Origin of the sequence: Flavobacterium sp. I3-2, from assembly GCF_013389595.1 — a bacterium.
GTDB lineage: Bacteria > Bacteroidota > Bacteroidia > Flavobacteriales > Flavobacteriaceae > Flavobacterium.
In genome coordinates this window covers 749,434-980,119 of record NZ_CP058306.1, presented here as the reverse complement: position 1 = coordinate 980,119, position 230,686 = coordinate 749,434, and the positions used below count along the sequence as shown (strand labels likewise).

General features: G+C 31.9%; 231 protein-coding genes, 6 tRNA genes and 2 pseudogenes (2 of these 239 running past the window's edge). 117 read left to right on the top strand and 122 right to left on the bottom strand.

Annotation, left to right across the window (positions count from 1 at the left end; genetic code table 11):
- Nucleotides 1-191 carry the 3' portion of a response regulator transcription factor gene (locus tag HW119_RS04715; RefSeq protein ID WP_177761653.1) on the top strand. 466 nt of this gene lie to the left of the window's left edge, so 191 of the gene's 657 nt are visible here — the last part of the coding sequence; the start codon falls outside the window, past its left edge; its stop codon occupies nucleotides 189-191.
- A 79-nt stretch (nucleotides 192-270) separates the two neighbouring features.
- Here HW119_RS04715 and HW119_RS04710 read toward each other — a convergent pair whose 3' ends face one another.
- Nucleotides 271-1,320: a ferredoxin--NADP reductase gene (locus HW119_RS04710; protein WP_177761651.1), complete on the bottom strand. Its 1,050-nt coding sequence runs from the start codon at nucleotides 1,318-1,320 to the stop codon at nucleotides 271-273.
- Between the two features lie 147 nt (nucleotides 1,321-1,467).
- Between HW119_RS04710 and HW119_RS04705 the strand changes: the two genes are divergently transcribed.
- The 12 genes from HW119_RS04705 (at nucleotide 1,468) to HW119_RS04650 (ending at nucleotide 9,369) form a co-directional block, all read left to right on the top strand.
- Nucleotides 1,468-1,812 carry a PadR family transcriptional regulator gene (locus tag HW119_RS04705; protein WP_177761649.1) on the top strand — a complete coding sequence of 115 codons (345 nt, stop codon included), beginning with the start codon at nucleotides 1,468-1,470 and terminating at the stop codon, nucleotides 1,810-1,812.
- Nucleotides 1,813-2,469 carry a hypothetical protein gene (locus tag HW119_RS04700; RefSeq protein ID WP_177761647.1) on the top strand — a complete coding sequence of 219 codons (657 nt, stop codon included), beginning with the start codon at nucleotides 1,813-1,815 and terminating at the stop codon, nucleotides 2,467-2,469.
- Entirely contained in the window at nucleotides 2,470-3,174 is a 705-nt protein-coding gene (locus tag HW119_RS04695; RefSeq protein ID WP_177761645.1) for a hypothetical protein, read from the top strand. It abuts the gene before it with no gap.
- A 9-nt stretch (nucleotides 3,175-3,183) separates the two neighbouring features.
- Nucleotides 3,184-3,810, top strand: coding sequence for a hypothetical protein (locus tag HW119_RS04690; RefSeq protein ID WP_177761643.1), 627 nt, complete (start codon nucleotides 3,184-3,186; stop codon nucleotides 3,808-3,810).
- Between the two features lie 2 nt (nucleotides 3,811-3,812).
- Nucleotides 3,813-4,487 (top strand): hypothetical protein, encoded by a 675-nt coding sequence (locus HW119_RS04685; RefSeq protein ID WP_177761641.1) that lies wholly within the window; start codon nucleotides 3,813-3,815, stop codon nucleotides 4,485-4,487.
- Nucleotides 4,484-5,191, top strand: a complete 708-nt coding sequence (locus tag HW119_RS04680; protein ID WP_177761639.1) for a hypothetical protein — start codon at nucleotides 4,484-4,486, stop codon at nucleotides 5,189-5,191. Before HW119_RS04685 ends, HW119_RS04680 begins: the two co-directional genes overlap by 4 nt.
- Before the next feature lie 2 nt (nucleotides 5,192-5,193).
- The gene (locus HW119_RS04675; protein ID WP_177761637.1) at nucleotides 5,194-5,946 is read left to right on the top strand and encodes a hypothetical protein; all 753 of its coding nucleotides are present in this window, start codon (nucleotides 5,194-5,196) and stop codon (nucleotides 5,944-5,946) included.
- A 71-nt stretch (nucleotides 5,947-6,017) separates the two neighbouring features.
- Nucleotides 6,018-7,058: a tetratricopeptide repeat protein gene (locus HW119_RS04670; protein ID WP_177761635.1), complete on the top strand. Its 1,041-nt coding sequence runs from the start codon at nucleotides 6,018-6,020 to the stop codon at nucleotides 7,056-7,058.
- Nucleotides 7,059-7,118: 60 nt separating this feature from the next.
- A complete protein-coding gene (locus HW119_RS04665; protein WP_177761633.1) occupies nucleotides 7,119-7,562 on the top strand; it encodes a DinB family protein in 444 nt (147 codons plus the stop codon).
- Between the two features lie 17 nt (nucleotides 7,563-7,579).
- A complete protein-coding gene (locus tag HW119_RS04660) occupies nucleotides 7,580-8,242 on the top strand; it encodes a hypothetical protein (RefSeq protein ID WP_177761631.1) in 663 nt (220 codons plus the stop codon).
- A gap of 34 nt (nucleotides 8,243-8,276) precedes the next feature.
- Nucleotides 8,277-9,032, top strand: coding sequence for a hypothetical protein (locus tag HW119_RS04655; protein WP_177761629.1), 756 nt, complete (start codon nucleotides 8,277-8,279; stop codon nucleotides 9,030-9,032).
- Nucleotide 9,033: 1 nt separating this feature from the next.
- Entirely contained in the window at nucleotides 9,034-9,369 is a 336-nt protein-coding gene (locus tag HW119_RS04650; RefSeq protein ID WP_177761627.1) for a cupin domain-containing protein, read from the top strand.
- A 31-nt stretch (nucleotides 9,370-9,400) separates the two neighbouring features.
- On the opposite strand, the gene HW119_RS04645 is transcribed toward HW119_RS04650, so the two are convergent.
- Nucleotides 9,401-10,342 carry a hypothetical protein gene (locus HW119_RS04645; protein WP_177761625.1) on the bottom strand — a complete coding sequence of 314 codons (942 nt, stop codon included), beginning with the start codon at nucleotides 10,340-10,342 and terminating at the stop codon, nucleotides 9,401-9,403.
- Nucleotides 10,343-10,515: 173 nt separating this feature from the next.
- On the opposite strand from HW119_RS04645, the gene HW119_RS04640 reads away from it, so the two are divergent.
- Nucleotides 10,516-11,472: an NAD-dependent epimerase/dehydratase family protein gene (locus HW119_RS04640; RefSeq protein WP_177761623.1), complete on the top strand. Its 957-nt coding sequence runs from the start codon at nucleotides 10,516-10,518 to the stop codon at nucleotides 11,470-11,472.
- Nucleotides 11,473-11,586: 114 nt separating this feature from the next.
- Here the strand turns inward: HW119_RS04640 and HW119_RS16900 are convergent.
- From HW119_RS16900 to HW119_RS04620, 4 genes and pseudogenes are all read right to left on the bottom strand, one after another.
- Nucleotides 11,587-11,898: pseudogene (locus tag HW119_RS16900) on the bottom strand (hypothetical protein); the annotation flags it as partial.
- Nucleotides 11,899-12,162: 264 nt separating this feature from the next.
- Complete coding sequence (locus HW119_RS04630) at nucleotides 12,163-15,537, bottom strand: hypothetical protein (RefSeq protein ID WP_255498002.1); 3,375 nt, start codon at nucleotides 15,535-15,537, stop codon at nucleotides 12,163-12,165.
- Nucleotides 15,538-15,692: 155 nt separating this feature from the next.
- On the bottom strand, nucleotides 15,693-16,712 hold the full coding sequence (gene pheS / locus HW119_RS04625; RefSeq protein WP_177761617.1) for a phenylalanine--tRNA ligase subunit alpha: 1,020 nt from the start codon (nucleotides 16,710-16,712) through the stop codon (nucleotides 15,693-15,695).
- Between the two features lie 79 nt (nucleotides 16,713-16,791).
- Entirely contained in the window at nucleotides 16,792-17,148 is a 357-nt protein-coding gene (locus HW119_RS04620) for a hypothetical protein (protein ID WP_177761615.1), read from the bottom strand.
- A gap of 84 nt (nucleotides 17,149-17,232) precedes the next feature.
- Here HW119_RS04620 and HW119_RS04615 point away from each other — a divergent pair, with 84 nt between their 5' ends.
- A complete protein-coding gene (locus tag HW119_RS04615) occupies nucleotides 17,233-17,781 on the top strand; it encodes a CvpA family protein (protein ID WP_177761613.1) in 549 nt (182 codons plus the stop codon).
- A gap of 52 nt (nucleotides 17,782-17,833) precedes the next feature.
- Here the strand turns inward: HW119_RS04615 and HW119_RS04610 are convergent, their stop codons facing one another.
- The 3 genes from HW119_RS04610 to HW119_RS04600 are packed head-to-tail and all read right to left on the bottom strand — an operon-like array spanning nucleotide 17,834 to nucleotide 20,310.
- Entirely contained in the window at nucleotides 17,834-18,391 is a 558-nt protein-coding gene (locus HW119_RS04610; protein WP_177761611.1) for a DUF3575 domain-containing protein, read from the bottom strand.
- Nucleotides 18,392-18,437: 46 nt separating this feature from the next.
- Nucleotides 18,438-19,184, bottom strand: coding sequence for a metallophosphoesterase family protein (locus tag HW119_RS04605; protein WP_255498001.1), 747 nt, complete (start codon nucleotides 19,182-19,184; stop codon nucleotides 18,438-18,440).
- Nucleotides 19,162-20,310, bottom strand: a complete 1,149-nt coding sequence (locus tag HW119_RS04600) for a DUF5929 domain-containing protein (RefSeq protein ID WP_177761609.1) — start codon at nucleotides 20,308-20,310, stop codon at nucleotides 19,162-19,164. Before HW119_RS04600 ends, HW119_RS04605 begins: the two co-directional genes overlap by 23 nt.
- Before the next feature lie 156 nt (nucleotides 20,311-20,466).
- On the opposite strand from HW119_RS04600, the gene HW119_RS04595 reads away from it, so the two are divergent.
- From HW119_RS04595 to HW119_RS04545, 11 genes are all read left to right on the top strand, one after another.
- Complete coding sequence (locus HW119_RS04595) at nucleotides 20,467-21,471, top strand: AAA family ATPase (protein WP_177761607.1); 1,005 nt, start codon at nucleotides 20,467-20,469, stop codon at nucleotides 21,469-21,471.
- An 83-nt stretch (nucleotides 21,472-21,554) separates the two neighbouring features.
- Nucleotides 21,555-22,418 carry a DUF58 domain-containing protein gene (locus HW119_RS04590; RefSeq protein WP_177761604.1) on the top strand — a complete coding sequence of 288 codons (864 nt, stop codon included), beginning with the start codon at nucleotides 21,555-21,557 and terminating at the stop codon, nucleotides 22,416-22,418.
- A gap of 1 nt (nucleotide 22,419) precedes the next feature.
- A complete protein-coding gene (locus HW119_RS04585) occupies nucleotides 22,420-24,027 on the top strand; it encodes a BatD family protein (RefSeq protein ID WP_177761602.1) in 1,608 nt (535 codons plus the stop codon).
- Nucleotides 24,020-25,021 (top strand): vWA domain-containing protein, encoded by a 1,002-nt coding sequence (locus tag HW119_RS04580; protein WP_177761600.1) that lies wholly within the window; start codon nucleotides 24,020-24,022, stop codon nucleotides 25,019-25,021. Before HW119_RS04585 ends, HW119_RS04580 begins: the two co-directional genes overlap by 8 nt.
- Before the next feature lie 3 nt (nucleotides 25,022-25,024).
- Nucleotides 25,025-26,056: a vWA domain-containing protein gene (locus tag HW119_RS04575; protein WP_177761598.1), complete on the top strand. Its 1,032-nt coding sequence runs from the start codon at nucleotides 25,025-25,027 to the stop codon at nucleotides 26,054-26,056.
- Nucleotides 26,057-26,065: 9 nt separating this feature from the next.
- The gene (locus HW119_RS04570; protein WP_177761596.1) at nucleotides 26,066-26,830 is read left to right on the top strand and encodes a tetratricopeptide repeat protein; all 765 of its coding nucleotides are present in this window, start codon (nucleotides 26,066-26,068) and stop codon (nucleotides 26,828-26,830) included.
- Nucleotides 26,831-26,833: 3 nt separating this feature from the next.
- Complete coding sequence (locus HW119_RS04565; RefSeq protein ID WP_177761594.1) at nucleotides 26,834-27,685, top strand: BatD family protein; 852 nt, start codon at nucleotides 26,834-26,836, stop codon at nucleotides 27,683-27,685.
- 44 nt (nucleotides 27,686-27,729) lie between these two features.
- Nucleotides 27,730-29,544: a BatD family protein gene (locus HW119_RS04560; protein ID WP_177761592.1), complete on the top strand. Its 1,815-nt coding sequence runs from the start codon at nucleotides 27,730-27,732 to the stop codon at nucleotides 29,542-29,544.
- A gap of 4 nt (nucleotides 29,545-29,548) precedes the next feature.
- Complete coding sequence (locus HW119_RS04555) at nucleotides 29,549-30,307, top strand: tetratricopeptide repeat protein (protein ID WP_177761590.1); 759 nt, start codon at nucleotides 29,549-29,551, stop codon at nucleotides 30,305-30,307.
- A gap of 406 nt (nucleotides 30,308-30,713) precedes the next feature.
- Complete coding sequence (locus tag HW119_RS04550; protein ID WP_177761588.1) at nucleotides 30,714-31,376, top strand: hypothetical protein; 663 nt, start codon at nucleotides 30,714-30,716, stop codon at nucleotides 31,374-31,376.
- A gap of 5 nt (nucleotides 31,377-31,381) precedes the next feature.
- The gene (locus HW119_RS04545; RefSeq protein ID WP_177761586.1) at nucleotides 31,382-32,254 is read left to right on the top strand and encodes a hypothetical protein; all 873 of its coding nucleotides are present in this window, start codon (nucleotides 31,382-31,384) and stop codon (nucleotides 32,252-32,254) included.
- A gap of 86 nt (nucleotides 32,255-32,340) precedes the next feature.
- Here HW119_RS04545 and HW119_RS04540 read toward each other — a convergent pair whose 3' ends face one another.
- The 8 genes from HW119_RS04540 to HW119_RS04505 all read right to left on the bottom strand — a co-directional run bounded on the left by HW119_RS04540 (nucleotide 32,341) and on the right by HW119_RS04505 (nucleotide 40,442).
- Complete coding sequence (locus tag HW119_RS04540; RefSeq protein WP_177761584.1) at nucleotides 32,341-33,888, bottom strand: aldehyde dehydrogenase family protein; 1,548 nt, start codon at nucleotides 33,886-33,888, stop codon at nucleotides 32,341-32,343.
- A 64-nt stretch (nucleotides 33,889-33,952) separates the two neighbouring features.
- Nucleotides 33,953-34,486, bottom strand: coding sequence for a 3-hydroxyanthranilate 3,4-dioxygenase (locus HW119_RS04535; RefSeq protein ID WP_177761582.1), 534 nt, complete (start codon nucleotides 34,484-34,486; stop codon nucleotides 33,953-33,955).
- A gap of 8 nt (nucleotides 34,487-34,494) precedes the next feature.
- Nucleotides 34,495-35,775 (bottom strand): murein hydrolase activator EnvC family protein, encoded by a 1,281-nt coding sequence (locus tag HW119_RS04530; protein ID WP_177761580.1) that lies wholly within the window; start codon nucleotides 35,773-35,775, stop codon nucleotides 34,495-34,497.
- A gap of 21 nt (nucleotides 35,776-35,796) precedes the next feature.
- Nucleotides 35,797-36,621, bottom strand: coding sequence for a DUF4292 domain-containing protein (locus tag HW119_RS04525; protein WP_177761578.1), 825 nt, complete (start codon nucleotides 36,619-36,621; stop codon nucleotides 35,797-35,799).
- 118 nt (nucleotides 36,622-36,739) lie between these two features.
- Nucleotides 36,740-37,750: a sugar phosphate nucleotidyltransferase gene (locus HW119_RS04520; RefSeq protein WP_177761576.1), complete on the bottom strand. Its 1,011-nt coding sequence runs from the start codon at nucleotides 37,748-37,750 to the stop codon at nucleotides 36,740-36,742.
- A 19-nt stretch (nucleotides 37,751-37,769) separates the two neighbouring features.
- Nucleotides 37,770-38,204, bottom strand: coding sequence for a dUTP diphosphatase (dut, locus tag HW119_RS04515; protein WP_177761574.1), 435 nt, complete (start codon nucleotides 38,202-38,204; stop codon nucleotides 37,770-37,772).
- Entirely contained in the window at nucleotides 38,201-39,670 is a 1,470-nt protein-coding gene (locus HW119_RS04510) for an oligosaccharide flippase family protein (RefSeq protein ID WP_177761572.1), read from the bottom strand. Before HW119_RS04510 ends, dut begins: the two co-directional genes overlap by 4 nt.
- Nucleotides 39,671-39,680: 10 nt before the next feature.
- Nucleotides 39,681-40,442, bottom strand: coding sequence for a DUF3298 and DUF4163 domain-containing protein (locus HW119_RS04505; protein ID WP_177761570.1), 762 nt, complete (start codon nucleotides 40,440-40,442; stop codon nucleotides 39,681-39,683).
- An 87-nt stretch (nucleotides 40,443-40,529) separates the two neighbouring features.
- Here HW119_RS04505 and HW119_RS04500 point away from each other — a divergent pair, with 87 nt between their 5' ends.
- Nucleotides 40,530-41,672: a cystathionine gamma-synthase gene (locus HW119_RS04500; protein ID WP_177761568.1), complete on the top strand. Its 1,143-nt coding sequence runs from the start codon at nucleotides 40,530-40,532 to the stop codon at nucleotides 41,670-41,672.
- Nucleotides 41,673-41,725: 53 nt separating this feature from the next.
- Here the strand turns inward: HW119_RS04500 and HW119_RS04495 are convergent, their stop codons facing one another.
- The 3 genes from HW119_RS04495 to HW119_RS04485 form a co-directional block, all read right to left on the bottom strand.
- Complete coding sequence (locus HW119_RS04495; RefSeq protein WP_177761566.1) at nucleotides 41,726-42,115, bottom strand: acyl-CoA thioesterase; 390 nt, start codon at nucleotides 42,113-42,115, stop codon at nucleotides 41,726-41,728.
- Between the two features lie 127 nt (nucleotides 42,116-42,242).
- Entirely contained in the window at nucleotides 42,243-43,952 is a 1,710-nt protein-coding gene (locus HW119_RS04490; protein ID WP_410503986.1) for a ribonucleoside-diphosphate reductase subunit alpha, read from the bottom strand.
- Nucleotides 43,909-44,883 carry a ribonucleotide-diphosphate reductase subunit beta gene (locus HW119_RS04485; RefSeq protein WP_177761562.1) on the bottom strand — a complete coding sequence of 325 codons (975 nt, stop codon included), beginning with the start codon at nucleotides 44,881-44,883 and terminating at the stop codon, nucleotides 43,909-43,911. The genes HW119_RS04490 and HW119_RS04485 overlap by 44 nt, the downstream gene beginning before the upstream one ends.
- Before the next feature lie 378 nt (nucleotides 44,884-45,261).
- Between HW119_RS04485 and HW119_RS04480 the strand changes: the two genes are divergently transcribed.
- The 12 genes from HW119_RS04480 (at nucleotide 45,262) to HW119_RS04425 (ending at nucleotide 60,098) form a co-directional block, all read left to right on the top strand.
- The gene (locus HW119_RS04480; RefSeq protein WP_177761560.1) at nucleotides 45,262-47,556 is read left to right on the top strand and encodes a T9SS type A sorting domain-containing protein; all 2,295 of its coding nucleotides are present in this window, start codon (nucleotides 45,262-45,264) and stop codon (nucleotides 47,554-47,556) included.
- Nucleotides 47,556-48,269 (top strand): DNA repair protein RecO, encoded by a 714-nt coding sequence (gene recO / locus HW119_RS04475; RefSeq protein WP_177761558.1) that lies wholly within the window; start codon nucleotides 47,556-47,558, stop codon nucleotides 48,267-48,269. The genes HW119_RS04480 and recO overlap by 1 nt, the downstream gene beginning before the upstream one ends.
- 271 nt (nucleotides 48,270-48,540) lie before the next feature.
- Nucleotides 48,541-48,867: a hypothetical protein gene (locus HW119_RS04470; RefSeq protein ID WP_177761556.1), complete on the top strand. Its 327-nt coding sequence runs from the start codon at nucleotides 48,541-48,543 to the stop codon at nucleotides 48,865-48,867.
- A 171-nt stretch (nucleotides 48,868-49,038) separates the two neighbouring features.
- Entirely contained in the window at nucleotides 49,039-49,812 is a 774-nt protein-coding gene (locus tag HW119_RS04465; protein ID WP_177761554.1) for a GLPGLI family protein, read from the top strand.
- 227 nt (nucleotides 49,813-50,039) lie between these two features.
- Nucleotides 50,040-50,363 carry a hypothetical protein gene (locus HW119_RS04460; RefSeq protein WP_177761552.1) on the top strand — a complete coding sequence of 108 codons (324 nt, stop codon included), beginning with the start codon at nucleotides 50,040-50,042 and terminating at the stop codon, nucleotides 50,361-50,363.
- A gap of 23 nt (nucleotides 50,364-50,386) precedes the next feature.
- Complete coding sequence (locus HW119_RS04455; protein WP_177761549.1) at nucleotides 50,387-51,166, top strand: GLPGLI family protein; 780 nt, start codon at nucleotides 50,387-50,389, stop codon at nucleotides 51,164-51,166.
- Nucleotides 51,154-53,814: a carboxypeptidase regulatory-like domain-containing protein gene (locus HW119_RS04450; protein WP_177761547.1), complete on the top strand. Its 2,661-nt coding sequence runs from the start codon at nucleotides 51,154-51,156 to the stop codon at nucleotides 53,812-53,814. The genes HW119_RS04455 and HW119_RS04450 overlap by 13 nt, the downstream gene beginning before the upstream one ends.
- Nucleotides 53,815-54,239: 425 nt before the next feature.
- Nucleotides 54,240-57,641 carry an isoleucine--tRNA ligase gene (gene ileS / locus HW119_RS04445; RefSeq protein WP_177761545.1) on the top strand — a complete coding sequence of 1,134 codons (3,402 nt, stop codon included), beginning with the start codon at nucleotides 54,240-54,242 and terminating at the stop codon, nucleotides 57,639-57,641.
- 11 nt (nucleotides 57,642-57,652) lie between these two features.
- Nucleotides 57,653-58,039: a TraR/DksA family transcriptional regulator gene (locus HW119_RS04440; RefSeq protein ID WP_177761543.1), complete on the top strand. Its 387-nt coding sequence runs from the start codon at nucleotides 57,653-57,655 to the stop codon at nucleotides 58,037-58,039.
- Between the two features lie 89 nt (nucleotides 58,040-58,128).
- Nucleotides 58,129-58,728 (top strand): lipoprotein signal peptidase, encoded by a 600-nt coding sequence (locus tag HW119_RS04435; RefSeq protein ID WP_177761541.1) that lies wholly within the window; start codon nucleotides 58,129-58,131, stop codon nucleotides 58,726-58,728.
- Between the two features lie 51 nt (nucleotides 58,729-58,779).
- On the top strand, nucleotides 58,780-59,061 hold the full coding sequence (locus HW119_RS04430; RefSeq protein WP_177761539.1) for a hypothetical protein: 282 nt from the start codon (nucleotides 58,780-58,782) through the stop codon (nucleotides 59,059-59,061).
- A 122-nt stretch (nucleotides 59,062-59,183) separates the two neighbouring features.
- On the top strand, nucleotides 59,184-60,098 hold the full coding sequence (locus tag HW119_RS04425) for a hypothetical protein (protein WP_177761537.1): 915 nt from the start codon (nucleotides 59,184-59,186) through the stop codon (nucleotides 60,096-60,098).
- Between the two features lie 37 nt (nucleotides 60,099-60,135).
- Here the strand turns inward: HW119_RS04425 and HW119_RS04420 are convergent, their stop codons facing one another.
- The 3 genes from HW119_RS04420 to HW119_RS04410 are packed head-to-tail and all read right to left on the bottom strand — an operon-like array spanning nucleotide 60,136 to nucleotide 61,569.
- On the bottom strand, nucleotides 60,136-60,750 hold the full coding sequence (locus tag HW119_RS04420; RefSeq protein ID WP_177766535.1) for an FAD-dependent oxidoreductase: 615 nt from the start codon (nucleotides 60,748-60,750) through the stop codon (nucleotides 60,136-60,138).
- Entirely contained in the window at nucleotides 60,747-60,941 is a 195-nt protein-coding gene (locus tag HW119_RS04415) for a hypothetical protein (protein ID WP_177761535.1), read from the bottom strand. Before HW119_RS04415 ends, HW119_RS04420 begins: the two co-directional genes overlap by 4 nt.
- Before the next feature lie 52 nt (nucleotides 60,942-60,993).
- Entirely contained in the window at nucleotides 60,994-61,569 is a 576-nt protein-coding gene (locus HW119_RS04410; protein WP_177761533.1) for a MarC family protein, read from the bottom strand.
- A gap of 159 nt (nucleotides 61,570-61,728) precedes the next feature.
- On the opposite strand from HW119_RS04410, the gene HW119_RS04405 reads away from it, so the two are divergent.
- Nucleotides 61,729-62,319, top strand: coding sequence for a DUF3109 family protein (locus HW119_RS04405; RefSeq protein ID WP_177761531.1), 591 nt, complete (start codon nucleotides 61,729-61,731; stop codon nucleotides 62,317-62,319).
- Here HW119_RS04405 and HW119_RS04400 read toward each other — a convergent pair.
- Nucleotides 62,298-62,735, bottom strand: a complete 438-nt coding sequence (locus tag HW119_RS04400; protein ID WP_177761529.1) for a retropepsin-like aspartic protease — start codon at nucleotides 62,733-62,735, stop codon at nucleotides 62,298-62,300. The genes HW119_RS04405 and HW119_RS04400 overlap by 22 nt on opposite strands.
- Nucleotides 62,736-62,770: 35 nt before the next feature.
- Between HW119_RS04400 and HW119_RS04395 the strand changes: the two genes are divergently transcribed.
- The 6 genes from HW119_RS04395 to HW119_RS04370 all read left to right on the top strand — a co-directional run bounded on the left by HW119_RS04395 (nucleotide 62,771) and on the right by HW119_RS04370 (nucleotide 67,571).
- Complete coding sequence (locus tag HW119_RS04395; RefSeq protein ID WP_177761527.1) at nucleotides 62,771-63,541, top strand: TatD family hydrolase; 771 nt, start codon at nucleotides 62,771-62,773, stop codon at nucleotides 63,539-63,541.
- A 64-nt stretch (nucleotides 63,542-63,605) separates the two neighbouring features.
- Entirely contained in the window at nucleotides 63,606-64,742 is a 1,137-nt protein-coding gene (locus tag HW119_RS04390; RefSeq protein ID WP_177761525.1) for a 1-acyl-sn-glycerol-3-phosphate acyltransferase, read from the top strand.
- Complete coding sequence (locus tag HW119_RS04385) at nucleotides 64,732-65,760, top strand: asparaginase (protein ID WP_177761523.1); 1,029 nt, start codon at nucleotides 64,732-64,734, stop codon at nucleotides 65,758-65,760. Before HW119_RS04390 ends, HW119_RS04385 begins: the two co-directional genes overlap by 11 nt.
- A gap of 178 nt (nucleotides 65,761-65,938) precedes the next feature.
- Nucleotides 65,939-66,526, top strand: a complete 588-nt coding sequence (locus tag HW119_RS04380; protein WP_177761521.1) for a hypothetical protein — start codon at nucleotides 65,939-65,941, stop codon at nucleotides 66,524-66,526.
- A gap of 42 nt (nucleotides 66,527-66,568) precedes the next feature.
- A complete protein-coding gene (locus tag HW119_RS04375; protein ID WP_177761519.1) occupies nucleotides 66,569-66,916 on the top strand; it encodes a hypothetical protein in 348 nt (115 codons plus the stop codon).
- Between the two features lie 154 nt (nucleotides 66,917-67,070).
- Nucleotides 67,071-67,571, top strand: coding sequence for a peptidylprolyl isomerase (locus HW119_RS04370; RefSeq protein WP_177761517.1), 501 nt, complete (start codon nucleotides 67,071-67,073; stop codon nucleotides 67,569-67,571).
- Between the two features lie 341 nt (nucleotides 67,572-67,912).
- Here the strand turns inward: HW119_RS04370 and HW119_RS04365 are convergent, their stop codons facing one another.
- Together HW119_RS04365 and HW119_RS04360 are read right to left on the bottom strand one after the other, a co-directional pair.
- A complete protein-coding gene (locus tag HW119_RS04365) occupies nucleotides 67,913-68,587 on the bottom strand; it encodes a response regulator transcription factor (RefSeq protein WP_177761515.1) in 675 nt (224 codons plus the stop codon).
- Nucleotides 68,584-69,345 carry a sensor histidine kinase gene (locus HW119_RS04360; protein ID WP_177761513.1) on the bottom strand — a complete coding sequence of 254 codons (762 nt, stop codon included), beginning with the start codon at nucleotides 69,343-69,345 and terminating at the stop codon, nucleotides 68,584-68,586. Before HW119_RS04360 ends, HW119_RS04365 begins: the two co-directional genes overlap by 4 nt.
- A gap of 801 nt (nucleotides 69,346-70,146) precedes the next feature.
- Between HW119_RS04360 and HW119_RS04355 the strand changes: the two genes are divergently transcribed.
- Nucleotides 70,147-70,392, top strand: a complete 246-nt coding sequence (locus HW119_RS04355) for a VF530 family DNA-binding protein (RefSeq protein WP_177761511.1) — start codon at nucleotides 70,147-70,149, stop codon at nucleotides 70,390-70,392.
- Nucleotides 70,393-70,404: 12 nt separating this feature from the next.
- Here the strand turns inward: HW119_RS04355 and HW119_RS04350 are convergent, their stop codons facing one another.
- Nucleotides 70,405-70,782 carry a YchJ family protein gene (locus HW119_RS04350; RefSeq protein ID WP_177761509.1) on the bottom strand — a complete coding sequence of 126 codons (378 nt, stop codon included), beginning with the start codon at nucleotides 70,780-70,782 and terminating at the stop codon, nucleotides 70,405-70,407.
- A gap of 186 nt (nucleotides 70,783-70,968) precedes the next feature.
- Here HW119_RS04350 and HW119_RS04345 point away from each other — a divergent pair, with 186 nt between their 5' ends.
- The gene (locus tag HW119_RS04345; RefSeq protein ID WP_177761507.1) at nucleotides 70,969-75,963 is read left to right on the top strand and encodes a DUF4132 domain-containing protein; all 4,995 of its coding nucleotides are present in this window, start codon (nucleotides 70,969-70,971) and stop codon (nucleotides 75,961-75,963) included.
- A 65-nt stretch (nucleotides 75,964-76,028) separates the two neighbouring features.
- Nucleotides 76,029-76,445: a hypothetical protein gene (locus HW119_RS04340; RefSeq protein WP_255497995.1), complete on the top strand. Its 417-nt coding sequence runs from the start codon at nucleotides 76,029-76,031 to the stop codon at nucleotides 76,443-76,445.
- Between the two features lie 17 nt (nucleotides 76,446-76,462).
- Here the strand turns inward: HW119_RS04340 and HW119_RS04335 are convergent, their stop codons facing one another.
- The 8 genes from HW119_RS04335 to HW119_RS04300 all read right to left on the bottom strand — a co-directional run bounded on the left by HW119_RS04335 (nucleotide 76,463) and on the right by HW119_RS04300 (nucleotide 85,757).
- Nucleotides 76,463-76,690 carry a hypothetical protein gene (locus HW119_RS04335; RefSeq protein WP_177761505.1) on the bottom strand — a complete coding sequence of 76 codons (228 nt, stop codon included), beginning with the start codon at nucleotides 76,688-76,690 and terminating at the stop codon, nucleotides 76,463-76,465.
- Nucleotides 76,691-77,244: 554 nt separating this feature from the next.
- Nucleotides 77,245-78,015, bottom strand: a complete 771-nt coding sequence (locus HW119_RS04330; RefSeq protein WP_218620388.1) for a hypothetical protein — start codon at nucleotides 78,013-78,015, stop codon at nucleotides 77,245-77,247.
- Nucleotides 78,016-78,099: 84 nt separating this feature from the next.
- Nucleotides 78,100-79,647, bottom strand: a complete 1,548-nt coding sequence (locus HW119_RS04325; protein ID WP_177761501.1) for an acyl-CoA carboxylase subunit beta — start codon at nucleotides 79,645-79,647, stop codon at nucleotides 78,100-78,102.
- A 60-nt stretch (nucleotides 79,648-79,707) separates the two neighbouring features.
- The gene (accC, locus tag HW119_RS04320) at nucleotides 79,708-81,153 is read right to left on the bottom strand and encodes an acetyl-CoA carboxylase biotin carboxylase subunit (RefSeq protein ID WP_177761500.1); all 1,446 of its coding nucleotides are present in this window, start codon (nucleotides 81,151-81,153) and stop codon (nucleotides 79,708-79,710) included.
- A 5-nt stretch (nucleotides 81,154-81,158) separates the two neighbouring features.
- On the bottom strand, nucleotides 81,159-81,644 hold the full coding sequence (locus HW119_RS04315; protein ID WP_177761498.1) for an acetyl-CoA carboxylase biotin carboxyl carrier protein subunit: 486 nt from the start codon (nucleotides 81,642-81,644) through the stop codon (nucleotides 81,159-81,161).
- 249 nt (nucleotides 81,645-81,893) lie between these two features.
- Entirely contained in the window at nucleotides 81,894-83,198 is a 1,305-nt protein-coding gene (locus HW119_RS04310) for a cryptochrome/photolyase family protein (protein ID WP_177761496.1), read from the bottom strand.
- A complete protein-coding gene (locus HW119_RS04305) occupies nucleotides 83,191-83,652 on the bottom strand; it encodes an SRPBCC family protein (RefSeq protein ID WP_177761494.1) in 462 nt (153 codons plus the stop codon). Before HW119_RS04305 ends, HW119_RS04310 begins: the two co-directional genes overlap by 8 nt.
- Before the next feature lie 53 nt (nucleotides 83,653-83,705).
- Complete coding sequence (locus HW119_RS04300; protein WP_177761492.1) at nucleotides 83,706-85,757, bottom strand: M13 family metallopeptidase; 2,052 nt, start codon at nucleotides 85,755-85,757, stop codon at nucleotides 83,706-83,708.
- Nucleotides 85,758-86,006: 249 nt separating this feature from the next.
- Between HW119_RS04300 and HW119_RS04295 the strand changes: the two genes are divergently transcribed.
- Nucleotides 86,007-86,990, top strand: coding sequence for a T9SS type A sorting domain-containing protein (locus HW119_RS04295; protein WP_177761490.1), 984 nt, complete (start codon nucleotides 86,007-86,009; stop codon nucleotides 86,988-86,990).
- 44 nt (nucleotides 86,991-87,034) lie between these two features.
- On the opposite strand, the gene HW119_RS04290 is transcribed toward HW119_RS04295, so the two are convergent.
- The gene (locus HW119_RS04290; RefSeq protein WP_177766531.1) at nucleotides 87,035-89,086 is read right to left on the bottom strand and encodes a M13 family metallopeptidase; all 2,052 of its coding nucleotides are present in this window, start codon (nucleotides 89,084-89,086) and stop codon (nucleotides 87,035-87,037) included.
- A gap of 124 nt (nucleotides 89,087-89,210) precedes the next feature.
- Between HW119_RS04290 and HW119_RS04285 the strand changes: the two genes are divergently transcribed.
- From HW119_RS04285 to HW119_RS04265, 5 genes are all read left to right on the top strand, one after another.
- The gene (locus HW119_RS04285) at nucleotides 89,211-89,909 is read left to right on the top strand and encodes an SCO family protein (RefSeq protein ID WP_177761488.1); all 699 of its coding nucleotides are present in this window, start codon (nucleotides 89,211-89,213) and stop codon (nucleotides 89,907-89,909) included.
- A gap of 83 nt (nucleotides 89,910-89,992) precedes the next feature.
- Nucleotides 89,993-90,214 carry a ferrous iron transport protein A gene (locus HW119_RS04280; protein WP_177761486.1) on the top strand — a complete coding sequence of 74 codons (222 nt, stop codon included), beginning with the start codon at nucleotides 89,993-89,995 and terminating at the stop codon, nucleotides 90,212-90,214.
- Nucleotides 90,215-90,220: 6 nt separating this feature from the next.
- Nucleotides 90,221-92,314, top strand: a complete 2,094-nt coding sequence (gene feoB, locus HW119_RS04275; protein WP_177761484.1) for a ferrous iron transport protein B — start codon at nucleotides 90,221-90,223, stop codon at nucleotides 92,312-92,314.
- A gap of 4 nt (nucleotides 92,315-92,318) precedes the next feature.
- Entirely contained in the window at nucleotides 92,319-92,447 is a 129-nt protein-coding gene (locus HW119_RS04270; protein WP_177761482.1) for a FeoB-associated Cys-rich membrane protein, read from the top strand.
- Nucleotides 92,448-92,534: 87 nt separating this feature from the next.
- Nucleotides 92,535-94,949: a hypothetical protein gene (locus HW119_RS04265; protein ID WP_177761480.1), complete on the top strand. Its 2,415-nt coding sequence runs from the start codon at nucleotides 92,535-92,537 to the stop codon at nucleotides 94,947-94,949.
- Nucleotides 94,950-94,965: 16 nt separating this feature from the next.
- Here the strand turns inward: HW119_RS04265 and HW119_RS04260 are convergent, their stop codons facing one another.
- Together HW119_RS04260 and HW119_RS04255 are read right to left on the bottom strand one after the other, a co-directional pair.
- The gene (locus HW119_RS04260) at nucleotides 94,966-95,787 is read right to left on the bottom strand and encodes a ZIP family metal transporter (RefSeq protein WP_177761478.1); all 822 of its coding nucleotides are present in this window, start codon (nucleotides 95,785-95,787) and stop codon (nucleotides 94,966-94,968) included.
- Between the two features lie 2 nt (nucleotides 95,788-95,789).
- The gene (locus HW119_RS04255; RefSeq protein ID WP_177761476.1) at nucleotides 95,790-96,446 is read right to left on the bottom strand and encodes a metal-dependent transcriptional regulator; all 657 of its coding nucleotides are present in this window, start codon (nucleotides 96,444-96,446) and stop codon (nucleotides 95,790-95,792) included.
- Between the two features lie 300 nt (nucleotides 96,447-96,746).
- Here HW119_RS04255 and HW119_RS04250 point away from each other — a divergent pair, with 300 nt between their 5' ends.
- The 3 genes from HW119_RS04250 to HW119_RS04240 all read left to right on the top strand — a co-directional run bounded on the left by HW119_RS04250 (nucleotide 96,747) and on the right by HW119_RS04240 (nucleotide 98,221).
- Nucleotides 96,747-97,172 (top strand): hypothetical protein, encoded by a 426-nt coding sequence (locus HW119_RS04250; RefSeq protein WP_177761474.1) that lies wholly within the window; start codon nucleotides 96,747-96,749, stop codon nucleotides 97,170-97,172.
- A 79-nt stretch (nucleotides 97,173-97,251) separates the two neighbouring features.
- The gene (locus HW119_RS04245) at nucleotides 97,252-97,854 is read left to right on the top strand and encodes a septal ring lytic transglycosylase RlpA family protein (RefSeq protein ID WP_317171516.1); all 603 of its coding nucleotides are present in this window, start codon (nucleotides 97,252-97,254) and stop codon (nucleotides 97,852-97,854) included.
- A 13-nt stretch (nucleotides 97,855-97,867) separates the two neighbouring features.
- Nucleotides 97,868-98,221, top strand: coding sequence for a septal ring lytic transglycosylase RlpA family protein (locus HW119_RS04240; RefSeq protein ID WP_255497991.1), 354 nt, complete (start codon nucleotides 97,868-97,870; stop codon nucleotides 98,219-98,221).
- On the opposite strand, the gene HW119_RS04235 is transcribed toward HW119_RS04240, so the two are convergent.
- Nucleotides 98,222-98,689: a CYTH domain-containing protein gene (locus HW119_RS04235; RefSeq protein WP_177766527.1), complete on the bottom strand. Its 468-nt coding sequence runs from the start codon at nucleotides 98,687-98,689 to the stop codon at nucleotides 98,222-98,224.
- 45 nt (nucleotides 98,690-98,734) lie between these two features.
- On the opposite strand from HW119_RS04235, the gene HW119_RS04230 reads away from it, so the two are divergent.
- Complete coding sequence (locus HW119_RS04230; RefSeq protein ID WP_177761470.1) at nucleotides 98,735-100,774, top strand: recombinase; 2,040 nt, start codon at nucleotides 98,735-98,737, stop codon at nucleotides 100,772-100,774.
- A gap of 38 nt (nucleotides 100,775-100,812) precedes the next feature.
- Nucleotides 100,813-101,886 (top strand): DNA polymerase IV, encoded by a 1,074-nt coding sequence (gene dinB, locus HW119_RS04225; RefSeq protein WP_177761468.1) that lies wholly within the window; start codon nucleotides 100,813-100,815, stop codon nucleotides 101,884-101,886.
- A gap of 41 nt (nucleotides 101,887-101,927) precedes the next feature.
- Here dinB and mtgA read toward each other — a convergent pair whose 3' ends face one another.
- The 3 genes from mtgA to HW119_RS04210 form a co-directional block, all read right to left on the bottom strand.
- Nucleotides 101,928-102,614 (bottom strand): monofunctional biosynthetic peptidoglycan transglycosylase, encoded by a 687-nt coding sequence (mtgA, locus tag HW119_RS04220; RefSeq protein WP_177761466.1) that lies wholly within the window; start codon nucleotides 102,612-102,614, stop codon nucleotides 101,928-101,930.
- A gap of 118 nt (nucleotides 102,615-102,732) precedes the next feature.
- Nucleotides 102,733-103,407 (bottom strand): DedA family protein, encoded by a 675-nt coding sequence (locus HW119_RS04215; RefSeq protein ID WP_177761464.1) that lies wholly within the window; start codon nucleotides 103,405-103,407, stop codon nucleotides 102,733-102,735.
- A gap of 18 nt (nucleotides 103,408-103,425) precedes the next feature.
- Nucleotides 103,426-104,673: a dicarboxylate/amino acid:cation symporter gene (locus tag HW119_RS04210; RefSeq protein WP_177761462.1), complete on the bottom strand. Its 1,248-nt coding sequence runs from the start codon at nucleotides 104,671-104,673 to the stop codon at nucleotides 103,426-103,428.
- 184 nt (nucleotides 104,674-104,857) lie between these two features.
- Here HW119_RS04210 and HW119_RS04205 point away from each other — a divergent pair, with 184 nt between their 5' ends.
- From HW119_RS04205 to HW119_RS04185, 5 genes are all read left to right on the top strand, one after another.
- Nucleotides 104,858-106,768 (top strand): S9 family peptidase, encoded by a 1,911-nt coding sequence (locus tag HW119_RS04205; protein ID WP_177761460.1) that lies wholly within the window; start codon nucleotides 104,858-104,860, stop codon nucleotides 106,766-106,768.
- Between the two features lie 113 nt (nucleotides 106,769-106,881).
- Nucleotides 106,882-108,075: an aminopeptidase C gene (locus tag HW119_RS04200; protein ID WP_177761458.1), complete on the top strand. Its 1,194-nt coding sequence runs from the start codon at nucleotides 106,882-106,884 to the stop codon at nucleotides 108,073-108,075.
- A gap of 69 nt (nucleotides 108,076-108,144) precedes the next feature.
- Nucleotides 108,145-109,104: a mechanosensitive ion channel family protein gene (locus HW119_RS04195; RefSeq protein ID WP_255497988.1), complete on the top strand. Its 960-nt coding sequence runs from the start codon at nucleotides 108,145-108,147 to the stop codon at nucleotides 109,102-109,104.
- Nucleotides 109,105-109,189: 85 nt separating this feature from the next.
- A complete protein-coding gene (locus HW119_RS04190) occupies nucleotides 109,190-111,229 on the top strand; it encodes a M48 family metalloprotease (protein WP_177761456.1) in 2,040 nt (679 codons plus the stop codon).
- Complete coding sequence (locus HW119_RS04185; RefSeq protein WP_177761454.1) at nucleotides 111,226-111,714, top strand: hypothetical protein; 489 nt, start codon at nucleotides 111,226-111,228, stop codon at nucleotides 111,712-111,714. Before HW119_RS04190 ends, HW119_RS04185 begins: the two co-directional genes overlap by 4 nt.
- Nucleotides 111,715-111,793: 79 nt before the next feature.
- Here HW119_RS04185 and dusB read toward each other — a convergent pair whose 3' ends face one another.
- Entirely contained in the window at nucleotides 111,794-112,792 is a 999-nt protein-coding gene (dusB, locus tag HW119_RS04180; protein ID WP_177761452.1) for a tRNA dihydrouridine synthase DusB, read from the bottom strand.
- Nucleotides 112,793-112,919: 127 nt separating this feature from the next.
- Between dusB and HW119_RS04175 the strand changes: the two genes are divergently transcribed.
- Complete coding sequence (locus HW119_RS04175) at nucleotides 112,920-113,807, top strand: pirin family protein (protein ID WP_177761450.1); 888 nt, start codon at nucleotides 112,920-112,922, stop codon at nucleotides 113,805-113,807.
- A gap of 2 nt (nucleotides 113,808-113,809) precedes the next feature.
- Entirely contained in the window at nucleotides 113,810-114,193 is a 384-nt protein-coding gene (locus HW119_RS04170; protein WP_177761448.1) for an OsmC family protein, read from the top strand.
- A gap of 209 nt (nucleotides 114,194-114,402) precedes the next feature.
- On the opposite strand, the gene HW119_RS04165 is transcribed toward HW119_RS04170, so the two are convergent.
- Entirely contained in the window at nucleotides 114,403-115,125 is a 723-nt protein-coding gene (locus tag HW119_RS04165) for a hypothetical protein (protein WP_177761446.1), read from the bottom strand.
- Nucleotides 115,126-115,430: 305 nt separating this feature from the next.
- Here HW119_RS04165 and HW119_RS04160 point away from each other — a divergent pair, with 305 nt between their 5' ends.
- The 3 genes from HW119_RS04160 (at nucleotide 115,431) to HW119_RS04150 (ending at nucleotide 119,781) form a co-directional block, all read left to right on the top strand.
- Nucleotides 115,431-117,101, top strand: coding sequence for a T9SS type A sorting domain-containing protein (locus tag HW119_RS04160; protein ID WP_177761444.1), 1,671 nt, complete (start codon nucleotides 115,431-115,433; stop codon nucleotides 117,099-117,101).
- A 284-nt stretch (nucleotides 117,102-117,385) separates the two neighbouring features.
- Complete coding sequence (gene lepA / locus HW119_RS04155) at nucleotides 117,386-119,182, top strand: translation elongation factor 4 (protein WP_177761441.1); 1,797 nt, start codon at nucleotides 117,386-117,388, stop codon at nucleotides 119,180-119,182.
- A gap of 89 nt (nucleotides 119,183-119,271) precedes the next feature.
- Complete coding sequence (locus HW119_RS04150; RefSeq protein WP_177761439.1) at nucleotides 119,272-119,781, top strand: hypothetical protein; 510 nt, start codon at nucleotides 119,272-119,274, stop codon at nucleotides 119,779-119,781.
- 42 nt (nucleotides 119,782-119,823) lie between these two features.
- On the opposite strand, the gene HW119_RS04145 is transcribed toward HW119_RS04150, so the two are convergent.
- The 12 genes from HW119_RS04145 to HW119_RS04090 all read right to left on the bottom strand — a co-directional run bounded on the left by HW119_RS04145 (nucleotide 119,824) and on the right by HW119_RS04090 (nucleotide 126,618).
- The gene (locus tag HW119_RS04145) at nucleotides 119,824-120,849 is read right to left on the bottom strand and encodes a hypothetical protein (RefSeq protein WP_177761437.1); all 1,026 of its coding nucleotides are present in this window, start codon (nucleotides 120,847-120,849) and stop codon (nucleotides 119,824-119,826) included.
- Entirely contained in the window at nucleotides 120,827-122,434 is a 1,608-nt protein-coding gene (locus HW119_RS04140; protein WP_177761435.1) for an FAD-dependent oxidoreductase, read from the bottom strand. Before HW119_RS04140 ends, HW119_RS04145 begins: the two co-directional genes overlap by 23 nt.
- Nucleotides 122,412-123,926, bottom strand: a complete 1,515-nt coding sequence (locus HW119_RS04135) for a polyamine aminopropyltransferase (RefSeq protein ID WP_177761433.1) — start codon at nucleotides 123,924-123,926, stop codon at nucleotides 122,412-122,414. The genes HW119_RS04140 and HW119_RS04135 overlap by 23 nt, the downstream gene beginning before the upstream one ends.
- Nucleotides 123,919-124,131 (bottom strand): DUF350 domain-containing protein, encoded by a 213-nt coding sequence (locus HW119_RS04130; protein WP_177761431.1) that lies wholly within the window; start codon nucleotides 124,129-124,131, stop codon nucleotides 123,919-123,921. Before HW119_RS04130 ends, HW119_RS04135 begins: the two co-directional genes overlap by 8 nt.
- A gap of 7 nt (nucleotides 124,132-124,138) precedes the next feature.
- A complete protein-coding gene (locus tag HW119_RS04125) occupies nucleotides 124,139-125,530 on the bottom strand; it encodes a DUF4178 domain-containing protein (RefSeq protein ID WP_177761429.1) in 1,392 nt (463 codons plus the stop codon).
- A complete protein-coding gene (locus tag HW119_RS04120; RefSeq protein ID WP_177761427.1) occupies nucleotides 125,530-125,895 on the bottom strand; it encodes an S-adenosylmethionine decarboxylase family protein in 366 nt (121 codons plus the stop codon). Before HW119_RS04120 ends, HW119_RS04125 begins: the two co-directional genes overlap by 1 nt.
- 99 nt (nucleotides 125,896-125,994) lie before the next feature.
- A tRNA-Gly gene (locus tag HW119_RS04115) sits at nucleotides 125,995-126,067 on the bottom strand.
- A gap of 38 nt (nucleotides 126,068-126,105) precedes the next feature.
- Nucleotides 126,106-126,178 (bottom strand) — tRNA-Gly (locus HW119_RS04110).
- Nucleotides 126,179-126,212: 34 nt separating this feature from the next.
- Nucleotides 126,213-126,288, bottom strand: a tRNA-Gly gene (locus tag HW119_RS04105).
- 37 nt (nucleotides 126,289-126,325) lie between these two features.
- Nucleotides 126,326-126,398: transfer RNA gene (locus HW119_RS04100), tRNA-Gly, on the bottom strand.
- 34 nt (nucleotides 126,399-126,432) lie between these two features.
- A tRNA-Gly gene (locus HW119_RS04095) sits at nucleotides 126,433-126,508 on the bottom strand.
- A gap of 34 nt (nucleotides 126,509-126,542) precedes the next feature.
- A tRNA-Gly gene (locus HW119_RS04090) sits at nucleotides 126,543-126,618 on the bottom strand.
- Nucleotides 126,619-126,861: 243 nt separating this feature from the next.
- Between HW119_RS04090 and HW119_RS04085 the strand changes: the two genes are divergently transcribed.
- The 8 genes from HW119_RS04085 (at nucleotide 126,862) to HW119_RS04050 (ending at nucleotide 137,511) form a co-directional block, all read left to right on the top strand.
- Complete coding sequence (locus HW119_RS04085; RefSeq protein ID WP_177761424.1) at nucleotides 126,862-127,350, top strand: hypothetical protein; 489 nt, start codon at nucleotides 126,862-126,864, stop codon at nucleotides 127,348-127,350.
- Complete coding sequence (locus HW119_RS04080; RefSeq protein WP_317171515.1) at nucleotides 127,334-128,485, top strand: efflux RND transporter periplasmic adaptor subunit; 1,152 nt, start codon at nucleotides 127,334-127,336, stop codon at nucleotides 128,483-128,485. The genes HW119_RS04085 and HW119_RS04080 overlap by 17 nt, the downstream gene beginning before the upstream one ends.
- Nucleotides 128,486-128,496: 11 nt before the next feature.
- Nucleotides 128,497-131,637 carry an efflux RND transporter permease subunit gene (locus tag HW119_RS04075; protein ID WP_177761422.1) on the top strand — a complete coding sequence of 1,047 codons (3,141 nt, stop codon included), beginning with the start codon at nucleotides 128,497-128,499 and terminating at the stop codon, nucleotides 131,635-131,637.
- A 2-nt stretch (nucleotides 131,638-131,639) separates the two neighbouring features.
- Nucleotides 131,640-133,040, top strand: coding sequence for an efflux transporter outer membrane subunit (locus HW119_RS04070; protein WP_177761420.1), 1,401 nt, complete (start codon nucleotides 131,640-131,642; stop codon nucleotides 133,038-133,040).
- A gap of 288 nt (nucleotides 133,041-133,328) precedes the next feature.
- Nucleotides 133,329-135,002, top strand: a complete 1,674-nt coding sequence (locus HW119_RS04065; RefSeq protein ID WP_177761418.1) for a T9SS type A sorting domain-containing protein — start codon at nucleotides 133,329-133,331, stop codon at nucleotides 135,000-135,002.
- Between the two features lie 28 nt (nucleotides 135,003-135,030).
- Nucleotides 135,031-135,360 (top strand): hypothetical protein, encoded by a 330-nt coding sequence (locus HW119_RS04060; RefSeq protein WP_177761416.1) that lies wholly within the window; start codon nucleotides 135,031-135,033, stop codon nucleotides 135,358-135,360.
- A 131-nt stretch (nucleotides 135,361-135,491) separates the two neighbouring features.
- Nucleotides 135,492-136,703: a T9SS type A sorting domain-containing protein gene (locus HW119_RS04055; protein WP_177761414.1), complete on the top strand. Its 1,212-nt coding sequence runs from the start codon at nucleotides 135,492-135,494 to the stop codon at nucleotides 136,701-136,703.
- A gap of 178 nt (nucleotides 136,704-136,881) precedes the next feature.
- Nucleotides 136,882-137,511, top strand: coding sequence for a polysaccharide deacetylase family protein (locus HW119_RS04050; RefSeq protein WP_177761412.1), 630 nt, complete (start codon nucleotides 136,882-136,884; stop codon nucleotides 137,509-137,511).
- Here the strand turns inward: HW119_RS04050 and HW119_RS04045 are convergent.
- Nucleotides 137,504-137,800, bottom strand: a complete 297-nt coding sequence (locus tag HW119_RS04045) for a thioredoxin family protein (protein ID WP_177761409.1) — start codon at nucleotides 137,798-137,800, stop codon at nucleotides 137,504-137,506. The genes HW119_RS04050 and HW119_RS04045 overlap by 8 nt on opposite strands.
- A 55-nt stretch (nucleotides 137,801-137,855) precedes the next feature.
- Nucleotides 137,856-139,073: a metallophosphoesterase gene (locus HW119_RS04040; protein ID WP_177761407.1), complete on the bottom strand. Its 1,218-nt coding sequence runs from the start codon at nucleotides 139,071-139,073 to the stop codon at nucleotides 137,856-137,858.
- Between the two features lie 121 nt (nucleotides 139,074-139,194).
- On the opposite strand from HW119_RS04040, the gene polA reads away from it, so the two are divergent.
- The 11 genes from polA (at nucleotide 139,195) to HW119_RS03985 (ending at nucleotide 150,382) form a co-directional block, all read left to right on the top strand.
- Nucleotides 139,195-142,011 (top strand): DNA polymerase I, encoded by a 2,817-nt coding sequence (gene polA / locus HW119_RS04035; protein WP_410503972.1) that lies wholly within the window; start codon nucleotides 139,195-139,197, stop codon nucleotides 142,009-142,011.
- Nucleotides 142,012-142,095: 84 nt separating this feature from the next.
- Nucleotides 142,096-142,851 (top strand): hypothetical protein, encoded by a 756-nt coding sequence (locus HW119_RS04030; protein ID WP_177761405.1) that lies wholly within the window; start codon nucleotides 142,096-142,098, stop codon nucleotides 142,849-142,851.
- Between the two features lie 193 nt (nucleotides 142,852-143,044).
- Nucleotides 143,045-143,500, top strand: coding sequence for a 50S ribosomal protein L13 (gene rplM, locus HW119_RS04025; RefSeq protein ID WP_177761403.1), 456 nt, complete (start codon nucleotides 143,045-143,047; stop codon nucleotides 143,498-143,500).
- On the top strand, nucleotides 143,500-143,886 hold the full coding sequence (gene rpsI, locus HW119_RS04020; RefSeq protein ID WP_177761401.1) for a 30S ribosomal protein S9: 387 nt from the start codon (nucleotides 143,500-143,502) through the stop codon (nucleotides 143,884-143,886). Before rplM ends, rpsI begins: the two co-directional genes overlap by 1 nt.
- A gap of 154 nt (nucleotides 143,887-144,040) precedes the next feature.
- Nucleotides 144,041-144,784, top strand: coding sequence for a 30S ribosomal protein S2 (rpsB, locus tag HW119_RS04015; RefSeq protein ID WP_177761399.1), 744 nt, complete (start codon nucleotides 144,041-144,043; stop codon nucleotides 144,782-144,784).
- 106 nt (nucleotides 144,785-144,890) lie between these two features.
- Nucleotides 144,891-145,856 carry a translation elongation factor Ts gene (gene tsf, locus HW119_RS04010; RefSeq protein ID WP_177761397.1) on the top strand — a complete coding sequence of 322 codons (966 nt, stop codon included), beginning with the start codon at nucleotides 144,891-144,893 and terminating at the stop codon, nucleotides 145,854-145,856.
- 125 nt (nucleotides 145,857-145,981) lie between these two features.
- Nucleotides 145,982-146,908, top strand: coding sequence for a hypothetical protein (locus tag HW119_RS04005; protein ID WP_177761395.1), 927 nt, complete (start codon nucleotides 145,982-145,984; stop codon nucleotides 146,906-146,908).
- A 107-nt stretch (nucleotides 146,909-147,015) separates the two neighbouring features.
- Nucleotides 147,016-148,167 carry a dicarboxylate/amino acid:cation symporter gene (locus tag HW119_RS04000; protein ID WP_177761394.1) on the top strand — a complete coding sequence of 384 codons (1,152 nt, stop codon included), beginning with the start codon at nucleotides 147,016-147,018 and terminating at the stop codon, nucleotides 148,165-148,167.
- Nucleotides 148,168-148,173: 6 nt separating this feature from the next.
- Nucleotides 148,174-148,731 (top strand): DNA-3-methyladenine glycosylase I, encoded by a 558-nt coding sequence (locus HW119_RS03995; protein ID WP_177761393.1) that lies wholly within the window; start codon nucleotides 148,174-148,176, stop codon nucleotides 148,729-148,731.
- Nucleotides 148,732-148,734: 3 nt separating this feature from the next.
- Complete coding sequence (locus tag HW119_RS03990) at nucleotides 148,735-149,385, top strand: queuosine precursor transporter (protein WP_177761389.1); 651 nt, start codon at nucleotides 148,735-148,737, stop codon at nucleotides 149,383-149,385.
- 196 nt (nucleotides 149,386-149,581) lie between these two features.
- Nucleotides 149,582-150,382, top strand: coding sequence for a T9SS type A sorting domain-containing protein (locus tag HW119_RS03985; protein ID WP_177761385.1), 801 nt, complete (start codon nucleotides 149,582-149,584; stop codon nucleotides 150,380-150,382).
- Nucleotides 150,383-150,444: 62 nt separating this feature from the next.
- On the opposite strand, the gene aat is transcribed toward HW119_RS03985, so the two are convergent.
- From aat to HW119_RS03970, 3 genes are read right to left on the bottom strand one after another with little or no spacing between them, the layout of a single operon-like run.
- On the bottom strand, nucleotides 150,445-151,086 hold the full coding sequence (gene aat, locus HW119_RS03980) for a leucyl/phenylalanyl-tRNA--protein transferase (protein WP_177761383.1): 642 nt from the start codon (nucleotides 151,084-151,086) through the stop codon (nucleotides 150,445-150,447).
- Between the two features lie 41 nt (nucleotides 151,087-151,127).
- Nucleotides 151,128-151,661: a DUF3127 domain-containing protein gene (locus HW119_RS16895; RefSeq protein ID WP_177761381.1), complete on the bottom strand. Its 534-nt coding sequence runs from the start codon at nucleotides 151,659-151,661 to the stop codon at nucleotides 151,128-151,130.
- Nucleotides 151,662-151,664: 3 nt separating this feature from the next.
- Nucleotides 151,665-152,549: a flavin reductase family protein gene (locus HW119_RS03970; protein WP_177761379.1), complete on the bottom strand. Its 885-nt coding sequence runs from the start codon at nucleotides 152,547-152,549 to the stop codon at nucleotides 151,665-151,667.
- A 159-nt stretch (nucleotides 152,550-152,708) separates the two neighbouring features.
- Here HW119_RS03970 and HW119_RS03965 point away from each other — a divergent pair, with 159 nt between their 5' ends.
- The gene (locus HW119_RS03965; protein WP_177761377.1) at nucleotides 152,709-154,379 is read left to right on the top strand and encodes an alpha/beta hydrolase-fold protein; all 1,671 of its coding nucleotides are present in this window, start codon (nucleotides 152,709-152,711) and stop codon (nucleotides 154,377-154,379) included.
- Between the two features lie 81 nt (nucleotides 154,380-154,460).
- Nucleotides 154,461-155,609 (top strand): sensor histidine kinase, encoded by a 1,149-nt coding sequence (locus tag HW119_RS03960; protein WP_177761376.1) that lies wholly within the window; start codon nucleotides 154,461-154,463, stop codon nucleotides 155,607-155,609.
- 23 nt (nucleotides 155,610-155,632) lie between these two features.
- Here the strand turns inward: HW119_RS03960 and HW119_RS03955 are convergent, their stop codons facing one another.
- Together HW119_RS03955 and greA are read right to left on the bottom strand one after the other, a co-directional pair.
- Complete coding sequence (locus HW119_RS03955; protein ID WP_177761374.1) at nucleotides 155,633-156,022, bottom strand: HIT family protein; 390 nt, start codon at nucleotides 156,020-156,022, stop codon at nucleotides 155,633-155,635.
- A 3-nt stretch (nucleotides 156,023-156,025) separates the two neighbouring features.
- Nucleotides 156,026-156,502 carry a transcription elongation factor GreA gene (gene greA, locus HW119_RS03950; protein ID WP_177761372.1) on the bottom strand — a complete coding sequence of 159 codons (477 nt, stop codon included), beginning with the start codon at nucleotides 156,500-156,502 and terminating at the stop codon, nucleotides 156,026-156,028.
- A 141-nt stretch (nucleotides 156,503-156,643) separates the two neighbouring features.
- Between greA and HW119_RS03945 the strand changes: the two genes are divergently transcribed.
- Nucleotides 156,644-157,057, top strand: a complete 414-nt coding sequence (locus HW119_RS03945) for a hypothetical protein (RefSeq protein WP_177761370.1) — start codon at nucleotides 156,644-156,646, stop codon at nucleotides 157,055-157,057.
- A gap of 44 nt (nucleotides 157,058-157,101) precedes the next feature.
- Here HW119_RS03945 and HW119_RS03940 read toward each other — a convergent pair whose 3' ends face one another.
- The 5 genes from HW119_RS03940 to HW119_RS03920 form a co-directional block, all read right to left on the bottom strand.
- Nucleotides 157,102-159,279 carry a TonB-dependent receptor gene (locus HW119_RS03940; RefSeq protein WP_177761368.1) on the bottom strand — a complete coding sequence of 726 codons (2,178 nt, stop codon included), beginning with the start codon at nucleotides 159,277-159,279 and terminating at the stop codon, nucleotides 157,102-157,104.
- A gap of 225 nt (nucleotides 159,280-159,504) precedes the next feature.
- Nucleotides 159,505-159,672 carry a hypothetical protein gene (locus HW119_RS03935; RefSeq protein ID WP_177761366.1) on the bottom strand — a complete coding sequence of 56 codons (168 nt, stop codon included), beginning with the start codon at nucleotides 159,670-159,672 and terminating at the stop codon, nucleotides 159,505-159,507.
- 20 nt (nucleotides 159,673-159,692) lie between these two features.
- Nucleotides 159,693-160,112 (bottom strand): hypothetical protein, encoded by a 420-nt coding sequence (locus HW119_RS03930; protein ID WP_177761364.1) that lies wholly within the window; start codon nucleotides 160,110-160,112, stop codon nucleotides 159,693-159,695.
- 4 nt (nucleotides 160,113-160,116) lie between these two features.
- Complete coding sequence (gene arfB / locus HW119_RS03925) at nucleotides 160,117-160,515, bottom strand: alternative ribosome rescue aminoacyl-tRNA hydrolase ArfB (protein WP_177761362.1); 399 nt, start codon at nucleotides 160,513-160,515, stop codon at nucleotides 160,117-160,119.
- Between the two features lie 90 nt (nucleotides 160,516-160,605).
- A complete protein-coding gene (locus HW119_RS03920) occupies nucleotides 160,606-161,244 on the bottom strand; it encodes a 4'-phosphopantetheinyl transferase family protein (protein WP_177761360.1) in 639 nt (212 codons plus the stop codon).
- A gap of 98 nt (nucleotides 161,245-161,342) precedes the next feature.
- On the opposite strand from HW119_RS03920, the gene ahcY reads away from it, so the two are divergent.
- Nucleotides 161,343-162,659: an adenosylhomocysteinase gene (ahcY, locus tag HW119_RS03915; protein ID WP_177761358.1), complete on the top strand. Its 1,317-nt coding sequence runs from the start codon at nucleotides 161,343-161,345 to the stop codon at nucleotides 162,657-162,659.
- 80 nt (nucleotides 162,660-162,739) lie between these two features.
- Nucleotides 162,740-163,189: a carboxypeptidase-like regulatory domain-containing protein gene (locus HW119_RS03910; RefSeq protein ID WP_177761356.1), complete on the top strand. Its 450-nt coding sequence runs from the start codon at nucleotides 162,740-162,742 to the stop codon at nucleotides 163,187-163,189.
- Here HW119_RS03910 and HW119_RS03905 read toward each other — a convergent pair.
- From HW119_RS03905 to HW119_RS03895, 3 genes and pseudogenes are all read right to left on the bottom strand, one after another.
- Nucleotides 163,160-163,660 (bottom strand): annotated as a pseudogene (locus HW119_RS03905) (IS1595-like element ISBbi1 family transposase); the annotation flags it as partial. The gene HW119_RS03910 and the pseudogene HW119_RS03905 sit on opposite strands and share 30 nt — an antisense overlap.
- A 1-nt stretch (nucleotide 163,661) precedes the next feature.
- Nucleotides 163,662-164,477 (bottom strand): sulfonamide-resistant dihydropteroate synthase Sul2, encoded by an 816-nt coding sequence (gene sul2 / locus HW119_RS03900; protein WP_001043260.1) that lies wholly within the window; start codon nucleotides 164,475-164,477, stop codon nucleotides 163,662-163,664.
- Between the two features lie 71 nt (nucleotides 164,478-164,548).
- Complete coding sequence (locus tag HW119_RS03895; RefSeq protein WP_005807145.1) at nucleotides 164,549-165,457, bottom strand: IS1595-like element ISBbi1 family transposase; 909 nt, start codon at nucleotides 165,455-165,457, stop codon at nucleotides 164,549-164,551.
- Between the two features lie 85 nt (nucleotides 165,458-165,542).
- On the opposite strand from HW119_RS03895, the gene HW119_RS03890 reads away from it, so the two are divergent.
- Nucleotides 165,543-166,217, top strand: coding sequence for a hypothetical protein (locus HW119_RS03890; protein WP_177761354.1), 675 nt, complete (start codon nucleotides 165,543-165,545; stop codon nucleotides 166,215-166,217).
- 40 nt (nucleotides 166,218-166,257) lie between these two features.
- Here HW119_RS03890 and HW119_RS03885 read toward each other — a convergent pair whose 3' ends face one another.
- A complete protein-coding gene (locus HW119_RS03885) occupies nucleotides 166,258-167,415 on the bottom strand; it encodes an MFS transporter (protein ID WP_177761352.1) in 1,158 nt (385 codons plus the stop codon).
- Between the two features lie 95 nt (nucleotides 167,416-167,510).
- Between HW119_RS03885 and HW119_RS03880 the strand changes: the two genes are divergently transcribed.
- The gene (locus tag HW119_RS03880) at nucleotides 167,511-169,031 is read left to right on the top strand and encodes a SulP family inorganic anion transporter (RefSeq protein WP_177761350.1); all 1,521 of its coding nucleotides are present in this window, start codon (nucleotides 167,511-167,513) and stop codon (nucleotides 169,029-169,031) included.
- A gap of 24 nt (nucleotides 169,032-169,055) precedes the next feature.
- Here the strand turns inward: HW119_RS03880 and msrB are convergent, their stop codons facing one another.
- The 4 genes from msrB to HW119_RS03860 form a co-directional block, all read right to left on the bottom strand.
- Nucleotides 169,056-169,505, bottom strand: coding sequence for a peptide-methionine (R)-S-oxide reductase MsrB (gene msrB / locus HW119_RS03875; RefSeq protein WP_177761348.1), 450 nt, complete (start codon nucleotides 169,503-169,505; stop codon nucleotides 169,056-169,058).
- An 18-nt stretch (nucleotides 169,506-169,523) separates the two neighbouring features.
- Nucleotides 169,524-169,721, bottom strand: coding sequence for a hypothetical protein (locus HW119_RS03870; RefSeq protein ID WP_177761346.1), 198 nt, complete (start codon nucleotides 169,719-169,721; stop codon nucleotides 169,524-169,526).
- Nucleotides 169,722-169,735: 14 nt separating this feature from the next.
- Nucleotides 169,736-170,266: a peptide-methionine (S)-S-oxide reductase MsrA gene (msrA, locus tag HW119_RS03865; protein ID WP_177761345.1), complete on the bottom strand. Its 531-nt coding sequence runs from the start codon at nucleotides 170,264-170,266 to the stop codon at nucleotides 169,736-169,738.
- Nucleotides 170,267-170,386: 120 nt separating this feature from the next.
- On the bottom strand, nucleotides 170,387-171,451 hold the full coding sequence (locus tag HW119_RS03860; RefSeq protein WP_177761344.1) for an NADH:flavin oxidoreductase/NADH oxidase: 1,065 nt from the start codon (nucleotides 171,449-171,451) through the stop codon (nucleotides 170,387-170,389).
- Between the two features lie 81 nt (nucleotides 171,452-171,532).
- Between HW119_RS03860 and HW119_RS03855 the strand changes: the two genes are divergently transcribed.
- Nucleotides 171,533-172,402 (top strand): mechanosensitive ion channel family protein, encoded by an 870-nt coding sequence (locus HW119_RS03855; RefSeq protein ID WP_177761343.1) that lies wholly within the window; start codon nucleotides 171,533-171,535, stop codon nucleotides 172,400-172,402.
- 89 nt (nucleotides 172,403-172,491) lie between these two features.
- Here the strand turns inward: HW119_RS03855 and HW119_RS03850 are convergent, their stop codons facing one another.
- From HW119_RS03850 to pdxA, 26 genes are all read right to left on the bottom strand, one after another.
- Entirely contained in the window at nucleotides 172,492-173,676 is a 1,185-nt protein-coding gene (locus HW119_RS03850) for an oxygenase MpaB family protein (RefSeq protein ID WP_177761342.1), read from the bottom strand.
- A 90-nt stretch (nucleotides 173,677-173,766) separates the two neighbouring features.
- A complete protein-coding gene (locus HW119_RS03845) occupies nucleotides 173,767-175,140 on the bottom strand; it encodes an NADH-quinone oxidoreductase subunit N (RefSeq protein WP_177761341.1) in 1,374 nt (457 codons plus the stop codon).
- Between the two features lie 53 nt (nucleotides 175,141-175,193).
- A complete protein-coding gene (locus HW119_RS03840; RefSeq protein ID WP_177761339.1) occupies nucleotides 175,194-176,606 on the bottom strand; it encodes a NuoM family protein in 1,413 nt (470 codons plus the stop codon).
- 10 nt (nucleotides 176,607-176,616) lie between these two features.
- Nucleotides 176,617-178,509 carry an NADH-quinone oxidoreductase subunit L gene (gene nuoL, locus HW119_RS03835; RefSeq protein WP_177761338.1) on the bottom strand — a complete coding sequence of 631 codons (1,893 nt, stop codon included), beginning with the start codon at nucleotides 178,507-178,509 and terminating at the stop codon, nucleotides 176,617-176,619.
- A gap of 5 nt (nucleotides 178,510-178,514) precedes the next feature.
- Nucleotides 178,515-178,835, bottom strand: a complete 321-nt coding sequence (nuoK, locus tag HW119_RS03830; protein ID WP_125017203.1) for an NADH-quinone oxidoreductase subunit NuoK — start codon at nucleotides 178,833-178,835, stop codon at nucleotides 178,515-178,517.
- A 2-nt stretch (nucleotides 178,836-178,837) separates the two neighbouring features.
- A complete protein-coding gene (locus tag HW119_RS03825; protein WP_177761337.1) occupies nucleotides 178,838-179,344 on the bottom strand; it encodes an NADH-quinone oxidoreductase subunit J in 507 nt (168 codons plus the stop codon).
- A 2-nt stretch (nucleotides 179,345-179,346) separates the two neighbouring features.
- Nucleotides 179,347-179,889, bottom strand: a complete 543-nt coding sequence (locus tag HW119_RS03820; protein ID WP_177761336.1) for a NuoI/complex I 23 kDa subunit family protein — start codon at nucleotides 179,887-179,889, stop codon at nucleotides 179,347-179,349.
- A gap of 10 nt (nucleotides 179,890-179,899) precedes the next feature.
- Nucleotides 179,900-180,931, bottom strand: coding sequence for an NADH-quinone oxidoreductase subunit NuoH (gene nuoH / locus HW119_RS03815; RefSeq protein ID WP_177761335.1), 1,032 nt, complete (start codon nucleotides 180,929-180,931; stop codon nucleotides 179,900-179,902).
- Between the two features lie 3 nt (nucleotides 180,932-180,934).
- Nucleotides 180,935-181,960, bottom strand: a complete 1,026-nt coding sequence (locus tag HW119_RS03810; RefSeq protein ID WP_177761334.1) for a 2Fe-2S iron-sulfur cluster-binding protein — start codon at nucleotides 181,958-181,960, stop codon at nucleotides 180,935-180,937.
- Nucleotides 181,961-182,019: 59 nt separating this feature from the next.
- Complete coding sequence (locus tag HW119_RS03805) at nucleotides 182,020-182,364, bottom strand: four helix bundle protein (protein WP_255498076.1); 345 nt, start codon at nucleotides 182,362-182,364, stop codon at nucleotides 182,020-182,022.
- 114 nt (nucleotides 182,365-182,478) lie between these two features.
- On the bottom strand, nucleotides 182,479-183,834 hold the full coding sequence (nuoF, locus tag HW119_RS03800; protein WP_177761333.1) for an NADH-quinone oxidoreductase subunit NuoF: 1,356 nt from the start codon (nucleotides 183,832-183,834) through the stop codon (nucleotides 182,479-182,481).
- Between the two features lie 4 nt (nucleotides 183,835-183,838).
- Entirely contained in the window at nucleotides 183,839-184,369 is a 531-nt protein-coding gene (gene nuoE, locus HW119_RS03795; RefSeq protein ID WP_177761332.1) for a complex I 24 kDa subunit family protein, read from the bottom strand.
- 2 nt (nucleotides 184,370-184,371) lie between these two features.
- A complete protein-coding gene (locus HW119_RS03790; protein ID WP_177761331.1) occupies nucleotides 184,372-185,607 on the bottom strand; it encodes an NADH-quinone oxidoreductase subunit D in 1,236 nt (411 codons plus the stop codon).
- A gap of 9 nt (nucleotides 185,608-185,616) precedes the next feature.
- Nucleotides 185,617-186,138, bottom strand: a complete 522-nt coding sequence (locus tag HW119_RS03785) for an NADH-quinone oxidoreductase subunit C (RefSeq protein WP_177761330.1) — start codon at nucleotides 186,136-186,138, stop codon at nucleotides 185,617-185,619.
- Nucleotide 186,139: 1 nt separating this feature from the next.
- Complete coding sequence (locus HW119_RS03780) at nucleotides 186,140-186,691, bottom strand: NADH-quinone oxidoreductase subunit B (protein WP_177761329.1); 552 nt, start codon at nucleotides 186,689-186,691, stop codon at nucleotides 186,140-186,142.
- Nucleotides 186,692-186,702: 11 nt separating this feature from the next.
- Nucleotides 186,703-187,068, bottom strand: a complete 366-nt coding sequence (locus tag HW119_RS03775) for an NADH-quinone oxidoreductase subunit A (RefSeq protein WP_177766517.1) — start codon at nucleotides 187,066-187,068, stop codon at nucleotides 186,703-186,705.
- Between the two features lie 276 nt (nucleotides 187,069-187,344).
- Nucleotides 187,345-188,733 (bottom strand): di-heme oxidoredictase family protein, encoded by a 1,389-nt coding sequence (locus HW119_RS03770; RefSeq protein WP_177761328.1) that lies wholly within the window; start codon nucleotides 188,731-188,733, stop codon nucleotides 187,345-187,347.
- 36 nt (nucleotides 188,734-188,769) lie between these two features.
- Entirely contained in the window at nucleotides 188,770-189,849 is a 1,080-nt protein-coding gene (locus HW119_RS03765) for an imelysin family protein (protein ID WP_177761327.1), read from the bottom strand.
- Nucleotides 189,850-189,870: 21 nt separating this feature from the next.
- Nucleotides 189,871-191,163: a porin gene (locus tag HW119_RS03760; RefSeq protein ID WP_177761326.1), complete on the bottom strand. Its 1,293-nt coding sequence runs from the start codon at nucleotides 191,161-191,163 to the stop codon at nucleotides 189,871-189,873.
- 162 nt (nucleotides 191,164-191,325) lie between these two features.
- Nucleotides 191,326-191,523, bottom strand: coding sequence for a cold-shock protein (locus HW119_RS03755; protein ID WP_125017225.1), 198 nt, complete (start codon nucleotides 191,521-191,523; stop codon nucleotides 191,326-191,328).
- A 155-nt stretch (nucleotides 191,524-191,678) separates the two neighbouring features.
- Nucleotides 191,679-193,022 carry an acetyl-CoA carboxylase biotin carboxylase subunit gene (gene accC / locus HW119_RS03750; protein ID WP_177761325.1) on the bottom strand — a complete coding sequence of 448 codons (1,344 nt, stop codon included), beginning with the start codon at nucleotides 193,020-193,022 and terminating at the stop codon, nucleotides 191,679-191,681.
- A 63-nt stretch (nucleotides 193,023-193,085) separates the two neighbouring features.
- Nucleotides 193,086-193,568, bottom strand: a complete 483-nt coding sequence (gene accB / locus HW119_RS03745; protein ID WP_177761324.1) for an acetyl-CoA carboxylase biotin carboxyl carrier protein — start codon at nucleotides 193,566-193,568, stop codon at nucleotides 193,086-193,088.
- Nucleotides 193,569-193,598: 30 nt separating this feature from the next.
- A complete protein-coding gene (locus HW119_RS03740) occupies nucleotides 193,599-194,594 on the bottom strand; it encodes a beta-ketoacyl-ACP synthase III (protein WP_177761323.1) in 996 nt (331 codons plus the stop codon).
- A 172-nt stretch (nucleotides 194,595-194,766) separates the two neighbouring features.
- Nucleotides 194,767-194,961, bottom strand: coding sequence for a 50S ribosomal protein L32 (gene rpmF / locus HW119_RS03735; RefSeq protein ID WP_177761322.1), 195 nt, complete (start codon nucleotides 194,959-194,961; stop codon nucleotides 194,767-194,769).
- 9 nt (nucleotides 194,962-194,970) lie between these two features.
- A complete protein-coding gene (locus HW119_RS03730) occupies nucleotides 194,971-195,540 on the bottom strand; it encodes a YceD family protein (protein ID WP_177761321.1) in 570 nt (189 codons plus the stop codon).
- Nucleotides 195,541-195,613: 73 nt separating this feature from the next.
- A complete protein-coding gene (gene pdxA, locus HW119_RS03725) occupies nucleotides 195,614-196,660 on the bottom strand; it encodes a 4-hydroxythreonine-4-phosphate dehydrogenase PdxA (RefSeq protein WP_177761320.1) in 1,047 nt (348 codons plus the stop codon).
- Between the two features lie 55 nt (nucleotides 196,661-196,715).
- Between pdxA and HW119_RS03720 the strand changes: the two genes are divergently transcribed.
- Nucleotides 196,716-197,303: a riboflavin synthase gene (locus tag HW119_RS03720; RefSeq protein WP_177761319.1), complete on the top strand. Its 588-nt coding sequence runs from the start codon at nucleotides 196,716-196,718 to the stop codon at nucleotides 197,301-197,303.
- Nucleotides 197,304-197,369: 66 nt separating this feature from the next.
- Here the strand turns inward: HW119_RS03720 and HW119_RS03715 are convergent, their stop codons facing one another.
- The 3 genes from HW119_RS03715 to HW119_RS03705 form a co-directional block, all read right to left on the bottom strand.
- Nucleotides 197,370-198,008 (bottom strand): carbonic anhydrase, encoded by a 639-nt coding sequence (locus HW119_RS03715; RefSeq protein WP_177761318.1) that lies wholly within the window; start codon nucleotides 198,006-198,008, stop codon nucleotides 197,370-197,372.
- 37 nt (nucleotides 198,009-198,045) lie between these two features.
- Nucleotides 198,046-199,638 (bottom strand): SulP family inorganic anion transporter, encoded by a 1,593-nt coding sequence (locus tag HW119_RS03710; RefSeq protein WP_177761317.1) that lies wholly within the window; start codon nucleotides 199,636-199,638, stop codon nucleotides 198,046-198,048.
- 70 nt (nucleotides 199,639-199,708) lie between these two features.
- Entirely contained in the window at nucleotides 199,709-200,023 is a 315-nt protein-coding gene (locus HW119_RS03705) for a hypothetical protein (RefSeq protein ID WP_177761316.1), read from the bottom strand.
- A gap of 209 nt (nucleotides 200,024-200,232) precedes the next feature.
- Between HW119_RS03705 and HW119_RS03700 the strand changes: the two genes are divergently transcribed.
- The 4 genes from HW119_RS03700 (at nucleotide 200,233) to HW119_RS03685 (ending at nucleotide 203,334) form a co-directional block, all read left to right on the top strand.
- A complete protein-coding gene (locus tag HW119_RS03700) occupies nucleotides 200,233-201,129 on the top strand; it encodes an LD-carboxypeptidase (RefSeq protein ID WP_177761315.1) in 897 nt (298 codons plus the stop codon).
- Nucleotides 201,130-201,492 (top strand): YraN family protein, encoded by a 363-nt coding sequence (locus tag HW119_RS03695; RefSeq protein ID WP_177761314.1) that lies wholly within the window; start codon nucleotides 201,130-201,132, stop codon nucleotides 201,490-201,492.
- A gap of 67 nt (nucleotides 201,493-201,559) precedes the next feature.
- Nucleotides 201,560-202,954, top strand: a complete 1,395-nt coding sequence (gene aspA, locus HW119_RS03690; RefSeq protein WP_177761313.1) for an aspartate ammonia-lyase — start codon at nucleotides 201,560-201,562, stop codon at nucleotides 202,952-202,954.
- A complete protein-coding gene (locus HW119_RS03685; RefSeq protein ID WP_177761312.1) occupies nucleotides 202,951-203,334 on the top strand; it encodes a hypothetical protein in 384 nt (127 codons plus the stop codon). Before aspA ends, HW119_RS03685 begins: the two co-directional genes overlap by 4 nt.
- A gap of 56 nt (nucleotides 203,335-203,390) precedes the next feature.
- Here the strand turns inward: HW119_RS03685 and HW119_RS03680 are convergent, their stop codons facing one another.
- The 11 genes from HW119_RS03680 to hemA all read right to left on the bottom strand — a co-directional run bounded on the left by HW119_RS03680 (nucleotide 203,391) and on the right by hemA (nucleotide 212,612).
- Nucleotides 203,391-203,804, bottom strand: coding sequence for a CBS domain-containing protein (locus HW119_RS03680; RefSeq protein WP_177761311.1), 414 nt, complete (start codon nucleotides 203,802-203,804; stop codon nucleotides 203,391-203,393).
- 151 nt (nucleotides 203,805-203,955) lie between these two features.
- The gene (locus tag HW119_RS03675; RefSeq protein ID WP_177761310.1) at nucleotides 203,956-204,345 is read right to left on the bottom strand and encodes a c-type cytochrome; all 390 of its coding nucleotides are present in this window, start codon (nucleotides 204,343-204,345) and stop codon (nucleotides 203,956-203,958) included.
- A gap of 1 nt (nucleotide 204,346) precedes the next feature.
- Complete coding sequence (gene hemB / locus HW119_RS03670; protein ID WP_177761309.1) at nucleotides 204,347-205,345, bottom strand: porphobilinogen synthase; 999 nt, start codon at nucleotides 205,343-205,345, stop codon at nucleotides 204,347-204,349.
- Nucleotides 205,346-205,373: 28 nt separating this feature from the next.
- Nucleotides 205,374-206,345, bottom strand: a complete 972-nt coding sequence (locus tag HW119_RS03665; RefSeq protein ID WP_177761308.1) for a DUF4421 family protein — start codon at nucleotides 206,343-206,345, stop codon at nucleotides 205,374-205,376.
- Nucleotides 206,333-207,238, bottom strand: a complete 906-nt coding sequence (gene hemF, locus HW119_RS03660) for an oxygen-dependent coproporphyrinogen oxidase (protein WP_177761307.1) — start codon at nucleotides 207,236-207,238, stop codon at nucleotides 206,333-206,335. The genes HW119_RS03665 and hemF overlap by 13 nt, the downstream gene beginning before the upstream one ends.
- A gap of 322 nt (nucleotides 207,239-207,560) precedes the next feature.
- Nucleotides 207,561-207,920, bottom strand: coding sequence for a hypothetical protein (locus HW119_RS03655; RefSeq protein ID WP_177761306.1), 360 nt, complete (start codon nucleotides 207,918-207,920; stop codon nucleotides 207,561-207,563).
- Between the two features lie 83 nt (nucleotides 207,921-208,003).
- A complete protein-coding gene (locus tag HW119_RS03650) occupies nucleotides 208,004-208,552 on the bottom strand; it encodes a transposase (protein WP_177761305.1) in 549 nt (182 codons plus the stop codon).
- A gap of 57 nt (nucleotides 208,553-208,609) precedes the next feature.
- Entirely contained in the window at nucleotides 208,610-209,635 is a 1,026-nt protein-coding gene (gene hemE / locus HW119_RS03645; protein WP_177761304.1) for a uroporphyrinogen decarboxylase, read from the bottom strand.
- 42 nt (nucleotides 209,636-209,677) lie between these two features.
- On the bottom strand, nucleotides 209,678-210,343 hold the full coding sequence (locus HW119_RS03640) for a uroporphyrinogen-III synthase (RefSeq protein ID WP_177761303.1): 666 nt from the start codon (nucleotides 210,341-210,343) through the stop codon (nucleotides 209,678-209,680).
- Between the two features lie 93 nt (nucleotides 210,344-210,436).
- The gene (gene hemC / locus HW119_RS03635) at nucleotides 210,437-211,360 is read right to left on the bottom strand and encodes a hydroxymethylbilane synthase (RefSeq protein ID WP_177761302.1); all 924 of its coding nucleotides are present in this window, start codon (nucleotides 211,358-211,360) and stop codon (nucleotides 210,437-210,439) included.
- Nucleotides 211,353-212,612: a glutamyl-tRNA reductase gene (hemA, locus tag HW119_RS03630; protein WP_177761301.1), complete on the bottom strand. Its 1,260-nt coding sequence runs from the start codon at nucleotides 212,610-212,612 to the stop codon at nucleotides 211,353-211,355. The genes hemC and hemA overlap by 8 nt, the downstream gene beginning before the upstream one ends.
- 230 nt (nucleotides 212,613-212,842) lie before the next feature.
- Between hemA and HW119_RS03625 the strand changes: the two genes are divergently transcribed.
- From HW119_RS03625 to HW119_RS03605, 5 genes are all read left to right on the top strand, one after another.
- A complete protein-coding gene (locus HW119_RS03625) occupies nucleotides 212,843-213,712 on the top strand; it encodes a helix-turn-helix domain-containing protein (RefSeq protein ID WP_177761300.1) in 870 nt (289 codons plus the stop codon).
- Nucleotides 213,713-213,794: 82 nt separating this feature from the next.
- Nucleotides 213,795-214,811: a ferrochelatase gene (hemH, locus tag HW119_RS03620; RefSeq protein ID WP_177761299.1), complete on the top strand. Its 1,017-nt coding sequence runs from the start codon at nucleotides 213,795-213,797 to the stop codon at nucleotides 214,809-214,811.
- A 2-nt stretch (nucleotides 214,812-214,813) separates the two neighbouring features.
- Nucleotides 214,814-215,356 (top strand): CopD family protein, encoded by a 543-nt coding sequence (locus HW119_RS03615; protein ID WP_177766515.1) that lies wholly within the window; start codon nucleotides 214,814-214,816, stop codon nucleotides 215,354-215,356.
- Nucleotides 215,356-216,831 carry a sensor histidine kinase gene (locus HW119_RS03610; protein WP_177761298.1) on the top strand — a complete coding sequence of 492 codons (1,476 nt, stop codon included), beginning with the start codon at nucleotides 215,356-215,358 and terminating at the stop codon, nucleotides 216,829-216,831. The genes HW119_RS03615 and HW119_RS03610 overlap by 1 nt, the downstream gene beginning before the upstream one ends.
- 11 nt (nucleotides 216,832-216,842) lie before the next feature.
- Nucleotides 216,843-217,619, top strand: coding sequence for an enoyl-CoA hydratase/isomerase family protein (locus tag HW119_RS03605; protein WP_177761297.1), 777 nt, complete (start codon nucleotides 216,843-216,845; stop codon nucleotides 217,617-217,619).
- 131 nt (nucleotides 217,620-217,750) lie between these two features.
- On the opposite strand, the gene pyk is transcribed toward HW119_RS03605, so the two are convergent.
- From pyk to HW119_RS03580, 5 genes are all read right to left on the bottom strand, one after another.
- Nucleotides 217,751-219,181 (bottom strand): pyruvate kinase, encoded by a 1,431-nt coding sequence (gene pyk / locus HW119_RS03600; RefSeq protein WP_177761296.1) that lies wholly within the window; start codon nucleotides 219,179-219,181, stop codon nucleotides 217,751-217,753.
- A gap of 2 nt (nucleotides 219,182-219,183) precedes the next feature.
- Nucleotides 219,184-219,687 carry an IPExxxVDY family protein gene (locus HW119_RS03595; protein ID WP_177761295.1) on the bottom strand — a complete coding sequence of 168 codons (504 nt, stop codon included), beginning with the start codon at nucleotides 219,685-219,687 and terminating at the stop codon, nucleotides 219,184-219,186.
- Nucleotides 219,688-219,760: 73 nt separating this feature from the next.
- Nucleotides 219,761-220,507: a ribonuclease III gene (rnc, locus tag HW119_RS03590; RefSeq protein WP_177761294.1), complete on the bottom strand. Its 747-nt coding sequence runs from the start codon at nucleotides 220,505-220,507 to the stop codon at nucleotides 219,761-219,763.
- A gap of 16 nt (nucleotides 220,508-220,523) precedes the next feature.
- The gene (fabF, locus tag HW119_RS03585) at nucleotides 220,524-221,774 is read right to left on the bottom strand and encodes a beta-ketoacyl-ACP synthase II (RefSeq protein ID WP_177761293.1); all 1,251 of its coding nucleotides are present in this window, start codon (nucleotides 221,772-221,774) and stop codon (nucleotides 220,524-220,526) included.
- A gap of 184 nt (nucleotides 221,775-221,958) precedes the next feature.
- Nucleotides 221,959-222,195: an acyl carrier protein gene (locus tag HW119_RS03580; RefSeq protein WP_125017306.1), complete on the bottom strand. Its 237-nt coding sequence runs from the start codon at nucleotides 222,193-222,195 to the stop codon at nucleotides 221,959-221,961.
- Between the two features lie 198 nt (nucleotides 222,196-222,393).
- Here HW119_RS03580 and HW119_RS03575 point away from each other — a divergent pair, with 198 nt between their 5' ends.
- The 10 genes from HW119_RS03575 to HW119_RS03535 all read left to right on the top strand — a co-directional run bounded on the left by HW119_RS03575 (nucleotide 222,394) and on the right by HW119_RS03535 (nucleotide 230,296).
- A complete protein-coding gene (locus HW119_RS03575; RefSeq protein WP_177761292.1) occupies nucleotides 222,394-222,960 on the top strand; it encodes a phosphoribosylglycinamide formyltransferase in 567 nt (188 codons plus the stop codon).
- A 158-nt stretch (nucleotides 222,961-223,118) separates the two neighbouring features.
- Nucleotides 223,119-225,014 (top strand): sensor histidine kinase, encoded by a 1,896-nt coding sequence (locus HW119_RS03570; RefSeq protein WP_177761291.1) that lies wholly within the window; start codon nucleotides 223,119-223,121, stop codon nucleotides 225,012-225,014.
- A 2-nt stretch (nucleotides 225,015-225,016) separates the two neighbouring features.
- On the top strand, nucleotides 225,017-225,397 hold the full coding sequence (locus HW119_RS16725; protein ID WP_255497979.1) for a LytR/AlgR family response regulator transcription factor: 381 nt from the start codon (nucleotides 225,017-225,019) through the stop codon (nucleotides 225,395-225,397).
- Nucleotides 225,398-225,754: a LytR/AlgR family response regulator transcription factor gene (locus tag HW119_RS16720; protein ID WP_255497978.1), complete on the top strand. Its 357-nt coding sequence runs from the start codon at nucleotides 225,398-225,400 to the stop codon at nucleotides 225,752-225,754.
- Nucleotides 225,755-225,891: 137 nt separating this feature from the next.
- A complete protein-coding gene (locus tag HW119_RS03560) occupies nucleotides 225,892-226,365 on the top strand; it encodes a hypothetical protein (RefSeq protein WP_177761290.1) in 474 nt (157 codons plus the stop codon).
- 10 nt (nucleotides 226,366-226,375) lie between these two features.
- Nucleotides 226,376-226,978 carry a hypothetical protein gene (locus HW119_RS03555; RefSeq protein ID WP_177761289.1) on the top strand — a complete coding sequence of 201 codons (603 nt, stop codon included), beginning with the start codon at nucleotides 226,376-226,378 and terminating at the stop codon, nucleotides 226,976-226,978.
- 2 nt (nucleotides 226,979-226,980) lie between these two features.
- Entirely contained in the window at nucleotides 226,981-227,577 is a 597-nt protein-coding gene (locus tag HW119_RS03550; protein ID WP_177761288.1) for a hypothetical protein, read from the top strand.
- Between the two features lie 11 nt (nucleotides 227,578-227,588).
- Nucleotides 227,589-229,169, top strand: coding sequence for a DUF3137 domain-containing protein (locus HW119_RS03545; protein WP_177761287.1), 1,581 nt, complete (start codon nucleotides 227,589-227,591; stop codon nucleotides 229,167-229,169).
- Between the two features lie 6 nt (nucleotides 229,170-229,175).
- The gene (locus tag HW119_RS03540) at nucleotides 229,176-229,739 is read left to right on the top strand and encodes a LemA family protein (RefSeq protein ID WP_177761286.1); all 564 of its coding nucleotides are present in this window, start codon (nucleotides 229,176-229,178) and stop codon (nucleotides 229,737-229,739) included.
- A gap of 11 nt (nucleotides 229,740-229,750) precedes the next feature.
- Complete coding sequence (locus tag HW119_RS03535) at nucleotides 229,751-230,296, top strand: hypothetical protein (protein ID WP_177761285.1); 546 nt, start codon at nucleotides 229,751-229,753, stop codon at nucleotides 230,294-230,296.
- Nucleotides 230,297-230,436: 140 nt separating this feature from the next.
- Here the strand turns inward: HW119_RS03535 and HW119_RS03530 are convergent, their stop codons facing one another.
- Nucleotides 230,437-230,686 carry the end of a hypothetical protein gene (locus tag HW119_RS03530; RefSeq protein ID WP_177760571.1) on the bottom strand. 260 nt of this gene lie beyond the right edge of the window, so the window shows 250 of its 510 coding nt (coding positions 261-510); the start codon falls outside the window, past its right edge; it ends in the stop codon at nucleotides 230,437-230,439.

Genomic DNA, 230,686 nt, shown 5'->3' with positions numbered 1-230,686 from the left:
CAAACAGAGAATTTGAAATCGCCAAACTTTTAGTCAAAGGTTACGGAAATACTGAGATTTCAGCTGAATTGGATTTACAAAAATCAACGGTTAGCACTTATAAAAATCGAATTTTCGAAAAACTTGAAATCAATAATGTACCCGATTTAATTCAAATATTTAAATTGTATAATGAAGAAATTACAAAATAATTTCTGATGTATCAATAAACTAAAAACTCCTGATGTTTTCTTAAAACAGCGGGAGTTTTTTTATGATAAAATGTTTCGATTAAACATCGTCAAAGTCAACATAAATTTCGTCTGAAGTTACAATTGCTTGGCAAGATAAAATCAAACCTTCGGCAACTTCTTCGTCAGATAAAATAGAATTTTTCTTCATCTCGGCAGAACCTTTTACAATTCTACACATACAAGAACTACAAATTCCACCCTGACAAGAATACGGAGCGTCGATTCCGTGTTTTAAAGCAGCGTCTAAAATGTCTAATTTTTTTGACATCTCAAACGTCGTTTCTTCATCGTCAACTAAAACCGTAATTTTAGCCATTCCGCTTGCATCAATTTTTTTTCCGCCATCGGTACTTGGAGTAAATAATTCAAAATGAATGTTTTTCTCATTTACGTTGTTTCCTTCTAAAACATCACTAACTAAGTTGATCATATCTTCCGGACCACATAAATAATACGCTTTGAATTCTTTTTCGCTATGTTTATTTTTTAAAACAAAATTCATAGTCGAACGTTCAATTCTTCCAAACAAACTTCCTTCAGGATGTGCTTGAGAAAATGAGTAATGAACAAAAAAACGACCCACATACTTTTGTTGTAATTCGTGAATTTCGTTATAAAAAATAGTTTCTTCTGGTGTTTTGTTTCCGTAAATCAAAACAAATGAACTGTTTGATTCGCTTTCTAAAACCGATTTTGCAATCGAAATAATAGGTGTAATTCCACTACCTGCAGCAACTCCACAATAATTATTTTGTTTGGTTTCGTTAGGTTCAAAAACAAATTTTCCTTCTGGAGTTCCAACTTCTAATTGGTCACCAGCTTTTAATTCGTTGGTTGCAAAGGTCGAAAAGGCTCCGTTTTCAATAGCTTTTACAACAATTCTAAAATCACCACTTTTTGGTGATGACGAAATAGAATACGAACGGCGAATTTCATTTCCGTTGAATATGTGTTTTACAGTAACATATTGTCCTGCAATAAAAGTGTACAAATTTTTTAACGTGTCAGGAATTTCAAAAGAAATCGAAACGGCATGAGGTGTTTCGTTACGAACCTCCTTAACGGTAAGTAAATTAAATGTTGACATATATCGTTAATTTGTGCAAAAATACGAATTTTTAATTTGTGATTTTTATGATGAATGTCAGCTTTTAAAAAAAGATGAAAATTTAATACCTATGATTTTGATGTATAAGAAAATTATGTATATTTGCTATACCTAAAATTCTTTAGTATGAAAAAGCAACAACAATTATATAAAGGAAGTTTAAATACCATTATTATGAAACTTCTTGAACAAAATGGTAAAATGTACGGTTACGAAATCACGCAAAAGGTAAAAGAAATTACCCAAGGCGAAATGAATATCACCGAAGGTGCTTTGTATCCGGCGTTACACAAAATGGAAGCAGAAGGTTTTTTAGATGTAGAAATGGATAAGGTTGACGGACGAATTCGTAAATATTACAAGTTAACCGAAAACGGAGTTAAAGAAACGGTTTCGCGTATGGAAGAGCTTGAAAACTTTATTCGCAACATGCAAAACATTGTTACAGGTCCTGATTTAAAAACAATTTAAATGAAACAAACTTTAACTACAGAACAACTTCAATTTATTGAGAAAGCTTTAATAGAGAAATGTGATTTCAAAGATTTTAATGACGTTCGTTTAGAAATGGTTGACCATTTGGCTTCTGAAATTGAAGAAGAGATGAACCATTTGAATTCTGATTTTAGAACGGCTTTTATTAAAGTTATGACAAAATGGAATCCGTTAATTTTGCCCAAAACGATTAGTTTTTATAGCAATGTTCCTTACATTGTTTGTAAACTTTGGAAATCTTTAGATTCAAAATTTTATTTCGGAAGTTTAGTATTATCCATTTTATTGACATTTGTTTTTTATAAATTAATTGAAAGCGGAACTTCGTTAGTAACATTTTTAGTACCTGTCATTTCAATTGGATTAATAGCAAATGTTTATTTGTTCTATAAAAAGATCACGACAAAAGTTACAACAACATTAAGCGTTTATGCATATAAACGTATCTATAAAAACTCATTGACTTTTATTCTTTTTATAGTTTTAAATATCGCATTGTCATTGGATGGAGATAATTTTAAATTATTCCCGCTTTATTATGGTTTAATATATTTCTCAATATTAATGGTTAGCAGAGCTTTCGTGGCTCATAAAAATATCAAAATTGAAAACCAACTTTTAAAAGTTATTTAAATGAAACAAACTCTAACTACAGAACAACTTCAACAAATCGAAAATAAATTATATAACGATTACGATTTTTATTACGACGATTCTAAATACGAAATCATCGACCACATAGCTTCAGAGATTGAAGACCAAATGCAAACTTCAACTTTTCAATTTGCTTTTGATACTGTTTTTGACCAATGGAAATCTAAATTACAAGAAACCGAATGGAATGGAAAGTATTTTTATGGTGAATTTAAAATACCATTTTTCTATAAACAACAGTTAACTCAAAATTTTAGAAAAGATATTTTTTTATGGATTTTAGCTTCCGTTTTAGTACCAGGTATTTTTTTTATTTTTAAAGATTCAATGGAATTAGAAACGATTAATTCTACGGTTTACATATACAAAATCATTGTATTTGCAATTGCCGTTTTCTTAAACATTTATACTTTAAAGAAATATGAGAACGGAAATTACACCACAGTTTACGGACAAATTGCGGCGTATTCAAATAAAAAAATGTTAATCTCACTATGTGCATTATCAATATTTTTTATTTTCATACCTCAAAATTCGATTAAATACGAAGAGAGCCTGAATCTTTGGTTAGTTACTTTGTTATTTTTTAGTGCATTTTATTTTTCATTTATCATCAAATACTGTAATTATTTCCGTCATCTTAAATTGGTAAACAAAATGAAAAGAGCCAAGTTTAATTTTTAAGTTTTTGGTATGAAAAAACTAATGCAAGAACAAATTGAACAAGTAAATCAAAAATTAATTACTTACGGTTTTGGTTTTATAGATATTCGCATTGAAGTTTTAGATCATTTAATTTGTTTACTTGAAGAAAAAGAATGTAATGATTTTGACGCTAATTTAAACGTTGTTTTCAATGAACAAAACGATTATTTAAAAACACAAAAGTTATCACAATGGTATCTATTAACAAAGCAACGCGTTTCAATATTTAAAGATATTTTTTTAAATCCTGTTTTTCTTGTTCTTTGGGTTTGTTGTTTCTTGGTTTTTAAATCTTTACCTTTTGTAAATCATCAAACATTTTTAGCAGATTTAGATGTACTTCCTTTAGCATTACCAATTATTAGTTTTGTTGTTTTTGGTATCTATTATTTCAAATCTAAAAATAAGGTTACAAGTACATTTGGTGCATTTTTTACTTTAAGTTTTATCTCTATGTTTTACTTGTATTTTGGCATTCATTGGGTTAGAAAATTTTCAGAACTTCCTTCGTTAATCTTATTGTCTGGTTTTACAGCAATTAGTTTAATGTTTTATTATTTACCGATTTATTACAAGCTTAAAAACGATAAAAAATACAACGCTTTACTTCAATAAAAATGAAAAAACTAACGCAAGAACAAATCGATCAATTATTTGTATTTACCAAAAAGCATTTGGTAGAACATTACGATGTTCAGGTAGAACTGGTCGATCATTTAGCCAATGCCATTGAAGCCGAATGGGAAATAAACCCAAACATTTCGTTTACTGAAGCTTTACAAAAAGAATATAAAAACTTTGGTGTTTTTGGATTTTCTGGTTTGGTAGAACAAAAACAAGCAGCCTTGCAAAATCATTATTGGAATATAATTAAAAATGAAATGCAAAGCTTTTTTACAATTCCAAAAATAGTGATTTCAGTGGCTTTGTTTTATGTATTATTTCAATTTTATTCAAAACCAACAACACTTGGTGAGCAAATTTGGTTGGCACTAGAAGGAGTGTTGTTAATTACAACAATTGTTATATGGATATATCAATATATTAAAATTAAAAAAAGTAATAAAAAATATTTAATTCAATCAATAAGTAACTATTTTTATAGTATTCCGTTTACTTTTATTGTCTTTTTTGGCTTTTCAATTAAAAGCAATCCAAATCTGTTTTCTATTGTTGTCGGTGCGACAAGTACTACTTTATATATACTTTTTGTTGTCATTTTATTTTTTAAAATTATTCCATTAATTAAAAATGAAATTCGATTAACAGAACAAAAAATGGAAATGATATGAAAAAATTGACTGAAAAAGAAATTGTGTATTTGTTTGATTTTACCAAAAAGCATTTTGTCGAATTTTACGACGTTCAAGTAGAATTGGTCGATCATTTAGCTAATGCCATTGAAGCAGAATGGGAGATAAATCCAAACATTTCTTTTGAAGATGTTTTGCAAGCCGAATTTAAAAAATTTGGTATTTTTGGTTTTACCGGTTTGGTAGAACAAAAACAAAACGAATTACATAAGTATTACAATAAAATGCTTTGGACAGAAATTAAAACTTTTTTTTCTGTTCCTAAGATAATTTTAACTATCACACTTTATTTCGGAATTTATTTTTTGCTAATAAAAACAGCCTATTTCGGAGAAACAATAGCTTTGACAGCAATGGTTATTTCTTATGTTGTTTTTATGATTGATGCTTTACGCTATATGTCCAAAATAAAAAAAGAGCAAAAGAAAAAAGGGAAAAGTTGGCTGATTCAATCGGTTGCGCATAGTGTGTTTTCAATTCCGACAATTGGTTTTGGAGCCATTTTTTATCCATTATTCAATCGTATTTTTGATGAAAGTTTAGCACTTTCAAACGCTGGAGTGTATTTTTTATCGCTGTTTCTTCTTGTTCACATGTTATTTATTTTTATTTTTTATGATGTAATAAAACCAAGCTTAATTAGTAGTATAGACGAAACCGAAAAACGTTACCAAACCATTTAAAAATGCAAATAACCATTCAACAGTTACAACAAATTTCAAATTGGATTACGAATCAAAAAATAACCGATTTTGATTCTTTCGGAAGAAAAGACAAAAAGCATTTGTTTTACGATATTCAGTGCGAAATGACGGATCATATCGCTTCGAATATTGAAGATTTAATGCAAAGCGAAAACGAATCATTTTCAGAAGCTTTTGAATTAGTCAAACAAAAATGGAAGGCAACCGAACTTCAGAAATTAGAACTTGCTAAAGAAAAAGTCTTAAGAAGTAAATATACCAAGTTGTATTTTTCAGCTTTTAAAAAAATGTTGTTTTCGCCCTATCTTTTATATGTTTTCTTGATTGGAATAGTACTTTTTAAACTTTTAATGATTGACGAATTTTGGTTTTTTCAAGTGAAATTTGTGGTTTCAATAAGTTGTTTGTTGTTTGGTTTAGGATTGATTTTGGTAAACATGTATCAAACGGAAAAGATTAATGGTAAACAAAATCGATTTTTATTAAACGGCATCAGTTTTCGGATTATTGCTGTTTTAACCGGGTTAAACGCTGTAATCACCAATTTCGCTTTTAATTTTTTTGTTGAGCCGATGAATTCTTTTAATGCAGAAAGTTATGATTTTTATACCAACAGCATTAAGTTAAGCGTCTTATTAACTTTGATGATTTGTAATGTAGTGATTGTTTATTTTGTGATTCACCGAACATTAAAATCCGATTTAAAAAAATACGTGATTTCGTATTCAAATTAATATTCAAGCTCTTGATTTTTCAGGAGCTTTTTTTATTATATTTAGATATGTAATTAAATCAAAAAACACTTATGAAAAAAATTACTTATTTTATCTTATTTACTACTTCATTTGCATTTGCTCAAAATCCTCAGGTCGCTAAAGAATTAGTTTTAGAAGGCGTAGCATTTTACGACGAAGGAAAATATACTCAGGCAATTTCTAAATACAATGATGCTTTAAAAGTTGATAAAGACAATTTTCTAGCATTAGCAGAAAAAGCGATGACTTTGGTTACTACTCAGAATTATAAAGAATCTGTTGAGATTTGTAAAAGAGCTCTAAAACTTCATCCAAATGAAGAACTTACGATGTTGTATGTAACTTACGGAAACGCTTTAGATTTATTAGAAGAATCTAAAAAGGCAATTAAAATTTACGACGAAGGAATTCAAAAGTATCCAAATCATTATCAACTTTATTTCAATAAAGGAATTGCTCTTACTGGATTAGGAGAAAATGAAAAAGCAAAAGAAGCAATTCAATCAGCTTCTGTTTTAAATCCAAATCATCCTGGGTCGTATAATGCATTAGCAATTTTGAATCAATCAAATAAAATCGCAGCAATAATGTCAGCTTGTAGATTTTTAAGTTTAGATAATAATTCTCAACGTTCAACAGATAATCTTAATTATCTATTAATATTGATGAATAAAGGAATTTCGAAAAGAGGCGAAAATTCAATTTCAATTTCTTTAGATGAACGTTTATTGAGTAATGCAAGTTCCAAATCAATTCCAAACAATTTTTCTGCTTCCGAAATGGTTTTGACGCTTTCAGCAGCTTTAGATGATGATAAAGAATTTAAAAACGATAGTGAAGTACAAAAATTTTCAAGAAAATTATCAATTCTTTTTAATAGTTTGTCAGAAACAAAAGAAAATCAAACAGGTTATTATTGGGAATATTTAGCTCCGTATTTTATCGAAATGAAAAAACAAGATTTAGTAAATACATTCGCAAATATTGCTTTTGCTGCTAATAACGATAAAGATGCAATAAAATATTTAAAAGATAATAAAGAAAAAGTTGATGCGTTTTATAAATGGTCTAATTCTTACCAATGGTTATGAAATGAATAATTTCAACAAACTTCAATTTTCTTTTTTGTAAGTTAGTTAATACATGTTTAAATGAAAATACATTTCGAAAAGCTCTTTACATATAATTATGAAATGAATCAACGTTTGTTTGATTTGTTTTCTGTGAACTTAAACCAAGTTAACGAGAAAAGTATTAATTTGATTAATCATATTGTCAATGCTCATCAAATTTGGAATTCAAGAATTAATTGTCAACAGCCTTTTGAAGTTTGGCAAACTCAAAGTTTTTTTGATTTAACCGAAATTAATCAGTCAAATTTTCAAAATACCATCGAGATTCTCGATAATAGAACTTTAGAAGAACTTATTTCGTATTCAAATTCTAAGAATGAAGTTTTTTCAAATACGATTGATGATGTACTATTTCATATTATCAATCATTCGACATACCATCGCGCTCAAATCGCAACCAATTTAAAACAAATACATATAGAACCTGCAAATACCGATTATATATTTTATCGTAGGAAATAAACTTTTAATCAACACTTATGAAAAAGCTTTATCAAATTTTTATTTTATTCTTTACAATCAATTTTGGATATGCCCAAAATATTTTGGATTTTTTTTATGCAATTCCAGATATTTATGTCGATGATTTGTCTGAATTTGCACGTAGAGAATTAATCTCTGACCGAGCTAGATTTTTAGATGACACATATTACGAATCGATTTTTAATTTAAAGTACAATTATTTGAGTTTTAAAAAAAGTGCCGAGAAAAATTCTATAATTCAAGCGGAAGTTGTATTAAAATATTGGCCTTTAGAAAACGGATATTTGTTGGTGATTTCTAAAACAAAAAGGGAGAATTATAATTCGGTTCAGAGCGATTTTAAGTTTTTGATGTTTAAAGACGGTGTTTTTTCAGAAATTAAAAGTGGATATTTAGATGGTTATTCATCTGATTTTGCTGTTTTTGAAAAAAATATGATGCAAAAATTTTATAAAAAAGACATAACCAAATCAGATAGAGAATTGGTTCGAAACGGTACTTTTTCTGTTTCTTTTGATTATTCTCGATATGATTTTTATCTGTATTACAATTCAAAATACGATTATTCTTATTTTATGTCAGACGTTTTACCAAATTTGATTTCACAAAGTATTGAATTTAAATTTGATTACAACGATTCAAAATTTGTTCAAATGTAAAGCGATATTTAAATAGTTTGTAAAAAGGTGATTTATGAAATATTGGATTTTTTGTTGTGTGTGCTTCATGCAAACGTTTGTTGTAATGTCGCAAACTAATTTCTATAATCAAATTAAAGATTATAATTTATCTGAGGTCATAAAACCGAATGAAATTTTTGAAGTTTCTGAAGGTGTTAAAAGAAAAATGCTGTCTGAAGCTTTGATTTATGGATTTATAGGTGACGATTATCAACGTTTTGATATCAAATATTTTTCGGTAGTTAAAAACGAAAAAAATCCTTACGAATATTTTGTTTCCGGAAAAACTCGAGTAAAAAATAACATTTGTTCTTTTCAAGGTACTTTTTTAGTCAAAGAAGCATTCGTTATAAATCAAACAAGTTATCCAGATTATAAAAGCGGATTTATTGTCTTTGAAATCCATATTTTCGAAAACAAAACAGATAAATCATCCGGTATGATTTCGGGAAAATTAATAAGTAATTTTATAATTGATTTAAATAATACATTGACTTACGACGCTTTGGATTTTTTCTCAGATAGTTTTGCTAATAATCAATTTATTGGAAAATGGACCAGTTATAAAACCAAAAAATCGAAAAAATGCCATTGGGGAGATTTTAGAATTCCAGAAAGTGGGGATTTAGATATTGGTGCTGGAGAATTTTCTCCAAATAGTAAATATTTTAATAAAGGTTGGAAATCTTTGATTCTGATTAATTCTAGCGAAACAGAACTTGATGTGGATAAAGGTTTAGAACTTGAAAATTTTAAATGGTGGGAATAATATGAAAATACAATCTTTTACAACAGATTTGGTTTTTGATACTGAACGCATCCAAACCAAAGTGATTTTAGAAACTTCGTTTTCTAAAGAAATTCGAATTGCACTTTCGAAAGGACAATTAATGAAAGAACATAAAGCGCCATTTCCGATTGTAATTCACGTGCTTCAAGGTTCTATTAATTTAGGTTCTGAAGGGGAAATACAAGAAATGAATGCTGGAGATTTGATAACTTTAGATGCAAATGTTCCGCATGATTTAAGAGCTAATGAGAATTCGATAATTCGTCTAACCTTATCTAAATTAGACACAATTGCTAGAGTTGAATCTTTGATTTAATCTTTTAATAAAAATAAAATTTGGAAATCGATTACATCGCAATTCCCACTTTTTCTTCTATTGCTATCGTTTCAATCAATTGATCATTTTGGTCATATTTACGTCTCTCTAATTTAGATTCGTCTTCAATAAAATAATAATCTAAACTACTATTTTTATAAAATTTTGTAGTACTTATTCGTGTTTCGTAGTTGATACATCTTGTAAGAATCAATTGGTTATCTTTAAAATCATTTGTGCATTTTTCATCCTGACTAAGCAAATAATCATGAGATTTTAATTGACCATTGTCATAATAATAAAAACGCTCTTGAGTATTGCCATCTATTGAAAATTCTAAAATACCGTTTTCGAAATATGACTTTTCGATATTTTTAGATCTATCTATTTCAGACATCATTTGACCGTTTGGATAATATCTAATTTGCAATGCATTTTCTATTTTGTCACCTTTTTTAATAATCGTACTTTGTTCTAATTTTCCATCAGCATCAAAGTGATTAAATTTTGTAGATGAATCAGAAATTTCAACTGTATAAAATATATTTCCCTTAGAATCACTTGCTGTAGCCTTAGAGAATTTGCCGTTTACAAAAGGAAAAGATATTTGAATTTCGTTCTCGCCATTTTCAAAAGTAATAATTGTATTGTTAATGAATTCTCCTTTATCGTTTACATCGAATCGCATTTTAAAAAATTCATCTTCTAATACATATTTTCCTTTTTGAGGCTTAAATATGGTAAATTCACTCTTTGTTTTTTTTGCTTTTTCGATGTTGATTTTTTTTAAAGTTTCATCATCAAAATCTGAGTAAAAATCATAATTTATTAATTCCTTAATTTCAATAATTCCATTGTTTGTATAGAGTTCATCAAAATCAATGTAGAATTTTGAGTTCAATTTCGTAATTTCTTGAGCAAAATTTTTATTGAAAAGACATACAAAAAGAACAAGTAATATTGTCTTTTTCATTTTAAAAGTGTTTAGTTAAATAAATATAACATTAATTTCAATTAGAATAAAAAAAAATAATTAACAAAAAAAAAGACTCAAAACACATTCTAATTTTTAAGAATTATTTATTATTTGATTTTATTTTAAAGAATTATTTAATGCATTATATTTGTTGAAACAAACTAACGAACATGAACACAACAATATTAATCATTGGAGCTTGCGGACAAATCGGTACTGAATTAACCGCTAAGCTTAGAGAAGTTTACGGAATTGATAATGTAATTGCTTCAGACATTAGAAAAGGAGAACAAGAAGTTTTTCAAACAGGTCCTTTCGAAGTACTTGATGCAATGAATTTAGAGCAAGTAACTGCTGTTGTTGAAAAATACAAAGTAGATGAAGTCTATTTAATGGCTGCATTACTTTCTGCAACTGCTGAGAAAAATCCTGCTTTTGCTTGGGATTTGAATATGAATTCTCTTTTTCATGTGTTGAATTTAGCTAAAGAAAATAAAATCAAGAAAATTTTCTGGCCATCTAGTATAGCTGTTTTTGGACCAACTACTCCAAAAAATAATACACCTCAATATACCGTAATGGAACCTTCAACAGTTTATGGTATTTCAAAACAAGCAGGTGAACGTTGGTGTGAATATTATTTCAATAAATTTGGTGTTGATGTTCGTAGTATTCGTTATCCAGGTTTAATTTCTTGGAAAACGTTACCAGGCGGCGGAACAACAGATTACGCAGTTGATATTTATTACAAAGCAATCGAAGAAAATAAATACAATTGTTTTCTTTCTGAAGAAACAGGTTTGCCAATGATGTTTATGGATGATGCAATCAAAGCTACCATTGGAATTATGCAAGCTAAAAAAGAAGATGTAAAAATTCGTTCATCGTATAATTTATCTGCGATGAGTTTTACACCTAAAGAATTAGCAGCGTGCATTGCCGAAGAACAAAAAGATTTTTCTATTACTTACGAACCAGATTTCCGACAAGCAATTGCAGATTCTTGGCCTTCTAGTATTGATGATTCTCAAGCGAGAAAAGATTGGGGATGGAGTCATGATTTTGATATGAAAAAAATGACTAAAACCATGTTAGAAAATCTTAAAACAAAATTAGCAGAAATATAATTTGAGTGAATTCAAAATAACAAAAGCGATTGAAATTCGATAGAGTTTCAATCGCTTTTGTTTATCTCGTAATCTAGCGTTTAGAATTTAATGATTCTAAGCAATGATTCAAAATTATGGTAAAGGTTGTCCAACAGAAATGTCGCAACGGTGACCTGGTTGTCCGTGAGCAGGATTTGGTTTTCCTTGCATACCTGGAGCTGTTTGTTGTGCAGGTGCAGTTTGTTGAATTTGAGGTGATTGAGCTGTTGGTTGAGCTTGCGTATTTCCAGAGCCTAAAAATCCTTTTCCGCTGTTTGCTGGTTGGGCTTGTGGTTGAGTTGGAGTTGCTTGAGCAGGAGCAGCACTTCCATCTAAAGGTGCGCCTACAGCAATTTCACAACGGTGACCTGGTTGTCCGTGTGGAGGATTTAATTTAACTCCTTCAGCATTAGTTGCAGCAGGTGCTTGTGTTCCTTGTTCTGTTGTAGCTACAGGTGTTTCTGAACCATGATCATGACCTGTGTGGTCTTCATGAGTTGCATTTGCTTCTGTTGCTGCCGCATCTGGTGTAGCTTCAGCTTTTGTATCTTTACAAGCTGCGAAAGTGAATGCAGTTGCAATTGCTAAAAGAAAAACTTTTTTCATATTTTTTAAAGTAAATTGAAAAACAAAAATAGAACTATTTATTTGATATGCAATTAATCTACATTAAAAGAACGCTCTTAATTGAATAGTTCCCGTGTGAATCGTGTTTCCAGTTTCCGATGTTCTTCCTTGGTAATTCACATTTAAATCGAGATATTTGGTTAAATTTCTTTGAACTAATAACCGCCAAGTGATATTTTTTCCTGGTTGTAAACCTTCTAACATTTGAAAAGCAACTGGCGAAAAGGGATTTCCAGTAAAATTATTTTCATAGTATGATATTTCGCCATTCATTGAAAACTTTTTTATACTGTTGTATGTAAACGATGCTCCAATTCGATGCTGATCTAAAGTTTCTTGATTATTCAAGTTGTTAAATTTGTTTTTATATTCATAAAAAATATCGACACTTGCTTGAGTTGAAAACAAATACGAAACTTTTGGATGTAACGTATATGAATCGATTTGATAATTTTTTTCGCTATAATTTTCAGAAACAGAATTAGCATTTTCTGCTTTGGTAATGAAATTAAACAACCAAAGTTTTTTTACAAGATGTGTAAATTGAAATTGATGCGTTTTTAAATTCCCTTCGACACTTCCTGAATTTAATAGATTTTTTGTTCGATTTTGAATATAGGAATAGGTTGTAGAATAGCGCTGTTTTGAACGATTAAAATAAAAATTGTTTCTGAAATTTTCATTTGTTGAAACCAGACTTTCATCTGATTTAGCAAACGGATTCCATTGAATTTCTTGTCCGTTTCTCAATACATTTTTATCTATTATATAGGTTGTTTGATTATGAAATTTACTGATCCATTTTTTAAAACCAGAATCGTTTTGCCAAATACTGAAATTAATATTAAGGGCTTCTGAAAATTTAGTTTGATGAGTTCGTAAATATATTTGATTAGGTAAATACAAACGCACATATTTTGCTTGATCAGGAAAAAGCGCAACTTCAAATTCTTCTAATTCTTGAATTCCATTTCCGTTATAATCGTTCCACATATGCGTTCCTAAACCTGCTTCAACTTCAAGATACGTAAATTCTTGTTGGGCAATACTTCCGGAAGTGTTTTCATAAACCGTTGCTGTCTGAATCAAATTCTTAAAGAAACGATCATTGTAAGCGATACGTGAATTTAAAGTGTTTTCTGTTGGAAGATTTCCATATTTATAATCTAAAATTCGATAGTTTGCATAAACATTTAAATCAGAAGTTTTCGTTTTAAAAACTTGTGATTTTACATAAAAAGCATTTGCTTGTGTGGTTCGTTGTAATCGATTATTTTGTAAACTATCATTTGCTCGAAATTGATAACCTAACTCAATGTACATTTTTGTACTGTCTCCACGACCAATAAAGAAATCTGTTTGAAAGAAACGTTGACTTGATGACTGAAATTCTCTTGAATCTTTATTCTTAACTTGATAATCTTCAAGATCAAAGTTTAATCCAATCCATTTTTCATTTTTCTTATATACAACTTTTGAATTACTTCTAATGAAATTGGTTTGATTTGTCGTTGAATTTGCTGTTAATAAACTTGAATTTGTTTGAGCTACGAATCCATTTTTATTATAGTTTGCGGTTAATGTATTTTTATAACCTTCATATGATTTTGTAAATTCCAATCTATCAAATTGATATGTAATTTGACTTTGCGGATTTAAATTTGCAGTCAATCCTGCAGTGATGATGTTTTGATTGCCAAATTGCGTTTCTAAATTCCAATCGCGATCAAATTCAATAGAATACAAACGTTCAATCGGATGAAAGTTTTTATGTACAAATTGCATATTAGCAAAGGCGTCTAAAGTAATTTTTTTAGATAAAATGCGCTGTTTTCCGTTGATGTTACCTGCCCAACCTTTATTGTTTTGGTCATCAATTGACGAAAATAAATTTTGGTCATTATTACTCATTGCAATTTCAAAATTGACTAACGTTTTTTCATTCGGATTGTATTTAGTCATAACAGTTGCCACGGTTAATTTTGTTGGAGCAATAAGTCTAGAAACAGGTTCGTAACTTCCTTGTGGCATATCGCCAATTGGTTCTACAAAACGATAAATTTTTCCAATACCCGATGTGCTTGCTAATTCATAATTACCCAGATTTGCTCCCATAAAACTAAAACTTACCGAATATAACTGATCATCCGGATTGTTTGAATACACAAAAATCTCTGTTCCGTTGTAATCTTCTTTTTTGTATAAAACTTTATTTTCAGAATAAGCATCTTCATAGGCCGATGGCGCATACATTTGATTAATATCGTTACCTGCTTCTTGTAAAATCTTGATTTGTTCTTCGTTTAGATTTTGTTGTAAAGGTTGATTTTTTATATCACTTTCTGTATAAACATATCCAGCGAAATCCCAACTTTTGGTTTTATGATTGATTCCACCATATCCCAAATATCGTGTGTAATTTCTATCTGTGTATTGATATTCAATAGCAATTCGCATATCGGCTGTGATTGGAAAAAGAGATGTAAAACGAATTTCTCCAGAGTTGTAATCGATAACATAATCATTGTTTTCTCCACGAGTCAATAAGCGTCCATTGACATAAACTTTTTCGGAACCCGAAATAATTAGAATGTAAAGTTCGCCATTTGTACCTTTTAGTTTGTATGGACCTTGATTTCCTTCTTGACCAATGAAATTACTTTTTGCATATTGTCCACGTGCCAAAGCTGCTGCAGCTTCAATTTCGGTTTTTGATTTTTCACTTTCAAATGTAAATTTGGTAGAAATTCCCTGAACTTTTTTATTAAAGTTCATATACATCGATTTTCTGTTTTCAATGAATAAATCTCCCGCTTTTATCGACCAATCTTTTCCAAAAAGTTCGATAAATATTTGGTCAAATTCATCAATCTTTTGAGAATAGCCACCATTTTGTAACGGAACATTACTGTCTTGAATTGAAGCTCTAAGACTCACTTTTTCAGAAAGTTTACCCGTGATTTGTAAGTCTAAATTTGAGTTAGTAACCATATTCTGATTGTTTCCTACCGTAATTCCGCGAGTAATACTTCCGTCGGTATTTAAACCGTCAAACGGAACATATGTACTTTTTTTCTTTTCTGGAACAACAAATAATTTTGCACCAACATCATTGGAAACCATTCGGTTTTTGTCGTAGATAGAGTAGGTCTTCGTAAGAAAATCTGGATATTTTAAATAATTAACTTGAATGGAATCATGTGAGATGTTGTTTAGTTTTAGAATTCCCTTTTCGAAATCAATTTGGTATTTTTCTGTAGTAATTGGTTTTCCTTCTAAATCTAAAACTTCAAAAAAAGAACTGTTTAAAGCTACATTTTCTAATTGTATGATGCTATCTTGACTTGAAAATCTTTTGTTTTGATACAAATTATTTATTTCTTGAGCCGAAAGGGTAGAAATAAAGAAAAAAAACATAAACAAATACAAAACTCTCATAAATAATTATAACTCCAAAATCGTAAAATTAGTGTATTTTTTACAGATTTTTTATTACAGATTTTGGTTAACGTTTATTTTAATAAAAAAAAATCCTCAGTCTAAAAAACTGAGGATTTCAAATTATTATTGTTTTAGAAATTCGCTTTGAATTGTTCTAAGAAACGAACGTCGTTTTCAAAATACATACGTATATCACCTAATTGATATAAAAGCATTGCCATACGCTCAATTCCCATTCCGAAAGCAAAACCAGAATATTCATTAGAATCGATATTAACTGCTTTTAGAACATTTGGATCCACCATTCCGCAACCCATAATTTCTAACCAACCTGTGCCTTTTGTGATTCGGTAATCCGTTTCGGTTTTTAATCCCCAATACACATCAAGTTCTGCACTTGGTTCAGTAAATGGAAAATACGATGGACGTAAACGAATTTTTGATTTACCAAACATTTCTTTAGTAAAGTACATTAAGGTTTGTTTTAAATCTGCAAACGAAACGTTCTTGTCGATGTATAAACCTTCTACTTGATGAAAAATACAATGCGAACGTGATGAAATAGCTTCGTTACGGAAAACGCGTCCCGGAGAAATGGTACGAATTGGTGGTTTGTTATTTTCCATATAACGTGTTTGTACAGACGATGTGTGTGTACGCAACAGTTGATCTGGATTCATTTGCACAAAAAACGTATCTTGCATATCACGAGCTGGGTGATGTGCTGGGAAATTCAATGCTTCGAAGTTATGCCAATCGTCTTCGATTTCTGGACCTTCAGAAACGTTAAAGCCAATGTTCGAAAAAATATCAATTACTTGATTTTTAACCAAAGAAATTGGGTGACGAGAACCTAAATTAATAGGAGTTCCTGGTCGAGTTAAATCGCCAAAAAGCCCATTAGACTCTTCTTTTGCTTCTAAAGCATCTTGAATACTTTTTATTTTTTCTTCAACCGTATTTTTTAAGGTGTTAATCGCTTGACCAAAATCTTTTTTCTGGTCGTTTGGTACATTCTTAAATTCGGCGAATATTTCGTTAACTAAACCTTTTTTAGAAATAAATTTAATTCTAAATGCGTCTAATGTTTCTTTGTTATCGGTTGTAAATGCTTGCGCTTCACCAATTAACTCTTTAATTTTATCTATCATCTTGCTGTTCGAAGTAGTTGTAACAAAGTTACTATTTTTGTTTTAGACTAAAAATCACAATTGCAATTTTTAATTAAAATTAATTAATGTATTGGTTTTCTAAAAAATACCCAACAATTGCTTCTTTCATCAACACGGATTGTTCTCCAGCTTTTAAAGGCGGAAGCTCTTCTAAAACATCGTAATGTGGCCAACCGTCTTCATCATAATGTGTAAATTGATAATATCCGTAAGGAGAAAGTAATCTGCAAATGGCGATGTGCATTAAATTTACTTTGTCGTCTTTTTTAAATTTGCGTTTGAATTGTCCTAATTCTTGAACACCAATTAAATATATAATTTCTTCTAAATCTAATTTATCTCCATCGGCAAATTGATTGGAAAGTTTTAAAACCAAATCTTCCCAACGTTCTTTAAGTTTTTCGTCTCTTGCCATGTTCTTTAAAATAATGGCAAAGATAATATCAAAAGTTGTAATATAACGGATTCGGATTTATATCTTTACTGATATTTTGAATTTATGTTGGTTGTTGATATTATCATTGCGTGTTTAATCGGATATGCTTTATATAAAGGTTTTAAAGAAGGTTTGATTTTAGCTTTGATTTCTTTAGTTTCGTTAATTGCGGGAATTTTTATTTCGCTTAAATTTTCTTTTTTATTTAAAGATTGGATTTTTGAAAAAACACAGTGGAATCCGAATGTCATTACTATTTGCGCTTTTGTTTTTACTTTTGTGTTGGTTTTGATTGGTGTTCAATTGCTTGGGAAAGCATTGACTAAAATTTTAAAAACAGTTGCTTTGGGTGGTTTGAATCGTTTGGCTGGTGCTGTTTTTCTTGCTTTAAAAATGATTTTAATTATTAGTGTTGTTTTGAATTTATTTCAAAAAATTAATTTTAATAATTATTTAGTTTCAGATGAAACATTGAATAAATCGTTTTTTTATCAACCGATTGAAGATTTCTCAAAGCTTGTTTATCCAATGATGGAGGAGTGGTATCAAATGACTTTAGAAGCGGTTGATGAACAAGCTGATAAATTAAATGATAATTTAAAAGAAGTGTAAAAAAATGGTCAGATTCAAATCTGACCAAAATTCTTGTTTTTTACATTTTAAATTAAAAACGGTAACCGATATTAATACCAGCATTAATTTCTACTCCACTAAATTCATCTACAACTTCTTTGCTGAAATCTCTTGCGATGTTAATAAAAGGAGAAACGGTGAACGAATCATTTTTAACCAATTTATAACCAACACCAACTCCTAATATAAACGAATTCATGTCTGTTTCTACACGTTGATTAATTCCTCCAATTTTTTCGTCGTGCTTGTAATTTCCAAAACGATATTTTAAAAAAGGTGACGCATAAATACCAGAAGCATGTTCGCCATCTTTACCTCCAAAGTAAAAATTGTAATTCACAGCCACACTGTTTGTGTTAAACTGTTTGTATTTTCCTTCTTTTTTATTTTGACCAAAGTAAGAAAAACGATCGTTTATAAATAAATCGACTCCAACTGATTGGTCTGTGTCAATAAAATGTTCGTAACCAAGTTCAACAGATGTATTTACTATAGTATTTAAAACATTCCATTTAACTTCATTCAATTTTTGTGCTTGAGAAGAAAAAACACTTCCTAAAACGCATGCAATAACAGCTATTTTTTTCATAATTATTTTATTTTTAATGACGCAAATATAGAAATATTTTATTTAGTTAAATATTTCTGCCTTTTTCATTCGGATACAAATCAGGAAGTGAATCGCTTTGCCAAAATTGTTTTGTTTCTATATTCATCAAGGTTAGTTTTCCCTTAAAAGCTGCTCCGGTATCAACATTCCAAATGTTTGCAAAATGCATAGGTTCGGATTCATTAAATCGAGTAACAGGTGTGTGACCGATAAAAATTTCGGAATACAATTTAAATCTTGACGGATAACGAATATCATCTTCCAAAATATCTTTACCTAAAGCCATTGCAGTTTCCCACAATGTACGATCCCACCAAAATAGTGGTCTGAAAAATTCAAAATCAACACCTTTAAGATTCGTAAATCCAGCATGAATAAACAATCGATTGTTATCGTCTAAATAATATTCTTTTAAGTTTGATAAAAATGCAATATGAAGTTGCTTTTTTTCGTCGGAAATATTCTCGTAAATATCAACTGTTGATTGTCCACCATGAAAACGCCACAATTCATTATCTTCTTCGCCTTTTAGCCATTTCAAAACCATTTCTTCATGATTGCCCATTAAAAAAATGCAATCTTGTTTTTTATTTAAGTCAATCAAAAAATCTAAAAGATTTGCCGTATCGCTCCAACCATCAACATAATCGCCAAGAAAAATCAATTTGTCGTTTTGGGTAATATTCGCACGTTCTAAAACTTGTTGCAAAGCTTTTAAACCGCCATGAATGTCTCCGATTACAAAAGTGTTATTCATTTTTATTTGTTTCATATTTCAACTTGCGTAAGATACGCATAACTTCTTTAAATGAAATAAAAAGGTTCGGATTTTGTGAATTCTTTAAATAATCTTTGCAATTAATCAAGTCGTTTTTCGCTTCTGAAAATCCATTTAAATAACAAATCATCATCGAATGTGATAAATAATCTAAATCGCGTTCTTCAGAAAAAGTTAACGATTCTTTATTCTTTAACTTCCGAATCAAAACTAAATTTGAGTTGTAAATATGATGCAACAATTTTCGATTATAAGGCGGAAGTTCAAAAATTAATTCAGATTCAATTTTGTAAGTAACGTTATCGAAAAATGTAATGGTTTGCTTACTAAACGGATAATATGAAGTTGCTTCTTTTAATCCTAACTTGATATATTCGGTTATTACAAATTCGTTTTCATTGTATTCGATAGTAACTTCATCAAGTTCAGAATAAAACAAATTCAAATGTTCGTTTACCAAAAAAATATCAACTCGAGAAAGAAAGCGTTTTCCACGAATCCATTTTACATTTCCTGCCCAACAAAGCACAAAATATTCTTTAAAAACCTCGTATTTTGGATGTCGGTTTACATGTGTAACATTAATAAAATCTAATACATCGGTAATGGTTTGTTTTAAATCGTTTCTTGAATTATTTTCGATTGATTCAACTAAGACTTTATTATCAAACAATTGTTTTTCGTAATGTGGAACGGTGTTGCTACCGATTCTAGAAAAAGCTGCAAACTTTTCAATGATGTAGATTTTATTTTTAAAGTAACTAATTTCTTGTTTCGGAAAAATAGTAACCAAACCTACTACTTTATTAGAACTTAAATGAGGAAATCTGACGTTTTCGTAAGCAATTTTAGGCGGATGCATTAAAAAAGCATTAACCAAATGCTGAATATTACTGTCATCATAAAAGTCATCACCTACGATTTCATTATCTGTATCTTCAACACCTACAACGATATACGAGTTGTTATTCGGGTTAGAATTAGACAAAGCACAAATATGTTTTAAAAATTTTGCTTTACCTTCTTTTGTGTGTAAATTTAGCTGCCTTTTTTTATCAAAAAAACTGTTCTCATCAAAATGAGCTAGTAAATTCTTAATAAGTAGGCGTTTATTTATCATGTTTTGATTTTAAGTCTTAAAATTATAAAAATTAATTCACAATAATCACTTAAAATTATTCATTTGGTTTTATTTTAACCGATTGTTAACAACAAAAAACAAAAAAAATTAATCTATTTGCATTGTAATTTAATAAAAAGAGATTTTTAAACATATATGGAAGCAACAACAATAACAACAGACATTAGATCAATCAACGAAAAAATTGAAAGAGAAAGTGCTTTTATCGATCTATTAGTCAACGAAATGAACAAAACAATCGTTGGGCAACGTCACATGATTGATCGTTTATTAATCGGATTATTAGGTCAAGGTCATATTTTGTTAGAAGGAGTGCCTGGATTGGCAAAAACATTAGCAATTAATACTTTGTCAAAAGCAGTTCACGGTTCTTTTAGTCGTATTCAGTTTACTCCAGATTTATTACCAGCCGATGTGGTTGGAACCATGATTTATAACGTTAAAGAAAACGATTTTAAAATTAAAAAAGGTCCAATTTTCGCAAACTTCGTACTTGCCGATGAGATCAATCGTGCGCCAGCAAAAGTACAATCTGCTTTGTTAGAAGCGATGCAAGAGAAGCAAGTAACAATTGGAGAAACTACACATAAATTACAAAAACCATTTTTAGTAATGGCAACGCAAAACCCAGTTGAACAAGAAGGAACATATCCGTTACCAGAAGCTCAAATGGACCGTTTTATGTTGAAAACAGTAATTGATTACCCAAAATTAGAAGAAGAACGTTTGGTAATGCGTCAAAATTTAAGTGGAAGTGGAGCAACTATTAACCCAGTTGTTTCTATGGAACAAATTTTAAGAGCACAAGAAGCTGTCAAAGAAGTTTATATGGACGAGAAAATCGAGAAATATATCTTAGATATTATTTTCGCAACTCGTTACCCAGAACAATTTAAATTAGATAGCTTAAAACCTTTCATCAGTTACGGAGCTTCGCCTCGTGGAAGTATCAATTTGGCTTTAGCTGCTAAATGTTACGCTTTCATTAAACGTAGAGGTTATGTAATTCCAGAAGATGTTCGTGCAGTTGTAATCGATGTATTACGCCACAGAATTGGAGTTACTTACGAAGCAGAAGCAGAAAACGTAACTTCTGTTGATATCATCAACAAAATCGTAAACGAAATCCAAGTTCCATAATTATATTAAAAAGTAAACTTTGAATGCTGCTTGTTTAATTTCGTTTAAGCAAGTAGCGCTTTTTACAACTTTAATTTATTTAAATGGAAACAAAAGATATTTTACAGAAAGTTCGAAAAATCGAGATTAAAACCCGTCGATTAAGCGATCATATTTTCTCTGGCGAATACCACACGTCGTTTAAAGGAAAAGGAATGTCTTTTGCCGAAGTTAGACAATATCAGTATGGCGATGACATTCGAGCAATCGATTGGAACGTAACAGCTAGATACAACGAGCCTTATATCAAAGTTTTTGAAGAAGAACGCGAATTGACTTTAATGTTGATGGTGGATATTAGTGGTTCGCAAAACTTTGGTTCAAGCGCACAATTTAAAAACGACATCGTTACAGAAATTGCGGCAACCTTAGCTTTTTCGGCAACTACAAACAACGATAAAATAGGATTGATTTTATTTTCGGATCAGATTGAATTATTCATTCCGCCAAAAAAAGGAAAATCGCACGTTTTGAGAATCATTCGCGAACTGATTCAATTCGAACCAAAAAGCGACAAAACCAATATTTCTCAAGCTTTGGAATATCTTTCTAAAGTAATGAAAAAGAAAGCAATCGTTTTTATGATTTCTGATTTTCAATCGCAAGATTACGAGAAAACCTTAAAAATCGTTGCCAAACGTCACGACATTACCGGAATTAGAATTTACGACGAACGCGAAAAAGAAATGCCAAATGTTGGATTGGTTTTAATGCAAGATGCCGAAACAGGCGAAGAAATTTTGGTGAACACCAACGACAAAAATGTGCGTCTAGATTATGCCAAACATTTTGATGAAATGGAAAAATATTTTAAAAATATATTCACCAAATCGGGTGCCGGAACAATTAATTCAAGCGTTAACGAAAGTTACGTGAAAAAATTATTAGCTTATTTTAAAGCAAGATAAAATGAATTTGAAACACATTTTTTTATTAATTATATTCGGATTAAACTTTCAGATGTTTGCACAGAATCCTGTGACATCGCAAGTAGATTCAACTCAAATCAAAATTGGTTCGGCATTTAATTTAACGATTAAAGCTAACGCCAACGAGAATGATAAAGTTGTTTTTCCGGAACAAAAAATGATTGGTGCTTTTGAGGTTTTAGAAGCGACTCCGATTGATACGGTTTTGAACGACCGTAAAATGGAGTTGATTAAAAAATATACGTTAACTCAGTTCGATTCAGGAAAATACGCCGTTCCAAGACTTTCTGTTTTGATTAATGGAAAAAATTATCAAACCGATATTTTTGATGTCGAAGTAACCAATGTTCAGGTTGATACTTTAAAACAACCAATGTATGATATTAAAACCAATTTAGGAAGTTCAACAGACACTTCAAAATTAGTGTATTATATCATCGCTTTGGTTCTTTGTCTTGGATTTGGATTTTTGACTTATTACATCATCAAAAAACGTCAAGAAAAGAATTTAACTGAAGATGATTTATTCAAAACACCACTTGAAAAAATCACGAAACAATTACAACTTTTAGACGGAAAGCGTTTGATTATGAATGGCGATGTAAAAACGTATTATTCTGAAATGACAGATATTACAAGAGATTACATCGAAGAAGTTTTTGATATTCCGGCAAAAGAATCTACAACTGCTGAGTTGATTTTACATCTTCAGAAAACCATCAAAGACAAAAAAATCAAGTTAAGTAAAGAGATTGTAAACGATTTAAAACGTTTGCTACAAAATGCCGATTTGGTAAAGTTCGCTAAAGCTGACCCTCAGATGAGCGAAATCGAAACCGATAGAAAAGTAACTGAAACAATTTCGCTTTCTATCGATAAAGCTTTACCTCGTTTTGCAGAAGAACAATCGTTACGTGTAAAGTTAAGAGAGCAACGTTTTAAGAAACGTAAACAAGTGAGAACTTGGATTCCAATTGCGGTTTCTGCCTTTTTAATTTTAGTTACCGGAAGTGTTTATTTATACAATTCGGTAATGGAAGGCATGCAAATCAATTGGTTCCAAACCAATAAATCGTTATACGAAAAAGAACAATGGGTAACTAGTGATTACGGACTTCCGGGAATCAAATTGTCGACTCCAGAAGTTTTAACTCGTGTTAAAGAAACAACAAAGAAAACAGAGGAATTACAGTCCAATACAGCTACTTTCGTTTATGCAAATCTAAAAACAGATTTGACCATTACAGTAAATACAACTGCAATGAAAACTGATGAAAGTGCTACACCAGAAGATTTATTAAAAGGTAAATTACAGTTATTAGAAAAATCAATGGGAGCAAAGAACATCAAGTCAGAACAAGAATCTTTCAATCAAGAAGGAATCAATGGTGTTCGTGGTGTAGGAACTTTTTCTATTGTAAATCCAGTAACTAATAAAGAGCAAAATCTTCAGTTTGAAACGTATCTTTTTATACAATCAAACGGAGTTCAAGAAGTAACTATTCTAAGTCAAATTGGCGATGAATACGGAACTAAAATCGCTCGTAGAGTAATTGAATCGATACAACTAAGCGTAAACAATGAGTAATATAACTTTTTTACATCCGATATTTTTTTGGTTATTTCTGTTATTACCAGTTTTAGCTTTTCTATGGATTAAGAATAAAAACAAACAGAACGTAGCTTTAAAAATAAGTTCAATCAAAGGATTTCAAGGTAAGAAAACCTTATTAGCCAAATTGCAACCTGTACTTTTTGCTTTAAGATTACTTGCAATTTCAGCCTTGATTGTAGCTTTAGCACGACCACAAACAGTTGACACAAGCACAAAAACGAAGTCAACAAACGGAGTTGATATGGTTATGGCTATGGACGTTTCTGGTTCGATGCTTGCCAAAGATTTAAAACCAAACCGCTTAGAAGCTTTGAAGGTTGTTGCTGGCGATTTCGTTAAAGAACGTACAGACGACCGTTTAGGTTTAGTGGTTTATGCTGCCGAAGCTTATACAAAAGCTCCCGTAACAAGTGATAAAAATGTTTTATTGAATGCTTTGCGCGATGTTAAGTACGACCAAATCATTCAAGACGGAACGGCAATTGGTGTTGGATTAGCAACAGCTGTGAATCGTTTAAAAGACAGTCCAGCTAAAAGTAGAGTTGCGATTCTACTTACCGATGGAGTTAATAATACCGGTTTGGTTGACCCAATGATGGCAGCCGAGATTGCTAAAGAGTATAAAATCAAAGTTTATACGATTGGAATTGGCACCAACGGAATGGCCGATTATCCGTATGCGATTACTCCTGATGGTAAAATTCAATATCAGAAAATGAAGGTTGAAATTGACGAAGCTTTAATGAAATCGATTGCCAAAACAACTGGCGGAAAATATTTTAGAGCAACTGACAACCAATCATTAAAACAAATTTATGATGAAATCAATCAGTTAGAAAAAACCAAAATAGACGAACAAAAATTCGTTCAGCGTAATGAGTTATTTCGTTCGTTAGCTTTATTCGCTTTATTATTATTGGTTATTGAATTGATTTTAAGACGTACAATTTTCAAAGGATTTATATAAAATATGTGGGAATTCGATAATGCAAAGTATTTTTATTTATTGCTACTACTACCCGTTTTAGCAGCAATATTTCTATGGAATACACTTTGGAAAAAGAAAAAGATTGCTGAATTTGGTTCGGGAGATTTCCTAAAAAAGTTGGCTCCGGATGCATCAACTTCAAAAGGAATTGTAAAAGCAGTTCTTGCATTGGCAACTGTTTTTTTCTTAGTAATTGGAATTGTTAATCCGAAAATTGGAACCAAATTAGAAACCGTAAAACGCCAAGGAATTGATATTGTTTTTGCGATTGACGTTTCTAAAAGTATGCTGGCAGAAGATATTGCTCCATCGCGTTTAGCCAAAACAAAACAATTGGTTTCACAGATTATTAATAATTTAGGTTCAGACCGAATCGGAATTGTGGGTTATGCCGGAACAGCTTTCCCGATGTTGCCAATAACTACAGATTACAACATGGCTAAAATGTATCTTCAGGATATGAATACCGATATGGTTTCATCGATGGGAACAGCTTTAAGCGATGCTATTCAAGTTGGAAGCGAATATTTTGACGACCCGAACACAAGTAAATTAATGATTTTAATTTCGGATGGTGAAGACCACGGTGAAGGAATTTCAGAAGCAGTTGAAATTGCAAAAGCCAAAGGAATTAAAATCATCACCATCGGAGTTGGAACCGAAAACGGAGGTCAAATTCCTTTAAAAGTAAACGGTAAAATTACAGGTTACAAACAAGATAGCGAAGGAAATACCGTAATTACCAAATTAGATAAAAGTACTTTAGAAGAAATCGCTAAAGCAACTGGCGGAAGATTTATCTACGGAAGTAGCACAAAAGAAGTGGTTGATTTAGTTAACGAATCACTTCAAAACATTGAAAAAACAGATTTTGAATCGCAACAAATAGCCGACTTTCAATCTCAATTCCAATGGTTTATTGGATTGGCACTTTTATTATTGATTTTAGATTTATTTGTCTTAGAGAGAAAAACTTCTTGGTTAGCAAAACGAAACATTTTTAACGAAAAATAATTTTAGGAAATGAAAAACATCTTTTTAATACTTCTTAGTTTTGTTTCCGTACAAATGTTTGCACAAAAGCCAACAACGCAAATCGTTCAAGGAAATAAACAATACAATACACGTAATTATGCACAAGCAGAGGCTTTGTATCGTTCAGCTTTTTCGCAAGACGATAAAAGTACTTTTGCTGCTTACGACAAAGGAAATGCGATTTACCGTCAATATCAAACCAATGAATCAGTTGGTTCCTATCAACAAGCTTTAAAATCAGCTAAAACAAAAGACGAAAAACATCGTATTTATCATAATTTAGGAAATGCTTTTATGAAGCAAAAAAATTATGGTGCTGCCGTTGAAGCTTATAAAAATGCTTTGAGAAATAATCCAAATGATGAAGAAACGAGATATAATTTTGCTTTAGCTAAACAAATGCAAAAAGATAATCCGAATCAAGATAACAACGATAATAAGGATAATAAAGATAATAAAGATAACAAAGACAATAAGGATCAGGATAAGAAAGACGACAAAAAAGATCAAGACAAAAACGATCCAAAAGATAAAGGCGACGATAAGAAAGACGACAAAGGTGATGAGCCGAAAGACGATAAAAAAGATCAAGGAAAACAAGATCCGCAGCAACAAAAACAAGATCAAAGCAAACAACAAATGGAAAATATGTTGAATGCTTTGAACAACCAAGAACAAAAAGTCAGAGAACGAGTTCAAGGTCGTGAACGTGAAGGTAAACCTGTTAAAGTAAATAATACTAAAGATTGGTAAATCATGAGATTTATAACAAATATTTGTTGTGCTTTAGTACTGCTTTTTTCAACAATTACATGGAGTCAGGTAACTTTTGTGTCTGAAGTAGGTAGAGATAGTATAGGAATTAATGAACGTATCGAGGTTAGGTTTACCGTGAACCAAGAAGGAGATAATTTTAACCCACCCAAATTTGAAAACTTCAAAGTTGTTCGTGGTCCTACGCAGTCCGAAAGTCTATCGTGGATTGACGGCCGAACTTCATATAACAAAATTTATTCTTATTATTTAGCTCCAGAAAAAAAAGGAAACCTACAAATTGATGTCGCAACATTTGAATTCGAAGGAATCGTTTATAAATCAAATGTTGTATATGTAAAAGTTGGAAATGCTGTAGAAAAGAAAGATCATTACGGAAATAGTACAAGTCAACATTTGAAGAAAATGGAAGAAGAAGTTTTTTTAGAGCGTGAAATTTCTAATACCAATCCGTTTGTAAACGAACCAATTTCAGTGATTTACAAACTGTATGTAAGTGAAAATTTTGGAATTAATGTATTAAAAGAGTCTCTTCCTGAGTATAAAAACTTTTTAATTGATTCCATTAATGAAAAAGTAAAAGATTTTCAAGTAAAAGAATATAAAGGAGAAACATATCGTTATGTTATTTTACGTGAAGTAGTTTTAGTTCCTTTGAAAGAAGGTGAATTAATTTTAGATTCGTACGAATTGAATCTTGAAATTGAATCGATAACTGGGTATTCTCATACTCGTCATGCTTTTGAATTAGACATTTCAGAAGAAGTTCGCTCAACAGGAACAAACATAATTAATGTAAAACCACTTTCAGATATAAAAAATAAGAAGCTGTAAAATTTTTATTAACTATAAAAATAAAAGTACAAAAGATTGGTAAAATGAAATTTATAACAAATATTAGTTGTGCTTTAGTGCTACTTTTTTCTTCATTAGCTTGGAGTCAGTTCACTTTTGTGTCTGAAGTAAGTAGAAATAGTATAGGAATTAATGAACGTATTGAGGTTCGGTTTTCGATGAATCAAGACGGAGATAATTTCAACCCACCAAACTTTGAGAACTTCAAAGTTGTTGGCGGTCCTATGCATTCCGTGAGTCAAGTTTGGGTGAATGGAAAAGCTTCGTTTACTAAGAGTTTTTCGTATTATTTAGTTCCTGAAAAGAAAGGAATCTTACAAATTGGAACTGCAACCATTGAGTACAGAGGAACTGTTTATAAATCAAATGTTGTAACTGTAAAAGTTGGTGATGCGGTTCAACAGCAACAACGTCAACAACAAAACTACGGATATGGTGGATATTACGGAAGGCAACCTCAAAGTCAACCTCAAATTGATCGAAGTAAAATGGGCGAAGGTATTTTCTTGGATAGAGAAATTTCAAATACCAATCCGTATGTAAACGAACCCATTACTGTGGTTTACAGATTGTATGTGAGTCATAATGCTGGTGTAAGAAATATCGGTCAAGCCGAATTACCAAAGTATAAAAATTTCTGGAGCCATACCATTGACGAAAAAGAAATGCGTGTTCAAGTCGGACAATACAAAGGAAAAGAATATCGATATATTGTTCTACAAAAAGTAGTTTTATTACCATTAAAAGACGGAACTTTAGATTTAGAACCTTTTGAGTTGAATTTACAAATCGAATCAATGACGGGTAGATATGATATCTTTGGTGCTCCAGAAATTGTTTTAAACGAAAAACAATATTCAACAGGAAGTAAAAAAATCAATGTAAAACCATTACCTTTAGAAAATCAACCTATTGATTTTACGGGAGCTGTAGGAAAATTTGACTTTAAAGTTACGCCAAATAAAACAACTGTTAAGGCAAACGAAACTATCGAATTAAACGTTTCGGTTAACGGAAGTGGAAATTTAGATTTACTTAATTTACCAAAACCAGTGGCACCGGCTGTATTAGAAATTTACGATCCACAATTGATTGAAAAAATCAATAAGAACATCAAAACCGGAATGGACGGTTCTAAAACCGAAAAATACACGATTGTTCCGCAGTACAAAGGTAAATACGTAATCAAACCGATGTCGTTTAGTTACTTTGATGTTGCGTCTAAAACGTATAAAACCATTACGAGCGAAGAAATCGTAATCGATGTAACCGAAGGTCCAGAATTACCAACAAATCTTCCAGAAAAAGATGAGTTAAGTAATAGCGATGTATTTGTTGATATTGTGAAAGAAGTAAATTTCGACACTGAAGAAAAATCGAATTTCTTTGATACCAATTTATTCTACTTTTTATTAATTGCTCCGATTGTAGCGATGCCTTTAGTGGTTTTAGTTGATAGACAACGTAAAAAAGCTGCAGGCGATATCGTTGGAAACCGATTGAGAACAAATAATCGTTTAGCGAAAAAATATTTAGGTGAAGCCAAGCGTAATTTAGGAAACAAAGACAAGTTCTATGAAGCTTTAGAACGTTGTTTACATAATTTCCTGAAAGCAAAATTACATATCGAAACTTCTGAAATGAGTAACGATATTATTGTAGAAACGCTTCGAAACAAAAACATTTCCGAAGAAAGTATTCAAGCATTTATGCATTTGAAAGAAACTTGCGAAATGGCGCGTTATTCGCAAATGAGCGTCGAAACAATGAACAATGATTATGCGCAAGCAGCCGATGTTATTTCGAGCTTAGAGAAACAATTTAAAACTTTAAAATAAGAATATGAGAATTTTAAATATCCTTTTGGTATTTCTTATTTCCGGGATTTCGATGGCGAATACCATCGATCCGGTTAAGGTTTTTGATGAAGCGAACGCTTTATACGAACAAAAGAATTACGAAGTAGCAATAGAAAAATACGAATCTTTGGTTGATAAAAATTACCAAGCCGAAGCCGTATATTTTAATTTAGGAAATGCTTATTATCAATTGCAACAAGTAGCGCCGAGTATTTATAATTATAAAAAAGCACTGAAAATAAATCCGGATAATACTGCAGCGAAAACCAATTTAAAGTTCGCTGATAAAATGAAACTAGACGAATTTGACAAAAAAATAAAATTAAATTCAAGTCAAATCACACATAATACCATTGGATTTTTTGATATGAACGAATGGGGAATTACCGCAATTGTAGCTATTTTTTTGATTTTAATAAGTTTTGTTATTTTTTATTTTAGCCAGAATCCCACGGTCAAAAAAGTATTTTTTACTTTACAAATTGTTTTAGGATTTGTAACAATTATAAGTATCGTTTCAGCATTTTCAGAACAAAGTTTTCAAAAATCAGAACGTTATGCGATTGTTTTTAACGAAGAAGTTTCTTTAAAAGTAGAACCTAGAACTTCGGCTAAAAACGCGCAAATCATACATGAAGGAACCGAAGTTTTTATCGAAGAAGAAACTACCAAATGGTACAAAGTTATTTTACCCAATCAAATTTCAGGTTGGATTTTGAAAGAAGCAGTTAGAGAAATATAAAATTAAACCATCGTTTTTGCGATGGTTTTTTTGTTCGAAAACTAAAATTTGACATTTTCTACTATACGCTTAAGTTTTTATGAGTTATTTTTTGGTTTTACTGTCTGAATAATTTTCTATGAAATTTAATATTTAATTGGGCTTTTTCTAGACTAAATCAATTGTTTGTGATTAAAGTTAATTTTTTTACGTATGTTTTGTGTTTTAATGATTTTATAATTTATTGTTGTGTTGTATTATTATTATTATTATTATTATTATTATTATTATTGCTCTTGAAATTTAACATAAAATAATGATTTATGTTTGGTTTTGTTGTTGAGAATTTTGAATCCGGATAAAGAATTTCTAACAAATTATTCAACCATTTATTAACTAGGTGTATAACCTATTAAATTGATTAAAAATGAACAAATTCAAGAAAATAACATTAGGGCTTTTAGGAGCGGCTTTATTAACTACAGGTTTGTATTCTTGTAGTAACGATAACGAAACAACAGACGCACAACAAACAGAAAATAAAACAGCTAATGCAAGAACAGCTAGTAGTGTGATCAAGCAATATTATGGAACTGATATGCATGTTTTGAAAACTGTTAAGGTAATCAACGGAGATGAAAATTGTGTTTTAACTAAATATGAATTCCCTTCAAATGATTATATTGGAGTTTATACATTATCTGATGCTAATGGAGAAATAGAATTTTTAATTGAAATAGATAAAAATAAAGAGGAAATAAAATCTTTTGAAATTTCAAATAATCAAGTTGTGTTAATCTCTGATTTAGCTGAAATTCCAGTGTTAAAGAAAACGAATTTTGATTTAATAGATGCTGCTATATCTATTCGTGCTGAATTTCCTGTTTTTAATTCACCTAGATTTTGGGGTTGGGATTGCACAAGGACAACCAATCATGATAAATTAACTGGTGAGGTAGTGTCATGTCAATTAGATTGTGTTTATGTTACTTTATGGTCTAAGGTTTCAAAAACTGAAACATTTCGTTGTAATGATGCTAATGGACCTAAACCTCATACAATAACTAAAGAAAATGTTTTACTAATTTAAGAATTATGAAGAGTTTTGTTTTTTTTAGTCTATTACCAATAATTTTATTTGCGCAACAACATAAAATACAATTGATAAACAAAGAAACCAGAGAACCTTTGCAGTTTGTCGAGTTGTTGTACAACAACGAAACTTTGTTTTCAGATAAAAACGGTAACGTTTTTATTGATTTCAATTCCGATAAAATTGAAGTTTTAGACGGGAATTACAAACCGAATCTTATCGAAATTTCTGCAACTACCCAAAGTATTGAGTTGCAGAATTCTGTAACCGAATTAGACGAGATGGTAATTAGCAAAAAACCAAGGAAGATTATCAATCCTCAGAAAAAAAAGTTATTTAAATATTTTCCTGTTCAATCTGACGGTGTTATTTTAAACGAAATTATATTTAACAAAGAATATCAAAATAAATATTTACGAAAAATTTATTTTAAAAGTTTACCCGAATCTTATATCCCGTCTATAGATGGTTATTCATCAGAAGATTTTAAAAAGATAAAAAATGCTACTCAAATTTTAAGAATTAATATTTTTGATACTGATAAAAAACTACTATTTAGTTCTAAACCTATAGAGTTTATTTCAAAAAATAAAAATTTTTTTGAAATCGATATTGAAGATGATATTTTATTAACTGACAAACCCATTTTTATTGAAATTCAAGTTCTTGGTGCGGTTGATGAGATGGGATATTTTATTGATAAAAAAATTAAAATGTCTATTCGTCCAGAACAAGCTCGTAATGCTCCTAAAGAATATGAAGTGAAAATTTGGTATAAAATACGAAATTCTAAATTTGACTATTTGGATTATAATAAAATTAATATGTATAAAAGCTACATTAATTTTGGTTTCGAATTAGAGGATATAGATTAGGATTAAACAAAAAAGAAAGCTTTATCGGCTTTCTTTTTTTGTTGTAAAAAAAAAAAAACAGACCCGAAAGTCTGTTTTAAATATTTTTAGAAATCAAATTTAATTCCTTGTGCTAACGGAAGTTGCGTTCCGTAGTTGATTGTATTGGTTTGTCTTCTCATATAAACTTTCCAAGCATCAGAACCAGATTCTCTTCCTCCTCCAGTTTCTTTTTCTCCACCAAATGCACCACCAATTTCAGCACCAGAAGTTCCGATGTTTACGTTAGCGATTCCACAGTCAGAACCTGCTTGAGAAAGGAATAATTCAGCTTCTCTTAAGTTGTTTGTAAAGATAGAAGAAGATAATCCTTGAGGAACTCCGTTTTGCATATCGATAGCTTCTTCGATTGTGCTGTATTTTAAAACGTATAAAATTGGAGCAAAAGTTTCTTCTTGTACAATTTCGAATTCGTTTTTAGCTTCAATGATACAAGGTTTTACGTAGCATCCGCTTTCGTAACCTTCACCTTCTAAAACGCCACCTTCAACGATGATTTTTCCACCTTCTTTTTTCGCTTTTTCGATTGCATTTAAGTAATCAGTAACAGCTCCTTTATCGATTAGTGGTCCAACGTGATTGTTTTCGTTTAATGGATTTCCAATGTTTAATTGAGCATAAGCTTTTTGTAAGGTTTCGATAGTTTTGTCGTAAACACTTTCGTGAACGATTAAACGACGTGTTGAAGTACAACGTTGACCTGCTGTACCAACAGCTCCGAAAACTGCTCCAACTAACACCATTTGTAAATCTGCATGTTCAGAAACGATGATTGCGTTATTTCCACCTAATTCTAAAATAGTTTTTCCGAAACGTTCAGCAACTGTTTTAGATACGTGACGACCAATTCTTGTAGATCCTGTGAAAGAAACTAAAGGAATACGTTTGTCGTTATTCATTAAATCTCCACAAGCGTTTCCTGTAACTAAACAGCTAACTCCTTCTGGAATATTGTTATCTTTTAATACTTTAGCGATGATGTTTTGGCAAGCAACTGCGCATAAAGGTGTTTTTGAAGATGGTTTCCAAATACAAACGTCTCCACAAATCCATGCTAACATCGTGTTCCAAGACCAAACTGCAACTGGGAAGTTAAATGCAGAAATGATTCCAACAATTCCGATTGGGTGGTATTGCTCGTACATTCTGTGCATTGGTCTTTCTGAATGCATCGTTAATCCGTAAAGTTGACGAGATAAACCAACTGCGAAATCACAGATGTCGATCATTTCTTGAACTTCACCTAAGCCTTCTTGTAAACTTTTTCCCATTTCATAAGAAACCAATTTACCTAAAGCGTCTTTGTTTTCGCGTAAAGCGTCTCCCATCTGACGAACTAAATCACCTCTTTTAGGAGCAGGAACCATTCTCCAAGTTTTGAAAGCTTCAGAAGCTTTTACCATTGCTTGTTCGTAATCTTCAGCAGTTGAAGTTTTTACTTTTCCGATTAGTTTTCCTGTAGCAGGTGAATATGATTCAATGATTGTACCGTTTGAAAACCAGTTGTTTCCTGTTGAAGTACCTTCGTTAATTTCTTTTAATCCTAATTTTTGTAATGCTTCTTCTATTCCGAAATCAGCGGCTTGATTTGTCATTTTTCGTTTTTTGATATTAGTTGCGCTAATATACAAATAATTAAAAATCTAAGCTAAAAATTATTTATTTAATAAAACGTTTGTCAACTTCCATGGTGTGGTTACATTTTGTACAAGTTCTTAACGTTTCTGAATTGTAAAAATGTTGAAAATGTGATAAAAAATCAGTTTCTATATTGTTTAATGGAAAATAAACTTCGTGTAATTTTTCATTGCAATTATCACAAAACCACAATAAACCATCTTTTGCTGTTGATTTATTACGTTTTCTTTCTACAACTAAGCCAACAGAATTTTCAGTTCGAATTGGAGAATGTGGAATTTTTGCTGGAAGTAGAAACATATCTCCAGTACTTAATTCTAAAACTTCTTTTCCGTTTTCGGTTTGTACTGCAACTTGAATAGTTCCTTCTAATTGATAAAACAATTCTTCTGTTTCGTTGTAATGATAATCTTTACGAGCATTTGGTCCACCAACAATCATCACAATATAATCTTCAGATTCTACATAAATATTTTTATTAGAAACTGGTGGTTTCAACAAATGTTTGTTGCCCGAAATCCATTGTTGTAAATTAAAAGGTTTTATCAATTTCATTATCTAAATTATTTTGTGCTGATCCAAGATTCCGGGTTCATAAACGTATCATTCTGTGAAATAACAAATTTAAGAACAGCTTTTCCTTCGTGATTATTTGAGATGGTTCCAATTTTTTGTTTGGTTGAAACTTTTTGCCCATCACTTACAGAAATAGAACTTAGATTTTGATAAATACTTACATATTCTCCGTGTCGAATGTAAACCAATTTGATGTTTCCGATATTTTGAATTTTGAAAACTTCTCCTTCAAAAACCGCACGAACGGAACTACCCGATTCGGTTGTTATTTCAACGCCACTATTATGAACGGTTACATTTGGCATTCCAGGTAGAGGTTGATCTCCATATTTCATTGAGATAAAACCTTTTTCTACAGGCCACGGTAAACGTCCACGATTTGTTTTGAAACTGTTAGAAAGCGTTTTTTCTTCAGGAGTCAAATCAAATTTCGTTGAGCTAACCGTAGATGTTTTTGTAGGTGTTTCTTTTTTACCAGTTGCTTTTTCTTTTGCCAGACGTTCTTTCTCTGCTTTTTCTTTTGCTTTTCTGTTTGCTTCAGCAATTGCTTTTTGAATTACGGCTTTTATTTCGCGATCAATTTTTTTAGATTCAGCTTGTTTATCTCTGATTTGTTTGTCGTATTTTTTTTGATCTTTTTTGACTTCAGCCAATAATTGATTTTGAATTTTCTTATCGTCTTCTAAAACTTTACGTTCTTTTTCTTGTTCAGCTAAAATTGCTTGTTGTTTTACTTTCTGAATTTCCAAACGCTTGGTAAGCTCTTGCAATTCAATTGTTTTTTCTTTTATTTCATCTCCTTGCGTTTTTCTAAAATTGGCATATTGCTTCATATATTGCATACGTTTGTAGGCTTGTAAGAAATTATCTGAAGATAAAATAAATAAAATTCGGCTTTGTTCTGAACGCGTTTTATATGATTTTACAATTGTTTTGGCATAATCGGCTTGTAAAACTTTAAGCTCACGTTTTAGTTTATTTGATTGTAAAGTTGCCGTGTAAATATCATCTGATAATACACGGTTTTGTTTTTGCGAATTATTAATTAGCTCAGTTGATAGTTTTATTTTTTTATTCTGATTTGTAATTTCATTGAAAATATTGCGCTCTTTCTTTTTTTCAGAATTCAGTAAAGTTTGCACTTCCTTAATTTCTTTAAGGATTTGCGCTTTTCTGTTTTCTAATTTACGTTGCTGTTCTTCATAATCTTGCGAATAGGATGAAATGGTAATGAAGAAAGTAACTAGTATTAATAAAATTCGTTGCATTGAATAAAAAGTTTGTCAAATTTAATTAAAATTTATTTCTTTTGAACCATTAGGAATTTTATAAGGAAAAGAAATATTCGGATTCAAATCTATTTTTTTGTAATTGATATTCAAATTCGTTTCATCTTTTTGAATCGCACGAATTAATAAATTTAATGGTAACAAAACATCATTTTTATTTTGATACGATAAATAGTCAATAACCAATTTGTCGTTTGAATCTTTTTGTTGGATAACTTCTTGTTTCATTCGAGCTAATCCATCTAATACAAAAACAAGTGACAAATCATTTGTGTTTTTATATAATTTATAAAGACCATCCTCGACCTTAGTCGTTAATTCTTCTTCGGCTAAATTAAAAACAGAGGTTCCGAGTAATAAATTTTCAATTTGATTGTAATCTAAATTCGTTCCTAAAAAATTACTTATGAATTCGAAATCACCGTCATAAAAAGTTCCGTTCAGAATTTCGTAATAGCTTACTCTTTTTGGTGTGATTAATATTTTTGCTCCAGTAAAACCAAATTTTTTAATCGAAATCAGAATTGTCTCATCTTTCTGAATACGAATATCTGCGCTAAGACTTTCGTTAAAACTTTTATTTTTAAATTCAATATCAGCATTAATTTGTAGCGTATTGAAATTTTTATTCAAAGCGTAATGGTCGTTTACTGCCTTAAGATACGTTAGATTTTCTTTTTTGGAAGGAGCTCTATCGCCATCATTGATTATGATTATTTCCTTAAACAACGAATCATTTGTTGATGCATTGTCAGTTAGATTTTTTTTGCTTTTACAAGAAAATAAAACGGTCGATAGAATAAAGAATAAAACAGCTTTTTTCATAGGTTAAAATATACGCAAATGTAGTCGAACTTTTATCAAAAACTATTCCTTTTAAATGAAAAATTCCGTTTCTGAAAATGAAAACGGAATTTTTAAAATTTATTGTTTGATTTGAAAATTATTCTAATACAGAATAATCTCCAATACTGATATTTGTGAATTTGCCATCAAATTTTGCGTGATTTCCGACCATTGCATTGTCTAAATCTGCATTTGTAATTGTTGAATTCGTTTGAATTAAACTGTTTTTAATGGTAGCATTTTCAACTTTTGAATGATTTCCTAAAGAAACATTTGGACCAACAGTTGCATTTTTTATAATAACATTTTCTCCAATGTAACAAGGTGCGATAATTGTTGAATTTTCGATTGATGCTGAAGCAGCAACCATGTTTTCACCATCAGCATGTAAGAAATTCAACATGCGATTGTTTGTGTCAACCGTTACGTTTTTGTTTCCACAATCCATCCATTCATCAACTTTACCCGGAACAAAACGTAAACCTTTTTGCTTCATGTTTTCTAAAGCATCGGTTAACTGATATTCTCCGCCTTTTTCGATGTTGTTATCTAAAAGATATTCTAATTCTGAACGTAAATTTTCTGCTGATTTAAAGAAGTAAATTCCAATAATAGCTAAATCAGAAACAAACTCTTTTGGTTTTTCAACGAAATCAACAATTTCATTTTTGTCGTTTAATTGAACTACTCCAAAAGCAGAAGGATCTTCAACTGCTTTTACCCAAATAACAGAATCTGCAGTTGCATCTAAAGAAAAATCTGCACGGAATAACGTATCTGCGTAAGCAACTACAATTGGACCTTGCATCGATTCTTTAGCACATAAAATGGCATGAGCTGTTCCTAAAGCTTCGTTTTGATAATAAATAGTTCCTTTAGAGCCTAATTTCTCAGCAATTGCAATTAAGTCTTTTTCAACATCTTTTCCGAAACTTTCGTGAATGATAAAAGCGATTTCTTCAATTGGTTGATTGATTACTTTTGCAATATCTTCAACCAAACGGTGCACGATTGGTTTTCCTGCAATTGGAATTAATGGTTTTGGTGTAGTTAATGTATGTGGACGTAAACGAGAACCGCGTCCGGCCATGGGTACAATAATTTTCATTTGTTTTAATTTTGGTTTATTATTTCACGCCCGTGCTTCCAAATCCGCCAGCACCGCGTTCTGTTGTTGATAATTCTTCTACTTCAATCCATTCAGCACGTTCGTGCTTTGCAATGACCATTTGCGCAATGCGTTCGCCGTTTTCAACTACAAATGTTTCTTTTGATAAATTGGCTAAAATCACCCCAACTTCACCGCGATAATCTGCATCGATGGTTCCTGGTGAATTTAAACAAGTAATCCCTTTTTTTAATGCTAATCCGCTTCTTGGACGCACTTGAGCTTCGAATCCAATTGGTAATTCCATGAATAATCCAGTCGGAATTAAAGCGCGTTCCATTGGTCCGATTAAGATTGGTTCTGATAAATTTGCGCGTAAATCCATTCCTGCAGAAGCAATAGTTTCATAACTTGGCAACGGATGTTGCGATTTATTAATAATGTTTATTTTCATTTTTTAAGTACAGATTTAAGTATGCGTTGAATCATTACTCTTTCGTTGTAATAAATCATTCCTACGAAGATAAGAAGGAAAGTTATTCCGATAAAATAATTTTCTCTGAAATTATAAAAATAGGTAAATGCAAATACAATTGATGTTCCTAAATACAATCCGATTATTTTTTTATCGTACGGAATCGGATAAGACTTTTGTCCTAATACATAAGAAATTAACATCATAGTTGCATAAGCGAGTAATGTTGTAATGGCTGCACCTAATAATCCAATAATCGGAATTAAGATGAAATTTAAAACAACTGTTACAATTGCTCCAACAATTGAAATGTATGCGCCGATTTTTGTTTTATCCTGAATTTTGTACCAAACCGATAAATTGGTGTAAATCCCTAACATTAAATTTGCTAAGATTATGTAAGGAACAATTTCCATCGCAAACCAATAATCTTTTTGAGGAATATAAAATACTTTGATTAAATCTGAAAAAACAACAATGGTTAACATTGCTAAGCTTCCAAAAATCACAAAGTACTTGGTAACTGTAGCGTATTTTATTGGCGCGTCATCATTTTTGGCATAACTAAAAAAGAAAGGTTCAATTCCCATTGAATAAGCCGTTCGGAATAAAATCATAAAAACACCAATCTTATAAATAGCACCATAACTTGCTAATCCTAAATCTACAAAACTTTCTGGAAGTAATTCTTTTAAAAAAACCTTATCAAAAGTTTCGTTTATAACAAAAGCCAAACCTCCAATCATCACAGGAAAACTATACATAATCATCTCTTTCCACAACGATTTATTGAACTTCAACTTCAGTTTTAAATAATGATTTGAAAGTAGCAGTAATGTGATTCCGCTGGCAATTAAATTCGCAAGAAATAAATAACCTACTTGGAAACCGAAATTATAATATGCAGCGATTTTATCTGTTGGATTTTGAAGTAAAAACTTCGGTATTAAATACAATAAAATAACAGTCAATCCGGCATTTACAACCACATTTGTAATTTTGATAAAACTGTATTTTATCGGTCTTTGTTGTGCTCGTAAAATCGCAAATGGAATAACAACCAACGTATCTAAAACTAAAATCCAAATTAAATAAGATACTACAATGGGCGGAATCTCAAAATATAAATCAATCGATTCTTTAAAGAGGTAAATTCCTCCGAGGAAAATTGCACAAACAGCCATTAAAAATAAAATGGTATTATTTATAACTTCGTTTTTATTTTCTTTTTTGTTGTAAAATCTAAAGAAAGCTGTTTCCATTCCAAAAGATAAGATGACATTGAAAAACATCATCCACGAAAATATTAGCGTGTAATCTGCGTACGCATCTTTTGGAAGCCAATCGATGTGATACGGTGCCATGATAAAACCAATCATTTTTGGAACAACAGTGGCAATTCCGTAAATTAATGTTTGACCAAAAAGTTTTTTATATACGCTCAAAATTCGTGTTTTAGAAATAAAGTGGATTTAAATATTTTTTAAATGTTTTCATCGGGAATTTTAAAATAGTGGTTCCTGATGAATAAGGTGCAATTTCGTATTTATTGTAATGCAAAATTATTTCATTTTGCGTAACGATAATGTTTTCTGGCAAACTAAATTGATGGTCTTTGAAAATATTTCCGTTTTTATTGATGTCATCGGTTGCTGATAAATTAGCAGAAGCTCTAAAATCTTGTTCGGCAATTTTCTTAAATCCCTCGAAATCTAAAAATAAATCTTTTTGAGAAATTTGTTTACCGTCTTCTAAATTAAAAAATAAAGAAACGACTCCTTCATTTCCGTGAGCTCCACCTGTAAAGGTGTAATAATTTAAAACGATATTGGCACTTTTGTTTTCGAAAACTTCCAATGTTCCATTAACCGAAGCTTCCCAAGGCAAAGGTTCGTTCGGAAAGGCATTTTTTATTTCGTCGTATGAAGCGATAAAAGATTTAGCTAAATCGGCGTAATTTTTAATTTCGGCATTTTCGGTTTCAAACGCGATATGTTTTTTTACGTTTTTAAAAACGACGTCATTGATTTTGTTTAATTCTTTTTCATCAGAAATAATCGTCGGGATTATTAAATCGACATAAGTACAATCATCATTATCGCACGGAAGTGTTGTTTTTAGTTCGTATTTTTTTGTTTCAAAATACCAAGTTTCTTTTTTGGTGCAATTGAATAATAGCGTTGAAAAACAGATTAATAAAAGTAATTTTCTGGTCATATAATTTTTTGTTAATGTGAAACAAATCTATAATATTTCCTTCATAAAAAGTATCTTTGTAATTATTTTTAAAAAACGTTTTTAGTTATGAAATTTAATACAAAAGTAATTCATGGTGGACAGCATCACGACCCAAGTACTGGAGCGGTAATGCCACCAATTTATCATACATCAACTTTCGCGCAAACAAGTCCGGGAGTTCATACAGGTTACGAATACAGTAGAGCAGATAATCCGACAAGAACAGCTTTAGAACATGCTTTAGAAAGTATTGAAAACGGTGCTCGTGGTTTGGCTTTTTCATCTGGATTGGCAGCTATCGATTGTGTTTTACGTTTATTAAAACCAAACGATGAAGTAATTGCGATGGACGATTTGTACGGAGGAACTTATCGTTTATTCACTCGTTTTTATCAAGATTTAGGAATTAAATTTCATTTCATTAATATGAATGATTTGGAATTGTTTCAATCTAAAATCAATGCAAATACCAAATTAGTTTGGATTGAAACACCAACAAATCCGTTAATGAAATTAGCAGATATCGAAGCGATAGCTAAAATCACTAAGCAAAATAATATCTTATTTGCGGTTGATAATACTTTTGCAACGCCGTATTTACAAAAGCCTTTAGATTTAGGTGCTGATATTGTGATGCATTCGGCTACTAAATATTTAGGTGGACATTCTGATGTGATTGCTGGAGCTTTAGTTATTAAAGATGAAGAATTAGGAAAACAATTGCATTTTACACAATTTGCAACCGGAGCAACTTTAGGTCCGCAAGAAAGTTTCTTGGTTTTACGCGGAATTAAAACCTTGCATTTACGTGTTGAACGTCATTGTTTAAACGGGCAAAAAGTAGCTGAGTATTTAGAGCAACATCCGTTAATTGACCAAGTTTTATATCCTGGTTTACCATCGCATCCACAACACGATTTAGCTAAAAAACAAATGTCTAAAGGTTTTGGCGGAATGGTTTCTTTTACATTTAAAACTGGAGCTAAAGCAGATGCTATTAAGTTCTTAGAAAATTTAAAGGTATTTACTTTAGCAGAATCTTTAGGTGGAGTTGAATCTTTAGCAAATCACCCAGCTTTAATGACACATGCTTCAATTCCTGCAGAAAAACGTGCAGAAATTGGAGTAACAGACGACATGGTTCGTTTAAGTGTTGGAGTTGAAGATATCGAAGATTTGATTGCAGACATTGAACAAGCATTGAAATAATGTTTTATATAACTAAAAAAGGAAGCTTTTCAGCTTCCTTTTTTATGCCAGAATTATTCTTTAATAACGTTAGTTGGCTTTTTGTGTTCGTCTAAAGCCACAAACGAAAATTGTCCTTTAACAGCTAAATAGCGAACGTCTTCATACATTTGTTCAACAAAAATCTCAACTTCAACTTTTAGACTTGTGTTTCCCACATGTGTAACTTTTCCTACCAATTCAACAATGGTTCCTGCTGGAATTGGTTTATTAAAATCTATTTTATCAGATGAAACGGTTACCATAGTTTGACGAGAAAAACGGGTTGCTGTAATAAAAGCAACTTCGTCCATCATATGCATGGCCGTACCTCCAAAAAGGGTATCGTAATGATTGGTTGTATTTGGAAAAACAGCTTTAAATATTCGAGTTTCTGATTTTGAAATTCTTTCTTCTAAATTCATTTTTAATAGTATTTGATTCTATGCAATTTATGAAATTATCAAATTTTGATAATTAATCGCACGTATTATTTTTTAATTTTTACAGATTTGACCATTTTTTTAAGAATAAAAAAGCAATCAAATTTATTTAGGCTTCACAACTTGAACAAATAACTAAATTTGTAACAAATTCTTTCGATACACTTTGACTACGCTGATAATACAAGGTTTTTACGCCAAGTTTCCAAGCTTCGATCATTAATCTATTTACTTCTTTTATTGGGACATTAGCCGGAATGTTTAAATTTAAACTTTGTGCTTGGTCTATATATTTTTGTCGGATAGAAGCTTGTAACACAATTTCGTACTGACTGATTTCTTTAAATGTTTTAAAGATGTCTTTTTCTTCTTGCGTTAACGATTCTAAATGTTGAACACTTCCGTGATTTAACATAATACTTCGCCAAGTTTCTTCGTTATCGATTCCTTTTTCTTCAAGTAACGTTTTTAGATATTTATTTTTACGCATAAAATTACCTTTTGCCAAACCAGCTTTGTAATAATTGCTGCTATAAGGTTCAATACCTGGAGAAGTTTGTCCTAGAATTGCAGACGAAGAAGTTGTTGGTGCAATTGCCATTAAAGTTGTATTTCGTAATCCATAACCTTTTAGGACTTCTGGTTCTCCGTAAATTCTAGCTAATTCTTGTGAAGCTTTTATACTTTTTTCTTGAATGTTTTTAAAAATGATATTCGTTTGCATTTTTGCTTCTAAACTTTCAAAAGCAATTTTATTTTTCTGAAGATACGAATGCCAACCCATCACACCTAATCCAAGTGCACGATGATTTTTTGCGAATGTGTTTGCCGATTTTAAATAATGATTATCCTCAGTTTTTGCAATAAACTCTTGTAAAACAGCATCTAAAAAGAAAACTGCTAATTTCACAGCTTCGGTATCTTTCCACTCGTCATACAATTCCAAGTTCATTGACGATAAACAACAAATAAATGATTCGTTTGCAGAGGATGGTAAAGCAATTTCTGAACACAAATTACTAGAGTAAATTTGCATTTCTTTATCTTTATAAACTTGAGGTTTATTTCGATTAATATTATCGGTAAAGAAAATATAAGGCAAACCTTTTTGTTGACGACTTTCTAAAACTTTAGCCCAAATTTCTCGTTTATCTCTGTCTCCGTCAATCATATCCTGCATCCAATAATCGGGTACGCAAATACCGGTAAACAAATTTTGAATTGGACTACCGATGTTTTTAATTTCTAAAAACTCTTTAATATCATCGTGGTCAATATCTAAATATGCAGCAAATGCACCACGACGTACACCACCTTGCGAAATGGTATCCATTGCGGTGTCAAAAAGCTTCATAAAACTAACAGCACCACTACTTTTTCCGTTATCTGTTACAGCGCTTCCACGTTCACGTAATTCGCCAAAATACCCCGAAGTTCCACCACCAATTTTAGTTTGCATGATAACTTCGCCTAATTTATGCGTAATACTTTCGATATTATCTGGTACATAGACATTAAAACACGAAATAGGTAATCCGCGTTCGGTTCCCATATTTGCCCAAATTGGAGACGATAAACTCATCCAACCTTTTTCTATCATTTCAATGAAAGCTTCGGTAAGTTCGGGTTTATATAATCTTTTTGCCGCTGCAGACGCAATTCGTTCAATTGCTTTTTGTGTGGTTTCTCCTTTTAATAAATAGCCACGATTTAATATTTGTTCGCTTTCTTCGTTAAGCCACCATAATCTTTCCATAATCATTGTTTTGTTTGAATTAAAATAAATCGTCTGCTGTGATACTTTTGTCGTGTTTGGTATAATCTACCGGACGTTTTGCAAAAAAATCGTCCAAGCTATTTGCAAATATTTCTTCTTCAAACCAAATCATCGGCTGGTAGTTTTCTTCTGAAATGAAAAACAATTTTGAAAGGTTTATTTTTTGTAAACTTTCATCGATTCTGAATTTCATAAAATTTAAAAGATTCTGTTTTGATATGGTATCTAATTCACCAAATTCAAAAATCCAATCCAAAATTTCGGCTTCGATATTGATTGAGTCCACTACAATTTCATTAATCTCTTTTATCGTTTGGTCGTCAAAATAATCAGGAAATTCTTCTCTAATCTTATTGATGATAAAAATCCCACCATTTGCATGAATTTGCTCATCAATCGAAGTCCAAGCAATAATATTACTTACGTTTTTCATTGCACCTTTGAAACGTGTAAACGATAAAATAATAGCAAATTGACTGAATAACGAAACGTTTTCAATTAAAATGGTAAAGAGAATTAACGATTTTAAATATTCTTTTTTATTGTCCGATTTTGAATTTTTTAAAGCATTTGATAAATATTGAATTCGTTTTGCAATAACCGGAATTTCAATTACTTTTTCGAATTCGTTATTATATCCTAAAACTTCAAGTAAACGAGAATAAGCTTCGGAATGACGAAATTCACATTCGGCAAACGTACTTCCTAGCCCATTGAATTCTGGTTTTGGTAGATGAAGATATAAATCGCCCCAAAAAGTTTTTACATTGACTTCTATTTGCGCAATAGCTAGTAAGCTTCTTTTAACAATTTCTTGTTCGTTTGGATTTAAATGCGAATGAAAATCTTGAATATCAGCTGTAAAATCAATTTCAGAATGCACCCAAAAAGATTTGTTGATGGCGTTGGTAAATTCTAATATCTCTGGATACTCGAAAGGTTTGTAATTGATACGTTTGGTGAAAATGCTCATTGTTTTACTTTTTAATTAAACGAATTTAAAAAGTAAATGAAGAAAGGAAATCTGTAAATTTTTGAAGTGCAGAAAACCATCAGACATTTACTTTTATGCGAAAGCAAAGTCAACATAATTGTGGAGGTCTGACTCATAAACACAAGATTTATTTACAGTTGCGCTACAGTTCGTGGATTTCACACGATTCCCCATTTGTGCTAAAATAGCAATTCAATTAAGTTTGAAACTATGTTTTAAAATTAAATATTTATGTGATGATTTACTTCAAAAAAGTAAAATCTTATTCACAATTATGTAAACAAAAAATTTTCGAAACCAAAATGTACTATTTTTATATAACTTATCGTTTATATTTGTAAGTATTAAATCGTGAATATGAAATTTTTATACAACATATTATTTCTGTTTTTATCAGTAAGTGCTTTTGCGCAAAATCAAATTTGGAAAGGATATTTTTCTTATAACGAAATTCGTGCAATTACACATTCACCTTCAAAAACTTATTTTGCAACAGACAATGCAGTTTTTGTTTGGGACGATCAAGAAGAAACATCTGAAATTTATAATTCAATTAATGGATTTAAAGCTTTTGATATTTCTGCAATTGCTTATAGCCCTAATTTTAATAAAATTTTAATTGGAAATACCAACGGACAAATTGCGATTATCGATGAAGTTTCTGGGAATGTTTTGTATTTAAATGACATTGTAAACAAAAATTCAATCGCTGATAACTTAAAGAGAATTAACGACATCTATATTCATGAAAATTTTGCATATGTAGCTACAGATTACGGAATAAGTGCTATTCGCTTGAATGATAATAATTTTGGAGACTCTTATTATATTGGAGATGCAGGAGAATATACTCAAGTTTTACAAATAACAAGTGTTAATAATTTTCTTTATGCAATTACTTCAGATTTTGGTTTGAAGCGCATTTCGCTTTCTAACCCAAATATGATTGATTTCATGCAATGGCAAGTTTACGATGTTTCAAAATGGTTGAGTATTGCAAATTTAGATGGTTCATTGGTTGGAGTAAAAGATGATTTAACTCTGAATCGTTTTGAAAACGATTTACCAATTGCTGTCGGAACGGTGTACGGCGGATTTTATAAAATTACAGCTTTCAATAAAGAGTTAACTGTTGTTACGCACGAATCGGTTAGATTATATAATCAAAACTTATCATTTCAATTTGAATATCTTTTCAATAATAATACAGGAAGATTTAATTGCGCTTTAGTTAAAAATGGGACGTTCTATTTGGGAACAAAGCAAGATGGCGCCATGGTTATTGACCGATCATCTAATTCAGAAAGAAATATTTCTCCATCTGGACCTCATTCAAACAGAACTTATAAATTGTTTTTTGATAACAATGATTTCTATGTTATTTTCGGTGGAATGACTTCTGATTATGTGCCTGTCTATACAACCTTAGGAATAAGTAAATACAACACAAGATCAGGTTGGAATTATTTGAAGCCGTCAAATTTAAATAATGTACGTGCAACAAATAACCTTTCTTTAAATCCTAGAAAAAAAGGACATATGTTTTTAAGTTCATTTTTAGAGGGCATGGTTGATATAACTGTGAATTCTGAAAATTTCTCTCAAAGTACTTCTGTTTTATATGATTATACAAACTCACCTTTGAGTTCGGTTCCTGATGGTAGTTTAAATACAACTCGTGTAAGTGGGCCTACTTTTGACAGAAATGGAACAGGTTGGATTACAAATAGTTGGTCAAATGCTCCGTTGAAATCGTTTGACTTAGATGGAAATTGGAGGTCATATTCTTTCTCGCAACATTTCAATGATTCTGGAAACAATGGACAGGAAAAAGAAAAATTTGGTGTTCCTGTAATTGATAAAAATAACACAAAATGGTTAGCAACTAACAACAATGGAATTATTGCATTTAACGAAACTCGAAACAACAAAAGTTTACAGCTAACTTTAGGAACTGGAAATTTACCATCAAGACATGTTAATACTATAGCTATTGATAATAACAATCAATTATGGATTGGTACTTTATACGGTTTACGCGTACTTTCTTCGATTGATCAATTTATAAACTCTAATGAATTACGAACCAATTCCATTATAATTCTTCAAGAAGGAGTTGCTGAGGAATTGTTTTATCAGCAGCAAGTCTTGAAAATTACTGTTGATGGAGCGAATAACAAATGGGTTTCGGTTTCAGGTGGAGGTGTTTTCTTGGTTTCTCCAAACGGTCAAGAAACACTTTATAAATTTGATATGCAAAATTCACCTTTACCAAGTAATGACGTTATTGATATTACAATTAATGGTAAAACGGGTGAAGTTTTCTTTGTGACTTCAAAAGGAATTGTTTCGTTTTTAAATTTTGCTACTGAAGCGAGTGAAAAACTTGATAACGTTAAAGTGTTTCCAAATCCAGTTCGTCCTGAATACACCGGAGAGGTAAAAATTGCTGGTTTGGTGGACGAATCAAATGTTAAGATAACGGATGTGGCAGGAAATTTGGTTTTCGAAAAAAAATCTGAAGGTGGAACTGTACTTTGGGATACGTATAATTTTGCTGGAAATAAAGTAGTTTCAGGTGTTTATATGATTTTTATCGCTGCTCCAGATGGTGGAGATACCATCGTTAAAAAGGTAATGATTGTAAGATAATGCTTGTTAAAACAAAAGCGGTTGTTTTTAGTGCTATTCGGTATCAAGAAAAAAGCTTAATTGTAAAATGTTTGACAGAAGAAGCTGGGCTTAAAACTTACTTTATTCGGAATGCATTTTCGAAAGCTAAAAACGCTCAGAATCGTGTGTATTTTCAGCCGTTAACTTTATTAGAAATCGAAGCAGATCATAAAAACAAATCGAGTTTAGAATACATTAAATCGGTAAGTTTAGCACAACCGTATCATTCGTTAAATATTGATTATGTAAAAAATGTCATCGCGATTTTCTTGGCCGAATTTCTTTCGAATGCTGTTAAAGAAGAAGAACCCAATAAGCCATTATATACATTCATCGAAACAGCATTTTTATGGTTTGACAATCATGAAGGAACCGCCAATTTTCATTTGTATTTTATATTAGAATTAACCAAATATTTAGGTTTTTATTTCGATGACTCAGATGAAACGTCCTTTTATTTCAATGCGCGTGAAGGTATTTTTGTAAACCAATTTAACCCGGATTGTTTTAACGAAGAAGAAACTATTTTGTGGCGCAAATTAATGCAATTTAATTTAACCGATAACGAAAAATATTTTAGCGGAAACGAAAGACGAAATTTACTACGTTTATTAGTTACTTATTATCAAAAACACATTGTAAACTTTAAAGAACCAAACGCCTTAAATGTGTTGATTGAGGTTTTTAGTTAGAAAATTTTAAGAACTACCAAAAGGTGGTTCTTTTTGTTTTTAACCAAAAAACCTAAAACTAACCACCTTTTTTCTGAAATTTATTTTGTTTTAGAAAAATTACCTAAAAGCATTAAAAAATACATTATATTCATTTTTTAAGTTAATTTATTTTAAAATAACAACAAAAATACTTGTTTTGTGTTATTATTATTATTATTATTATTATTATTATTGTGTTATAAGTTTTAGAAAAGTTCTAAAACGTTTTTAACTAATTACTTATAATATTATGAAAAAAATTATGTTTAGCGCATTAGCTTGCGTAGCTTTTGCTTTTAGCGGTTTCGCTTCGAATGAAGTTGTTGAAGGAAACGAATCTGTTTCTGATTTTAATTTAGAAACTGAAATAAACGAAAGTGATTTTAATATCGAAGGAACTAAACCTTGTGAGTATTATATTTCAATAACGAGTCCAGAAGGTGTAATTATTGATTTTAAAATGTATTTTAGTGATTTAAAACCTGGACCTTGTAGTGAAAGTTTTAAAACCGAATTTGAACATATAAAGAGACTTTATCCAACGATGATTGTTGAAGGAGGAATTACTTCGTTTTAATTTAAAATCAAATTATCTATTATATTGAAAACCAAATCACTAAGAATGATTTGTTATGCAAATTTGTTTTTTAGTGATTTGTGTGTTTTTAAAAGAAATGTTAGTGAAAATAATCGGTGTAGTACAAACGCAATAATAAATTATTATATTTTTCCTTAAAACCATAATGATATGAATAAGAGTTTTTATTTGTTAATTTTTTGTATTTTCAGTAGTTTTATATCATTTGCTCAATTTCAAGGCCTTTTTGTAACTTACAAAGAAGTTTTTGATACAGATAGACCAATTCAACGTTTAGCCTATTTACATACAACTCCTAATTTTTCTGTATTTGAAGAAGACTATAAATCAACAATAAGAGCAGAACAAAAGCTTGTTATAATTCCAAATGAAGATAATGTTAAATCAGAGCCATTGGTTATTGAGAATAATATTGTAACAACAAATTTAAATAATAAAAAGATAGAAACCTTTGATTATTTGTATTTCGAAAATAAATCAAAAATTGTAGATACATTAAATTTAAATTGGGAGTTAATAAATGAAAAACAAATCATAGATAAAATTGAATGCTATAAAGCAATTGTTAATTTTAGAGGTCGAAAATGGATTGCTTGGTATGCACCATCTATTCCGTATTCTTCAGGACCTTATAAATTTCATGGTTTACCAGGTTTAATAATAAAATTATATGATGAATCAAATAAGTATAATTATGTTGTCGAGAAAATTGAATTTTTAAAAGAAGAAATTTTTACCAAAAAAATAGCTGAAGTAGAAAGTATTCCATTCAATCAACAGCAAACTTTAAAAGATTTTATGTTAAAAAGAGAGCAAATTTTAGAAAATGGTTTTAATACTGCAAATAAAGACAGAGGAACTATTATGATACGTCAAAAAATGCCAAGAAAAGGTATCGAAATAGAGTTTGAATGGGAAGAATAATTTTTTTAACCTCAAAACCCAAAATAAACCACTTTTTTTCTGAAATTTATTTTGTTTTAGAAAAATTACCTAAAAGTATTAAGAAAATACATTATATTTATTTTTTTTAAGTTAATTTAGGTTAAATTATTTACAAAAACACTTGTTTTGTATTATTATTATTGTATTATAAGTTTTAGAAAAGTTCTAAAACATTTTAACTAATTACTTATAATATTATGAAAAAAATGATGTTTAGTGCATTAGCTTGCGTAGCTTTTGCTTTTAGCGGTTTCGCTTCGAATGAAGTGCAAGATGTTAATCATTTAGAAATTGATAAATTTCAATCTATTGAACATGATGATGAAATTGACCCTGTTTACAAAGTGGTTTGTACCGTTCATGTACATTTGACTGATTGGTTTGGTAATGATTATACAATTATTGAATCTAAAACGTTTTGGTTTGTAAGTGAAATAGAAGGTAATCTAAAATGTGATGCGTTTGCTGGAGAAATGGCTAAAAAACACAATGTAAGTGGTCCACAACCAAAAGTTATTTCTCCTAGATAGTTTTAAATATTAAATTTTATATTTTGAGATTTTTTCTAATTGCAATTTTCAGTTTCTCTTTTTTCGATTGTTTGTCGCAAAATGAAGTTGTTTTATTGAGCTATAAAGTCTATTATGATTATCAAAAACCTTTGTCACGTGATGTATTTATGACGATAAGTGACATGAAAGCACTATACATTGAAAAATCAAATTCTACTATTTTTTTAGGTAAGGAGAAAGAATTTGTAATTCCTGATATTATAGAAGATGAAAGATTATTAACTGACATAAGCAACTTTGTAATTAAAGCAGAACATAAATATGAAGATAAATTTTTAGTTCAAAATTTAGCAACTAACAAACTCTTCGAAACAGTCCAAGATCCATATTTTGGAAATTTTATTTCAGAAGAAAATTTAACAGTGATAGACTGGAATTTAGAAAATGAATTTAAAACCATCAATAATGTTAAATGTCAAAAAGCAATTGGAATTTTTCGTGGATTACAATGGGAAATTTGGTTTTCAACAAAATATCCAATTCCATTTGGCCCGTGGAAACTTTTTGGAGCTCCAGGTTTAATTTTTGAAGCATCAACTGTTGATAAAAAAGTTAGCTATCTTTTAGAGGAGATTAAATCAGGTAATTTGATAATAGATGATAACTTACCAAACTACAAAAAAATGAAATTACAAGATTTAATAAAATTTATGGATGCAAGTTCCGATGTGATAAACGATTCCAGTAGAAATTATGAGAATCGAACTAAAGTAGTTGGTTACAGAAATGCATTAGAACCCAAATACGAATGGGAAGAATAATATTTATAATTTTAACCTTGTTAACAACCGTTCCTTTACTCGCACAAACCGAGTTTAAAGGAACGGTTTCTTCTATGACAAATGAAGTTTTGCCAAACGTATCGGTGATTGTAAAAAACACCGAAGACAAAATTTTGTATTTTGGTTTCACCAAACCAAACGGCGAATTTTCTATTGCTGTAAATGATTTGGGTACTTTCGTTGTTGAGGTAAATGCCTTAGGTTATGTGAAACAAACGGCTCAAATTACCATAAAAGCTAAAGACAAAAAAGTAACAAAAAACTTTGTGCTCGAAGAATCTACAGAAATGTTAGAAGATTTGGTTATCGAGATTGATAATCCCATAAAACTACGTGGCGACACCTTAGTTTACGATGCCAAAGCTTTTAGTACCGGAAGAGAAGTAGTGGTTGAAGATTTACTTAAAAACATTCCGGGAATCACTGTAGAAAAAGATGGTAAAATAAAATTTGAAGATAGAGAAATTGAAAAAGTCATGGTCGATGGCGATGATTTTTTCAATCGCGGCTATTCCATTTTAACCAAAAACATGCCATCGAAACCTTTAGATAAGGTGGAAGTTTTACGTCATTATTCCAACAACAAATTATTAAAAGGCGTTGAAAATTCAGATGCTGTTGCACTTAATCTTACCGTTCAAGACGAATATAAAAGCATTTGGTTTGGCGATTTGAGTTTGGGTTACGGCATAGTAACCGAAAACCGTTATCAAGTTTCGGGCAACTTAATGAACTTTGGTAAAAAACAGAAAAACTTTTTTACCTTTGGTTTAAACAATATTGGTTACGACAATGTTGGAAATATAGACGATATGTTTTACAATTCGTCCGATATGATGAGTATTGGATACGGACAGCAAAACCACCAACAAATGTATCTTTCGGGTGGCGGAACGATGTTAAAAGACCATCGTACACGTTTTAATAATGCCGAAATGATTTCGTTAAATACCATCTTTCCAATCAATCCTAAAATGAAATTAAAGTTAGGCGGATTTTTAGGTTACGATGAGTTGGATGCTTTTCGTAATTCGGCAAGTTTTACACAAGTAGGTGAAACCAGTTTTGAGAATATCGAAGCAGAAAAATTTAAAAGTAAACTTCAAAAAGGATATTTAAACGCTTTTTTAACGTACGATATTTCTAAAACCAAAATGCTGCAAATCGGTTCGTTATTCAGTTTCGGAAATGCAAACAATAAAAACGATTTAACCTTTAATGGTGTTTCAACCTTAGAACGTTTAGAAACTAAAAACACCTTTTTTGATGCCAAAGCTACGTTTACTACCAAGTGGAAAGACAAAAATGCAGCTTTAGTCAAAGCGCGTTTTTTAACGAATAAAATTCCACAGTTTTATAACATCAACGATTATTTAATGGGCGATTTGTTTCCGTATGATGTGCAATCGGTTCGTAACGATATTCAGAATAATAAAACCTATGGCGGAATTGAAACCGACTTGAAATTCAAACAGAAAAAAGATGATTTAATTGAAGTCAGAGTAGGTTACGAATTTTCAAATCAAGATTTGAGTACGCAATTTAAATTGTTTACTTCCGATGCAGATTTTGTTCAACCTAACGATTTTCAAACAAATATCAATTTTCAATTACACGATTTTTATGCAAAAAGCGGTTACACTTGGAAATGGAAAAAAGCACAAGTAACGGCCAACGCAGATGTGCATCAGTTGTTTAATACGTTTTCGAATTCCTTACATAAACAAACAACAAAAGGTGTATTTTTTATAAATCCGAACGTAAATGCCAAATGGGATATCAATGCAACCAATGTGTTGTCTGGATATTATTCGTATAATTTTTCGAACTTAGATATTCAGCAAGTAAATGATACGTATTTATTGCAATCATCAAGAAGTTTTTCAAAAGGTTTGGGCGAATTCAATCAGCTCGAAAATTCGAATGCCTCGTTAAATTATTCGATTCGTCATTATTTAAATCGCTTTCGTTTTTCTGTCGGAATCAATTATTCCAAACAAAACGATGCTTTAGCCAGTCGAACTTCGTTGGAGCAAAACAGCTCGCTTTCTGAAAGTTTTTTTATTAAAGGTGGTGATAATTATGGTTTAAATGCCGAAGCGAATTTTTATTTACGAAAATTAAAAAGCAATTTAAATCTTAAATTTAATGCTAATAGAGGAGTTTCTTTCAATGCCATTAACGGAAGCGATTTGCGTAAAAATATTTACGAGTCTTTACGTTATAATGTAGCTTGGCGAACCAATTTTAAATCGGCTTTTAATTTTTACTTAGGAACCGAATGGACCGAGAGTAAAGTACAATCGCCAGGTTTTGAAAACACCAATTTAAACGGATTTAGTTTCTTAGATTTGTTTTATAAACTTAACGAACGTTTAGATGTTAAGGCGGTTACCGAACATTATTATTTTGGGAACTTAGAAAAAAATCAACGCGATTATTTTTTCTTGGATTTTGAAGCGACTTATAAATTAAAAGGCGATAAATACACCATTGGTTTAAAAGCAAATAATTTGTTCAATACCGAAAAATTTACCACGTTTAACGCATCAGATGTCGGATATTCGACCACATCTTACCGATTGTTACCTCGATATGTTTTAGGAAGTTTTAAGTTTAGATTCTAGTAATAAGAAACTAGATTTGAGCAATAAGAAGTTAGAATTGAATGATTAGAAATTAGATTTAAGCAATAAGAAGTTAGATTTGAACGATTAGAAGTTTAAAACAAACATTGACTTTGACTTTTGACTTTACGACTTAATTTGTGTTAGGGATTGCAGTGAAAATCCTTTTTAAGTTGCTAAAGCGTAGCGCATGCAACATAAAAAGATTGAAACGGAAAGCCCGCCCGAAGGGAACGCCCGAAGGGAACGCCCGAATAAAAAGCCTTGGTTGAAATCGAACAAACTATAAACCTTAGATATTATAGATATAGAAAGTGATAATCTTTTGAAGATTGTCGCTTTTTTTTGTAAGTTGATTTCTAAATATATACATCAGTTTCATAGAAATTGCGTAAATTCGCGACATCGATTACAAAAAATATAAAATGAGCACTAAATTCACAGAATATAAAGGACTTGATTTGCCAAATATCGCATCAGAAATGTTACAATATTGGAAAGATCAAGCTATTTTCGACAAAAGTATAACGTCGAGAGAAGGGAATCAACCTTACGTGTTTTTTGAAGGACCTCCTTCAGCAAATGGTCAACCTGGAATTCACCACGTGATGGCGCGTGCCATTAAAGATATTTTTTGCCGATACAAAACGCAAAAAGGTTTCCAAGTGAAACGTAAAGCAGGTTGGGATACGCATGGTTTACCTGTTGAATTAGGTACCGAAAAAGAATTAGGTATTACCAAAGAAGATATCGGAACTAAAATTTCGGTTGAAGAATATAACGAAGCTTGTAAACGTACGGTTATGCGTTACACAGATTTGTGGAATGATTTAACTGAGAAAATGGGATATTGGGTAGATATGGAAGATCCGTATATTACTTATAAACCAAAATACATGGAAACGGTTTGGTGGCTGTTAAAACAAATTTACAACAAAGATTTGTTGTACAAAGGTTATACAATCCAACCATATTCACCAAAAGCAGGAACAGGTTTATCTTCACACGAAGTAAATCAACCAGGTTCTTACCGTGATGTTACCGATACAACAATCGTAGCTCAGTTTAAAACTATCGAAAGTTCGTTACCAGATTTCTTACAAGGTTACGGAGCTATTGATATTTTAGCTTGGACAACTACACCTTGGACGTTGCCATCGAACACTGCCTTAACAGTTGGTCCAAAAATCGATTATGTTTTAGTTAAAACATTCAATCAATATACGTTTGAACCTATTACGGTTATTTTAGGAAAACCATTAGTTGCTAAGCAATTTGCTGGTAAATTCTTTGCGGTTGAAGATGAAGCTGAATTAGCTAACTTCAACTCAGGTGATAAGAAAATTCCTTATTTCATTGTTAAAGATTTTAAAGGTGCTGATTTAGTAGGAATTCGTTACGAACAATTATTACCTTACACATTACCATATCAAAATCCAGAGAATGCATTCCGCGTTATTTCTGGTGATTTCGTTACTACAGAAGATGGAACTGGAATTGTACATACAGCGCCAACTTTTGGTGCCGATGATGCTAAGGTTGCCAAAGAAGCAACTCCAGAAGTTCCGCCAATGTTGGTGTTAGACGAAAACGGAAATGCAGTTCCTTTAGTTGATTTACAAGGTCGATTTGTAGCTCAAATGGGCGATATGGCTGGTAAATATGTTAAGAATGAATATTACAATGAAGGTGAAGCTCCAGAGAAATCGGTTGATGTTGAAATTGCAATCATGCTTAAAGAGCAAAACAAGGCTTTCAAAGTTGAAAAATACGTGCACAGTTACCCACATTGTTGGAGAACAGATAAACCAATTTTATACTATCCGTTAGATTCTTGGTTTATTAAAGTAACTGAAGTTAAAGATCAAATGTTCGAATTGAACAACGATATCAACTGGAAACCAAAAGCAACAGGAGAAGGTCGTTTTGGAAACTGGTTAAAAAATGCCAACGATTGGAATTTATCTCGTTCTCGTTATTGGGGAATTCCGTTACCAATTTGGAGAACCGAAGACGGAACCGAAGAAATTTTAATTGGTTCTGTTGAAGAATTAGTTGCGGAAATCGCTAAAGCGAAAGCTGCAGGAATTGATAATGGCACTGCCTTTGAAGGTTTTGTTGTTGGAGATATGTCTGAGGCAAACTACGATAAAATCGACTTACATAAAAATGTAGTAGATAACATTACATTAGTTTCTGCTTCTGGAAAAGCGATGAAACGTGAAGCTGATTTAATTGATGTTTGGTTCGATTCTGGTGCGATGCCTTATGCACAATGGCATTATCCATTCGAAAACAAAGAAATGATCGATGAGAATAAATCATTCCCAGCAGATTTTATTGCAGAAGGAGTAGATCAAACACGTGGTTGGTTCTATACTTTACATGCAATCGGAACATTGGTTTTTGGTAAAAACGCATATAAAAACGTAGTTTCTAATGGATTGGTTTTAGATAAAAACGGACAAAAAATGTCTAAACGTTTAGGTAATGCTGTTGACCCGTTTACAACTTTAGCTGAACACGGGCCAGATGCTACGCGTTGGTACATGATTTCAAACGCAAATCCGTGGGATAACTTAAAATTCGATTTAGAAGGAATTACAGAAGTTCGTAGAAAATTCTTCGGAACTTTATATAATACATATTCGTTCTTTGCGTTATATGCAAACATAGATGGATTTACTTACAGCGAAGCTGAGGTTCCGTTAGATGAACGTCCGGAAATTGACCGTTGGATTTTGTCTGAATTAAACTCGTTAATCAAAAATGTTGATGAAGCTTATGCAGATTACGAACCAACACGCGCAGCTCGTATGATTTCTGATTTCGTACAAGAAAACTTGTCAAACTGGTACGTACGTTTATGTCGTCGTCGTTTCTGGAAAGGTGATTACGCACAAGATAAAATTGCAGCTTACCAAACATTATATACGTGTTTAATTACAGTTGCTAAATTATCTGCACCAATTGCACCTTTCTTTATGGATAAGTTGTACAAAGATTTATCTGCTGTAACAAACAAAGACCGTTTTGAATCGGTACATTTAGCTGATTTCCCGAAATATAATAACAAAATTGTTAATAAGTCGTTAGAAAGTAAAATGGAGAAAGCGCAAATCGTATCATCTTTAGTGTTATCATTGCGTAAGAAAGAAATGATTAAAGTACGTCAGCCGTTACAAAAAATTATGATTCCTGTTTTAGACGAAAATCAAAAAGCAGAAATTGAAGCAGTTGCAGATTTAATCATGGCTGAGGTAAATGTTAAGGAAATAGAATTACTTGATGATGCTTCTGGAGTTTTGGTAAAACAAATCAAACCAAACTTTAAAGCATTAGGTCCACGTTTCGGAAAAGATATGGGGAACATCGCTAAAGAAATTCAAAATTTAAATCAAGAGCAAATCAATGCAATTGATAAAGATGGAGAAATTTCGATTGTAGTTTCAGGTAACGAAGTAGTTTTAACAACAACCGATGTTGAAATTTCTTCTCAGGATATTCCTGGTTGGTTGGTTGCTAATGCAAATGGAGTTACAGTTGCTTTAGATATAACAATTTCTGATGAATTAAGAAAAGAAGGAATTGCACGTGAATTAATTAATAGAATTCAAAATATTAGAAAAGATTCGGGATTTGAAGTTACGGACAAAGTGAAAATTAAAATCTTATCACAAGCTGTAATTGAAGAAGCTGTCAAAGCGAATTTAGAATACATTAAATCAGAAACATTAACTGATGATTTACAATTTGTTGATGTTATAGAAAATGGTATGGAAATTGAGTTTGATGAGCTTAAGACCCAAATTTCAATAACTAAATAATATGAAATGTTATGGAACAAGAAAATTTACAAATACGTTATTCGGATGCTGATTTAGCTGATTTCAAGCAAATCATTTTAAAGAAAATTGAAAAAGCACAAGCTGATTTGGAATTGATAAAAAGTGCTTACATGAACGATTTGAACAATGGCACAGACGATACATCTCCTACATTCAAAGCTTTTGAAGAAGGAAGTGAAACCATGTCTAAAGAAGCAAATTCTGCATTGGCAATCAGACAAGAGAAATTTATTCGCGATTTAAAAAACGCTTTAATTCGTATTGAAAATAAAACGTACGGCGTTTGTCGTGTAACTGGTAAACTGATTGAAAAAGAACGATTGAAAGTGGTGCCGCACGCAACCATGAGTATGGAAGCAAAAATGCAACAACGTTAATTTTTCTTCTTAAAATAATACTAAAACGCTCTTCGGGGCGTTTTTTTACATTATAAAATAGCCTATATTTGTCAATCAAAATAAAAAAAATGTCTTTAAAAAAATCCTTACTATTTGTACTACTAATACTTTTAATTGACCAAGTATCCAAAATATATATCAAAACAAATTTTCTATTAGACTACGAAGTACCCGTTTTCGAATGGTTTCGAATTCACTTTATAGAGAATGACGGAATGGCTTGGGGCGTTGAGCTTCCTGGAAATTACGGAAAACTATTTTTAACACTATTCAGAATTTTAGCCGTTGGTGGAATTTTTTGGTGGTTAAAAGATTCCATTAAAAAGGATGCTTCAAAAATTTTAATTTTCTCAATATCTCTTATTTTAGCCGGAGCTTTAGGAAACATCATTGATTGTGTTTTTTATGGAGTTATTTTTAGCGAAAGCACACAAACTCAAGTAGCAACAGCATTTTCAGACCAACCTTATGGAACTTGGTTTCATGGCGAAGTAGTAGATATGTTTTATTTTCCGATTTGGAAAGGTTATTTACCAGAATGGTTGCCGATTTGGGGTGGAAAATATTTCACTTTCTTTAATGCTATTTTTAACGTTGCAGATGCTGCAATTTCTGTCGGAGTAGCTTTGTTAATCATTTTTAATAAACGAATTTTTAAAGAACAATAACAATTAAGAAGTCCTTATTAACGAGGACTTTTTTTATTTGAAGAAAAAACAATGAATCCATTTAATAAGTTACCATTTTTAGACAAACTAGCAGCTATTTTAATTTTTATTAGTCTAGCATTTTGGAGTTTTTCTAAAGTGCCACAAATTGCAGGTTTATCACTTTTTACTTTGATTTATGAAGTAAGCTGGTTATATATGATTGTTATAACTTTAATTACCACATTTTACTTTTTATATCAATGGATAAACTTGAATTTAAGAATTAAAAATGTATATTTCTACGGATTTGTAATTGGCGTTTTAACTTTGGTAATTATGCGATTTGTTTAAACGAGAAGCTTCTTCAGTCTTCTTTTTTAAAAAATTATTAGTTTTAATTCCATAAAGATGAATTAAAATAAATGATAAATACTTTTTTTATCCTTGATAAGTAGCGTAATTTTGAAAGAAAAATGTTTTTTAAAAATATAAACGCTACCATTTCTCGCGATTATTTCTTAGCAGCCACCATGTTGTTATTAATGGGAACCTTTTCAATTATCACACATGATATTGAAATTATTTTACCCGAATTAGGCGCGTTATGCGTTGGATGTTTTATATATAAAAAATCTTCATGGATTTCTAATCCAAGAGCATTATTCATTCTGCCAAGTGTAACAGCTTTTTTAGGATTTGGAATTAACATACTTTCGATTAAACTAGAATTTAAAATAGCGCTTGTATTATTACTTATTTTTTTACTTTTTTATTTTAGTAAAAATGTTTTAGCGCCTGCAATTGCAACTGGTTTATTACCAATTATCACAAATTGTCATTCAGTATATTTTTTAATATCAACGGTAGTTTTTACACTTTTGTTATCTATTATTGTTCAAATCAAATACAAAACACAAGATAAAATTTCGAATGAAATGATTTCGTTCAGAACTTTCTTTGCGTACTTTTCAATAATTGTAATTTGGCTATCGTTTTGTTACTACAACAATTACACCTTTATGTTGGCAATTCCACCAGTAATTGTAGTTGGATTAGAAATGATTAGTTTAGCCGAAATCAAATTAAAACCGATTTTGATTAAAACCTTTTTGTTGGTTTGTTCTGCAATTATAGGAGGTTTTCTAACTTTATACATTTCAAATTTATTGCTATTACTACTTGTTGATTTTGTAGTAATCTCATTTTTTTTAGCAGTATTCAAACAAAAAATGGCTCCTGCTTATGCAATTGCAATGTTGCCTATTTTATTAATAAACAAAAATCCTCTAAGCTTTGGTTTGTATGTTCTAATTATTTGTTCTGCTATTTTTGGAGGTGCTTTTATTTCGAAATATATATTCAATAAATATTTTGCAAAACATATTTAATCAAAAAAAAGAAAGCAGTTAAAGCTTTCTTTTTTGATTATTTCTTAATGCTATCGTGAGCGTGAGTTTCATTTCCATTGTTCCATTCAACTAAAATATCAGTGGCAACTGCTGCGCCACTTCCGGCTGCAATGCTTAATTGACTGCGCCATCCTGCTAAAGTTCCAGCTACATAAATATGCTCTGTAACTTTATGGTCAATGTTAGCAAGTTGAATTCTGTTTTTTGAAGCTATTGATTTCTGATGCGGAATTACATATTGCATCAAGCCTTCAATATTAAAAGCGTTACTTGAATTTGTTGCAACTACAATCATTTTAGTGTGATAACTATTTTTGTTTGTGGTTACCAAAAACAAATGGTTTTGCTTTTCTACTGAAATTACTTTTTCGTTTAAAATTTGATTGATTTGTGGGTAAGTTCTATTTAAATCTTCAAGAGAAGTTTCTAGTAATTCACTTCCAAGAGTTCCTGGTGCAATTCCGTAAGCGTTGTTAAACAAAGCATCTTGTAGCATCGAACCCTTTTGATGTGCAATAAGTCCAATTTTTTTGTCAGCTACAAATTCTTTTTTTTGTGCAGAACCTAAAATTAAAGCGCAAGAAACTCCTGCAACTCCACCGCCAAAAATTAAAACGTCGTACGTCATTATTTAGATTTTTCTTCGATTGATTTAGACATCTTGAAAATTAATAAGATGCAAACGGCACATAATAAAGCAACAATAGAAATCAAAGCAATAATGCTATCACCTTGAAAAAGATTGTTGAAATCTAATTTCATTGCATTCATAACAATTAAAACGATGATGATTGCTACAGCAATGTAAGTAATGTATTTCATTATATAAAGATTGTAAAGTTGTAATTCGAATACGAAATTACTAAATAATAAATTAGGCAAATAGCCCTTTAACATTAGAAGCAAATAATTTAACAGCAATTGCTAATAAGATTACACCAAATACTTTTCGGATAACCCCTAAACCATTGCTTCCGATTATTTTTTCAATTTTACCTGATGACTTTAAAACAATATAAACTAAGATAATATTTAAAATAATAGCAATGACAATATTTATGGTTTTAAATTCAGCTTTTAATGAAAGTATTGTTGTCATAACTCCTGCTCCGGCAATTAAAGGAAATGCTAAAGGAACAATAGATGCTGTATTTGCTTCTTCGTCTTTGTATAAGCGAATACCAAGAATCATTTCTAAAGCCAAAAAGAAAAGCACAAAAGAACCTGCAACGGCAAATGAATTTACATCAATTCCGATCAAACTTAAGATGCTTTCTCCAACAAATAAAAATGAAATCATTATTGCAGCAGCTACAATCGAAGCTTTTTCGGATTGAATTTGTCCAACTCGAGAACGTAAATCTACAATAATTGGTATAGAACCTAATATATCAATTACTGCAAATAGAATCATTCCGGCTGTAATAATTTCTTTAAAATCTATTCCCATGGCTTTTTTTGTGCAAAGTTATTAATATTTGTTTTTGATTTTACTGTTTTTAGATAAATCTACTGAATTTTTCGCATAAATTTTGTGATTTCTTGTTTCAGATTTTAAACTCGTCTATAAAGTTTATACCTTTGCAAATTAATTTTATAGCTAGAAAATATGTTTCAAGTAGGGAAAGCAATTGTTTCTGAAGATGTTTTAGAGAAAGAATTTGTCTGTAATTTATCGGCTTGTAAAGGACAATGTTGTATTGATGGAGATGCTGGTGCGCCTTTAGACAAGGAAGAAACAGTTATTTTAGATCAAATCTATGATAAAATAAAACCTTATTTGCGACCTGAAGGAATTGAAGCGATTGAAAATCAAGGAAAGTGGGTGGTAGGAGAAGATGGTGATTTGGAAACTACTTTGATTGAAGGTAAGGAGTGTGCTTATGTTATTTTTGACGGAGCTACAGCGCTTTGTGCAATTGAACAAGCTTATAATGAAGGATTAGTTGAATGGAAAAAACCAATTTCGTGTCATCTTTATCCGATTCGTATCAAAGAATATTCATCGTTTTCGGCTGTTAATTATAACAAATGGCACATTTGCGATGACGCTTGTACTTTAGGAAAAGAATTAGAAGTTCCTGTTTATAAATTTTTGAAAGAACCCTTGATTCGTAAATATGGACAATCTTGGTATGCAGAGTTAGAATTGGTTGCAACAGAATGGAATAAACAAAATCATTTTAAGAAAAGAAGTTGATTTTTGTAATCAATAACGGCAAAACCTTTTTCTAAAATATCTGCTCCAATAATTCCGTGAACGGTTTTAGCTTTATAATCAGTTAAAGCAGTATTTACATGAGAAAGGTCAAAAATAACTAAAGTGATTTCGGTTGTTTTCCAAGAACCTAATTTGATTAAATTGTTTTTTGAAACTTGAGTTTCCATACCTATTGCGCCTGCACCAGAAGCTGTTGCGGAAGAATTTTGAGCAACAATATTGAAATATTCAATTCCAGAAAAATCGATGCAAGTTGTAGAAGCTCCTGTATCTAAAATAAAATCACCGACAATGCCATTTAATGAAGCCTTGATAAGTAAATGCTTGGTGTTAGAGATTTTAAATTTAATTTTTTTATATTTTTCTTGTTTTAGAACAGTTTCTAAATGGGTCATGATTCAATTTTAAAAGATAAAAATACAACAAACAAATGATATTTACAGATACACACACACATTTATATAGCGAAGAATTTGAAAATGATCAAGCCGAAATGATGCAACGTGCTATAGCAAATGGTGTTCAAAATTTATTTGTGCCCTCGATTGATTCTTCGTACACCAAAAAAATGTACGAATTGAAGAGCCAATATCCAAATAATGTTCATTTGATGATGGGGTTACATCCCTGTTATGTAAAACCCGAAACTTATTTGGCTGAATTGGCTTTTGTGGAACGTGAACTAGAAAATCATAAGTTTGCAGCAATTGGCGAAGTAGGGGTTGATCTGTATTGGGATAAATCTACTTTAGAAATTCAACAAGAAGCTTTTCAAAAACAAATACAATTAGCTAAGAAATATAAATTACCTATTAATATCCATTGTCGAGATGCGTTTGATGAAGTTTTTGAGGTATTAGAAAAAGAAAAAGGAGCTGATTTATTTGGGATTTTTCATTGTTTTTCAGGAAATTTAGAACAAGCTAAAAAAGCGATTTCTTACAATCTTAAACTTGGAATTGGCGGTGTTGTGACTTTTAAAAATGGAAAGGTAGATCAATTTATTAATCAAATTCCATTAGAACATATTGTTTTGGAAACAGATTCACCTTATTTGGCACCGGTACCATATCGAGGAAAAAGAAATGAAAGCGCTTATGTTGTGCTAGTTGCGGAGAAATTAGCTTCAATTTATGGATTGTCTGTAGAAGAAATTGCTGAGCAAACAAATATAAATGCACAAGTTGTTTTTGGTGTGTAAAATTTTAGTAAATTCAATAATAAATTGTTCTTTTGTGAACTTTAAAATATAATATATAAAGAGAATGTCAAAATTTGATTCAATTCGTCATTATTACGATTCAGAAGTTAAGGAAGCATTGTCTTCGATTTTAAACCATCCGATGTTTAAATCTTTGATTGCTTTTACGTTTCCTGAAAAATCTGAAGCTGAATTAAAAGAAGTTTTTGCTTCAATAAATAGTATTGACGATTTCCAAAGTAAATTCATTTATCATTCTTTACAACGCGTATTAGCTATTTCTTCTGAAGGAATTACTACTTCTGGTATTGAAAAATTAGATGCTGATGGCGCTTATTTATTCATTTCAAATCATAGAGATATCTTATTAGATACTAGTTTGCTGAATGTGTTGTTGATGGATTATGGAAAAAAATTGACGGCCTCAGCGGTAGGAGATAATCTTGTTACAAAATCGTTTATATTAGCATTAGCTAAATTGAACAGAAACTTTTTAGTTAGAAGAGGACTTTCTCCACGCGAACTTTTGATGAGTTCTAAATTAATGTCAGAATTTATTTATCATTTGTTGACAGAAGAAAAACGTTCGGTTTGGATTGCACAACGCGAAGGAAGAACCAAAGATGGAAACGATGCGACAAATCCAGGGGTTTTAAAAATGATTGGAATGGCATCTGATGAAAAAGATGTGATGGATTATTTTAAAAAACTTAAAATAGTTCCTGTTTCTATTTCTTATGAATACGACCCAACGGATAAATTAAAAATACCACAACTTTTAGCACAACTTAAAGACGAAGTTTACATTAAAGGTAAAAATGAAGATTTTGTTAATATAATGAGTGGGCTTTTAGGACAAAAAAAACACATTCATATTCATATTGGAGATGTTATTGATTCTGAAATAGATTTAATTAAACAACAATTTGATAGTTCTAATAAGCAAGTTCAGGCATTAGCCAATTTGTTAGATAAAGAAATTATTACTAATTACAAATTGTGGCCAACTAATTATATTGCTTACGATATAGTTTATAAAACAGATAAATTTTCAGATAAATATACAGAAAACGAAAAACAAGTTTTCTTAAAGCGATTAGGTTTACGTGTTGATAAAGAAAATGAACCTTTATTACAAGGTTTCTTAGCCATGTATTCAAATCCGGTTGTGAACAAAATGAAATATGCAAATGAATCATAAACCTGCAATTTTACTTATTTATACCGGTGGAACCATCGGTATGATTAAAGATTTTGAAACAGGTGCTTTAAAAGCATTTAATTTCGATCAATTGTTAGAACGTATTCCCGAGTTGCATTTGTTAGATTGTACAATCGATACGTTCTCATTTGATAATCCAATTGATTCATCAGACATGAATCCCAATCATTGGGTTACAATTGCAGAAGTTATTGAATCTAATTACAATTCATTTGATGGTTTTGTTGTTCTTCATGGATCTGATACGATGTCGTATTCAGCTTCTGCTTTGAGTTTTATGCTGGAAAATTTACAAAAACCTGTCATCTTTACAGGGTCTCAGTTACCAATTGGCGATTTACGTACAGATGCAAAAGAAAATTTAATTACTGCCATTCAGGTTGCATCGTTATGGGAAGATAATCAGCAAGTAATTAAAGAAGTTTGTTTGTATTTTGAATATAAATTATATCGCGGTAATAGAACAACTAAGATAAGTGCTGAACATTTTAGTGCTTTTACTTCTCCTAATTTGCCTCATTTAGCAGAATCTGGTGTTCACTTAAAAGTGAATGAGCGATTGTTGGATGAATTCTACGGTAAGAAAAATTTAGTGGTTCAAAAGAATATGTTCGCAAATGTTATGATTTTGAAACTTTTTCCTGGAATCTCAAAACATGTTTTGGAGGCAATTTTAAAAATTGAAAGCTTACAAGGAATTGTTTTAGAAACTTATGGTTCCGGAAATGCGCCAACCGAATGGTGGTTTATTAGTTTATTACAAGAAGCTATCTCAAACGGTCTTCATGTTGTAAACGTAACTCAATGTTCTGGTGGAAGTGTGAATATGGGACAATATGAAACCAGTACTGCGTTAAAAGAAATTGGTGTAATTTCTGGAAAAGACATAACTACTGAAGCTGCGATTACGAAACTCATGTTTTTATTAGGTAAAAAAATTACTCAAAGTGATTTTAAGAAAAATTTCGAAACACCAATCTGTGGTGAAATGGAGTAGTTTTTTTGATTAAAAATATGTTCTGCGTTTTTTGTTTTTGAATTAATAGTTTAAAATTTTCTAATTTTTAGTTTGTTTAGTCGCGATTTATCTGTAAATGTTAAATTTTCTTGTTTTTTTTAAAATTAGATTATCTTCACTCCATTAAATTTTTAATAATAACTAAAAAAACAAACCAATGAAATTACATGAAATTCAATCTTGTATTGCAGATTATCAAGAACTTATTAAAAACTGTTCAGAGTCTGATTTTAAAGCTTACTTTGAAAATGCAGATTATTGCGATTTAGTAAGTAAATCATTTACATCATTTCCAAACGACAATATAAATTTGTTTTTAGGAATCAAAGATTCAAAATTGATGGGCTTTTTAGTGAATGAAAATATCGAGTACACAGATTGGACAGAAGAAACACAAATTTTTGAATCTGAATTTAAAGCATTTACTACTGCTGGTTATAACGCATTCAAAAGCTTTTATGAAAAGAAAAAAAGACCAGATACTTCAAACGCAATAGAATGCGAAGTTGGATTTACACGTATTGAAACTTGGTCGTCAGAAAAATCGAAGTGGTTTTTAGACCATGCTGCTACAAATAAAATAGTAAAATATTTTGAAATACCTACAGAAGATTATGCAAATGGTCATGGAAATACTTTTAATTTTGGTTTGTTATCAGATAATCAAATTGATTTAATTGTTGGGAATCCTGCTGGATTATATGATATTTCAAGACCTGTTCCACCTTTTGAACCGAATTTCTAAATTAAATTTTTAGTTTTCATATTATTCTTAAATTTTGATTTAATGAAGAAAATCTTAATAATTGCATTATTGTCTGTATTTCTAAATTCTTGTGCTGCTGCTTATACAATACCTGAAGAAAGATTTTTTAGAGAACTTCCAGAAAATACAAAAGCTACTTTAAAACGTGATTCTGAAAATTGTTCAATAGTCAATCCAAAAGAATTATACTTTAAACCTTGTGCTTTTACAAAACAAAAAGATTTAAAAAAATTAGCTAAATTTATTGATGAATCTGTTAAAGTTTCAGGAGGTAACGCTTATCAAGTTAAGAGTTATAGATGGGTTGAAATTGATATGCGTGGAATGCGTCATTTTGAAGTTTATTTTGATGTCTTGAAATGTGAATAAATTTCCAAGTGTCATAAAGTCATATTTTTCTCATTTCTGACACATATTAAAGCAACGGAACGATTGTTGTTATTAAGTATTTAAATGACATAAAATTTGAATGTCATTGAATTTTATTCATTAATAAATTGGAAAAATCCAAAAAGGAAATAATATGACAATAGCAGACAATCACGCAGTTACAGTTAATTATAAATTGCATACCGTTGAAGCGAATGGTGAAAAAGTTTTTGTAGAAGAAACTACTTCAGAAAATCCATTAACTTATTTACATGGAGTTGGAATGATGATTCCTAAATTTGAACAAGAATTAGCTGGTTTAGCTGTTGGAGATAAAAAATCATTTGTGATTGCTCCTGAAGAAGCTTACGGTGAAATTGATCCTAATGCAATTGCACAATTGCCTTTAGAGATGTTTGTTGAATCAGGAATGCCACCAGTTGGTGCTATGTTGCCTTTGTCAGATAATGCAGGAAACGAATTTCGTGCTATCGTAGTTGAAGTTAATGATCAAGCTGTTGTTGCAGATTTAAATCATCCAATGGCTGGTAAAACTTTAAACTTTGATGTCGAAGTAATCGCAACTCGTCCAGCAACTGAAGAAGAATTAGATCACGGTCATGCTCACGGAATTGACGGAACGCATAGCCACTAAGAAAAATAAAAAATTATTAAAAAAAAAATCAGGATAATTACATCCTGATTTTTTTTTTAATAATTTTTTATTAAATCGACAGTGAAACTTAGTTGATAATTTATTTTTCAATTTTAATCTAAATTAATTTGAAACAACAACAAACAATTTAAATTATCAATAAGTGGTTTAATACACGTGAACTATTTAATAACAAAAAAATAATTAAAAGGCATATCGCATTGGAAATATGCCTTATTAACGTCATAAGTGTTTTTTGGTATTTTTAATTCTGTATTTTTTGGTATGACAAATATAGAACGCGAGATTTTATTTTTTCTAAGGGTTTACCCTGATTTTTGTTATTTGTTATTATTTGTTAAAACAAAAAGACCATTTAAAATTGCAAAAACAACCATGCCAATAACATTTTTGCAACCGATTTTTTCCATTATTTTAGAACGATGTGATTCAACGGTTTTTACTGTAATAAATAAGTTTTCTGCAATCTCTCTTGTTGACATTTCTTTACAGATACAAGTCAAAACTTCGTTTTCTCGTTCAGAAAGTGAAATGTTGCTCCAAGGATTTTGACTTTTTGATTTACTGTTATAATATTCTTTAATCAAAAGCTGGTTTTCTTCATTCATAAAAACTTTATGATGATAAACCTGTTCAATCGCCTCAAATAATTCCTTTTTATCTGTGTATTTAGGAAGAAACGCAGAAATGCTATATCGAATCATATAGCCATACATGGATGAGTTGAATAATGACGAAAGTACAATAACACGTAAATCAATTTCATTTTGATTTATAATATCTAAAACTTCTAAACCTGTTAAAGGTTTCATGTTTAAATCAACTAGAGCTACGTCAGGTAATTCTTGAGTAGTTTTTAAATATTCTATAAAATCAATCGGATTACTCGCTTTAAATACAACTTTAAAATTAGGATTATTCCCAATCAAAGAAGCTAAGCCTTCCACAAAAAGACAGTCGTCATCTAATAAGGCTACATTTATGTTTTTTTTCATAGAACTATGATTAGTTGCGTTCCTTTGTTTAAACTTGATTTTAATTTGTATGTTGCATCGATGCTGCTTAATCGTGTTTCGATACCTGTTAATCCTATTCCTTTTTGTATTTCGTTTATATTAAATCCAATACCGTTGTCACTGACAACTACAAAAATTCGATTTTTAAATGTTCTGAAATGAATATTAAAAATAGTTGCTTTACTGTATTTAAGTGTATTTGTTAAAGATTCTTGGATTACTCTATAAAGTTGAATTTCTGTTAGTTTATCTTTGAATTTAATTTCAGTGCGATTCAGTAAATCAATTTTGAAATTACTTGTTCTATATTTTAGAGAAAGATCTTGTAGTGTGAAAATAATTCCAATATTTTCAATTTCAACAGGAAATAAATAGTGAGAAATGTCTCTGTTTTTATCAATGATTTTTCTAATATCATCTTTAATTTGTTTGATTGAATTACTTTCGTTGTCAGTCAAATTGTTTAAATTCAGAACAACAAGATTTAATTTATTACTAATTTGATCATGTAATTCAGAGGCGATTTCTTTTCGTTCTTGGTCCTGAATTTCGATAATTGCGTTTTTTAAATTTTGTTCATTTTTTATTTTTTCGTCAAAAAGAGCTTGTTTTTTCTCCACAGCTTTTTTATAACTAACTTTTATTAAGGTAATAATAAAAAACAATAAAACTAAAAAGATAATTAAAATGATAAAAAGCCAAGTAATTACACTTTCTGGAGTCTTCCAAATTTCCATATTTGATAAATTATAATACTAAAAAATACACTAATATTTAAAACATTTACAATCCAAACGACATATACTCGTATATCTTTGTAATTTATTAAAATATTTAAAGGTAAAAACAACAACGAGTTGATAACTAAATAAGAGAGTAGGGCGTACAATATTTTGTTTGATGGTTCAAATTGATCTTGTTTTAATTTTTCTACTATAATAACAAGCGATGTTACTAATAAAAAAATAGAATTTATCGACCTAGAATAGGCTTGAAACATATCAAAATTTGTATAATCAATGTTTATAATTTCATAAATATTAAATAAAATTAAAAGCGAAAATATAAAATCAAAATATTTACTATATGGATTTTTGTAAGTTTTCAAAAAAATATAAATCAAAATCAATTCAGCAATCGCATAAGTATTTAGAAAAATTAAATTGCTACCGAAAATTTTTGCTGAAGCATAGCTTAAAATCTCGCTAAGAAGCGAATACATCAATAAAAAGGTTAGTGTCTTAAAACCTGAATTTAATTTTTTAAAATAATACAAACCAACAATTATTCCAACAAAAGTTATTATGGGTAATAATAAATAGAAGTTGTTTAGAAATACAAAATATTTTGACATTAAATTGAAAATTAATACTTTTTGTTATGTTAAAATTAGTTTTTTGTTTTAATAAAATTGTTTTTGTTCTTAAAAGTGTAAAATTACATAGATTTTTGTTTACTTTATAGATAAATCATCTGTAATTATATATTTTAGTTAATGATTTATTTAAAGCTATCTTTGTGTAAAATACGCACGAATCATGGAAATATCAAAAGATCCATTACACGGAAAAAAATTAATCGATATTTTAGAAGAATTGGTTGAATATTATAAGGGTTTCGAAGGTTTAGGTAATCAAATTCGAATTCGATGCTTTACGCATGATCCAACTATAAATTCTTCATTGAAATTTCTTCGAAAAACGCCGTGGGCTAGAGAAAAAGTAGAGCTTCTCTATTTGTATGTTTTACGTCAAAAGGCTAAACAAAATAAGAATAATGAGTGAAATAAATTCGTTTTACTCCTCAAACTCTCCTGAAACATAAAACCATTTATCTCCCATTTTCTGAAAAACAGAAAGCTCTTGTTGTACTTGTTCGTTTCCATCTTCATCGATATAGAATGCTTTAAATGCTACTCTATTCAAAGAAGGTGTTGCAACAATCTCTAATTTTTGCCATTGATTTATTTCTCCCCATTCTTGTAAATCTGCCTTATTATGAAATTTTCGTTTTGCAGGAAGTGTAGTATTTATTAAGTATTCTCCATTCGGAATTGCAAACGCACTATATCTTGAACGCATTAAAGCTTCAGCTGTTGGTGCATTTTTTTCTTTTGTGTGATAAGGTTTGCAACAATCTTCATAATTGTTTCCTGAACAGCATGGACATTTCATTTTTGTTTTTTTAATTAGTTGCAAAAATAAGACATTATATTCAGAGAATTATTGAATTGTCTAAGTTGATTGATGATTCTATTTTCTAATTAAATAATCGATAAAAAATTAATAGTATTTGTTAAAATCGATTCGTATTTTAGTATTCAAAATTAGTATTGTCAACCAACTAAAAACTTTTATAAAATGATTCCAAGAGAACAAGTAGATTCCTTTTTGTCAAAGCAATCAAAAATTAATGTCAGTAAATCAGATTTAGAAAATTATACTGAGCCTTATAAAAATTTAGGTCTGATTATTATCAACAAGCGCAAATCAGAAAAACAATCTTCAGTTGAACTTTTCAAAGAACAATTCGGCGAAGATTCAAACATAAATCCGTGGGAAACTAATGAAGGTCAGAAATTAGCTTTGTTACTTTTCGGAGAAATTCGAGCACCCTACATTTCTGATATTTGGAATTCTTTAAACCAGCTTCCTTTTCAATCTGGATATTACAAAAGACCTTTCCGTTTGCCAGTTTCAGATGCACATATTTCAATAAAACTTCAAGAGTTGTCAGAGTTTTATAGTTTCGGAAATTCAGGAATTGCAAAATTAAGCATCAATGAACAAATTCAATATTCAAGTTATTATCCGTATCAAGAATTCGGTTTGTTTTTGGCGGCTGTTTTAGAAAAACATCAAGATGAATTTTATCCTTTATTAGAAGAAATCATTTTAGGTGAAGATGAAATTGGTGGTGTTTCTAGAGAAATTATCAAAGGATTATTGATTTCAGAAAATCCAGTGAATCATCTTTTGGTCGAAAAATTATTAATTGCCGCACAATTACAAGAAGGTTTAAGACAAACAATTCTTGAAACATTAGATTTTACTTCGGTTGTTGCGCTTAAACGTTTCATTAAAATTATTTTAGATAATAATTTAGCACGTTTTAGCAGTGTGGTTCGTGCGATTGATACTTGGTTTGGTTTTGGATGGGAAGCACCGAAAACAGCAACGGTTAAGCGGATTTTAGAATTGGCGGATTTGTATTTAAACGACCAAACGCAAATTGAAAATGCTTTAAAAAGTAAAGATAATTTAGAAGTTTATATCGCACTTTGGTCAAAAGGAATTTACCATGTTGACGAGGCAAACAAGTTGGCCTTTGATTTATTTTTTGACGAAAAAACTGATAAAATTAAACGATTAGTTTGTATGTTTTTTGTGTCAGAAACAAGAAGAACACGAACAGAAATTGTAGAATTTGCCGAAAAACATTTAGGTGAAGATATTGAAATCGATTATTGGATGTTACGAAATTTCCCTGATTTTGAACTTTCAGATTCATTATTTGAAAAAATGAAATCTTGTGCAAACTCGCTTCCTAACGACGGAAAAACTTTTGAAGATCGCGGTTTTTCTTGGGTGAAATACACGGTTAAACCAAGCTTTTTTTACGAGAAAATTTTAGATTACGCCAACGAAAAACAATTAATTGAACTTTCTCAGGATTTGAGTAAAATTTCATCTGATGTTCGCGAAAAATTCATGCGCAAAATTTTCCCAAATCATTATACATATAGTTGGTACTATGGTAATTCAAATAAAGATAAAACGGCTAAAGTTGAACTTGAAGAAAATTCTTGGAAACGAAATATGGCACGTCAAGCTATTTCAGACAGAAATGCTTCTGTATCTGCAACTGGTGTTACTTTGTTTAAAAAGATGGAATTGTTTGATGAAGACATCGAAATATTAGAAAATTTATTGAGCCGTAAAGGTAAAGATTTACGTAAAGCGAGTATTGAAATTTTGATTTCACAACCTGATACTCGTGTTCAAAAAAGTACGCAAAAATTAGTTACTTCTTCTAATCTTGACCAACGTTTAGCAGGTTTAGAAATGCTAACTATTTTAGATGAAACCGAACGTGTTCAAAGTTTTGTTGCGGACCAGGTTGCCATTTATAAAATAAGAAAGCTTTCTAAAAACGAACAAGTTTTTATCGATAAACTTACAAAAGTCACTACAGAATTTAATTATATAAATGGTTTCGGAGCTATCAATTACGAACATTTATCGCCATTAGTTTTACCACAAGAAAGATTTAAAAGACCTAAGAAATTCTTGGGATTGATACCTACTTCTGGTTTTTTATTTAAAGATTTAATTAACTCGGATAAAACCGTAAAAGAAGTAAATAGATTGATTGATATTTTCGAGAAAAATAAAGATTACGAATATCAATCAGAAGGTTGGCAAGGTGAAATTGAAACTACAATTCTGAAGAATAGATTAAATCGTTTAAAGAAAGTTACAGAAGATTTTTCTGCTGAAGATAAATTGAATAACCTTCCATTGGCAGAACTTTGGAAAGAATGGTATAATAAATCGAAACTTAATGATTTTGAATTATTTACAGTTACTCATTTCTGTAGAGCGCATTATGATGAACGAATAAAAAATCCAAAGTTATTTGAATTTAAACAAAATTATTTACCAAAATTCGAGAACATTAATTTTGATAAAGGTAATTACTATTGGAACAGTCGTACAAGTAAAATCGTTACAATCTTGGAACATATATTAGATGTTTATGCCGATAAAAAAATGCTTTTATCATATAAATTAGATGTTTTAGAAGATTCTATTTTTCATTTTCCTGAAGAATGTAAAACAATTAAATATAACGATGGAAGTTATTATTCAAAAACACATTGGACTTCTGTAATTCCAAGTTTTACTTATTACATCAACGAAAACGAAACTCCATTTTTTGATGCAGAACAAATGTTGCGTTTTTGGAATTTACAAATGTATCTTTTGGCACAAGAAATTGCGCAACCAGAAAACGTTGAAAAAATCCAAGATGTGATTCCGTATTTATCAAAAGTTTTAAATCCTGAAAAAAGAAACGATTTAGAAATTCCGTTTCCGTCCTTAACTTTAAAATTGTTTAACGATGGAAAAATCGGCAAAGATGATATGTTGTTTATTTCTCTTTTGAATAAAGATTTCTTTTATCTGCTTGACGGCGGACAAAATTATTATACCAAAAGATTTGAGAATTTCGAAATTCCTAAATTGAATGAAACTTTAAAAAAGAATTTGCTTCAAGTAGAACTTGAACGTGGCGAATTACCTACAGAAGCTTCAATCTACATCAACAGTTTGAACAAAATTGAAGGCATGCAATATTTCTTTGAGGTACTTCAACGCATGGGAAAAGATAATTTTGACCGCGGATATTCTTACGGAACCAACGTTTCTAAAAAGCATACTTTTAGTAAGATTTTAAAATTATGCGAAGCTTCTGATTTAGAAATGTATAAAGAGTTTTCTACTGAATTAGCACAAAATAAATTCGATAAAAAACGTTTGGTCGAAACAGCTTGTTATGCAACGCAATGGGCTGATTGGATTGGCGATTATTTAAAAATTAAAAGTCTTAAAGAAGCCGTCTGGTGGTTTTTGGCGCACACAACAGATTACATGAATGCCGAAAAAGAAACCATTATTTCACGATATTCTAATGTGCCTAAAAACGATTTTCAACAAGGAGCAATTGATATTGAATGGTTTCATAAAGTTTATAGCAACTTAGGAAAAACCAATTGGAAATTGGTACACGAAGCCGCCAAATATTTATCTGACGGAATGGGTTATCGTCGTGTAAAAATATATTCATCTGTGATGTTGGGCGAAATTAAAATTACTGAAACCATTGCTAAAATCACTGAAAAGCGAGATAAAGATTACGTTATGGCTTTAGGATTAATTCCGATTAGTAAAGCAAATCCTGAAGCAGATTTATTAAAACGATACAATCTTTTACAAACGTTTTTAAAAGAAAGTAAACAATTTGGTGCGCAACGTCGTGAAAGCGAGAAAAATGCAGTTGAAATTGGTTTAGATAATTTGGCTCGAAATGCTGGTTTTGATGACAGTATTCGTTTTAGTTGGGCGATGGAAGGAAAAGCGACTCAAAAAATCATGTCGAATTCTTTGCTTCAATTGGATGAAACTACAACCATTGAAATCAAAATTGATGACGAAGGAAAAGCCGATTTATTTATAACAAAAGATGGAAAAGAACAAAAATCAATTCCTACAAAATTTAAAAAAGACAAACGTTTAGATGAACTTAAAGAAGGAAAAACGTATTTAAACAAACAATTTTCAAGAACTAAGCAATCTTTAGAAAATGCAATGATTCGTCGCGATTCGTTTACGGTAGCCGAATTGCAAAAGATTATGGAACATCCGATTGTAAGAGCGATGTTAGGAAAATTGGTTTTGATTAATTTAAAAACTAACGATTCTGGTTTTTGGAAAGATGACCAAATCGTCAATTTAGATGGTAAATCAATAAAAACTAAAGAAACAGATACATTTGTTATTGCGCATCCTGCACATCTGTATCAGGCTGTACAATGGGATTTGTATCAGAAATATCTGTTCGAAAATGAAATCATTCAGCCTTTCAAACAAGTATTTAGAGAATTGTACGTTCCTACAAAAGATGAAATCGAACACAGCAATCGTTCGGAACGTTATCAAGGACATCAAATTCAAACGAATAAAACCGTTGCTTTGTTGCGTGGTCGTGGTTGGACTGTAAATTATGAAGACGGACTTCAAAAAGTGTTTCATAAAGAAGGAATTTGGGTTACACTTTATGCCATGGCGGATTGGTTCTCACCTTCGGATGTTGAAGCGCCAACTTTAGAATATGTTTGTTTTCATTCATTAAACGACAATAAAGTAGTTCCGCTAACAGAGATTAATTCGGTCATTTTTAGTGAAGTCATGCGCGATGTTGATTTGGTTGTAAGTGTTGCTCATGTTGGTGGAGTTGACCCAGAAGCAAGTCACAGTTCTATGCAAATGCGAGGCGTTTTGGCGCGAGAATCTGCACGATTGTTTAAGTTAGACAATGTTGAGGTTAAAGAACGTCATATTTTAATCAAAGGAAAATTAGGTGAATATTCGATTCATCTAGGAAGCGGTTTGGTGAGTAAAAACGGCTTACAATTATCGATTATTCCGGTTCACAGCCAACATCGAGGACGCGTATTTTTACCTTTTGTTGACGACGACCCAAAGTCAGCAGAAATTATTACTAAAATGCGATTCTTGGCTCAAGATGATAAAATCAAAGACCCAACGATTTTAGCTCAGATTAATAAATAATAAAAATAAATAGGATTAAACGGTTTCACTAAACGGTTTAATCCTGTTTTAAACGATTGAAATTTATGTCGATTATAACTTTACAATTGAAACGATTAGGTAAAAAGAAAATTCATTTGTTGGATTTTGAAATCGAAAAACAACCACAAACTTTAAAAGAACTTATTGAAGAATGCGTTAAAAGTGAAGTCAAACGTTATAATGAAAAACGTGAGGGAATTAGGTTAATGTCGTTTCTTTCACCAAAAGAAATTCAAGAACAATCCGAAACTGGAAAAATTGGTTTTGGCGATTTGAATAATACCGAACTAGCTCAAGTTGACCAAGCGATTGCAAATGCTTTATTAGCTTTTGAAGATGGTTTATTTGTCGTTTTTGTTGATGATGATGAAGTCAAATCTTTTGAAGAAAGTATTGATTTAAAACCCGATTCTTCAATTGCATTTATCCGATTAACTTTTTTGACAGGAACTTATTGGTAAATAAGTTCTTTTTTGTATTATAAAAATGTTTTGGTTTTAAAATCGACAATTAATTTGTTTTTAGAATCTATAAGTTTCATGTCAAGAAATGAAATCTTTTCATCCTGAGGATATTTTAAAAGAGTTTCTACTAAGTTCTTAGTAAAAATTTTTATTTCTTCAGGAGGGCTTGTTATGCCAAGATCTTGCATTTCTTGTCTAGTTTTGTAAATTTGTAAAAAGTGCCCTATGGTTAGTTGATGCATGATTTTTCCTTTTTATAAAAACCTATTTGATGAATGTTTAAAAACTTAGTTTTCAATTTATGATGATATGAAGACATTGATATTCTATCGGCTTCACATGTAGAATAAGCAGTAAAATATTCGAAGTTTAGTTTTTTATTGATAATCTATAGGATTCTTTTGATGTCCTTTTTCTTAAATTCTGACCGATTTATTGGCATAATAATTTTTCCATAAATTTACATTCTCCGTTTATAGCTCTTGTAAAAACTGGAGATCTATAAGCTACTTTATAATTGATTTTCTCTCATTTGTAAGCTATAAAATTCCAAGGAACGGATTCTTCATTACAATCTATAACTAAATAATCTACTCTGCAATCTCTCTCTTGCGAATTTACATTCGAAATAATTAATAGAAAAAATAATATTGTTAGTTAAACCTTCATTTTTATTGCAAAATACAAAGAAACCCGTTCAACTTTCACTGAACGGGTTTCTCATATCTAAAATCTAGTATCTCTTTTCTAAAAACTACAACGGAACATTTCCGTGTTTTACGGATTAGAAATTTCTCTAAAAATCTACATATATTTTTACATCAACCACTCGATATTCCTTTAAATTGAAAGGATTTATTAATACATTTTTAATTGAATTTTTACCTCTGTAAAAATGCTCTTTCTCATTCATACTCCAATAAAACCTATCTTTTAAAAAAATCAATTCTAAGTTTTCAATTTCTTTATTTAAATACTTTTTACCTAATTTTTTTAATTCACATATTGTTGTTTTCTCAAAAGGACTTACTTGTTGATAACTAGGATATTCAACACTGATTTTTAAATCATCATAATTTTCATATGCTATTATGATGGATCTTCTGTTTTCATTTAACCATCTTAAATCTTTATCAAAAGCGTATCCTATACAATATTTTACATTTTCAATAGGTTCAAAATAGTAATAGATTGAATATTTTGCTTTGCATATATTCAAATCTACTTTTGGACTGATATTTTTAAAATTTCCAATGCTATCATTGTATGTTTTTTCAAAACTACTAAATACAAGTTTCTCTTTAAAATAAGGGCTTGCATCTTTTAATATTGTATATCTAACTAAAGAGTCAATTATTTGGTAGTCATCTTTTACCAATTTTATATTTCGTTTTTTTAAAGTATCGTCTATATTTTTAAAGTCATTTGATTGTTTGTTAAACGTATAGGTTGGACAATTTAAAATATATTTAATATTTTCGAAAGTTCCGCTCATTAGTTTGTCATCACATTGAGAAAATACGATTTGACCGTAAAAGAAAATTATAAAGTACAATAACTTTTTCATAATGCAATATAATAAAAAAACCCGTTCAACTTTCACTGAACGGGTTTCTCATATCTAAAATCTAGTATCTCTTTTCTAAAAAGTCTACAACGGGATATTTCCGTGTTTACGATTAGGTGTAGCTACTTCTTTATTCTCTAACATTTTAAATGCTTTGATTAATTTACGACGTGTATCTTGCGGGAAGATTACCTCATCAATAAATCCACGTTGTGCAGCTTTATATGGATTAGTGAATTTATGAGCATATTCTGCTTCTTTCTCAGCTAATTTAGCTGCTGGATCAGCTGCTTCTGCAATCTCTCTTTTAAAGATAATTTCAGACGCACCTTTTGCTCCCATTACAGCAATTTCTGCTCCTGGCCAAGCATAGTTCATATCAGCACCAATGTGTTTTGAGTTCATAACGTCATAAGCGCCACCATAAGCTTTACGTGTAATTACGGTTACTTTTGGCACTGTAGCCTCAGATAAAGCATATAATAATTTAGCTCCATGAACAATAATTCCGTTCCATTCTTGATCTGTTCCTGGTAAGAAACCTGGTACATCTACTAATACTAATAAAGGAATATTGAACGCATCACAGAAACGAACGAAACGCGCTGACTTAATAGATGAATTCACATCTAAACATCCTGCTAAGAACATTGGATTGTTAGCTACAATACCAACTGATTTTCCACCAATACGAGCGAATCCAACAATGATATTTTCAGCGTAGTTTTTATGAATTTCAAAGAAAGAATCCTCATCGATAACGTTGTTGATTACATCGTGCATATCGTAAGGTTTGTTTGCGTTATCAGGAACAATGGTGTTTAATTGCTCACGTAACTCATTACCTAATTCGTATGGTAAATCTTCAACAACTTCTTGATTGTTTTGAGGAATATAACTTAATAAACGTTTTACATCTTCTAAACATTCTACATCGTTTGCAGAAGTTGTATGCGCCACACCAGATTTAGTAGAGTGTGTAGATGCTCCTCCTAATTCTTCAGCAGAAACCTCTTCGTTTGTAACTGTCTTAACAACGTTCGGACCTGTTACAAACATATAAGAAGTATTTTCAACCATCATAGTGAAATCGGTCATAGCAGGCGAATAAACCGCACCACCAGCACAAGGTCCCATAATAGCAGAAATCTGTGGAATAACTCCAGAAGCTTGTACGTTACGGAAGAAGATATCTGCATATCCACCCAACGAACGAACACCTTCTTGAATACGAGCTCCACCAGAATCATTTAAACCAATCATTGGTGCTCCCACTTTCAACGCCATATCCATAACTTTACAGATTTTTTCTGCATGCGTTTCAGATAAAGCTCCACCGAAAACAGTAAAATCTTGTGCGAAAGCATAAACCAAACGTCCGTTTACTGTTCCGTATCCTGTAATAACACCATCACCTAAGTAATGTTCTTTATCTAAACCAAAATCTTTGGTACGGTGTGTTACAAAAGCTCCGATTTCTTCGAAAGAACCTTCGTCAAAGAAGTATTCAATACGCTCACGAGCCGTTAATTTCTTTTTACCGTGTTGCGCTGCAATACGTTTTTCACCACCGCCTAATTTAGCTTCGGCTAATTTTTTATTTAAAATATCGAATTTTGTATTTGATTCCATTTGTATTCTTTTTTAGTTTAAGTTTTGTGAACTTTAGACTTTCAAACTTTAAACTTTAGACTATAACTTTGTTGGTACGCGTAAAACTTCTTGGTCAGCTAAATATTGTTTTAAAGCAATTAAAGCCGCAATTTCTGCTTCTTTAGCTTGTGCTTCTTTGATGATATCTGCACTGTAATATTTCTTAACAAAGTTTGTATCGAAATTTCCAGAAACAAATGCATCGTGCTCAAAAACAAAAGTTCCGAAAGGTAACGTAGTGCTAACTCCTTCCACTTTATAATCTTGAATCGCTTTTAACATTAATTGGATTGCTTCGTTACGGTCTTTACCATAAGTAATTAACTTAGATAACATTGGGTCGTAATATATTGGCACATCCATTCCTTGCTCAAAACCATTATCTACACGTACACCTTCACCAGTTGGTAAAATATATGTTTCTAAATTTCCAACAGATGGTAAGAAATCGTTTAATGGGTCTTCTGCATAAACACGTAATTCTAAAGCGTGACCTTTGATTTGTAAATCATCTTGAGTGATTGGTAACACTTCACCACGAGCTACACGAATTTGCATTTCTACCAAGTCAATTTCTGTAATCAATTCAGTAACAGGATGCTCAACTTGTAAACGTGTATTCATTTCTAAGAAATAGAAATTTTTGTTTTCGTCTAATAAAAACTCAACAGTACCAGCACCAACATAATCACAAGATTTAGCAACTTTTACAGCAGCTTCACCCATTGCTTTACGGATTTCTGGAGTTAAAACAGCTGAAGGAGCTTCTTCTACAACTTTTTGGTGACGACGTTGAACCGAACATTCACGTTCAAATAAATACACAACGTTTCCGTGCATATCTGCCATAACCTGAATTTCGATATGACGTGGAGAACCTACATATTTTTCAATAAAAACAGAACCATCTCCAAAAGCTGAAGTTGCTTCAGAAATAGCACGTTGCATTTGAGATTCAAAATCTTCTTCTTTCTCAACCACGCGCATTCCTTTTCCACCACCACCAGCAGAAGCTTTAATTAAAATTGGGAAACCAACTTCTTTAGCTACTTGTTTTGCTTCATCAATATCGGTAATTGCATGGTCTAAACCTGGAACCATAGGAATATCGTAACCTTTAACTGTATCTTTTGCAGCTAACTTATCTCCCATTACTTCAATAGCATGAGATTTTGGTCCGATAAATGAAATTCCATTTTTTTCTGCTAATTCAGCAAATTTTGAATTTTCTGATAAGAATCCGTATCCTGGGTGAATCCCATCTACATTTAATTCTTTACAAACTTCAATAATTTTATCTCCTAAAAGGTATGATTGATTTGAAGGTGCTTCACCAATACAAACTGCTTCATCAGCAAATTTTACGTGAGGCGATTGACGGTCTGCAACCGAATAAACAGCAACGGTTTTAATTCCCATTTTCTTTGCTGTTTTCATTACGCGTAGTGCAATTTCACCACGGTTTGCAACTAATATTTTTTTCATTGTGACTATTCGAATTCAATTAATAATTGGCCTTTATCTACAGCTTGTCCTTTTTCAACAGCAATCGATTTAATTACTCCTGAACGTGGTGAATCAAAACTGTTCTCCATTTTCATCGCTTCAAGAATCAATAAATTATCTCCTTCTTGAACCTCTTGACCAACAGCAACATTAATTTCTAAAATCAGACCTGGCATTGGAGCTTTTATCGCGTTAACGATTTTTGTTTTTCCAACTTCAAATCCCATTTCTTTAATCAATTGGTCTAATTGATTGGCTATTGAAACTTCGTATTCATTGTTATTAATAATCACCGTGTACTTTTTATTTATAAAGTCAGATGAAATCACTTCTGCTTTGTATGAAGTGTTGTTGTGCAATAGATGGTAGTTAGCCGCATCTAAAGAAACAGCATCTAAATCTGTGATTTGTTTTTCTGAAATCTCAAAATTGTTAGTTTGATTAACAGAAACTTTAAATGTGTTGTTCATTTTTTTCAGTTATATTAAAAATGTAAAATTTATCAAATTTCATAAATTATTTGTTTTTTACCTAATGTTAAATCATAAAATTCTAATAACTAAAGCTTTAAAATAACAAATCGTTAATACCAGATTAATCAATTTACTAAGATTATCGTTATGAATTTGATGAATTTTAAGATATAAATACGATATATAAAATTAATATTTGCATTTTGTTTGATTTTGTCAAAATAAAAAAATATAATTTTAATTATTTTATTGCAATGCTTTTTTATAAGTTTCTAAGGCCCGTTCTCTTGCTTCTTTATGCTCTACAATTCGATTATTAAATATTTGGTCATCAAATTCGGGAACCCATTTTTTTAGATATTTCAAGTCCTTGTCGAACTTTTTAACTTGTTCATCCGGATTGAAAATTCGGAAATACGGAGCTGCATCACAACCACAACCGGCTGCCCATTGCCAATTTCCGTTATTTAAAGCCAAATCGTAATCGTTTAGTTTTTGAGCAAAATAGGCTTCGCCCCAACGCCAATCAATCAATAAATGCTTAGTTAAAAAACTCGCTACCAACATGCGAACGCGATTATGCATAAATCCAGTAGTGTTTAATTCACGCATTCCAGCATCAACCAAACCGTAACCTGTTTGACCATCGCACCATTTTTGAAAAAAAGTTTCGTTGTTTTCCCACGGAATCGCATCGTATTTTGGTTTAAACGAATTGATTTCTACATGCGGATAATGAAATAAAATCTGCATAAAAAAGTCCCGCCAAATCAATTGATTCAACCAAGTTTCGTTTGATGTTCTCGCGAAATCAATACATTTTCGAACAGAAATGGTTCCGAAACGAAGTGCGATTCCCAAATGTGTGGTATGATTTTTTGATGGAAAATCGCGATGTTCGTTGTAATTTCCAATAATATCAATTTTCAATGTTGGTTCTTTAAAAACGATATTGGTTTTAGAAAATCCAATTTCTTCTAAACTATATTTTTTGAAATCTGATTTTTTAACCAATCGATTCAAATAATTTTCCGAATCGTAATAGGGCAAACCTTCTTCGTTTAAAAGCAATTTCCATTTTTTCGAATAAGGTGTAAAAACGGTGTAAGGCGTGTTATCTGCTTTTAGAATATCGTATTTTTCAAATCGAACTTGGTCTTTATAAGAATGAAAATCGATGGATTTAGTTTTCAAGAAATTTGCAACCTCTAAATCGCGATGAATCGCTTTGGGTTCGTAATCGTGATTGCAGAAAACGTTTTCGATATGATATTTTGTTGTTAACTTTTCGAAAGCTTCGATTGGTGAATTAAAAAAATGCTCGATTCCAGAATTAAATTCAGCTAGTTTTTTATCGATATTTTGTAGCGCTTGATGAATATAATCGACGCGTCGGTCTTGTTTATCTTCAAAACGATTTAGAATTTTTGGGTCAAAAATAAAAATAGGCAAAACTCTAACTCTCGAATTTAATGCTTGAAAAAGTCCGTGATTGTCTTCGATTCGTAAATCGCGACGAAACCAAAAAATTGCGATTTTTTCTTTATTCATTTTCAAAATGTTTTTGGATTTGTTTCGTTCTGAATTCAAATAATTCTTCAATTTTTTCCTTAACTAGAATACGATGTACCAGATTTCCTAAATATCCGAAAGGCAATTCGTACGTTATCAAATCGGTCATCAGAATACCATCTTTAATTTTTTCAAAAGTATGTAAATGATGCCATTTTTTGTAAGGTCCTTTGATTTGAATATCGATAAAACTTTTTTCATTTTCTACCGAAATTATTTTGGTTTTCCATTTCATCGGAATCTGAAACAACGGAGAAACCCAATAAGTTATCACTTGGTCTTTGTGAATTTGAGTTGGAAGATTTTCAGTTAATGTTTTGAAATGCATTTCGGGAGGCGTTAACGCATTGATGTGTTTTGGATTACTAAAATAATTCCAAACGGTTTTTAAGTCGCTTTTTATGAATTGTTTGTTCTCGAATGTAAAAATCATCTGATAAAATTAAGCATAAAAAAACTCTTTCCGAAAAAAGAGTTTTTAAAGTTTTACCAAATTCTTACACGTTGATCTGGTTCGATATATAATTTATCACCTGGTTTCACGTCAAACGCTTCGTACCAAGCATCGAAATTTTGTAACGGAACATACGAACGATAAATTCCTGGTGCGTGTGGGTCTGTCTTAACCTGAGTTTTTACATATTCATCTCTAGATTTAGTTCTCCAAATGGTTGCCCAAGAAATAAAGAAACGTTGTTCTGGAGTAAATCCATCAATTGGTTCTGGTTTGCCGTTTTTCTCATAAAACAATTTCAAACCTTCATAAGCAGCAGTAATTCCGCCTAAATCTCCAATGTTTTCTCCTAAGGTAAAATCACCATCCACATAAATACCTTCAAAAGGTTGTAAAGCACTGTATTGTTTAGATAACGATTTTCCTAAAGTTGTAAATTGTTCTAAATCTGAAGGTGTCCACCAATCTACCAAGTTACCATCAGCGTTGTATCTTGCTCCTGAATCATCGAATCCGTGAGAAATTTCGTGACCAATCACAGCTCCAATTCCACCGTAATTTACAGCTTCGTCTGCTTTGTAATCATAGAATGGAGGTTGTAAAATTGCAGCAGGAAACACGATTTCGTTATACATTGGATTGAAATAAGCATTTACCATTTGTGGCGGCATTCCCCATTTGGTTTTATCTACAGGTTTACCATATTCGGCAATGTTTTTAGCAACTTCCCAACGACCATAATTTACGGCATTTTGATAGTAATTACCTTTTTCAGGATTTTCGATTGTCAATTTAGAATAATCTTCCCATTTATCTGGATAACCAATTTTAATAGTCAATTTATTCAATTTATCTAACGCTCCTTGTTTTGTAGCTGGCGCCATCCAAGGTAATTTTTCAATTCGATTGCGATACGCTTGAACCACATTTTCAATCATATCTTGTGCTTTTTTCTTAGCTTCAGCCGGAAAACGTTTCTCAACATATAATTTACCTAAAGCTTCACCAACAGTTCCGTTTACAACATCAAGCGCACGTTCTTCAATCGGACGTTGCTCAGTTGCGCCAGACAATGTTTTTCCGTAAAATTCCCAATTTGCTTTGTCAATATCGGTAGTTAAATAACTCGCAGAATTGTTTAAAAGTGTCCATTTTAAATACAATTTTAAATCGTCCATAGATGTATTTTTTAAAATTCCATCTAAAGCTTTCATGTATCTAGGTTGTTGTACAATTACTTGGTCTAAGTTTTTGAAACCGGCTGTTTTAAAATAAGTTTCCCAATTAATTGCAGGATTCATTTTTTGAAGCTCAGCAATTGTTGTTGGGTTATATGATAAACGGTCGTCACGTTCTTCAACACGAGTAAAACGTGGTTGCGCCATTTGCTTTTCTAAAGCGACAATTTTCTTAGCCGCAACTTTTGCATCAGCTTCATTGTAATTGATGAATTGTAACATTCGAGCAATATGCTGTTCATACAAAGCTAACTTTTCTTTAGAATCAGCATCATCAGAAACGTAATAATCACGGTCTGGCATACCGATACTTCCTGGAGAAAGATAAACAGTGTTTTTGTTTGAATCTTGAGCATCTGAATAAACGTAGTTACTAAAGAATCCAACTCCGCCATCTAAAATAGACGCGTTGATTAATGCGTTTAAATCATCAAGATTTTTAAGATTATCAATTTTTTGTAAATCCGTTTGAATTGGTTTAACACCTAATTCATTTCTTTTTTTAGTATCTAAATAGGTTTTGTAAAAGTTAATTGCTTTACCTTCATCAGTATTATCTGCGTAATTATTACTTTCTGCAGCTTCTTTTAAAATAGATAAAACATCTAAATCAGTGTTGTAAGCCAATTCATTAAAACTTCCCCAAGTAGATTTATCAGCTGGGATTTCAGTTTTATCAAACCAAGCACCATTCACATAACGATAAAAATCATCACCTGGTTTTGCGTTTTTGTCCATGTATTCCAAATTAATACCGTGAACCATATTGTCTTCTGCTTCTTTTTTATTACAAGAAGCTGTTATTAAAACACTTGCAAGTAACGCAGATAAGATTAGTTTTTTCATAAAAAAAGTTATTTTAGGATTGAAAGGTAATAAAAAGTTTTTGTTTAGTAAAAAATAAATCTTTTTAACTAATTGAGATACTGTTTTTGCACAGAAGAAATGGTAAAATAATTATTAAATCAATTTCGAAATAATTGTTTTTTTATTTCATTTTTCTAAACTCAAATAAAATGTATTTTTTAAATAACATCACTTTTGATATTTATTTGTACAATAAAAACTATATTTGACAAAATAAACAAAATAAATATGAAAAAAATTACTTTACTATTATCAAGTTGCTTTTTAAGCATCGGAATGTATGCTCAAAATTTTTACAATTTCGAAAAAAGTACAGCTACCTATCAAGATTTAGCAAATGCTACTTCTATGAACAACAACGAACCTTGGATGTTTGATGAATTTGGACCATTTAGTTCTCCTTTTCCAATTTCAATATTCGGAGAAAATCATTCCAATTTTGGCTTTGATGACGACAATTTTGTTTTTATAAATACAAGCGAATCAACTTTAACTTTTTTTCATCCTTATTCAACTTTCATAACGGATAGAAATTTCTCGCAAATAGGTACGTCATTATCTCCTATATCATACAAAGTTGATGGTACGGCAGGAAGTAGAATTTTAAAACTTGAAATAAAAAATGCAGGTTTAGAAACAGATTTAGATTTTGATATGCCTAATTTTGGAACTTCAACTTATTTTTTAAATTATCAAATTTGGTTTTACGAAGCAGATAACTCTTTCGAATATCATTTTGGACCAACAAATATCACAAGTTTAGCTGTTTTAAATGATGAAGGTGGTTTAATTTCATTGTTTTATTCTGAAACTGAAACTGAAGAATCTTACGATGTAAGAGTTGGATTCGTTAATGGAACAATTGCAACTCCAATTTATACAGAAGCATTTGATGACGAAGATGAACCTACCTCGTTAAATGCAATGATTACAGCAAATACAGTTTACCGTTTTTCTTTGAATACATTAGCTACAAAAGATCAAGAAAGAGTTGAATTTGCCATGTATCCAAATCCTACATCTGGAAATCTAAATTTAACATTTACTGAAAATTTAGATAAAGATTATTCTGTTTATGATCTTTTAGGACGAGAAGTTTTAAAAGGAAAATTTGACAATGTTAGTCAAGCAACTATTTCAGTAAATCAACTTCAAGTAGGTACTTATGTTTTAAAAATAGGAGGAACTACAAAGAAATTTATTAAAAAATAAATGTTATAAAAAAGCTCAAACCGAAACGTTTGAGCTTTTTGTTTTTACCAAATTTTCACACGATCATCTGGATTTATATATAATTTATCACTTGGTTTGATATCAAAAGCTTCGTACCAAGATTCAACGTTTTGTAATGGAACATACGCACGATACATACCTGGAGCATGTGGATCTGTTTTTACTTGGTTTTTGATAGCTTCATCACGCATTTTAGATCTCCAAATCGTTCCCCAAGAAATAAAGAAACGTTGTTCTGGAGTAAATCCGTCAATGTTTGCAGGACGACCGTGATCTTTGTAATACAACTGTAATCCGTCATAAGCTGCGTTGACTCCACCTAAATCTCCAATGTTTTCTCCTAAAGTAAATTTACCATCCACAAAAGTATTCGGAAGTGGTTCTAAAGCAGAATATTGGTCAGCTAATGCGCCTCCTAAACCTGTAAATTGTTTTAAATCATCTTCTGTCCACCAGTTAACTAAGTTTCCATCTGCATTATAACGCGAACCTGAATCGTCAAATCCGTGAGAAATCTCATGTCCGATTACAGCTCCAATTCCTCCAAAGTTAACTGCCTCATCAGCTTTGTAATCATAAAATGGTGGTTGAAGAATGGCTGCAGGAAATACGATTTCGTTATTTGTTGGATTAAAATATGCGTTTACTGTTTGTGGTGACATTCCCCATTTGGTTTTGTCAACTGGTTTTCCGTAGTCCGCAATATTTTCAGCAAATCCCCAACGAGAAACCGCTTTCATATTGTCGTAATATGTTCCACCGTCTTTAGCAGATTTAATTTCCATTGCAGAATAATCTTTCCATTTATCTGGATAACCGATTTTAACTGTCGATTTACGAAGTTTTTCAATTGCTCCTTTTTTAGTAGCTGGAGTCATCCAAGGTAAATTATTGATTCTGTTTTCAAAAGCCAAGAAAACATATTCAATCATTTCTTTTGCTTTATCTTTAGCTTCTGCTGGGAATTTTTCTTCTACATACAATTGACCTAAAGCTTCACCAACTGTTCCGTTTACTACTTGTAATGCACGCTCTTCAATCGGACGTTGCGCAACAGCACCTGTTAATGTTTTGCTGTAAAAATCCCAATTAGCTTGATCGATTTCTTCTGTTAAAACTCCTGTAGATTTATTAATTAAAGTCCAACGCATATACGCTTTTAAATCTTCAACAGGCGCTTTCGCTAAAATAGTTTGTAAAGTTTCCATGTATTTAGGCATCGAAACAATAACTTGGTCGACATCTTTTAAACCGGCAGCTTTAAAATATTCTTTCCAATTAACAGCCGGAACTAATTTTTGTAGCTCCTTAATTGTCATCGGATTGTAAGTATTTCTACGGTCACGACGTGCAACTCTATCTAAACGAGATTCAGCCATTTTAGTTTCTAAAGCCACGACTTTAGCTGCATCACTTTTTGCTTGAGCTTCAGTTTCTCCAGTAAACTGTAACATACGAGCTACATGTTCTTCGTATTTTTTCTTTTTGTCTTGCGAATCTGCATCGGTCGAAACATAATAATCGCGGTCAGGTAAACCAATACTTCCTGGAGAAACATAAATTACGTTTTTGTTCGAATCCATCGCATCAGCAGAAACATACATCCCAAAGAAACCAATACCACCATCGGTAACCATTTTGTAAATTAAGTTAACGACTTCTTTATTATTTTTAATTTTATTAATATCATTTAAATAAGGCTCAATCGGAGTGATTCCTAATTGATTTCTCGTATCTAAATCTAAATATGTTTCAAAAACATAAACCGCTTTGGCTTGGTCAGATTTAGAATCTAAATTTGGATTGTTTGCAGCTTTCTTCAAAATTGCTAAAGCATCAACATCTGTATTCTGACGTAATTCATCAAAACTTCCCCAACGCGTTCTGTCTGCAGGAATTTCAGTTGTATCAAACCAAGTTCCATTTACATATCTAAAAAAGTCATCACCAGGTTTTACGTTTTTGTCCATAAACTCCAAGTTGATTCCGTGGTTTTCGTTTGTATTAACTTGCGCTTTTAAATTAGCAGTTGAAAAAATTGCAGCAGCAGCTAATAAAACCAATCGTTTATTTATTTTCATTAGATTAAATTTTTATCCTTTCTTACAAAAATAGCAACTTAGATTTATAAATGCGTTCTTTAAAGAATTTTTAACCTTTTTTAAAAATGGGTTACGTATTTTTGCACAAATTTTAATTATGCTTAGCTTCTTCAAACAATATCGCTATTTTTTCATTGGCTTTTTTGCACTTTGCGTGGTCATTATTTCATTGTTTTACAACGCTTTAAAACCAGAAAAACAATTACCAATTTATACACCTGCAATGGTAAACCCTGAAATGGTAGATACGTTAGTACAGCATAAGAATAATAAATTAGAACATATCATTGCTGATTTTGAGTTTACAAATCAGAATAGTGAAAAAGTTACTCAAAAAGATTATGAAAATACCATTTATGTAGCTGACTTCTTTTTTACAACTTGTAAAACTATTTGTCCAATTATGACAGATAACATGGTGAAAATTCAAGAAGCAATTAAAGATATGCCCGATGTTAAAATTTTGTCTTTTTCTGTTACGCCAGAGATTGACACACCTGAAGTACTTAGAAATTACGCTAACGAAAAAGGTGCTATTGATGGAAAATGGAATATGGTAACGGGCGATAAAAAAGACATTTATTTTTTAGCACGTCAGTCCTTTTTAGCTGTAAAAACGGGTTCACCTGATGAAATGTATGATATGGTTCATACAGAAAATTTTGTTTTAGTCGATAAAAATGGACGAATTAGAGGTTTTTATGACGGTACAAATTACGATAAAGAAACCGATGATGATACCAAAAATTTGCTTCAGTTAATTGAAGACATCAAATGGTTAAGAGAAAAAAAATAGAAAATGTTTAATAAGGAAGTCTGTTTGGTTTCCTTTTTAAATGCTTATTTTTGTAATATAAATTAAATCTAAATAAAAGAACTATGACACTTGATTCTTTAAAAATCAATGCCAAAGCAGTAATTACACAAGTTAACATGGAAACTGTTCCTTTAAAGCTAATCGAACTTGGTTTTATTGAAGGTAATTTTGTTGAGCTATTGCATATAGCGCCATTCAATGACCCTATTTATATAAAAGTAAACGATTCTCACATCAGTATTCGTAAAGATTTAGCTAAGGAAATTACTATTGAACTTATTTAAGAAATAATGAAAAACATCATAAAAATTGCATTAATTGGTAATCCAAATGTTGGTAAAACATCTATTTTTAATGCGCTTACAGGATTAAATCAACATGTAGGGAATTACCCTGGAATTACCGTTGAACGTAAATCAGGAACTTTTAAATTAAACGAAACGACTTCTGCTCATATTGTTGATTTACCTGGAACTTACTCAATAAATCCATCTTCAAAAGATGAAGAAATTACTTTAAAAGCACTTTTTGACACAAAAAACAACGACCATCCGGATGTAGTAGTTGTAATAGCCGAAGTCGAAAATTTAAAACGAAACTTGCTGCTGTTTACACAAATAAAAGATTTAGGTATCCCATGTATTTTAGCTATAAACATGGCTGACCGTATGACATTAAAAGGAATTTCAATTGATGTAGCTGCACTTGAAAAACAATTAGATACTAAAATCGCATTAATTTCAGTTCGAAAAAGCCAAGGTATTGACAAGCTAAAACAACTGATTTTTGATTATAAAGAAATACCTACAAACTCTTTTTTAGACCTTAAAAAAGTAGATGAAGCGCATTTTGAATTAATGGAGAAATTGTATGCAAATCAAAATCCTTACAAGGTTTGGTTGCATCATTCTCAGCAAATTTCGTTTGACGGAATCGGCTCGGTTTTAGGTTCAAATTATACCGAAAAATCACCTTCGGAAATCAAGCGCATGCAACAACGCGAAACTATTAAGCGTTATCAATTCATCGGCGAAGCTTTAAAAACGACTTACGTAATCGACGCATCAAAAGCTACCGATTTTAGAGCAAAACTTGACCGAGTGCTTACGCATAAAATTTTCGGTTACGTTATTTTCTTTGCGATTATGTTGTTGGTTTTTCAGGCTATTTTTGAGTGGTCTGGTATTCCGATGGATTTCATTGATGGTACATTTACATCATTATCAGAATGGACAAAAACGGTTTTACCAGCAGGTAAATTAACCGAATTAATTTCGGATGGAATCATTCCTGGAATAGGCGGAGTTGTCATATTTATTCCACAAATTGCCATTTTATTCTTATTCGTAGCCTTACTTGAAGAAAGCGGTTACATGAGCCGTGTTGTTTTCTTAATGGACCGTGTAATGCGTCCGTTTGGTTTAAGCGGAAAATCTGTGGTTCCATTAATTTCTGGAAACGCATGTGCCATTCCAGCAATCATGTCGGCACGTAACATCGAAAATTCAAAAGAAAGATTAATAACCATGTTGGTTACTCCGTTTGCAACTTGTTCTGCACGTATTCCGGTTTACGTAATTATCATTTCGTTGGTAATTCCGAACGAAAACGTTTTAGGAATCTTTAGTTTACAAGCATTAACCATGTCAGGAATGTATTTTTTAGGTTTTTTTATGGCATTAATTTCAGCATGGTTAATGAAATATGTTATTAAAGCGAAAGAAAAATCGTATTTTATTATCGAAATGCCTTCTTATAAAGTTCCTTTATTTAAAAATGTATTTTACACAGTTTGGGAAAAAACGAAGGAATTTGTTTTAGGAGCTGGTAAAATCATTTTAGCATTATCTGTAATTTTATGGTTTTTAGGTACGCATGGTCCAAGTGAAACTTTTGGTCAAGCCGAATCGATAATTACAGAAAAACACATCAACGATAATTTAACCGAAGCACAATTAGCAGATGAGATTGCAGGTTATCAGTTAGAAACTTCATACATCGGAAAAATTGGACAAACCATTCAACCTGTTTTTGCTCCGCTTGGTTATGATTGGAAAGTGAGTATTGCAGTATTAACTTCGTTTGCTGCACGTGAAGTTTTTGTTGGAAACCTAGCAACTCTTTATAATATAGGAAGCAGCGGTGAAGATGAAGATATGATAATTGGTAAAATGAGAACACAGGTTCGTGAAGATGGTTCACCGATGTTTACACTTGGAACAGGTGTTTCGTTATTGTTATTTTATGCGTTTGCAATGCAATGTATTTCTACAATTGCAATCACAAGAAAAGAAACAAATTCGTGGAAATGGACCATTGTTCAGGTAGTTTTTATGACCGTTTTGGCTTATATTTCAGCAATGTTAGCTTATCAAATTTTATAAGAAAATGAATATTCAAGATATCATCACTTATGCGCTTGTGGTTTTAGCTGCGGCTTTTTTAATAAAGAAATTCTTTTTAAAAAAGAAAAATAAAAAAGGTTGCGGTACTGATAACAACTGTAAATGTGGATAAATAATAATAATGCCTTCAATTCTAATTGAAGGCATTATTATTTTATTGTTTTTTTTAATATCTTTAGTTTCAACCAATAAACTTATTATGAAAATTCAATTCAGTACAACCATTATAATCTTATTTTCTTTATATGGTCAAGCACAAAACAAAATTTATTTTGACCAAAATTGGAATGAAACATCTAAAGAAAACGCTTCATATTACAGACCAATGCCTTTGAAAAAAGTCGGTGAATTATTTTTTATGCAAGATTTTTACATGAATGGTCAACTTCAATTTCAAGGTTATATTTATCAGAATGACGAATCAAAATACGCTGGCGATGCGTTTTGGTATTCCGAAGATGGATTTGATTCGGGAGAAACTCAGTTTATTAATCTTTCTAATCAAAAAGAATTAACCTATTATGATGAAAATGGTTCGGTTTGGAAAAAAATACAATACAATCAAAAAGGTGAAAAATCAAAAATTATAGTTTATCTAAAAGGTAAAGAATTAGCCGTTGGAGAAATTTCGGATTATAAATATTCAGGCGTTTTTTCACCTAATAAACCAAATAATTATTACCAAAATCCTTTTGATAACGCATACGATGAAGAACCACAAACTGTTGATGGTGTTAATTTGAATTCGTATTCGGAAGTTGTATTTTGGGTTAATGGAAAAAAAGCTTTTCAGACAGATTTTGAAAGATATTCAAATTTAGGTAATATTTATTGGAATAAATTGGGTAAAGAAATTTACAACAGCGAAAGTGAAAACAAAACTATTTTAAAACAATACTACTACACCAAAAATGGATTTGCTTCTGAAATAAAAAGTCACTTAGAAATTACTATTAGCAATGATGACGAAATTAGATTGGAAACAAATTATGATAGCAATGGTATAAAAATCAGTGTTTTAAAAACAGTTAATTTTGAATTAGAAGAAGAAATTGTTTTTATCAATGGAAAAGAATCTGTTCTAAAATATAAAAAAGAAAAACCTTTTGATGGCGAATTCAATTATAACATTGGGAAATTTAATCGTGTTTTTGCATTAAAAAACGGAATTTTTGTGGGCGAAGCCATAACCAGAAACACAGAAACAGGTGAAATTGTCGCTCAAGGTGATTATATAAATGGCAAACCCAACAATGGAACTTTTTTCGAAGAAGACCAAAATACATATAGTATTAAATCTTACAAAAATCAATTGCAAGATGGAATTCAGCAAAGTTTTAAAGGTTTATCAAACTCTATTTTATTAGAGGAGTTTGAAATGATAGCAGGAAAACGTCATGGTTTTTATAAGAAAACAAAAGATAACGGTGATATTCTTAGCTGTGAATTCAAAGAAGATAAACCTTACGAAGGAGTTTTTGAGGAAGCAAATAACAAGTACTTTTACGAAGCTGGAAATTTAACTCGTAAAGACAGTTTTGCTGAAAATTCAGAGGAGCTTCTTACTTCTGAAATTTACAAAAACAATCAAATTTCAACTATTTTATTTTTCTTTTTTCAAATCCCAACCGATATTCAAGAAATTTACAAAGGAATTTTCAAAGACCAAAAGCCTTACGATGGTTATTTTATTGGACAAAACCAAGATATTGAAGATTTGATTGTTGTGGATTTTTACGAAAAAGGAAATTTAAAATATAAATATTCTTCGGATATATTTGAGTCCGAAAATAATTTTGAGAGAACTATTCTTTCCAATAAAGCAATTTATAAAGACCATAAAATTACAGATGGATTTGAATACACAAACAAACACGACAATACTATTTTAGGTTTAGGATTTAAAAATGGAAAAATAAATAAAATTGAACTGAATTTGTTTGCGATGCATTATTTCAATCAATTTACATTTGAATTAAATGAAAATAAATTCTTGTTCAACGAATTAAAAAACGATATAACAATTAAATCAGCCAAAGTAAACGAAGTTCTTATCACTCAAATTATCGATTCTGAAGGAAAATTATTGACAAATAGTGGTGACTTTATTGTAGAAGAAGGCGCGCCAAATGCTGTAACTTTATATTCTATTAAAGACAATACGTTACAATCAATTTTTATCGACGGAAATCATATTGCGAAATTAAATCAAAATACAGAAGAAAATATTGACAGACTTACTTTGATAATTTATTCAAATTTAATGATGAATGACGACATAAAGTTGCAAGATTTTTTTGATGCTTTAGTTTATGAATTCAAGAACAATAACATAACCAATTATAAAGATTTATTTATATCTGAAAATTTTAGCCCAATTTATTCCGATAGAATTGGAGGTTTGTATTATAATTCATTAGGAAAACCTCAGTACGGCATAGATATTAAAAAAGTAGGAAATGAATATGAAATTATTTTGTACGGAAATGAAAATCAGAAAGAAACAAAAAAAGCAAAAACTTTAGATGAAGTAAAAGAAATTGTAGATAAGTTTAATCATTTTGAAAGAAACAGACACGTAGTTGATAAAAATTTCGATAAAATTAATTTATAATTCTATTTCCGACTTTTTATCCTAAAGCAACATCTAAAACCATCATGGCTATAAAACCACCAACAAAACCGAGTGTTGCAATATCAGAATTATTACCTTGTTGCGTTTCAGGAACAACTTCTTCTATAACAACAAAAACCATAGCACCAGCTGCAAATGCCAAAGCATAAGGTAAAATCGGAGTGAAAAATCCGACTGCCAATGCGCCAACTACAGCAGCAGCAGGTTCAACCAATGCCGAACTTTGTCCGTATAAAAAACTATTTTTTTTGCTCATACCAGCGCGTCTAAGCGGAAATGAAACCGCTAATCCTTCAGGTAAATTTTGTAAACCAATTCCAATTGCTAAAGTTAAAGAACCAGCAATTGTAGCTTCTGGAATTCCTGCTGCAACACCACCGAACAAAACACCAACCGCTAAACCTTCCGGAATATTATGAAGTGTAATCGCAAGTACTAAAAGTGTCGTTTTTTGCCAAGGTGTTTTTATACCTTCTTTAGTTTCTTCATCGTGATTTAAATGTAAATGAGGCAAAACTTTATCAAGCCCAAAAAGAAACAAAGCACCTAAACCAAACCCAATGGCAGCAGGCGCTACTTTTACAAAACCTTCACCCGGACTCATTGCTATAGCTGGCGATAACAAACTCCAAAAACTAGCCGCTATCATTACACCACCTGTAAAACCAAGCATTCCGTCCAATAATTTTTTAGACGGATTTTTAAATAAATAAACTGTTGCAGCACCCAAAGCAGTCATCGCCCATGTAAAAACAGTTGCGTAAAAGGCTGCCAAAACAGGATTAATACTTTCGAAATATTGAATAATCTCATTCATATTTACTGTCTTTTTACCAAAATATTATTGGCTATTTTATTAGAAATCATAATTTCATTGTTATTCACTTCAATCACCATTGAATTATCAAAACTTTCTTTAGATTTTACAACAATAGTTTTTCCTAAAGCAATATTTTGACGGTCTAAATATTGAAGAAACTCAGAAGAAGTATCTTTTACTCCAACACAAATACAAATTTGTGAAGCTTCCATTTCATTTAACAAAAACTTTTCGGATATAAAAATCTCTCCATTTGCATTCGGAATCGGGTCTCCATGAGGGTCTTCTTTAGGAAAACCTAAAAAAGCATCTAATTTATTAATTAACTTTTCTGACTTTATATGCTCCAATTCTTCAGCAACATTATGAACTTCATCCCAAGAAAAATCTAACTTTTCTACTAAGAAAACCTCCCATAACCGATGTTTTCGAATAACCATTTTGGCGCGCATTTTCCCATCAGAAGTCAATGTGACACCTTGATATTTTTGATAATCGATTAATTCTTTTTCACTAAGCTTCTTAATCATATCCGTTACAGACGAAGCTTTGGTATTCATTTTCTGCGCAATTGCATTGGTAGAAACACCAGAATCTTCTATTAAGGAAAGATGATAAATCGCTTTTAAATAATTTTCTTCTGAATGACTAAGCATTTTATAAATTTTATTACAAATTTAATGTTTTTTCATGTTTTAAAAATTAAATTTTAGAGTTATCTAAAAAAATAATTTTATTTAATTTTTCCAACAGTTGTAAAACCTTATGATCAGTACATTTTTTTGTTTAAAATGATGTTTTTAAACGAGTTAAATCCTAAAAAAATGTTATAAATTTTAGTTAAAATTTTGTTATCTACTTGATAATTAATACATTTGCCTTTGTTTAAAAAAACAGGTGTAGGTTAGTTGGTAATTATTGTTATCTTTGCCACCTAACAAACAATAAAAATAATTATGTACAACATTGTAAAAGAGGCACATTCAGGTGTAGCTTATTTAGTTATTATACTATTGTTAATTGCATCATTAAACGCAATTATAGCATTAGCAACTAAAAGAGAATTTGTTGATAGAGATCGTAAAATTGGTTTATTTGCCTTGATTTTTTCTCATATTCAGCTTTTATTAGGTTTAATCTTATATTTTGTTTCTCCGCTTGTAGTAAGTATGGGAAGTGCAATGAAAGATTCTACATTACGATTATATGCTTTAGAACACCCGTTAATTAACATCATTGCAATTGTATTAATTACAATTGGTTGGTCAAAACATAAAAAAATCGCAGACGGAAATGCAAAATTCAAACCTTTTGCTATTTTCTACATCATAGGATTGTTATTAATTTTATCAAGAATTCCTTGGGCAGTATGGTTTGCATAATATATTAATTAGTTCTGGAAACAGAACAAAACTTTGGTAAAATTATTGATTTAGTTTGCCGAATTTAAAAGAAACGATTATGAATAAAAAAATAACGCACATTTTAAGTTTGTCAATTTTATTGCTTACTGCAATTGGATTTGGTGTTTATAATACACAATTCGCAACAGTTGAACAAGAAAAAAATAATGAAACTGAAGTTTATTCAAAAGAGCTAGCTTCATTGTCGGTTAATGATACTTCTGATTTGATGATGGAGAGCACTTCTGAAATGACAGAAATAATGTCAATTAACTCTGAATTATTAGCACTAGAAGATGAGGTTGAATTATTAAATGAAAACGCAAAATCTTCTTATTATCACGATAAATTTAATGGTAAGAAAACGGCTAGTGGGCAAATTTTTAGCAATAAAAAATATACAGCAGCTCATAAAACTTTACCATTTGGTTCAAAGATTCGAGTTACAAATAATGAAAATGACGAATCAGTAATTGTAACCGTTAATGACCGCGGACCTTTTACAAAAGGACGTCAGTTGGATTTATCAAAACAAGCTTTTTTGGATATAACACACAACAAAGGAGCTGGAACGTTAAATGTAAAAATTGAAGTTTTACCAGAAGATTACGAAGATTCAAAACTAGATTTACAAGAAAGTTTAGATGAATTTATGTTGTAAAAAAATAGTTTACTTGTTTGCAATTTTATTTTTAGTTGCATCTTGTAAATCAACAAAATCAAAAGCCTCATTTTATAAAAGTGAGGCTTTTGCTTGTTACTATCACGATAAATTTAATGGTCGAAAAACTGCCGATGGAAGTGTTTTTTCAAATAGCAAGTTAACGGCTGCTCACAAAACACTTTCTTTTGGAACTAAGGTAGAAGTCACAAATCTTGAAAACAACAAAAGTGTAATTGTCGTTATTAATGACCGCGGTCCATTTACAAAAGGAATGGAAATCGATTTGTCTCAAAAAGCTTTTATGAAAATAAGTGATAATCCTAATAAAGGAAAATTAAAAGTTTCGATTAGAATTTTAAATTAATTACCAATTGCAAAATGGATGATTGCTGATAAATGAATTGTAATATTTTTCATCACTAGTTACCTCATCGCCAATCCATTCTGGAAGTTTTATTTTTTCGTTTTCATTTTCGAGCTCAACTTCAACTATAATTAGGCCTGAATTTTTTCCCTCAAAAACATCGATTTCAAAAGTTTTATTCTCATAAATAACAATATGTCGTGTTTTTTCAATGATATAATCTTCACATAGTTTTAAAAGTTCAATAGCTTCATCAAACGGAATTTCTTTCTCCCATTCAAAACGTGTTGTTCCGCTAGAATTACTTTTTCCTTTTATAGTGATAAAACCTTTGTTGTCTTTGGTTCGAACGCGAACTGTACGCTCAGCAGAAGAGTTCAAATATCCTTGATTTATTTTAAATGAAATTTTAGTTTCATTCAAAAAAGTAGTATTTTTAGCCTTGTATTTTCTTTCTATTTCAAGCATCATGATTTGTTTTAGAAATTCAAATATCGATTTAAATATTCAAATATGAAATTATTTAGAAAGCAAAATAAACCATCGTCTATCTCCGAAATTTTCAACAAATATGTTGTTAATGACGAAGTTCTTTTTCCTGATGATTTTATATTTCTGTATGAAATAGTAGCTTATTTTAGACCGTCAAATTCGAAAAAAACAAAAAGTGTTACTTTAATTGATTTGATAGCGCATTTAATCGAAAACGAAAATCACCGTTTATTATTTGCAGAATATTTGAAAAATCTTTTAAGTGGAAGAAGCTTTAGTCGTATGATTTCTGATGCTGGTATTATACAAGATTCTGATTTTATTTATGAAATCAGAAAACGAATCTCCTTAAAAATATTACCTTATCAACCTGAAAAAGAAACATTAGAATACGTTTTAAACCAAGTCTTTTATAAGGAAACCGATTTTATTTGGATAAATAAAATACCTTACAATGAACTTATTGAACTTTTTGAAGTACTTCAACTTCCTGATGTTTTCACAGCTCATAAAATAAAAAAAGATGCACTTTCTGAAGTGATGTACGCAATCGGTATCATTACACAACGAATGAGCGGTCGTTCTATGGAAACGAATATTATTCGAATGGTTCCGGAATATAATCATCTTGAAAGTCCTTTTTTAGGTTTAGAAAAAGAATTTCTAGAGATTGAAAAACAATTAAGAAATCGTGAAATTACTTATGTAGATTCTAACGATTTAAATTATAAACAATTAGTTATCCTTCACAAACAATGTGTTGATTTTGTAAGACAAGCTTTTAAGAATAGTTCAAAATTTGGAATTACGATGAAAGTGAATCAAAGTTTACTTAGAATTAGGCAACAGTTGATTCGTGTAGAAATTTTATTGTCGTTGTTTATTGTTCGCGAAGAATCTGATAAAATCAGACAATCTATAAATCTTTCATTAAAACTGATTGAATATAATTGTTATAAAAACAACGTAAAAAAATTAATCGGAGAAAGTACCCAATTAATTTCTTACGAAATCACACAGCATACAGCCAAAACGGGCGAACATTACATTACTGAGTCTGCAAATGAATATTTCAAAATGTTCAAAGGAGCTTTAGGAGGTGGTTTAATTGTAGGTTTTTTATGTGTAATTAAAGTTTTGATGTCAAAAGCAGAAACCAGCGATTTCGGTTTTGCGTTTTTGTACAGTATGAACTATTCGATTGGTTTTATTTTAATCTATCTTTTTGGTTTTACTTTAGCAACGAAACAGCCAGCGATGACGGCTTCAACTTTAATTAAAGTTATCGAAGAAGGATTAAAAGCAAATGAAAAACCATCCGAAAAGCACAAGGCGTTCGCTCATTTATTTGCTCGATTATTTCGTTCGCAATTCATTGCCTTTGTTGGAAACGTAATTTTGGCCTTTCCAGTTGCTTTGTTATTGATTTGGCTGATTGATTTATCAACCGGAATTAATATTACAGATACCAAATGGCACACCTTATTAAATGATGTTAACCCAGTTAAATCTGCGGCTATTTTTCACGCTTCAATCGCAGGTGTTTTTTTATTTTTGTCAGGAATAATTTCAGGAAATGTTTCTAATAAGAACAAACATAATCAGGTTTATTATCGAATTCAAGAAAATCCTTTTTTGAAACGTAGTTTAGGAGTTGCCAAAACCGCTAAAATTGCTTCTTGGTTAGAACAAAAATGGCCTGGAATTATCTCAAATTTTTGGTTTGGTATCTTTATGGGAAGCACGCATTCAATTGGAATATTTTTAGGTTTAAATTTAGATATTCGTCACATTACATTTGCTAGTGGAAATATTGCTCTTGGAGCTTATGGCGCAGATTTCGCATTGACTTTATCCACTTGGATTTGGTGTATTGTTGGATTGATTTTAATTGGTTTCTTTAACTTCATTGTAAGTTTTGCACTTTCTTTGGGATTGGCTTTACGTTCTAGAGATATTCCAATCTTTGAAGTTTTCTCTCTTCAAAAATCTGTTTGGAGTCATTTTAAACAATACCCAACACACTTTTTTTTCCCACCAAGAAACAGAAATAGTTTATAACTTTGAGAATCTCTTTTTTTTGAGATTCTTTTTTTTTTATGCCGACCTATCGAAAAATCATACATATTGATATGGATGCATTTTATGCTTCTGTAGAACAGCTTGATAATCCTGAATTAAGAGGGTTACCAATTGCTGTTGGCGGAAATGAAATCCGAGGTGTGATTTCGGCAGCGAGTTATGAAGCTCGAAAATTTGGTGTTCGAAGTGCGTTAACAGGTTCAGTTGCAATCAAACGCTGTCCAGATTTGATTTTCGTAAAACCTAGATTTGAACGTTACAAAGAAATTTCAAAAATGGTACATTCTATTTTTTATGAATACACCAATTTAGTTGAACCACTTTCATTAGACGAAGCTTTTTTAGATGTTACAGAAAACAAAAAAGGAATGAAAAGTGCGAGTTTAATTGCTGAAGAAATTCGTTTAAAGATTTTTGAAAAAACAGGTTTAACGGCTTCAGCGGGAATTTCAACCAATAAGTTTATTGCAAAAATTGCATCGGATTACAACAAACCAAATGGTCAAAAAACAATTAATCCCGATGAAATTGAATCTTTTATTGAAACTTTAGAAATAAAAAAGTTTTTTGGAATCGGGCAAAAAACAGCTGATAAAATGTATCATTTAGGAATTTTTACAGGATTAGATTTAAAACAAAAAACCTTAGAATTTCTTGAAGAACATTTCGGAAATTCAGCGCAGCATTATTATAATATCTCTCGTGGAATTCACAATTCACCCGTGCAACCCAATCGAATTCCAAAATCAATTGCAGCCGAACGTACATTTGAAACCAATCTAACTTCGGAAGTTTTCCTGAAAGATAAATTAAATTTTATTGCTGAAGAATTGGATTTTAGATTAAAAAAACGAGGTGTTTCTGGAAAAACAATTACGTTGAAAATTAAATATAGCGATTTTACTGTTCAAACTAGAAGCGAAACTTTACCTTATTTTATATCCAATAAAGATTTAATTTTTGATGCTTCATTGAAATTGTTATATCAAGAAAAGCTTAGGAATTCTGTGCGTTTAATTGGTGTTTCAATGACAAATTTAAACAACAAAGAAACCAAACCTAAACTCATTCAATTGCGCTTTAATTTTTAAACAAAAAAGCTATTTCGTTACATTTGAAATAGCTTTTGCTTTTATTTATTATAATCCGGTTTCGGATAAAGATTCATTTGTCGTGAGATAGCATTCTTTCGTCTGTTTATGTATCCTGAAGAATTTTTAGCTTTGTAAACTCGCGGATTTGGCAGGATTGCTGCGATTGCTGCGGCTTCATTTTTAGATAAATTTTCTGCTTTTTTACCAAACCAATGTTCTGATGCAGCTTCAATTCCATAAATGCCATTCCCCATCTCAATCGAATTTAAATAAACTTCCATGATGCGTTCTTTTCCCCAAATAAGTTCAATTAAAACAGTAAAATAAGCTTCGAATCCTTTTCTGATGAAACTACGTCCAGGCCATAGAAAAACATTTTTTGCGGTTTGTTGGCTAATCGTACTTCCGCCTTTTACGCGTTTTCCTTTTTGGTTGTTTTTATAAGCTTTTTCAATCGCATCAAAATCAAATCCGTTATGAGAGGTAAATTTACCATCTTCGCTTGCAATAACTGCTTTTTGAATGTTAATTGGCATTTCGTCGATACTAATCCAATCGTGTTTCCAAACCACTTTTTCACCTGTCGAAATTTGTTCAAAAGTCCTGATAAACATTAATGGTGTAAATGGAACAGGTATGAATTTAAACAGAATAGTCGAGCCAATCGATAGTCCAAAAAACCATAAAATTACTTTAAATATGAATTTAAAAATCTTGCGAATCATGTTTAGAAATTTTCAACAAATATATCTTTTTATTTTTAAGTGTGATTGTAGAAACTGTATTCAGGTTAAATAAAAAATCCAAGTAAAAGCTACTTGGATTTGATATAAATTATGTCGTTTAGTTATTTCTTGATTTGATTGCTTTCATTACTAGCGGAACTGTTGTGATTAGTACGATGATAATAATGATATACTCGATATAATGAGTTAAATCTACTTCGTAGCTATCTAATAAAAATCGGTATAAATAATGACCTGCAAAAATTAACGAATACGCCCATAAAAAAGAACTTAATATGTTGTAAAACATAAAACGTTTAATTTCCATGTTGGCAATTCCTGCGATAATTGGAGCAAACGTCCTGATGATTGGTAAGAAACGTGCAAAAATAATTGCTCTTCCGCCGTGTTTTTCAAAGAAAGCTTTTGATTCAAAAAGGTATTTTTTCTTAAAAATCCAACTGTCTTCTTTTTGGTATAAATAGTTTCCACTTTTTGCGCCAAACCAATATCCAAAAGTATTTCCGATGATTCCTGCCAAAGCAACTAATGAAGCTAGTGCCCAAACATTCATAAAATCATTTTCGATGTAAATAAATTCGGCCATCAATGATTTACTGTAAATTCCTGATAAGAAAAGTAAACTATCTCCTGGTAAAAAGAATCCAACCAATAAACCTGTTTCAGCAAAAATGATGAAAAGGATTACATAGATTCCAATTTTGTGACCTGCAATTTCTAAGTTGATATAAAATTCGGGATTGATTAAATCTGCCCAATTAAAATGCTCCATTTTATTATATAGTTGTTTTTATTCTTGTTCTGTTTGTAATGATTTTCCTTCCCATTTATCAACTGCAGCAGTTGATAAAGCATTTCCTAAAACATTTGTCATACTACGCGCCATATCACAGAAGTGGTCAATTGGTAAGATAAGTGCAATTCCTTCTGGTGGAATTCCGAACATCGCACAAGTTGCTACTACAACAATTAAAGACGCTCTTGGAACTCCTGCAACACCTTTACTGGTTAGCATTAAAACCAATAACATTAGTAATTGTTTTTCTAAAGGCATGTCAATTCCATAAACTTGAGCAATGAAAACACTGGCAAATGTCATGTACATCATACTTCCGTCAAGATTAAACGAATATCCTAATGGCAGCGTAAATGAAACAATCTTAGGTTGACAACCAAATTTTTCTAATTCTTCAACCATTTTAGGGAAAACGGCTTCACTACTTGTTGTTGTAAATGCTACAAGTAATGGTGTTTTAATGTGTCTTAATAAATCCCACAAACGATTTCCTAAAATCAAATACCCAACTAATAACATTACTGCCCAAAGAGTTAAAATACCAATTACGAATGCTAGAAGATAGTTTGCATAAAGGGTAAAGATTTCAAAACCATAACTTGCAACAGCAGCAGCAACCGCACCAAGTACACCTAATGGTGCAACCCACATAATGTAGTTTACCATTTTTAAAACTACGTGTGCAATTGTGTCTAAAGCTTTGGTTAGTTTTTCGCCTTCTTTACCTATGGCGGCTAATGCGACTCCAAAAATAATTGAGAAAACGACAATTTGTAAAATTTCGTTAGTTGCAAAGGCTTCGAAAATACTTTTTGGAAAAATATGAGTTACAAATTGTTCAACTGAGAAATTCTGAGAATTTTTAAGTAAATCTGAAGCGGCTTCTGCAGGATTATCCATTTGTATAGAAGTTCCTTTTCCTGGAGCCATTAAGTTTACTAAAAACAATCCGATTAATAACGAAACTAAAGATGCTGTAATAAACCAAGCCATGGCTTTACCACCAACACGTCCAACCATTTTCATGTCGCCCATTTTAGCGATTCCGACAACTAAGGTTGAGAAAACCAAAGGTGCGATAATCATTTGAACCAATCGGATGAAAATAGTTCCTAAAAGTTTGATGTTCTTTGAAAAACCGGCTATATATTCAGGGAACTGATAATGTACAATTCCACCGATTGCAACACCAATTATTAATGCTGCAATAATTGCAATAAATAATTTATTATTACTTTTCACGATGAAGAATTTTTTGAGCCGTGAAAATACTCTTTTTTTTTTACTTATAAGTTATGATGTATTCATTAATAACTGTTTTTAAGATTTTTTTAAGAACATTTTCCAATATTTAAAGAATGTCTTTTTTATCATTTAATAAATCAATTAGTTTCCTTATTTTTATCGCTGTTTAAAAAATATAATAATGAAAAAATTACTTATTCTAACTTTAAGTATTGCTGGTTTGTCTGCAAATGCTCAAAATAAAGTCATGACAAAGGAGCTTTTATGGGAATTGGGTAGAGTAAATCCGGTTGGATTATCAGCAGATGGTAAATCTTTATTCTATGCTGTTGGAACTCCGAATATGGCTGAAAATAAAATCAATTCTAAATATTACCAAGTTTCTATCGATGGTAAAAAATTTAAAGAATTAGAATCTTTAGAAGGATTGGTTGCTGATAAAAATATTTCTCCTGACGGAAAATTTAAATTATCAGACGAAGCAGTTAAAGTAAATAAAGTTTTAGGTAAGGATTATTATCCAACAATGGAAAAATCGGACGTTTATGTTTATGACGGTTTAGATTACAGACATTGGGATACATATAACGACGGAACTTTTAATCATGTTTTTATTACCAACTTAGAAAATAATGAGAAAATTGATGTCCTAGAAAACGAAGCATTTAACTCACCTCAAAAACCATTCGGCGGAGACCAAGATTACGTTTGGTCACCTGATGGAAAATCGGTTATTTATGTATCTAAAAAATTAATTGGGACTGAATATGCAACAAGTACCAATACCGATTTGTATGAATATAATTTAGAAACCAAGCAAACAACCAATTTAACTCCGAATAATAAAGGTTACGACACACATCCTCAGTTTTCTCCTAACGGTGAATTGTCGTGGTTGCAAATGAAAAGAGATGGTTACGAGGCTGATAAAAACGACATCATTGTTCGTTACATGGGAGCTGATATGAATTTAACAGCAAACTGGGACGGAACCGTTGATAGTTTTGTTTGGAGTGCTAACGGAGAAGAAATTTATTTCACTGCTGCGGTTGATGGAACCATTCAGCTTTTTGAAGTGAATTTTCCTGGACGCAAAAGAATTGCTCCAACAGTTAAGCAAATTACGAATGGAAATTTTGATGTAACAAGTATTGTAGGTTTCTCAGGAGATAAAGTAATTGTAACTCGTACCGATTTTAATACAGCAACTGAAGTTTATTCTTACGATTTAAAATCGAAAAAATGGAACCAAATTACACATGTTAACGATGCAGCTTATAAAGACATCGCTAAAGTAAAAGTTGAAAAACGTTACGTTACTACAACAGATGGTAAAAAAATGTTGGTTTGGGTAGCTTTGCCTCCAAATTTTGACCCAAATAAAAAATATCCAACCTTATTATATTGTCAAGGTGGACCACAATCTGCATTGACACAGTTTTATTCTTTCCGTTGGAACATTCAATTAATGGCTTCTGAAGGTTATATTGTTGTTATGCCAAATCGTCGTGGAATGCCAGGTCACGGAGTGGAGTGGAACGAAGCGATTTCTAAAGATTGGGGCGGACAAGTAATGCAAGATTACTTAACTGCAATTGACGAAGTAGCAAAAGAATCTTACGTAGATAAGGATAAATTAGGAGCAATTGGAGCGAGTTACGGCGGATATTCAGTTTATTATTTAGCCGGAATTCACAACAATCGTTTTAAATCGTTAATTGCACATTGTGGTGTTTTCAATTTAGAATCGATGTACGGAACTACCGAGGAAGTTTTCTTTAATAATTGGGATGCTGGTGGAGCTTATTGGGATAAAAATAACGAAGCTGCAATGAAAACATATAAAGAGTTTAATCCAAAAAATAATGTTGCAAACTGGAATACACCGATTTTAATTTTCCATGGTGGAAATGATTTCCGTGTGCCGATTGGTCAAGGTCAAGAAGCTTTTCAAGCAGCACAATTACAAGGAATAAAATCGCGTTTTGTTTATCTTCCTGAAGAAAATCACTGGGTTTTAAAACCTCAAAATGCTCAAGTTTGGCAAGGTGAATTTTTCCGTTGGTTAGACGAAACTTTAAAACAAAATTAATTTTTAAAAAGGAATCTGAATAATCGGGTTCCTTTTTTAGTTAATTAATTCATGTAATCATGTAACAATTATTATCTTTATGCGCCTTATTATAAAAATAAATTGAAAATATAATGTTTAAACTGAAATTAAAACCAATCGTAGCAGCTTTAATTATTGCTTTAGGTATTTCTGGAAATGCTTTAGCTCAAGATAATTTAGTAAATGCTGTAAAAAATAATCAAAGTGCAAAAAGTAAAGAATTGTTTACATTTACCGATGTAATCAATTTAGAAAATACACCAATTAAAGACCAAGGTTCATCTGGTACTTGTTGGTCGTACTCAGGAAATTCATTCATCGAATCTGAAATGATTCGTAAAGGAAAAAAACCGGTTGAGTTAGCTCAGATTTATACGGCTCGTAATGCGTACATCGAAAAAGGAAAAATGTATGTAAAAATGCACGGAAATGTGGAGCTCGGCGAAGGTGGTCAGTTTCATGATGTAATGAACATGTACAAAAAATATGGTGCGGTTCCACGCGAAGTTTATACAGGTTTAAGTGACGGACAAACAAGAAATAATTTCTCTGAAATGTCTAAAATGAACGAAGCTCTTTTAGGTTCAATCATTAAAAACGATAAATTATCTGATAACTGGGTTGATGCATACACAGCAGTTATCGATACGTATTTAGGTCAAGCTCCAGCGGAATTTATGTACGAAGGTAAAAAATACACACCTAAAACTTTCGCTGACCAAGTGGTTGGGATTAATCCTGATGATTATGTAGAAATTTCTTCTTTCAAAGAATATCCATATTACTCAAAATTCGTTTTATTAGTTCCAGACAACTGGTCTTTTGATTTAGTTTATAATGTTAAGATGAACGAATTGGTTGAGATTGTTGATAATGCATTGAAAAACGGTTATACAGTTGCTTGGGCTGGTGACGTTTCTGAAAAAGGATTTAGCTGGAAAAATGGAATTGCTTATGTGCCAGAAATCGATTTTGGTGTAATGACTCCAGAGCAAAAAGCAGATATGTTTAACGGACCAAAACCTGAGAAGAAAACAACTGAAGACGATCGTCAAAAAGCTTTTGATAACTACGAAACTACAGACGACCACGGAATGCATATCGTTGGAATTTCTAAAGACCAAAACGGAAAAGAATATTATATCGTTAAAAACTCTTGGGGATTATCAAACGACCATAAAGGTTATTTATATATGACAAAAGAATTTATGACATATAAAGCAACAGCAATTATGGTTAATAAAAATGCTGTTCCAAAAGCAATTGCTAAAAAATTATCGTTATAATTTTTAAAATATTGTACTGAAAAAGAGATGTTTTTACATCTCTTTTTTATTTTTGTAAAAAATAAAACGATGAGTAAAGATTCACTAAATATTGTAAAAGATTCGATTACGATTAAAGACACCATAACGTTAGCCGGACAAAAAAAACAAATTATTGAAGCAATTAAACCAGAAAATGTAAAAGAAGGAGTTGTTGAACGTGTTTCTGAACTTTCGGATTATGTTGAGAAGATTATAGCGATGTCTATAAATGCAATTCCTGATTTGTTCAGAGGTTTCCTTTTTTTGATGATTGGATTGTTCATTATTAGAACAGTTTTAAGAATTGTGAAAAACAGATTTGAAAAACGAAATGTTGACATATCATTACGTGGATTCTTATTATCAATCATTAATTTCGTTTTGTATGCTCTGTTAGTACTTTCGGTAGCTTCGAATTTAGGTTTTCAAATGACTGCCATTTTAGGAGCTTTATCTGGAGTTGTTTTAGCTGTTGGTTTGGCTTTGCAAGGTTCGCTTTCTAATTTTGCAGGTGGCGTTTTAATTTTGTTATTCCGTCCGTTTGAAGTTGGAGATTATATTGAAAATGCTTCCGGAACAGATGGAACGGTTGATAAAATTGATTTGCTTTATACTTCGTTAACAACTTCAAACGGCATTAAAGTTTTTAGTCCAAATGGACCGCTGGCAAATTCGGTAATTAAAAATTATTCAAAAATCACTAACCGTCGTTTTGAATACAACATCGGAATCGGTTATGAAGATAATATCAAAACGGCTCGCACCGTAATTTTTAATGTTCTGAATGATGATAAACGTGTGTTGCAAACTCCAGTTCCAGAAGTTTTTGTTAATGAATTAGCAGATAGTTCAGTTAATTTAACCATTAGAGCTTGGGCTTTAAAAGAAGATTATTGGGCAACCCGTAATGGTTTACAAGAAGAAATTAAAAATGCTTTAGATAAAGCCGGAATTTCAATCCCGTATCCACAACGTGAAATGCATATCATTTCTGAAAAAGATAAATAGCCAAAAAAGCTTCCGATCAAGGAAGCTTTTTTGTTTTTTAACATTTTTTATTTAAATTAGAATAACCAATCAAAAAAAATAATTTATGCATATTGAAGTATCTTCTGATTTTAAAAAACATACCAAACGAGCTGTTTTAGCAATTGTTTTATTTTTTGTTGTATTTCTTTTAATGATTTGTCTAGGTTTAGGAATTGCATTTACAATGCTTTATTTTGCACTGTTTTTAAGTGTAAATGCTCATGATTATAGAGTTATTTTACTAGGAATTACAATTGCGGGTTCGGCGGTAATTCTGTTGATTTTTCTATTCAAATTTATGTTTCAAAAATCGGTTTCTGTAACCGAAGGAATGATTCAAATTTATCCAAGTCAACATCCGAAACTTTTTAAAATGATTGAAGAAATTGCTGCTGAGGTTAAAACAGATATGCCTAAAAAAGTTTTTATTTCAAGTCAAGTAAATGCTTCTGTTTTTTATAATTCTTCGTTTTGGAGTATGCTTATGCCGGTTCGTAAAAATCTAATCATCGGATACGGTTTGGTTAATCTTACAACAGAACAAGAATTAAAAGGAATTTTAGCTCATGAATTTGGACATTTCTCACAAGATTCAATGAAAGTCGGAAGTTATGTTTACAACTGCAATCGCATTGTTTTTAATCTGGTTTATGAAAATAGTTCGTTTGAAAATGTTGTTCGAAAGGTTTCTAATTTACATCTTTTCTTTCTGGTTGTAGTAGGATTTTCTCTTTTGATTATGCGTCTTTATCAATTTATTTTAAAAGGATTATATAAAGTAATTAATCTTACACATCTTTCGTTGTCACGCGAAATGGAGTTTCATGCCGATGCAGTGGCAACAAATATAGTTGGTTCAGAAATCATGGGCATTACATTGGCACGTTTAGATTTATCTGATTTTGCAGACCAATCATCTATAGACTTTTTAAATTCAAAATATAAACAAGGATTTAAATTCGAAAATTTTTATAGGATTCAATCTCAAGTCTTAAAAATTTTAGGTGAAAAGAAAAAACATGCTTTTAATGATAGATTTCCTATTGTAACGATTGACGAAATTTATTCAAATAACAAAAGTCGTTTAAATATCAAAGACCAATGGGCTTCGCATCCAACTATGAAAGAACGTATTCAGGCAATTAATAAACTTGGAATTACCAAAGAATTAGGTTCAAATATTCCTGCTACTCATTTGTTTTCGGATACAAAAAAAATAGAAGAAACGCTTACCAAGCAATTTTATAAAGAACACGAATTAATCGATTTGAAATTTATTGATATAAATGACGAAATGAATTTGTTTTCAGAATATTATCAATCTTTGACTTTTAATTCAGCGTATAATGGATTTTTTAATAGCATAAATCCTGTAATTGAGAAGCCAGAATATCAACCTATTTCTGAGGAAGTAACTTTTGATTCACTTTTTACTGACGAGCAAGTTGCAATGGTCAAATTGTACCAAGCACTTGATTATGATTATAGAGATATTAATTTTTTAGCTACCGAAAAACACAGTATTAAAACTTTTGATTTTGATGGTGTTAAGTATAAGAAAAAACAAGCTTCGGGTTTGCTGGATTCATTAAGTAAGGAAAAAGAAGCGTTAAAAAATAAAGTGAACGCTCATGAAGCTTTGATTTATAATTTTTTCTATCAAAAAGCACAACAAAATAATGTTTTTGACGATTGGAACTCACGTTATGATTTTTACATAGAAATGGATAAATTTTACGACCGCGGTTTTGAAGCAACGAGTAAGATGGAAAATGCACTTTCGTTTATGCAAGAAAGCTTAACGCTTGAGGTTCTTCAATCTAATTTAAGAGCGTTGCATCCCAAAGAAATTGAATTTAAAGCGCATCTCATAAAATTAGAAGAATTAGAATTATATAAAAACATAATTTCGGAAGAACAGAAAAAAAAGGTTCACGATTATATTGAAAATAAATCGAGTTATTTGATAGGTGAAAAATGGAATGAACCTGTATTGAATTTACTTTTCGAATGCATTCGATTAACTCCAGCAATTCATTCGGACTTATTTTTCTCCGTAAAAAAAACATTACTAGATTATCAGGTTAATAAATTAAAAAAATGAAAATTTTAACGTGTATATTTTTTCTTACTTTAAGTTTTGCTCAAGCACAAACTAAAAAAGCTGCATATCCTAAAGTTTTAAACGAGTTTATTGAAAAAAATAAATTTGATAGAGATAAAATTTACGCTGTTTCTTATAGTGATAATCCAGATTTTATTCATGAAATTACTGAAAATAATTTAATTGGGGTTTTTGGTGTTTTACAATATGATAAGTTTTATAGTGCTAATGTTCTAGAAAATGCTGGGTGTAGTGGACAGCAATTAGTTTTTGTCAAAAATTTTAATTTAGAAAATTTAAATGGGATTGATAAAAATCTAGTGAAAGTTTTAAGTGAAATTAACGTAGATCCAGAAAAGAAAGTCGTCGTTTTTTTATGTGCTAATATTTCATCGAAATCAATGTTGAAACATTTAATTAAACCTGTTTTTAATGAAGTTAAGAAAGATGCTAATTATGATTACATTATGTTAGTTATAGATTAATACATGATATTAGATTACCAAACTACTGAATTTAATAAAAAAAAAATCCACTCGTTTTTAATAGCAAGTGGATTTTGTTTTATAAATGTTCGATAACATAATCTTTATAAAAATCTTCTATTTCTTCAAAGATGCGTAACAATTGTTGTGGATCATCTTCGGTAACCAAACGCTGACGATGCGCTTTGAAACCGTGAATACCTTTAAAGTAATTCGTATAATGGCGGCGCATTTCCACAATTCCCAAACGTTCACCTTTCCATTCCATCGACCAAATTAAATGGTTTTTAGCCGCCTCTAAACGGTCTTTCATGGTTGGTGGCGCTAATAATTCTCCTGTTTTTTCGTAATGTTTAATTTCATTAAAAATCCAAGGATAACCAATCGCAGCGCGTCCAATCATCATTCCGTCTAAACCAAAACGCTCGCGGTATTCTTTTGCTTTTTGCGGCGAATCGATATCACCGTTTCCAAAAATAGGAATATGAATTCTAGGGTTGTTTTTAATACGTTCGATATGCGTCCAATCCGAATGACCTTTGTACATCTGCGCTCTCGTTCTCGCATGAACCGTCAAAGCTTGCACACCAACATCTTGTAAACGTTCAACAACTTCATCAATGTTAATCGATTCTTCGTCCCAACCTAAACGTGTTTTTACCGTAACAGGTAAACTAGTACCTTTAATAACCGCTTTAGTAAGTCGAACCATTAAATCTACATCTTTCAAAACTCCTGCGCCGGCGCCTTTGCTTACCACTTTTTTAACTGGGCAACCAAAGTTGATGTCAACCAAATCAGGCTGAACTGTTTCAACAATTTGAGCCGATTGTTCCATGGCTTCTTCATCACCACCGAAAATTTGAATGCCAACCGGACGCTCGTAATCAAAAATATCTAATTTCATTCTGCTTTTCATTGCGTCACGAATCAATCCTTCTGAAGAAATAAATTCAGAATACATCAAGTCTGCTCCGTGTGCTTTACAAAGTCTACGAAAAGGCGGATCACTAACATCTTCCATTGGAGCTAATAATAGCGGGTGGTCAGGTAATTCAATATTTCCTATTTTGATCATGAAATTAAATTTTGCACAAAATTACTATATTATTTTTTAAGTCGCATAATATTGTAATTATCTTATCATAGATTAACTTTTAGTTTTTTATAAATCATGTATCTTTATAAAAAATAAATTACTACAGATGTCAAACATAGATTATATTTTTGAAGAGAAAGCTGCTGATATCGGTAACTTTTTAGTTGGTAGATTGTTGCCTTTTCGCCAAAAACGAAACATAGGTCCGTTTGTTTTCATCGATCACATGGGGCCGAAAAAATTACAAGCAGGTGAAAATTTAGACGTAGCACCGCATCCGCATATTGGTTTATCAACATTAACTTTTTTGTTTGAAGGTGCTATTCAACATAAAGACAGTTTAGGAAACGATTTAATGATTGAGCCAGGCGCCGTAAATTGGATGACGGCTGGAAACGGTGTGGTACATTCAGAACGAACGCCAAATCATTTACGAAATGTAGAAAAATCGGTTCATGGATTACAGATTTGGATTGCGCTTCCAAAACATTTAGAAGACATCGATCCAAGTTTCGTACATGTCGAAGCAAATGAATTACCAACTTGGACAGAAAATGCTGTTGATTTTAAATTAATCGCAGGTGAATTTGATGATATAAAATCTCCAGTTCCTGTTTATAGTAAATTATATATGATCGAACTAAAAGCAAACGCAGATCAAACCATTAATTTACACGATCGATTGTATGGCGAAAGTGGATTGTATATTTTAGAAGGCGAAGTTTCTAGTAACGGAAATGCTTTCGGACCGAAACAGATTTTAATTACGAAAGACGCACATTTGTGTACTTTTGATATCAAAGCCGGATCGACTCTTTATTTATTCGGAGGCGAACCTTTCGAAGAAGAACATTTTATTTTTTGGAATTTTGTTTCGTCTAGCAGAGAAACGATTGACGAAGCTAAAGAACGTTGGATTAAACAAGAATTCCCGAAAGTTCCAGGAGAAACTGAATTTGTTCCATTACCACAAAACCCATTAAAAAAAGATTAATCATGGAAAAAGTACACGCAAAAATTGGAATAGAAAAATATAAAACTACTATTGAAGGAAAAAGTTTAACTTTTATCGCAGATCAAGCAGAAAGTGAAGGCGGAAAAGATTTGGGACCAAGTCCGAAAGAGCTTTTAGCTGGTTCGCTGGCTGGTTGCGTTGCCATGACAGTTCGAATGTATGCCGACCGTAGCAATTGGTCGCTAGAAGAAGTTTTGGTTGATGTTGAAATCGATACCGAAACCAATCCTGGAACAACCATTTTTAGAAAGAAAGTAGCCTTCAAAGGCGATTTAACCGAAGACCAATTGAAGCGTTTGCATTTAATTGCACAGAAATGTCCAATCAATAAAATTCTTCAAAACCCAATTGTTGTAGAATCTTAAGTTCTAAAAGTTTTCGACTTTCGACTATTTGAAGCGATTCCAGCTTAACGCTATATCTTTTGCTTTTTATAAAAAGCAAAAGGATGCCGCTACAATCTGGGCCAAAAGACAAACCCTGCAAACAAATCGTTTTGTTGGTTTTAAAATATTAAACTCCGTCAGAGTTCAAAACTCTGATGGAGTTTATTGTTTTTTAAGTTGTTAATACACTAATAAATACCATCGATAAAAACTATAAGTTTTTTCATGTCAGTTATTGATTCTAAGCTGATTTTATTTTCTTTTAAATATTTTTTTAAATCTTTTTCTTGATTTGGTAATAGTTTAATAATATCTTTTGGGGATTCAAATGGATATAAAATTTCATCAATTTCAATATATAATTTTTCTTTTTCAGGTTTGTATTCTGGTTGCGAAGTTTGTGAGTATCCATTGCTTTTTTTATTTCCTTCTGAATATGTGATTTTTTGATTTTTAAAAATAGAAACATTATTACCTTTAATTACGTTTTCGAAGTAACCATTTTCTGTTTTTTTTCCATATTTGACATCTTTTAGGTATAATTTTTTCCCGTTTGTAAATTCTATTAAAGTATTTGCTTCTTTGTTTAGAAAAAGTATTTCGTTTTTGGACTTTTCGTATTCTATAACATCTTCATGATTGTTATATCTTAACCTAAATAATTTTTCGCCATTGTTAACTCTTGCTTCAATGAAGTCTTCATTAATGTAAGGCTTGCCAATTGTTGCTGGAGGTAGGTCAGAGGTGCTTGTCGGGTTGCCAATAAGTACAAAGCCTCTATCTTGTGTTACGGGAGTAAATTTTTCAGCAGATATTGTCGGCATTTGTTTATATACAGGTTCAAAATTTTGTGCTATTGCACTTGTACAAATTAAATAAAATGTAATAAAATGTATTTTTTTCATAATCAATATATTTAATAGTTAAATCAAAAAAATCTAATATAATACTACAAGTTAGTGAAAAAATATTGATTATAAGTGTTTTGTTTATTTTTGTGAGTTTACAAGTAATTTCAATATAAGATTTATTTTTATTATTAGGTCAAATTTTTCCAGCTTTCCGCTATATCTTTTATTTCACTACGTTACATAAAAGGATGCCGCTGCAATCTGGGCTAAAAAGGCGTAATTTAGTTACATTGTTGTCTTTTGGTTAAATATTTTTTGTAAGTTTATGATGTATGTAATTTTATTATTGTAAATCTATTTTTTTTATGAAAAAATTATACTTGTTGCTTTTACTTCTTTTCTCGTTTTCTGTTTTTGCACAAAGCAGTTACGATCGCATTTGGGCGGTAAATTCGAGATTTCATTCAAATATTTATGAATATTCTTATTTAGTTAACGATACAGATTTGTATTTCCCGTCGGACAATAAAATTGTATATTACAATTTACCCAATACCACACCTATCGAATTTGCAGCCTTAGGTACAGCAACATCGACTATAATTTATGAACTTCACCGCGATATACAAGGTAATTTTTATGCCTCTGGTAAGACATCAGAAATACAAAATTTTACTACAGCTAATGTGTATAAATCTATTTTTGATCCAACACAAAATGTAGTATCTGGAACGAATGGTTTTTTAGCAAAATTTGATGTAAACGGAGACTTAGTTTTTTGTACGTATACGGATATTTTGGAACAAGGTGGCATGGCAAAAAAAGTGACTACAACAGATGCTTTAGGGAATATCTATTTTATTGCCTATTTACCTATAACAGAAACCTTACCCAATGCACCTTTTCAGACCACTGCTACCGCTGCGGAAGCTTTTACTTCTGATTTTGAAGCTCCAATTATCACAAAATTAAACAGTAATGGTCAATTACTATGGAAAACATTCTTTTGTCATCATCGTACAGCAATATCAAATATAGATGTAGTAAATAACCAATTGGTGATTGTAGGAAATATGTTTAAAAAAGTAGGTTTTGAAATGACAAATCCTACTTTTTTTAGTACACCTGGGGCTTTATTAGAAAATGTTGGTAGTTTAAATGGGTCTAAAACTTTTGTAAACGTATTTAATACCGATGGTACTCGAGCTTGGGGTACGTATTTGAGTACACCATTTACTCATGGACTGCGTACTTTTGGTAATGCCATTTATGTGTTGCATCGTGGTAATGGGTTAACTGCTACAGAAGGAGCGTATTTTGGGACACCGAAGACAAATGTTTTAACTAAGTTATCCAATACCGGAACAAGACTTTGGAGCAATTATACAGATGAACAAAATTTTAATTTAGATTTAAGTGGAGATGTAATCTTATTTGGTGCAACTCAAGAAACTACAGGAATAGTAACAGCTGATGGATATCAAACTACAAAAAACCCTACAAACATTAACGGTTTAGGGATTAACAAAGATGGTTATCATCAAATTTTATCTCAAAACGGAACAAATTTGTTGTATGGAACGTATTATGGATTGCAAGGGCAAGATGCTACAGCTATGATTATTCCTAGAAATACGGGATATATTTCTTTAGATCATATAAATAATTATCTAAGCCCAACAGATTTTATTACCCAAGGAAATCCATTAACAACTTCTGAAAATTATTCAAATTATGGAGGTTTGATAATCAGTTTATTTGATAAAACTCCTTTATCAACAGATACATTTCAATTAGAAAATATAAAGGTATATCCTAACCCTACAGTAAATTATTTGGTTATTGAAAATTTAGATGGTTTCTCAACTAACGATACTATTGAAATATACAATATGTTAGGACAAAAAATACAACAACAAAACAGTCCGTCAGAAACAACCTTTGAAATCAATACTGAAAATTGGTCTTCTGGGGTATATATTGTAAATGTTCAGTCAAATGGAAAAGTAGGAAGTTATAAGGTTGTGAAAAAATAAGACTTTTTCTGATTCATTAACTTGATAAGTAAATATCAAAAATAACTCCGTCAGACTTCAAAACGCTGACGGAGTTTTTACTCAAAAAATTATTTACTCACTTCATAAAAAAAGCTATCATACTAACTAACTTTAAATTATATTTGCAAATTAGAGATGTTCTATTAAAGCATCGCGTTAGGGATAGTAGTGAAAAGCCCACAATGAGGAGTTTACGACGAGTGAGGACTTGCAACGGATAGCCCGACCTGAAAGGGAACGCACAAAAACTGATATATTTGAAGATGAAAAAAATACGTAATTTTTGTATTATTGCGCACATTGACCACGGGAAAAGTACCTTGGCCGATAGACTTTTAGATGCTACGCAAACTGTTACTGCTCGTGAAGCGCAAGCACAGCTTTTAGATAGTATGGATTTAGAGCGTGAACGTGGAATTACCATTAAATCGCACGCCATCCAAATGGAATATAAATACAAAGGCGAAGATTATATTCTGAACCTGATTGATACTCCAGGTCACGTAGATTTCTCGTACGAGGTTTCGCGTTCTATCGCTGCTTGTGAAGGAGCTTTGTTAATTGTGGATGCGGCTCAAAGTATTCAGGCGCAAACTATTTCGAACTTATATTTAGCTTTAGAAAACGACTTGGAAATTATTCCGGTTTTAAATAAAGTAGATTTACCATCGGCAAACCCAGAAGAGGTTAGCGATGATATTGTTGACTTATTAGGTTGTAAACTTGAAGATATTATTCATGCTTCTGGTAAAACAGGTTTTGGTGTCGATAAAATTTTGGAAGCTATTGTGGAGCGTGTACCAGCACCAAAAGGTAATCCGGACGAGCCGTTGCAAGCTTTGATTTTCGACTCGGTTTATAATCCATTCCGTGGTGTTGAGGTTATTTTCCGTGTAATCAACGGACAAATCAAAAAAGGTCAGAAAATTAAATTTATGGCAACAGACCATGAGTATTTCGCTGATGAAATTGGTACTTTGAAATTAAATCAGGTTCCAAAACAAGTGATTTCTGCTGGTGATGTTGGTTATTTAATTTCTGGGATTAAAGAAGCAAAAGAAGTAAAAGTTGGTGATACGATTACAGATGCGGTTGTGCCAACTACCAATATGATTTCTGGTTTTGAAGATGTAAAACCAATGGTATTTGCTGGTATTTATCCAGTTGATACAGAAGATTACGAAGATTTACGTGCTTCGATGGAGAAACTTCAGTTAAACGATGCGTCGTTAGTTTTCCAGGCTGAAAGTTCGGCAGCTTTAGGATTTGGTTTCCGTTGTGGATTCTTAGGAATGCTACACATGGAAATTATTCAAGAGCGTTTAGAGCGTGAGTTTAATATGACGGTTATTACTACCGTACCAAACGTTTCGTATTTGGCGTACACAAAGAAAGAGCCAGATACAGCTTTAGTAGTTAATAACCCATCTGATTTACCTGAACCATCAAAATTAGATCGCGTTGAGGAACCTTATATCAAAGCTACCATCATTACAAAATCTGACTTTGTTGGAAACGTAATGAGTTTATGTATCGAAAAACGTGGAGTTATTACCAATCAAACGTATTTAACGCCAGAGCGTGTGGAATTAAATTTTGATATGCCTTTAGCTGAAATTGTATTCGATTTCTACGATCGTTTAAAAACGGTTTCTAAAGGTTATGCTTCGTTTGATTACCACCCAATTGGAATGCGTACTTCTAAACTAGTTCGTTTGGATGTTTTATTAAACGGGCAAAATGTAGATGCTTTATCTGCGTTAATTCACGAAAGTAGTGCATATCACATTGGTAAAAAGATGTGTGAGAAATTAAAAGAATTAATCCCACGTCAACAGTTTGATATTCCAATTCAGGCTGCAATTGGAGTAAAAGTAATTGCTCGTGAAACGATCAAAGCTTTACGTAAAGACGTTACTGCAAAATGTTACGGAGGAGATATTTCTCGTAAGCGTAAATTACTTGAAAAACAGAAAAAAGGTAAAAAGCGTATGCGTCAAGTAGGAAATGTTGAAATTCCGCAAGAAGCATTTATGGCTGTACTTAAATTAAACGATTAATTATTCGTGAGATATATATTTTAAAACCGTTCATTTTTTATGAGCGGTTTTTTTGTTATAATTGTTATATTGAAATTTATTTAATGTTTATGAAGTCTTATTTGTTATTTCTAGGATTTATATTTTCACTTCTGCTTTTTTCTAGTTGTCATAAAAAGAAAATTTTACATGAATATCTTACAAATGATAGTATTTCTATGTGGGATATGCCAATTATGGAGTTGCAGGTTATCGATGATGATTCATCATATTTTGAAAGAACTATTAGTTTTTTGTTTCATAAAGACTTGATTTGTGACGTTTTTAATTTGGGTATGAAAGATAGATATGCTCGTAGAATTGGACCCAAGGTGAATGTTACAGGAAAATGTAATAGGTGGGAGATGTTGAATGATTCAACTATAAAGATGAATTGTGATGAAGCTTTTGTTGTGAAAATAATTAATCGCGACACTCTTTATTTATTTGATACTTTAGGTGTAAAAAAACATGAAATGTATCGTGTTTCTAAACCTTGGAATATTAATCAAGAATCTGTAAATATTCGAGATAAGTTAATTGAATCTGGAGAATATTTAAGTCCTTATTTGTATTACTAATATTGAAATTTACAGAATAAAAAAATCTTTAATAGTTTTTGATTAGGAAGCTTTATTTTTCCAGATAAAACCATCTAAAACATAATGTGTAAATTGAGGTAATGCTAACAGCGGAACCCATAAAAACTGCCAAAAATCTGGAATATAAAAAGATTGATTCAATTGAATGTGTTCTTCCCAAACGGTAATTTCCCAAATAAATTCTTCGAAAACAGCCAACAATAAAAGAACAAAAATAAAACCGAATAGCTTTCCTGCGAAATTTGAGAATTTAAAGCTGAATTTTTTACTTGGTGCATTTTCTACTTCTCTAAAATAAACCAAAGCCATATACGGAATTCCGTGAGAAATCACATTAAAAGCCGTGAAAATGAGTTCGTTGTTGTAATACACAATGCTTAAATACCACGAAATGTACGTTCCTAAAATCAATAAAGTTTTGGGTTCGTTAATACTTTTTGTTTTTATGAATTTGCAAAGTTGTTGAATGATGTAACATCCGAAAATAATGAAATAAACAACGTTTAAATAACTCAGAATTTGTGGATGTGAAGCTTGTAGAAATTCATCTTTAACAAACCAAGTAAAGTTTCTGTCTGGACTTAAAAACCAAAATAACATCGGGTAAACCGTTGCGTTGTAAATCACGATTTTATCGAATAGAACCGTGAACTTTGTCTTGATTTCGTTTCTTGCATACAAACGCATAAAACCGTATTGCTGTCGGATGAAATGAAAAACGGCAATGTAAGCCAACAACGACCAAAAGAAATCTTTTCCGATTAAAAAGGCAATGGTTCCAACCACGAAACAAACCGCCGGAATGCCTAAATACAGTTTTTTGTTTTTGTTAAATTCTGACGGAACCAAATATGTTTTAAAAATCGATGAATATACATGAGCTACATCAATACATACAATTAAAATCAACCAAGTTAAAAACGAAAATTGATTTTGAATATGTGTGATTTCCTTCTGAAATAAAACTACGATTAGCGCAATTATAAAAGGCGGAGATAGTATAAAAAGTAAATCGGTCTTTTTTTTATGTATCCAAGGTTGTGTCATCTATTAGTTTTTTGGCTGCGTTGATTCCTTGATGAAAAGCTTCTTCAAAAATCGAAATTCCGCTTAAATCGCTATGAGCAAAATATAAATTTTTAGTGTTTTTTGAAGCTTGTTTCAATTTTTCTGAGAAGATAAAATTCGGAAAAGGAGAAATCATTCCGTGTCCTTTTTTATGAATTTCTATCGATTCAATTTCATCTGTAATTCCGTAATGAGCTTTTTCTAAATCCGATAAAATAATGTTTTTCCAATAATCATCGGACTTTGAAAATAAATTTCTACGTTCAGTTAATAAATCATTTTCAGATAAAGCTGCATAATAAGTTAATACAAATGGAGGTTTGTATTGATGTAAATGTTGGTGTTGGTTGTAAATATACCCCAAACCAAATCCGTTGTGAATAACATTGTCCCAACTTAAAGGAGCGCCTTCACTTAACGGAATTTTTTTAACTACAACTGTTGCGGTTAACCAAGGCGCGTATTCAAAATTCGATGCGAATTCTTTACGTTCGTCAATCAAATATTTAGTTACAAATTGCGGAGTTGCAACAATAGCTTTATTAGCGATTATGGTTTTGGAAGTATTGTTTTTAGAATCAAAAACGGAAAGATGCACTTTGTTTTCTTTTTCTTCAATCTTGTAAACCAATTCATTATTTAGTTGCTTTTCATTGCTGTATTTTGATAGTTTTTTTACCAAAAAATGATTGCCTTCTGGCCAAGTTAATACATTGTGATTGTTGTTTTTTCTTGAACAAAAATAATGTAATCCGGCCCAAGCCGAAACTTTATCAATCCCGATTCCGTAATCATCTTTGCAACAATAATTCAAATAAATATTTAAATGTTCGTTGTTGAGTTTGTTTTCTAAAAGCCAATCTTTTAGTGTGATTTTATCAAGTTTGGTGAAATTATCATCTTGAGAAACCTTGCGCATCGGAATATCAAAAGCAAACAAATCATCGTTTCCTTTTGCAGTTTTTAGTTCTGAAATCAGTTGGTCAAATTTCTCAAAGGCTAACAAATCAGATTCAGAAAGTGAATATTTCGGTATGATTCCTTCTTGCCAATAATTTTTGATAAACAAACGTTCGTGTGGGTCAAAACATAAATAAGCTTCATTGAAAACAGGATTTTCATTTTCAAAATGTGTAATGATATTTTCTTCGTTTAGAAAGGAAATCAATTCTTTGTCCGCAAGATTTGGCATTGGAAGATAATGCGCACCTAACGGATATTTGCTGTATGCATTTTCACTCGCTAACGAATTCCCACCAACTTCATCTTCTAATTCGATGAGTTTAAAATCAGAAATTCCGTTTTTAGAAAGGTAACGTGCGGCTGATAATCCAGAAATTCCACCACCAACAATTACAATGTTTTCCTGAATGATTTCAGAAGGTTTCGGAAAATCCGAAGTTCGTAAACGATGACCTAAAATATGATTGGTTCCGGTTATTTTAAAGATGAATTTTTCAATGGATTTTGTGCACGATTGAATAAACGGAATCGCTGCCAAAGCCAATAAACTTGTCCGAATAAAATCGCGACGGTTCCATTTATAATTTGCTCCATTCTTCATCGAAATAGCGTACTAAAGATTGGTTATCTAATCGGTTAATTTCAACTTCACTTGCCTTCATATCTTCCGGAAAATCGGTGTAATCATTTAAATTATGATTATAGAATTTTAAATCGTTTAACTTCCTTTTATTGAATTGGAAATTAATGCTGTTGTTTGGCGAAACGATTGCAAATCCCCATTCGCCAAAAGACGGAACATACGTATGATACGGAATGATGTTTGGATAAATCGACGCAATGGTTTCATGAATACACCAAAAAGATTTTGGTGCATAATACGGCGATGTTGTTTGAATGCTTACCACCGTGTTTTCAGTCATACTTTCGTATAACGATTTATAGAAATAAGTCGAATATAATTTTCCTAAACTGTAATTTGATGGATCAGGAAAATCGATAATAATCACATCAAATTTTTCTCTGTTGTTTTTAACCCAAACAAAAGCATCTTCATTGTAAATGGTAACTTTTTTGTTGTTTAAAGCGTTTTCGTTGTACTTTGTCAAGACTTCGTTTTGTTGGAATAACTTGGTCATTCCTTCGTCTAAATCTACTAAAGTAATTTGTTCAACATCTTTGTATTTTAAAACTTCACGAGTTGCTAAACCGTCTCCGCCTCCTAATATTAAAACTTTTTTCACGGATGGAGCCGTCGACATTACTGGATGAACCAATAAATCGTGATAACGATATTCGTCTTTGGTATTGAATTGTAAATTGTTATTCAAGAATAGCTGATAATTTCCGCGGTCTTCTGTAAGCACAATGCGTTGATATGGCGTGCTGTGTTTGTAAATGATGTTACTTTGATACAGGTTTTTTTCGGTATAACTTAAAATATCATTTGAATAATATGACGCAGTTATTAACGCTGCTAAACTTATAAATGCTTTTACATAAAGTGATTTCGGATTTTTGACTTCTTTTCGTAAGAAAATACAAAGTGCAATTCCGACACAAACATTGATGATTCCGAAAAATAAGGAAGTTCCGATAACGCCTAGTTTCGGAATAAAATAAATTGGAAACAACACAGAAGCTAATAATGCTCCGATGTAATCAAACGTAAAAACATCAGAAACCAAATCTCTGAAGTTTACACGGTTCTTTAAGATGTTCATTAAAATCGGAATTTCCATTCCGGTTAAACATCCGGTAATAAAAACGATGAAATATAAAATGAATTGAAAATGTGCCGCTTCCTGAAAAAGTAAAAATAGTAATACCGAACTTAATCCTCCGATGATTCCTATCAAAAGTTCAATTTCGATAAAACGGTCGATTAAATCCTTTTTTACAAATTTTGCAACAAACGAACCGACACCCATCGAAAAAAGATACGTTCCGATGATGAACGAGAATTGCTTTACCGAATCGCCTAATAAATAACTAGCAAGCGCTCCAGCAACCAATTCGTAAATCAATCCGCAAGTAGCAACAATAAATACAGATAAAAATAAAAAAAGCTGTAATTTTTTGTTTTTATCCATGAAGTGCTGCACTAATAATTAGTGAAATACCGATGATAAACGCTGCGAAAACAATTGCTAAAGCGATGTTTTTGTTTTCGACGATTTCTTTCCATGAATTTTCTGGAGTTAGTTTTTCGACTATTAAATAAGCGATTAATAAAATTACAATACCAACTAATGAATAAACTACTGAGTTGGTTAATCCGTTTAAAATATTTGTCATGATGTTGTTATTTATGTGAACCAGAATTACTATACGTTTGATATATGAAATGACTACGACTTCCTGTATAAGTGGCGTTTTCTAAAGATTTATTTTCGAGATTTGAATTGCAATTTTTGTTAGAAACAAAATAATAATTTGATATTAAAAAAGCTACTATAATTCCTGCCGCTAAAAACAGAATCGTTTTGTTGTTGTAACTTAACAATGCGTTGAAAGTTTGTGTTTCTTTTATCTTTAGATTGTTTTTAATGCCTTCAAAATATATGTATCCAGCAAAAAAGCAAATTCCAATAAAAATATATAAATTGATTAATGAAACACCTCCAACGGTTATTTTATAATCGATGGCGTAATTCTTATTAAGTTCTGTCCCGATTTCATTAAATGTAAAAACCAAATGATAATCACCTTCATTGAGGAGGCAAAAAGTAATTTGATTTCCTGATGCTAAATTTTTTGAATTGAAAAAATGTATGAAACTTCCGCCATTAAAATGTTCATTTGTTTTTTCATTAACTAACGAAACAATAACATTAATGTCTTTTTTGTCAACTTCTGAAATAAAATCGAGTTTTAGTTTTTGGTCGTTTCCTTTTATTTTAAAAGAATCACTTACAATTTCTTTAACAAAATTATTTCTTGTAATGTATGAATCATAACTGTACGAATTTACATTATTGTAATTTACTACATAATGTAATATTCCTAAGATGAAACTCAAAATTGCAAAAAACAAAACGATGTTTTTGATAACATTATTCTTTAAGTAACGTTGTTCGCGTTGTTTTTCAAAAAGCGATTTAAATGTATAGCTGTTTATGTAATTTCCTTCAAATGCTTCTGTTTTCTTGTCATATTCCTCAACAGAAATAAATTGATTGTCATTTGTTTCGTTGTAATATGTCCGTAAAAATGCTTGTGACTTAATGTTATTAAAAAATAATCCTTGTGCAGATATCGTTTCTGCATATTGATGGAAATCGAATTTGTAAGTGTTTGTTTTGTAACTTAATGGTCGGCCGTTAGTGACCGCATTTTCAATTTCTTTAAACGGAAATTCTTTTAGATAAGAGTTGAAATCACTTCCGTGCGAAAGAAAAAATAAGTCACCATCATAATCTACAACAATATATTCGTTCCATTTTTCATGTGTTGATGTGTCTCTTTTTGTACTTATTCCAACTACATGATATGTTTTTGATTGAAAAATTATTTTTTCACCGATAAAGGTGTAATTGTTTTCAATTTCTTCTTTAAATTGACCTATAAATTTAAGTTCGTAATTATTTATTTTTGATATAGTGAGACAAGACGGACAACTAAAAGTTTTTGGGTGCAGTTTCGTAAGCGGTAGTTCAGTAATTTTACTACAAATTGGACATCTATAATTTCTCATTACCTGTAAACATTAGTTTCATTCAACACTCTTGCTTTGAAATAGGTCTTAAAAGCTTCTGATAAGATTTCAACCTTATCCGAATTGTCTTTAAGATAATTGCATAAATAAATATCTAAAGTAAGTTGATTAAATTCTGGCCAAGTGTGAATACAAATGTGTGATTCCATTAAACAAATGGCTGCTGTGAAACCGTTAGAATCAAAAGTGTGTTTAGAGGTTCCAACTATTTCAAGATTGTTTTTTTTAATAAGTTCAATAGCAAAATTTTCAAAAGCTTCTAGATTTGTTGTTGAATCTAAATCTAAAACTTCTAAAGTAAGTAATTTATGTAAACCAGGAGAATAGTTGTTTCCTTCTTGCATTATTTAAGTGGGAATTTGGTTTGCACAAAGATTGGAAAAAAATGTTAAAAAAAGAAATAAAAAAAATCCTTAATCAGTTTTGATTAAGGATTTTTACAGAGCGGAAGACGAGGCTCGAACTCGCGACAACCAGCTTGGAAGGCTGGAGCTCTACCAACTGAGCTACTTCCGCATGCGATAATTATTTAAAAACTACTATCAAAGTTTTAGAGCGGAAGACGAGGCTCGAACTCGCGACAACCAGCTTGGAAGGCTGGAGCTCTACCAACTGAGCTACTTCCGCAAATGATATTTTTGAAAACTATTATCAAAGTTTTTGGAGCGGAAGACGAGGCTCGAACTCGCGACAACCAGCTTGGAAGGCTGGAGCTCTACCAACTGAGCTACTTCCGCAAATGATATTTTTTTAAAACTATTATCAAAGTTTTAGAGCGGAAGACGAGGCTCGAACTCGCGACAACCAGCTTGGAAGGCTGGAGCTCTACCAACTGAGCTACTTCCGCAAATGATATTTTTGAAAACTATTATCAAAGTTTTTGGAGCGGAAGACGAGGCTCGAACTCGCGACAACCAGCTTGGAAGGCTGGAGCTCTACCAACTGAGCTACTTCCGCAAATGATATTTTTGAAAACTATTATCAAAGTTTTTGGAGCGGAAGACGAGGCTCGAACTCGCGACAACCAGCTTGGAAGGCTGGAGCTCTACCAACTGAGCTACTTCCGCAATTAACTATTTTTTAATCTTAGTTCTGATTTTGTGATTGCAAATATAGAGATAAATTAATATGTAACGCAATAAATTTTTTAATTTTTTCTGTTGTATTTTGTTGATGTTCTCTAATTTTTTTTATATCAAATATTTAGCTTTTGATTTTTTTTGTTTCAATAGGTTTTGTTAATAAAAAATTAACTTAATTTTAGTTCGGTATTTGCCGAACTAATGCTAGATTTGTGCAAAATTATTTAAATGGAAGATATTTTAGAACTTGAACTTTATAAAGAAGTTACGGTTCATTTTGAAAAGTACTACAAATTTCAGCCTTTGACTGCGAAGGTGTATACTTTTTTTATTTTTAATAATTGCCACGAAGGATTAACTTTTGATTATCTAGTCGAAATTTTTCAAGTGAGTAAAAGTTCTATGTCTCATAGTATTAATACACTTATGGAATTAAGCTTTATAGTAGATTTTAAAAATGAAAATGAAAGAAAAAGACATTTCAAGGTAAATAAAAAACTTTTCTTAACCCGATTAATGGATGTACAAGAACGTCTAGAAAGTGAGAAAAATGTATATTCAAAGTTAAAAGATTTTAAAACAGAAAGGTCAAACTTGATGTTTAAAAAAGAAACTTTTGATTTGTATATTGACCATTTAAGTCAAGCGACAAATTCAATTAAAAATACAATTCAGAATCTAAATTTATATATCAATCAAAATGAAAATGAATACTAAATCGCTCTTGTTGCTAATTGGCGCAACTTCAATTGTAGCTTGTTCTAAAAAAGAAGAAGTGAAAGAAACTCCGAAGCCCGCTTTAGATGTTGTTGAAACAATGATTAAAGATGTTACAGGATATCAGTCTTTTCCGGCTGTAATAGAAGGTAAAATTAATAACGATGTTCGTGCTAAAATTCAAGGATATATAAAAGAAGTTTTGGTTCATGAAGGTCAAACAGTTTCTAAAGGTCAGGTTTTATTTCGCTTAGAAACAAATGCACTTAATGAAAATGCAGCAGCAGCAAAAGCAGGAATTGCATCTGCACAAGCATCAGTAAATGTTGCTCAAGTTGAAGTAAATAAATTAACGCCACTTGTTGATAAAAAAATTATTTCGAACGTACAGTTAGAAACTGCCAAAGCAAATTTAGCCTCTGCTAAAAGCATGTTGGCTCAAGCGCAAGCCAATTACCAAAGTATCAATGCAAATATTGATTACGGAGTTGTTCGTAGTCCTGTAAGTGGAATTGTAGGGAATCTACCTTTTAAAGTAGGGAGTTTAGTTGGACCAAATGACCAACAACCTTTAACAACAGTCTCTGATGTAAGTACCGTTTATGCTAATTTTTCGATGAACGAGAAAGAATATTTTAAATTCTTAAACGATACGCCAGGACAAAATTTAGACCAAAAATTAAAGAATGTTCCTGCAATTGAATTGCAATTGGCTGATGGAAATATTTATGCTGAAAAAGGAAAAATTGAAACAGCTTCAGGTCAAGTTGACCAAGCGACAGGAACCGTTCAATTTCGTGTAGCTTTCCCAAATCCGAATCGCATTTTGAGCAACGGAAATAGCGGAAGTATCCGTTTACCTAAATCATATACTCAAGTTTTGGTTATTCCAGAAGTTGCTTCGTACGAACAGCAAGGAAAAATCAATGTGTATAAAGTTCGTAACGATACTGCTTATGCATCTGCAGTTACTGTAATTGACCGCGTGGACAATATGATTATTGTAAGTGATGGTGCAAAAGAAGGTGATGTTGTTGTTGTGAGCGGAATAGGTTCGTTACGTGATAAAACGGCTATTCAACCTAAAAAAGTTGCTTTCGATTCAATTGCTAATGCTATTAAACCTATATTCTAAAACCAGTAAGGATGTTAAAAACTTTTATTGAAAGACCTGTATTATCTACAGTTATTTCCATCTTAATTGTCATTTTAGGACTTTTAGGATTATCTGCTTTACCCATAACTCAATATCCAGATATTGCTCCACCAACAGTTCAAGTTGCAGCTTCATATCCAGGAGCCAATGCCCAAACGGTTCTTGAAAGTGTGATTGTACCTATCGAAGAGCAAATTAATGGTGTTGAAGGAATGGATTATATTACGTCAACAGCAAGTAACGATGGTTCTGCTTCAATTCAAGTTGTTTTTAAACAAGGAATCGACCCAGATATTGCTTCTGTCAACGTACAAAACCGTGTGGCTCGTGCTACACCATTGTTGCCAACTGAGGTTACTAGAACGGGAGTTACCACTCAGAAACAACAAACGAGTTCGTTGATGTTCTTGTCTTTCTATTCTGAGAATAAAGATTACGATGCTACTTACATTCAAAACTATTTGAATATCAATGTTATTCCTGAATTAAAAAGGATTAATGGAGTAGGAGATGCTTCGGTTTTCGGAGCTAAAAATTATGCGATGCGTGTTTGGTTAGACCCAAACAAAATGGCAAGTTACGGTTTGATTCCGTCGGACGTTTCTGCAGCAATTAATGAGCAATCGTTAGAAGCGGCTGCTGGTCAGTTGGGTGAAAATTCAGGAGAAACTTTTCAGTATATCATCAAATACAGCGGAAAATATAAAACGCAAGAACAATATGAAGATATCGTAATTAAAGCTTTAGAAAACGGTCAAGTTTTACGATTAAAAGATGTTGCTGAGATTGAATTAGGTGCACAAACTTATGCAGGTTTTTCTGAGTTAAACGGATTCCCAGCGGTGGCAATGGCAATTTACCAAACACCAGGTTCAAATGCACAAGAAATTATTGTAAATATCAAGAAAGAGTTAGATCAAATCGAAAAGAATTTACCTAGCGGAATCAAATATAAAATCAATCTAGATTCAAACGAATTCCTTGAAGCTTCGATTGATAAAGTAGTTACTACATTGATTGAGGCATTTATCTTGGTATTCTTTGTGGTGTATATTTTCTTACAAGATTTTAGATCTACATTGGTTCCGTTAATCGCGGTTCCTGTTTCAATTGTTGGTACGTTTTTCTTCTTGAATTTATTCGGATTCTCATTAAACTTATTAACGCTATTTGCATTAGTGTTGGCAATTGGTATTGTGGTTGATGACGCGATTGTAGTTGTAGAAGCCGTTCACGCCAAGATGGAAGAAACAGGCGAAGATGCCAGAACAGCAACAACAAATGCAATGAGTGAAATTTCTGGAGCTATCGTTTCAATTACTTTGGTGATGTGTGCGGTGTTTATTCCAGTAACATTTATATCTGGTCCAACCGGAGTTTTCTATAAACAGTTTGGTGTTACCTTGATTGTTGCGATTGCAATTTCTGCGGTTAACGCTTTAACTTTAAGTCCAGCTTTATGTGCTTTGTTCTTAAAATCGCATCACGATGAAGAAGGTAAAAAACGTAATTTCGTTCAACGATTTTTCGATGCATTCAACAATTCGTTTAATGCAATGACTAATAAATACGGAAATTCATTTAAATTCTTATTCAAACATAAATGGATTTCATTTGTTATTTTAATTGCTTGTTTAGGATTAACTTATTTCGCTAGTAAATCAATGCCTTCTGGATTCGTGCCAAGTGAGGATCGTGGTTTCGTAATGGGAAATATCGAATTACCAGCAGGTGCTTCTGTTGACCGTGTGAATCAATTAGGGGAAAAATTCTCTTTACAAGCGCGTCAAATTCCAGGAATCGAATCAGTAACGATAATTTCAGGAAGAAGTATTATTTCTGGTGCAGGTTCAAACTATGGTTTTATGTTAATTAAATTGAAACCATTCGCAGACCGTAAAACACCTGAGTTGGCTACAGATGCTGTAATTGGACAATTATTTGGATTAGCAGCTAAAGATTTTAAAGATGCTAAAATGATATTTTTCCAACCGCCAAGTATTCAAGGATTTGGTACATCTAGTGGTTTTGAAATGAAGTTATTAGATAAAACAGGTGGGAATTTAAAAGACTTTGATAAAACAACACAAGAGTTTTTAGGTGCTTTAATGCAACGTCCAGAAATTATGTATGCACAAACTTCGTTAAATACAAATTATGCGCAATACGAAATTAAGTTAGATATTGCTCGTGCTAAACAATCTGGAGTTGCTGTAAGTAGTATTTTCTCAACATTACAAGGATATATTGGTGGTAATTATGTTAGTGATTTTACACGTTTTGGAAAACAATACCGTGTAATGTTACAAACTTTACCAGGCGATCGTAAAGATGTTTCGAGTTTAAACGGCATGTTTGTTCGAACTTCATCTGGTGCAATGGCGCCGCTTAGTCAGTTTGTTACTTTAGAAAAAGTTTATGGACCTCAATCTGTAAATCGATTTAACTTATTTACATCAGCAAACGTAACAGGAGCTCCAAATCCAGGATATTCTTCTGGAGATGCTATTAACGCAATTCTTGAAGTTGCAGATAAAAATTTATCTACAAACTACGGAATTGACTTTACAGGTTTAACTCGTGAAGAAATCAATGCAGGATCTCAAACAATTTTAATTTTTGGACTTTGTATTATTTTCGTTTATTTCATTTTGGCAGCACAATATGAAAGCTATATGTTACCTTTCGCAGTAATTTTATCTTTACCTGCTGGAATTATGGGAGCATTTATTTCTCAGAAAATTGCAGGATTAGAGAATAATATTTACTTCCAAATTGCATTGGTCATGTTAGTAGGACTGCTCGCCAAGAACGCCATTTTAATTGTTGAATTTGCACTTCAAAGTAGAAAACACGGAAACGGAGTTTTACAAGCTGCGGTTGAAGGAGCTAAAGCACGTTTACGTCCTATTTTAATGACATCTTTCGCATTCATTTTAGGATTAATGCCTTTGGTTTTTGCACAAGGAGTTGGGGTTGTTGGTAACCGATCTATCGCAACAGGTGCTGCTTTTGGATTATTGATTGGAACGGTATTAGGAGTTTTTGTGATTCCTGTATTATTCGTTATTTTCCAAAATATTCAAGAGAAAATCACACCTGCGAAATTTAAAAAATCTATTGAAGAATAATTATGAAACTTATATATAGAACCGCTTCATTAGCTTTGGTAGCCATTACTTTACAATCGTGTATTGCTACCAAAAATTACGAACGACCAGAAATGGTTATCGAAGAAAATTTCCGTACTGAAAATCTTCCTACAGATAGTTTATCTATGGCAAGTTTACCTTGGAATGAAGTTTTTACCGATGCTAAATTACAAGGATATATTACTTACGGATTAGATAACAATATGGATATCCGTACAGCAATCCAAAATATTGAGGCCGCAGAAGCTTATGCAACGCAAGGTAAAATGGGATATTTTCCAACTTTGAATATTGGTGGAAATTACACACATTCTGTAAATTCACTAAATACACAAATGGGACGAATTATCGGACGTCGTCAGCGTTTAGACCAGTTCGATATCACTGGAAGTTTAGCTTGGGAAGCTGATGTTTGGGGGAAAATTACCAGCCAGAAAAAAGCATTACAAGCTTCGTATTTACAAAGTGTAGCAGCGCATCAAGCCGTAAAAACACAGTTGATAAGTAGTATAGCAACAAGCTATTATCAATTATTAGCTTTAGATGAGCAAAAGAAATTTACTGAAGAAACAATTGACAATAGAACCAAAAGTTTGAATACAAACATTGCATTAAAAGATGCAGGTGTGGTAACTGAAGTTGCCGTTCGTCAAACCGAGGCGCAATTGATTAATGCAAAAGGATTGTTGTTAGATATCGAAAACAACATCAAACTTCAAGAAAATATTTTGTGTTTGTTGTTGGGAGATATGCCACATGCGATTGAACGTACAACTTTAGCAGAACAAAACTTATCAATTGATACAAAAATAGGTGTTCCTGCACAATTGTTAGCAAATCGTCCAGATGTAGTTGCTGCAGAATTTAGTGTTATGAACGCTTTTGAAATGACCAATGTGGCGCGTGCTTCTTTTTATCCAACTTTGCGAATCACAGCATCTGGAGGATTGCAATCGGTTGATGCATCGAAGCTTTTTGACCCATCTTCGTTTTTTGCAAACATCGTTGGAGGTTTAGCAGCTCCGATTTTTAATCGTGGACAAATTCGTACCGATTATAAAGTGAGTCAAACCAATCAAGAAAAAGCTTTGATTAATTATCAAAAAGCGATTTACACAGCTTCAAAAGAAGTTTCTGACGCTTTGTATACTTACGAAGCTATGGACAAGAAAATTGTTTTAAAAGAGCAAGAAGCGGCTAATTATTTAAAAGCGGTTGAGTATTCAACAGAGTTATTAAATAATGGTATGGCAAGTTATATCGAAGTTTTAACTGCAAACGAAAGTGCTTTAAACGCACAGTTGAATATTGCTACAACTAAATATACAAAACTGGCAGCAGTAGTTCAGTTGTATAAAGCTTTAGGTGGTGGCGTAAAATAAAATTTTTTATCCAATTTATGTTTCAAAAACCTGCAAGGTATCGTTTCTTGTGGGTTTTTATTTTTTAATTGCGTTCGTTTTTTAAATAATCCATTTTATTGATGTTAAATTAATTTGAAGCTATTTCCAGCTTTCCGCTATATCTTTTATTTCACTACGTTACATAAAAGGACGCCGCTGCAATCTGGGCTAAAAAGACATGAATTAGCTACATTGTTGTCTTTTGGTTAAATATTTTTTGTAAGTTTATGATATATGTAATTTTATTATTGTAAATCTGTTTTTTTTATGAAAAAAATATACTTGTTACTTTTATTCCTTTTCTCGTTTTCTGTTTTTTCACAAAGTAGTTACGATCGCATTTGGGCAGTAAATTCTGGGTTAATTTCTAATAACTTTAATTATTCTTCTTATTTAGTAAACGATACAGATTTGTATTATCCGTCAGACAATAAAATTGTATATTATGATTTACAAAATACCACACCTATCGAGTTTGCTACTTTAGGTACAGCAACAACAACTAAAATTGATGAACTTCATCGTGATGCTCAAGGTAATTTTTATGCCTCTGGTAAGACATCAGAAATACAAAATTTTACTACAGCTAATGTGTATAAGCCTACTTTTGATCCAATACAAAATGTAGAATCAGGAACGAATGATTTTTTAGCAAAATTTGATGCAAACGGAGGCTTAGTTTTTTGTACGTATACGGATATTTTGGAACAAGGTGGCATGGCAAAAAAAGTGACTACAACAGATGCTTTAGGGAATATCTATTTTATTGCCTATTTACCTATAACAGAAACCTTACCTAATGCACCTTTTCAGACCTCTGTTACTTCCGCAGAAGCTTTTGTGGATGATTCTAAAGCTCCAATTATCACAAAATTAAACAGTAATGGTCAATTGCTATGGAAAACATTCTTTTGCCATCATCGCACATTTATCCAGAATATAAATGTAGTAAACAATCAGCTGGTGATTGCAGGACAAATGAATAAAAATACAGGTTTTGAAATGACAAATCCTACTTTTTTTAGTACTCCAGGGGCACTTTTAGAAAATGTTGGGAATTTAAATGGGTCTAAAACTTTTGTAAATGTTTTTAATGAAGATGGTACACGAGCTTGGGGTACGTATTTGAGTACAACTTTTATTCATGGACTACGTACTTTTGGTAACGCTATCTATGTATTGCATCAAGGCAGTGGATTAACTGCTACAGAAGGAGCGTATTTTGGGACACCGAAGACAAATGTTTTAACTAAATTATCCAATACCGGAACAAGACTTTGGAGCAATTATACAGATGAACAAAATTTTAATTTAGATTTAAGCGGAAATGTATTTTTATTTGGTGCAACTCAACAAACTACAGGTATAGCAACAGCTGATGCGTACCAAGTTACAAAAAACCCTACAAATATTAACGGTTTAGGAATAAATTTTGACGGTTATCATCAAATTTTATCTCAAAACGGTACAAATTTGTTGTATGGAACGTATTATGGATTGCAAGGGCAAGATGGAACCAGTATGATTATTCCTAGAAATACGGGATATATTTCTTTAGGTTATATAAATAATTATCTAAGCCCAACAGATTTTATTACCCAAGGAAATCCATTGACAACTTCTGAAAATTATTCAAATTATGGAGGTTTGATAATCAGTTTATTTGATAAAACTCCTTTAGCAACAGATACATTTCAACTAGAAAATGTAAAGGTATATCCAAATCCTACGATAAATTATTTGGTTATAGAAAATTTAGATGGTTTTTCAACTAACGATACTATTGAAATTTACAATATGTTAGGACAAAAAATACAACAACAAAACAATCTTTCAGAAACAACTATTGAAATCAATACTAAAAATTGGTCTTCTGGGGTATACATTGTAAATGTTCAGTCAAATGGAAAAGTAGGAAGTTATAAGGTTGTGAAAAAATAATGTAATTGAAAATTTTAAAAAAAATGATATGAAAAAAATATATTCTTACCTTTTACTTCTTTTCTCGTTTTCTGTTTTTGCACAAAGTAGTTACGATCGCATTTGGGCGGTAAATTCGGGATTTAATTCGAATATATTTGAATATTCTTCTTATTTAGTAAACGATATAGATTTATATTATCCGTCAGACAATAAAATTGTATATTATAATTTACCGAATTCCACACCCATCGAATTTGCAACCTTAGGTACAGCAACAAATACTACAATTCATGAACTTCATCGAGATACCCAAGGTAATTTTTATGCTTCTGGTAAGACATCAGAAACGCAAAATTTTACCACAGCTAATGTGTAAAGCCTACTTTTGACCCAAATCAAAATCTAGAATCAGGAACGAATGGTTTTTTAGCAAAATTTGATGCAAACGGAACCTTAGTTTTTTGTACGTATACGGATAATTTTGAACATGGAAGCTATGCAAAAAAAGTGACTACAACAGATGCTTTAGGGAATATCTATTTTATTGCCTATTTACCTATAACAGAAACCTTACCCAATGCACCTTTTCAGACCACTGCTACCGCCGCGGAAGCTTTTACTTTTGATTTTAGAGCTCCAATTATCACAAAATTAGATAGCGGCGGTCAATTGCTATGGAAAACCTTTTTTTGCAATCATCGCACATCTATATCTAATATAGATGTAGTAAATAATCAATTGGTAATAGTAGGTAGTATGAATAAAAATACAAGTTTTGAAATAACAAATCCTACTTTTTTTAGTACTCCAGGAGCACTTTTAGAAAATGTTGGGAGTTTAAATGGGTCTAAAACTTTTGTAAATGTATTTAATACCGATGGTACTCGAGCTTGGGGTACGTATTTGAGTACAACATTTACTTATGGACTACGTACTTTTGGTAATGCTATTTATGTGTTGCATCATGGCAATGGGTTAACTGCTACAGAAGGAGCGTATTTCGGAACTCCAAAGACAAATGTTTTAACTAAATTATCCAATACTGGAACAAGACTTTGGAGCAATTATACAGATGAACAAAATTTTAATTTAGATTTAAGCGGAAATGTATTTTTATTTGGTGCAACTCAACAAACTACAGGTATAGCAACAGCTGATGCGTACCAAGTTACAAAAAACCCTACAAATATTAACGGTTTAGGAATAAATTTTGACGGTTATCATCAAATTTTATCTCAAAACGGTACAAATTTGTTGTATGGAACGTATTATGGATTGCAGGGACAAGATGCTACAGCTATGATTATTCCAAGAAATACGGGATATTTTTCTTTAACATATATAAATAATTATCCAAACCCTACAGATTTAATCACTCAAGGAAACCCTTTAACTACTTCAGAAAGTTACTCAAATTACGGAGGATTTATAATCAGTTTATTTGATAAAACTCCTTTATCAACAGATACATTTCAATTAGAAAATGTAAAGGTATATCCAAATCCTACAGTAAATTATTTGGTTATAGAAAATTTAGATGGTTTTTCAACTAACGATACTATTGAAATATACAATATGTTAGGACAAAAAATACAACAACAAAACAATCTGTCAGAAACAACCCTTGAAATCAATACTGAAAATTGGTCATCTGGGGTATATATTGTAAATGTTCAGTCAAATGGAAAAGTAGGAAGTTATAAGGTTGTGAAAAAATAGTTTTTTTGTTGATCTAACAACTTTGTGAAAAAATATAGGATTAACCTGTCAGCGTTCTGAATGCTGACGGAGTTTCGTTTTATAAGTTACTTTAACAAATTATAAAAAATCAATTTTTAACTTTACAATCGTTAAAGCTATTCTCAAATTTTTTACAAATCGAAAATCTAGTTATAAAATGCAAGCGAAAATTCCATCAATAATTAAAACCATTTTTTATAACCAAATTTGGAATATTCCAAACGATGAAAAAAAAATATTTTTGACTTTTGATGATGGTCCAATTCCTGAAGTAACGCCTTGGGTTTTATCTGTTTTAAAACAATATAATATTAAAGCTACGTTTTTTTGTATAGGAGATAATGTAAGAAAATATCCAGAAGTTTTTAAACAAATTGTTGCTGAAGGGCATCAAGTTGCAAATCATTCGTTCAATCATTTAAACGGTTGGAAAACCAAAACCAAAGATTATATCGAAAATGTGCTTGAAACTGAAAATGAAATTTTAAAGCATACAAATTTATCTATAAAATTATTTCGTCCGCCTTACGGAAAAATAAAACCCAAGCAATCGTACAAATTACGAAAGTTGGGTTTTAAGATTATTATGTGGGATGTTTTAAGTATCGATTATGATTTGAATTTACTTCCAGAAAACTGTGAGCAAAATGTAATGCAGCATGTTACGTCCGGAAGTATAATCATATTTCACGATAGCATAAAAGCGTCGAAAAATCTTTCGGGTAGTTTGTCTTCGGTAATTGAAAAATTACTTAAATCAGGTTACTCTTTTGAAACAATTAATTGAAGGCTTTCGCAATCATAATTAACGAAGCTTTATCTGTAATTCCAGATTGTCTCCAAACCATGGCACCATTTTTATAAACCATTAAGGTTGGCGCAGATTTAATTCGAAGTGCTTCTGTTAATTCTTTGTTTTTTTGGATGTCAATTTTAATGATAACCAATTTCTCGCCCATTTCTAATGCAATTTCTTCAATAATAGCATGCATTTGAATACATTCTGGATTGTTATCAGTTGAGAAATGTATTAAAACAGGTGTGGTTGTATTGATTAAATCTCCGAATTTCGACATAAGTTGATTTTTGTTTGTTTTACAAAATTACGCTTTTTGATGAATTACGGTTTATTTATCTTGATTTTTTTAATTCAAGAACTGTAATTTCTGGATTGATTCCAACACGACCCGCGAAAGCATGAAAACCAAACCCTCGATTTACATAAATATAGTTTTTGGCTTTTTGGTATAATCCTGCCCATTGTGGATAAACATATTTAACTGGACTCCACTGAAAATAACCTGGAATTTCAATTCCAAATTGCATTCCGTGTGTATGACCAGATAAAGTAAGTCCATAATTCATTGGGTTTTCAACCACTTCTGCTTCCCAATGTGACGGGTCGTGCGATAATAATATTTTAAAAGTTTTGGGTTTTAAATTGGTACTCGCCAAAGTTAAATCGCCTGCTTTTTTAAATTTTAATCCCCAGTTTTCAACACCTACTAAATTAATGATTTCGTTATCTTTTGTGAAAGTTACGTTTTCGTTTAGTAACAAACGCCAACCAATTTTTTGATGACTGTTTTTAATCGCTTCAAAGTTTTTGATTTTCTCTTCGTTGGTGTCAAACTTTACATATTCGCCATAATCGTGATTTCCTAAGATAGAATAATTTCCAAAAGGATGTTTTTTAATTTTCGATAAAACATCAATCCATGGATTCATTTCTTCTGCCAAGCTATTTACCAAATCTCCCGTGAAGACAAAAACATCCGAATCTTGTTCGTTTATTAAATTTACCGCGTATTGAATTTTCTCAACATCATCTAAACTCCCTGAGTGAATATCTGAAATTTGAGTGATTTTGAATCCGTCAAAAGCTTCAGGTAAATCATCAAAATAAATGGTTTGTTTCATCACTTTGAAGTTGTATTTACCTTTTGCCATTCCGTAAATAATTGATAGAAACGGAATGGCAGCAATTCCTAATGCAACTTGCGATACAAATTTTCTACGTTCGGGTAAAAATGATGTAGTTTCAGTTCCGGCGATTTTTCTACCAATTCCAAAAAATACTCGCAAAATATCCTGAATCAACATTGGAACAGCAAGAATCAATTTTGGTAAAAGAATTAAAAGTACGATGCTCATCAAAAACATACTTTTGTGAGATTGCCCTTTTGAAAAATTGGTGTTATAAAAATTATAACCGATGTATAAATACAATACAATGGTTATTACGAAGTACAAAATAGTAAAAGTTTTACTTCGGTTTAAAGAATTTAAAGCTATAAAACTGTAATATTCAAGGATGATTAAAAGTATGATTGGAATTGCAAAGCGCATTATTTCTGAATTTTATTTCAAAAATAAAGTATATCTAAATTAAGATGATGCTTTTTGTTTTTTATTTAACATGATATTTTTTATTTAATCTTCGTATTTTTGAAAATTATAAGAAACGATTATGTCACAAAAACGCCTTTTTTTACTAGATGCATACGCATTGATTTTCAGAGGATATTATGCCTTTATTAAAAATCCGAGAATAAATTCCAAAGGAATGGACACTTCTGCCATTTTAGGATTTATGAATTCTTTGTTGGATGTCATTAAAAGAGAGCGTCCGAATTATTTAGCGGTTGCTTTTGATAAAGGCGGAAGCGATTTTAGAAATGAAATTTTCCCTGCTTACAAAGCTAATCGTGACGAAACTCCCGAAGCAATTAAAATTGCAGTTCCATACATTCAAGAAATTCTTCAAGCGATGCATATTCCAATCATTGAAGTGCCCGGAATCGAAGCTGATGATTTAATCGGAACGCTTTCGAAACAAGCAGAAAAAGAAGGTTTTCAAGTTTTTATGGTTACGCCAGATAAAGATTATGCGCAGTTGGTTTCTGAAAATATTTTCATGTACAAGCCAGCGCGAATGGGTAACGATATCGAAATTTGGGGTGTTGAAGAAGTGAAAGCTAAATTCGAAATCGAACGTCCAGAACAGGTAATTGATTTTCTTGGTATGATGGGTGACGCTGTGGATAATATCCCTGGATTGCCTGGCGTTGGCGAAAAAACGGCTAAGAAACTTTTGGCTGAATATGGTACGATGGAAAATTTATTAGAAAACACCCATCAGTTAAAAGGTAAAATGAAAGAAAAAATCGAAGCTTCGAAAGAGCAAGGTTTGCTTTCTAAGAAATTAGCAACCATTCTTTTAGATTGCCCGGTTACTTTTGACGCCGATGCGTATAAATTAGATAAACCTGATGTTGAAAAGTCAGATGCGATTTTTATGGAATTAGAATTCCGTAGAATGCGCGAACAATTTGATAAAATTTTTGCTGATGAAGCTGTGGTTGTCGAAAATGTGGCTGCTCCAACATCAAAACCTAAAAAAACAGACGACCAAATTTCCTTGTTTGAAGTTGGTGATTCTGAAGAAAAAATTACAGACGAAGGTTATTACGGAACTTTGGCAACAACCTCACATTTTTATCAATATGTAGAAGGTGCTTTTCCTACCAAACTTTTTGTAAAAACATTATTAGAGCAAAAAGAAGTTTGTTTTGATACTGAAACTACCGGTTTAGATGCAAATAATGCGGAGTTAGTCGGTATTGCATTTTCTTACGAAAAAGGAAGTGCGTATTATATTCCGTTTCCGGAAAGTAGCAAAGAAGCTCAAGAATTGATTGAAATTTTACGTCCGTTTTTTGAAAACGAAAACATTGTAAAAATCGGTCAGAACTTAAAATACGATATTAAGGTTTTAAAAAAATACAACATTGATGTAAAAGGATTTATTTTCGATACGATGATTGCGCATTATTTGATTAATCCGGATATGCGTCATAACATGGATGTTTTAGCTGAAACCTATTTGAAATACAGTCCAAAACCAATCGAAGATTTAATCGGTAAAAAAGGAAAAGGACAAAAAACAATGCGCGATGTTGCATTAGAAGATATTAAAGAATATGCTGGTGAAGATGCCGATATTACCTTTCAGTTAAAAGAAGTTTTTGAACCAAGATTAGAACAATCGCAAACCAAAGAATTGTTTGATAAAATTGAAGTTCCGTTGATTTCTGTTTTGGCTGATATGGAAGCGGAAGGCATCCGATTAGATATCGATTATTTAAAACAATTATCAGAAGAATTAACGGTTGAAGCGAGTGCTTTAGAAGCTCGAATATTCGAAACGGCCGGAGAAATTTTCAATCTAGCTTCGCCAAAACAATTAGGAGATATTCTTTTTGATAAATTAAAAATCGGTGGTTCAAAACCTAAGAAAACAAAAACTGGTCAATATGCAACAGGTGAGGAAATTCTAAGTGATTTAGCTGGAGAACATCAAATTGTAAAAGATATTTTAGAATGGCGTCAGATTGTAAAATTGCAAAATACGTACGTAGATGCGTTGCCTTTACAAGTTGATGCAAAAACCAATCGCGTACATACCGATTATATGCAAGCGGTTGCAGCAACAGGTCGTTTGAGTTCGAATAATCCAAACTTGCAAAATATTCCCGTTCGTACCGAGCGTGGGCAAAAAGTACGTAAAGCTTTCATTGCGCGAGATGAAAATCACGTGTTGGTTTCTGCCGATTATTCTCAAATCGAATTACGAATTATCGCTGCTTTAAGTGGTGAACCGAATATGATTGAGTCGTTTCAACGTAACGAAGATATTCACCGTTCAACGGCAGCTAAGGTTTTCAATGTGGCTTTAGATGAGGTAACGCGTGAGCAACGTAGTCATGCAAAAACAGTAAACTTTGGAATAATATATGGAGTTTCTGCATTCGGATTAAGTCAACAAACGAATCTTACGCGTTCAGAAAGTAAAGATTTGATTGAGGCTTATTATGCGAATTATCCAAAATTAAAAACTTACATTCAAGACCAAATTACTTTTGCACAGGAATATGGTTATGTGCAAACGGTTTCGGGACGTCGTCGTTATTTGAAAGATATTCATTCAGGTAATGCAATGGTTCGTAGTGGCGCAGAACGTAATGCGGTAAATGCACCGATTCAAGGTTCGGCTGCAGATATTATTAAGATTGCCATGATTAATATTCATAAACGTTTGAAAGCTGAAAATTGGAAATCAAAAATGTTACTTCAAGTGCACGATGAATTGGTGTTTGATGTGCTAAAAGAAGAATTAGAAGCAATCAAACCGATGATAAAACAAGAAATGGAAAATGCATTTAAATTAGTAGTTCCGTTAGAAGTTGAAATAGGTGTAGGAAATGATTGGTTAGCTGCGCATTAATTTTTTAAATAAATATGTTAAAAACTCACTATAATCAGTGAGTTTTTTTATTGTGTAAATTTAGATTTTTGCAATAAAAAAATTATGAAAAAGATTTTATTATCTGCTTTAATGTTATCTACATTAGCAGTAGTTTCTTGTAATGATTCAGACGATAATTCTGTTGGGCAAGACACAGGGGTTTATTTACCTACTAAAATCGAGTCTACTGAAAATAAACAAACTTTTGTTTACGATTCTGAAAATCGTTTAATTGAATCAAAAGAAATTAATGATGATGGTTCATATACCAATCATGTGACTTTCGGATATCTAAGTGGTAAATTGGTGTCTGCAAAAGAAATCACAACTGAAGTTGGAGATACTCAAACATATGTTTCAACGGGAGATTATACATTTACATATCAAAATAATGAAGTGACAATTACAGAAGTTAATACTTCAAATTGGGGATCGAGTACAGAAACAACTGTCGTAACCATTGACTCAAACGGAAGATTAATTTCAGGCGAAAATTTGTCAACGGTTTATGATGCAAATGGGAACTTAACAAAACTTGTTGATGCTGAGGGTACAGAAACATTTGAGTATGATAATAAGAATGGAATTTTTAAAAATGTAAAAACTCCGCAATGGGCATTTTATGTGATTTTGGATGATTGGTATTATTTGAATGTGAATAATATTACAAAGATGACTTGGGATAATACTTCGGATAATGAGGTGGATTTTTCAAATTTAAATTACGAATATAATGCTGCAAACTATCCTGTTAAAATAAATGTAGCTGGCTCAGATAATTTTACAAATTCAGTAGCTGTAGAATACATTAAAAAATAAATTACTTATAAAACTCATCTTATTAAAAAGGTGAGTTTTATTTTTTTAATATTTTTAAAAAAGGGGGAAAATAAAAATGATTAAGATAGTTATCAACAAAATAATGAACCAACAAATTTGGTAAGTTCATTTTTATTTGTACTTTTGCACTCCCTTTATTGGGAATGGAATGTTTAATTAAAATAAATTTATTGTGGAAAGTTTAAGCTACAAAACAGTATCGACAAACAAAGCTACTGCTCAAAAAGAGTGGGTTATTGTTGACGCTGAAGGTCATAACTTAGGACGTCTTGCAACTAAAGTAGCAATGTTACTTAGAGGTAAGTACAAGCCAAGTTATACACCTCACGTGGACTGTGGGGATAATGTGATTATTATCAACGCAGAAAAGATCAACTTAACAGGTAACAAATTAGAGGATAAAACATATATCCGTCACACAGGTTACCCAGGTGGTCAAAGAGAATTAACAGCTAAAGTAATGCAACAAAAAAATCCTGCATTATTAATCGAGAAAGCTGTAAAAGGAATGTTGCCTAAAAACAAATTAGGAGCACAATTATTCCGTAATTTAAATGTAAATGTAGGTTCTGAGCACAAACATGCTGCGCAACAACCTAAAGCCGTTAATTTAAACGATCTTAAGTAATGGGAGTTATTCACAAAATCGGAAGAAGAAAAACTGCAGTAGCTCGTGTTTATGTTACTGAAGGAACTGGTAACATCACAGTTAACAAAAAAGATTTCGCAACTTATTTCCCAACTGCAACATTACAATACAAAGTAATGCAACCATTAACAATGACTGAAAATGGAGCTAACTTTGACGTTAAAGTAAATGTTTATGGTGGTGGAACAACTGGTCAAGCAGAAGCTGTTCGTATGGCTATTGCTAGAGCAATGTGTGAAGTTGACGCAGAAAACAGAGCAATCTTAAAACCAGAAGGATTATTAACTCGTGACCCTCGTATGGTTGAGCGTAAGAAATTCGGTCAGAAGAAAGCTCGTAAGAGATTCCAATTCTCTAAACGTTAATATTTATTATTATTTATTAAAAAAATCTAAGTTTTTGTTGCACGCCTGCTGAGGCAGGAGGTAGTTTAGCATCTAAATGAAGCCAAGTATATAAGACTTTTGTCTAAAAACTTATGGAACATTGCTAATCACAAGAACGTAAACTATTACAAAAATGGCAAACAAAGTAGAAGTAAAAGAATTACTAGAAGCAGGTGTTCACTTCGGACACATGACTAGAAAATGGGATCCAAACATGGCTCCTTACATCTATATGGAACGTAATGGAATTCACATTATCAATCTATATAAAACTGCAGCAAAAATCGAAGAAGCTAATGAAGCTTTAAAGAAAATTGCAGCATCAGGTCGTAAAGTATTATTCGTAGCGACTAAAAAACAAGCAAAAGATATCGTTGCTGAAAAAGCAGCAGCAGCTAACATGCCTTACATCACTGAAAGATGGCCAGGTGGTATGTTAACTAACTTCGTAACTATCCGTAAAGCTGTTAAAAAAATGGCTTCTATTGATCGTATGAAAAAAGATGGTACATTCATGACTCTTTCTAAAAAAGAGCGTTTACAAGTTGACCGTTTACGTGCTAAATTAGAGAAAAACTTAGGTTCTATCGCTGATATGACACGTTTACCAGCTGCATTGTTTGTAGTAGATATCAAAGCTGAACATATCGCAGTAAAAGAAGCTCAAAAATTAAACATTCCAGTGTTTGCTATGGTTGATACTAACTCTGATCCACGTCAGGTTGATTTCGTTATCCCAGCAAATGACGATGCTTCTAAATCAATTGATAAAGTATTATCTTTAGTAACTTCTGCTATCGTTGAAGGAAATTCTGAAAGAAAATCTGAGAAAGAAGAAACAGCTAAAGTTGAAGTAAAAGCAACTACTGAGGAGTAATCCTTAACAGTATCTTAAAGTCGTTATGCTGATGGTTTCATATTTTTGAGTCATCCCATAACGACTTTTTTTAATTTATTAATAATCACTTTTAAATCTATATACAATGGCAAATATTAGTGCTGCAGATGTAAATAAATTGAGACAAACTACAGGTGCCGGAATGATGGACTGTAAAAAAGCTTTAGTTGAAGCTGAAGGAGATTTCGATAAAGCAATCGAAGTTTTACGTAAAAAAGGACAAAAAGTTGCTGCTAACCGTTCAGACCGTGAGTCTGCTGAAGGTGCTGCTGTAGCTATTGTTAACGAAGCTAAAACTCTTGGTTTAGTGATGACTTTAAACTGTGAAACTGATTTCGTTGGTAAAAACGAAGGTTTCGTAGCTTTAGCTAATGAGTTAGCTAATAAAGGAATCAACTTTGCTACTAAAGAAGATTTCTTAGCTTCTGCATATAACGATACAATGACTGTTGCTGAAAAATTAGTTGAGCAAACAGGAGTTATCGGTGAGAAAATCGAAATCGGTGGTTTCGAAAAATTAGAAGGTGCATTTATCGGTTCTTACGTTCACGTAAACAAAATTGCTGCTATCACTGCATTATCTGCTGCAATTGATAAAGCTGAAACTTTAGCTAAAGATGTTTCTATGCAAGTTGCTTCAATGGGTGCTGAAACTTTATCTTACAAAGATTTCGATCCTGCATTTGTTGCATCTGAAACTGAAGCTCGTATTGCTGCAATCGTTAAAGAAAATGAAGAATTAGTGCGTTTAGGTAAAACATTGAAAAATGTTCCTCAATACATTTCTTTCTCACAAATTACTGACGAAGTTTTAGCTAAAGCTGAAGAGGCTGCTAAAGCTGAATTAAAAGCAGAAGGAAAACCAGAGCAAATTTGGGATAAAATCTTACCAGGTAAAATCGCTCGTTTCATCTCTGATAATACAACATTAGATCAAGAGAAATGTTTATTAGACCAAAACTTCATTAAAGATGAGTCTAAAAAAGTAGCTGATTACGTAAAAGAATTCGGTGTTGAAATCACTGGATTCAAACGTGTTGCTTTAGGATAATCTTTTTTGATATTTTAAATAGACTAACCCAAATCTTCTGATTTGGGTTTTTTTATGTATTAAAAATTTGTTACTTTATTAATAATTTATAAATTAGTCTTCTAAACAAAAAGTATAATTATATTATGAAAAAAATTATTTATTCTATTTTAACATTAAGTTTGATTTTAACAGGTTCGTTATCTGTTACCTCTTGTGGAAGTGATGATAGTACAACAACGGTAACACCTAATCCAGAACCAGAAGATAATGAGCCTCAGACACAAACTTTAGTTGTTACGGCAAGTGCTACTTCAGGATATTTAGGTGACGTCATAACGTTATCAGCTACACTTGATGGTGCTGCTATTACGAGTGGTGTAACTTATTATGTAGATGATGTGGCAATTTCTGGAAATACATTAACTTCTGATGTTGAAGCAGATTTGTTGGTTAGTGCCAAATACCAAAACGTTACGAGTGATTATGTTACAGTTTCTTTTGAAGAAAATCCTTTTTTAGATATAGAAGGCGTTGGAAATTACTCATATAATGGAACAAATGTTGTTATTAACGGTGCTTTATTGAGAGCTATTAATGCTTTTCCAGATGGTAATGGAGGTTATACAATATGGTGGATTCAAGAAGGATGGACAGGAAATAATCCTTCAACCTCTGAAAACTATATTGCAGTTTCATTTGATACCCCTGCGGTTGTGGAAAATAATCAATTAGTTAGTTATGAGCTTCCTGGAGCTAATATGAATACATATTATTCAATTGAGACCGCTTTGATAAACGGTCAATTAATGGTAAGTGATCAATTTACTGGTGGTACTGGTGTTGTTACTTACAATGCATTTGATGGAGAATCTAATCCTGCAACTGCTGATTTTAATATTTCTGTGACGGGAACTCATAATATTTTGTTCAATTATGTTGGTGATATTTCTCCAGTTGCATCAGCAAGAGCTAAGTCTGTTAAAGGAAATAAGCATAATTTGCAAATCAAGTCTTTAAAAGATAAAGAGTTGGTGAAACAAGAATTATTAAATAAAATACTTAAAAAATAATTTAAATTAAAACCCAAATCATTCGATTTGGGTTTTTTCTTTTTTATCTATATTTCGATTTTTTATTTTTGTAGCTTTGATAACATTATTCACATAATGTATTTTTCATGAAGCTTTATAACAATCTGCTTTTTCGTGTTATTCTTGCCATTGCACTTGGAATATTAATCGGAAGTGTTGCAAATGCAAATTTCGTTGGTGTTTTTGTAACAATCAACGCACTTTTTAGTCAGTTTTTGGGATTCATAATTCCTTTGATAATCGTTGGTTTAATAATTCCTTCTATCGGTAATTTAGGGAATCAGGCTGGTAAAATGGTTGGAATAACTGCTTTGATTGCTTACGGGTCGACTTTGTTTGCTGGTTTTCTTTCTTTCGGAACGAGTATGGCATTCTTTCCAAAATTACTTGAGAATCAAAAAATAAGTCAAGTTGCAGAAGATCAGGCAATTCAACCCTTTTTTGAAATTGCTATTCCACCATTTATGGACGTGATGTCTGCATTAATATTTGCATTTATTGTAGGAATTGGTTTAGGGAAAATACAAAAATCGGTTTTACTACAAGCAAGTTTGGAATTCGAAAAAATCATCAATATGATTATCGAAAAGGTAATTATTCCTTTTTTGCCAATTTTCATTTTCGGAATATTTTTAAATATGACACATTCTGGTCAAGCGTTTGTAATTTTGAATGTGTTTGCCAAAATAATTGTTGTTATTTTTATTTTGCACATCGCCGTACTTTTAATTCAGTTTATAGTCGCTGGACTGATTACTGGTAAAAATCCAATAACGAGTTTAAAATTGATGTTACCAGCTTATTTTACTGCTTTGGGTACGCAATCTTCAGCAGCGACTATTCCAGTAACTTTAAAACAAGTGCAAAAGATTGGAGTTTCAGACGCAATCGCAAAATTAGTTGTTCCACTTTGTGCTACCATCCATCTTTCGGGTAGTACGTTGAAAATTGTAGCTTGTTGTATTGCTTTAATGATGATTCAAGGTATGCCAATTGATTTTTTCTCTTTTTCTGGATTTATATTAATGCTCGGAATTGCAATGGTTGCTGCTCCTGGTGTTCCAGGTGGCGCAATTATGGCAGCTATCGGAATTATTGGAACAATGCTAGGTTTTGATGCACAAAATCAAGCGTTGATGATTGCGCTTTATATCGCTATGGATAGTTTCGGAACGGCTGGAAATGTGACTGGAGATGGAGCTATTGCAATGATAATGGATAAATTTTTTAAAAAATAATTAAGTATGAAAAGATGTGGTTGGGTTTCAACGGATGAATTATACATCAAATATCACGATGAAGAATGGGGGAAACCCGTTTTTGATGATGCCGTTTTATACGAATTTTTATTATTAGAATCATTTCAGGCTGGTTTAAGTTGGATAACAATTTTAAAGAAACGTGAAAATTTCCGTCTAGCTTTCGATGGTTTTGATTACAAAAAGATTGCAAATTACAATCAAGAAAAAATTGACGAATTACTTTTAAACGAAGGTATTATTCGTCATCGTGGAAAAATTGAGGCAGCTATAAATAATGCCAAATTGTTTCAAAATATTCAAACCGAATTCGGAAGTTTTTCTGATTATCTTTGGGCGTTCGTGAATCATCAACCGCTTTTAAATGCTTTTCAAACTTTAAAAGATGTTCCTGCTAAAACTGAAATATCAGATGCAATTGCCAAAGATTTAAAAAAGCGTGGATTCAAATTTATGGGGTCAACAACAGTTTATGCGTTTATGCAAGCAGTTGGATTGGTTAACGATCACGTTTCAGATTGTTTTTTTTTTAAAAAGGAATAGGTTTTGGAATTAACTAAAAAGCAAATTGTTTACATCATTCTTGGTGGATTATTTATTACAAACGCTATTGTTGCTGAATTAATTGGCGGAAAGTTAATAGAGATTGGTCCGTTTATTCTTAGTGTTGGAATTTTACCTTGGCCTATTGTATTTGTTGTAACCGATTTAATCAATGAACACTTTGGAAAGCAAGGTGTCAAAAAACTTACCTTTTTAACCACTGGATTGATTATCTATAGTTTTATAATCTTGTTTCTTGCAATGATTATTCCCGCATCTGGAGTTTCTGCAGTTACTGACAATGCGTTTAATCAAGTCTTTGGACAAAGTATGTGGATTATTGTAGCAAGTGTTATTGCGTTTGTAATTTCTCAGCTTTTGGATGTTAGTTTATTTCATTTTTTTAACCGATTAACTGGCGGAAAACACATTTGGTTGCGAAGTACTGGTTCTACAGTTATTTCACAATTGTTTGATAGTTTTATTGTATCTGGAATTGCCTTTTGGTTAACTGGAAAAGTTTCTACTGCCGATTATATTAACATGGCAGCAACAGGATATAGTTTTAAACTTGTTTTAGCTATTGGATTAACACCATTAATTTATTTAGGGCATCATTTAATAAATAAATTTTTGAAAAACGATTTGGATTAATTCTTTTTTATATAGATTTTTAAAAGATGATTTATTTAAAAATTTTTAAGATTTATTTTGTTTTTAGTTGCTTTTTAATTCTTAAAAAAATATTTCTAAATAGGTTGTAAATGTTATATTTTAAATATATTTATTAAAAATTAACATTTTAATATTTTTTTTTGTACATTTACTTTTAAATGAAAAAAGAAAAGTTATGAAAAAAATTTTACTATTCTCAATGCTAGGTTTTGCATTGAACATGAATGCACAATCAGTAATTTTTGAAGAAGATTTTGGTATAGTTACAGCTAATACAAATATCGCTGATCATACTGATTTTGAAAACGGAGCGCCAATTGTTTTTACAGGAAATGCAACTTTAAGAAATACAACACCTTCTACAGGTTACACAGGCGCTTCTGGAGATGCTTGTGTTTTTATTGGAGCAGCAACTCCTCAACAAAGTATTACGATTGAAGGTATAAATACAACGAACTATACTGATTTAACATTAACTTTAGGACATTATAAAGGCACTAATGCCGGAAGTAATGAATTGGCAATTGAGGTAAGTGCTGATGGAACAGCTTGGACAGAATTGACTTATACTCGACCAACAGGAACAAATACTTCGAGTTGGATTTTAGTTGAGCCAACTGGTACAATTCCTGCAACTTCTAACTTGCGTTTACGTTTCACTAACCCATCAGATTCAAATGTTGGATTTAGAATTGATGATCTTAAACTTACTGGTGTTGATGCAACAGCTAATACTAAAAATGAGTTGAAAGATAAATTCAAGATTTATCCAAATCCAATCGCTGATGGAATGGTATATATCACAAATCAAAATAACGACGAACTTAATATTAAGCTATACGATATTACAGGTAAAATATTGAAAAATGTAAAAGCAACTGATAAAGTTTCTGTTCAAGGGTTTTCAACTGGAATTTACTTAATGAAAATTGAATTAAATGGGCAATCTATTACTAAAAAAATAGTTGTTAAATAATATTTATTTGGTGGTTAATAATGGCTGAAAAGAGTTAGCATACAATGCTAACTCTTTTCTTTTTATTTAAAAGTTTCTAAAATTTCCATAAAATCTTCACGTGCAGTTTCAAAGAAACCGAGTTGTTCTAGATATTCGTTATAAACCTGACCGTCAACTAAAATAAATTCATTTGCTTTTAGGTAGTTAACTAAAAAATCAAATCCTATTTTAGAGGCGTTCGAAACTTTAGAAAACATACTTTCTCCGCAGAAAATTCTTCCAACAATAATTCCGTATAAACCACCAACCAATTCACCATCTTGCCAAACTTCAACAGATAAAGCTTTTCCTAATTTGTGTAAATCTGTATAAGCTTCAATTATCTCATCTGTAATCCAAGTGCCGAATTGTCCGTTACGTTTTATTTGTTGACAATTGCGAATTACAGCTTCAAAATCTTGATTAATTGTACAAGTAAAAAGTTTTTGATTGATAAGATTTCGAACGCTTTTTTTTGATTTGTATGAGTTTATTGGTAAAACCATTCGATATTCTGGAGCGTACCAAGTAATAGGTTCGCATTCTTCATACCAAGGGAAGATTCCACTATTGTAAGCTAAAAGTAAACGTTCGGTAGATAAATCGCCACCAAAAGCTAAAATACCTGATTCGTGTGCTTCTGATACAGGTGGAAAGTAAATTTCGTTAGATAAAATATGCATAAAAAAATCCTGATTTGTAAAAATCAGGATAAAGATATGAATTAAAACGGTAAATCGTCTGGTTCTTCATTGTTTCCAAAATCTGGAGCAGGAGGGAAACCGCCTGGGCTTTGGTTGAAGTTGTTTTGTGGCGCTTGATTAAATCCACCTTGTTGCGGTTGTCCGTAAGCTTGTTGCGGTGCTTGATTGTATCCACCTTGTGGTTGACCATACGCTTGTTGAGGCGCTTGGTTGTATCCACCTTGAGGTTGACCGTAACCTTGTGGTGCTCCATAAGCAGGTTGTCCTTGTGGCGCTTGTTGTGATGGACGGTCGATTCTCCAACCTTGAATAGAATTAAAGTAACGAGTTTCTCCTTGTGGATTTGTCCATTCTCTACCTCTCAAGTTAATAGAAACACGAACAGGCTCTCCAATCTGAAAACCATTTAATAAGTCGCACTTATCTTGTGTGAACTCAATTAAAATGTGTTGTGGATATTGTTCTTCTGTTGTAACAACAATCTCTCTTTTTCTAAAACTTGCACTCACTTGTTGAGGCTCTCCAATCATTTTTACTCTTCCTGAAACTTCCATCTTCTAATTCTTGTTTTGTATTGATACTATTATTTTCCAAGCGTCTAAAACTTTGTCGTTATCTAAAAGTTCTTTTGCTTTTTTGTGAATTTCTTCTGTGTTGTTGCTTTCTAAAATCGTTTTAATCTCTTGATTGTCATTTAAAAAAGCTAAAACTTCATCGGTTGTAGGAATGTGTTCAATGTTTCCTAATTTACCCAAATCGTTTCCTACAAATATATTACTTTTTTTGATTTCTTCAGGAACAGAATCAACCCCGATTCCTAAAGTTGTTAATGGTTTTTCAACTTCAAACATTCCAGCATTTGCTCTGGTGTACCAATTGCCTCCCATGCGAGCAACTAAGTCAATTTTTGCTTGGTCGATAGCACCATTTTCATTTAAAATGTGTTCGCTAATGTGTATTTTAACCACTTCGCAAATCACTAAATTGCCAGCTCCGCCTTCGGTTCCTAAGGGTACTATTTGGTTTACTTTACATTCTAACTGCACCGGACTTTCAGCCACACGATAAGGTTTTACAACATCAGAAGCTACTTTAGTTAAACCTGCTTTTATAAACTCGTCAACTCCATCTCCATATTCTGTACTAGCTAAAGAAATTTGTTGTACAATGTCATAATTAACAATATTAATCACAACTTCTTTAGTAGCTTCAGCGTTAATTAAAGTGTGTTTTATGGTGTTGTTTCTAACTCTACGTGCCGGAGAAAAAATTAAAATCGGCGGATTAGAACTAAAAATATTAAAAAAACTAAAAGGAGATAAATTAGCATTTCCGTCTTCGTCAATCGTACTAGCAAGTGCGATAGGACGCGGGCCTACAGCAGCTTGTAAATACGCCTGTACTTGAACTGGAGTTAATTCTTTTGGTGTGATGCTTAACATATTTTTGATAATTCGGTTTGAAACAAATATAAAAAGATGAATTGAGTTTTTGATGATTTTATGATTATTTGTTAATTGAGAATCGAACTTTTATTGTCTCAATTATACAATTAATAAATTTTAAATTTTTATAGATTGGTATTTTAAATTTTTGAATGGATGAAAAATTTTATAATCGTAATTTGTTGTTTGTTTTTCTTTGATACTCAATCGCAGAATAGTTATTCTTTATTGGTGCAAAAAGCTCGTGATAAAGCATGGAATGCAAAAGAAAAAATAGATGATGAAGATGCATTAAAAATGTTTGAAGATGCTTTTTTGATGTTTGCTGATAGTATTAAAGGATCTGATGTTTATGAAGCGTCGGTTGTTGCATCTAAATTAAACAAGCGAGATAAAGCTTTTGTTTACCTCAACTCTCTTCTTAAAATAAAAAAAGAAGAAGACGGATATCCAACTTGGGATTATGTTTTAGGAAGTTATTCTAAGGAAGATTATCAGAATTTACTTGTCGATTTAAGGTGGAAAAATATACAGGCTGAAGCTTTATTATACAAGAAACAATTTATGGATAGTTTGATTAAACAAGAAAATGAATTTTATAATAGGATTTCTGTTGATTTTTCTAAAATTAAAAACCCTAAAAAACTATATAAAGTTTTAAAAGAGTTTCATCAATATGAACCTAAGTTAAATCAAAATTACTCCATACGTTTTAAAATTAATGACACTTTATCTTCTTCATTTTTTGTGCATCTACCTAAAAACTATAATCCTAAGAAAAAGTATTCGATGTTATTTTTTCTTCATGGTGCTGTAAGAGGAGGTCAGTTTACCGATTTTCAGTTAGAAAGTTGGAATCTAAAAAATTGGAATAGATTTTATACAAAATATGCGGATTTAAATGAAGTTATCTTGGTTTTTCCACAAGCAAATAAAGCTTTTAATTGGATGCTTTCTGATCAAGGTTTTTTTATGGTACCTCAGATATTAAAAAATATTAAAAAAAACATTAATATTGATGATGATCGCGTTTTTATTTCTGGACATTCAAATGGAGCAACTGGTGCTTTTTCATATTTGATGAAACAACCAACTCTCTTTTCAGGTTTTTACGGATTTAATACCTATCCCAAAGTTTTTACAGGGGGGACTTTTATAGAGAATATTAAAAATCGTTCATTTATAAATTTTTCAACAGATGAGGATTATTATTATCCACCAAATGCAAATGATGATTTTACAAAATTGATGCAATCCATAAAAGTTGATTACAAAGAATATCGCTTTAATGGATTCCCACATTGGCTTCCTGAATTTAATGAATCGGAAGAAGCATATCAAATCATGTTTGAAGATATGAATAACCGAAAAAGAAATTCTTTTCCGAATACCATCCATTGGCAGTTCGATGACGAAACCTATGGTCATATCGACTGGCTTTCTGATATAAAAATGGATACATTAAATAACAATTTAAGTAAAACTATAAATTTTAAAATTGAAAAATGGTTAGCTTATGATGCAAATGATAGTTTGATTTTCCAAGACGTAGAAAAACAAGCCTTTGATTTTCCAAGAAAGTCTGCGAAAATTAATGCAACATATAAAAATAATGTTTTTCGTTTAGAAACCACAAATGTAAAATCGTTAGTAATAAATATTTCTCCCGAGATGGTACAGTTAAACAAAAAAATAAAAGTTTATGTAAATGATAAGTTACATTTTAATAAGAGAGTTATTTATAATAAAATATTCATGCTAAATGAATTTGAAGAAAAAAGAGATCGGGAGCAACTTTGGATAAATTCAATACAAATTGAATTATAAATGTTTCCTTTTAAGAGAAAATCAAAACGGTTTTATTATATACTTACAAAAAATACTATCTTTAAATTTTAAAAGCCGTTTATGTTTTCAAAGAGAAGAATTTTTTTACGTTGGTTTATTATTGTTAGTTCGTTTCTTATTTTAACGTTGATTCTTTGGAATACCTATCTGTTGTTTCAAACATACAAAGAAGAAGAGCGAGATAAAATGGAAATTTGGTCGTCTGCTTATCAAGGAATTAATAATGCTAATGAGGAAACCGATGTTTCATTTCAAGGAATGGTTTTGAGTATGAATACGACAATCCCTATAATTCAAACAACTGCAAGTGATAGTATTCTTCAGGTAACAAACGTCGATGAGGATGTTACAAAGGATAAAAAGGCGCAATATAATTTATTGGGGCAATTAAAAACAGAAAACGAGCCAATTGTCATTGAACATCCAAGCGAAAATCAATACCTGTATTACGGAAATTCGTCTTTAGTTAATAAATTAAAATACTATCCTTTAGCGTTAATTGCGATTTTGGTTTTATTTGGAGGAGTTATTTTAAGTTATTTTAAAGCGAGTCGTGTTTCAGCGCAAAACAAACTTTGGGCTGGTATGGCAAAAGAAACCGCTCACCAGATTGGAACACCACTTTCTTCTTTGTTAGGTTGGGTTGAAATTATGCGTTTGGATAATGTCGATGAACAAACAGTTACCGAAGTTGAAAAAGATGTATATCGTTTACAAACTATTGCTGATCGTTTTTCTAAAATTGGATCAGAACCTATTTTAACGCCTTTAAATATAATTTCTGAAACCGAAAAATCTTATGAATATTTAAAATCGCGTGCTTCAAAACAAATTACATTTTATTATCAAACCAATGCAGACGAAGTAATCATTCCATTAAACAATGTGCTTCATAGCTGGACGATTGAAAATTTAGTAAAAAATGCCATTGATGCCATTAAAGGTAAAGGTGTGATTTTTATTAATATAAAAAACACCGAAAAATTTATTTATATCAATGTGATTGATTCTGGAAAAGGAATTCCTAAAAATATGTTTAGAAAGATTTTTGAACCTGGATTTTCTACTAAAAAGCGTGGTTGGGGATTGGGACTTTCGTTAACAAAACGAATTGTTGAAGAATATCATAACGGTGTAATTCGTGTAGTAAAATCTGAAATTGGAAAAGGAACAACTATTCAAATTGCCTACAAAAAAACCTCTAAGTAATTAAATACAAAGAGGTTTTTTTGTTATAAATGCGATGCGATTAATGCTGCTGTTGCAGCAAATTCTTCATTAGATAATGAAACTTTATTTTTAAATTGAATGTCTTGCATTTCTTGTAACGGAATTAAATGTACGTGTACGTGAGGTACTTCTAATCCGATTACTGACATTCCAATGCGTTTTGCAGGAATACTTTTTTCTAAAGCTTTTGCAACTTTATAAGAAAAAGCCATAAGCTTTGAATAAAGCACTTCGTCCATGTCAAAAATCTTATCAATCTCTTGTTTCGGAACGCATAAGGTATGACCTTTTGCATTTGGATTAATGTCTAAAAAGGCAATGAAATTTTCGTCCTCTGCTACTTTGTAACAAGGAATTTCACCGCTAATTATTTTTGTGAAGATTGATGCCATAACTTAGTCTCTAGAAATTTCTAAAACTTCGAATTTCAAAACACCATTAGGCACATTGATTTCTGCAATTTCACCTAATGATTTTCCTAATAAACCTTTTCCGATTGGAGAAGTTACAGATATTTTTCCAGATTTTAAATCAGCTTCACTTTCAGCAACCAATGTATAGGTCATTTCCATTCCGTTTGCTTGATTTTTAATCTTTACTTTTGATAACACTAAAACTTTAGAAACATCTAATTGGCTTTCGTCGATTAAACGTGCGTTAGCTAAAATTTCGTCCATCTTAGCAATTTTCATTTCTAATAAACCTTGAGCTTCTTTAGCTGCATCATATTCTGCATTCTCAGATAAGTCACCTTTATCTCTAGCATCTGCAATAGCTTGCGATGCTTTTGGACGTTCGATACTTTTCAAATGATCGATTTCGTCACGTAACTTTTTAAGCCCTTCTGCTGTGTAATAAGAAACCTTACTCATAATTTTACGTCATTTTTATAAAATAGAAAAAATCCCAACAAACGGGATTTTGTTTACTTTGATAATATATATTATTAATTTTCGTTTTTTACTCTATAGGTCAAAGTTAATTAATTAAATTTGTTTTCCAAATCTTTAATCATGAAAAAGCTAATTCTTTTCTTTTCAGTAGCTTTATTAATAATAAGTTGTACGAAAGATGACATTCGGTCGCAAAATCCGTTTCTGCCTGATTATGCAGTAAATTTTCAAATTAATATGAATCTGCCTACATATACACAATTGCAATATCCAGGAAATGCAATGATAATTTACGGTTATGGTATTAATGGAATTATTGTCTTAAATACTGGTTCTGGATATTTGGCTTACGAAGCTACATGTTCGAATCACGAAATTTTAGGATGCTCGGCTTTAACTTTAAACGGTGTTGAAGCAAGTTGTGGTTGTGATGAATTGGTTTATAATTTATATTTAGGAATTGCAGATGCACCTTATCCTTTGAAATCATATCGCGTAGTTGCAAATGGTTCGATGTTGACAATTTATAACTAAGTTCAAATAAAAAAATCCAACTTTTCACGGTTGGATTTTTGTTCTTAGAATTTAAGTGTAATTCCGCCAAGAATATTAAACATCGCTTGCGGATAATATCCAGCACCTTCTTTTGTTTTCGTTGCATTCGGGTTTGACCAAGTGTCATCGTACGTATAATAGTATCCGTTTGAAATGTATTTTACATTAAAAATGTTGTTCATCATCAAATTAAAATCAATTGAAGAAAACCATTTTTTAGTTTTTAGACTATAATTAAAAACCAAGTCGTTTGTGAAATACGAATCCAATTTTGAGTATTCAGAATCGGTATTTCCCATGTATTGTTCACCAACAAATTTTGTCAATAAGCTTATCGAAAAATTCTCAATCGGAAGATAAGTGAACGCATTTGAAGCTATTAAATTTGGTGAAAAAGCAATGTTTGTATTTCCTAAGTTTTGAACTTCGCCATCGATATGTGCTTTAAAATCGATGTTTTTATTTGAGCTCAATGTAATACTTGGAACCCAAATAAATTTATTTGAAATCGCCCAAGCGCCATCAATCTCAATTCCTAATCGGTAACTGTCACCACTGTTTTCACGAAGTGGCGCGCCAACATCACTTAAAGCTCCGGTTAAAACCAATTGATTTTTATAACGCATGTAATATCCGTTTACGTTTACTTGAAGTTTTTCGTTGCTTAATTTCCAACCCAATTCAAAATCATTTAAACGTTCTGGTTTTGGAGCGCCAGATTTATAATCGGTTCTATTTGGTTCTCGATTAGCTCTTGCATAAGAAAAATAAGTTTGTTGCTCATCGTTAATCAGATATGTTAAACCAGCTTTCGGATTAAAGAAATTAAACGTGTCGTTTACAAAACCTGTTTCTTCTCCATTTGCTTTGTAATGTACATTTCGATATTGTAAATCACCAAACAAAATCCATTGGTCTTCTAACGTATAAGTTGCTTTTGCAAATACATTAGCATCTGTTTTTGTAGCTTGATCAAAATAATATTGTTGTTCATAGCTGTACTTCACAGGCGCATCAACCCAAAGAATTTTTCCGTAATGATCTCCTTCGTACTTATTTGCGGCTCCACCAAACATAAAATCTAAATTTCCTTTTCTGTAGTTAGACGAAAAGGTAAAGCCGTAAAAATTATTTTTCAGAAATTTTTGTCTGATGATATCTGCTTCATCGATTTCATCATTATTCACAAAAGCATTAGGTAAGCCATAATCAGCTAATGTTTCTCCAACTTTATAATTTTCGTAATAACCAATTCCGGTAGTTAAATGTAAAGCAAAGTTGGTGTTCCAATTTGCGTTCCAACGTTGATTCCAATGCAATTGATAATGATTTTGGTCGTAATTGTCATTTTCATTATCATAGAAACGAATGTTTCCTTCGGCATCGATATATTCACCAGATGTATTATACGTTCGGTCGTTTTCAAGTTTGTCTTTATCCTCTAAACCGTTCCAAGCTTGATAGGTTTTTTGAGTTCCACCGAATGCTAAAGCTTTGACTAAAGTGTTACCGTCGATAAAAGCACCTTGTAAGAAATAGGATTTTAAATCAGATTTTGCTCGGTCAATATAACCATCAGAATTGATGTTCGATAAGCGTCCTGAAATTTCAACTGCGTTATTCATCAATCCAGTAGAAAACTTAACCGTGTGTTTTCGGGTGTTATAACTTCCGTAGGAATTGGAAATTTCACCCGAACTTTTTTCAGAAAAAGCATCGGTTAATAAGTTCAAACTTGCGCCGAAAGCTCCAGAACCATTTGTTGATGTTCCAACGCCACGCTGTAATTGTAGGTTTTCTAAAGATGATGCAAAATCAGGCATGTTAACCCAAAAGGATCCGTGTGATTCAGAATCGTTATACGGAATTCCGTTTAAGGTTACATTTACACGAGTAGCATCGCTTCCGCGGACGCGAATTCCAGTGTAACCAACTCCGTTTCCGGCATCGGTTGTGGTAACGACAGAAGGCATAAAGTTCATTAAAACCGGAATGTCTTGACCTAGGTTTTTCTTTGCGATTTCTTCTTTAGATAAATTTGAAAAAGCCATTGGTGTTTTTTTATTGGCACGAACCGCCTGAATTAAAACTTCGTCTAAAGTTTCAGAGTTTATAGAATCTTTAGATTGTTCGGTTTGTGCGTGAACAGTTGCTGAGAATAAAGTACCAGCAAGTGTAAATAACAAAAAATTTGTTTTCATTCGTAAAAATACTTTTACAAATAAAAGGGGCGTTATTTTGTTTGATTAAAAATTGATATGTAAAATGCGACCTTTCGCGTGCACTCGAAAAGTCTGTAATTTCCCTTGGCAGCATTACCTGCCCAGGTTCATTGGGTATGATCTCAGCCGTAATTGGCACCCCTTTGAGACGCAACAAATATAGTTCTTTTTTTGAAAGTAAAACAAATACTTGTAAATTTTGACTTACGCGTTTTTAGCTTTTCTTAATCTGAAATAAATAATCCATATTGCAATCGGAATCATGACATATTTAAAAATATCTGTACCTAAAATATAATCGATAATTGCGCCAATTCCACCAAGTGCAATCACAACAAAAAACATAATTAAGTATTTGAAAAAAGGTTGCATAGATTTTTTATTTTAAAAGTTTAAAACCAATTTTTAATTCTGTTTCTAAGCTTATATAAGTTGATTTTATCTACATAGAAAATTAAAACTATAAAAAGGATAGAATAAATTCCAGGGAGAATTAATCGTTTTACATCTGAATAAAAATTTTGAGCAGTCATTAAAAAAGATAAAAAAATAAAAATTGTTCCAAGTGAACTTATCGAAATTTTGTTCCAACTGTTGTGTTTTTTGAAAAAGTAATTTAAAGCTAATAGAACTAATAAAGTTGGGAGAGCGAATAAAATTCCAATAATGACAAACAAAAAATAAGCAGTGAAAAAATCTTTGATTTCAGTCCGTGTAGCTTCAGTATGTATTAATAGAAATGGTATTATAATAATCGGGCTTAACAGCAAAGTTCCAATCCAAGCAAAAGTAATTCTAGTGTCGTTTTTCATTATTCTAAAACTTAAAGTTTCTATTTTGTTTTTTCTCGGAATTGATTTTTTTATCGTTTAATCTTTTTCTGATTACCGATTTCGGGATTTTAGTTGCTATGCGTTTTTTGGCCACAACTAAAGCATTTTCTAACAAAAAGAAAAAACGCTTAGTTACGAGTTCTTTGTTTTTAAGCTGGCTTCGTGTTTCGTCGCATTCTAAAATTAAAATGCCTTCTTTGTTTATTCGGTTGGCTAATTTTTCTTGGATACGAATGATTTCGTTTTCGGATAAGCCAGAAGTCGCTAAACTATTCCAGTTTAAGATTACCTTGGTTGAAACCTTGTTTACGTTTTGTCCGCCAGCGCCAGAACTTCGAACGGCTTTAAAATCTAATTCGGTTTGTAATTGCGTTTTATTCATAGTTGTTAGATTCACTAATTCAATATAAACTTGTGAGATGCTGAAACAAGTTCAGCATGACAAAAATACCTATGGATGTGTTCTATAAAATTATTCATTATTTTCTAATCCGTAAACTAAGGTATAATTTTCAAAACTTTCAAAATGTAATCGGAAGTTTTGGTTGAAATTTAAGTTTTCTGAAGCGATGTGAGCGGTAACTATTTCCGAATTTAAATCAAATTGATGTACATGCATATCTTGCTTAAAACTCAAACTTCTAGAATTACACATTTTATACAAAGCTTCTTTTGCGCCCCAAATCACACTTAAATGTTCGATGTAATTGTTCTCTTTATCTAAAAATTCAAACTCGGAATCGATAAATTTATCTGCAATTCGAATGATTTTTTCGCGATTCATTTCTAAATCAATTCCTACATTTTCGGAACTTACGATAATTGCCGAAAATTCAAACGAATGCGTAATAGAAATATGCTTTCCGTCTTTTAAATTTGGTTTGCCATTCTCATCATAAAACAAATCAAAATCAGAATAGCCGGCTTTGTTTAATAAATGGCGAACACTCAAAAATCCGCATTGATGCGTTTTGGAAAGCATTTTTTCTAATCGTGCTAAACTAACATCTCTAAGCGGAGTTTCTTTAAACAAAGTGTCGAAATCTTCAGTGATTTTCCAAACGTAAATTTGCGTGTTTTCGTTAAGATTTATTTTTTTATATAGAGGCATTTGTGTATTAACGGTTTATTAAGAATCTAATTTAGTGCAATTAAAAAGTAATTCACTAAATTTGCGTAAATTTTGTTTACACAAATATACGATAAACGATGAGTAAAGAAACGATACCTTACGTACCTTATAAAGTTAAAGATATTTCTTTGGCTGCTTGGGGAAGAAAAGAAATTGAATTAGCTGAAGCTGAAATGCCAGGTTTAATGGCTTTAAGAGCTGAATATAAAGATGAGCAACCTTTAAAAGGAGCTCGTATTGCAGGATGTTTACACATGACGATTCAGACTGCAGTTTTAATTGAAACATTAAAAGCATTAGGAGCTGAGGTTACTTGGTCTTCTTGTAATATTTTCTCAACTCAAGACCAAGCTGCTGCTGCAATCGCTGAAGCTGGAATTCAAGTGTATGCTTGGAAAGGTTTAGATGAAGAATCTTTTGATTGGTGTATTGAGCAAACGTTATTCTTCGGTGAAGACCGTCAACCATTAAACATGATTTTAGATGATGGTGGAGATTTAACAAATATGGTTATTGACCGTTACCCAGAATTAGTTGCTGGAATCAAAGGTTTATCTGAAGAAACTACAACAGGAGTTCACCGTTTATACGAAAGAGTTAAAGCTGGAACTTTACCAATGCCTGCAATCAACGTAAACGATTCGGTTACTAAATCTAAATTTGATAACAAATACGGATGTAAAGAATCTGCAGTTGATGCAATTCGTCGTGCTACAGATTTAATGTTAGCTGGAAAACGCGTGGTTGTTTGTGGATACGGTGACGTAGGAAAAGGAACTGCTGCTTCTTTCCGTGGAGCTGGTTCTATTGTTACAGTTACAGAAATTGACCCTATTTGTGCTTTACAAGCTGCAATGGACGGTTACGAAGTTAAAAAATTAGATACGGTTGTTGGAAATGCGGATATCATCATCACAACTACAGGAAATAAAGATATCGTTGTTGGTCGCCACTTCGAGAAAATGAAAGATAAAACGGTAGTTTGTAACATCGGTCACTTCGATAATGAAATCGATATGGCTTGGTTAAATGCAACTTACGGAGCTTCTAAAAAAGAAGTGAAACCACAAGTTGATATTTACAACGTAAACGGAAACGACATCATTATTTTAGCTGAAGGGCGTTTAGTAAACTTAGGTTGTGCTACAGGTCACCCATCTTTTGTAATGTCAAATTCATTTACAAACCAAACATTAGCTCAAATTGAATTATGGAAAAATTCGGCTAATTATGAGAATGATGTTTACATGTTACCAAAACATTTAGATGAAAAAGTTGCTGCTTTACACTTAGCTAAACTAGGTGTTGAGTTAGAAACTTTATCTGAAGGTCAAGCTTCATATATCGGAGTTGAGGTTCAAGGTCCATTCAAACCAGAATATTACAGATACTAATTTTTAGTAAATATAAAATCACTTTAAGTCGGAAGAGTTTTCTTTCGACTTTTTTGTATATTCGAAGAAAAACATTTCATATGCAAAAAATTACACTTTTTTTATTTCTTATATTTTTTGTTCAGATGAACGCTCAAGTCGTGAGTGGAAAAATCATTGATTCAAATACAAAGTTACCTTTAGAAAGTGCATCTATATTTGTTGAAAATTCATCAATTGCAACCATGTCCAAAAAAGATGGAACTTTTCAAATTGATTTACGTGGCTTAAAAAATAATGTAGTAATTGATTATGTTGGTTATATTACATATCTAGTTCCAAAAGAAGATTTAAATAAAAATAATCTTACAATTTATTTGAAACCGAGCGATGAAAATTTAGCTGAAATGATTATTGACTCTTCACCATTCTCTCGTAAGGAAATGATGAAATGTTTTAAAAAATATTTTCTTGGAACTACATCAAATGGAAAAAGTTGTAAAATTTTTCTGATTATCCGTTTATGCACCTGTTATATTCGCAATTACTAGTCTGTCAAAGAGTTTGTCTCCAAAATACCGTCTGTTTAATTTGTAAATAAACTCGTTGAGATACAACTGTAAGTATTTCCTTTTGATTTTATGGTAGTTGCCCAGCAATGTCCGTTTTGCATTACTGATTGCGATATGCACCCATTTGAGTGTTTCCTTGGTGGTTTTGGCGTCTGATTTCTCGGTGACGTGCAATTCCACCAGATCGGAGATGTCAACGTAAGAAGTGCTTTTGTCCGAAAATACGATGGCATCATCCTCCATGCAGTCCCTGACCACGCCGTTGATTCCTTCACTTTGATGGCTATCCAGTACCCTGGCCTTGAAATAACGCACATGCTTCTCCTTTTTGCCCGTTTCGATATCTTCCAACGGGGTGCTTTCGGCCATCACCGCAACGTTCTGCTTTCCCTCGGCTCCCCGGCCACGTGTACCCTTGCCTCGCTCGATTTCCTTACTGGCCACCGAAAAGTTAACGAATTCTTGCGGTTTCTTTCAGCGCCGCCAATACCGCCAGCCCGTCGCGCAAGGGGCGCGGCTCGTGTGTGCGGATGAAGTCAGCTCCACCTGCGGCGGCGGCAAGCTCTGCAGCGAGTGTCGCGGCCCCGACATCCCCCGGACCACGGCCTGTGAGCGCGCGCAGAAAGGATTTGCGCGAAACAGACAGAAGCACCGGCAAATCGAAGCGCAGCCGCAATTCATCGAACCGCGCCAGCACCGAGAGCGAGGTTTCGGGAGCAGCCCCCAGAAAAAACCCCATGCCGGGATCAAGGACAAGGCGGTTGCGTTTGATACCGGCACCCGTCAGCGCCGCGATGCGCGCGTCAAAGAACGCCGCAATGTGATCCATGATGTCGCCAGCGGGTGCCTCGCGCCGATCTGCCTGCCCGTCTTGCACCGAATGCATAACGACGAGTTTGGCAGATGATTTCGCCAATTGCGGATAGAACGCAGCGTCTGGAAAACCGCGAATATCATTGAGATAGGCCACACCACGCGACAAGGCATAGGCTTGCGTCGCGGGTTGATAACTGTCGAGCGAGACGGGAATGCCATCTGCCTTGAGCGCGTCCAGCACCGGCGCGATACGCGCGATTTCTGTGTCGGACGAAACAGGCGCGGCGTCGGGATTGCTGGATGCCGGACCGAGGTCGATCACATCTGCCCCCTCGGCCATCAGCTTACGCGCCTGCGCAATGGCTGCGTCTGGCGCCAGATACCGGCCTCCATCGGAGAAACTGTCCGAGGTTATGTTGACGATGCCGAAAATGATGAGCGATTTATTCATGGGGGCTTCTATAATAATACCTAAAATCCGCAGGTAGTTAATTAGGATGTTTAAAGATTCTGATTATCCGTTTATGCACCTGTTATATTCGCAATTACTAGTCTGTCAAAGAGTTTGTCTCCAAAATACCGTCTGTTTAATTTGTAAATAAACTCGTTGAGATACAACTGTAAGTATTTCCTTTTGATTTTATGGTAGTTGCCCAGCAATGTCCGTTTTGCATTACTGATTGCGATATGCACCCATTTGAGTGTTTCCTTGGTGGTTTTGGCGTCTGATTTCTCGGTGACGTGCAATTCCACCAGATCGGAGATGTCAACGTAAGAAGTGCTTTTGTCCGAAAATACGATGGCATCATCCTCCATGCAGTCCCTGACCACGCCGTTGATTCCTTCACTTTGATGGCTATCCAGTACCCTGGCCTTGAAATAACGCACATGCTTCTCCTTTTTGCCCGTTTCGATATCTTCCAACGGGGTGCTTTCGGCCATCACCGCAACGTTCTGCTTTCCCTCGGCTCCCCGGCCACGTGTACCCTTGCCTCGCTCGATTTCCTTACTGGCCACCGAAAAGTAACCCTCATCCAGTTCTATCATCCCTTCCAGTGTATACCTTGCATCCCGGTTGCCCATCGCCCTGCGGAGTTTGTGTACCATCGCCCATACCGGTTCGTAACGCTTCAATCCTAATTGCTTCTGGAGTTCGTTGGTGGAGAATCCCTTTTTTGTGCAACTCATCAGGAACATCGTTTTGTACCACACCAGAAACGGCAGCTTGGAGCTCTCCATGATCGTACCGCTGCGCAACGAGGTGCGGAAACGGCAACCTTTGCATTCATAACTCCATTTACCCTGTAACCAATAATGGGAAGTGCCCCCGCATCGCTTGCAGACAACCCCTTCCTTATCACGCTGCTCCTTGAAATGCAAACGACAATCTTCCTCCGAACCGAAATGAGCCGTAAAACTGAATATGTTCATAATCCCTGCTTTTTGAGCGCTAATATACTAAAAATATTAGGTGTGTTTGCGGAGAATCAGAAAAATTTTAAATGAAAAAGCAATTGTGTTTTTTTTCGACAGAAAGACAAATACGTTGTATGCAGAATCAGCTGAACCTTTAATCATCGAGAATAAAAATTTAGAGTATAAAATTCGATTTATTTTAGAAGAGTTTCAAGCCAATTTCAATGCACATTCTTTAGATTTTTTTAATTATAAAGGAAGTAGTTTTTTTGGATATAGTTCTTACATTGATTCAAGTTCAAATGAAAAAAGTGTTGCTAGTAAACGCAAGAAAACATACGAAAACGGAATCCCTTTTTTCTTAAAAGCTTTAGCAACTGATGAACTTCAATCGAATCATTTAGGTTTTTATTTAAGTGGATTTCCAACTGATGAAAAAGAATTCTTTAAGTCTGAGGCCAATGAAAATGGTTATACAATTCAAGTATTAAAAATGCCGACAAAGAAAGTTCCTGATGCGAGTAAGCTTCCAAAAAAAGATGGACGTTTTGTTATTGTTGCTGGACAAGAAGGACCAACAAAAGAAGTTCCTACAAACTTAAATGTATTACAGTCAAAAACTAAAAATCAATCCATTGTTCAATTGAATTCAGAACAAATTCAAATTGATAAAAATGGAAATCTTCTTTATCCAAGTCAAGTGTTTTTTGGAGGTTATTTCGGTAATTTAAAATTAGGAGATATGTTACCTATCGATTATGAATATATAAAATAAGAAACAAAAATGAGGTCATCATATATAACCTCATTTTTATTTATATACCTTGTTTCTTTACAACAGTTCTTAAAAAGATAAACGCTAAAATTGCACCTGAAAAAGCCATTCCAACACCAACTAAAACAGGTGAATTATATGCCAATCCCATCGTGATAGGAATTCCTCCAAAATAAGCACCTAAAGTATTTCCTAAATTAAAACTTGCCTGTCCGGCTGCTGCAGCTAATGTTTCAGCACCTTTTGCTGTGTTAATTAACATCATTTGTAATGACGAACCAATGGTAAATGAAACCATTCCGGTTATGAAAGCCATTATAAATGACATATAATATGAATGTGCTGTGAAATAAACCACAACTAAACAAAGTGCCATTGCGGTAAACGATGCCATTGCTGCTTTGGTTGGTGAGATGGTATCGGCTAATTTTCCGCCAATTAAATTTCCGAAAAACATACCTAAACCAATTAAAAACATAATGATAGGGATTTGATTTTCGGCTAAACCTCCAACGTTTGTAACCATTGGTCCGATGTATGAAATCCATGCAAATAAACCACCCGTTCCGATAGAAATAATCGCAACTAATAACCAAGCTTCCCAACGTTTAAAAAACGAAATCTGCCCAATGACGTCGTTTGAAGTTGATGATTCTGTTTTTGGTAACCAAAAATAAATAGCTGCAAAAGTTGCCAAACCTAATACGGCAATAATTCCGTAAGTTAAACGCCATGAATAATGATGTCCGATGTAAGTACCTAAAGGAACACCTGCTAAATTTGCAATCGTCATTCCGGTAAACATAATGGCAATAGCTTGAGCTTCTTTTCCTTTTTGAGCTAATTGAGCCGCCACAACAGAACCAACTCCAAAAAATGCTCCGTGCGGTAAACCAGACATAAATCGGGTAATCATTAATGTTTCTTGCGTAGGTGCTACAGCAAATAATCCGTTGAAAACGAAAAATAAAACCATCAAAAATAACAATACTTTTTTAGGTGGAAATTTACCTGTAAAGAGCACTAAAATTGGAGCGCCAACAACGACTCCTAAAGCATAAATCGCAATTAAATGCGCTGCTTCTGGAATTGCAATATGTAAATCTTTAGCGATGTCTTGTAAAATTCCCATCATCGTAAATTCGGTCATTCCGATGGCTAAACCACCAAACGCTAAAGCGATTAATCCTTTGTTCATTATTATAAATTTAAGGTCGCAAAATTACCACTTTTATTTTCTGATAAAAACATAAACTATTGCCAATAGATTATCTTTGTGTTTTATTTTAAAAAATGGATATGATTTCACAGGTTCAAAACCTAAAAAAAATAGATTATAAAGTTGAGGTTTTAGCTGGTTTAACCGTTGCAATGACCATGATTCCTGAATCGTTATCGTTTGCTATTCTTGCTGGCTTGTCGCCATTGGTTGGACTTTACGGAGCTGTGATTATGGGAATTGTAACTGCAATTTTTGGGGGTCGTCCGGGTTTAATTTCCGGTGGAGCAGGAGCAACTATTGTAGTTTTAATCGCTTTAATCAGTTCGCACGGCGTTGAATATTTATTTGCAACTTTGGTTTTAGCCGGAATTATTCAATTTTTAGTTGGAGTTTTTAAGTTTGGGAAATTCATTCGATTGATTCCACAACCTGTAATGTATGGATTTTTGAACGGATTGGCTTGTATCATTTTCATGTCGCAAATCAATCAATTTAAAATTCAAGGTACAGACGAATGGCTTTCGGGTTTTCCGCTTTATACCATGATTGGATTAACCGCTTTAACCATTATGGTTGTTTATTTCTTCCCAAAAATCACTAAAAAAATTCCCACTTCGTTAGTAGCTATTTTGGTTGTTTTTGCTGCCGTTTTCTTTTTGAATATCGAAACGAAAACCGTTGCTGATATTGCAAATATCAAAGGAAGTTTGCCTTCGTTTCATATTCCTATGGTTCCGCTAACTTTTGAAACACTTGAAATTATTTTTCCGTATGCGTTAATTATGGCTGGTGTTGGTCTTATTGAAACTTTGTTGACTTTAACGATGGTTGATGAAATAACCAATACTAAAGGAAGTTCAAATAAAGAAGCGATGGCGCAAGGTGGAGCTAATATTTTGAATGGATTTTTTGGTGGAATGGGTGGCTGTGCTATGGTTGCGCAAACGTTTGTGAATTTAAATTCGGGCTCCAAAACACGTGTTTCTGGAATTATTGCAGCAGTAACCATCATGTTGATTATTTTAGTTGGTGCTCCGTTTATCGAACAGATTCCGATGGCTGCTTTGGTTGGTGTTATGATGATGGTTTCTATCGGAACGTTTCAATGGGCATCTTTTAAAGGGTTACGAAAAATGCCACTTTCAGATGTTTTGATTAGTATCATAGTTGCATTGATTACCATTTTTATGCACAATTTAGCTTTAGCTGTTTTGGTTGGAGTTATTATTTCTGCTTTGGTTTTTGCTTGGGAAAGTTCCAAACGAATCATTATAAAATCAAGTTTGATTAACGCTGAGACTAAAGTTTACGAAGTTTCTGGTCCGCTTTTTTTTGGTTCGATTACTTCGTTTAACGATAGTTTTGCTATTCAAGACGACCCAGAAACTGTAATTGTCGATTTTAAAAATAGTAGAATTACAGATATGAGTGCGATTGAAGCTGTTCATTTATTAACATCGAAATATGCGAAAATAAACAAGAAAGTTATTTTAAAACATTTAAGTTCTGATTCGATTTTGTTGTTAAAAAACGCCGAAGGAATTATCGAAGTAAATATCGATGAAGATCCAACATATAAAGTGATGCCATAAAAAAATCCTGCCTAAGCAGGATTTTTATTTATGATTTTTTTTAACTAAAGCTTCGCCATTCATACAATAGCGTAAGCCACTTGGTTCTGGACCATCTGGAAAAACGTGACCTAAATGCGCATCACAAGTATTACATTGTGTTTCAACTCGAATCATTCCAAACGAAATGTCTTTTATATACTTGATACTATTTTGTTTTATTGGTTGTGTAAAACTTGGCCATCCTGTACCTGATTCAAATTTTTCAGAGGCGTCGAAAAGCAAAGTACCACAACAAACACAAGAGTACAATCCTGGATCGAAACTTCTACATAAATCATTACTAAAAGATCGTTCTGTTCCGTGTTTACGAGTTACATAAAATTGTTCGGGTGTTAATTGTTCAGCCCATTCTTCATCTGTTTTTTCAATTCTTTTATCAGGAACTGGATTTCCTCTATTTATAAAACCGATGATGTTATTCCAATTTAGCATAATTGTTTTTTTTTATAGTTATTTATCTTCTGTTTCTTGAACTAATTTTTTGAATACAGATTTTGTAAATCGAATGTATTTCTTTTCTTCTAAATCAAAGCCAATCCATTTGTAATTGTTTCCAAATGGGCATTTTGGAGTATCTTCTAAATCTCCTGAAACTAATATATACCTATTTGAATTGGCTAGATATAAAGCATTATTTATCTTTTCCATGATATAAACAAAATCTAATTTTTAAAATAATTAGAAAAATTTTTCTTGAATTTTGCTAATTTAGGAGAGATTATAGCTTGACAATATGGAGCATCTGTATTTTGAAAATAATAATTCTGATGACGTTCTTCAGCTTCATAAAATACTTCAAATTTTTTAATTTCTGTAACAATTGGTTTGTCAAATTGTTCTTGAAGTATTTGAATAATTTTGTGAATGATGTCTTTTTCAGTCTGATTGTTAAAAAAAATAATACTTCTATATTGTGTTCCTTTATCTGCACCTTGTGCATTTAATCTTGTTGGATTATGAGTTAATAAATGTAGTGTAATGAGTTCTTCAAAAGAAATAATTTCTGAATTGTAAGTGATTTGAATTACTTCGGCATGTCCGGTTCTACCGGTACAAATTTCTCTATAAGGTGGGTTTTTTATAAAACCTCCGCTGTATCCACTCTTTACAGTTATTACACCTTTAGTGTTTTTGAAGATTGCTTCTGTACACCAAAAGCATCCACCACCTAATGTTACTGTTCTCGTTTTCATAAAAATTCCTTTCTATTAATTAATGATTTTGATATTCATTATTATAGTCGTAAGAATTATTTTTTCCTGACAATCAAAAGCAAAAAAAATCCTAAGAAAGATTCTCAGGATTTTTTCGAATTATTCTTTTCCACGTTCGTATTGCGGTGCCCATGGAATTTCTTCGCCTAAATCTATTGCAGCTTGATAAACAAAATGCGGATTTCTCAAAAATTCTCTCGCAACGAAAATCAAATCAGCTTCGTTGTTTTGTAGAATTTCTTCTGCCTGATTTCCTGAATCAATCAATCCAACTGCACCTGTAATGGCATTGGTTTCTTTTTTAACTCGAGCAGCAAACGGAACTTGATAATTTTTAGAAACCGGAATTTCTTGATGACGAACCAATCCGCCGGTAGAAATATCCATAACTTCAACACCTTTTTCTTTTAGGATTTGACAAAGTTCAACCGTTTCAAAACAAGTCCAACCGCCATCTGCCCAATCGGTCGCAGATAAACGAACCCAAAGCGATTGAGTGGTTAACTCTGATTTAACAGCATCAACAACTTCTAAAATAAAACGAACTCTATTTTCAAACGAACCTCCGTAAATATCTTTTCTTAGATTGGTTAATGGAGAAAAAAACTGATGCGCCAAATAGCCATGTGCTCCATGAATTTCAATGATTTCATAACCTGCTTTTACGGCTCTTTTTGCAGCTTCTTTAAATTGTATGATGATTTTTTCTATCGCTTCAATCGTTAATTCAATTGGAAGATTATCAGTTTCGTTAAACCCAATTGCTGATGGAGCAACGGTTTGCCATCCGTTTTCTTCATTGGGGTTGAATTGATTTCTGTTAATCCAAGGTTTATTCGTGCTTGCTTTTCGACCAGCATGCGAAAGTTGAATTCCAGGAATAGTTCCTTGAGATTTGATGAAATGATTTATTTCTGAAAGTTTCTCGATATGCCCGTCTTTCCAAATTCCTAAATCTCCGAATGTAATTCTGCCTTCTGGACAAACTGCAGTAGCTTCTTGTATGATTGCTGCAGCTCTACCAATTGCATATTGTCCTAGATGAACCAAATGCCAATTGTTCGCGAAACCATCTTCTGCCGTATATTGACACATCGGTGAAACAACAATTCTATTATGTAATGTGTGATTTTTTAAATGTAAAGGTGAAAATAATGTTGACATGTTATTTTTTTGATTTGATACGTAAATTTACTTATAAAAATTGATTAGATATTTATCTTTGTATGATAATATATTTGATTTATGAAGGATTCGTTGATAAAAGTTTTTAAGAGTTGGGAATTTGATGCCGAAGAAATTGGCGCAAAATTAATTATAGCTTTCTTTATCTTATTTATGTTTTTTTTGATTGCTAGACTTTCGCGTAAAATTTTTTTAAAGTTAAATGCTAATCTGTTAAGTAAACATCCTGATATATTAAATTTATTATCAAAAATTATATATTATATTTTCTTGGTTTTAGGATATTTTCTTTTCCTAAAGATTGTTGGTTTAGAACAATATTTTTCTAAAATCCTTGCAGGTGCCGGTATTGTAGGAATTATTGCTGGTTTTGCTTTAAAAGATATTGCTTCGAATGCGTTTGCAGGTTTGTTATTATTTATTAAAAAACCTTATGTAAAAGGTGATTGGGTTCAGCTTGACGGACATTATGGAAAAGTCGAATTAGTTGGATGGCTTACAACAACTTTGTCAAACAAAACGGGGCAAGAAATTTATATTTCAAATCAATTGATTTATAGCGGAACTTTTATTAATTATTCAAAATACAAAAAACGTCGAATTTGTCTTCAAGCCGATGTTCAAAATTTTATCGATGTACCAAAACTTAAGCAATTGTTGCATGAAGAAACTTCAAAGTTTTCGAATCTTTTACCAAATAATTTAATCAATTTTTATGTTACAAAAATTGGAGTAGATGGTGGTTTTTCTTTTGAATTGTTATATTGGATACATTTTGATGAAGGTCATAATTTTAGAGATTCGATAAGTAAAGCACTTTTAATGATTAATAATATAGGTTTAGATAATTCGATAACTATAAAAAATATCACGTGGCAATCTGATGAAGAAGATGAAACTTCTGCTGAAAGATTTGGGATTGGAGGATAGTTTTTTAGCCCAGATTGTAGCGGTATCCTTTTATGTAACGTAGTGAAATAAAAGATTTAGCGGAAAGCTGGAAATAGCTTCTTATAAAATTACTTTTCTTGATGATATAAATCTCTGACTTCTAATTGTTGTTTGTAACCACGAGCAACAATTTTTTTGTATCTATTTTCGGAACTAAAGGCATATTTTTCAACAATCGAATTGATTGAACAAATCATTTTGACCCAATAAATTGCTTTGGTTTTTGGGATTTGTAATTTTGCACAAGTTTCATTTCCGAGCATTTCCCAATTATAGCCCAAGTTGGTTTTGTACACAAAATTTTTTAATAAAGTAGAATTGGTAAACGTAACATTTTTAGGTTCGGTGTAAAGTGAATGTGCCAACGCAACCGAATCTGTATCGGGACCTTTTTGTGTTTTGCTCCATAAAAATAACGCATCGACGGCTTGTTGCTCGGTATCTACCAACAAATGTTCGGGAATTCCGATTAAATAGCCAACATATTTCCAAAGGTTTAATGTGCCATCAATTTCTTTTTGGGTAGGATGTAAGCCCAATTTTTTTAGACCATCGATATAAGCAATCGAAAAACCAAGATTGGTCGCCAACATATCCCAAAGGTTTAACGGACGTCCCCAAAGTTCAGATTTCCATTCCGGATTTTTCTCAATCATGATGCGAGAAAATGAATGAATCAATCGTGTAGTAATGACGCTGTAAAATCCTTTTCCTTTAAGTTTCAATTGATTTTTTCCTGTAACATTTACCCAAAAAACCACGGTGTCAGACAAGCGTTTAACCGCTCCTTTTTTCAAAGCGCCTGTGAAAATTAAAGGTTTGTTTATGGCAGACGATTCATAACCGCCCATTAACGAATAATCACGCAAGGTTGCTAATCCGGATGTTCCGGTACGGTTACTAAAATCGCAACCCGCATCGATTAAATCTTGATTTACCCATTGTGGAACAGAAAATATTTGGTTTAAAAATTTTTGTGTATTTTCTGAATACGATTCTAAATTTTCTGGGTACGATTGTATCATTTGATGAATTTTCCCCATTCCTTGTGCAAATCCGTATTTAACTAAATATTCTTCTGCAATAGCATCACCCAATTCATCTACTTGAAAATAGTATGAAACGAATGTATCAGCATCTTTTAATGAAATGTTTTTGGAAAGTTTTGAATGAAAATATTGACTTGTTTTCGGATTCCAATAACTTGAAAAAGCGTCTGAATTTTCAGAAATATGTCGGGCTGGAATATGCATTTCGTAAGCTGATTTGAAATATAAAATTACATAAAAAAGTCGGAACCAATGTCCGACTTTTCTTAATTAAAATATAAATCAAATATAAACTTAGAATAAATTCAAGATTGAAGATGGACAAAGTCCCATTGCGATGTTAAGTAAAATAGCTACAACGGCAACGGTTTTATAAATCCAGCTGTGATTGGTTTCTGGTAATTCTGAAATTGCTTCTTGTGAGTACATCGCGTTGATTACTTTGAAATAATAGTAAACGCTGATGATTGAGTTGATAACTCCGAAGATAACTAATTCTAAATGTCCGCTTTCTAATGCCGAACCAAATAAGAAGAATTTACCAAAGAATCCTGCAAAGATTGGAATTCCAGCCATCGATAATAAAGCCATTGTGAAGACAGCTGCCATTAATGGATTTTGTTTTCCTAAACCTTTAAAATGTTTGATTTTTTCGTCTTTGTAGTTTTTACAAACCGCAATGATAATCGCAAATGCGGCAATACTCGCAAAAGAATAAGCTGCTGCATAATAGAACAATTCTGCTGTTGCATTTGTTGTGTTAAATAAAGCAATCATCATAAATCCGGCGTGAGAAATACCCGAATAAGCCAACATACGTTTGATGTTGTCTTGTTTTAATGCCATGATATTTCCAACAAACATCGTTGCAATTGCTAAACAAATTAATAACACGGTAAACGAATCAGACATATAACTTGCGAATATGCTGTGAATTTTAAACAAGGTTGCCATTGCTGCAACTTTTGCCAATGTACTCATCGTTGCCGTTGTTAATGTTGGCGAACCTTGATAAACATCTGGTGCCCAAAAATGGAATGGGAAAGCTGCGATTTTAAATAACATTCCAATGCAAACCAAAACAACTCCTAACGATAAAAAGTTTGGCGTTCCTGGATTTAATAACGCATTTGAAATGGTGTTTAAATCAAATGAAGCTGTTGCTCCGTATATTAATGCGATTCCGAATAAGATAAATCCTGAAGCAAACGAACCTAAAAGGAAATATTTCATTCCGGCTTCGTTACTTTTAATTTTTGTTGGATTACTTCCTGCTAGAATATAAAGTGTAATAGATAAGATTTCTAATCCGATAAAAAACATCGTTAAGTTTCCGAAAGAAACCATCGAAACAGCTCCGATTAATAAGAATAGTTTTAACGAAGTATAATCCGAAATTTTATCATACGTTTCTTTATAAAAATCTTGTCCCATCGCTACAATGAAAATCGTAATAACGATAAATAAGCTACTAAACATTTTGCTGAAATTCGTTTCAACAATCATGTTATTATAGTTTTCAGAAAGTATTTGCGCATCACAAAATGTAAATCCAAGTGCTGCCAATAATCCTAAAATGGTTAAAGAAACAATGGTTTTACGAAGGTTTATGATTTCTAAAACCAATATTAAAACGGCTAATCCTGCTAATGCAATTAATGTATTCATACTATTTTTGAATTAAATGAAAACGGTTTCCCGAATGCATTTTTAATGATTAGTTAGTTAGTAAATAAAAATAATAAATCGGTTATTGGTTTTGGATAAATTCCGAAGAAAATAACCGCAACTGCTAAAACGAATAAAACCAAAAACTCTATACTATTTAAATCTGTAAATGCTTTTACGTTTGTTTTTCCTAAAACAGCATCTTCGAACATTTTTAGCATATAGTAAGCTCCTAAAATAATAGTTGAACCTCCAAGTATTGCATAAATCCAACCGATTTGAGATAAACTATATAACAAGGTAAATTCTCCGATGAAACTGAAAGTTCCAGGTAAACCTATCGAAGCGAATAAGAAAATTAAGAAAAATGAAGTGAATTTAATTGCGTGTGCACGAATTCCACCAAGTTCTTTTATTTCGTAAGTTCCGTATCGTTTGTAGATGATTTCAACCAAGAAGAATAAAGCTACAATTACAATTCCGTGTGCTAACATTTGCACCACCGCTCCTTGCATTCCGTCTTGTGTAAACGTGTAAGCTCCAGCTGCGATTAAACCAACGTGCGCCATTGACGAATAAGCTAATAATCGTTTTAAATTGGTTTCGCGTAATGCGATTAACGATGCATAAATAATACCGATAATACATAAAACCAAAACTGTATTTAACACGCGTTCGTTTACTTGAGGTGTTAACGGAAGTTGCCAACGTAAAATAGAATAAACTCCCATTTTAAGCATGATTCCCGAAAGTAACATCGTTCCGATTGCAGGTGCTTTTTCGTAGGTATTTGCTTGCCATGTATGGAATGGAAAAATAGGTAACTTAATGGCATAAGCCAAGAAGAAAGCTAGGAAAATCCAAGTTTGTTCATCGGCAGTCAAGCTGATTTGCGCTAAGTTTGGTAATAAGAAACTTCCCGATTTTTGATATAAATACAAAAATGCAATTAGCATAAATAACGAACCTGCAAATGTGTAAATAAAGAATTTAATGATTGCAGCTTTGCGAATTTCCCAAGTATCGCTTCCCCAAAGTAAAGCAATAAAGAAAATTGGAATCAATGCTAATTCCCAGAAAATATAATATACAAATCCGTCTTCGGCTAAGAAAGTTCCAGTCATGGCAAAAGCCATAAATAAAACTAAAGCGAATAATTTATGCGGATTTTTAAAGTCTTTTCCAACAGCAGTTAAAAGAATTAATGGAGTTAAGAAAGTGGTTAAAGCTACCATTAATAAACTTAATCCGTCTGCTTTTAACGAAATCCAAATGTTTGGTTTGGTCATCCATTGTGTTTGAAACGAAACATTTGCTCCGTTCTGAAATTCACAAATGTTGAAAGCAGTTAAACCCAAGGCAACTATACTTGTTAGTACCGCGACGTTTAATGCCATTTTTTTACCGGCAACAAAAGTTAAAATTGCTCCGATTAATAAAGTAAGTAAGATAAAAGTTACGTTCATTTTATATAAATTATCTTGCTATGAATAAATAGTAAATCATCGTACAAACTCCGAATACGAAGGCAAATAAATACAATCCGATGTTTCCGTTTTGTAATTTTTTTCCTTGGTAAGAAACTTCGCTAGCAAATTTTGCAAAGAAAAGTACGATTCCAGAAATAAGTAACTCTATCACGTTTTTGAAGAATCCACCCAACATATTTATAGGTTGAACCACGATTGCCATATAAATTTCATCTAAATAATATTTATTAGCTAATACTTTTTGGATTCCACGAACTTGATTGTCGTTAACCGGAACTTCTTTGTTTTTGATGTATTTGTTGTATGCTAATCCAATTCCGATTAAAGCACCAATTACAGCAATTCCCATTAAAATATATTCTGATGTTCCTAAATGATGCGGATGCGAAGCAGCATTATTCACAATCACCGGAGCTAAATATTCGTTTAACCAACTGTGACCAGGAATTGAAATCAATCCACCAACAGCAGCTAAAATCGCTAAAACAATTAATGGAATGGTCATCGAAGCAGGACTTTCATGTAAATGAGCTTCTTGTTCTTTTGTTCCTCTGAATGTATTAAAGAAAGTTAAGTACAATAATCTGAACATATAGAAAGCCGTCATGATAGAAGCTAACGAACCAATAACATATAAAGGAATGTTATTATGGAAAGCGGTCATTAAGATTTCGTCTTTAGAGAAGAATCCTGATAAAGGAGGAATTCCTGAAATTGCTAAAGTTGAAACTAAGAATGTTGCATAAGTGATTTTCATGTATTTTTTCAATCCACCCATGTGACGCATGTCTTGTTCTCCATAAATTGCGTGAATCACAGAACCCGAACCTAAGAATAAACAAGCTTTAAAGAAAGCGTGAGTTATTACGTGAAAAACGGCAATTTCGTAAGCTGCAAATCCAATAGCCATAAACATCAAACCTAATTGAGAAACGGTTGAATATGCTAAAACCTTTTTGATGTCGTTTTGCATTAATCCGATAGAAGCAGCCATAAAAGCTGTGATTCCTCCAATAATTGCAATGATGTTTTGAACATCAGGAGTTAAATCGAAAAGGAAGTTTAATCGCGTAATCATGAAGATTCCGGCAGTAACCATCGTTGCTGCGTGAATTAACGCAGAAACTGGAGTTGGACCTGCCATCGCGTCTGGTAACCAAGTGTATAATGGTAATTGCGCACTTTTACCCGTTGCTCCGATGAATAATGCTAAAGTTGCAAAGCTTAATAAAACAGCGAATGATGAAGCAGTTACGCCCATTACGGTTTGTTCTCTTAACTCAACAAAATCAATTGTTCCGAATAAATAGATGATGATGAAAGTTCCTACTAAGAAACCTAAATCTCCCACACGATTCATGATGAAAGCTTTCTTTGAAGCGTTGTTGTAATCGCGGTTTTCATGCCAAAATCCAATCAATAAATAAGAGCATAAACCAACACCTTCCCAACCGATAAACATCATTAATAAGTTGCTTCCTGAAACTAAAACCATCATAAAGAAGATGAATAAGTTTAAGTACGCAAAGAATTTATGAAAGTTTTCGTCTTCTTTCATGTAGCTTGTTGAATATAAGTGAATCAACGAACCAATTCCGGTTACGAATAACAACCAAAGTGCTGTAAGTTGGTCGAAGTAAAATGCGAAATCAATTTTGAAATTCTTTAAAGAAAACCATTCAAATAAGTTGATACGAATGGCTTCTCCCGAATCTTTAATTTGAAGGAATAAACAAACGCTAATGATAAATGATATCACAATTGTTGCTGTTCCGATGATTCCAGAAAGGGATTTTCCTAATTTTTTTCCGAATAAGAAATTGATTAAAAAACCTATTAACGGAATAATCAATGCGAATAAAAGTATGTTTGTATCCATTTAAATTAGCCTTTTAAGTTTTTTAATTTATCAATATCAATTGAACCAATATGTCTGTAAATCGATACCAAGATGGCTAATCCAATAGCAACTTCTGCGGCAGCAACTGCCATGGTAAAGAATACAAAAACTTGTCCTTGCGGATCTTGATGGTAGTTAGAAAATGCAACTAAAAGTAAGTTGGCTGCATTTAACATAATCTCAATTGACATAAACATAACGATTGCGTTTCGGCGATATAAGATTCCGAAAACGCCTACACTAAATAGTAAAATAGCTAAATAGATGTAGTTTTCAATTCCGATGATTTGTAAAACGTTCTCCATAGTTAGGCTATTTTTTTATCTTTTTTAGAAATTAAAACCGCTCCAATCATTGCCATTAATAATAACACAGCAGCCATTTCAAATGGTACAACAAATTCGTTCATTAACACTTTTCCTAAAACCTGAATGCTTTGGTAATCTTGTCCTGAATTTACATAAGCATCAAATGCAGGAGCCGTTTTTGTTAAAGCAGTAACTAAAACCAATCCGATTAAACAGAAAGCGACGGTTGCAATTAACTTGGTTACTAATGGTTTTGAAATTTCGTTACTGATATTCAAATTCATTAACATGATGGTGAATAACATTAAAATCATGATAGCACCCGAATACACAATAATGTGAACCATAGCTAAGAATTGTGAATTTAATAAAGCATAATGTCCGGCAATACTAAAAAAACTAACTACTAACCAAATGGCACTATGAATAGGATTTTTGCTTAAAATGGTAATAAAAGCACTTCCTAATGTAATTGCTGAAAGCAAATAAAATAATATCTCAATCATAATTAGGCTTGCATTTTTTTAGTGTTCTGAATTGCCATTTCTAATGGCATTACTAATTCTTCTTTTCCGAAGATGAAGCTTTCGCGAGAAGTATCAGAGAAAACAATTTGCTTAGATTTAGTTAAGTAAATGGCTTGTTTTGGACAAGCTTCTTCACACAATCCACAGAAAATACAACGCAACATATTAATCTCGTAGATTTCTGCATATTTCTCTTCTCTGTACAGATGTTTCTCGTCAGTTTTTCGTTCTGCAGCTTTCATGGTAATGGCTTCTGCCGGACATGATAAAGCACAAAGTCCGCAAGCTGTACAACGTTCTCTTCCTTCGTCGTCGCGCATAAGCATGTGTCTACCGCGGTAAACGTCGCTAAACGGACGTGTTTGTTCAGGGTAACTAATCGTTACTTTTTTCTTGAACATATGTTTTAAAGTAGTCCACATTCCTTTAGCAATAGCAATGATGTAAATGCGCTCGCCTAAAGTCATTTTTTTGTTGGCTACTTGTTTTTTTCTTCCTGATAATGATACCGTTTCTATTGACATTTTCAGTAGTTTATTGGTTTAATAAAATAACAACAGCTGTAATAATGATGTTGATTATCGCTAGAGGAATTAAAGTTTTCCAACCTAAATTCATTAATTGGTCGTAACGGAAACGTGGTATGGTCCAACGAACCCACATATATAAGAATAAGAAGAAACAGATTTTAATGAATAAAACTGCAATTCCAATTCCGTTTGCAACGTTAGTTCCCCAATTTTCTGCTGCCCAAGTCATTCCCGGATAATTATAAGCTCCTAAGAAAAGTACAGCAAGTAGGGTAGAAGAGATGAACATCGCTGCATATTCAGCAAACAAGAAGAATCCCATTCGCATAGATGAATATTCAGTATGATAACCTCCAATTAATTCTTGTTCACATTCTGCTAAATCGAATGGTGTACGATTGGTTTCTGCAAACGAACAAACCAAGAAAATGAAGAATGCTAAAGGTTGATAGAAAATATTCCATTTCATTTCATGCTGACTTGCGGCAATATCACTTAAACTCATTGAACTTGTCATCATGATAACTGCGATGATTGAAAGTCCCATTGCAATTTCATACGAAATCATTTGAGAAGCCACACGCATCGCACTCATTAACGAATATTTGTTGTTTGATGCCCAACCTCCAATCATAATTCCGTAAACACTCACAGATAAAACTGCAAATACATAAAGTAAAGCAACGTTAATATCGGTAGCTTGTAGAATTACAGTTCTTCCGCCAATTTCAAGTGAACTTCCCCAAGGAATTACGGCACTTGTCATTAAGGCCATGGTCATTGAAATTGTTGGTCCTAATACGAATAAAAACGTATTTGGTGTGTTTGGCATAAATTCTTCTTTCGAGAATAATTTTAAACCATCGGCAAGTGGTTGAAATAAACCACCTGGTCCGGCACGGTTTGGTCCGCGTCTGTCTTGAATCCAAGCTGCAATCTTACGTTCTGCCAAAGTACAATACATGGCGAACAGCATCGTAATTGCAAAAACAATTAAGATGATTACACCTTTTTCTATAATAATAGCTTGCTCCATAATTTATGATTTTGGCGTATTATCAATTACAGGAACATCAACCATAGAAATTTTCTTACGGTCTTGTTCACGTCCTTTTAGAATTTGTTTTTCTGTATGGATTTGAACCGGTTCCATTTTTCTTGTATAATTATTCTGATTGATTACAGAGAATTTCTCGAATTTACGAGGCCCTTCAATAACCCAATCTTTTACGTCTTTATGGTCAAAACGACATTCGTTACAGATGAATTCTTCTACTTCATGATATTCATCTTTACGAGCTGTTACACGTTGAATTTCGTTTCCGAACATCCAAAGTGTTGTTTTTCCACAACATTTATCGCAATTTCTGTGAGCCGAAAATGGTTTGTTAAACCAAACTCTCGATTTGAATCGGAACGTTTTATCTGTTAAAGCTCCAACTGGACAAACGTCAATCATGTTTCCTGAATATTCGTTTTCTATTGCTGCCGAAACACAAGTTGAAATTTGTGCATGGTCGCCACGTCCAACAACACCATGAACACGACCATCTGTTAATTGTTCTGCTGTGTAAACACAACGGTAACAAAGAATACAACGATTCATGTGTAATTGAATATTGTTTCCTAAATCTTCTGGTTCAAAGGTTCTTTTTTCTTCATGGAAACGCGTTAATTCTTTTCCGTGATTGTAGCTTAAATTTTGTAAATCACATTCTCCCGCTTGGTCACAAACTGGGCAATCTAACGGGTGATTCATCAATAAAAATTCAGTAACTGATTTACGAGCTTCGGTAACTCTTGGTGATGAAATACTTTTCACTTCCATTCCGTCCATAACTCCAGTTACACAAGAAGCCATAAGTTTAGGCATTGGTCTTGGATCGGCTTCACTTCCTTTAGAAACTTCAACCAAGCAACAACGACATTTACCGCCGCTTCCTTTTAATTTTGAGTAGTAACACATTGCTGGTGGAACGCTTTCTCCTCCAATCATTCGAGCTGCTTGAAGAATTGTGGTTCCTGGTTCTACATCTATTTCTTGTCCGTCTATAGTAACTTTCATGTTAATATGTCTTAATGTCGAAAGTCTTAATGTCGAAAGTCCGAAAGAACTCTATAACATTACGACTTTTGATTTTTTTCTAAATATTTTATAAGTCCACTTATTAATTTTGTTATTTCTGATACCTCTGAAAATAATTCTTTATGTTCATGAATTGTTATGTATTCTAAATCAAGTGCTAAATATAATTGTGATCTAATCTCTGCTGAAGATTCTTTTGCAACATATAAGAAATAAATGAATTCTTTGTCTGTATTTCTCTCGAAACCTTCTGCTATATTAGATGTTATCGAAATAGAAGCTCTTCTTAATTGTCTAGTAAGTTCAAAATCCATTTTGAATTTTTCTTTACTTGTAATTTCGTAGATTCGTTTATTTAACGATCTTGATTTTTGCCAAGAAATTATTTCTTCAAATGATTCAAACTTTCCCTTTTAATATTTTTCTTTTTTAGAATTCGTTTGACTTTGTAACTTTTCTCTTTATGACTTTACACTTTACAACTTTGAATTAAATTTTTATGACTTTAAAAGGTGTTTCACTTTTTCAAATGGTTCATTGGTAAAGTGGTCTCTGTTTTTGATTCTTTCTGGGAAACGAATATGATATTCAAATTCATCTCTGAAGTGGCGAATCGCGGCTGCTACTGGCCAAGCTGCTGCATCTCCTAATGGACAAATGGTATTTCCTTCAATTTTACTTTGGATGTCCCATAACAAATCGATATCTTCCATTCTTCCTTCTCCGTTTTCGATACGCCAAAGTACTTTTTCCATCCATCCGGTTCCTTCACGACATGGTGAACATTGTCCGCAACTTTCGTGATGATAGAAACGTGAGAAATTCCAAGTATTTCTTACAATACAAGCGGTATCATTATAAACGATGAAACCACCCGAACCTAAAGATGAACCTGTTGCAAAACCACCATCAGAAAGCGATTCGTAAGTCATTAAACGGTCTTCACCGTTTGCTGTTTTGAAGATTAAATGCTGTGGTAAAATTGGAACTGACGAACCTCCAGGGATTAACCCTTTTAACGGACGGTCATCAATCATTCCACCGCAATATTCATCAGAATTCATGAATTCTTCAACGTTCATTCCCATCTCAATTTCATAAACACCTGGTTTTTTAACGTGGCCTGAAACTGAAAATAATTTAGTTCCTGTTGAACGTCCTAAACCAATTTTTGAATATTCTTCACCTGAGTTTAAAACAATCCATGGCACAGATGCAATAGATTCAACATTGTTTACAACCGTTGGGTTTTGCCATAAACCTTTAACGGCAGGAAATGGTGGTTTAATTCTTGGATTTCCTCTTTTTCCTTCTAATGATTCAATTAAAGCGGTTTCTTCTCCACAGATGTAAGCACCACCACCACAATGAACGTGTAAATCTAAATCGTAACCGGTTCCTTTAATATTTTTTCCTAACCAACCTGCAGCATAAGCTTCTTTAATGGCTCTTTCTAAGGTTTTGAAAACCCACATATATTCTCCACGAATGTAGATGTATGAAAGATTTGCACCTAATGCGAAAGAGGAAACAATCATTCCTTCAATTAATAAATGCGGAATGTATTCCATTAAGTAACGGTCTTTGAAAGTTCCTGGTTCCGATTCATCGGCATTGCAAACCAAATGTCTTGGATTGCCCGATTTTTTATCGATGAAACTCCATTTTAATCCCACAGGAAAACCTGCACCACCACGACCTCTTAATCCTGAAGTTTTAACTTCTTCAGTAATCGCGTCCGGTTCCATTTTTAATGCTTTTTCCACCGAAGCATAACCTCCATTCTGACGGTAAACTTCGTAGGTTTTGATACCCGGAATATTAATCTTATCTAATAATATTTTTCTTCCCATGGTATTATTTATCGTGTAATGTTATTTTTCCTGCTTTACAATCATCGATTAACAAATCGATTTTTTCTTTAGTTAAATGTTCGTGATAGAAATCACCTAACTGAAGCATTGGTGCATAACCACAAGCTCCTAAACATTGAACGCCAACGACAGAGAACATTCCGTCTGCTGTAACTTGTCCCGGTTTGATGTTTAGTTTTTCGCATGCATAATCCATCATATCTTCTGCTTTGTTTATCGCACAGCAAGAAGTTGAACAGAATTCTAACATGTATTTACCCATTGGTTTTTGATTGAACATGGTATAAAACGTTGTTACTTCAAAAACTTCAATTGGTTTGATGTTTAATATTTCGGCAACTTTGGTCTGAAGTTCTAAACTCAACCAATTATCATGCGCATCTTGTACTTCATGAAGAACAGGTAAAAGTGCCGATTTTTGTTTTCCTTCCGGATAATGACTAATCAATTCGTTGATTCGTGTCATCAATTCTGGAGTGAAATTTATTTCTTGTTTGTAGTTTGTTTTTTCCATAATTAACAGTCTAATTCTCCCGCAATAACGTTCATACTAGAAAGTGTGATAATAGCATCTGATAAACTTCTGCCTTTTACAATTTCGTTAAATGCTTGGTAATAAATAAAACATGGTCTTCGGAAGTGTAAACGATACGGAACACGACTTCCGTTTGTGATTAGATAAAATCCTAATTCACCATTTCCGCCTTCAACGGCATGATAAACTTCTGTATTCGGAACAGGAATTTCTCCCATTACGATTTTGAAGTGATAAATCAAAGCTTCCATATTTTGATACACATCTTCTTTTGGAGGAAGGTAATATTCTGGAACATCAGCATGGTAAGGACCTTCTGGCATTTTAGCAATGGCTTGACGAATGATTTTCATACTTTCCCAAACTTCTGCATTACGCACACAAAAACGATCGTAACAATCACCGTTTTGACCAACAGGAATATCAAACTCAAAATCTTCGTAAGAACAATAAGGTTGTGCTACACGAACATCGTAATCAATTCCGGCTGCACGAAGGTTTGGTCCTGTAAATCCGTAGCTCATTGCCATTTCTGCAGGAACAGCTCCAGCTCCGATGGTACGGTCCATGAAAATTCTGTTACGAGTTAACATGTTTTCAAATTCAGACCAAACACCAGGGAATTCATTCAAAAATTCATCAATTTTTCTCCAAGCTGTTTCAGACCATTCACGTTCAAATCCACCAATACGACCCATGTTTGTAGTTAAACGTGCGCCACAAATTTCTTCGTAGATTTCGTAAATCTTTTCACGGTATTGCATTACGTATAAGAAACCTGTTAATGCTCCGGTGTCAACTCCCATTACCGAGCTACAAATGATGTGGTCTGCGATACGAGCTAATTCCATAATAATCACACGTAAATATTGTACACGTTTTGGAATTTCTATACCTAAAGCTTTTTCAACTGTCATCCACCAACCAGTATTGTTAATTGGCGATGAACAATAATTTAAACGGTCTGTTAAAACGTTGATTTGATAAAACGGACGATTTTCTGCAATTTTCTCAAATGCTCTATGTATGTAACCAACGGTTCCTTCGCCATCAAGAATGGTTTCTCCATCCATTAATAAAATGTTTTGGAAAATTCCGTGAGTGGCAGGGTGGGTTGGTCCTAAGTTTAAAACTGATAATTCAACACCGTCTTTTTTTAGGCGTTCTTCAATTTGTTTTTGAAAACGATTTTCTGGGGTTAATAGTAAGTCAGACATATGCGTTTTTTAACAATTATTAGATATTCTTCCGAAGAAACGGTCATCCTTATCTGTACGACCTTGGTCTTCCATCGGGAATTCTTTTCTTAGTGGGAATGATTCCATTTCATCCATATTTAAAATACGTTTTAATTGCGGATGATTGTTGAACTTAATTCCGTAGAAATCGTACGTTTCTCTTTCTTGCCAGTTTGCTGATTTGTATAAATCTACAACCGAATCAACATTTGGATTTTCTGCGTTAGTAAAACATTTAATTCGAATACGAACGTTTTGAAACCAATTGTGTAAATGATAAACCACTGCAAATTGTCTTTCTTTTTCGTAATCTGGAAAATGAACACCACAAACATCTGTCAAGAAATTAAAATTTAAATCTTTATCTTCTTTTAAAAACTTGATGATTTCGTGATTCTTTTTACTGTTTATTTCAAAAGTTAAAATGTCGTGAGATTCATGATATTCAATAATATCTAAACCAAAAGTATCGACTAATTTCTTTTGAATGGTTTGGTTATCTAAGCTCATTTTATTTGATGTTATATGAGTTTAATAATTCTTTATATTCATCAGAACTTCTTCTTCTCACTGATTCGTTTTTAACGATTTCTTGTAAGGTTAAAATTCCGTCTAAAATTTGTTCTGGACGTGGAGGACAACCTGGTACATAAACATCAACCGGAATTACTTTATCGATTCCTTGTAAAACTGAATATGTATCGAAAACTCCACCAGACGATGCGCAAGCTCCAACTGCAATTACCCATCTAGGTTCTGCCATTTGTTCGTAAACTTGACGTAAGATTGGTGCCATTTTTTTAGAGATTGTACCCATTACTAAAAGCATATCCGCTTGACGGGGAGAGAAACTCATACGCTCAGCTCCAAAACGACCAATGTCGTAAGTTGCGGCCATGGTTGCCATGTATTCAATTCCACAACAAGATGTTGCAAAAGGTAGTGGCCACATCGAATTAGCTCGAGCTAAACCTACCACTTCGTTAAGTTTTGTAGCAAAGAATCCTTCGCCAGCATAACCATCTGGTGCATTTACCATTTTTGGTTTTGAATTTTTACTCATAACTTTTTAAATTAATCCCACTCAAGACCTTTTTTCTTGAATTCATAAAGAAGTCCAACAACTAATAAAAACATGAAAATTCCCATTTTCCATAATCCATCCCATCCGAATTCTTTGAAATTAACAGCCCAAGGATACATGAAGATTACTTCAACGTCGAATAAAACGAATAAAATAGCAACTAGGAAGTATTTTACATTGAATGGAATTCTGGCATTTCCGATAGACTCAATTCCACATTCGAAATTTTGGTCTTTGTTTTTAGACGCGCGTTTTGGTCCTAGAAAGCTAGAGCCAATAATTGTTAAAACAACGAAACCTGCTGCAAACACTAGTTGCATAAGTATCGGTACTAAATCAAATTGACTAGATTGCATATTTATGTTTTTATTTAACTTATAATTCACAAATATAAATTTATATTATAATTTTTTGACTATTACATAGTTTTATATTTGATTTTAAAAGGGTTTTTGGCTTAATTTAGAATGTTTATAAATAGAAATATCGATATAATTTACGAGGATATTTTTTATTGTATAATTATTTGTTTAAAAATATGTGATATTATACAATGTGTTAATTGCTTATTTTAAATAAAAAAAGACTATTCCGTTACAGAATAGTCTTTAATGAATTTAAGTTTGTTTGAGTTATAAAGAGTTTAAAAAACTTAGAAGCGCATTGCGTTCTTCTGTTTTTAAATTTTTAAATTTTTGCTTGGCGTTTTCAGCTTCACCTCCGTGCCACATAATTGCTTCGGTTAAATTTCGTGCTCTACCATCGTGTAAAAAATTAGTGTGATTATTTACGACAAAGGTTAAGCCAATTCCCCAAAGTGGTCGAGTTTTCCATTCACGACCATTTGCTAAAAAATCAGGTCGATTATCTGCTAATCCTTCGCCCATATCGTGTAAAAGCATATCAGAATATGGATAGAATGTTTGATATGACAGTGCTTTTATTGGACTGTAGCCTGTTTGCTGTTTTGGTGTATGACATTTTGAACAATCTATAGTTTCAAATATTTTTGCGCCTTTTCTAACTTCGGTAGCAGTGATATTTCTAGGAGCTGGTACTGCTAATGTTTGTGTATATAAAACGACATCTTCAAGTCGGTTTATTGGTAATTCTGGATCGTCTTGAAGACCGTCAGAACCGTTAGATTGTCCAAATCCGGTTTCGGTTTGAAAAATTGGATTGGTAATTCCCATGTCGTCATTATATGCTCCGGCACATTGAATTAATAAGTTCGAAACGTTTGCTTTCCAACCGAATCTTCCAACTTCAGTTTGTGACGTATGAGAATTCCAAACGTAGTTTAATTTTCCTTTAATTCCGTCATTATTAGAATCGTTTAAATCTTGTGCTGCAATTAAATTTGCTTCGGGAATTAATTCAATTAATCCTAATCCAAAAACGGGTGGTCCAATTCGTACCGATGTTAAAATATCTGATGGTATTGCTTGATACGTATTGATGAATTGAATTTTTGGTTTTCTTAAATTGACTTCTGTTCCGTCCGCTAAAGTTTCTGTGAATTCTTCATACAACATTTGATATTGAGCTTCTGCGACAAAGTTAAAAATGGCTTGGTTTTGAATTTGTGTTCCAAAACCAGGTACTGGAATTGTTCCTCCGTTTGGATTCGTTCCTGGTAAACTAGCTCTGACTAAAAGTCCACTTCTTGCAATTAAGTTTTCAGGATGTGATGCTCTTCCATCTCTAGGATGGCAACTGATACAAGACGAATTGTTAAAAATTGGTCCTAACCCTGAATTAATTTCTGCTGGAGCAGTTACAAATATAGATTCAAATTCTACGTCACCTCTCAAATGTTGTGCTAAATATTCATTTGATAAATTTGGCGCTGGTGTGCTATAAGCAAAGCTGGTTGTTGAAAAAATAGTGGTTTCTCCTCCGGCCATTATTCGTTCTGAAAGGTCGATTAATGATTCTTCGGGTATGGTTTCGTAATCATCGTTGTTGCTGCAACTTAATAAACAAAAAGCAATTAAACTGAATAAAACTAGATTTTTCATTTGTTGCTTTTTTAATTTTCATTTTAAACAACCTAATTAAAGATTGTTTAAAATGAAAGGTTTTAATTCATTTTTTAGAATTGTATGTAATTCATTTACTTTAACTTGTGCATTTGTAACAGCTGCACGATTGTTATAAATAGCATCTGTAAAAGTATTTGGAATAGCTTCTATTGCCGAAATGGAAGCGTTAATTGCATTTTTAACTTTAGTGTCTAAAGTGCTGTTTTTTGCTGCAACTAAAACCGAAATTCCTTTCCCGTTTCCTAAGCCGTTGTATGTTCCTAAATACATATTTTGAATACTTCTGATGTTGTCTGCAAAATCTGTTTTTGAATTATTACTAAAACGAGATTCCTCTAGTTGTGCATTCGGTGTTGAACCTTCAGAATTTAGTGGGTCTTCGATTTTTGCATTTGCAACTTCATCTGCAATTACAATCATACCTTCTGTCATTTCTTCTAAAACATTAACATATGAAGGATAAGCTTGAGGTGATGGATTTAAGAAGTTGTTTACAAAGTTTCCGCTTGACGGAATCCAACCGTTGTATAATTTTTGCGTGTTATTTTGTAAATCTTGAGCGGCAGCTTTTAATAAATCCGCTTGACGGTTCGTAATTTGAGTAGCTGTTTTTTGACCATTTTCACCCCAAAGTAAAAATTCGATTAAGTGAAAACCTCTAGCTTCGTTATTGTTTTCTAATGTTTGAACAGTGATGTTTGCAGAACCATTTAAGATATTGTTCATGGCTTCAACATCAACAGGCCAAGTGTCCATTGCTGGGTCAATTCCTTCTGTGTCAACAGGTCCGTATAAAAAACCTTCTGATTGTTCCCAATGTACACGAGTTGCTGACCAAGCTGTTTTTGCTGCGTTTAAATTTGCCTCTGTTTTGTCGTTAGCTAAAGTTTCTATCGCATTTTTTAGAGCTAATGCTCTTTGGTTTAATGTGTTGTAGGTTTGTATGATGACATTGTTTGAGTTGTTTGTTACAACTTCTTGTAATGAAGCATTTTGAATTTGATTATCTGTTGAGTCGTCGTTGTTACTACAAGAAACGATTCCTAATGTTAATACTGCGATTCCTAATGAATTAAAAATTTGATTTTTCATAATGTATGGGTTTTATTTTATTTAAAATGAGAAGGCAATTCCTGCCGAAAAAGTGTTTTCTTTTTGATTTTTTCCAATACCTAATGAAGTAACTGGGTCAATGTGTTCAGAACCTAGCGTGCGGTTTTGATATTGTAATTTCGCAACGATACTTGGAGTAATTAAATAATTTATTCCTCCTGTAATAGAATTGCGTTCCCAGCGTGGTTTTTTTACAACAGCACCTTCTGTTTGGTACATGGTGTCGTAGTAATCATATCTCACAAATGGATATAATTTTTGTTTACTATCGGCTTCAAAAAAATGTAATATTTCGTAACCAATTTCTGCTGAAAATCCTAATGCCTTTTTACCAACTGGTGTTCTTTTTACACCTAAATTATTTGATAAGGTTGCGTTTTTTCTTGAGATAATGTCTGAATTTTCTATATCTCCATAAAGTCCAATTGCATTAAAACGTAAATTGTTTTCGTTGTAAGTAACGTGAGCTTCTAATATTTTTACATAAGAAGTTACATCAATGTCGTTTTTAGGTCTGTTTGCAGATGCATTGTTGATGTAGAAAGCGGCTCCTGCGTAAGTGTTTTTGTGTGTGCCGAATTTATAATCTAATCGAAGTGTTAAGGCTAAAGATTCTGCATTTGCCATTTCAAAGCGGGTTTGATAACCTGCCTTAATCCAGTTTCTTGAACTGAATCCGCTCGAATCTAAACCGCTTGTTACGGATACTTCGTAAAGTAATTTATCATTTGCGAATGTACCGTAGAATTGTAAACCAGCTTCGTACCAACCTAGCGGTAAAAGTTCGTTTTCCATTTCTTGACGATGCGTAGTGAAGTAACTTGTCGGTCTGTCTAAGTTTTGTGCTAATCCAAAATGAATTTTCATTCTTCCGGCTCTAACATTGAAGTATTTATTAATCGAAAAGTCAATATAAATTTGTTCAAGTTTTACTTCTCCTCCGGCTTCGATTTCATGTTCGTATTCACCAGATTCTTCTTGTGTATCTAGTTCGATTGTTGAACCAGTACCTCCGTGTTCAAATTCAATTTCGGTTTTTAATTTAATCTTGTCTGTAAATTCATAGCCTAAATATAAGTTTAAACGTTCTGCATCAAATTTGTTTTTGATATTTAAATCTGTGTCAAATTTTGTGTAATTGTAATAGTTTACTACTCCGTATCCAGAAAGTGTAAAACGAGATAGATTCAATAAATTTTTATCTAAACGTTCTTTCTCTTCTTTTTTTTCTTGCCCATGAACTGTCATTAAAGGGATAAGAAATAATATTGCTAAATAATGATTGGCTTTCATCTTTATTTTTTTGACAAAAGTAAATAATTATTCTTATTTAGACTTATTTTAAATCAAATAATTTTAACATTTTTTTATTGTTTTTTTAAAATGAAAAAAATGGGCTATTTCATTAAGAAATAGCCCATTTTGTAAGGTGTAAAAAATATATATAAAATATAATTAGTCTATAACAACAACTTCTGATGCAATAGTACCTTTTTTACCGTCAGATTCTACGTAAGAAACTGAGTCTCCATCACGTAATTCTCTACTTTTGATTCCTGAGATGTGTACGAAGATGTCGTTACCTGTTTGATCATCAGTAATAAATCCGAATCCTTTTGATTCGTTGAAGAACTTAACTTTACCTGTTCTCATTTTTAATATAAATAATAATTAATAATGACCAAAGATATACTTTTTTTCAAAGTAGTCAAGTTTTTATTCGATTTTTTTTCTTAAAAAACTGATTTTTATATTTGATATAAGACAGAAAATAAAAAAATCAGCACGAAGGCTGATTTTTGTTGAATTTATGGTTTTTCCATTTTGAAAGTATCCATAAAAGCTGTTGTGTAATTTCCAGCAACGTAATTTGGATCATCCATTAATTGTCTATGGAATGGAATTGTAGTCTTGATTCCTTCAATTACAAATTCGTCTAATGCGCGTTTCATTTTGTTAATTGCTTCTTCACGAGTTTGTGCAGTAGTAATTAACTTAGCAATCATTGAATCATAATTTGGTGGAATTGTGTAACCAGAATATACGTGAGTATCTAAACGTACACCGTGCCCGCCTGGAGCGTGTAATGTTGTGATTTTACCTGGAGAAGGTCTAAAGTCCATAAATGGATCTTCTGCATTAATACGACATTCAATAGAATGTAATTCAGGTAAGTAATTTTTACCAGAAATTGGCACTCCTGCTGCTACTAAAATTTGTTCGCGGATTAAATCGTAATCAATAACTTGCTCTGTAATTGGGTGTTCTACTTGGATACGAGTATTCATTTCCATGAAGTAGAAGTTACGGTCTTTGTCAACTAAGAACTCAATCGTTCCAGCACCTTCGTATTTGATGTATTCTGCTGCTTTAACAGCTGCTTCACCCATTCTTGTACGAAGTTCGTCAGTCATGAATGGAGAAGGTGTTTCTTCAGTTAATTTTTGATGACGACGTTGAATAGAACAATCTCTTTCAGATAAATGACAAGCTTTTCCGTAAGAATCTCCTACAACTTGAATTTCGATATGGCGCGGATCAACAATAAGTTTTTCCATGTACATACCATCGTTTCCAAATGCAGCTGCAGATTCTTGACGTGCACTTTCCCATGCTTTATCTAAATCTTCGATATTCCAAATTTCGCGCATTCCACGACCTCCACCACCTGCAGTAGCTTTCATCATAACTGGTAATCCAATTTCTAAAGCTACTTTTTTAGCGTCTTCTAACGAAGCTAAAAGTCCTTCAGATCCTGGTACACAAGGTACTCCGGCTGCTTTCATGGTTTCTTTAGCGGTTGCTTTGTCACCCATTTTTTCGATCATCTCTGGAGATGCACCGATAAATTTGATTCCATGTTTTTGGCATAATTCAGAAAATTTTGCGTTTTCTGATAAGAAACCATATCCAGGATGAATAGCGTCTGCATTTGTAATTTCTGCAGCAGCTATTATGTTAGACATTTTTAAGTACGAAAGGCTACTAGCTGCAGGTCCAATACAAACTGCTTCATCAGCAAAACGTACGTGTAAGCTGTCTGCGTCTGCTGTAGAGTAAACTGCAACGGTTTTGATGCCCATTTCTTTACATGTTCTAATGATACGTAAAGCAATTTCGCCTCTGTTTGCTATTAATATTTTTTTAAACATTTTTCTGTAATTTGAAATTAAACAATTTGAAAATTTGAAAACAATTCAAATAATTATATCAAATTAAGATGGATCAACTAAGAATAATGGTTGATCAAATTCAACAGGTGATGAATCGTCAATTAAAACTTTAACGATTTTACCTGATACTTCAGATTCGATTTCGTTGAATAATTTCATAGCTTCAATCACACATAAAACATCTCCAGATTTAATTGTAGAACCTACTTCAACGAATGGAGCTTTGTCTGGTGATGGTTTTCTGTAGAATGTTCCAATAATTGGAGATTTTACAGTAATGTAATTGTTGTTTTCTGTCACTTCATTTGCAACTGATTGATTTTCAGTAGAAGCAACTGGAGCTACAACTGCAACTGGAGCTTGAGCTTGAGTTTGAACTGGTATTTGTTGGATATAAGCTGTTTCTGTAGCGCCTTCTGTTGTTGTTTTAATGGTGATTTTAAAATCATCCATTTCTAATTTAACTTCAGTAGCGCCAGATTTTGCTACGAATTTAATTAAATTTTGAATTTCTTTAATGTCCATATAATTCTGAGTTTGTTTGTTAGTTTTTAATTATTTTGTATAAGCCCATTTAAGGTAAATTGAACCCCAAGTGAATCCGCCACCAAAAGCAGCAAAAATTAAATTATCTCCTTTTTTAAATTTATCTTCATAATCAGCAAGTAATAATGGTAGTGTAGCTGAGGTTGTGTTTCCGTATCTATGAATATTTATTAAAACTTTAGATTCGTCCAATTCAATTCTGTTTGCTGTTGCGTCAATGATTCTTTTGTTTGCTTGGTGAGCAATCAACCAATCAATATCATTATTTGTAAGATTATTTCTTTCCATAATCTTTTCGCTGACATCTGCCATTCCAGAAACAGCATATTTGAAAACAGTTTTTCCGTCTTGATGAACGTAATGTTGTCTGTTTTGAACCGTTTCTAATGAAGGAGGTAATAGTGATCCTCCAGCTTCAATTTTAAGAAAATCTCTACCAATACCGTCGCTTTTTAAGATTTCGTCTTGAAGACCTAATCCTTCGTGGTTTGGTTCAAAAAGTACAGCTCCTGCGCCATCACCAAAAATGATACAAGTTGCACGGTCCGTGTAGTCTATAATTGAAGACATTTTATCTGCACCAATTAACAATATTTTTTTGTATCTTCCTGTTTCTATGTATGCAGACGCTGTTGACATTCCGTAAAGAAAACTTGAACATGCAGCTTGTAAATCGTAGGCAAAAGCATTACATGCACCAATTTGTGAAGCAACAAAAACTCCTGTTGATGCTACCGGCATGTCAGGTGTTGTTGTGGCCATAATCACTAAATCTATTTCTTTAGGGTCTATGTTTGATTTTGTTATTAAATCTTGAGCAGCTTTTATTGCCATGTAAGAGGTTCCTTGACCTTCTTCTTTTAATATTCTTCTTTCTTTAATTCCTGTTCTAGAAGTAATCCATTCGTCATTAGTTTCTACCAGTGTCTCTAAAATTGTATTAGATAATACGTACTCTGGTAAATATTTACCAACGGCTGTAATGGCTGCTGTAATCTTTGTCATAAGGGTTTACTTTGTATTTTTTTAAAAGACCAAAAAGTTTCGAAAATTACAAAAAAAAATCGAATTGGACTCTTTTTTTGATTAAAATCATTAAAAAATGGTCTTTTTTGCTTGAATTTGCTTTAAAAAAAAACCCTCACTATTGTGAGAGTTTTATCTTGTATTTCAAAAATTAAGCTACTGCTTCAGTTTTGTCTACTACTACTTGTCCTCTGTAGTATAATTTTCCTTCATGCCAATGAGCTCTGTGGTATAAATGAGCTTCACCAGTTGTTGGGCATGTAGCGATTGTTGGAGCTACAGCTTTGTAATGAGTTCTTCTTTTATCTCTTCTTGTTTTCGAGGTTTTTCTCTTAGGATGTGCCATCTTACAATATTATTTATCCGTTAATAGTTGTTTTAATTTATCCCATCTAGGGTCAATTTTTTTATTTGTGTTCTCGTTTTCGTTTTCAGAAGTTTCAATATCTTCTTCGATTTCAATTTCGTTGTCATCGAAATCTAAAAAGTCTAAATCGTCTTCATCAAGAATGTCTTCTAATAAATTAGGATTCACTCTTTTGTATGGAACAGAAAGAATAATCATTTCGTAAATGTAATGTGCTACGTTTATTTGATATTCTCCGTGAGGAATTATTAATAATTCTTCGTTGTCGTTGTTGTATTCCTCGCCAAATTTAACTATTAAATTTAGATTTCCTTCTATTTCTAAATCAAAATCTTCATTTGTTACGTCGCAAGGTACATTAACTGTTCCTTTGTGATTAAATGATAATTCGAGCATTGTAGCTTTTTTGTTTAAAACTAAGTCTACATTTACGTCAACTTCATTGTAATCTTCATAATCAAGTAAATCAAAAAAAGATTTGTTGATATGATATTCAAATTGATGTTTTCCGTCTTTTAATCCTATAAAAGGAATTAAAAAATCTTTTTCAGTTACCATAACGGATCTATTTGAGCGTGCAAAGATAAAAAAATATTATTATATCGAATGTGTTATCAACATTTTTTTGTTATTAATTTTTTTTAGCCTCGTATAATGGGGCTTCGATGCTTTTTAAATACGCGTTTCTATTTTTATAAATGTCTAAAGCTGTGTAGATGGCTTGGGTAAATGAGGTTGAATTTGCAATTCCTTTACCGGCTATGTCGTAAGCAGTGCCGTGGTCTGGTGATGTACGAATCTTTTCTAAACCAGCGGTGTAGTTTACGCCTTCGCCAAATGACAATGATTTAAAAGGAATTAATCCTTGGTCGTGATAGCAAGCTACTACAGCATCGTAATTATTGTATTGTTCTGAACCAAAAAACGCGTCGGCAGAAAATGGTCCGTTTACAATATAACCGTCGTTTAATAATTCTTTTATCGTAGGAAAGATTATTTCAATTTCTTCTTTTCCAATTACTCCATTATCTCCGCTGTGTGGATTTAAACCTAAAATAGCAATTTTTGGTTTAATGATATTAAAGTCTTGTATTAAGCTTTGGTTAATTGTTTTTATTTTTTGTTTGATTAATTCTGGTGTAATTGCTTTTGCAACTTCATTTAAGGGTAGATGGTCGGTTAATAATCCAACTCTAAGATTGTCAGAAACCATTAACATTAGTGCATTACCTTCTATTTCTTGATTTAAATAGTCGGTGTGTCCAGGAAAATGAAATTCTTCTGACTGGATGTTGTATTTATTTATCGGTGCAGTTACTAAAACATCGATTTCGTTATTTTTTAAAGCTTCTGTTGCTGCGATAAATGATTTTATTGCGTACTTTCCGACTTTGTCATCTAAATGTCCGATTTCTAAATTAACACCTTCTTTCCAAGTATTGATGACGTTTATTTTTCCTAATTGAATTTGGTCAATTGAATCTATTGCATGAAGTGATAAGGTGCAACCAACTAATTTCTTAATAAATGAAATTAATTTTGCGTTTGCGAAAATAACTGGAGTACAAAGTTCCATCATTCGAATATCTTCTAATGATTTTAAAATAACTTCTGGACCAATACCGTTCATGTCTCCGATTGAAATTCCTACAATTATATTTTCTCCTTTTTTACACATGATTAATTTTAATTATTGCTAATTTTGCTACAAATTTAGTAAAATAATTCAAGATATGTTTACTGGTATAGTTGAAACCTTTGGTGAGATTAAAGAAATTATTCACGAGAATGGAAATGTTCATTTATTTGTGGATGCTAAAATAACGAATGAACTTAAAATTGACCAAAGTGTTGCTCATAATGGAGTTTGTTTAACTGTTGTTGAAATAAACGGTGCTATTTATAAAGTTACTGCAATTAAAGAAACTATTGATAAAACAACCATTGGTGAATGGAAGGTTGGTCATTTGGTTAATCTAGAACGCGCAATGTTATTAGGAGCGCGTTTAGATGGTCATATTGTTCAAGGTCATGTTGACCAAACAGGAAAATGTATTCAAATTGAAGATGCTAACGGAAGTACGTATTTTACTTTTGAGTACGATTTTGAAAAAAATAATATTACAATCGAGAAAGGTTCAATAACTATTGATGGTACAAGTTTGACAGTTGTGAATTCAGGAAAAAATACGTTTAGTGTTGCTATTATACCATATACGTTAGAAAATACTTTGTTTAAAACTTATAAAGTTGGGTCTGAAGTAAATTTAGAATTCGATGTTGTTGGTAAATATGTTTCTAAACTAATGAGTTTAAAATAAAAAGTGATTCATTAAAAAATCCTGCTCAATTAAAATTGAAGCAGGATTTTTAACTAAGAAATAAAATTAATCGTGTAATTCTTCTTTTAAGAACTCAACTTCACCGTTATCAACGTTGTAGTAAGCTCCTGCGATTCCAATTTCACCCTGAGCGAATAATTCTTTTAAAACATCACTTTGTTCTAAAATTGCGTCCATGGTATGGATAACATTGTGGTTTGCAACTGCTTCAATGAATTCTGTAGATGATTGTTCAACACCTGGCATTTCTTCTTTAACTTCGTTGATAGAAACATCAAATTTCTTTAAAACGTCACCTAATTTACCTGGCGCACCACCTTTACAAGCTCCTGTTGCAGCTCCACATTTACTGTGTCCTAAAACTAAGATAACTTTTGTACCAACGTGTTTACAAGCGTATTCCATACTTCCAATCATGTCGTCAGTTAAAATATTTCCGGCAACTCGTAAACTAAAAATATCTCCAATTCCTTGGTCAAAAACTAGTTCAGAAGATGTACGGCTATCCATACAACTTAAAATAATTGCAAACGGAAATTGCCCATCTTTAGTGTCGTTAACTTGACTTAATAAATTTCTGTTTACTTTTAAGTTATTGATAAAACGTTGGTTACCTTCTTTTAAAAATTGGATTGCTTTAGCTGGTGTCATTGTTGCTAAAGTTTCTGCTGTATGTGCTTTCATAATGATATTATTCTTTAAAATTAAATTTAGTAGCTAATTAAATAGCACCATTGTGTGTAATGTTGATGTGTGAATTTTTGTCTGCTGCGTATTCTTTGTACGATGTTTTAAATCCGACTAAATTCACTGTAATGTTTTCTTCTTTGGCTCTTACGTTTGCAAAATCCTGAATCAATTCTAAAACATCGGTTGTGATATATGAAGTTCCTGAAGCATCAATAGTAACTTTAGAACCTGGTTTTACGTTCTTGATTGTTTTTTTGATTGCAGCTTTGTTTAAAAACGAAACTTCTTCGGCTAATTTGATTGTGAAATCATCTGTTTCATTTAATTCTTCACGGCTTAAATAATAAGCACGTTTCATGTTTCCTTGTAAGATGTAAATGATAGAGATTAATAATCCAATTCCAACTCCTTTTAATAAATCTGTAAAAACTACTGCTAAAACAGTTGCCAAAAATGGAATGAATTGATATTTACCATTATGCCAGAAATGCATAAATGTCGCTGGTTTTGCTAATTTGTATCCAACTAAAATTAAAACCGCTGCTAAAGTTGCAAGTGGAATTAAGTTTAAGATAAATGGAATTGAAATCACGCAAACCAATAATAATACTCCGTGAATGATTGCTGACATTTTAGAAGTTGCTCCTGCGTTTGCGTTTGCAGAACTACGTACAACTACCGATGTCATTGGTAAACCTCCGATTACAGAACTAATTAAATTTCCAATTCCTTGTGCTTTTAATTCTAAGTTTGTGTCGGTAATTCTACGTTTAACGTCTAAACGGTCGGAAGCTTCGATACATAATAAAGTTTCAATTGAAGCTACAATCGCAATCGTTGCTCCAACAATCCAAACTTGTGGATTAGCAAAACCTCCAAAATCAGGAATCGTAATTAAATTTTTAAAATCTTCTGCTGTTTGCGGAACGGGTAATGTAACCAAATGTTCAGAAGAAATTGCTAATGAACTTCCGGTTGAAATAAACAATTGATTTAATAAAATACCTGCAACAACAGCAACAAGTGCACCTGGAAGCATTTTGATTTTCTTTAATGCAGCAACATTGTCCCATGTTAATAGAATTGCCATTGAAACTAAGGTTACAACAATTGCTCCTGTGTGAACTGAAGAAAACAATTCTGAGAAGTACGACATGTTAAAACCATCGTCAAACAAAGTTTGGTTTCCTTCGTAATCTTTGTCGAATCCTAAAGCATGAGGAATTTGTTTTAATACAATGATAATTCCGATACCTGCAAGCATTCCTTCGATAACGTTATTCGGGAAATAATTTGAAATACTTCCAGCACGAATAAATCCTAAAACCAATTGAATGATTCCGGCGATTAAACCAGCTGTTAAAAACAATTCAAAAGTTCCTAATTCGGTAATTGCTGAAACGATAATTGCAGTTAATCCTGCTGCAGGACCGGTAACACTAATGTTTGAATTACTGATAAATCCTACAACAATTCCACCAATAATTCCAGAAATAATACCTGATAAAGGAGGTGCCCCAGATGCTAAAGCAATTCCAAGACATAATGGTAAGGCTACTAAAAAGACAACCAAACCTGGGGCGAAATTTTGAGAAATTCCGCTCGTAATATTTTTAAAGTTCATTTAATTTTTGTTAAGTTAAAACATAAGTGGTGTATCCGAGTATGTGAAATATCGGATAAAGCGTGTTAACTTAAACTAATTCGGGAGGTGGTGAAGGAATTTTTAAAACCAAATCATCATTGATTGAATAAATTGTAACCGTAGCAAATTCATTCATGTATTTAGATTCGGAATCCCAAAATGGAGTGAAGAAATTTGATAAATATTTCAAATCTTCTTCTTCAGAGAAAGAATTTCCCTTCTTGTTTGAATTATGTGTTTCTTCTTCTTCAGACATAGAAACACTAGATGTAGGTAAATCTATATCTAACACCGCTGCAACAGTCGGTGCTGACATAAAATTCATAAAAAAGAATAGTAATAAAATATTTATTGCTTTTACCATACTGCTAAATTAATTCATAATTTTAAAAGTAAGTACTAACTTTAAAAAAAATAAGAAAAAATTAACGCGAATTATTGTGTGTTTAATAGATCTGGGATTAAAAAGAATTATATCTAAAATTATTTTCTTTTTTTTGTTTACTGCATAAATTTTAGAGTAAAAAGATATTGCTTTACATTTGTAAATACATTAAAAGATGATTTTACAAGATGAAAACTTCAAATTATTTAAAAACAGGCGATAAAGTTGCGATAGTTTGTACCGCTCGAAAATTTTCTACTCAGGATGCGCAACCTGCAATCGAATTGCTAAAAAGCTGGAATTTAGTTCCTGTTTTGGGTACGACTATCGATTTAGATAATTTTCAATTAGGAGGTTCAGATGAAGAACGTGCAGCAGATTTCCAAATGCAATTAGATAATCCTGAAATTAAAGCTATTTGGATAGCTCGTGGCGGATATGGTTCGGTTCGAATTATCGATAAACTGAACTTTGATAAATTTATTGAAAACCCAAAATGGATTGTTGGTTTTAGTGATATTACGATTTTTCATTCGCATGTAAATACTTTGGACGTTTCTACAATCCACGGAATTATGCCATTTACGGTTCCGAATACCATCGAAACTTCAATCGAATCGTTACGTAAAGCTTTATTTGGAGAATCACTTTCGTACCAAATTCCTTCACAAATATATAATCGTGTTGGAAAAGCGACAGGCGAATTGGTAGGAGGAAATTTATCGATTATTTATAGTTTATTAGGTTCAAAATCGAGCATAGATACAAACGGTAAAATATTGTATATCGAAGATTTAGATGAATATTTATATCACATCGACCGGATGATGCAAAACCTAAAGCGAAATGGTTATTTCGATAATTTAAAAGGTTTGATTGTTGGTGGAATGACGGACATGCACGATAATTCGATTCCGTTTGGATTAGATGTAGTTGGAATTATTAAAGAGGTAACTTCTGAATATGATTTTCCGATTTGTTTCGATTTTCCGGCTGGTCATATAAAAGATAATCGTGCGTTGCGTTTAGGTCAGCAAGTTTCTTTAGAAGTTACCGAAAATCAAGTCGAATTAAATTTTTTGTAAATGGCAGAGCATAACGATTTAGGACAATTGGGAGAAGATTTAGCTGTTTCTTTTTTAGAAGAAAAGCAATACCAAATTTTGGAACGAAATTACCGTTTTCAAAAAGCCGAAATCGATATCATTGCTCAAATAGAAGATGTTTTGGTAGTTGTTGAGGTAAAAACCAGAACATCTGTTGCGTTTGGTTTACCGCAAGATTTTATCAAACCAGCAAAAATAAAATTACTTGTAAAAGCAATTAATCAATATATCGTAGATAAAGATTTAAATCTAAATGTTCGATTTGATATTGTTGCGATTCATAAAAACACAAAAGGTATTTTTGATATTGAACATATCGAAGATGCCTTTTATCATTTCTGAAAAAAGTAGAAAAGTTTTCTGTACCTATCTGCTTTTTCGTATCTTAGGTAAAAAATATAACTAAGTTATGGAAGACTTTAGAATTGAATCTGATTTATTAGGCGAACTTCAAGTGCCAATTAATTCGTATTATGGTGTGCAAACCCAGCGTGCTGTTAATAATTTTCAAATATCCAATCATAAATTATCCGATTATAAAGAATTTGTTCGTGCATTAGGAGTTGTAAAACTTGGTGCGGCAAAGGCTAATTTTAAATTGGGATTATTGTCTGAAGAGATTTATAAATCCATTGAATTTGCTTCGAACGAATTGATTCAAGGTCGTTATTTTGATGAGTTTCCGGTAGATATGATTCAAGGCGGAGCGGGAACTTCTGTAAATATGAATGCGAATGAAGTTATTGCAAACATCGCTTTAGAATTCATGGGAAAAGCGAAAGGCGATTATGCTTTTTGTTCACCTAATGACCACGTAAATTTATCACAATCTACCAACGATGCATATCCAACAGCATTAAAGTTGGCGTTGTTTGATATGAATAAACAATTGATACTTGCTTTAGAAAAACTATTTTTTGCATTTGATAAAAAGGCAGAAGAATTTCGTGAATTTATTAAAATGGGACGCACGCAACTTCAAGATGCTGTTCCAATGACTTTAGGTCAAGAATTTGAAGGATTTGCAATCACACTTAAAAAAGAAATTATTGCATTAAGACGTGTGAGTTTGTCATTCTTAGAAACAAATATGGGCGCAACTGCAATCGGAACAGGTTTGAACGCTGCTCCAGGTTATGCCGAATTATGTACCAAAGAAATTGCAGAAATTTTAAATGAACCAGTTGTTCTTGCAGAAAATTTGGTCGAAGCAACTTCCGATACGAGTGCATTTGTTGAATATTCGGGTTCGTTAAAAAAACTGAGTATCAAACTTTCTAAAATTTGTAACGATTTACGATTGTTAGCTTCAGGACCTCGAACAGGTTTATTCGAAATTAATTTGCCACCAAAACAACCTGGGTCTTCAATCATGCCTGGAAAAGTAAATCCGGTAATTCCAGAAGTCGTAAATCAAGTGTGTTTTAAAGTTATTGGAAATGATTTAACCGTTGCATTTGCTGCCGAAGCTGGTCAATTGCAATTAAATGTAATGGAGCCGATTATTGGCTTTTCGATTATGGAGTCGATTCAATATTTAACTAATGCCATGGAAACTTTACGTAAAGAATGTATCGATGGAATTACAGCTAATGCAGAGCATCTTAAAAAAGAAGTTCAAAATAGTATTGGAATTGTTACAGCTTTAAATCCGCATATTGGATATAAAGCAAGTACTAAAATTGCCAAACAAGCTTTAGAAACTGGTGAAAGTGTTTATCAATTGGTTTTAGAACAGAATTTGTTGAGTAAAGAACAATTAGATGAAATATTAAATCCTAAAAATATGTTAGGTCCGATATGAAAAATGTAATTCTTCTATTTTGTTTCATTTTTAATTTTGGATATGCTCAAAAGCAAATAACAGAATCAAATGATGTTATTTCAACCCCTGTTTTAAGTAAATCAAGACCACTTGAATATGATATTTCTGATTGGAGTGATTCTATGAAGAATGATATGAAAAAGAAATGGAATTTGAATTTTTCTAAAGTTTTACTAAGATTTATCATTGAGGAAAATGGTACTATCTCAACTTTGAATGTGAGTTCTAAAGAATGGATTCCAACAGAGCATGATATTTCGGAATTGTTAAACATGATTAACTCTAAAGGGAAGTGGATTCCGAGTACCGTAAATAATCAAATTTCAAAAACAAGATATAGCATTTTGCTTACCTTTTGAATATATGTAATAAAACCTCCAGATTTTCTGGAGGTTTTATTTTTATTCTAAATTTTTTAATACTGGTCCAATAAATATTTTACCAAATCGGTTGTTGTTACAATTCCAACAATTTCATCGTTATCAACAACAGGAAGCGAGTGGAAGCTTTGGTTGTAAAAAATTTCAGCAACATCTTTGATATTGGTTTCAGCAGTTACTGTAATTGGATTTTTTACCATAACATCTTTCAATTCAAACGTGTCGTAAATTGCGTTTAACGTTTCAGGATGACTTTCGCTTGCTCCAAAACCTAGTTTTTGCACATCATTTTTACTAATTACACCAATGATTTTTGAACCGTCAACTACAGGAATATGTCGAATACCGTATTCGTTAAAAAGTTGATTCACTTCGCTGATTTTTTTTGTCGGATTAACCACAATTAAAGCTTTTGCCATAATTTGAGAAACGGGAACTCTTTGTTTCATATCTATTTTAGTTTTAAAGTTTTCTGTATGACAAAATTCCGAAATTAATAGTTAAATTTAACTGATATTTATTAGTGTTAAATTGAATAAAATATTGTATCTTAATGTGTTATAAATAAAAAAAAACCGAGCGTTAACTCGGTTACAATTTTTATAAGCTCATCATATAAGCTTCTAATGATTTTATTTCTTCGTCAGAAAATGTTTTGATGATAGCAAAATTTGTTTTCATAACTTCATATTGCGAAGGGTCAACAATCGGTTCTGATTTTTGACGTAAAAAATCAAAAATAGAAGCGTTTTGTTCTTTGTATATTTTTGCAATTTCTTTAATGCTTGGTCCAATTACTTTTTTGTCTGGTAAATGGCAAGTCGCACAAGCAGCTTTGTTACTTTCGAACAATTCTTTTCCGTTGGCTATCGTTTTTTCTTCAGCAGATAAAGTAGTTTCTGGATACAAATTTTCTTCTTTTTTTTCTTCTTTACTTCCACAAGAAACTAAAGAAATAGCTAATAAAGCTAAGGTTAAAAATTGTTTCATATTATTTTTGGTTTAGTAAAATTGCAGCTTCTTTAGCAAAATAAGTTGAAATTAAACTTGCTCCTGCGCGTTTAATACACATCAATTGCTCCATCATAATTTTATCGTGGTCTAACCAACCTTTTTCTGCGGCAGCTTTAATCATTGCATATTCACCAGAAACATGGTAAACAGCAACCGGAATATTTACATGGTCTTTTACTTCACGAACGATATCTAAATAAGCAGTTCCGGGTTTAACCATGACCATATCAGCACCTTCTTCAGCATCCCAAACGGCTTCTTTTATAGCTTCAATGCGGTTTGCATAATCCATTTGGTATGTTTTTTTATCTTTTGGGACTACTTCTCCCGTTTCTTTAGGTGCAGAATCCAAAGCGTCACGGAAAGGTCCGTAAAATGCAGAAGCATATTTTGCTGAATAACTCATAATTCCTACGTTTACAAAACCAGCTGCATCTAAACCTTGGCGCATACGTAAAATTCGACCGTCCATCATATCCGATGGGGCAACAAAATCAGCGCCAGCTTCGGCATGCGAAACCGACATTTTTACTAAAGCTTCAACCGTAGAGTCGTTTTCGATATCTCCGTTTTTTATAATTCCGTCATGTCCGTACATTGAATATGGGTCTAAAGCAACATCTGGCATCACAATCATTTCTGGGACAGCTGATTTAATTGCACGAATTGTACGTTGCATTAATCCGTCTGAGTTCCAAGCTTCTTTACCTGTGTTGTCTTTTAAATCGTCGCTAACTTTAACGTATATATTTACAGCACGAATTCCTAAATCGAATATTTCTTTAACTTCTTTTACGGTTAAATCTATTGAACGACGAAAAATCCCTGGCATTGAAGGAATTTCGATTTCTTGGTTTTCACCTTCCACAATAAACATTGGGAACATAAAATCTGCTGGACTTAAACTTGTTTCACGAACCAAACTTCTAATAGATTCGTTTTGTCTTAATCTTCTACCTCTGTGTAATGGAAACATAATTTTTATTTTTTTTCTAATTGTTTGATTATAAACTTTTAGTTTCTTTTTTTATTTTTTTCTGAATAAAATTGTACGTGTCGTCATAAAGTTTTTTTGCCTTTTTTGGCGGGTCAAATCTAAATCCTACGGCAACTAAAGCATTTAAAGATGTGTCGTCTAAGCGTGCTCTGTTTTCATTAAAGATAAAATTTGTATTGTTTACTTCTAAATAACTATAAAAAGAAGTTGTATTGTATCCCAGTTTTGAATTGAAAATGACCTGACAAACAGGCGATGTTTTTTTATTATGAATTTCAACTCCTGCACCAACACCAGCACCACCTGATAAAAATACTCTTTTGTCAATTACCCAAGTATAATAATAGGATGGCGTTAATGAAAAACTATACATTTCTAAATTAAAGTCTGCTTTATCATCTTTGTTTTCAAAACTTGTATAAAAAAACGAAAAGTTAGGAACAAAACTTCCAGCACTTTTTATTTGCCATTGGTTTTGATTGAATAATGCAGAAAACGAAAATTTATCATTAAATACGTACGATGTTGTTCCGCCAATTTTAATCGACCTAAATGAAGGTAAATACAAACTTTTGTCGTCTAGAAATTCTGTAAAAAATCCTTTTTGTTTAACAAAACTTACTGATTGATACCATTTTTTATGATTGAATCTGTAACTAAAATTAAAATTACTCGCTTTGTATTTGTCTGCATTTGATTTAAAAAACCAAGGTGTGTATCCGAATGAAATATCTATCATTTTATAAGTCAATCCAAAAGTAATCTGATTTTTAATATTTGGATAAAACTCTAAATTATGTTTGTTTTCTTCGATTTGTTGGCTTAAAACAAATGACTCTGTATTGCTTTGAAAGCTTGCGCTAACGATGACTTTTTCTGCGTAAGAAACCATATACGGATCTAACGAATCTTTTTGAGCAAAGCTTTGTTGACTAAATAAGCAAATAAATAAAATATGTATCCAAATTAGTTTAACCATTCTTTAGGTTTTGCTAAAACTTTAATTAATTTTTCTTCTTGACTTCCTGATTCCGGTTGGTGATCGTAAACCCATTGCACATGCGGTGGCAAGCTCATTAATATCGATTCGATTCGACCGTTGGTTTTTAATCCGAAAATAGTTCCTTTGTCGTGAACTAAATTGAATTCGACATAACGACCACGACGAATTTCTTGCCACGTTCTGTTTGCTTCTGTAAAAGGTAAATCTTTTCTTCTTTCTACAATCGGAACGTAAGATTCCAAGAAACTGTTTCCAACCTCTGTTACAAAGTTGTACCAATCTTCCATTGACATTTCTTCCGTTTCAACTAAATGGTCAAAAAACAAACCTCCAACTCCACGAGCCTCGTTTCTGTGTGCATTCCAAAAATATTCGTCACAAACTTTTTTATATTTCGGATAAAAAGCTTCGTTATGCTTATCACAAACGGTTTTACACACTTGGTGAAAATGAATCGCATCTTCATCAAATAAATAATACGGAGTTAAATCTTGTCCGCCACCAAACCATGAACCTACTTTGTTTCCTTCTTTGTCATACATTTCAAAATAACGCCAATTTGCGTGAACCGTCGGAACCATTGGGTTTTTAGGATGAATAACTAAACTTAATCCACATGCAAAGAAATCGACATCGCCAACGTTGAATGCTTTTTGCATGGTTTCTGGTAAATGTCCGTGAACAGCAGAAATGTTTACTCCTCCTTTTTCAAAAACGGCTCCGTTTTCAATAACACGAGTTCTGCCGCCACCACCTTCAGGGCGTTCCCATAAATCTTCTTGAAATTTTGCTACGCCATCAACTGCTTCTAATTTTGAAGTGATGGTGTCTTGTAATTGTAATATATATTGATAAAATTTATCTTTCATTTTTTGATAGTATTGAGATACTAGATTTTAGTAATAAGTTTTAAATTATGAAAATACGAAAATTGAATAAATGAAATACATTAATAGTAACCAACCAAAATCTGTATAGAAAGATTTCCATTTAGCTTTATTTAAAATTCCCATTATCAACAAACATGGGGGAACGATATAAAAACTTAATAAGAAATGTGCAAAAAATTTTGATACCAAATAATGATTATTTAGTACATCATTTGTGTAAAAAAAGACAATACCTTTTAAAATCCAAATTAGATTTGGAATTAGTATAAGATAATTGTATTTATTATCAACTTTAAACAACTTATAATTTTCCTATTTTATTCATAATTTCAAACGAAAACATTTTACTTTCGTTTAAAATAAATTGATACAAATGTTTGGCTTTTTCTTTTAAAATTGGATTCGGTTGCTTTTTTTCAAAACCTACTAAAATATCAGCAAAAGTTTCCATTTGTTCCCAAGGCCATTCGTTTTCTATGAACTTTTGAAACAAAACTTTTTCATCTCCGTTTAAAATTTCATCTTGTGAAAATCCGCTTTCTTCAATGGTTTCCCAAAATAAAGCTTCATTCCAATTATCAGGTACAAATGTAATTCCAGATAAACGTTGTAATATGGAATTTAATCTTTGTTGAATTTCGTCTTTTTTACTTGTAAGCATTTTTATTGTTTTTAGCTTTTATCCTGCAAGGTTTATGGAACCTTGTAGGTATTAAAGTTAGCGATTATCTATTAAAATCTGAATTATTCAAGTGTATAATTTTCTGTTAAGATATCTGATGTGATTTTATGAGAATTTATGAAATTTGCTTTGTCAGAAAACAATTCTATTACTTTAGCTCTTTCTAGTTTAGTTTTCTTTTCAGATAAAAAAGCTTGATATGATGAAAATCTATAATCTTCAAAATTTAAATCTAGATGATGCTTAGGGTTTCTATGAATGTAAATGATTAAGTTTTTTAAATAAATTTCATTTTCTAATTTGATTCTCTTGAAATGTTTTTCAAATAAACTTCCTGTTCGATTTTCTTGTTTATTTAAAGCTTTAGCATAACCATTAAATACATTCGATAGTTTCTGGACGACTTTATCTTCATTTAAAATTTTAATTAAAAAATGGAAATGATTATCCATTAAACAATAAGCATAAATTTCTATCGTATCTTCTAAATGTGTTTTTATTTTATTTAAAAAATATTGTTTGTTTTCATCGTGTTTAAAAATATTACAACCATCTATTCCACGATTATAAATGTGGTAAAGACATTCGTTTTGTAATATTTCTAACTTCATTAAATTCAATTTTAAAAAAGAATCCTACAAGGTTTTTAAAACCTTGCAGGATTAGTCCTATTTATTATATTCTTTCACAGCTTCAATAAACGCTTTAGCGTGATCAACTGGGATATTTGGTAAGATTCCGTGCCCAAGGTTTACCACTAATTTGTCTTTTCCGAATTCATCAATCATTTCATGAACCATTTTCTTAATTGTCGGAATCGGAGAAAGTAATCTAGATGGGTCAAAGTTACCTTGAAGTGTGATGTCGTTTCCTGCAAACAAACGCGCATTTTTAGGAGAACAAGTCCAATCAACACCTAAAGCAGATGCTTTTGATTTTGCCATATCGCCTAAAGCGAACCAACAACCTTTTCCAAAAACAATAACTTCAGTTTCTTCTGCTAAAGCTTCTACAATTTGATTGATGTATTTCCAAGAGAATTCTTGATAATCAACAGGAGAAAGCATTCCTCCCCAAGAGTCAAAAATTTGAACAGCATCAACACCCGCTTTTACTTTTTCTTTTAAGTAAGCAATCGTTGTGTCTGTGATTTTTTGTAATAAAACGTGAGCTGCTTCTGGTTGAGAGAAACAGAATCCTTTAGCTTTATCAAAGCTTTTAGAACCTTGTCCTTCAACTGCGTAACAGAAAATTGTCCAAGGAGAACCTGCAAAACCAATTAATGGTACTTCATCGTTCAACATTTCTTTAGTTATTTTAATGGCTTCCATAACATAACCTAAAGTTTCTTGAATATCCGGAACAATTACTTGCTCAACATCTTGTGCTGTACGAATTGGATTTGGTAAAAACGGTCCAACGTTTTCTTTCATTAAAACTTCAATGTTCATCGCTTGTGGAACAACTAAAATATCCGAGAATAAAATAGCTGCATCAGATTTTACGATGTTGATTGGTTGAACAGTGATTTCTGCAGCAATTTCGGGCATTCTACAACGAGTAAAAAAATCGTACTTGTCGCGTAATGCACGGAATTCTGGTAAGTATCTACCTGCTTGACGCATCATCCAAACTGGAGGTCTTTCAACAGATTCTCCTTTTAAAGCTCTTAGAAATAAATCGTTTTTTAACATATCTTCTGTTTGTATTTGAAGCTAAGGTATATTAGCTAAAATCTATTTGTAATATTTTATACATTGTTCAATTACGTTTTCAACTGTTTGTTGATTAGCTATAACAATGTTTGTTGTGATTTCTGTAAGCGCTTCGGCAGTTGTGGTGCCAATGCAAAAACAGATTTGATTCTCGATGGTGTTTTGACTTAAGTAACTGATAACTCCGGATGGACTAAAAAATAAAATCGCATCGGTTGTTGTATTTACTTTCTCGTGATTTGGCGAGTTTTCATAAACCAAATATTCATCATATATAATGTTTGCTTCTTGCATGGCAATGGGCAAAACGTTACGTCTTAAATTTCCTGCAAAAAAACCAATATGATTTTTAATGTATTTGTTTTGAATAATAGGAGCGAGGTCGCTAGCATATTCTTCTGATTCTAAAACGATAAAACCATTATTTTCTAAAAGTTTTTTGGTTTTAGAACCCACACAAATGGCAGAGATTTTTTTTAATTCATTAATCTTTTCGTTTTCTAAAACACTATTTACGCCGTTTTGTGAAGTGAAAAGTAATAAATCAGGTTTGTTTTTTATTTGAAATGAAAGCGATTTAATTTTGATAAAATCCATTTCAAGTAACGAAAAATCTGCATTCAACAAAAGTTCTTTTTGATTGCTTTTTAGTTTTTTTGTCGATAAAACACAGATTTTGTTTTCCATTTTATTCGTTTCATTTGATGTCATTCCGAGGAATGAGGAATCTTTAAAGTAGATTCTTCACTTAATTTTATTTCGTTCAGAATGACAAATGAATTATTTCTTTAATTGCGCGCGTAACTCAGTCATTAATGCTGCACCTCCGTTTTCTAAAATTTCTTTTGCAGCGAAGAATCCTAATTTTTTCCATTCAATTAAAGGGACATTTTTTTCAACTTCGAATTTTTGTTTTCCGTCTAACGAATGCAATGTTCCTTTGAAAGACATGGTGTCGTCCGCTTCATTGTATTTTGCAATAGCTCCGATTGGTGCTGTACAACCTCCTTCTAATGTTCGTAAAAACTGACGTTCGATGTAAGTTGCAATTTCTGTTTCTAAATGATTTAGTTGTCCAACGGCATCTAAAACATATTCGTCATCTTGCATGGCAACCACTAACATCGCGCCTTGAGCAGGAGCAGGAACCATCCAATCTAAATCGATAAATTCAGTTGGTTTTAATTTGATTCTCTCTAATCCAGCGGCTGCAAATATGGCCCCGTTCCAATTGTTGTCTTTTAATTTTTGCATACGCGTGTTTACATTTCCACGTAAATCTTCAACAATATGTGTTGGATATTTATTAAGCCATTGGGCTTTTCTTCTTAAACTTCCAGAAGCAATGGTTCCGTTTGCGTTTAAAAAATCTAGATTTCCTTTATGAACTAATATATCTAAAGTATTGGCTCTTTCTAAAACAGCTGCTTGAACAATTCCTTGCGGTAAAGCCGTCGGAACATCTTTCATTGAATGTACGGCAATATCAACTTTGCCATTAATCATTGCAATATCAAGTGTTTTTGTGAAAATGCCTGTAATTCCTAATTCGTATAAAGGTTTATCTAAAATAACATCACCATCAGATTTTACTGCAATAATTTCAGTTTTATACCCTAAGTCGTTTAATTTTTTTTGTACAGTATGCGCTTGCCAAAGAGCTAATTCGCTATCGCGTGTACCGATTCGTATTACTTTACTCATTTTTAGCAGTTTCTAATTGGAACACTTTTTCAATCCATTCAATACTATCTTCAATTTCTGTTTCTTCACTTTTCAGGTGATTTGCAAAATGAGTGGTAATTTTTTGAATGATTCTACTACTTATTATGTCAGCTTGTTCTTCGTTGAAATCTGCAATTTTCTTTTTCTGATAATTCAGTTCATTTGCTTTGATTTCTTCAAGCTTTGCTTTTAATGCGTGAATGGTTGGTGCGAATTTTCTTGCTTGTGTCCAAGTAATAAATTCATCTTTTATTTCTTCGATGATATCCATTGCTTGCGGTACGTATTGTTTACGTTTTTCAAGTGTATCATCTGTCATTTGAGATAATTGGTCAAGGTGAATTAATTCGACACCTTCTAATTCTAAAACATTATCGTTTACATTTTTCGGAATCGATAAATCTAAAATTAAAAGAGGTTTCTTTAAATTCAAAATCTCTTTGTCGATCGTTGGGTTTTGAGCTCCAGTTGCAACAATTAAAACATCGGCTTTTTGAATCTCTGCTTGTAAATCTGCATAATCTTTTACAATTAGATTAAACTTACCAGCAATTTTTTGAGCTTTATCTTTGGTTCTATTAATTAAAGTAATTTGATTGTTTTTAGTATGTTTTACTAAATTCTCACATGTATTACGACCAATTTTTCCAGTTCCGAAAAGTAAGATGTTTTTCTCACTGATATTTTCAACATGATTCATGATATATTGAACCGATGCAAACGAAACTGAAGTTGCGCCTGTGCTGATTTCAGTTTCATTTTTAATACGTTTACTCGCCTGAATAACCGCATTGACTAATCTTTCGAAGTAATTTGTTGTTAAACCTTTTTCTCTTGCATCAACAAATCCTGTTTTGACTTGACTGATGATTTCAAAATCACCTAGTATTTGGCTATCCATTCCGGTTCCAACTTTGAAAAGATGTGAAATCGCCTCGTTATTTTTGTGAACATAAGCAACACGTTGAAAATCTTCAACGGTTCCGTTACTATATTTACATAATAAGCTTATTAATTGAAAAGGATGTTCCGCAAAACCGTAAAGTTCGGTTCTGTTGCAAGTAGAAATAGCAATCATAGATTCAATGCCATCGCATTTAGCTTGGTCAAGTAATTCAGATTTTGCTTGTTCCGTTAAGCTAAATTTTCCTCTTATTTCAGCATCGGCCTTTTTGTAATTTAATCCAACTACATAAAAATGCGTATGCTTCATTTTGTTGTTTTCTTCCATTCTTACTAATCCTAATAAAAAGTATACAAAGTTAAGATAACTAAATGTATAAAAACAACGCTATAAGGACTAATTTTATCGGTTGTTGATTTTATCTTTTTTTAGCGTTAGTTTTCATCTAAAATACCTATTTTTGTACTGTTTATGTATTTTTACAACGATATAATTTAGATTGGTTCTAAATAAATATTCTCTATGTTAGGATTTGTTAAATCTATAAAAACAACGCTATGAGTTCAAATGAAAAAATTATTATAGAAGATGATTTTGTTTGCCTTAGATTTAAGAATGATGCTGTTAACGAAATAGTTGTTGAGAAGGAACAACCAAACGGAATTATGCAATTTCATTTTTGTTTGAAAGGCAATGCAACTTTTTATTTTAACAAAGGTGCTTATGAGATGAAGTTGCCGGAAGAGAAAGGATTAATACTATATAATCCGCAACGTTCTTTACCTTATCATATTAAAGTGGATAAAAATTCATGGGTTATTTCTGTTTTGATTTCTGTAAAGAAGTTCCATTCGTTGTTTTCTACCGAGGCCGAATTTATTCCATTTTTGAATAACGAAAATCGAGATAAAAAACATTATGCCGAAGTTCAGATTTCACCTTCTATTGCCATTGTATTAAATCAGATTATGAATTTTCATCTAAATCCGATGGTTCAAAAAATTTATTACAAAGCTAAAGTTTATGAATTGTTGAGTTTGCTTTTTAATACTAACGAAAATGAAGATGGTGAAAATTGTCCGTTTAGAGCAGATGAAGACAATGTAATCCGAATCAAACAAGCCAAAGATATTTTAATTCGAAATATGGTTGAACCGCCAACTTTACAAGAATTAGCAGACGAAGTTGGTTTGAATCTAAAAAAGCTAAAACAAGGTTTTAAGCAGATTTATGGTGAAACGGTTTATGGATTTTTGTTTGATTATAAAATGGATTATGCACGTAAACTTCTCGATAGCGGAAACTACAATGTAAACGAAGTGGGTATAAAAGTAGGATACAGTACAGCGAGTCATTTTATTGCTGCATTTAAAAAGAAATACAGCACAACTCCAAAAAAATATTTGATGTCGATTAATATGAATTAATTCGATTTTACCATAGATAAAAATTATTAAATTTAAATTTTAAATAGAGCAAAGCGTAATACCTTTGTAGAAAATAAAAAAGATGAAGGGAGTTTTATTAGTAAATCTTGGTTCACCAGATAGTCCAGAGCCTAAAGATGTAAAGCCATATTTAGACGAATTTTTAATGGATAAATATGTAATTGACGTTCCGTTTTTATTACGTGCTTTTTTAGTAAGAGGAATCATTTTACGCAAAAGACCAGAAGAATCTGCGCATGCTTATAAAAAGATATGGACAGATGAAGGTTCGCCTTTAATTGTACTTTCAGAAAGAATGCACAAAAAAGTAAAACCTTTAGTAGATATTCCGGTTGCTTTAGCTATGCGTTACGGAAGTATGACAATTGAAAAAGGTTTGAAAGAATTGCATGACCAAGGAGTTACAGACGTTTTGTTAATGCCCTTGTATCCGCAATATGCCATGGCTTCGACTTTAACTATCGAAGTTTTAGCAGAGAAAATTCGTAAGAAAAGTTTCCCAAATATGAAACTAACTAATTTTCCTGCGTTTTACAATAAAACAGGGTTTATTAAAGTTTTGTCAGAATCTATTAAAAAACATTTAGAAGGTTTTGATTACGACAAATTGGTGTTTTCTTATCACGGTATTCCAGAACGACACATTCGTAAAACCGATGTAACAAAATCGCACTGTAAAATCGATGGTTCTTGTTGTGCTACGGCTTCAGAAGCGCATGCTTTTTGCTACCGCCATCAATGTTATGAAACCACTCGTTTGGTTACTGAGTATTTACAGATTCCAAAAGATAAATATACATTAACCTTTCAATCGCGCTTGGCTGGAGACAAATGGTTAGAGCCATATACCGATGTTGAAATTGATAACATGCCAGCAAAAGGAATTAAGAAAATTGCCGTGGTAACACCAGCTTTTGTTACTGATTGTTTGGAAACTTTAGAAGAAATTGCGATGCGTGCCGATGAAGATTTCAAAGAAAATGGGGGAGAAGAATTTTTAGCAATCCCTTGTTTAAATGACGATGATGCTTGGTGTGAAGTTGTTGCCGATTGGATTAAAGATTGGGTTAAAAAATAACAATTATGTATTTATACTTAAAAGCTTTACATATCATATTTGTAGTATGTTGGTTTGCCGGACTTTTTTATATTGTTCGGCTTTTTGTGTATTATGCCGAAGCGCAAGCTAAAGAGCAGTTAGAACGTTCTATTTTAACTAAACAATTAGCTTTGATGGCCAATCGTTTGTGGTTTATCATCACTTGGCCGGCTGCTGTTTTAGCAACCATTTTTGGAATTTGGATGTTAATTGAAAATCCAATTTTATTGCAACAACCTTGGATGCATGTAAAACTTTTATTTGTGGTTTTACTTTGGATATATCATTTCAAATGCCACCAATTTGTAAAACAAGTTGAGAATGATACATTAAAAAAATCAAATTCATTTTTTAGAATTTGGAACGAAGGAGCTACAATAATCCTTTTTTCTGTGGTTTTTTTAGTAATTTTAAAAAACGCTTTCAATTGGATATTTGGTGTTGTCGGAATTATTGTTTTTTCAATGTTGTTAATGATGGGATATAAATTTTATAAACGAATAAGAGAGCGTAATAATAATTAATGACGAAAGGTTTTAGCATACAAAATTCATCATTACGTTTTAGAATTTTCATTTCTATGATTTTTCTAACGCTTGTTTCGTCTGTGTTAATCGGAATTGTCGCTGTTTATCAATTTAAAGAAGAAGCAAAAGATTACCATCAAGACCGTTTATTGCGTAAAGAAAATTCGATTAACGAACATGTGAAATTTGTACTTGATAATACTTCATATCCGTTGACGACGGAAAATCTTCCCTTGATTTTTAAAGAGAAGATTCATGAATTATCCACCATTCACAGTACGCAAATTAATATTCATGATTTAGATGGTAATTTAATTGTTTCATCAAAAGGAAATTTTAAAGTAGATGGAAATAATCAAGCTAAAATTTCTGATATTATTTTAAAAATTATTCGTTCATCTCCCCAAAAACGATTTGTTGATTTACGCTTGTTAAACGGTTATCGATTTCGTTCGGCTTATAATTATATCGAAGATAATCAGTTTAAGCCTTTGGGAATAATAAATCTTCCGTATAAAGAAGAGACTGAATTTTATGATGCAGAAATGCAAAATTTCTTAATTCGTTTTGGACAAATTTTTGCTTTTGTTTTTTTGATAGCAATAGTATTGGCTTATTTCTTATCGAGTTACATCACTAAAAATATTCAATTGATTAGTGAAAAAATTCAACGAACTCAATTGTATAAAAAGAATGAACGAATTAGTATTGCATACGCTTCTCAAGAAATTCTGACGTTGATAAACGCTTACAATACGATGGTTGACCAGTTAGAAGAAAGTGCTAAAAAACTAGCACAAAGCGAACGTGAACATGCTTGGCGCGAAATGGCAAAACAAGTCGCGCATGAAATCAAAAATCCGTTAACGCCCATGAGATTAACGGTGCAAAGTTTTGAACGCAGATTTAATCCCGAGGATCCAAACATTCGCGAAAAACTTAAGGATTATTCCAACACTTTAATTCAACAAATTGATACAATGACTTCGGTTGCATCGGCTTTTTCAAACTTTGCTTCAATGCCTGCGCAAGAAAACGAAACTTTGAATATTGTTGAAACCGTTCAGCTAGCTCTCGATATTTTTAATGAAGATTATATTACTTTTGAATCTACAGAAGAAGAAATAATTACTACTTTTGATAGAACTCAAATTATTCGAATTATTAATAATTTGGTTAAAAATGCCATTCAAGCCATTCCAGAATACGAACCTTTTCCTTCGGTTCAGGTAAAAATTTATCGCAAAGGAGCTAGTTATGTTTGTATCGAGGTTAAAGATAATGGAAGTGGTATTCCGACTGAAATTCGAGAACGCGTTTTTGAACCGCAGTTCACAACCAAATCAAGCGGTATGGGATTGGGATTGGCAATGATTAAAAATATGGTTGAATCTTATGGAGGAACCATTCATTTTGAAACGGTTGTTGATAAAGGAACAACCTTTTATGTAAAATTACCTATAACTAACTAAATATATAAAACATGAATTTCGAAAATATTATAATCGAAAAAGAAAATGCAATCAGTACGATTACAATTAATAGACCGACAAAATTAAATGCTTTAAACAAAGCTACGATTGAAGAATTGCACCAAGCTTTTAAATCTTTAAATGAAGATAAAGAAACGCGTGTAATCATTATCACTGGAAGCGGTGAAAAAGCTTTTGTTGCTGGAGCTGATATTTCTGAGTTCGCTAGTTTTTCTACTTCAGAAGGTGCACAATTAGCAGCCAAAGGACACGAATTGTTGTTTGATTTTGTTCAGAATATGAAAAAACCAGTTATTGCTGCTGTAAACGGTTTTGCCTTAGGTGGCGGATTAGAATTGGCAATGGCATCGCATTTCCGTGTGGCTTCAGATAATGCTAAGATGGGATTGCCAGAAGTTACTTTAGGAGTTATTCCTGGTTATGGCGGAACACAACGTTTACCTCAATTAGTTGGTAAAGGTCGTGCGATGGAAATGATTATGACTGCACAAATGATTGATGCGCAAACGGCTTTAAATTATGGTTTGGTGAATCATGTAGTAACTCAAGAAGAATTGTTAACTTTTACTATAGGAATTGCATCTAAAATAGCTAAGAATTCTCCAAATGCTATTAAAGAAGCGATTGTTGCGGTTAACGATAACTTTAAAGATGGTGTAAATGGTTTTGAAACTGAAATTAAAAACTTCGGAGCTTGTTTCGGAACTGCTGATTTCATTGAAGGAACAACGGCTTTCCTTGAAAAAAGAAAAGCTGAGTTTAAATAAGATTTGATATTGAATTATCTATTCTATTTCATTAGATAAAATAGTTTGTTTTCATTAATTTGAAATTAAACAGTAGGAAACAAAAAACCTCAAAACTTGCGTTTTGAGGTTTTTACTTTGTATAAAATTTGTTATGCAATTTCAGAAACACGAATGGTATTTACCATTCCTTTTTCGATAATTGGCATCGAAGCTAAACTGATTGTAAAATCGCCAGATTTCACATAATTATGTTCTTTGGCAATATCGTTAATATCTTCAACGGTTACATCGGTACTATCGTATTTGTCGTACCAAAATGCCGTAACGCCCCAAAGTAAACTTAATCGAGTTAACATGTTTTTGTTTGAAGTAAAAGCTAAAATGTGTGCTTTTGGTCTCCATGCAGAAATTTGAAATGCAGTATAACCTGAATTTGTTAATGTATTAATTGTTTTAGCTTCAATATCATTTGCTAAAATTGCAGCATGTAAACAAATCGCTTTGGTTAAAAAACGGTTTGTTTTAATTTTAGGGTCGGTAACATGAAGTTTGATTAAGTCCGAATCCTCAACGCTAAAAATAATTTGAGTCATTTTTTCAATTACTTCTACAGGGTAATTTCCTACAGAAGTTTCGCCAGATAACATCACGGCGTCAGCTCCATCCATAACTGAGTTTGCTACGTCGTTAACTTCTGCACGTGTTGGAGTTAAACTGGTGATCATTGTTTCCATCATTTGTGTTGCAATAATAACAGGAATACGTGCTGTTTTGGCTTTGATAACTAAATTTTTTTGAATTAAAGGAACTTCTTGGGCTGGAATTTCAACTCCAAGATCACCACGTGCAACCATTAATCCATCGCAATTAGAAATAATTTTATCGATATTTTCAACGGCTTCTGGTTTTTCAATTTTAGCGATAACCGGAATTTTGTGTTCAGAATGTTCTCTGATGATTTTATGCAAATCTTCTAAATCTTCAGGTGTTCTTACGAATGAAAGTGCAATCCAATCTACATCTAAACCAATTGCAAAAATCGCATCTTTGATGTCTTTTTCTGTTAATGCTGGTAAAGAAACTTTTGTGTTTGGTAGATTAACTCCTTTTTTAGATTTTAAAGCACCACCCTGAATTACTTTGGTTTTAACTTCTGTTTTTCGGTCAGTTTCGATGACTTCGAACATCAATTTTCCATCGTCAAGTAAAATGGTTTCACCAGGATTTACATCTTCTGGAAATTTTTTGTAATTCATGTAAACACGATTTGCATCGCCAAGAAACTCTTGTTCTGTTGAAAACGTAATTTCATCGTTTGGTTTAAGAACAACATCTTCTTTCATTACGCCTACACGTAATTTTGGACCTTGCAGATCGGCTAAAATTGCTGTGTTATATTTGTGAGTTTCGTTTAATTCACGAATTATGTTTACTTTTTCTTCAATATCAGCATAATCTGCATGAGAAAAATTGATTCTAAAAACATTAACTCCAGCTTCAATCATTTTTTGAATAGTTTCTTTAGTGCTGCAAGCAGGTCCTAAAGTTGCTACAATTTTTGTTTTTTTTCTTAGTAACATATTTAAAATATTAAATTGTTTATTGATTTTATTTGTTCTGTATCTGCTAAATATACAGTTGATATATGTTTGAGATTACTTAGTCTTGAAACGAATAAATCGATGTCGTAATAATCATCAATTTCATCAATTTTTAATAAATAATCGAATTTGTTTAATTCGGGAATTAAATGTATTTGTGAACTAAATTTATGGTTGATTTCGGTAAATAACGAATCTTTTTGAGATGTGTTGTTTTGAATAAACGATTTGTTTTGAACTAAACTCCAAATTAAATCATTTCGAGAATCTTCAAATACATAATGACTGAAACTTCCGGTTCCAGTATCATTTGTGAATTCGATTTCTACGGGTTCTTTTATAAAATGCATATTGAGCATTTTGTTTAATGTGAAGGCAACCTTGTAATCTTCGAGATGTGTTTGTATGGCAATAAGTTTGAATTCCTCAAACGAGAATTCGTCCCAACTTAGTTTTACAATATTTTTTGTTTTTTGAATTGCCATTATAAATTACTCTTTTACAAAATTACTATAAATAAGTAAGTTTAATTGTAAAAAAGTAATAAAAAACAATTACTTAATATTTTGGTTTGAAGTTTTCTTGTAGTGCAAAATAAGCACGTTGCGCGGCTTTTTCTTCGGCTTTTTTCTTTGATGTAGCTCTGGCTTTAGCTATTACAATATTATTGAAGTACAAACGTACAGCGAAGTATTTGATGTTTTCGCATCCGTCATCTTCGTATGAATCGAACTTAAAGGTTTTTTTTTCTTTTTGACAATATTCAATGAATAAACTTTTGTAGCTAGTGATTTTACCTTCTAATTTTTCAATATCTTCAAGTTTGCTTAATATGTTTTTCTTGATGAAATCTTCGCAAAAAACAAATCCTTTGTCAAGATAAATTGCTCCTATTAAGGCTTCAAGTATATTTCCGTAAATGTTTTCTCCAAATTGATTTTTTTGGATTTTACTTTGTAGTAGATCGATTAAATTAAGTTCTTTACCTAATTGATTTAAGTTGTCTCTGCTAACTATTTTTGAACGCATTTTAGTTAAATAACCTTCGTCGCCTTTAGGTGAAATATGATAAAGATGTGAAGCGATGACGCTTCCTAAAATAGCATCGCCTAGAAATTCTAATCGTTCGTAATTAATTTGCTGGCCATTTGTATCAGTTTTGTTTGAAGAACGATGTGTAAAAGCGTGTTCGTAAAAGCTGATGTTGTTTGGAGTAAACTTTAAAAGTGAAGTAAGTTTGTTGGAAAAAATCCCGTCTACATGAGGACGGGATTCTTTTTTAAATATTTTGAATAAGAAATTCATTTAAGAAAAATCTTACTTAGTCAATTTTTTTAACTAATACACATGCGTTATGACCGCCAAAACCAAATGTGTTGCTCATAACAACTTTCATGTCGCGTTTTTGTGCTACATTAAAAGTTAGATTAAGTTTGTTGTCAATTTCTTCGTCATCAGTGAAGTGATTGATTGTCGGAGGAACAATTCCGTGTTTAATCGAAAGGATACAAGAAATTGCTTCAATAGCACCAGTAGCACCAAGTAGGTGGCCGGTCATTGATTTTGTTGAATTGATATTTAAGTTGTAAGCATGCTCTCCAAAAACTTGTTTGATTGCCTTTGTTTCAGCAATATCACCAAGAGGTGTTGAAGTTCCGTGTAAGTTAATGCCATCAACATCTTCTGGTTTTAATCCAGCGTCGCGTAAACAATTAATCATAACATTCTTAGCTCCTAATCCTTCTGGGTGAGGTGCGGTAATGTGATGTGCATCTGCAGACATTCCGCCACCGCCAATTTCACAATAGATTTTAGCGCCACGTGCAATCGCGTGCTCGTATTCTTCAAGAATTAAAGTTCCAGAACCTTCACCTAAAACAAATCCATCACGATCTTTGTCCATTGGTCTAGAAGCTGTTTTTGGATCATCATTTCTAGTAGAAAGTGCATGCATAGCATTAAATCCACCCATACCTGCGATTGTAACTGCGGCTTCAGAGCCACCTGTAATGATTACGTCGGCTTGTCCTAAACGAATGTAGTTAAAAGCATCAATAATTGCATTTGTTGATGATGCACATGCAGAAACAGTTGTGAAGTTTGGACCTCTAAAACCGTATTTCATTGAAATGTGACCTCCTGCAATATCTGCAATCATTTTAGGGATGAAGAAAGGATTGAATTTAGGGGTTCCGTTCCCTTCGTTGAAGTTTGTAACTTCATCTTGGAAAGTTTGTAAACCGCCGATTCCTGATCCCCAAATAACTCCTGCGCGATCTAAATCTAATTTTTCTAAGTCAAAGTTAGCATCAGCCATTGCTTCCATAGTACTAACCATGGCATATTGCGCATAGCGATCCATTTTTCGGGCTTCTTTTCTATCGATAAAATCCTCAACATTGAAGTTTTTAACTTCACAGGCAAATTGTGTTTTAAAGTTAGAAGCGTCAAAATAAGTGATTGGTGCAGCTCCACTAACTCCATTTATTAATCCATTCCAAAACTCTTGAATGTTATTTCCTATTGGTGTAAGTGCGCCTAAACCTGTAACAACTACTCGCTTTAAGTTCATATAATAATTTTTATTATCGTTTGTATATTAAAAAAGTAAACCCAGCGTTTCAAAAAAATTAGAAACATTGGGCTGCTATTTTCATTGGATTGTTACCAATCTTTGTTTTCTTTCTTTTAATTAAAGCTTATGCTTTTTTTAAATAATAACACTCACGTGCTTTCGCACGTGAGTAATGCTGTTATTATTTCTTAGCTTCTTCGATGTAAGAGATAGCTTGACCAACTGTAGCAATGTTTTCTGCTTGATCGTCTGGGATTTGAATATCAAATTCTTTTTCAAATTCCATGATAAGCTCAACAGTGTCTAATGAATCAGCTCCTAAATCATTAGTGAAGCTTGCTTCAACTACAACCTCGTTTTCGTCAACACCTAATTTGTCAACGATAATCGCTTTTACTCTTGATGCAATGTCTGACATAATCTTTTAATTTTAAGTTTAATTTACGGCGGTAAAGGTATAAAACCTAATTTAATTACCGCACAAAAAATGATTTTTGTAACTGCGAAATTAAAAAAATAATTAATACTTACCAGAGTTTTTTATCGTTTTGTCGTTTATTATTCTTTTTTTTGCAGTCACAATTGACTCTTTTTATAACACAATTTTTTTTAACGAATGAAAAACATCGTTTTATTTGCCTCTGGTTCAGGCTCTAATGTAGAAAATATAATTGGATATTTCAAAAAATATGAAACTAAATTTAACTTTTTTATTTTTACGAACAACCCAAACGCTTATGTTATAGAAAGAGCAAAAAAAATGGATGTTCCTTGTTTTATTGTTTCTAAAAATGAAATTAAAGAAAGCGGTTTCTTAAATAAAATCGAAGAAATTAAACCAGATTTAATTGTTTTAGCTGGTTTTTTATTGATGTTTCCTGCTTCAATTATAGAAAAATATCCAAACAAAGTCATTAATATTCATCCAGCTTTACTACCAAAATACGGTGGAAAAGGAATGTATGGGATGCACGTACATGAAGCTGTTGTTGCAAATAAAGAATCAGAAACTGGAATAACCATTCATTATGTAAATGAAAAATATGATGAAGGTGCCATTATATTTCAGGCTAAAACTTCAATTGATTCTCATTTTTCTGCGAATGATGTTGCAAATGCCATTCATAAATTAGAACACGAACATTTTCCTAAAGTAATCGAAAACCTTTTAAATATTGATTAAAACCTTTTTTAAAATATAAAATAAGCAAGTTTCTTTACTAAAAAGCGTCGGTGTTATTTTTAAATGACATTGACGCTTTTTTTATATATTTTAGTTAAATTTTATTTTTGTGTTTGATAAAGTATTAATATATTGTTTTTTGATTAAAATTTGTTTTTATGATTAACAAGCTGTTTTATGGTTTTCTTTTTTTCTTTTGTTTTTTAGCTTTGATAAGCTGTGAAGAAAGACAAAACGAAAATTCGAGTAGTTATTCAAAATTACGTACGGAAGATTTTTATTTAAAAAAGATTGTTTCGTTAGATACGATGTCAAATGATACCAAAATTAATGTTTTGGATACTCTTTTGTTGGATTTCAATTCGGATGAAAATTATAAAAAAACAAATATTTATTTTCTGCTAAAAGCAATTGAATCTAGATATGCTTTGAAGCAAGATAGCATTGAAATTTATTTGGATTCGATTAAACCATCAGAAAATGTAGATATAAATGTTAGAAAATTTAGTGAAGAATCTAAGTTTAAAACTGAGAATTTAGGAATTATATCTTTTGAACTTGTTGAGGAAATTTTGAAAGCAATTAATTATGCTGAAGTTAATAACAGCATTTTTACCTATTATTTATATGACGATTTGGCCAAAATATATTTTAATAATGATGATTTTGAAAAATCTATAAAATATACCAATCTGTATTTTGAGAATCATCCGTTAAAGTCTAATCTTTTTGTACAACAGCGTTATTTTGATATTCGTTTTTTCTTGGCACAGCATACTTACAATTCTGATGATATGAAAACCTATCTAGAAAAAGCAAAAAAATTAGCTTTGCAAATAAACGATAGTATTGCAATTGCGCGAACATTTGATTATGAATCTCAATATTACAATCATGTTGGTGATCACGTAAATGCAATCAAAAGTAGTCACAAAAGCTTTAATTTTTTTAAGAGAAATGGATTACTTAAATACCATCATTTTCATAATTTGTCGACAAGTTATATGAATGCAAATCAAATTGATTCAGCAATTTTTTATCTAAATAAAGGTTATGATTTTGTAAAAGAAAATAAATTAGCTACAGATCTAAGTGTTTATTACCGCAATTTAAAATTACTTTATAGAGAAAAAGGTGATTTAAAGAAAGCTTTAGATGCACAAGATTCTTTATATAAAATTACAGAAGAAAATCATCTTAAAATCCAAAATCAAAAAATATCGGAACTCGAAACTCAATTTGAGACAGAAAAAAAAGATGCCGAAATTCAAGTGCTTCAAGAAACGAATCAATTAAATAAAGATTTAATTATCCAACAAAGATGGTTGTTGTTAGCTGGGATTTTGATAATGTTATCAATTTTGTTTTTTATCTATAACACATATAGCAAGAAATTATTAAAAGAGAAAAATGAAAAATTAGAAATTGAAAAAAAACGTTATCTCATCGAACAAAAAGCCCGTCAATCTCAATTAAATCCTCATTTTATTTATAATGCGATTGCAAACATGCAAGGTTTAATAATTGCAGATAAAAAATCGGAAGCTAATGTTTATTTAGTTGCACTTTCCAAGCATATTCGCAACATGTTAGAATTAAATAGATTGGAATATGTTACTCTGGATGAAAAAATCAATGCAATTGAAAACTATGTGAAATTACAACAATTGCGATATGAAGATGTTTTTGATTATAAAATAAATGTTCATGTTCATTCAGATGATTTGCTGATTCCGCCGATGATTGTGCAACCTTTTATTGAAAATTCAATAGAACATGGTTTTAAAAATATCAATTATAAAGGTTATTTAGAAATTGATATCGAAGAACAAGAAAATCAACTTTATATAAAGATTGTTGATAATGGTTCTGGAAAAGGAATTCAATCGCCAATGGGTAAAAAATCGCTTTCTAGAATCATCACGCAAGAACGTTTGGATTTGATTTATAATACAAATGGTAAAAAAAATGCTTATTTTGTAGCTAAACCATTAGATGAAAATGGTGCGCGCGGTTATATTGTAGAAATATTTTTACCTTTAATAAGAAGCTAATTATGAAAGTATATATTCTTGAAGATGAAATAAATATATTGAGATACATCATCTCGTTAGTCGAAAATATTCCGTATTTACAGATTGTCGGATATTCTGCTGAAGTTGCGAAAGCTAAAAAAGAACTTCCCGAATTAAATCCCGATTTGATTTTGGCTGATATTCAATTGCGAGACGGTTCTAGTTTTCAAATTTTTGAAGATTTAGATATCGATACGCAAATTATTTTTGTAACTGCCTATGATCAATTTGCGATTGATGCTCTAAATTTAGGAGCTTTCGGATATTTATTAAAGCCGATAGATCCAACTACTTTTAATCAAACTTTAGATAAATGTTATCGAAAACAAGAACAATTCAGATTCGATAAAAATCAATTTTAATTGTCAGATAATCATTTAAAAGATAGTGAACCCATTTCTAGAATTGCTTTGAAAAGTTTTGATTATACACAAATTGTCCAAATTGCAGATATTGTTTATTGTCAGAGCGATAAAGGTTACACCACTTTTTATTTTAAAGATGGAAATAAAATTATGGTTTCTAAAGTTTTAAAAGAATACGAAGGTTTGCTTCCGAGTTCTATGTTTTTAAGATGTCATCAATCTTATTTGGTGAATGTAAACTACATAACTAAATTTTACCGCGACGGAAATTTAGAACTATCTACCAAACAACTAGTCCCTGTTTCTGATCGCAAAAAAGAAATTGTTTTGGATTACATAAATAATATGAATTAAATCTACTTTTCTCTATTTCAGATATTCTTTTAATTGGGTCGAATATTTATTTGAATCAATCGAATATTTGTTTGACAAATTTTGTAATTCTAGTAAGCTTACTTTTGATTCATAATTAACACGTAATCAAAAAAGAAATGGGAATACTAGACAACAAAATCACTACAAATTATGTTGATGGAATAATTGACATAGAAGCCGTTCATAAAATATTAGAAGAAAAAATCGGTAATAAATACAAAGTAAAATTTGTTAAAAAAGGAAATCTTGCAAAACAATTTCTTGGAGCTCAAAATTATGATCAAATACATATCATAAAAAATGCTTATCACAGAACTTATATTTCACTAAATCATTTAAACAAACAACTTGGGATTGAAAAAGACGAAACTCATTTTCAATTTAACACCGAAGATTGTGCTGCTTGGATGAGTTTCTTGAATCGTAATTTTGGATTGGTTGGAGCAGGAATTATCCGATTGATTTACGGAAGCGGAAAACCTTTTAATAACGATATTCTTGAAGCTTTAAAAGCTAGTTATGAAGTGAAATCTCGCGAAGAAAATTACGGAATATCTAAACTTTGGAAGAAAGATGAACCAGCTAGCTAAAAAAGTAGATATGAAAAAACTATTTTCAATAGCATTTTTATTTGTCGCTTTTGCAACCATGATTTCATGTGATTCAATTCAGCCAAATAAGATAAGCGAAATGGCAGGTCTTGAACAAGTAGAAAGTATTCTTTCTACACCTGAATATATCGATTTAGATTATTTGAAAGTAGAGATAAGTTCTGAAGATCAACTAAATGAAAATTTTGAGTTTCTAAATGTTGATTATTTTGACAAAAAAGTCGAAAAAGTAATTGAACAATTTTATGGTGGAGGTTATGCTGGTTTTTCAGATCCGAAAGCAAAAAAGATTCAACCAAAAAAATACGAAACTTTTAAAGTTAGCGAAATTGATTTTTCTTTTATTAATCAAAAAACGAATGAAGGTAAACAAATGGTTGCTGATAAATATTCGTCAGAATATGAAGATTTTACCCTTTCTGTCATTCGTGTTAAGAAAGAAAACGGAAAATTAAAAACTACTTTTGATGTTAACATGGTCACAATCGGCGGTGGTGGTGGCTCAAGACAAGGACAAATGGTTACTACGGTTTACTACTCAATAAGCTGTACGATAGAAGATGACGGAAGTATTACTCTTAAAGAATCATAAAAATGAAAAAGATAAATTTTTTAGTGCTTTTTACGTTGGTTTTACTTGCTTCAGCTTGTGGTGGCGGAAGTTCAACGAGTCAGATGACATTAAATTCTCCAGACGGAATAGTTGCGATTCAAAATCTAATCAAAGACAAGTTTTCTAAATATGATGGTAAAATAACTGCTGTAAATATTACATGTGACCAATCTTATATTCCTGAAACAATCAGTGTTGATTATAAAGATGGTGATAAAATTAAATCTGCCATCTATACAGAATATACCGATGTTGTTGAATCTGAAAATGGAACTCCAGCTAATGTAAATGCGTTTTCTGTGAGCGATATAGATTTAACGAAACTGACAGATAATCTAATAAAGGCAAGCGAAAAGGTTCTTGAAAAAGATAAAGAATTTTCTGATTTTGGAATCGAAAATTTGACTTTCAAAAAGAACGACAAAGGTGAACTTGAAACGTTATATTATTTACATGCCAATCACCCAGGTAAACCATATTTTGGAAAAAGAGTTTCTGCAGCACATACATTTTTTGAATTTATTGTTGTCATGGACAAAGATGGTAATGTAGTTTCTATTTCAGATTTAGAAATTTAAAAAAATGAAAGATGAATCTACAAGAAGCAAAATATCTAATCACAAGAGAATCTGAACGTGAGAAAAGAATTACCATTCGGAATGTTATAGCTGTTGCGATACTTATTTCAATTGTTATTGCTTTGGTTCTTAAATATGCGATGCCACAACTAAAAAGTTATATTGATGGAATTTCGACGGATGCAGATTTAAATAGTAATAATTTTGGTAATTATTACAAAATCATTATTCCAATTGCCATAATTGCTTCGCTTTATTATCCTGTAAAAAATCTTATTGATGTAAAAAATAGAAGAAAGAAAATCGAAAAAGTTTTCGACTTATTAAGCGAAGGTAATGAATGTGAAATTTATGCCAATCATACTCAATACTTAACAGTAATTCCGATTTTTAAAATAAAACTAAAATTGAATCCGGTTCATTATATGGAGATTGCAATAAATGGTAAAAATTATTCTTTACCAGTTGTTGAAAAATATCTTCCGGATGTAATCAGAGTATTTAGTAATGCAAATCTTGAATATTTTCAAAAAATAATTTCTGAATTATATGGAAATGCTGAGATAAAAGAAGATTACAAAACAGATTTAAAACCGTTGACTGAGTTTCAAACTTTTACTCAAAAAGAGTTTGCTGCAGAAATCGCACAAATGGAAAAAGGTAGAAGTAAAAGTAAGAATATGCTTTATCTACAAACCATTTTAGCATTCGTTTTTGTTGGTGTAGTTATCTGGTTTAGCAATCGAAAAGGAGGTTCTTTATTTACAAATTCAAATCAAGTATTTATTCTAATAGGAGCTTTTGTACTTATTACTTCAATGATTGGTTTTGGATTCATGATGTATCATAAAAAAACTGCTTCTGGTGGAGCAAGTTTTACAAACTTCAAAAAATCCATTTTTTCAAGATTAATTGTTTATGTAAATCCGAAGTTTCATTATATCGAAAAAGCTTATGTTGGTTTACCTGAAATCATGCATTCTAATCTTTTTGATGAAAAGGATTATAGTATTACAGGAGGAGATCAAATTATCGGACATTATAATGGTGTGGCTTTTCAATCATGTAATTTGATTCTTTCTTACAGAAGAAATTTTACAAACGAAAAAACTCCAGATGATTATGTTTTTGGCGGAAGTTATTTTGTAGCTCGTTTTCCTAAGAAGTTTAAAGGTTGCATACGAATTCATCCTAAAAAAGGTTTCTTTGGTTCTTTGAAAGGTAATGATATTTCTTCTTACATAAATAAAACAGGAGAAGTGGTTAGATTAGAAGACCCAGAATTTCAAAAACAATTTGAAGTTTATGCAGATGATCAAATTTTGGTAAGATATATTCTTACACCTGTATTTATGGAAAGGTTGAAAGAAATCAATACTAGAAATAAAGGTGAGGTTTATATCGCAATTAACGAAAGCAATATTGTTATTGCAACCAATCGAATCAATGCCATAGCAACTGGAAGTACACCTTATGATATGTTGAGTGTAAAAATAAACATGAAATTGTTAGATGATATTTATACTGAATTGATTGAGCAATTGACAGTTATTGATACTCTGAAGTTGAATCATGAAATTTGGAAAAATTAATTTACAATGACAACAACACATTATATCATAATCGGTTTTAGCATGCTAATTTTATTGTACATCATCAGTATGTACAATAAATTATCGACTAAGAAAAATCAAATTCAAAATGCGATTTCGTCTTTAGATGCGTTGTTTATTCAAAGAGCAGATTTAATTCCGAATTTAATTGTAACGGTCAAACAATATGTGACTTTCGAAAAAGAAACTTTAGAGAAAATTACCGAATTACGAAGACCCGCTGCGCCAACAAAGAATGAAAATCCGTATGTGCAACAAGAAGAAGGTAGTTCGACATTAAAACAAATAATGATTCAAGTTGAGGATTATCCCGAGCTAAAATCAAATCAGCAATTCAATCAATTGCAACAAGCATTTAAAGAATGCGAAGAACAAATTGCTGCCGGACGACGTTTTTTGAGCGCTTCGATAACCGATTATAACGATAGTATTGTTGTTTTTCCGTCTAATGTAATCGCAGGTGTTTTCGGATTTAAAAAATATGAGTGGCAATACGCAACAGAATTGCAAAGAACTGCTCCGAACGCAAATGATTTATTCAATAACTAAATAAACAAAATATGAAAAAAGAATATCCAGTTAACCTTTACGGTTATTATCAAGATGATAAAGCAAACTTTGAATCAAGGTCAAATAAATCTAAAAAAGTAATTTACGGAATTTTATTAGCATTGTTTGTCTTTTTAATGATAATGCCAAGTGTAATTCCTGTTTCGAGTATTTTAATTAGAGTTGTAGCTGGTATCGGAATTTTGATTTGTGGATTGTTGTTTTTTTATGGAGGTTCTGATTTTTATAATAAGCAAAGTGGCGGAAAAATTGAAAGTATTGCAATTAAAAAATTTGATTGTAACGCTACAAGCGAATTAGAATTAGCAAGCATGTTTGCAACTAACAATTTCGCAGGTTTGGCAAAAGCCTTCGATGCCGACAATCAACCTGTTCAGCTTTATGTTCATGAAGACGCAGTTGGTAAAGTGTTTTATCTTCAATTGATGAAATATTATTCACAATCAGATTTTAGCGGAATGAGCGAAGTAAAAGTAATTTCAGAACCGCAATATTCTGAAGTTTATAGAGATATTAAAAATATCAAATCAACTTAAAATTGATTTTAAAATAAAGTACAACAAATCTCACCTGTTTACTCAATCAAAAAAAACGTTGTGGGAAAGATGTTATGAAAAAGAAAAAATTTGTTGTATGTTTAGGTCAGGTTCAGTTAATTGAATCTGGCCTTTTTTTGTTAAAACGAACTTCCCGTTTGAATAACTTCAAAAAAATTATCTGCGTTTTTATTACGCTGAATCACACGTTCAGCACCTTTCATAATCAGCCAAAGTTTTAAAATATCTTGTATTTGTGCGTTTCCTTCCTCAATTGTGATTTTATTTCCGTTGCAAGCAATTTTTAATTCAAATTTTGCATCGGTTGTTTTTGCAAGTTTCATTTTAGAAAAAACCGGTTTGCTCAAAATGTACGTTTCGTCATAAATC

What these genes read in the sequence shown, in the direction of transcription:
- HW119_RS04710 (WP_177761651.1), bottom strand. Translation starts at nt 1,320, where the DNA reads ATGTCAACATTTAATTTACTTACCGTTAAGGAGGTTCGTAACGAAACA.
- HW119_RS04705 (WP_177761649.1), top strand. Translation starts at nt 1,468, where the DNA reads ATGAAAAAGCAACAACAATTATATAAAGGAAGTTTAAATACCATTATT.
- HW119_RS04700 (WP_177761647.1), top strand. Translation starts at nt 1,813, where the DNA reads ATGAAACAAACTTTAACTACAGAACAACTTCAATTTATTGAGAAAGCT.
- HW119_RS04695 (WP_177761645.1), top strand. Translation starts at nt 2,470, where the DNA reads ATGAAACAAACTCTAACTACAGAACAACTTCAACAAATCGAAAATAAA.
- HW119_RS04690 (WP_177761643.1), top strand. Translation starts at nt 3,184, where the DNA reads ATGAAAAAACTAATGCAAGAACAAATTGAACAAGTAAATCAAAAATTA.
- HW119_RS04685 (WP_177761641.1), top strand. Translation starts at nt 3,813, where the DNA reads ATGAAAAAACTAACGCAAGAACAAATCGATCAATTATTTGTATTTACC.
- HW119_RS04680 (WP_177761639.1), top strand. Translation starts at nt 4,484, where the DNA reads ATGAAAAAATTGACTGAAAAAGAAATTGTGTATTTGTTTGATTTTACC.
- HW119_RS04675 (WP_177761637.1), top strand. Translation starts at nt 5,194, where the DNA reads ATGCAAATAACCATTCAACAGTTACAACAAATTTCAAATTGGATTACG.
- HW119_RS04670 (WP_177761635.1), top strand. Translation starts at nt 6,018, where the DNA reads ATGAAAAAAATTACTTATTTTATCTTATTTACTACTTCATTTGCATTT.
- HW119_RS04665 (WP_177761633.1), top strand. Translation starts at nt 7,119, where the DNA reads ATGAAAATACATTTCGAAAAGCTCTTTACATATAATTATGAAATGAAT.
- HW119_RS04660 (WP_177761631.1), top strand. Translation starts at nt 7,580, where the DNA reads ATGAAAAAGCTTTATCAAATTTTTATTTTATTCTTTACAATCAATTTT.
- HW119_RS04655 (WP_177761629.1), top strand. Translation starts at nt 8,277, where the DNA reads ATGAAATATTGGATTTTTTGTTGTGTGTGCTTCATGCAAACGTTTGTT.
- HW119_RS04650 (WP_177761627.1), top strand. Translation starts at nt 9,034, where the DNA reads ATGAAAATACAATCTTTTACAACAGATTTGGTTTTTGATACTGAACGC.
- HW119_RS04645 (WP_177761625.1), bottom strand. Translation starts at nt 10,342, where the DNA reads ATGAAAAAGACAATATTACTTGTTCTTTTTGTATGTCTTTTCAATAAA.
- HW119_RS04640 (WP_177761623.1), top strand. Translation starts at nt 10,516, where the DNA reads ATGAACACAACAATATTAATCATTGGAGCTTGCGGACAAATCGGTACT.
- HW119_RS04630 (WP_255498002.1), bottom strand. Translation starts at nt 15,537, where the DNA reads ATGTTTTTTTTCTTTATTTCTACCCTTTCGGCTCAAGAAATAAATAAT.
- pheS (WP_177761617.1), bottom strand. Translation starts at nt 16,712, where the DNA reads ATGATAGATAAAATTAAAGAGTTAATTGGTGAAGCGCAAGCATTTACA.
- HW119_RS04620 (WP_177761615.1), bottom strand. Translation starts at nt 17,148, where the DNA reads ATGGCAAGAGACGAAAAACTTAAAGAACGTTGGGAAGATTTGGTTTTA.
- HW119_RS04615 (WP_177761613.1), top strand. Translation starts at nt 17,233, where the DNA reads ATGTTGGTTGTTGATATTATCATTGCGTGTTTAATCGGATATGCTTTA.
- HW119_RS04610 (WP_177761611.1), bottom strand. Translation starts at nt 18,391, where the DNA reads ATGAAAAAAATAGCTGTTATTGCATGCGTTTTAGGAAGTGTTTTTTCT.
- HW119_RS04605 (WP_255498001.1), bottom strand. Translation starts at nt 19,184, where the DNA reads ATGAAACAAATAAAAATGAATAACACTTTTGTAATCGGAGACATTCAT.
- HW119_RS04600 (WP_177761609.1), bottom strand. Translation starts at nt 20,310, where the DNA reads ATGATAAATAAACGCCTACTTATTAAGAATTTACTAGCTCATTTTGAT.
- HW119_RS04595 (WP_177761607.1), top strand. Translation starts at nt 20,467, where the DNA reads ATGGAAGCAACAACAATAACAACAGACATTAGATCAATCAACGAAAAA.
- HW119_RS04590 (WP_177761604.1), top strand. Translation starts at nt 21,555, where the DNA reads ATGGAAACAAAAGATATTTTACAGAAAGTTCGAAAAATCGAGATTAAA.
- HW119_RS04585 (WP_177761602.1), top strand. Translation starts at nt 22,420, where the DNA reads ATGAATTTGAAACACATTTTTTTATTAATTATATTCGGATTAAACTTT.
- HW119_RS04580 (WP_177761600.1), top strand. Translation starts at nt 24,020, where the DNA reads ATGAGTAATATAACTTTTTTACATCCGATATTTTTTTGGTTATTTCTG.
- HW119_RS04575 (WP_177761598.1), top strand. Translation starts at nt 25,025, where the DNA reads ATGTGGGAATTCGATAATGCAAAGTATTTTTATTTATTGCTACTACTA.
- HW119_RS04570 (WP_177761596.1), top strand. Translation starts at nt 26,066, where the DNA reads ATGAAAAACATCTTTTTAATACTTCTTAGTTTTGTTTCCGTACAAATG.
- HW119_RS04565 (WP_177761594.1), top strand. Translation starts at nt 26,834, where the DNA reads ATGAGATTTATAACAAATATTTGTTGTGCTTTAGTACTGCTTTTTTCA.
- HW119_RS04560 (WP_177761592.1), top strand. Translation starts at nt 27,730, where the DNA reads ATGAAATTTATAACAAATATTAGTTGTGCTTTAGTGCTACTTTTTTCT.
- HW119_RS04555 (WP_177761590.1), top strand. Translation starts at nt 29,549, where the DNA reads ATGAGAATTTTAAATATCCTTTTGGTATTTCTTATTTCCGGGATTTCG.
- HW119_RS04550 (WP_177761588.1), top strand. Translation starts at nt 30,714, where the DNA reads ATGAACAAATTCAAGAAAATAACATTAGGGCTTTTAGGAGCGGCTTTA.
- HW119_RS04545 (WP_177761586.1), top strand. Translation starts at nt 31,382, where the DNA reads ATGAAGAGTTTTGTTTTTTTTAGTCTATTACCAATAATTTTATTTGCG.
- HW119_RS04540 (WP_177761584.1), bottom strand. Translation starts at nt 33,888, where the DNA reads ATGACAAATCAAGCCGCTGATTTCGGAATAGAAGAAGCATTACAAAAA.
- HW119_RS04535 (WP_177761582.1), bottom strand. Translation starts at nt 34,486, where the DNA reads ATGAAATTGATAAAACCTTTTAATTTACAACAATGGATTTCGGGCAAC.
- HW119_RS04530 (WP_177761580.1), bottom strand. Translation starts at nt 35,775, where the DNA reads ATGCAACGAATTTTATTAATACTAGTTACTTTCTTCATTACCATTTCA.
- HW119_RS04525 (WP_177761578.1), bottom strand. Translation starts at nt 36,621, where the DNA reads ATGAAAAAAGCTGTTTTATTCTTTATTCTATCGACCGTTTTATTTTCT.
- HW119_RS04520 (WP_177761576.1), bottom strand. Translation starts at nt 37,750, where the DNA reads ATGAAAATTATTGTACCCATGGCCGGACGCGGTTCTCGTTTACGTCCA.
- dut (WP_177761574.1), bottom strand. Translation starts at nt 38,204, where the DNA reads ATGAAAATAAACATTATTAATAAATCGCAACATCCGTTGCCAAGTTAT.
- HW119_RS04505 (WP_177761570.1), bottom strand. Translation starts at nt 40,442, where the DNA reads ATGACCAGAAAATTACTTTTATTAATCTGTTTTTCAACGCTATTATTC.
- HW119_RS04500 (WP_177761568.1), top strand. Translation starts at nt 40,530, where the DNA reads ATGAAATTTAATACAAAAGTAATTCATGGTGGACAGCATCACGACCCA.
- HW119_RS04495 (WP_177761566.1), bottom strand. Translation starts at nt 42,115, where the DNA reads ATGAATTTAGAAGAAAGAATTTCAAAATCAGAAACTCGAATATTTAAA.
- HW119_RS04485 (WP_177761562.1), bottom strand. Translation starts at nt 44,883, where the DNA reads ATGAGCATTTTCACCAAACGTATCAATTACAAACCTTTCGAGTATCCA.
- HW119_RS04480 (WP_177761560.1), top strand. Translation starts at nt 45,262, where the DNA reads ATGAAATTTTTATACAACATATTATTTCTGTTTTTATCAGTAAGTGCT.
- recO (WP_177761558.1), top strand. Translation starts at nt 47,556, where the DNA reads ATGCTTGTTAAAACAAAAGCGGTTGTTTTTAGTGCTATTCGGTATCAA.
- HW119_RS04470 (WP_177761556.1), top strand. Translation starts at nt 48,541, where the DNA reads ATGAAAAAAATTATGTTTAGCGCATTAGCTTGCGTAGCTTTTGCTTTT.
- HW119_RS04465 (WP_177761554.1), top strand. Translation starts at nt 49,039, where the DNA reads ATGAATAAGAGTTTTTATTTGTTAATTTTTTGTATTTTCAGTAGTTTT.
- HW119_RS04460 (WP_177761552.1), top strand. Translation starts at nt 50,040, where the DNA reads ATGATGTTTAGTGCATTAGCTTGCGTAGCTTTTGCTTTTAGCGGTTTC.
- HW119_RS04450 (WP_177761547.1), top strand. Translation starts at nt 51,154, where the DNA reads ATGGGAAGAATAATATTTATAATTTTAACCTTGTTAACAACCGTTCCT.
- ileS (WP_177761545.1), top strand. Translation starts at nt 54,240, where the DNA reads ATGAGCACTAAATTCACAGAATATAAAGGACTTGATTTGCCAAATATC.
- HW119_RS04440 (WP_177761543.1), top strand. Translation starts at nt 57,653, where the DNA reads ATGGAACAAGAAAATTTACAAATACGTTATTCGGATGCTGATTTAGCT.
- HW119_RS04435 (WP_177761541.1), top strand. Translation starts at nt 58,129, where the DNA reads ATGTCTTTAAAAAAATCCTTACTATTTGTACTACTAATACTTTTAATT.
- HW119_RS04430 (WP_177761539.1), top strand. Translation starts at nt 58,780, where the DNA reads ATGAATCCATTTAATAAGTTACCATTTTTAGACAAACTAGCAGCTATT.
- HW119_RS04425 (WP_177761537.1), top strand. Translation starts at nt 59,184, where the DNA reads ATGTTTTTTAAAAATATAAACGCTACCATTTCTCGCGATTATTTCTTA.
- HW119_RS04415 (WP_177761535.1), bottom strand. Translation starts at nt 60,941, where the DNA reads ATGAAATACATTACTTACATTGCTGTAGCAATCATCATCGTTTTAATT.
- HW119_RS04410 (WP_177761533.1), bottom strand. Translation starts at nt 61,569, where the DNA reads ATGGGAATAGATTTTAAAGAAATTATTACAGCCGGAATGATTCTATTT.
- HW119_RS04405 (WP_177761531.1), top strand. Translation starts at nt 61,729, where the DNA reads ATGTTTCAAGTAGGGAAAGCAATTGTTTCTGAAGATGTTTTAGAGAAA.
- HW119_RS04400 (WP_177761529.1), bottom strand. Translation starts at nt 62,735, where the DNA reads ATGACCCATTTAGAAACTGTTCTAAAACAAGAAAAATATAAAAAAATT.
- HW119_RS04395 (WP_177761527.1), top strand. Translation starts at nt 62,771, where the DNA reads ATGATATTTACAGATACACACACACATTTATATAGCGAAGAATTTGAA.
- HW119_RS04390 (WP_177761525.1), top strand. Translation starts at nt 63,606, where the DNA reads ATGTCAAAATTTGATTCAATTCGTCATTATTACGATTCAGAAGTTAAG.
- HW119_RS04385 (WP_177761523.1), top strand. Translation starts at nt 64,732, where the DNA reads ATGAATCATAAACCTGCAATTTTACTTATTTATACCGGTGGAACCATC.
- HW119_RS04380 (WP_177761521.1), top strand. Translation starts at nt 65,939, where the DNA reads ATGAAATTACATGAAATTCAATCTTGTATTGCAGATTATCAAGAACTT.
- HW119_RS04375 (WP_177761519.1), top strand. Translation starts at nt 66,569, where the DNA reads ATGAAGAAAATCTTAATAATTGCATTATTGTCTGTATTTCTAAATTCT.
- HW119_RS04370 (WP_177761517.1), top strand. Translation starts at nt 67,071, where the DNA reads ATGACAATAGCAGACAATCACGCAGTTACAGTTAATTATAAATTGCAT.
- HW119_RS04365 (WP_177761515.1), bottom strand. Translation starts at nt 68,587, where the DNA reads ATGAAAAAAAACATAAATGTAGCCTTATTAGATGACGACTGTCTTTTT.
- HW119_RS04360 (WP_177761513.1), bottom strand. Translation starts at nt 69,345, where the DNA reads ATGGAAATTTGGAAGACTCCAGAAAGTGTAATTACTTGGCTTTTTATC.
- HW119_RS04355 (WP_177761511.1), top strand. Translation starts at nt 70,147, where the DNA reads ATGGAAATATCAAAAGATCCATTACACGGAAAAAAATTAATCGATATT.
- HW119_RS04350 (WP_177761509.1), bottom strand. Translation starts at nt 70,782, where the DNA reads ATGAAATGTCCATGCTGTTCAGGAAACAATTATGAAGATTGTTGCAAA.
- HW119_RS04345 (WP_177761507.1), top strand. Translation starts at nt 70,969, where the DNA reads ATGATTCCAAGAGAACAAGTAGATTCCTTTTTGTCAAAGCAATCAAAA.
- HW119_RS04340 (WP_255497995.1), top strand. Translation starts at nt 76,029, where the DNA reads ATGTCGATTATAACTTTACAATTGAAACGATTAGGTAAAAAGAAAATT.
- HW119_RS04335 (WP_177761505.1), bottom strand. Translation starts at nt 76,690, where the DNA reads ATGCATCAACTAACCATAGGGCACTTTTTACAAATTTACAAAACTAGA.
- HW119_RS04330 (WP_218620388.1), bottom strand. Translation starts at nt 78,015, where the DNA reads ATGAAAAAGTTATTGTACTTTATAATTTTCTTTTACGGTCAAATCGTA.
- HW119_RS04325 (WP_177761501.1), bottom strand. Translation starts at nt 79,647, where the DNA reads ATGGAATCAAATACAAAATTCGATATTTTAAATAAAAAATTAGCCGAA.
- accC (WP_177761500.1), bottom strand. Translation starts at nt 81,153, where the DNA reads ATGAAAAAAATATTAGTTGCAAACCGTGGTGAAATTGCACTACGCGTA.
- HW119_RS04315 (WP_177761498.1), bottom strand. Translation starts at nt 81,644, where the DNA reads ATGAACAACACATTTAAAGTTTCTGTTAATCAAACTAACAATTTTGAG.
- HW119_RS04310 (WP_177761496.1), bottom strand. Translation starts at nt 83,198, where the DNA reads ATGAATAAAGAAAAAATCGCAATTTTTTGGTTTCGTCGCGATTTACGA.
- HW119_RS04305 (WP_177761494.1), bottom strand. Translation starts at nt 83,652, where the DNA reads ATGATTTTTACATTCGAGAACAAACAATTCATAAAAAGCGACTTAAAA.
- HW119_RS04300 (WP_177761492.1), bottom strand. Translation starts at nt 85,757, where the DNA reads ATGAAAAAACTAATCTTATCTGCGTTACTTGCAAGTGTTTTAATAACA.
- HW119_RS04295 (WP_177761490.1), top strand. Translation starts at nt 86,007, where the DNA reads ATGAAAAAAATTACTTTACTATTATCAAGTTGCTTTTTAAGCATCGGA.
- HW119_RS04285 (WP_177761488.1), top strand. Translation starts at nt 89,211, where the DNA reads ATGCTTAGCTTCTTCAAACAATATCGCTATTTTTTCATTGGCTTTTTT.
- HW119_RS04280 (WP_177761486.1), top strand. Translation starts at nt 89,993, where the DNA reads ATGACACTTGATTCTTTAAAAATCAATGCCAAAGCAGTAATTACACAA.
- feoB (WP_177761484.1), top strand. Translation starts at nt 90,221, where the DNA reads ATGAAAAACATCATAAAAATTGCATTAATTGGTAATCCAAATGTTGGT.
- HW119_RS04270 (WP_177761482.1), top strand. Translation starts at nt 92,319, where the DNA reads ATGAATATTCAAGATATCATCACTTATGCGCTTGTGGTTTTAGCTGCG.
- HW119_RS04265 (WP_177761480.1), top strand. Translation starts at nt 92,535, where the DNA reads ATGAAAATTCAATTCAGTACAACCATTATAATCTTATTTTCTTTATAT.
- HW119_RS04260 (WP_177761478.1), bottom strand. Translation starts at nt 95,787, where the DNA reads ATGAATGAGATTATTCAATATTTCGAAAGTATTAATCCTGTTTTGGCA.
- HW119_RS04255 (WP_177761476.1), bottom strand. Translation starts at nt 96,446, where the DNA reads ATGCTTAGTCATTCAGAAGAAAATTATTTAAAAGCGATTTATCATCTT.
- HW119_RS04250 (WP_177761474.1), top strand. Translation starts at nt 96,747, where the DNA reads ATGTACAACATTGTAAAAGAGGCACATTCAGGTGTAGCTTATTTAGTT.
- HW119_RS04245 (WP_317171516.1), top strand. Translation starts at nt 97,252, where the DNA reads ATGAATAAAAAAATAACGCACATTTTAAGTTTGTCAATTTTATTGCTT.
- HW119_RS04235 (WP_177766527.1), bottom strand. Translation starts at nt 98,689, where the DNA reads ATGCTTGAAATAGAAAGAAAATACAAGGCTAAAAATACTACTTTTTTG.
- HW119_RS04230 (WP_177761470.1), top strand. Translation starts at nt 98,735, where the DNA reads ATGAAATTATTTAGAAAGCAAAATAAACCATCGTCTATCTCCGAAATT.
- dinB (WP_177761468.1), top strand. Translation starts at nt 100,813, where the DNA reads ATGCCGACCTATCGAAAAATCATACATATTGATATGGATGCATTTTAT.
- mtgA (WP_177761466.1), bottom strand. Translation starts at nt 102,614, where the DNA reads ATGATTCGCAAGATTTTTAAATTCATATTTAAAGTAATTTTATGGTTT.
- HW119_RS04215 (WP_177761464.1), bottom strand. Translation starts at nt 103,407, where the DNA reads ATGGAGCATTTTAATTGGGCAGATTTAATCAATCCCGAATTTTATATC.
- HW119_RS04205 (WP_177761460.1), top strand. Translation starts at nt 104,858, where the DNA reads ATGAAAAAATTACTTATTCTAACTTTAAGTATTGCTGGTTTGTCTGCA.
- HW119_RS04200 (WP_177761458.1), top strand. Translation starts at nt 106,882, where the DNA reads ATGTTTAAACTGAAATTAAAACCAATCGTAGCAGCTTTAATTATTGCT.
- HW119_RS04195 (WP_255497988.1), top strand. Translation starts at nt 108,145, where the DNA reads ATGAGTAAAGATTCACTAAATATTGTAAAAGATTCGATTACGATTAAA.
- HW119_RS04190 (WP_177761456.1), top strand. Translation starts at nt 109,190, where the DNA reads ATGCATATTGAAGTATCTTCTGATTTTAAAAAACATACCAAACGAGCT.
- HW119_RS04185 (WP_177761454.1), top strand. Translation starts at nt 111,226, where the DNA reads ATGAAAATTTTAACGTGTATATTTTTTCTTACTTTAAGTTTTGCTCAA.
- dusB (WP_177761452.1), bottom strand. Translation starts at nt 112,792, where the DNA reads ATGATCAAAATAGGAAATATTGAATTACCTGACCACCCGCTATTATTA.
- HW119_RS04175 (WP_177761450.1), top strand. Translation starts at nt 112,920, where the DNA reads ATGTCAAACATAGATTATATTTTTGAAGAGAAAGCTGCTGATATCGGT.
- HW119_RS04170 (WP_177761448.1), top strand. Translation starts at nt 113,810, where the DNA reads ATGGAAAAAGTACACGCAAAAATTGGAATAGAAAAATATAAAACTACT.
- HW119_RS04160 (WP_177761444.1), top strand. Translation starts at nt 115,431, where the DNA reads ATGAAAAAATTATACTTGTTGCTTTTACTTCTTTTCTCGTTTTCTGTT.
- lepA (WP_177761441.1), top strand. Translation starts at nt 117,386, where the DNA reads ATGAAAAAAATACGTAATTTTTGTATTATTGCGCACATTGACCACGGG.
- HW119_RS04150 (WP_177761439.1), top strand. Translation starts at nt 119,272, where the DNA reads ATGAAGTCTTATTTGTTATTTCTAGGATTTATATTTTCACTTCTGCTT.
- HW119_RS04145 (WP_177761437.1), bottom strand. Translation starts at nt 120,849, where the DNA reads ATGACACAACCTTGGATACATAAAAAAAAGACCGATTTACTTTTTATA.
- HW119_RS04140 (WP_177761435.1), bottom strand. Translation starts at nt 122,434, where the DNA reads ATGAAGAATGGAGCAAATTATAAATGGAACCGTCGCGATTTTATTCGG.
- HW119_RS04135 (WP_177761433.1), bottom strand. Translation starts at nt 123,926, where the DNA reads ATGGATAAAAACAAAAAATTACAGCTTTTTTTATTTTTATCTGTATTT.
- HW119_RS04130 (WP_177761431.1), bottom strand. Translation starts at nt 124,131, where the DNA reads ATGACAAATATTTTAAACGGATTAACCAACTCAGTAGTTTATTCATTA.
- HW119_RS04125 (WP_177761429.1), bottom strand. Translation starts at nt 125,530, where the DNA reads ATGAGAAATTATAGATGTCCAATTTGTAGTAAAATTACTGAACTACCG.
- HW119_RS04120 (WP_177761427.1), bottom strand. Translation starts at nt 125,895, where the DNA reads ATGCAAGAAGGAAACAACTATTCTCCTGGTTTACATAAATTACTTACT.
- HW119_RS04085 (WP_177761424.1), top strand. Translation starts at nt 126,862, where the DNA reads ATGGAAGATATTTTAGAACTTGAACTTTATAAAGAAGTTACGGTTCAT.
- HW119_RS04080 (WP_317171515.1), top strand. Translation starts at nt 127,334, where the DNA reads ATGAAAATGAATACTAAATCGCTCTTGTTGCTAATTGGCGCAACTTCA.
- HW119_RS04075 (WP_177761422.1), top strand. Translation starts at nt 128,497, where the DNA reads ATGTTAAAAACTTTTATTGAAAGACCTGTATTATCTACAGTTATTTCC.
- HW119_RS04070 (WP_177761420.1), top strand. Translation starts at nt 131,640, where the DNA reads ATGAAACTTATATATAGAACCGCTTCATTAGCTTTGGTAGCCATTACT.
- HW119_RS04065 (WP_177761418.1), top strand. Translation starts at nt 133,329, where the DNA reads ATGAAAAAAATATACTTGTTACTTTTATTCCTTTTCTCGTTTTCTGTT.
- HW119_RS04060 (WP_177761416.1), top strand. Translation starts at nt 135,031, where the DNA reads ATGAAAAAAATATATTCTTACCTTTTACTTCTTTTCTCGTTTTCTGTT.
- HW119_RS04050 (WP_177761412.1), top strand. Translation starts at nt 136,882, where the DNA reads ATGCAAGCGAAAATTCCATCAATAATTAAAACCATTTTTTATAACCAA.
- HW119_RS04045 (WP_177761409.1), bottom strand. Translation starts at nt 137,800, where the DNA reads ATGTCGAAATTCGGAGATTTAATCAATACAACCACACCTGTTTTAATA.
- HW119_RS04040 (WP_177761407.1), bottom strand. Translation starts at nt 139,073, where the DNA reads ATGCGCTTTGCAATTCCAATCATACTTTTAATCATCCTTGAATATTAC.
- polA (WP_410503972.1), top strand. Translation starts at nt 139,195, where the DNA reads ATGTCACAAAAACGCCTTTTTTTACTAGATGCATACGCATTGATTTTC.
- HW119_RS04030 (WP_177761405.1), top strand. Translation starts at nt 142,096, where the DNA reads ATGAAAAAGATTTTATTATCTGCTTTAATGTTATCTACATTAGCAGTA.
- rpsI (WP_177761401.1), top strand. Translation starts at nt 143,500, where the DNA reads ATGGGAGTTATTCACAAAATCGGAAGAAGAAAAACTGCAGTAGCTCGT.
- rpsB (WP_177761399.1), top strand. Translation starts at nt 144,041, where the DNA reads ATGGCAAACAAAGTAGAAGTAAAAGAATTACTAGAAGCAGGTGTTCAC.
- tsf (WP_177761397.1), top strand. Translation starts at nt 144,891, where the DNA reads ATGGCAAATATTAGTGCTGCAGATGTAAATAAATTGAGACAAACTACA.
- HW119_RS04005 (WP_177761395.1), top strand. Translation starts at nt 145,982, where the DNA reads ATGAAAAAAATTATTTATTCTATTTTAACATTAAGTTTGATTTTAACA.
- HW119_RS04000 (WP_177761394.1), top strand. Translation starts at nt 147,016, where the DNA reads ATGAAGCTTTATAACAATCTGCTTTTTCGTGTTATTCTTGCCATTGCA.
- HW119_RS03995 (WP_177761393.1), top strand. Translation starts at nt 148,174, where the DNA reads ATGAAAAGATGTGGTTGGGTTTCAACGGATGAATTATACATCAAATAT.
- HW119_RS03985 (WP_177761385.1), top strand. Translation starts at nt 149,582, where the DNA reads ATGAAAAAAATTTTACTATTCTCAATGCTAGGTTTTGCATTGAACATG.
- aat (WP_177761383.1), bottom strand. Translation starts at nt 151,086, where the DNA reads ATGCATATTTTATCTAACGAAATTTACTTTCCACCTGTATCAGAAGCA.
- HW119_RS16895 (WP_177761381.1), bottom strand. Translation starts at nt 151,661, where the DNA reads ATGGAAGTTTCAGGAAGAGTAAAAATGATTGGAGAGCCTCAACAAGTG.
- HW119_RS03970 (WP_177761379.1), bottom strand. Translation starts at nt 152,549, where the DNA reads ATGTTAAGCATCACACCAAAAGAATTAACTCCAGTTCAAGTACAGGCG.
- HW119_RS03965 (WP_177761377.1), top strand. Translation starts at nt 152,709, where the DNA reads ATGAAAAATTTTATAATCGTAATTTGTTGTTTGTTTTTCTTTGATACT.
- HW119_RS03960 (WP_177761376.1), top strand. Translation starts at nt 154,461, where the DNA reads ATGTTTTCAAAGAGAAGAATTTTTTTACGTTGGTTTATTATTGTTAGT.
- HW119_RS03955 (WP_177761374.1), bottom strand. Translation starts at nt 156,022, where the DNA reads ATGGCATCAATCTTCACAAAAATAATTAGCGGTGAAATTCCTTGTTAC.
- greA (WP_177761372.1), bottom strand. Translation starts at nt 156,502, where the DNA reads ATGAGTAAGGTTTCTTATTACACAGCAGAAGGGCTTAAAAAGTTACGT.
- HW119_RS03945 (WP_177761370.1), top strand. Translation starts at nt 156,644, where the DNA reads ATGAAAAAGCTAATTCTTTTCTTTTCAGTAGCTTTATTAATAATAAGT.
- HW119_RS03940 (WP_177761368.1), bottom strand. Translation starts at nt 159,279, where the DNA reads ATGAAAACAAATTTTTTGTTATTTACACTTGCTGGTACTTTATTCTCA.
- HW119_RS03935 (WP_177761366.1), bottom strand. Translation starts at nt 159,672, where the DNA reads ATGCAACCTTTTTTCAAATACTTAATTATGTTTTTTGTTGTGATTGCA.
- HW119_RS03930 (WP_177761364.1), bottom strand. Translation starts at nt 160,112, where the DNA reads ATGAAAAACGACACTAGAATTACTTTTGCTTGGATTGGAACTTTGCTG.
- arfB (WP_177761362.1), bottom strand. Translation starts at nt 160,515, where the DNA reads ATGAATAAAACGCAATTACAAACCGAATTAGATTTTAAAGCCGTTCGA.
- HW119_RS03920 (WP_177761360.1), bottom strand. Translation starts at nt 161,244, where the DNA reads ATGCCTCTATATAAAAAAATAAATCTTAACGAAAACACGCAAATTTAC.
- ahcY (WP_177761358.1), top strand. Translation starts at nt 161,343, where the DNA reads ATGAGTAAAGAAACGATACCTTACGTACCTTATAAAGTTAAAGATATT.
- HW119_RS03910 (WP_177761356.1), top strand. Translation starts at nt 162,740, where the DNA reads ATGCAAAAAATTACACTTTTTTTATTTCTTATATTTTTTGTTCAGATG.
- sul2 (WP_001043260.1), bottom strand. Translation starts at nt 164,477, where the DNA reads ATGAATAAATCGCTCATCATTTTCGGCATCGTCAACATAACCTCGGAC.
- HW119_RS03895 (WP_005807145.1), bottom strand. Translation starts at nt 165,457, where the DNA reads ATGAACATATTCAGTTTTACGGCTCATTTCGGTTCGGAGGAAGATTGT.
- HW119_RS03885 (WP_177761352.1), bottom strand. Translation starts at nt 167,415, where the DNA reads ATGAACAAAGGATTAATCGCTTTAGCGTTTGGTGGTTTAGCCATCGGA.
- HW119_RS03880 (WP_177761350.1), top strand. Translation starts at nt 167,511, where the DNA reads ATGGATATGATTTCACAGGTTCAAAACCTAAAAAAAATAGATTATAAA.
- msrB (WP_177761348.1), bottom strand. Translation starts at nt 169,505, where the DNA reads ATGCTAAATTGGAATAACATCATCGGTTTTATAAATAGAGGAAATCCA.
- HW119_RS03870 (WP_177761346.1), bottom strand. Translation starts at nt 169,721, where the DNA reads ATGGAAAAGATAAATAATGCTTTATATCTAGCCAATTCAAATAGGTAT.
- msrA (WP_177761345.1), bottom strand. Translation starts at nt 170,266, where the DNA reads ATGAAAACGAGAACAGTAACATTAGGTGGTGGATGCTTTTGGTGTACA.
- HW119_RS03860 (WP_177761344.1), bottom strand. Translation starts at nt 171,451, where the DNA reads ATGTCAACATTATTTTCACCTTTACATTTAAAAAATCACACATTACAT.
- HW119_RS03855 (WP_177761343.1), top strand. Translation starts at nt 171,533, where the DNA reads ATGAAGGATTCGTTGATAAAAGTTTTTAAGAGTTGGGAATTTGATGCC.
- HW119_RS03850 (WP_177761342.1), bottom strand. Translation starts at nt 173,676, where the DNA reads ATGCATATTCCAGCCCGACATATTTCTGAAAATTCAGACGCTTTTTCA.
- HW119_RS03845 (WP_177761341.1), bottom strand. Translation starts at nt 175,140, where the DNA reads ATGAATACATTAATTGCATTAGCAGGATTAGCCGTTTTAATATTGGTT.
- HW119_RS03840 (WP_177761339.1), bottom strand. Translation starts at nt 176,606, where the DNA reads ATGAACGTAACTTTTATCTTACTTACTTTATTAATCGGAGCAATTTTA.
- nuoL (WP_177761338.1), bottom strand. Translation starts at nt 178,509, where the DNA reads ATGGATACAAACATACTTTTATTCGCATTGATTATTCCGTTAATAGGT.
- nuoK (WP_125017203.1), bottom strand. Translation starts at nt 178,835, where the DNA reads ATGGAGAACGTTTTACAAATCATCGGAATTGAAAACTACATCTATTTA.
- HW119_RS03825 (WP_177761337.1), bottom strand. Translation starts at nt 179,344, where the DNA reads ATGATTGAGATATTATTTTATTTGCTTTCAGCAATTACATTAGGAAGT.
- HW119_RS03820 (WP_177761336.1), bottom strand. Translation starts at nt 179,889, where the DNA reads ATGTCAATAGAAACGGTATCATTATCAGGAAGAAAAAAACAAGTAGCC.
- nuoH (WP_177761335.1), bottom strand. Translation starts at nt 180,931, where the DNA reads ATGGAGCAAGCTATTATTATAGAAAAAGGTGTAATCATCTTAATTGTT.
- HW119_RS03810 (WP_177761334.1), bottom strand. Translation starts at nt 181,960, where the DNA reads ATGAAAGTTACTATAGACGGACAAGAAATAGATGTAGAACCAGGAACC.
- nuoF (WP_177761333.1), bottom strand. Translation starts at nt 183,834, where the DNA reads ATGGGAAGAAAAATATTATTAGATAAGATTAATATTCCGGGTATCAAA.
- nuoE (WP_177761332.1), bottom strand. Translation starts at nt 184,369, where the DNA reads ATGGAAAAAACAAACTACAAACAAGAAATAAATTTCACTCCAGAATTG.
- HW119_RS03790 (WP_177761331.1), bottom strand. Translation starts at nt 185,607, where the DNA reads ATGTCTGACTTACTATTAACCCCAGAAAATCGTTTTCAAAAACAAATT.
- HW119_RS03785 (WP_177761330.1), bottom strand. Translation starts at nt 186,138, where the DNA reads ATGAGCTTAGATAACCAAACCATTCAAAAGAAATTAGTCGATACTTTT.
- HW119_RS03780 (WP_177761329.1), bottom strand. Translation starts at nt 186,691, where the DNA reads ATGAGTAAAAATTCAAAACCAAAAATGGTAAATGCACCAGATGGTTAT.
- HW119_RS03775 (WP_177766517.1), bottom strand. Translation starts at nt 187,068, where the DNA reads ATGCAATCTAGTCAATTTGATTTAGTACCGATACTTATGCAACTAGTG.
- HW119_RS03770 (WP_177761328.1), bottom strand. Translation starts at nt 188,733, where the DNA reads ATGAAAAATCTAGTTTTATTCAGTTTAATTGCTTTTTGTTTATTAAGT.
- HW119_RS03765 (WP_177761327.1), bottom strand. Translation starts at nt 189,849, where the DNA reads ATGAAAAATCAAATTTTTAATTCATTAGGAATCGCAGTATTAACATTA.
- HW119_RS03760 (WP_177761326.1), bottom strand. Translation starts at nt 191,163, where the DNA reads ATGAAAGCCAATCATTATTTAGCAATATTATTTCTTATCCCTTTAATG.
- HW119_RS03755 (WP_125017225.1), bottom strand. Translation starts at nt 191,523, where the DNA reads ATGAGAACAGGTAAAGTTAAGTTCTTCAACGAATCAAAAGGATTCGGA.
- accC (WP_177761325.1), bottom strand. Translation starts at nt 193,022, where the DNA reads ATGTTTAAAAAAATATTAATAGCAAACAGAGGCGAAATTGCTTTACGT.
- accB (WP_177761324.1), bottom strand. Translation starts at nt 193,568, where the DNA reads ATGGACATTAAAGAAATTCAAAATTTAATTAAATTCGTAGCAAAATCT.
- HW119_RS03740 (WP_177761323.1), bottom strand. Translation starts at nt 194,594, where the DNA reads ATGACAAAGATTACAGCAGCCATTACAGCCGTTGGTAAATATTTACCA.
- rpmF (WP_177761322.1), bottom strand. Translation starts at nt 194,961, where the DNA reads ATGGCACATCCTAAGAGAAAAACCTCGAAAACAAGAAGAGATAAAAGA.
- HW119_RS03730 (WP_177761321.1), bottom strand. Translation starts at nt 195,540, where the DNA reads ATGGTAACTGAAAAAGATTTTTTAATTCCTTTTATAGGATTAAAAGAC.
- pdxA (WP_177761320.1), bottom strand. Translation starts at nt 196,660, where the DNA reads ATGTGTAAAAAAGGAGAAAATATAATTGTAGGAATTTCAATCGGAGAC.
- HW119_RS03720 (WP_177761319.1), top strand. Translation starts at nt 196,716, where the DNA reads ATGTTTACTGGTATAGTTGAAACCTTTGGTGAGATTAAAGAAATTATT.
- HW119_RS03715 (WP_177761318.1), bottom strand. Translation starts at nt 198,008, where the DNA reads ATGAAAGCACATACAGCAGAAACTTTAGCAACAATGACACCAGCTAAA.
- HW119_RS03710 (WP_177761317.1), bottom strand. Translation starts at nt 199,638, where the DNA reads ATGAACTTTAAAAATATTACGAGCGGAATTTCTCAAAATTTCGCCCCA.
- HW119_RS03705 (WP_177761316.1), bottom strand. Translation starts at nt 200,023, where the DNA reads ATGGTAAAAGCAATAAATATTTTATTACTATTCTTTTTTATGAATTTT.
- HW119_RS03700 (WP_177761315.1), top strand. Translation starts at nt 200,233, where the DNA reads ATGAAAACTTCAAATTATTTAAAAACAGGCGATAAAGTTGCGATAGTT.
- HW119_RS03695 (WP_177761314.1), top strand. Translation starts at nt 201,130, where the DNA reads ATGGCAGAGCATAACGATTTAGGACAATTGGGAGAAGATTTAGCTGTT.
- aspA (WP_177761313.1), top strand. Translation starts at nt 201,560, where the DNA reads ATGGAAGACTTTAGAATTGAATCTGATTTATTAGGCGAACTTCAAGTG.
- HW119_RS03685 (WP_177761312.1), top strand. Translation starts at nt 202,951, where the DNA reads ATGAAAAATGTAATTCTTCTATTTTGTTTCATTTTTAATTTTGGATAT.
- HW119_RS03680 (WP_177761311.1), bottom strand. Translation starts at nt 203,804, where the DNA reads ATGAAACAAAGAGTTCCCGTTTCTCAAATTATGGCAAAAGCTTTAATT.
- HW119_RS03675 (WP_177761310.1), bottom strand. Translation starts at nt 204,345, where the DNA reads ATGAAACAATTTTTAACCTTAGCTTTATTAGCTATTTCTTTAGTTTCT.
- hemB (WP_177761309.1), bottom strand. Translation starts at nt 205,345, where the DNA reads ATGTTTCCATTACACAGAGGTAGAAGATTAAGACAAAACGAATCTATT.
- HW119_RS03665 (WP_177761308.1), bottom strand. Translation starts at nt 206,345, where the DNA reads ATGGTTAAACTAATTTGGATACATATTTTATTTATTTGCTTATTTAGT.
- hemF (WP_177761307.1), bottom strand. Translation starts at nt 207,238, where the DNA reads ATGAAAGATAAATTTTATCAATATATATTACAATTACAAGACACCATC.
- HW119_RS03655 (WP_177761306.1), bottom strand. Translation starts at nt 207,920, where the DNA reads ATGCTTACAAGTAAAAAAGACGAAATTCAACAAAGATTAAATTCCATA.
- HW119_RS03650 (WP_177761305.1), bottom strand. Translation starts at nt 208,552, where the DNA reads ATGAAGTTAGAAATATTACAAAACGAATGTCTTTACCACATTTATAAT.
- hemE (WP_177761304.1), bottom strand. Translation starts at nt 209,635, where the DNA reads ATGTTAAAAAACGATTTATTTCTAAGAGCTTTAAAAGGAGAATCTGTT.
- HW119_RS03640 (WP_177761303.1), bottom strand. Translation starts at nt 210,343, where the DNA reads ATGGAAAACAAAATCTGTGTTTTATCGACAAAAAAACTAAAAAGCAAT.
- hemC (WP_177761302.1), bottom strand. Translation starts at nt 211,360, where the DNA reads ATGAGTAAAGTAATACGAATCGGTACACGCGATAGCGAATTAGCTCTT.
- hemA (WP_177761301.1), bottom strand. Translation starts at nt 212,612, where the DNA reads ATGGAAGAAAACAACAAAATGAAGCATACGCATTTTTATGTAGTTGGA.
- HW119_RS03625 (WP_177761300.1), top strand. Translation starts at nt 212,843, where the DNA reads ATGAGTTCAAATGAAAAAATTATTATAGAAGATGATTTTGTTTGCCTT.
- hemH (WP_177761299.1), top strand. Translation starts at nt 213,795, where the DNA reads ATGAAGGGAGTTTTATTAGTAAATCTTGGTTCACCAGATAGTCCAGAG.
- HW119_RS03610 (WP_177761298.1), top strand. Translation starts at nt 215,356, where the DNA reads ATGACGAAAGGTTTTAGCATACAAAATTCATCATTACGTTTTAGAATT.
- HW119_RS03605 (WP_177761297.1), top strand. Translation starts at nt 216,843, where the DNA reads ATGAATTTCGAAAATATTATAATCGAAAAAGAAAATGCAATCAGTACG.
- pyk (WP_177761296.1), bottom strand. Translation starts at nt 219,181, where the DNA reads ATGTTACTAAGAAAAAAAACAAAAATTGTAGCAACTTTAGGACCTGCT.
- HW119_RS03595 (WP_177761295.1), bottom strand. Translation starts at nt 219,687, where the DNA reads ATGGCAATTCAAAAAACAAAAAATATTGTAAAACTAAGTTGGGACGAA.
- rnc (WP_177761294.1), bottom strand. Translation starts at nt 220,507, where the DNA reads ATGAATTTCTTATTCAAAATATTTAAAAAAGAATCCCGTCCTCATGTA.
- fabF (WP_177761293.1), bottom strand. Translation starts at nt 221,774, where the DNA reads ATGAACTTAAAGCGAGTAGTTGTTACAGGTTTAGGCGCACTTACACCA.
- HW119_RS03580 (WP_125017306.1), bottom strand. Translation starts at nt 222,195, where the DNA reads ATGTCAGACATTGCATCAAGAGTAAAAGCGATTATCGTTGACAAATTA.
- HW119_RS03575 (WP_177761292.1), top strand. Translation starts at nt 222,394, where the DNA reads ATGAAAAACATCGTTTTATTTGCCTCTGGTTCAGGCTCTAATGTAGAA.
- HW119_RS03570 (WP_177761291.1), top strand. Translation starts at nt 223,119, where the DNA reads ATGATTAACAAGCTGTTTTATGGTTTTCTTTTTTTCTTTTGTTTTTTA.
- HW119_RS16725 (WP_255497979.1), top strand. Translation starts at nt 225,017, where the DNA reads ATGAAAGTATATATTCTTGAAGATGAAATAAATATATTGAGATACATC.
- HW119_RS03560 (WP_177761290.1), top strand. Translation starts at nt 225,892, where the DNA reads ATGGGAATACTAGACAACAAAATCACTACAAATTATGTTGATGGAATA.
- HW119_RS03555 (WP_177761289.1), top strand. Translation starts at nt 226,376, where the DNA reads ATGAAAAAACTATTTTCAATAGCATTTTTATTTGTCGCTTTTGCAACC.
- HW119_RS03550 (WP_177761288.1), top strand. Translation starts at nt 226,981, where the DNA reads ATGAAAAAGATAAATTTTTTAGTGCTTTTTACGTTGGTTTTACTTGCT.
- HW119_RS03545 (WP_177761287.1), top strand. Translation starts at nt 227,589, where the DNA reads ATGAATCTACAAGAAGCAAAATATCTAATCACAAGAGAATCTGAACGT.
- HW119_RS03540 (WP_177761286.1), top strand. Translation starts at nt 229,176, where the DNA reads ATGACAACAACACATTATATCATAATCGGTTTTAGCATGCTAATTTTA.
- HW119_RS03535 (WP_177761285.1), top strand. Translation starts at nt 229,751, where the DNA reads ATGAAAAAAGAATATCCAGTTAACCTTTACGGTTATTATCAAGATGAT.